The organism is Micromonospora sp. HUAS YX12, from assembly GCF_040215685.1.
GTDB classification, from domain to species: domain Bacteria; phylum Actinomycetota; class Actinomycetes; order Mycobacteriales; family Micromonosporaceae; genus Micromonospora; species Micromonospora tulbaghiae.
The window spans coordinates 2,930,367-3,156,281 of the sequence record NZ_CP157974.1 but is presented as its reverse complement, the minus strand read 5'-3'; the positions used below and the strand labels follow the sequence as shown (position 1 = coordinate 3,156,281).

At 72.3% G+C, this 225,915-nt stretch carries 215 protein-coding genes, 2 tRNA genes, 3 rRNA genes, 3 pseudogenes and 1 riboswitch (2 of these 224 running past the window's edge); of the genes and pseudogenes, 72 read left to right on the top strand and 151 right to left on the bottom strand.

Annotated elements, in window-relative coordinates; all coding sequences use genetic code 11:
* From ABIH81_RS15390 to ABIH81_RS15380, 3 genes are all read right to left on the bottom strand, one after another.
* Positions 1-362 carry the 5' end (the start) of an ABC transporter permease gene (locus ABIH81_RS15390; RefSeq protein ID WP_349880899.1) on the bottom strand. Its footprint begins 436 nt before the window's first position, so the window shows 362 of its 798 coding nt (coding positions 1-362); the start codon lies at positions 360-362; its stop codon lies beyond the left edge, outside the window.
* Between the two features lie 112 nt (positions 363-474).
* Positions 475-663: a DUF397 domain-containing protein gene (locus ABIH81_RS15385; protein ID WP_349880898.1), complete on the bottom strand. Its 189-nt coding sequence runs from the start codon at positions 661-663 to the stop codon at positions 475-477.
* On the bottom strand, positions 654-1,457 hold the full coding sequence (locus ABIH81_RS15380; protein WP_349880897.1) for a helix-turn-helix transcriptional regulator: 804 nt from the start codon (positions 1,455-1,457) through the stop codon (positions 654-656). The genes ABIH81_RS15385 and ABIH81_RS15380 overlap by 10 nt, the downstream gene beginning before the upstream one ends.
* Positions 1,458-1,889: 432 nt before the next feature.
* On the opposite strand from ABIH81_RS15380, the gene ABIH81_RS15375 reads away from it, so the two are divergent.
* Positions 1,890-2,135, top strand: coding sequence for a flavin reductase (locus tag ABIH81_RS15375; protein ID WP_349880896.1), 246 nt, complete (start codon positions 1,890-1,892; stop codon positions 2,133-2,135).
* A gap of 21 nt (positions 2,136-2,156) precedes the next feature.
* Here ABIH81_RS15375 and ABIH81_RS15370 read toward each other — a convergent pair whose 3' ends face one another.
* Positions 2,157-2,570 carry a carboxymuconolactone decarboxylase family protein gene (locus ABIH81_RS15370; RefSeq protein WP_349880895.1) on the bottom strand — a complete coding sequence of 138 codons (414 nt, stop codon included), beginning with the start codon at positions 2,568-2,570 and terminating at the stop codon, positions 2,157-2,159.
* An 83-nt stretch (positions 2,571-2,653) separates the two neighbouring features.
* Entirely contained in the window at positions 2,654-3,586 is a 933-nt protein-coding gene (locus ABIH81_RS15365) for an ABC transporter ATP-binding protein (RefSeq protein ID WP_349880894.1), read from the bottom strand.
* Positions 3,587-3,938: 352 nt separating this feature from the next.
* Between ABIH81_RS15365 and ABIH81_RS15360 the strand changes: the two genes are divergently transcribed.
* The 5 genes from ABIH81_RS15360 (at position 3,939) to ABIH81_RS15340 (ending at position 10,893) form a co-directional block, all read left to right on the top strand.
* Complete coding sequence (locus ABIH81_RS15360) at positions 3,939-6,125, top strand: TRAP transporter fused permease subunit (RefSeq protein ID WP_349880893.1); 2,187 nt, start codon at positions 3,939-3,941, stop codon at positions 6,123-6,125.
* Positions 6,101-7,120: a TAXI family TRAP transporter solute-binding subunit gene (locus tag ABIH81_RS15355; protein WP_349880892.1), complete on the top strand. Its 1,020-nt coding sequence runs from the start codon at positions 6,101-6,103 to the stop codon at positions 7,118-7,120. The genes ABIH81_RS15360 and ABIH81_RS15355 overlap by 25 nt, the downstream gene beginning before the upstream one ends.
* Before the next feature lie 64 nt (positions 7,121-7,184).
* Positions 7,185-9,539, top strand: coding sequence for a nitrate- and nitrite sensing domain-containing protein (locus ABIH81_RS15350; RefSeq protein WP_349880891.1), 2,355 nt, complete (start codon positions 7,185-7,187; stop codon positions 9,537-9,539).
* Entirely contained in the window at positions 9,536-9,928 is a 393-nt protein-coding gene (locus ABIH81_RS15345; RefSeq protein ID WP_349880890.1) for a roadblock/LC7 domain-containing protein, read from the top strand. Before ABIH81_RS15350 ends, ABIH81_RS15345 begins: the two co-directional genes overlap by 4 nt.
* Positions 9,925-10,893, top strand: coding sequence for a TAXI family TRAP transporter solute-binding subunit (locus ABIH81_RS15340; protein ID WP_349880889.1), 969 nt, complete (start codon positions 9,925-9,927; stop codon positions 10,891-10,893). The genes ABIH81_RS15345 and ABIH81_RS15340 overlap by 4 nt, the downstream gene beginning before the upstream one ends.
* 52 nt (positions 10,894-10,945) lie before the next feature.
* On the opposite strand, the gene ABIH81_RS15335 is transcribed toward ABIH81_RS15340, so the two are convergent.
* Positions 10,946-11,485, bottom strand: coding sequence for a GNAT family protein (locus tag ABIH81_RS15335; protein WP_047893503.1), 540 nt, complete (start codon positions 11,483-11,485; stop codon positions 10,946-10,948).
* Between the two features lie 107 nt (positions 11,486-11,592).
* Between ABIH81_RS15335 and ABIH81_RS15330 the strand changes: the two genes are divergently transcribed.
* Both ABIH81_RS15330 and ABIH81_RS15325 read left to right on the top strand, forming a co-directional pair.
* Positions 11,593-11,847: a type II toxin-antitoxin system prevent-host-death family antitoxin gene (locus tag ABIH81_RS15330; RefSeq protein WP_349880888.1), complete on the top strand. Its 255-nt coding sequence runs from the start codon at positions 11,593-11,595 to the stop codon at positions 11,845-11,847.
* A complete protein-coding gene (locus ABIH81_RS15325) occupies positions 11,844-12,218 on the top strand; it encodes a type II toxin-antitoxin system VapC family toxin (RefSeq protein WP_349880887.1) in 375 nt (124 codons plus the stop codon). Before ABIH81_RS15330 ends, ABIH81_RS15325 begins: the two co-directional genes overlap by 4 nt.
* 3 nt (positions 12,219-12,221) lie before the next feature.
* Here ABIH81_RS15325 and ABIH81_RS15320 read toward each other — a convergent pair whose 3' ends face one another.
* From ABIH81_RS15320 to ppdK, 10 genes are all read right to left on the bottom strand, one after another.
* The gene (locus tag ABIH81_RS15320) at positions 12,222-12,764 is read right to left on the bottom strand and encodes a hypothetical protein (protein ID WP_349880886.1); all 543 of its coding nucleotides are present in this window, start codon (positions 12,762-12,764) and stop codon (positions 12,222-12,224) included.
* Positions 12,764-14,659 carry a DNA primase gene (gene dnaG / locus ABIH81_RS15315; RefSeq protein WP_349881116.1) on the bottom strand — a complete coding sequence of 632 codons (1,896 nt, stop codon included), beginning with the start codon at positions 14,657-14,659 and terminating at the stop codon, positions 12,764-12,766. The genes ABIH81_RS15320 and dnaG overlap by 1 nt, the downstream gene beginning before the upstream one ends.
* A 73-nt stretch (positions 14,660-14,732) precedes the next feature.
* On the bottom strand, positions 14,733-14,978 hold the full coding sequence (locus tag ABIH81_RS15310; protein WP_135241551.1) for a helix-turn-helix transcriptional regulator: 246 nt from the start codon (positions 14,976-14,978) through the stop codon (positions 14,733-14,735).
* 10 nt (positions 14,979-14,988) lie between these two features.
* Positions 14,989-15,840 (bottom strand): ABC transporter permease, encoded by an 852-nt coding sequence (locus ABIH81_RS15305; RefSeq protein WP_120568541.1) that lies wholly within the window; start codon positions 15,838-15,840, stop codon positions 14,989-14,991.
* Positions 15,837-16,811 (bottom strand): ABC transporter ATP-binding protein, encoded by a 975-nt coding sequence (locus ABIH81_RS15300; protein WP_349880885.1) that lies wholly within the window; start codon positions 16,809-16,811, stop codon positions 15,837-15,839. The genes ABIH81_RS15305 and ABIH81_RS15300 overlap by 4 nt, the downstream gene beginning before the upstream one ends.
* Positions 16,812-16,855: 44 nt before the next feature.
* Positions 16,856-18,490: a BCCT family transporter gene (locus ABIH81_RS15295; RefSeq protein ID WP_349880884.1), complete on the bottom strand. Its 1,635-nt coding sequence runs from the start codon at positions 18,488-18,490 to the stop codon at positions 16,856-16,858.
* 57 nt (positions 18,491-18,547) lie between these two features.
* Positions 18,548-19,384 carry a siderophore-interacting protein gene (locus ABIH81_RS15290; protein WP_349880883.1) on the bottom strand — a complete coding sequence of 279 codons (837 nt, stop codon included), beginning with the start codon at positions 19,382-19,384 and terminating at the stop codon, positions 18,548-18,550.
* A gap of 39 nt (positions 19,385-19,423) precedes the next feature.
* Positions 19,424-20,650, bottom strand: a complete 1,227-nt coding sequence (locus ABIH81_RS15285) for a deoxyguanosinetriphosphate triphosphohydrolase (protein ID WP_349880882.1) — start codon at positions 20,648-20,650, stop codon at positions 19,424-19,426.
* A gap of 49 nt (positions 20,651-20,699) precedes the next feature.
* Positions 20,700-21,053: a VOC family protein gene (locus ABIH81_RS15280; protein ID WP_349880881.1), complete on the bottom strand. Its 354-nt coding sequence runs from the start codon at positions 21,051-21,053 to the stop codon at positions 20,700-20,702.
* Positions 21,054-21,169: 116 nt separating this feature from the next.
* The gene (gene ppdK / locus ABIH81_RS15275; protein WP_349880880.1) at positions 21,170-23,905 is read right to left on the bottom strand and encodes a pyruvate, phosphate dikinase; all 2,736 of its coding nucleotides are present in this window, start codon (positions 23,903-23,905) and stop codon (positions 21,170-21,172) included.
* Between the two features lie 311 nt (positions 23,906-24,216).
* On the opposite strand from ppdK, the gene ABIH81_RS15270 reads away from it, so the two are divergent.
* On the top strand, positions 24,217-25,971 hold the full coding sequence (locus tag ABIH81_RS15270) for a beta-N-acetylhexosaminidase (RefSeq protein WP_349880879.1): 1,755 nt from the start codon (positions 24,217-24,219) through the stop codon (positions 25,969-25,971).
* Positions 25,972-26,711: 740 nt separating this feature from the next.
* On the top strand, positions 26,712-27,359 hold the full coding sequence (locus ABIH81_RS15265; protein WP_349880878.1) for a C39 family peptidase: 648 nt from the start codon (positions 26,712-26,714) through the stop codon (positions 27,357-27,359).
* A 62-nt stretch (positions 27,360-27,421) separates the two neighbouring features.
* On the opposite strand, the gene dusB is transcribed toward ABIH81_RS15265, so the two are convergent.
* Positions 27,422-28,513: a tRNA dihydrouridine synthase DusB gene (gene dusB, locus ABIH81_RS15260; RefSeq protein ID WP_349881115.1), complete on the bottom strand. Its 1,092-nt coding sequence runs from the start codon at positions 28,511-28,513 to the stop codon at positions 27,422-27,424.
* A gap of 251 nt (positions 28,514-28,764) precedes the next feature.
* Between dusB and ABIH81_RS15255 the strand changes: the two genes are divergently transcribed.
* Positions 28,765-29,736 (top strand): type IV toxin-antitoxin system AbiEi family antitoxin domain-containing protein, encoded by a 972-nt coding sequence (locus ABIH81_RS15255; RefSeq protein WP_349880877.1) that lies wholly within the window; start codon positions 28,765-28,767, stop codon positions 29,734-29,736.
* 62 nt (positions 29,737-29,798) lie between these two features.
* On the opposite strand, the gene ABIH81_RS15250 is transcribed toward ABIH81_RS15255, so the two are convergent.
* The 3 genes from ABIH81_RS15250 to ABIH81_RS15240 all read right to left on the bottom strand — a co-directional run bounded on the left by ABIH81_RS15250 (position 29,799) and on the right by ABIH81_RS15240 (position 32,202).
* Positions 29,799-31,178, bottom strand: coding sequence for a glycine--tRNA ligase (locus ABIH81_RS15250; RefSeq protein ID WP_349880876.1), 1,380 nt, complete (start codon positions 31,176-31,178; stop codon positions 29,799-29,801).
* 114 nt (positions 31,179-31,292) lie between these two features.
* On the bottom strand, positions 31,293-31,766 hold the full coding sequence (locus ABIH81_RS15245; RefSeq protein WP_349881114.1) for a hypothetical protein: 474 nt from the start codon (positions 31,764-31,766) through the stop codon (positions 31,293-31,295).
* Between the two features lie 94 nt (positions 31,767-31,860).
* Complete coding sequence (locus tag ABIH81_RS15240; RefSeq protein ID WP_216928700.1) at positions 31,861-32,202, bottom strand: antibiotic biosynthesis monooxygenase family protein; 342 nt, start codon at positions 32,200-32,202, stop codon at positions 31,861-31,863.
* 27 nt (positions 32,203-32,229) lie between these two features.
* Here ABIH81_RS15240 and ABIH81_RS15235 point away from each other — a divergent pair, with 27 nt between their 5' ends.
* The 7 genes from ABIH81_RS15235 to ABIH81_RS15205 all read left to right on the top strand — a co-directional run bounded on the left by ABIH81_RS15235 (position 32,230) and on the right by ABIH81_RS15205 (position 36,336).
* Positions 32,230-32,493, top strand: coding sequence for a DUF6703 family protein (locus ABIH81_RS15235; protein ID WP_120568528.1), 264 nt, complete (start codon positions 32,230-32,232; stop codon positions 32,491-32,493).
* A gap of 82 nt (positions 32,494-32,575) precedes the next feature.
* Entirely contained in the window at positions 32,576-33,517 is a 942-nt protein-coding gene (locus ABIH81_RS15230; protein WP_349880875.1) for a metal ABC transporter substrate-binding protein, read from the top strand.
* A complete protein-coding gene (locus ABIH81_RS15225) occupies positions 33,514-34,278 on the top strand; it encodes a metal ABC transporter ATP-binding protein (protein ID WP_334464998.1) in 765 nt (254 codons plus the stop codon). Before ABIH81_RS15230 ends, ABIH81_RS15225 begins: the two co-directional genes overlap by 4 nt.
* Position 34,279: 1 nt before the next feature.
* Positions 34,280-35,155: a metal ABC transporter permease gene (locus ABIH81_RS15220; RefSeq protein WP_349880874.1), complete on the top strand. Its 876-nt coding sequence runs from the start codon at positions 34,280-34,282 to the stop codon at positions 35,153-35,155.
* 43 nt (positions 35,156-35,198) lie between these two features.
* A complete protein-coding gene (locus ABIH81_RS15215; RefSeq protein ID WP_349880873.1) occupies positions 35,199-35,501 on the top strand; it encodes a metalloregulator ArsR/SmtB family transcription factor in 303 nt (100 codons plus the stop codon).
* Between the two features lie 52 nt (positions 35,502-35,553).
* The gene (locus tag ABIH81_RS15210; RefSeq protein WP_349880872.1) at positions 35,554-36,159 is read left to right on the top strand and encodes a hypothetical protein; all 606 of its coding nucleotides are present in this window, start codon (positions 35,554-35,556) and stop codon (positions 36,157-36,159) included.
* A gap of 9 nt (positions 36,160-36,168) precedes the next feature.
* Complete coding sequence (locus tag ABIH81_RS15205; RefSeq protein ID WP_349880871.1) at positions 36,169-36,336, top strand: hypothetical protein; 168 nt, start codon at positions 36,169-36,171, stop codon at positions 36,334-36,336.
* A 45-nt stretch (positions 36,337-36,381) separates the two neighbouring features.
* On the opposite strand, the gene ABIH81_RS15200 is transcribed toward ABIH81_RS15205, so the two are convergent.
* The 4 genes from ABIH81_RS15200 to ABIH81_RS15185 all read right to left on the bottom strand — a co-directional run bounded on the left by ABIH81_RS15200 (position 36,382) and on the right by ABIH81_RS15185 (position 40,638).
* Positions 36,382-38,355, bottom strand: a complete 1,974-nt coding sequence (locus ABIH81_RS15200) for an acyl-CoA dehydrogenase family protein (RefSeq protein WP_349880870.1) — start codon at positions 38,353-38,355, stop codon at positions 36,382-36,384.
* A 108-nt stretch (positions 38,356-38,463) separates the two neighbouring features.
* A complete protein-coding gene (locus ABIH81_RS15195) occupies positions 38,464-38,964 on the bottom strand; it encodes a DUF6328 family protein (protein ID WP_349880869.1) in 501 nt (166 codons plus the stop codon).
* A 91-nt stretch (positions 38,965-39,055) separates the two neighbouring features.
* Positions 39,056-39,805 carry an SIS domain-containing protein gene (locus ABIH81_RS15190; RefSeq protein WP_349880868.1) on the bottom strand — a complete coding sequence of 250 codons (750 nt, stop codon included), beginning with the start codon at positions 39,803-39,805 and terminating at the stop codon, positions 39,056-39,058.
* Positions 39,802-40,638 (bottom strand): alpha/beta hydrolase, encoded by an 837-nt coding sequence (locus ABIH81_RS15185; RefSeq protein WP_349880867.1) that lies wholly within the window; start codon positions 40,636-40,638, stop codon positions 39,802-39,804. The genes ABIH81_RS15190 and ABIH81_RS15185 overlap by 4 nt, the downstream gene beginning before the upstream one ends.
* Positions 40,639-40,714: 76 nt before the next feature.
* A riboswitch (TPP riboswitch) is annotated at positions 40,715-40,821 on the top strand.
* 74 nt (positions 40,822-40,895) lie between these two features.
* On the opposite strand from ABIH81_RS15185, the gene ABIH81_RS15180 reads away from it, so the two are divergent.
* The 3 genes from ABIH81_RS15180 (at position 40,896) to ABIH81_RS15170 (ending at position 43,898) form a co-directional block, all read left to right on the top strand.
* Entirely contained in the window at positions 40,896-41,486 is a 591-nt protein-coding gene (locus ABIH81_RS15180; RefSeq protein ID WP_349880866.1) for an ECF transporter S component, read from the top strand.
* A gap of 109 nt (positions 41,487-41,595) precedes the next feature.
* Positions 41,596-43,101, top strand: coding sequence for an ABC transporter ATP-binding protein (locus ABIH81_RS15175; RefSeq protein ID WP_349880865.1), 1,506 nt, complete (start codon positions 41,596-41,598; stop codon positions 43,099-43,101).
* Positions 43,098-43,898 (top strand): energy-coupling factor transporter transmembrane component T, encoded by an 801-nt coding sequence (locus ABIH81_RS15170; RefSeq protein ID WP_349880864.1) that lies wholly within the window; start codon positions 43,098-43,100, stop codon positions 43,896-43,898. The genes ABIH81_RS15175 and ABIH81_RS15170 overlap by 4 nt, the downstream gene beginning before the upstream one ends.
* An 11-nt stretch (positions 43,899-43,909) precedes the next feature.
* Here the strand turns inward: ABIH81_RS15170 and ABIH81_RS15165 are convergent, their stop codons facing one another.
* Complete coding sequence (locus tag ABIH81_RS15165; protein WP_349880863.1) at positions 43,910-44,152, bottom strand: hypothetical protein; 243 nt, start codon at positions 44,150-44,152, stop codon at positions 43,910-43,912.
* Between the two features lie 369 nt (positions 44,153-44,521).
* On the opposite strand from ABIH81_RS15165, the gene ABIH81_RS15160 reads away from it, so the two are divergent.
* From ABIH81_RS15160 to gndA, 3 genes are all read left to right on the top strand, one after another.
* Complete coding sequence (locus ABIH81_RS15160; RefSeq protein WP_349880862.1) at positions 44,522-44,890, top strand: hypothetical protein; 369 nt, start codon at positions 44,522-44,524, stop codon at positions 44,888-44,890.
* 92 nt (positions 44,891-44,982) lie between these two features.
* Entirely contained in the window at positions 44,983-45,423 is a 441-nt protein-coding gene (locus ABIH81_RS15155; protein ID WP_349880861.1) for a hypothetical protein, read from the top strand.
* Positions 45,424-45,687: 264 nt separating this feature from the next.
* A complete protein-coding gene (gene gndA / locus ABIH81_RS15150) occupies positions 45,688-47,130 on the top strand; it encodes an NADP-dependent phosphogluconate dehydrogenase (RefSeq protein ID WP_349880860.1) in 1,443 nt (480 codons plus the stop codon).
* Positions 47,131-47,211: 81 nt separating this feature from the next.
* Here the strand turns inward: gndA and ABIH81_RS15145 are convergent, their stop codons facing one another.
* From ABIH81_RS15145 to recO, 4 genes are all read right to left on the bottom strand, one after another.
* On the bottom strand, positions 47,212-47,436 hold the full coding sequence (locus ABIH81_RS15145) for a thioredoxin reductase (protein ID WP_123110310.1): 225 nt from the start codon (positions 47,434-47,436) through the stop codon (positions 47,212-47,214).
* Between the two features lie 141 nt (positions 47,437-47,577).
* Positions 47,578-47,763, bottom strand: a complete 186-nt coding sequence (locus ABIH81_RS15140) for a hypothetical protein (RefSeq protein ID WP_349880859.1) — start codon at positions 47,761-47,763, stop codon at positions 47,578-47,580.
* A 68-nt stretch (positions 47,764-47,831) separates the two neighbouring features.
* On the bottom strand, positions 47,832-48,608 hold the full coding sequence (locus tag ABIH81_RS15135; protein WP_194802397.1) for an isoprenyl transferase: 777 nt from the start codon (positions 48,606-48,608) through the stop codon (positions 47,832-47,834).
* A gap of 32 nt (positions 48,609-48,640) precedes the next feature.
* Entirely contained in the window at positions 48,641-49,513 is an 873-nt protein-coding gene (gene recO, locus ABIH81_RS15130) for a DNA repair protein RecO (protein ID WP_349880858.1), read from the bottom strand.
* Positions 49,514-49,615: 102 nt separating this feature from the next.
* On the opposite strand from recO, the gene ABIH81_RS15125 reads away from it, so the two are divergent.
* A complete protein-coding gene (locus ABIH81_RS15125) occupies positions 49,616-50,467 on the top strand; it encodes a DUF4097 family beta strand repeat-containing protein (protein ID WP_349880857.1) in 852 nt (283 codons plus the stop codon).
* 22 nt (positions 50,468-50,489) lie between these two features.
* Here ABIH81_RS15125 and ABIH81_RS15120 read toward each other — a convergent pair whose 3' ends face one another.
* The 8 genes from ABIH81_RS15120 to ABIH81_RS15085 all read right to left on the bottom strand — a co-directional run bounded on the left by ABIH81_RS15120 (position 50,490) and on the right by ABIH81_RS15085 (position 57,901).
* Positions 50,490-51,668, bottom strand: a complete 1,179-nt coding sequence (locus tag ABIH81_RS15120) for an acyltransferase (RefSeq protein WP_349880856.1) — start codon at positions 51,666-51,668, stop codon at positions 50,490-50,492.
* 150 nt (positions 51,669-51,818) lie between these two features.
* Positions 51,819-52,715 (bottom strand): GTPase Era, encoded by an 897-nt coding sequence (gene era, locus ABIH81_RS15115; protein WP_349880855.1) that lies wholly within the window; start codon positions 52,713-52,715, stop codon positions 51,819-51,821.
* On the bottom strand, positions 52,712-53,098 hold the full coding sequence (locus ABIH81_RS15110) for a cytidine deaminase (protein WP_120568509.1): 387 nt from the start codon (positions 53,096-53,098) through the stop codon (positions 52,712-52,714). The genes era and ABIH81_RS15110 overlap by 4 nt, the downstream gene beginning before the upstream one ends.
* Positions 53,091-54,500 (bottom strand): hemolysin family protein, encoded by a 1,410-nt coding sequence (locus ABIH81_RS15105; protein WP_349881113.1) that lies wholly within the window; start codon positions 54,498-54,500, stop codon positions 53,091-53,093. Before ABIH81_RS15105 ends, ABIH81_RS15110 begins: the two co-directional genes overlap by 8 nt.
* Positions 54,476-54,949, bottom strand: a complete 474-nt coding sequence (ybeY, locus tag ABIH81_RS15100; RefSeq protein WP_349880854.1) for an rRNA maturation RNase YbeY — start codon at positions 54,947-54,949, stop codon at positions 54,476-54,478. The genes ABIH81_RS15105 and ybeY overlap by 25 nt, the downstream gene beginning before the upstream one ends.
* 39 nt (positions 54,950-54,988) lie before the next feature.
* On the bottom strand, positions 54,989-56,047 hold the full coding sequence (locus tag ABIH81_RS15095; RefSeq protein WP_262015152.1) for a PhoH family protein: 1,059 nt from the start codon (positions 56,045-56,047) through the stop codon (positions 54,989-54,991).
* Positions 56,048-56,183: 136 nt separating this feature from the next.
* Complete coding sequence (locus ABIH81_RS15090) at positions 56,184-57,560, bottom strand: serine hydrolase domain-containing protein (RefSeq protein WP_349880853.1); 1,377 nt, start codon at positions 57,558-57,560, stop codon at positions 56,184-56,186.
* Positions 57,557-57,901 (bottom strand): histidine triad nucleotide-binding protein, encoded by a 345-nt coding sequence (locus tag ABIH81_RS15085; RefSeq protein ID WP_349880852.1) that lies wholly within the window; start codon positions 57,899-57,901, stop codon positions 57,557-57,559. Before ABIH81_RS15085 ends, ABIH81_RS15090 begins: the two co-directional genes overlap by 4 nt.
* Positions 57,902-57,994: 93 nt before the next feature.
* Between ABIH81_RS15085 and ABIH81_RS15080 the strand changes: the two genes are divergently transcribed.
* Positions 57,995-58,756, top strand: coding sequence for an SDR family oxidoreductase (locus ABIH81_RS15080; protein WP_349880851.1), 762 nt, complete (start codon positions 57,995-57,997; stop codon positions 58,754-58,756).
* Positions 58,757-58,905: 149 nt separating this feature from the next.
* Here the strand turns inward: ABIH81_RS15080 and ABIH81_RS15075 are convergent, their stop codons facing one another.
* From ABIH81_RS15075 to hrcA, 3 genes are all read right to left on the bottom strand, one after another.
* On the bottom strand, positions 58,906-59,640 hold the full coding sequence (locus ABIH81_RS15075; RefSeq protein WP_349880850.1) for a 16S rRNA (uracil(1498)-N(3))-methyltransferase: 735 nt from the start codon (positions 59,638-59,640) through the stop codon (positions 58,906-58,908).
* A 1-nt stretch (position 59,641) separates the two neighbouring features.
* A complete protein-coding gene (gene dnaJ / locus ABIH81_RS15070) occupies positions 59,642-60,787 on the bottom strand; it encodes a molecular chaperone DnaJ (RefSeq protein ID WP_175438744.1) in 1,146 nt (381 codons plus the stop codon).
* A gap of 73 nt (positions 60,788-60,860) precedes the next feature.
* Positions 60,861-61,883 (bottom strand): heat-inducible transcriptional repressor HrcA, encoded by a 1,023-nt coding sequence (gene hrcA, locus ABIH81_RS15065; protein ID WP_013287975.1) that lies wholly within the window; start codon positions 61,881-61,883, stop codon positions 60,861-60,863.
* 232 nt (positions 61,884-62,115) lie between these two features.
* On the opposite strand from hrcA, the gene ABIH81_RS15060 reads away from it, so the two are divergent.
* Positions 62,116-62,760, top strand: a complete 645-nt coding sequence (locus ABIH81_RS15060; RefSeq protein ID WP_349880849.1) for a DUF4870 domain-containing protein — start codon at positions 62,116-62,118, stop codon at positions 62,758-62,760.
* Between the two features lie 39 nt (positions 62,761-62,799).
* On the opposite strand, the gene hemW is transcribed toward ABIH81_RS15060, so the two are convergent.
* On the bottom strand, positions 62,800-64,023 hold the full coding sequence (gene hemW / locus ABIH81_RS15055) for a radical SAM family heme chaperone HemW (RefSeq protein WP_349880848.1): 1,224 nt from the start codon (positions 64,021-64,023) through the stop codon (positions 62,800-62,802).
* Positions 64,024-64,042: 19 nt separating this feature from the next.
* Here hemW and ABIH81_RS15050 point away from each other — a divergent pair, with 19 nt between their 5' ends.
* Positions 64,043-64,828, top strand: a complete 786-nt coding sequence (locus tag ABIH81_RS15050; RefSeq protein ID WP_349880847.1) for an enoyl-CoA hydratase-related protein — start codon at positions 64,043-64,045, stop codon at positions 64,826-64,828.
* 111 nt (positions 64,829-64,939) lie between these two features.
* A complete protein-coding gene (locus tag ABIH81_RS15045; RefSeq protein WP_349880846.1) occupies positions 64,940-65,800 on the top strand; it encodes a hypothetical protein in 861 nt (286 codons plus the stop codon).
* A 22-nt stretch (positions 65,801-65,822) separates the two neighbouring features.
* Here ABIH81_RS15045 and ABIH81_RS15040 read toward each other — a convergent pair whose 3' ends face one another.
* The 7 genes from ABIH81_RS15040 to ABIH81_RS15010 form a co-directional block, all read right to left on the bottom strand.
* Positions 65,823-66,656 (bottom strand): carbohydrate ABC transporter permease, encoded by an 834-nt coding sequence (locus ABIH81_RS15040; protein ID WP_349880845.1) that lies wholly within the window; start codon positions 66,654-66,656, stop codon positions 65,823-65,825.
* A complete protein-coding gene (locus ABIH81_RS15035) occupies positions 66,653-67,639 on the bottom strand; it encodes a sugar ABC transporter permease (RefSeq protein ID WP_349880844.1) in 987 nt (328 codons plus the stop codon). The genes ABIH81_RS15040 and ABIH81_RS15035 overlap by 4 nt, the downstream gene beginning before the upstream one ends.
* Positions 67,636-68,925: a sugar ABC transporter substrate-binding protein gene (locus ABIH81_RS15030; RefSeq protein ID WP_349880843.1), complete on the bottom strand. Its 1,290-nt coding sequence runs from the start codon at positions 68,923-68,925 to the stop codon at positions 67,636-67,638. The genes ABIH81_RS15035 and ABIH81_RS15030 overlap by 4 nt, the downstream gene beginning before the upstream one ends.
* A 223-nt stretch (positions 68,926-69,148) precedes the next feature.
* Entirely contained in the window at positions 69,149-69,433 is a 285-nt protein-coding gene (locus ABIH81_RS15025; RefSeq protein WP_030503112.1) for a transglycosylase, read from the bottom strand.
* 252 nt (positions 69,434-69,685) lie between these two features.
* The gene (locus tag ABIH81_RS15020) at positions 69,686-69,973 is read right to left on the bottom strand and encodes a GlsB/YeaQ/YmgE family stress response membrane protein (protein WP_073831849.1); all 288 of its coding nucleotides are present in this window, start codon (positions 69,971-69,973) and stop codon (positions 69,686-69,688) included.
* A 223-nt stretch (positions 69,974-70,196) separates the two neighbouring features.
* Positions 70,197-72,074 (bottom strand): translation elongation factor 4, encoded by a 1,878-nt coding sequence (gene lepA, locus ABIH81_RS15015; protein WP_349880842.1) that lies wholly within the window; start codon positions 72,072-72,074, stop codon positions 70,197-70,199.
* Between the two features lie 106 nt (positions 72,075-72,180).
* Positions 72,181-72,717 carry a DUF4240 domain-containing protein gene (locus tag ABIH81_RS15010; protein ID WP_349880841.1) on the bottom strand — a complete coding sequence of 179 codons (537 nt, stop codon included), beginning with the start codon at positions 72,715-72,717 and terminating at the stop codon, positions 72,181-72,183.
* On the opposite strand from ABIH81_RS15010, the gene ABIH81_RS15005 reads away from it, so the two are divergent.
* Positions 72,716-73,765 carry a phosphotransferase gene (locus ABIH81_RS15005; RefSeq protein WP_349880840.1) on the top strand — a complete coding sequence of 350 codons (1,050 nt, stop codon included), beginning with the start codon at positions 72,716-72,718 and terminating at the stop codon, positions 73,763-73,765. The two genes, ABIH81_RS15010 and ABIH81_RS15005, sit on opposite strands and share 2 nt — an antisense overlap.
* Before the next feature lie 139 nt (positions 73,766-73,904).
* Complete coding sequence (gene rpsT, locus ABIH81_RS15000) at positions 73,905-74,171, top strand: 30S ribosomal protein S20 (protein WP_349880839.1); 267 nt, start codon at positions 73,905-73,907, stop codon at positions 74,169-74,171.
* Between the two features lie 233 nt (positions 74,172-74,404).
* Here the strand turns inward: rpsT and ABIH81_RS14995 are convergent, their stop codons facing one another.
* From ABIH81_RS14995 to ABIH81_RS14985, 3 genes and pseudogenes are all read right to left on the bottom strand, one after another.
* Positions 74,405-74,902 (bottom strand): hypothetical protein, encoded by a 498-nt coding sequence (locus tag ABIH81_RS14995; protein ID WP_349880838.1) that lies wholly within the window; start codon positions 74,900-74,902, stop codon positions 74,405-74,407.
* The gene (gene holA / locus ABIH81_RS14990) at positions 74,899-75,879 is read right to left on the bottom strand and encodes a DNA polymerase III subunit delta (protein ID WP_013287990.1); all 981 of its coding nucleotides are present in this window, start codon (positions 75,877-75,879) and stop codon (positions 74,899-74,901) included. Before holA ends, ABIH81_RS14995 begins: the two co-directional genes overlap by 4 nt.
* 120 nt (positions 75,880-75,999) lie before the next feature.
* Positions 76,000-77,589 (bottom strand): annotated as a pseudogene (locus ABIH81_RS14985) (ComEC/Rec2 family competence protein); the annotation flags it as partial.
* Between the two features lie 95 nt (positions 77,590-77,684).
* On the opposite strand from ABIH81_RS14985, the gene ABIH81_RS14980 reads away from it, so the two are divergent.
* Genes ABIH81_RS14980 through ABIH81_RS14965 form a run of 4 tightly spaced genes read left to right on the top strand, consistent with a single transcriptional unit; the run spans position 77,685 to position 81,020 of the window.
* Positions 77,685-78,257, top strand: coding sequence for a helix-turn-helix domain-containing protein (locus ABIH81_RS14980; RefSeq protein WP_349880837.1), 573 nt, complete (start codon positions 77,685-77,687; stop codon positions 78,255-78,257).
* Complete coding sequence (locus ABIH81_RS14975; RefSeq protein ID WP_349880836.1) at positions 78,254-78,439, top strand: hypothetical protein; 186 nt, start codon at positions 78,254-78,256, stop codon at positions 78,437-78,439. The genes ABIH81_RS14980 and ABIH81_RS14975 overlap by 4 nt, the downstream gene beginning before the upstream one ends.
* Entirely contained in the window at positions 78,436-79,272 is an 837-nt protein-coding gene (locus ABIH81_RS14970; RefSeq protein ID WP_349880835.1) for an ABC transporter permease, read from the top strand. Before ABIH81_RS14975 ends, ABIH81_RS14970 begins: the two co-directional genes overlap by 4 nt.
* Entirely contained in the window at positions 79,269-81,020 is a 1,752-nt protein-coding gene (locus ABIH81_RS14965) for a type IV secretory system conjugative DNA transfer family protein (RefSeq protein WP_349880834.1), read from the top strand. The genes ABIH81_RS14970 and ABIH81_RS14965 overlap by 4 nt, the downstream gene beginning before the upstream one ends.
* 21 nt (positions 81,021-81,041) lie before the next feature.
* Here ABIH81_RS14965 and ABIH81_RS14960 read toward each other — a convergent pair whose 3' ends face one another.
* From ABIH81_RS14960 to ABIH81_RS14950, 3 genes are all read right to left on the bottom strand, one after another.
* Positions 81,042-81,680 carry a hypothetical protein gene (locus tag ABIH81_RS14960; RefSeq protein ID WP_349880833.1) on the bottom strand — a complete coding sequence of 213 codons (639 nt, stop codon included), beginning with the start codon at positions 81,678-81,680 and terminating at the stop codon, positions 81,042-81,044.
* A gap of 225 nt (positions 81,681-81,905) precedes the next feature.
* Positions 81,906-82,070 (bottom strand): hypothetical protein, encoded by a 165-nt coding sequence (locus tag ABIH81_RS14955; RefSeq protein ID WP_349880832.1) that lies wholly within the window; start codon positions 82,068-82,070, stop codon positions 81,906-81,908.
* A gap of 277 nt (positions 82,071-82,347) precedes the next feature.
* On the bottom strand, positions 82,348-83,310 hold the full coding sequence (locus ABIH81_RS14950; protein WP_349880831.1) for a hypothetical protein: 963 nt from the start codon (positions 83,308-83,310) through the stop codon (positions 82,348-82,350).
* A gap of 119 nt (positions 83,311-83,429) precedes the next feature.
* Between ABIH81_RS14950 and ABIH81_RS14945 the strand changes: the two genes are divergently transcribed.
* Positions 83,430-84,875 (top strand): HEPN domain-containing protein, encoded by a 1,446-nt coding sequence (locus ABIH81_RS14945; protein WP_349880830.1) that lies wholly within the window; start codon positions 83,430-83,432, stop codon positions 84,873-84,875.
* An 88-nt stretch (positions 84,876-84,963) separates the two neighbouring features.
* Positions 84,964-85,485: a hypothetical protein gene (locus ABIH81_RS14940; RefSeq protein WP_349880829.1), complete on the top strand. Its 522-nt coding sequence runs from the start codon at positions 84,964-84,966 to the stop codon at positions 85,483-85,485.
* A 55-nt stretch (positions 85,486-85,540) separates the two neighbouring features.
* Here ABIH81_RS14940 and ABIH81_RS14935 read toward each other — a convergent pair whose 3' ends face one another.
* A complete protein-coding gene (locus tag ABIH81_RS14935) occupies positions 85,541-86,701 on the bottom strand; it encodes an ISAs1 family transposase (protein WP_349881112.1) in 1,161 nt (386 codons plus the stop codon).
* Between the two features lie 393 nt (positions 86,702-87,094).
* On the bottom strand, positions 87,095-88,207 hold the full coding sequence (locus tag ABIH81_RS14930) for a hypothetical protein (RefSeq protein WP_349880828.1): 1,113 nt from the start codon (positions 88,205-88,207) through the stop codon (positions 87,095-87,097).
* A 1,325-nt stretch (positions 88,208-89,532) separates the two neighbouring features.
* Here ABIH81_RS14930 and ABIH81_RS14925 point away from each other — a divergent pair.
* A complete protein-coding gene (locus tag ABIH81_RS14925; protein ID WP_349880827.1) occupies positions 89,533-90,180 on the top strand; it encodes a hypothetical protein in 648 nt (215 codons plus the stop codon).
* A gap of 17 nt (positions 90,181-90,197) precedes the next feature.
* Here the strand turns inward: ABIH81_RS14925 and ABIH81_RS14920 are convergent, their stop codons facing one another.
* The 9 genes and pseudogenes from ABIH81_RS14920 to pepN (ABIH81_RS14880) form a co-directional block, all read right to left on the bottom strand.
* A complete protein-coding gene (locus ABIH81_RS14920; protein WP_349880826.1) occupies positions 90,198-91,655 on the bottom strand; it encodes a recombinase family protein in 1,458 nt (485 codons plus the stop codon).
* A 29-nt stretch (positions 91,656-91,684) separates the two neighbouring features.
* Positions 91,685-92,461: pseudogene (locus ABIH81_RS14915) on the bottom strand (ComEC/Rec2 family competence protein); the annotation flags it as partial.
* A 71-nt stretch (positions 92,462-92,532) separates the two neighbouring features.
* Positions 92,533-93,348 carry a ComEA family DNA-binding protein gene (locus ABIH81_RS14910; RefSeq protein WP_349881111.1) on the bottom strand — a complete coding sequence of 272 codons (816 nt, stop codon included), beginning with the start codon at positions 93,346-93,348 and terminating at the stop codon, positions 92,533-92,535.
* A 452-nt stretch (positions 93,349-93,800) separates the two neighbouring features.
* A complete protein-coding gene (locus ABIH81_RS14905) occupies positions 93,801-94,577 on the bottom strand; it encodes an SDR family oxidoreductase (RefSeq protein ID WP_349880825.1) in 777 nt (258 codons plus the stop codon).
* A gap of 9 nt (positions 94,578-94,586) precedes the next feature.
* Entirely contained in the window at positions 94,587-95,441 is an 855-nt protein-coding gene (locus tag ABIH81_RS14900; RefSeq protein ID WP_349880824.1) for a DegV family protein, read from the bottom strand.
* Positions 95,442-95,489: 48 nt separating this feature from the next.
* Entirely contained in the window at positions 95,490-96,119 is a 630-nt protein-coding gene (locus ABIH81_RS14895) for a histidine phosphatase family protein (protein WP_349880823.1), read from the bottom strand.
* Positions 96,116-96,520 carry a ribosome silencing factor gene (gene rsfS, locus ABIH81_RS14890; RefSeq protein ID WP_013287996.1) on the bottom strand — a complete coding sequence of 135 codons (405 nt, stop codon included), beginning with the start codon at positions 96,518-96,520 and terminating at the stop codon, positions 96,116-96,118. The genes ABIH81_RS14895 and rsfS overlap by 4 nt, the downstream gene beginning before the upstream one ends.
* Positions 96,521-96,630: 110 nt before the next feature.
* A complete protein-coding gene (gene nadD / locus ABIH81_RS14885; protein WP_349880822.1) occupies positions 96,631-97,227 on the bottom strand; it encodes a nicotinate-nucleotide adenylyltransferase in 597 nt (198 codons plus the stop codon).
* A gap of 83 nt (positions 97,228-97,310) precedes the next feature.
* A complete protein-coding gene (pepN, locus tag ABIH81_RS14880) occupies positions 97,311-99,827 on the bottom strand; it encodes an aminopeptidase N (protein WP_349880821.1) in 2,517 nt (838 codons plus the stop codon).
* 66 nt (positions 99,828-99,893) lie between these two features.
* Between pepN (ABIH81_RS14880) and ABIH81_RS14875 the strand changes: the two genes are divergently transcribed.
* Positions 99,894-100,112: a DUF397 domain-containing protein gene (locus ABIH81_RS14875; RefSeq protein WP_013287999.1), complete on the top strand. Its 219-nt coding sequence runs from the start codon at positions 99,894-99,896 to the stop codon at positions 100,110-100,112.
* Positions 100,113-100,119: 7 nt separating this feature from the next.
* On the opposite strand, the gene ABIH81_RS14870 is transcribed toward ABIH81_RS14875, so the two are convergent.
* On the bottom strand, positions 100,120-100,506 hold the full coding sequence (locus ABIH81_RS14870) for a hypothetical protein (RefSeq protein ID WP_349880820.1): 387 nt from the start codon (positions 100,504-100,506) through the stop codon (positions 100,120-100,122).
* Positions 100,507-100,745: 239 nt separating this feature from the next.
* On the opposite strand from ABIH81_RS14870, the gene ABIH81_RS14865 reads away from it, so the two are divergent.
* Complete coding sequence (locus ABIH81_RS14865; protein ID WP_349880819.1) at positions 100,746-102,017, top strand: cytochrome P450; 1,272 nt, start codon at positions 100,746-100,748, stop codon at positions 102,015-102,017.
* A 26-nt stretch (positions 102,018-102,043) separates the two neighbouring features.
* Here the strand turns inward: ABIH81_RS14865 and ABIH81_RS14860 are convergent, their stop codons facing one another.
* Positions 102,044-103,222: a zinc-dependent alcohol dehydrogenase gene (locus ABIH81_RS14860; RefSeq protein WP_349880818.1), complete on the bottom strand. Its 1,179-nt coding sequence runs from the start codon at positions 103,220-103,222 to the stop codon at positions 102,044-102,046.
* Positions 103,219-103,857, bottom strand: a complete 639-nt coding sequence (locus tag ABIH81_RS14855; protein WP_349880817.1) for a cyclase — start codon at positions 103,855-103,857, stop codon at positions 103,219-103,221. Before ABIH81_RS14855 ends, ABIH81_RS14860 begins: the two co-directional genes overlap by 4 nt.
* A gap of 121 nt (positions 103,858-103,978) precedes the next feature.
* Here ABIH81_RS14855 and ABIH81_RS14850 point away from each other — a divergent pair, with 121 nt between their 5' ends.
* Positions 103,979-105,064 (top strand): glycosyltransferase family 2 protein, encoded by a 1,086-nt coding sequence (locus ABIH81_RS14850; protein ID WP_349880816.1) that lies wholly within the window; start codon positions 103,979-103,981, stop codon positions 105,062-105,064.
* 65 nt (positions 105,065-105,129) lie between these two features.
* On the opposite strand, the gene ABIH81_RS14845 is transcribed toward ABIH81_RS14850, so the two are convergent.
* Genes ABIH81_RS14845 through ABIH81_RS14835 form a run of 3 tightly spaced genes read right to left on the bottom strand, consistent with a single transcriptional unit; the run spans position 105,130 to position 107,031 of the window.
* Positions 105,130-105,768 (bottom strand): DUF3618 domain-containing protein, encoded by a 639-nt coding sequence (locus ABIH81_RS14845; protein ID WP_349880815.1) that lies wholly within the window; start codon positions 105,766-105,768, stop codon positions 105,130-105,132.
* Positions 105,765-106,217 (bottom strand): phage holin family protein, encoded by a 453-nt coding sequence (locus tag ABIH81_RS14840; RefSeq protein ID WP_018787295.1) that lies wholly within the window; start codon positions 106,215-106,217, stop codon positions 105,765-105,767. Before ABIH81_RS14840 ends, ABIH81_RS14845 begins: the two co-directional genes overlap by 4 nt.
* Before the next feature lie 31 nt (positions 106,218-106,248).
* Positions 106,249-107,031 (bottom strand): hypothetical protein, encoded by a 783-nt coding sequence (locus tag ABIH81_RS14835; RefSeq protein WP_349880814.1) that lies wholly within the window; start codon positions 107,029-107,031, stop codon positions 106,249-106,251.
* 207 nt (positions 107,032-107,238) lie between these two features.
* Here ABIH81_RS14835 and ABIH81_RS14830 point away from each other — a divergent pair, with 207 nt between their 5' ends.
* On the top strand, positions 107,239-107,703 hold the full coding sequence (locus ABIH81_RS14830; protein WP_349881110.1) for a DUF4383 domain-containing protein: 465 nt from the start codon (positions 107,239-107,241) through the stop codon (positions 107,701-107,703).
* Positions 107,704-107,857: 154 nt separating this feature from the next.
* Here ABIH81_RS14830 and ABIH81_RS14825 read toward each other — a convergent pair whose 3' ends face one another.
* The 10 genes from ABIH81_RS14825 to ABIH81_RS14780 all read right to left on the bottom strand — a co-directional run bounded on the left by ABIH81_RS14825 (position 107,858) and on the right by ABIH81_RS14780 (position 121,074).
* Complete coding sequence (locus tag ABIH81_RS14825; RefSeq protein ID WP_349880813.1) at positions 107,858-108,307, bottom strand: GNAT family N-acetyltransferase; 450 nt, start codon at positions 108,305-108,307, stop codon at positions 107,858-107,860.
* Positions 108,308-108,366: 59 nt separating this feature from the next.
* A complete protein-coding gene (gene obgE, locus ABIH81_RS14820) occupies positions 108,367-109,818 on the bottom strand; it encodes a GTPase ObgE (protein WP_349880812.1) in 1,452 nt (483 codons plus the stop codon).
* 90 nt (positions 109,819-109,908) lie between these two features.
* Positions 109,909-110,163, bottom strand: coding sequence for a 50S ribosomal protein L27 (gene rpmA / locus ABIH81_RS14815; RefSeq protein WP_013288010.1), 255 nt, complete (start codon positions 110,161-110,163; stop codon positions 109,909-109,911).
* 11 nt (positions 110,164-110,174) lie between these two features.
* Positions 110,175-110,489, bottom strand: coding sequence for a 50S ribosomal protein L21 (gene rplU, locus ABIH81_RS14810; RefSeq protein WP_018787289.1), 315 nt, complete (start codon positions 110,487-110,489; stop codon positions 110,175-110,177).
* 301 nt (positions 110,490-110,790) lie between these two features.
* Complete coding sequence (locus tag ABIH81_RS14805; protein WP_349880811.1) at positions 110,791-114,183, bottom strand: Rne/Rng family ribonuclease; 3,393 nt, start codon at positions 114,181-114,183, stop codon at positions 110,791-110,793.
* A gap of 131 nt (positions 114,184-114,314) precedes the next feature.
* Positions 114,315-115,010, bottom strand: a complete 696-nt coding sequence (locus ABIH81_RS14800) for a TIGR03936 family radical SAM-associated protein (protein ID WP_349881109.1) — start codon at positions 115,008-115,010, stop codon at positions 114,315-114,317.
* Positions 115,011-115,454: 444 nt separating this feature from the next.
* On the bottom strand, positions 115,455-116,960 hold the full coding sequence (gene mycP, locus ABIH81_RS14795) for a type VII secretion-associated serine protease mycosin (RefSeq protein ID WP_349880810.1): 1,506 nt from the start codon (positions 116,958-116,960) through the stop codon (positions 115,455-115,457).
* A 10-nt stretch (positions 116,961-116,970) separates the two neighbouring features.
* On the bottom strand, positions 116,971-118,467 hold the full coding sequence (locus ABIH81_RS14790) for a hypothetical protein (RefSeq protein ID WP_349880809.1): 1,497 nt from the start codon (positions 118,465-118,467) through the stop codon (positions 116,971-116,973).
* Positions 118,468-118,481: 14 nt separating this feature from the next.
* Positions 118,482-118,919 carry a hypothetical protein gene (locus tag ABIH81_RS14785; RefSeq protein WP_349880808.1) on the bottom strand — a complete coding sequence of 146 codons (438 nt, stop codon included), beginning with the start codon at positions 118,917-118,919 and terminating at the stop codon, positions 118,482-118,484.
* Between the two features lie 169 nt (positions 118,920-119,088).
* Positions 119,089-121,074, bottom strand: a complete 1,986-nt coding sequence (locus ABIH81_RS14780; RefSeq protein ID WP_349880807.1) for a TIGR03960 family B12-binding radical SAM protein — start codon at positions 121,072-121,074, stop codon at positions 119,089-119,091.
* A 209-nt stretch (positions 121,075-121,283) separates the two neighbouring features.
* Here ABIH81_RS14780 and ABIH81_RS14775 point away from each other — a divergent pair, with 209 nt between their 5' ends.
* Positions 121,284-123,290: a hypothetical protein gene (locus tag ABIH81_RS14775; protein ID WP_349880806.1), complete on the top strand. Its 2,007-nt coding sequence runs from the start codon at positions 121,284-121,286 to the stop codon at positions 123,288-123,290.
* A 4-nt stretch (positions 123,291-123,294) separates the two neighbouring features.
* On the opposite strand, the gene ABIH81_RS14770 is transcribed toward ABIH81_RS14775, so the two are convergent.
* The 3 genes from ABIH81_RS14770 to ABIH81_RS14760 all read right to left on the bottom strand — a co-directional run bounded on the left by ABIH81_RS14770 (position 123,295) and on the right by ABIH81_RS14760 (position 129,235).
* A complete protein-coding gene (locus tag ABIH81_RS14770; RefSeq protein WP_349880805.1) occupies positions 123,295-124,002 on the bottom strand; it encodes a lysophospholipid acyltransferase family protein in 708 nt (235 codons plus the stop codon).
* 157 nt (positions 124,003-124,159) lie between these two features.
* Positions 124,160-127,306: an isoleucine--tRNA ligase gene (ileS, locus tag ABIH81_RS14765; protein ID WP_349880804.1), complete on the bottom strand. Its 3,147-nt coding sequence runs from the start codon at positions 127,304-127,306 to the stop codon at positions 124,160-124,162.
* A 366-nt stretch (positions 127,307-127,672) separates the two neighbouring features.
* Positions 127,673-129,235: an alkaline phosphatase D family protein gene (locus ABIH81_RS14760; RefSeq protein WP_349880803.1), complete on the bottom strand. Its 1,563-nt coding sequence runs from the start codon at positions 129,233-129,235 to the stop codon at positions 127,673-127,675.
* Between the two features lie 193 nt (positions 129,236-129,428).
* On the opposite strand from ABIH81_RS14760, the gene ABIH81_RS14755 reads away from it, so the two are divergent.
* Both ABIH81_RS14755 and ABIH81_RS14750 read left to right on the top strand, forming a co-directional pair.
* A complete protein-coding gene (locus tag ABIH81_RS14755) occupies positions 129,429-129,866 on the top strand; it encodes a carboxymuconolactone decarboxylase family protein (RefSeq protein WP_349880802.1) in 438 nt (145 codons plus the stop codon).
* Between the two features lie 63 nt (positions 129,867-129,929).
* Positions 129,930-130,721, top strand: a complete 792-nt coding sequence (locus ABIH81_RS14750; protein ID WP_349880801.1) for a hypothetical protein — start codon at positions 129,930-129,932, stop codon at positions 130,719-130,721.
* A gap of 37 nt (positions 130,722-130,758) precedes the next feature.
* On the opposite strand, the gene ndk is transcribed toward ABIH81_RS14750, so the two are convergent.
* Positions 130,759-131,184, bottom strand: a complete 426-nt coding sequence (gene ndk / locus ABIH81_RS14745) for a nucleoside-diphosphate kinase (RefSeq protein ID WP_030503075.1) — start codon at positions 131,182-131,184, stop codon at positions 130,759-130,761.
* A 145-nt stretch (positions 131,185-131,329) separates the two neighbouring features.
* Here ndk and ABIH81_RS14740 point away from each other — a divergent pair, with 145 nt between their 5' ends.
* Complete coding sequence (locus ABIH81_RS14740) at positions 131,330-132,655, top strand: VOC family protein (protein ID WP_349880800.1); 1,326 nt, start codon at positions 131,330-131,332, stop codon at positions 132,653-132,655.
* A 72-nt stretch (positions 132,656-132,727) separates the two neighbouring features.
* Here the strand turns inward: ABIH81_RS14740 and ABIH81_RS14735 are convergent, their stop codons facing one another.
* Genes ABIH81_RS14735 through ABIH81_RS14725 form a run of 3 tightly spaced genes read right to left on the bottom strand, consistent with a single transcriptional unit; the run spans position 132,728 to position 137,223 of the window.
* Positions 132,728-133,207 carry a DUF4233 domain-containing protein gene (locus ABIH81_RS14735; RefSeq protein ID WP_349880799.1) on the bottom strand — a complete coding sequence of 160 codons (480 nt, stop codon included), beginning with the start codon at positions 133,205-133,207 and terminating at the stop codon, positions 132,728-132,730.
* Positions 133,204-134,547: a folylpolyglutamate synthase/dihydrofolate synthase family protein gene (locus ABIH81_RS14730; RefSeq protein ID WP_349880798.1), complete on the bottom strand. Its 1,344-nt coding sequence runs from the start codon at positions 134,545-134,547 to the stop codon at positions 133,204-133,206. The genes ABIH81_RS14735 and ABIH81_RS14730 overlap by 4 nt, the downstream gene beginning before the upstream one ends.
* Before the next feature lie 57 nt (positions 134,548-134,604).
* Positions 134,605-137,223: a valine--tRNA ligase gene (locus ABIH81_RS14725; RefSeq protein WP_349880797.1), complete on the bottom strand. Its 2,619-nt coding sequence runs from the start codon at positions 137,221-137,223 to the stop codon at positions 134,605-134,607.
* Between the two features lie 69 nt (positions 137,224-137,292).
* On the opposite strand from ABIH81_RS14725, the gene ABIH81_RS14720 reads away from it, so the two are divergent.
* Positions 137,293-137,970: a hypothetical protein gene (locus tag ABIH81_RS14720; RefSeq protein WP_349880796.1), complete on the top strand. Its 678-nt coding sequence runs from the start codon at positions 137,293-137,295 to the stop codon at positions 137,968-137,970.
* A 90-nt stretch (positions 137,971-138,060) separates the two neighbouring features.
* Here ABIH81_RS14720 and rrf read toward each other — a convergent pair.
* From rrf to ABIH81_RS14705, 3 genes are all read right to left on the bottom strand, one after another.
* Positions 138,061-138,177 (bottom strand): 5S ribosomal RNA (gene rrf, locus ABIH81_RS14715).
* A 73-nt stretch (positions 138,178-138,250) separates the two neighbouring features.
* A 23S ribosomal RNA gene (locus ABIH81_RS14710) occupies positions 138,251-141,359 on the bottom strand.
* A 372-nt stretch (positions 141,360-141,731) separates the two neighbouring features.
* Positions 141,732-143,246, bottom strand: a 16S ribosomal RNA gene (locus tag ABIH81_RS14705).
* Together the 16S, 23S and 5S rRNA genes form the textbook arrangement of a ribosomal RNA operon.
* A 635-nt stretch (positions 143,247-143,881) precedes the next feature.
* Between ABIH81_RS14705 and ABIH81_RS14700 the strand changes: the two genes are divergently transcribed.
* Positions 143,882-144,103: a hypothetical protein gene (locus tag ABIH81_RS14700; protein ID WP_349880795.1), complete on the top strand. Its 222-nt coding sequence runs from the start codon at positions 143,882-143,884 to the stop codon at positions 144,101-144,103.
* Positions 144,104-144,109: 6 nt separating this feature from the next.
* Here ABIH81_RS14700 and ABIH81_RS14695 read toward each other — a convergent pair whose 3' ends face one another.
* Both ABIH81_RS14695 and ABIH81_RS14690 read right to left on the bottom strand, forming a co-directional pair.
* Positions 144,110-144,907 carry a carbon-nitrogen hydrolase family protein gene (locus ABIH81_RS14695; protein ID WP_349880794.1) on the bottom strand — a complete coding sequence of 266 codons (798 nt, stop codon included), beginning with the start codon at positions 144,905-144,907 and terminating at the stop codon, positions 144,110-144,112.
* A 39-nt stretch (positions 144,908-144,946) separates the two neighbouring features.
* Entirely contained in the window at positions 144,947-145,780 is an 834-nt protein-coding gene (locus ABIH81_RS14690; protein WP_349880793.1) for an EamA family transporter, read from the bottom strand.
* A gap of 41 nt (positions 145,781-145,821) precedes the next feature.
* Here ABIH81_RS14690 and ABIH81_RS14685 point away from each other — a divergent pair, with 41 nt between their 5' ends.
* Positions 145,822-146,445: an XRE family transcriptional regulator gene (locus tag ABIH81_RS14685; RefSeq protein WP_349880792.1), complete on the top strand. Its 624-nt coding sequence runs from the start codon at positions 145,822-145,824 to the stop codon at positions 146,443-146,445.
* A gap of 23 nt (positions 146,446-146,468) precedes the next feature.
* On the opposite strand, the gene clpX is transcribed toward ABIH81_RS14685, so the two are convergent.
* The 5 genes from clpX to ABIH81_RS14660 all read right to left on the bottom strand — a co-directional run bounded on the left by clpX (position 146,469) and on the right by ABIH81_RS14660 (position 151,052).
* Positions 146,469-147,761, bottom strand: a complete 1,293-nt coding sequence (gene clpX, locus ABIH81_RS14680) for an ATP-dependent Clp protease ATP-binding subunit ClpX (protein WP_013288033.1) — start codon at positions 147,759-147,761, stop codon at positions 146,469-146,471.
* Between the two features lie 227 nt (positions 147,762-147,988).
* Positions 147,989-148,651, bottom strand: a complete 663-nt coding sequence (locus ABIH81_RS14675) for an ATP-dependent Clp protease proteolytic subunit (protein WP_013288034.1) — start codon at positions 148,649-148,651, stop codon at positions 147,989-147,991.
* A gap of 14 nt (positions 148,652-148,665) precedes the next feature.
* A complete protein-coding gene (locus ABIH81_RS14670; protein ID WP_184687611.1) occupies positions 148,666-149,307 on the bottom strand; it encodes an ATP-dependent Clp protease proteolytic subunit in 642 nt (213 codons plus the stop codon).
* A gap of 175 nt (positions 149,308-149,482) precedes the next feature.
* Positions 149,483-150,829, bottom strand: coding sequence for a trigger factor (gene tig / locus ABIH81_RS14665; protein ID WP_349880791.1), 1,347 nt, complete (start codon positions 150,827-150,829; stop codon positions 149,483-149,485).
* A gap of 149 nt (positions 150,830-150,978) precedes the next feature.
* Positions 150,979-151,052: transfer RNA gene (locus ABIH81_RS14660), tRNA-Pro, on the bottom strand.
* Positions 151,053-151,305: 253 nt separating this feature from the next.
* Here ABIH81_RS14660 and ABIH81_RS14655 point away from each other — a divergent pair.
* Positions 151,306-151,379, top strand: a tRNA-Gly gene (locus ABIH81_RS14655).
* Positions 151,380-151,470: 91 nt separating this feature from the next.
* Here ABIH81_RS14655 and ABIH81_RS14650 read toward each other — a convergent pair.
* The 16 genes from ABIH81_RS14650 to ABIH81_RS14575 form a co-directional block, all read right to left on the bottom strand.
* A complete protein-coding gene (locus ABIH81_RS14650; protein WP_030273363.1) occupies positions 151,471-152,592 on the bottom strand; it encodes a site-specific integrase in 1,122 nt (373 codons plus the stop codon).
* Positions 152,592-152,810, bottom strand: a complete 219-nt coding sequence (locus ABIH81_RS14645; RefSeq protein WP_334465661.1) for a helix-turn-helix domain-containing protein — start codon at positions 152,808-152,810, stop codon at positions 152,592-152,594. The genes ABIH81_RS14650 and ABIH81_RS14645 overlap by 1 nt, the downstream gene beginning before the upstream one ends.
* Positions 152,800-154,539, bottom strand: a complete 1,740-nt coding sequence (locus tag ABIH81_RS14640) for a replication initiator (RefSeq protein ID WP_334465658.1) — start codon at positions 154,537-154,539, stop codon at positions 152,800-152,802. Before ABIH81_RS14640 ends, ABIH81_RS14645 begins: the two co-directional genes overlap by 11 nt.
* Positions 154,536-155,180, bottom strand: a complete 645-nt coding sequence (locus tag ABIH81_RS14635) for a GGDEF domain-containing protein (protein ID WP_334465655.1) — start codon at positions 155,178-155,180, stop codon at positions 154,536-154,538. The genes ABIH81_RS14640 and ABIH81_RS14635 overlap by 4 nt, the downstream gene beginning before the upstream one ends.
* The gene (locus ABIH81_RS14630) at positions 155,177-155,833 is read right to left on the bottom strand and encodes a DUF2637 domain-containing protein (protein ID WP_334465652.1); all 657 of its coding nucleotides are present in this window, start codon (positions 155,831-155,833) and stop codon (positions 155,177-155,179) included. The genes ABIH81_RS14635 and ABIH81_RS14630 overlap by 4 nt, the downstream gene beginning before the upstream one ends.
* Positions 155,830-157,260 carry a cell division protein FtsK gene (locus ABIH81_RS14625; RefSeq protein WP_349880790.1) on the bottom strand — a complete coding sequence of 477 codons (1,431 nt, stop codon included), beginning with the start codon at positions 157,258-157,260 and terminating at the stop codon, positions 155,830-155,832. The genes ABIH81_RS14630 and ABIH81_RS14625 overlap by 4 nt, the downstream gene beginning before the upstream one ends.
* A gap of 3 nt (positions 157,261-157,263) precedes the next feature.
* Positions 157,264-157,479, bottom strand: a complete 216-nt coding sequence (locus tag ABIH81_RS14620) for a hypothetical protein (RefSeq protein WP_334465647.1) — start codon at positions 157,477-157,479, stop codon at positions 157,264-157,266.
* 394 nt (positions 157,480-157,873) lie between these two features.
* Positions 157,874-158,935 carry a DUF2332 domain-containing protein gene (locus ABIH81_RS14615; RefSeq protein WP_052166206.1) on the bottom strand — a complete coding sequence of 354 codons (1,062 nt, stop codon included), beginning with the start codon at positions 158,933-158,935 and terminating at the stop codon, positions 157,874-157,876.
* A gap of 102 nt (positions 158,936-159,037) precedes the next feature.
* Positions 159,038-160,147, bottom strand: coding sequence for a serine hydrolase (locus ABIH81_RS14610; RefSeq protein WP_198039678.1), 1,110 nt, complete (start codon positions 160,145-160,147; stop codon positions 159,038-159,040).
* Positions 160,148-160,488: 341 nt separating this feature from the next.
* Complete coding sequence (locus ABIH81_RS14605) at positions 160,489-161,451, bottom strand: alpha/beta hydrolase (RefSeq protein ID WP_349880789.1); 963 nt, start codon at positions 161,449-161,451, stop codon at positions 160,489-160,491.
* Positions 161,452-161,553: 102 nt separating this feature from the next.
* A complete protein-coding gene (locus tag ABIH81_RS14600) occupies positions 161,554-161,997 on the bottom strand; it encodes an SRPBCC family protein (protein ID WP_349880788.1) in 444 nt (147 codons plus the stop codon).
* Between the two features lie 74 nt (positions 161,998-162,071).
* Positions 162,072-162,893, bottom strand: a complete 822-nt coding sequence (locus ABIH81_RS14595) for a hypothetical protein (RefSeq protein WP_349880787.1) — start codon at positions 162,891-162,893, stop codon at positions 162,072-162,074.
* A gap of 82 nt (positions 162,894-162,975) precedes the next feature.
* The gene (locus ABIH81_RS14590; RefSeq protein WP_349880786.1) at positions 162,976-163,215 is read right to left on the bottom strand and encodes a YrhB domain-containing protein; all 240 of its coding nucleotides are present in this window, start codon (positions 163,213-163,215) and stop codon (positions 162,976-162,978) included.
* A gap of 4 nt (positions 163,216-163,219) precedes the next feature.
* Positions 163,220-163,639, bottom strand: a complete 420-nt coding sequence (locus ABIH81_RS14585; RefSeq protein ID WP_349880785.1) for a hypothetical protein — start codon at positions 163,637-163,639, stop codon at positions 163,220-163,222.
* Between the two features lie 87 nt (positions 163,640-163,726).
* Positions 163,727-164,152 (bottom strand): nucleoside deaminase, encoded by a 426-nt coding sequence (locus tag ABIH81_RS14580; protein ID WP_349880784.1) that lies wholly within the window; start codon positions 164,150-164,152, stop codon positions 163,727-163,729.
* Positions 164,153-164,167: 15 nt separating this feature from the next.
* Complete coding sequence (locus ABIH81_RS14575; RefSeq protein WP_349880783.1) at positions 164,168-165,199, bottom strand: hypothetical protein; 1,032 nt, start codon at positions 165,197-165,199, stop codon at positions 164,168-164,170.
* A gap of 80 nt (positions 165,200-165,279) precedes the next feature.
* On the opposite strand from ABIH81_RS14575, the gene ABIH81_RS14570 reads away from it, so the two are divergent.
* Positions 165,280-165,795: a hypothetical protein gene (locus ABIH81_RS14570; protein WP_349880782.1), complete on the top strand. Its 516-nt coding sequence runs from the start codon at positions 165,280-165,282 to the stop codon at positions 165,793-165,795.
* A 7-nt stretch (positions 165,796-165,802) separates the two neighbouring features.
* On the opposite strand, the gene ABIH81_RS14565 is transcribed toward ABIH81_RS14570, so the two are convergent.
* Positions 165,803-166,450, bottom strand: coding sequence for an MOSC domain-containing protein (locus tag ABIH81_RS14565; RefSeq protein WP_349880781.1), 648 nt, complete (start codon positions 166,448-166,450; stop codon positions 165,803-165,805).
* A 128-nt stretch (positions 166,451-166,578) separates the two neighbouring features.
* On the opposite strand from ABIH81_RS14565, the gene ABIH81_RS14560 reads away from it, so the two are divergent.
* On the top strand, positions 166,579-169,494 hold the full coding sequence (locus tag ABIH81_RS14560) for an Hsp70 family protein (protein WP_349880780.1): 2,916 nt from the start codon (positions 166,579-166,581) through the stop codon (positions 169,492-169,494).
* 91 nt (positions 169,495-169,585) lie between these two features.
* Here the strand turns inward: ABIH81_RS14560 and ABIH81_RS14555 are convergent, their stop codons facing one another.
* Positions 169,586-171,466, bottom strand: a complete 1,881-nt coding sequence (locus ABIH81_RS14555) for a propionyl-CoA synthetase (RefSeq protein WP_349880779.1) — start codon at positions 171,464-171,466, stop codon at positions 169,586-169,588.
* Positions 171,467-171,743: 277 nt separating this feature from the next.
* Between ABIH81_RS14555 and ABIH81_RS14550 the strand changes: the two genes are divergently transcribed.
* Positions 171,744-171,932, top strand: coding sequence for a hypothetical protein (locus tag ABIH81_RS14550; RefSeq protein ID WP_349880778.1), 189 nt, complete (start codon positions 171,744-171,746; stop codon positions 171,930-171,932).
* A 54-nt stretch (positions 171,933-171,986) separates the two neighbouring features.
* On the opposite strand, the gene ABIH81_RS14545 is transcribed toward ABIH81_RS14550, so the two are convergent.
* Entirely contained in the window at positions 171,987-172,529 is a 543-nt protein-coding gene (locus tag ABIH81_RS14545; protein WP_349880777.1) for a hypothetical protein, read from the bottom strand.
* Between the two features lie 99 nt (positions 172,530-172,628).
* On the opposite strand from ABIH81_RS14545, the gene ABIH81_RS14540 reads away from it, so the two are divergent.
* Together ABIH81_RS14540 and ABIH81_RS14535 are read left to right on the top strand one after the other, a co-directional pair.
* Entirely contained in the window at positions 172,629-173,849 is a 1,221-nt protein-coding gene (locus tag ABIH81_RS14540) for a GNAT family N-acetyltransferase (protein ID WP_349880776.1), read from the top strand.
* Between the two features lie 139 nt (positions 173,850-173,988).
* Positions 173,989-174,366: a hypothetical protein gene (locus ABIH81_RS14535; RefSeq protein WP_349880775.1), complete on the top strand. Its 378-nt coding sequence runs from the start codon at positions 173,989-173,991 to the stop codon at positions 174,364-174,366.
* A 16-nt stretch (positions 174,367-174,382) separates the two neighbouring features.
* Here ABIH81_RS14535 and ABIH81_RS14530 read toward each other — a convergent pair whose 3' ends face one another.
* Both ABIH81_RS14530 and ABIH81_RS14525 read right to left on the bottom strand, forming a co-directional pair.
* Entirely contained in the window at positions 174,383-174,853 is a 471-nt protein-coding gene (locus ABIH81_RS14530; RefSeq protein WP_120573590.1) for a ribose-5-phosphate isomerase, read from the bottom strand.
* 72 nt (positions 174,854-174,925) lie between these two features.
* Positions 174,926-176,125 (bottom strand): DUF1015 family protein, encoded by a 1,200-nt coding sequence (locus ABIH81_RS14525; RefSeq protein ID WP_349880774.1) that lies wholly within the window; start codon positions 176,123-176,125, stop codon positions 174,926-174,928.
* A 285-nt stretch (positions 176,126-176,410) separates the two neighbouring features.
* On the opposite strand from ABIH81_RS14525, the gene ABIH81_RS14520 reads away from it, so the two are divergent.
* Complete coding sequence (locus ABIH81_RS14520; RefSeq protein WP_349880773.1) at positions 176,411-177,229, top strand: IS5 family transposase; 819 nt, start codon at positions 176,411-176,413, stop codon at positions 177,227-177,229.
* A gap of 72 nt (positions 177,230-177,301) precedes the next feature.
* On the opposite strand, the gene ABIH81_RS14515 is transcribed toward ABIH81_RS14520, so the two are convergent.
* Entirely contained in the window at positions 177,302-177,631 is a 330-nt protein-coding gene (locus ABIH81_RS14515) for a hypothetical protein (RefSeq protein ID WP_349880772.1), read from the bottom strand.
* 200 nt (positions 177,632-177,831) lie between these two features.
* The gene (locus ABIH81_RS14510) at positions 177,832-178,455 is read right to left on the bottom strand and encodes a disulfide bond formation protein DsbA (RefSeq protein ID WP_349880771.1); all 624 of its coding nucleotides are present in this window, start codon (positions 178,453-178,455) and stop codon (positions 177,832-177,834) included.
* Positions 178,456-178,683: 228 nt separating this feature from the next.
* Between ABIH81_RS14510 and pepN (ABIH81_RS14505) the strand changes: the two genes are divergently transcribed.
* The gene (gene pepN / locus ABIH81_RS14505) at positions 178,684-181,230 is read left to right on the top strand and encodes an aminopeptidase N (protein ID WP_349881108.1); all 2,547 of its coding nucleotides are present in this window, start codon (positions 178,684-178,686) and stop codon (positions 181,228-181,230) included.
* Positions 181,231-181,312: 82 nt separating this feature from the next.
* Complete coding sequence (locus ABIH81_RS14500) at positions 181,313-181,876, top strand: Uma2 family endonuclease (protein ID WP_349880770.1); 564 nt, start codon at positions 181,313-181,315, stop codon at positions 181,874-181,876.
* A gap of 61 nt (positions 181,877-181,937) precedes the next feature.
* Here ABIH81_RS14500 and ABIH81_RS14495 read toward each other — a convergent pair whose 3' ends face one another.
* From ABIH81_RS14495 to ABIH81_RS14430, 14 genes are all read right to left on the bottom strand, one after another.
* Positions 181,938-182,351: a DUF5130 family protein gene (locus ABIH81_RS14495; RefSeq protein ID WP_091423148.1), complete on the bottom strand. Its 414-nt coding sequence runs from the start codon at positions 182,349-182,351 to the stop codon at positions 181,938-181,940.
* Complete coding sequence (locus tag ABIH81_RS14490; RefSeq protein WP_026268244.1) at positions 182,338-182,622, bottom strand: hypothetical protein; 285 nt, start codon at positions 182,620-182,622, stop codon at positions 182,338-182,340. Before ABIH81_RS14490 ends, ABIH81_RS14495 begins: the two co-directional genes overlap by 14 nt.
* Positions 182,623-182,696: 74 nt before the next feature.
* On the bottom strand, positions 182,697-184,169 hold the full coding sequence (locus ABIH81_RS14485) for an amidase (RefSeq protein ID WP_349880769.1): 1,473 nt from the start codon (positions 184,167-184,169) through the stop codon (positions 182,697-182,699).
* A gap of 49 nt (positions 184,170-184,218) precedes the next feature.
* Complete coding sequence (locus ABIH81_RS14480; RefSeq protein ID WP_349880768.1) at positions 184,219-185,214, bottom strand: amidohydrolase family protein; 996 nt, start codon at positions 185,212-185,214, stop codon at positions 184,219-184,221.
* A 3-nt stretch (positions 185,215-185,217) separates the two neighbouring features.
* A complete protein-coding gene (locus ABIH81_RS14475; protein WP_349880767.1) occupies positions 185,218-185,742 on the bottom strand; it encodes a 3-hydroxyanthranilate 3,4-dioxygenase in 525 nt (174 codons plus the stop codon).
* A complete protein-coding gene (locus tag ABIH81_RS14470; RefSeq protein ID WP_349881107.1) occupies positions 185,735-186,196 on the bottom strand; it encodes a RidA family protein in 462 nt (153 codons plus the stop codon). The genes ABIH81_RS14475 and ABIH81_RS14470 overlap by 8 nt, the downstream gene beginning before the upstream one ends.
* 140 nt (positions 186,197-186,336) lie before the next feature.
* Positions 186,337-187,110, bottom strand: coding sequence for a 4-oxalocrotonate decarboxylase (locus ABIH81_RS14465; protein ID WP_349880766.1), 774 nt, complete (start codon positions 187,108-187,110; stop codon positions 186,337-186,339).
* Positions 187,111-187,168: 58 nt separating this feature from the next.
* Positions 187,169-188,224, bottom strand: a complete 1,056-nt coding sequence (dmpG, locus tag ABIH81_RS14460; RefSeq protein WP_349880765.1) for a 4-hydroxy-2-oxovalerate aldolase — start codon at positions 188,222-188,224, stop codon at positions 187,169-187,171.
* Entirely contained in the window at positions 188,221-189,153 is a 933-nt protein-coding gene (locus tag ABIH81_RS14455) for an acetaldehyde dehydrogenase (acetylating) (RefSeq protein WP_349880764.1), read from the bottom strand. Before ABIH81_RS14455 ends, dmpG begins: the two co-directional genes overlap by 4 nt.
* Positions 189,150-189,947 (bottom strand): fumarylacetoacetate hydrolase family protein, encoded by a 798-nt coding sequence (locus ABIH81_RS14450; protein WP_349880763.1) that lies wholly within the window; start codon positions 189,945-189,947, stop codon positions 189,150-189,152. Before ABIH81_RS14450 ends, ABIH81_RS14455 begins: the two co-directional genes overlap by 4 nt.
* A 136-nt stretch (positions 189,948-190,083) precedes the next feature.
* Positions 190,084-191,565: a 2-hydroxymuconic semialdehyde dehydrogenase gene (locus ABIH81_RS14445; RefSeq protein WP_349881106.1), complete on the bottom strand. Its 1,482-nt coding sequence runs from the start codon at positions 191,563-191,565 to the stop codon at positions 190,084-190,086.
* A 20-nt stretch (positions 191,566-191,585) separates the two neighbouring features.
* A complete protein-coding gene (locus tag ABIH81_RS14440; RefSeq protein ID WP_349881105.1) occupies positions 191,586-192,914 on the bottom strand; it encodes an NAD(P)/FAD-dependent oxidoreductase in 1,329 nt (442 codons plus the stop codon).
* A gap of 17 nt (positions 192,915-192,931) precedes the next feature.
* Complete coding sequence (gene kynU / locus ABIH81_RS14435) at positions 192,932-194,212, bottom strand: kynureninase (RefSeq protein WP_349880761.1); 1,281 nt, start codon at positions 194,210-194,212, stop codon at positions 192,932-192,934.
* Between the two features lie 14 nt (positions 194,213-194,226).
* A complete protein-coding gene (locus ABIH81_RS14430; protein ID WP_349880759.1) occupies positions 194,227-195,105 on the bottom strand; it encodes a tryptophan 2,3-dioxygenase family protein in 879 nt (292 codons plus the stop codon).
* Between the two features lie 148 nt (positions 195,106-195,253).
* Between ABIH81_RS14430 and ABIH81_RS14425 the strand changes: the two genes are divergently transcribed.
* The 3 genes from ABIH81_RS14425 (at position 195,254) to ABIH81_RS14415 (ending at position 197,164) form a co-directional block, all read left to right on the top strand.
* On the top strand, positions 195,254-195,694 hold the full coding sequence (locus tag ABIH81_RS14425; protein ID WP_349880757.1) for an Lrp/AsnC family transcriptional regulator: 441 nt from the start codon (positions 195,254-195,256) through the stop codon (positions 195,692-195,694).
* Positions 195,695-195,773: 79 nt separating this feature from the next.
* Positions 195,774-196,283 (top strand): hypothetical protein, encoded by a 510-nt coding sequence (locus tag ABIH81_RS14420; protein ID WP_349880756.1) that lies wholly within the window; start codon positions 195,774-195,776, stop codon positions 196,281-196,283.
* Between the two features lie 14 nt (positions 196,284-196,297).
* Positions 196,298-197,164 carry a class F sortase gene (locus ABIH81_RS14415; protein WP_349880754.1) on the top strand — a complete coding sequence of 289 codons (867 nt, stop codon included), beginning with the start codon at positions 196,298-196,300 and terminating at the stop codon, positions 197,162-197,164.
* 9 nt (positions 197,165-197,173) lie between these two features.
* On the opposite strand, the gene ABIH81_RS14410 is transcribed toward ABIH81_RS14415, so the two are convergent.
* Entirely contained in the window at positions 197,174-197,713 is a 540-nt protein-coding gene (locus ABIH81_RS14410) for an HNH endonuclease (protein ID WP_013288071.1), read from the bottom strand.
* A 255-nt stretch (positions 197,714-197,968) separates the two neighbouring features.
* Here ABIH81_RS14410 and ABIH81_RS14405 point away from each other — a divergent pair, with 255 nt between their 5' ends.
* From ABIH81_RS14405 to ABIH81_RS14395, 3 genes are all read left to right on the top strand, one after another.
* On the top strand, positions 197,969-198,997 hold the full coding sequence (locus ABIH81_RS14405) for a mechanosensitive ion channel family protein (protein ID WP_349881104.1): 1,029 nt from the start codon (positions 197,969-197,971) through the stop codon (positions 198,995-198,997).
* 235 nt (positions 198,998-199,232) lie between these two features.
* Complete coding sequence (locus tag ABIH81_RS14400; RefSeq protein ID WP_349880753.1) at positions 199,233-200,600, top strand: MFS transporter; 1,368 nt, start codon at positions 199,233-199,235, stop codon at positions 200,598-200,600.
* An 83-nt stretch (positions 200,601-200,683) separates the two neighbouring features.
* Entirely contained in the window at positions 200,684-201,070 is a 387-nt protein-coding gene (locus tag ABIH81_RS14395; protein WP_349881103.1) for a globin, read from the top strand.
* 7 nt (positions 201,071-201,077) lie between these two features.
* Here the strand turns inward: ABIH81_RS14395 and ABIH81_RS14390 are convergent, their stop codons facing one another.
* From ABIH81_RS14390 to ettA, 4 genes are all read right to left on the bottom strand, one after another.
* Positions 201,078-201,662 (bottom strand): YbjN domain-containing protein, encoded by a 585-nt coding sequence (locus ABIH81_RS14390; RefSeq protein WP_349880751.1) that lies wholly within the window; start codon positions 201,660-201,662, stop codon positions 201,078-201,080.
* Between the two features lie 131 nt (positions 201,663-201,793).
* Complete coding sequence (locus tag ABIH81_RS14385) at positions 201,794-202,456, bottom strand: hypothetical protein (protein ID WP_349880750.1); 663 nt, start codon at positions 202,454-202,456, stop codon at positions 201,794-201,796.
* On the bottom strand, positions 202,453-202,896 hold the full coding sequence (locus ABIH81_RS14380; protein WP_349880748.1) for a thioesterase family protein: 444 nt from the start codon (positions 202,894-202,896) through the stop codon (positions 202,453-202,455). The genes ABIH81_RS14385 and ABIH81_RS14380 overlap by 4 nt, the downstream gene beginning before the upstream one ends.
* Entirely contained in the window at positions 202,889-204,565 is a 1,677-nt protein-coding gene (gene ettA / locus ABIH81_RS14375; protein WP_349880746.1) for an energy-dependent translational throttle protein EttA, read from the bottom strand. The genes ABIH81_RS14380 and ettA overlap by 8 nt, the downstream gene beginning before the upstream one ends.
* A gap of 213 nt (positions 204,566-204,778) precedes the next feature.
* Between ettA and ABIH81_RS14370 the strand changes: the two genes are divergently transcribed.
* The 4 genes from ABIH81_RS14370 to otsB all read left to right on the top strand — a co-directional run bounded on the left by ABIH81_RS14370 (position 204,779) and on the right by otsB (position 209,588).
* Positions 204,779-205,063 carry a hypothetical protein gene (locus ABIH81_RS14370; protein WP_349880744.1) on the top strand — a complete coding sequence of 95 codons (285 nt, stop codon included), beginning with the start codon at positions 204,779-204,781 and terminating at the stop codon, positions 205,061-205,063.
* Positions 205,060-205,452: a hypothetical protein gene (locus ABIH81_RS14365; RefSeq protein ID WP_349880742.1), complete on the top strand. Its 393-nt coding sequence runs from the start codon at positions 205,060-205,062 to the stop codon at positions 205,450-205,452. The genes ABIH81_RS14370 and ABIH81_RS14365 overlap by 4 nt, the downstream gene beginning before the upstream one ends.
* 141 nt (positions 205,453-205,593) lie before the next feature.
* Positions 205,594-206,994: a trehalose-6-phosphate synthase gene (locus ABIH81_RS14360; protein ID WP_043328887.1), complete on the top strand. Its 1,401-nt coding sequence runs from the start codon at positions 205,594-205,596 to the stop codon at positions 206,992-206,994.
* Positions 206,991-209,588, top strand: a complete 2,598-nt coding sequence (otsB, locus tag ABIH81_RS14355; protein WP_349880740.1) for a trehalose-phosphatase — start codon at positions 206,991-206,993, stop codon at positions 209,586-209,588. Before ABIH81_RS14360 ends, otsB begins: the two co-directional genes overlap by 4 nt.
* A gap of 118 nt (positions 209,589-209,706) precedes the next feature.
* On the opposite strand, the gene cobA is transcribed toward otsB, so the two are convergent.
* Genes cobA through cobC form a run of 3 tightly spaced genes read right to left on the bottom strand, consistent with a single transcriptional unit; the run spans position 209,707 to position 213,109 of the window.
* On the bottom strand, positions 209,707-210,960 hold the full coding sequence (gene cobA / locus ABIH81_RS14350) for a uroporphyrinogen-III C-methyltransferase (protein WP_349880739.1): 1,254 nt from the start codon (positions 210,958-210,960) through the stop codon (positions 209,707-209,709).
* Positions 210,957-212,027, bottom strand: coding sequence for a nicotinate-nucleotide--dimethylbenzimidazole phosphoribosyltransferase (cobT, locus tag ABIH81_RS14345; RefSeq protein WP_349881102.1), 1,071 nt, complete (start codon positions 212,025-212,027; stop codon positions 210,957-210,959). Before cobT ends, cobA begins: the two co-directional genes overlap by 4 nt.
* On the bottom strand, positions 212,027-213,109 hold the full coding sequence (gene cobC / locus ABIH81_RS14340; protein ID WP_349880737.1) for an Rv2231c family pyridoxal phosphate-dependent protein CobC: 1,083 nt from the start codon (positions 213,107-213,109) through the stop codon (positions 212,027-212,029). The genes cobT and cobC overlap by 1 nt, the downstream gene beginning before the upstream one ends.
* A gap of 121 nt (positions 213,110-213,230) precedes the next feature.
* On the opposite strand from cobC, the gene ABIH81_RS14335 reads away from it, so the two are divergent.
* On the top strand, positions 213,231-215,363 hold the full coding sequence (locus ABIH81_RS14335; RefSeq protein WP_349880735.1) for a transglycosylase domain-containing protein: 2,133 nt from the start codon (positions 213,231-213,233) through the stop codon (positions 215,361-215,363).
* Between the two features lie 148 nt (positions 215,364-215,511).
* Here the strand turns inward: ABIH81_RS14335 and ABIH81_RS14330 are convergent, their stop codons facing one another.
* On the bottom strand, positions 215,512-216,081 hold the full coding sequence (locus tag ABIH81_RS14330) for a GNAT family protein (protein WP_091423050.1): 570 nt from the start codon (positions 216,079-216,081) through the stop codon (positions 215,512-215,514).
* A complete protein-coding gene (locus tag ABIH81_RS14325) occupies positions 216,078-217,448 on the bottom strand; it encodes a cobyrinate a,c-diamide synthase (protein ID WP_349880734.1) in 1,371 nt (456 codons plus the stop codon). The genes ABIH81_RS14330 and ABIH81_RS14325 overlap by 4 nt, the downstream gene beginning before the upstream one ends.
* Before the next feature lie 134 nt (positions 217,449-217,582).
* Here ABIH81_RS14325 and ABIH81_RS14320 point away from each other — a divergent pair, with 134 nt between their 5' ends.
* Positions 217,583-218,401 carry an SURF1 family protein gene (locus ABIH81_RS14320; RefSeq protein ID WP_349880732.1) on the top strand — a complete coding sequence of 273 codons (819 nt, stop codon included), beginning with the start codon at positions 217,583-217,585 and terminating at the stop codon, positions 218,399-218,401.
* Positions 218,402-218,645: 244 nt separating this feature from the next.
* Positions 218,646-219,455, top strand: coding sequence for a hypothetical protein (locus tag ABIH81_RS14315; protein WP_349880731.1), 810 nt, complete (start codon positions 218,646-218,648; stop codon positions 219,453-219,455).
* Positions 219,456-219,475: 20 nt separating this feature from the next.
* Here the strand turns inward: ABIH81_RS14315 and ABIH81_RS14310 are convergent, their stop codons facing one another.
* The 4 genes and pseudogenes from ABIH81_RS14310 to ABIH81_RS14295 all read right to left on the bottom strand — a co-directional run.
* On the bottom strand, positions 219,476-221,059 hold the full coding sequence (locus ABIH81_RS14310; RefSeq protein WP_349880730.1) for an ATP-dependent DNA ligase: 1,584 nt from the start codon (positions 221,057-221,059) through the stop codon (positions 219,476-219,478).
* 88 nt (positions 221,060-221,147) lie between these two features.
* Entirely contained in the window at positions 221,148-221,354 is a 207-nt protein-coding gene (locus tag ABIH81_RS14305) for a hypothetical protein (RefSeq protein WP_030273275.1), read from the bottom strand.
* Between the two features lie 78 nt (positions 221,355-221,432).
* Positions 221,433-222,797, bottom strand: coding sequence for a dipeptidase (locus tag ABIH81_RS14300; RefSeq protein WP_349880728.1), 1,365 nt, complete (start codon positions 222,795-222,797; stop codon positions 221,433-221,435).
* A pseudogene (locus ABIH81_RS14295) lies at positions 222,772-223,472 on the bottom strand (hypothetical protein); the annotation flags it as partial. The gene ABIH81_RS14300 and the pseudogene ABIH81_RS14295, both read right to left, overlap by 26 nt.
* A 110-nt stretch (positions 223,473-223,582) precedes the next feature.
* Between ABIH81_RS14295 and ABIH81_RS14290 the strand changes: the two are divergent.
* Positions 223,583-223,984 (top strand): rhodanese-like domain-containing protein, encoded by a 402-nt coding sequence (locus ABIH81_RS14290; protein ID WP_281606520.1) that lies wholly within the window; start codon positions 223,583-223,585, stop codon positions 223,982-223,984.
* Here the strand turns inward: ABIH81_RS14290 and ABIH81_RS14285 are convergent.
* The gene (locus ABIH81_RS14285; RefSeq protein WP_349880727.1) at positions 223,978-225,522 is read right to left on the bottom strand and encodes a cobyric acid synthase; all 1,545 of its coding nucleotides are present in this window, start codon (positions 225,520-225,522) and stop codon (positions 223,978-223,980) included. The two genes, ABIH81_RS14290 and ABIH81_RS14285, sit on opposite strands and share 7 nt — an antisense overlap.
* Positions 225,519-225,915: the 3' end of a cobalamin biosynthesis protein gene (locus ABIH81_RS14280; RefSeq protein ID WP_349881101.1), read on the bottom strand. The gene runs 638 nt beyond the window's last position; 397 of the gene's 1,035 nt are visible here — the last part of the coding sequence; its start codon lies off the right edge, out of view; its stop codon occupies positions 225,519-225,521. The genes ABIH81_RS14285 and ABIH81_RS14280 overlap by 4 nt, the downstream gene beginning before the upstream one ends.

The following is a 225,915-nucleotide window of genomic DNA, read 5'->3' as shown; positions in this document are numbered from 1 at the left end:
GCCAGGTGACCGGCCACGATGTCGCCGGTGCGCAGCGGCGCGGCCACCTGGGCGTGGTAGGTGCGGATCCATTTGAAGTTGCTGTGCACGGGCCAGGTCGACTCGGCGACGGCCACCTGGAAGGCGGTCGAGGCGATCAGGCCGGGCACCAACCACCACAGGTAGGGCGCGCCGCCCACGCCCTGGTCGACGTAGGCCCCGACGCCGAAGCCGAACCCGACCACCGTGAGCACCGGCAGCAGGAAGGACGAGAAGACGCCCGCCCGCCAGGTGCGCCGGTAGCCGACCAGGTAGTGCCCGAGCACCGCCACCGCCGGTATCCGCGGCACACCCGCCCCGGCCCGACCCGTCGCCGTCGTCACCCGCACCACCCCCGCCGACCTTCCTACCGGGCGGGTACGACAGGCACCAGATGATCCGCCGAGGTGGCGACGCCGAGGATGTCTGGACGCCGCCTCGCCGGGCCGGGGCCGGTCAGCGCGGGGCGAAGCGGGCGACGAACGCGCGCCAGGCGTCGGGGGCGAAGGCCAGCACCGGGCCGGCCGGGTCCTTGGAATCGCGCACGGCGATCACGCCGGGCAGGCCGTCCGCCACCTCCACACAGGCTCCGCCCTGGGCGTTGCTGCGGCTGCTCTTGCGCCAGCGGGCACTGCTCAGGTCCATGTCTCCGCCATCTCCGTCATGAGTTCGAGGGACTGCTGGTGCGACAGTGCCTCACCGCGGATCGACTCCCACACCTCGACCATCTGCCGCACGTGGTCGGCGCGGTCGATCACCTGCGCGTGGAGCTGCCCCTCCTGGTAGACGACGTCCTCGCCGTGCGGCGGGGTGGCGATCACGAACGGGCCGCTGACGCCAGGGTAGGCCCCGGCGGTGAGCGGCACAACGTGGATTCGCACCCGGGGCAGCCCCGAGCCGACCTTCACCAGGTGACGCACCTGCTCGCGCATCACCTCCGGGCCGCCGACCCGGCGGCGCAGCACGTGCTCGTCGACGACGAAGGTGAGCAGCGGGGGCCGGTCGCGGGTCAGCAGCGCCTGGCGGTCCAGCCGCGTCGCCACCTGCTGCTCCACCTCGTCCGGCGCGAACAGCCGGCCACCGCAGAGCAGCGCGCGGGCGTAGCCCTCGGTCTGCAGGAGCCCTGGCACGCAGAGCGGCTCGAACCAGCGCAGCGCGGTGGCCTCCGCCTCGATGCCGGGCCAGTCCCGGAACCACGGCACCACGGCCTCCCGGCTGATCCGCCGCTGGATGCGCTCGAAGCGCCCGTCAGCGCCGAACACCGCGTCGCAGCGGCGGGCGAAGTCGAGGCCGGGACGGCGCTCGCAGGTCTCCACCTTGGCCACCAGCGCGCCGGAGTAGCTCAGCGCCTCGGCCAACGCCGTCTGGGACATGCCGCTGGCGGCGCGGGCGAGCCGCAGCTCCTCCGCGAAGTGCTCCAGCATGGACGACAGTTCCACGGACAGCCTCCGTACATCCTCGGGACACCTGGAGCCGGCGGCCGTACGCGCTGGTCGTCGCCGCGCCGGACCTCCCACCGTAGTCGCGTCCTCAGCAGACTGTCACGCAGCGGAACCGCTCCCGGGATCGGACGGCGGGCGGAACCAGGCCGGGGGCGCCGGCGCACGACGAGGTCCGCCGGCGCCCCCATCCCACTACGACGGAGGCTCACCCATGCGCATCAGGTTCTGGCGCTGCCGGCGCCCGGCAACGCCCGCTCCGCTTCCCCGGCGTACCCCCGAGGGACGCCCGGCGTGGGCGACCGCGCCGACGGAGGCCTTCCCGGTCGACGGCCCCGGGCGTCCGGGACGGCTCACCCGCGCGCAGGAGTGGCGGGCGAACGGTGGTCGCCGACTGCCGTCGCCACGGTGCGGCGGGGAGGGCACGCGCTGATGCCGCGTCACCGCCCGCACGTCGCCGCGCGCCCGTCCTGGCGCTGCCGGATCTGCGGCGCCGCGTGGCCGTGCTCCCCGGCCCGGCTGGCGCTGCTCGGTGAGTACCGCGAGGACCGGACCGCGCTGCTGGTCTACCTCGGGACGCTTCTGTGCGAGGCCACCGACGACCTCGCCGCCGGGCGGGACGGCACCGCACCGCAGGACCTGGCCGAGCGGTTCGTCACCTGGGCCCGGGGCCGCTGACCGAGCATGGACCGGGGGCGCTCAGCCGGCCGGGGTGGGGCGGACCGGCAACAGGTCACGCTCCGCGAAGACCTTCTTGGCGACCAGGGTGGCGTTGACCGCCCTCGGCACGCCGCAGTAGACGACCGCCTGCAGCAGCGCCTCGACGATCTCCGACGGCGTCAGGCCGGCGTTGAGCGCGCCGTTGACGTGCACCTCGAGCTGGGCCTCGGCGGCGCCGAGGCCGGTGAGGATGCCGAGGGTCAGCAGCTCCCGGTCGCGGCGCGTCAGGTCGGGCCGGACGTAGAGGTCGCCGTAGGACCAGGTGACGGAACGGCGGCTCAGCTCGGGCGAGACGTCGGCGAGAGCGTCGAGGAGCCGCTGCGCGGCGTCACCGGCGGCCTCCCGTAGCGCCGCCAGCCCCCGCTCGTACTGGTCGTCTCCGGCCATGGTCATCCCTACCCCTGAACGCTCGTCCGGTCGGTCGGCCGCGGTTACCCACGGCGGCGCCGGGCAAACCCCCTCCGCCCCGCCGGGCGTCAGTCGATCAGGGTGCGGCCGGTGAGGTGCAGGAAGACGTCTTCCAGGCTGCCGCGCCGGACCAGCACACCGGCCGGGTCCAGGCCGCGTGCGGCCACCTCGGCCACCGCGGCGTCGCCGTCGGACACGTAGAGCAGGATGCGGTCGGGCAGCACCTCGACGCGCTCGCCCAGCCCGTCGAGCTTGCCGGCGAACGCCTCCTGCGAGTCACCGGCGAACCGCAGCTCGACCACCTCGCGGGTGGCGTGCCGCTCGATCAGCGCGCGGGGCGAGCCCTCGGCGACGATCCGGCCGCCGTCCATCACCACCAGGCGGTCGCAGAGCTGCTCCGCCTCGTCCATGTAGTGGGTGGTCAGCACCAGCGTCACGCCCTGCTGCCTCAGCCGGAACAGCCGCTCCCAGACCAGGTGCCGGGCCTGCGGGTCGAGGCCGGTGGTGGGCTCGTCGAGCAGCACGATCTCCGGGTCGTTGACCAGCGCGCGGGCGATGGTCAACCGTCGCTTCATGCCGCCGGACAGCGGGTCGACCCTGCTCTCGGCGCGCTCGGTGAGCTGGACGAAGTCGAGCAGCTCGCCGGCGCGCTCGCGGGCCACCCGGCGCGGGATGCCGAAGTAGCGCGCGTAGGTGGTGAGATTCTCCCGGACGGTCAGCTCCGGATCGAGGCTGTCGAGCTGCGGACAGACGCCGAGCCGGGCCCGTATGGCCGGGCCGTCGCGCACCGGGTCGAGCCCGAGGATGCGCAGCTCGCCGCCGGACGGCGGGGAGATGCAGCCGATCATGCGCATGGTGGAGGACTTGCCCGCGCCGTTGGGGCCGAGGAAGCCGAACGCCTCGCCGCGGCGCACCTCGACGTCGATGCCGTCGACGGCGGTGAAGTCGCCGAACCGCTTCACCAGCCCCCGTGCCTGGATGAGTGGTTGCCCGATGGTCACCGGCCGACCCTAACCGCCCGGTCCGACACCCCCGCGCGTCCGCACGTTGCGTGACGATCGCTACCGTAAGTAACCGACTCATTCCATCGTTGGAAGCGGGCCTAACTCACCATAGTGGAGCGATCCACGAACATGCGTTCGCCTTTGTGGCAGAACAATTGTGAAATCGATTCGAAAAGGGTTTGCGGTGAGTGAGCAAAGGCTCATTCCATCACTCCACGCAATCACGACCGGCAATGTTCGCATCATGTGCGCCATTCGCGTATCGTGCCCCCTCGTGCCACCCGTTCGCCCCTCCGACTCCACTCCCCCGTCACCCCGTACGCCCACCGGCGGGCGACCGGGGTCCGACGTGGACCCCGACGTGGTGTCGCTGCCGCCGGACGAGGGCAGCGTGGGCGGCCCCGAGTGGGCCGACGACGGGCCGGGCGAGAGCGAAAGCCAGAAGGAACAGACCCCGGAACAGGCCCACCAGGACGCCCGCGAACTGGCCGCCCGATTCGAGGAGGAGAAGCCGGGACGGGTGCTCGCCGGGCCGGTCGGTGTCCTCTTCACCGGCATCACCGTCGCAGTCGGTCTGCTGACGCTCTGGCAGGTGTTCTTCCCGCTCGCCCAGGGCAGCAAGTATTACCTGATCTTCTTCCTGGCCGGCGTACTGCCGATGGTGTTCCTCGCGTACCCCTCGGGGGTGCGGCTGCGGCGCACGGCGACCGGCACGGACGACCGGCGCGGACCCACGCCCGTGGACTGGCTGCTGGCCCTCGCGGCGCTCGTGGTCTGCCTCTACCCGGTGCTGCCGGTCACCATCGGCGCCGGTGGCGGCGGGTACGACGCCTTCCTCGACCGGCAGGGCCTGCTGGATCCGCTGGACGTGGCGTTCGGCACCGGGCTGCTGCTCCTGCTGCTGGAGGCGTGCCGGCGTACCACCGGATGGATCCTGCCGGCGGTCTGCGTGCTGTTCCTCGGGTACGGCTACTACGGCGGGCTGCTGCCGCAGTCCTGGCCGGTGGCGCACGCGGGGCTCGACTTCGGGCAGCTCGTCGACGCGTTCTACAACTCCGACAGCGGCTTCTACGGCACCCCGCTGGATGTGGCCGCCTCGTACATCGTGCTGTTCACGATCTACGGCGCGGTGCTCGACCTGTCCGGCGCGGGCCGGTTCTTCGTGGAGCTGTCCGCCGCCGCGTTCCGCCGCTCCCGGACGGCCGCCGGGCGCACCGCTGTCGCCTCGGGTTTCCTGCTCGGCACCGTCTCCGGCTCCGGCGCCGCCACCACCGTCAGCATCGGCGCGGTGACCTGGCCGATCCTGCGCCGCGCCGGCTACCCGGCCGAGCGGGCGGGCGGCATGCTCGCCGCCGCGGGCGTGGGGGCGATCCTGTCGCCGCCGACGCTCGGCGCCGCCGCGTTCATCATCGCCGAGTACCTGGGCGTGTCCTACCTCCAGGTGCTCGGCTGGGCCACGGTGCCGACGATCCTGTACTACCTGGGCATCCTGCTCTCCGTCGAGATCGACGCCCGGCGCTCCGGCGTGCGGCCGGTGGTCATCGACACCGGCTCGGCGTGGCGGCTGCTGGCCCGCTTCGGCTACCACTTCCTCTCGCTCTTCGTGATCATCGTGGTGCTGGCACTGGGCGCGTCGGCGATGCGCGCGGTGGTCATCGCCACCGCGCTCGCGGCCGTGCTGTCCTTCCTGGACCGGCGGCACCGCCTCACGCCGGCCCGGCTGGTGACGGCGCTGCGCGACGGCGTACGCGGGGTGCTCGCGGTGAGCGCCGTCTGCGCCGCGGCCGGGATCATCACCGCCACCACCACGAAGACCGGCCTCGGGCCGCAGGCCGCCGCGCTGCTGATCGACGGCGCGCAGGCGGTCAGCTCGGAGCCGGCCGTGGTGCTGGCGCTGACCGCGGTGCTCGCCGCCGTCGCGCTCAGCCTGCTCGGCCTCGCCGTGCCGGTCACCGCCTCGTTCGTCATCGGCTGGGTGATCATCGGCCCGGCGCTGCTCAACCTGGGCGTCGAAGCGCCCGCCGCGGCCATGTTCGTCTTCTACTTCGCGGTGCTGTCCGAGGTCTCGCCGCCGACCGCGCTCGCAGCGGTCGCCGCCGCCGCGGTCACCGGCGGCCGGCTGGTGCCGACCATGTGGCAGACCCTGCGGTACGCGCTGCCGGCGTACCTGATCCCGCTGGCCTTCGTGATCACGCCGACCGGCCTCGGGCTGCTCGGCATCGGCGGGCCCGGGCGGATCGTCACGGCCGGCCTCGTGTCGGCGCTGGGCGTGGCCGTGCTGGCGGTCGCGGCCGGCGGCTGGCTGCCCGGTGTGGGCCCGGCCGGCGTACCGGAGCGGATCGTCGGCGCGATCGCCGGACTGGTGCTGCTCTGGCTGGAACCGCTGCCCATGGCGATCGGCGCGGCGCTCGCCGCGCTCGCGGTCGCGGGCGTGTACGTCCGACGTGGCGCCGCCGGGCACGCCGGCCGCCCGGCGGTCGAAGAATCCGTGGACCTTGGGGAGGAGAGAGAGTGGGACGGATCGATGCGAGGATAGTGGCGGGCGTCGGGGCACTTGTCCTGGTCGCCGCCGGTGCCACCGGCTGCGGGGGCCGTCAGGACGGCGCGGCGGAGGACGACGCCGCCCGCGAGGTCAGCTGCAAGGTCACCAAGGACACCCGGGTCGGCATCGCCACCGGCAACGCCACGGGCGTCTACTACGTGGTCGGCAACGCGCTCGCCGGCGAGCTGAGCAAGACCACCGACGGCAAGCTCACCGGGACGGCCGCCGAGACCGGCGCCTCGGTGCAGAACGTCGAGCAGCTCGTCGCCGGCCAGTACGACGTGGCGTTCTCGCTGTTCGACACCGCTGTCAACGCTGTGCAGGGCAAGGGGAGCTTCACCGCGCCGCAGCCGGTGAAGGCGCTGGCCCGGATCTACGACAACTACACGCAGGTGGTGGTCCGCGCCGACGCGGGGATCACGTCGGTGGCCGACATGAAGGGCAAGAAGGTCTCCACCGGCTCGCCCAAGTCCGGTACCGAGGTCATCGCCAACCGGCTGCTCACCGCCGCCGGGCTGGACCCGGCCAAGGACATCCAGGCGCAGCGGCTGGATCTCACCAAGACCGTCGACGGCATGAAGGACGGCAGCATCGACGGCTTCTTCTGGTCCGGCGGCGTGCCGACCGGCGGCGTCACCGACCTGTTCACCACGTCCGGCGACAAGGTGAAGTTCGTCGACATCAGCCCGCTGCTGCCGAAGATGGCCGAACTGAACCCGGCGTACCAGGCGGGCACCATCGGCAAGGACACCTACCGGACCCCGGCCGACGTGCCCACCATCGTGGTGCCGAACGTGCTGCTGGTGCGCGACAACCTGGACGCCGACGTGGCCTGCGCGATCACCCGGACGGTCTTCGACTCCAAGGACGCCCTTGCCCAGGCGAACCCGGCGGCGAAGGGCATCGAGCTGGGCAACGCCCGCAAGACCGACCCGGTGCCGCTGCACCGAGGCGCGGAGCGGGCACTGAGCGACCTCGGCGCGAGCTGACCCGAACGGGCCGGGCCCGGACGCGCGTCCGGGCCCGGCCCGCCGACCCGACCCGGAGACCCCCGTGCCGCTGCCCCACCCGGCTCGCGTACGCCGGCATCACCGCTCCGCGGACCGCACCGGACGCCTCCGCTCGGTCCGCATCCAACTGCTGGCGCCGATCCTGGTGGCCACCGCCGGGCTGGTCGTGCTGGGGGCGGCGCAGACCGACGCCGCGCTCGACGCGTCCGCCGACGCCGACCGGGCCCGCGTGCTGGCCGGCACCGCAACCGCGACCGTACGGCTGGTGCACGAGCTGGAACGCGAGCTGGGCGAGACGGCCGCGTTGCGCCAGCGCGGCGGTACGTCCGGCCGCCCGCTCGTGGACGCGCAGCGCCGCCGGGTCGACACGGCGGTGGAGCGCTACCGCTCGGCGCAGGATGACGCGCGCCGGGCCGCCCCGGATCTGGCCGGGGTGCTGGACGACGCGCGGGGGCGCCTGGCGCAGCTCGCGCCCACCCGGGACCTGGCGCTGGCCGGTGAGCGCGGCGACCCGGCGTACGTGTCGCTCGTGGAGTCGCTGCTCGCGGTCGCGGACGCGCTGCCCAGTCAGCTCCGCGACGCCGACCTGGCCAACCAGGCACGCGAGGTGGCAGCGGTGGCCGCCCAGGAGCACCTGTCGGCGCTGGAGCGCGACCTGCTGCGGGCGGTGTTCGTCCGGGGTGGACTGCAAAGTGGCGAACTGGCCCGGCTGGGCCGGCTGCGGGGTGCCCGGGAGCAGCGGCAGGCCGAGTTCCTGCGGATCGCCTCCGGCCCGGCGAACAAAGCCTGGTACCGGCTGGTCGACGGCACCGACGTGACCACGGCCCGCCGGATGAGTGACGCCGTGCTCGACTCCGACGGCGCGCCAGGCACGGTGAAGACCGACGGTGACGCCTGGTACGTGGCGCAGAGCGGCGCGATCCGCCGGTACAACCTGCTCGGCCGGGATCTGACCGACGGGCTGGACCGGGACGCGGCGGACCTGGCCGGGGCGGCCCGGCTGCGTGCGGTGCTGACCGCCGGCGCGACGAGCACCGTCGCGCTCGGCTCGCTCGTCACCGCCGTGCTGCTGGCGGTACGCACCAGCCGCCGGCTGCGCCGGCTGCGGGTGGCCGCGCTCACCATGGCGAACCGGGAGCTGCCGGAACGGATCACCGCGATCGCGGCGGGCGAGCGGACCCCGGCGGAGGGCCCGGCGACCCGGATGACCGACGGGATCCGCCGGGGCCGGGACGAGGTGGCGCAGGTCGCCGAGGCGTTCGACACGGTGAACCGGGCCGCGTTGCGGCTGGCCGGGCAGCAGGCCGAGTTGCGGCTGGACGTGACCCGGATGGCGGAGGCCCTGGCCCGGCGCATCCGTACGCTCATCACCCGGCAGCTGCGGCTGCTCGACGACTTCGAGCGCGAGGAGACCGACCCGGACGCGCTGGCCCGGCTGTTCGCGCTGGATCACCTCGCCGCGCGGTTGCGCCGCAACGGAGAGAACCTGCTGGTGCTCGCCGGTGGCGAACCCGGCCGCGGGCACGAGGGCGCGTTGCTGCTGGACGACGTGGTCCGGGCGGCGGCCTCCGAGATCGAGGACTACCCGCGGGTGGAGATCGACGTACCGACCGCGGCGGTGCACGGCACGGCGGCCGGCAACCTGGTGCACCTGCTGGCCGAGCTGCTGGAGAACGCCACCGTCTACTCGCCACCCGACGCCCGGGTGCTCGTCGACGGCCGGCGCACAGTCGACGGGCTGGTGCTGCGCGTCCACGACCAGGGCATCGGCGTCAGCGAGAGCCGGCTGACCGAGATCAACGAGCGGCTGGCCGCGCCGGCCACGCTGTCCAGCGCCGCGGCGGGCAGCATGGGCCTGCACGTGGTGGCCCACCTGGCCGCCCGGCACGGGATCCGGGTGCAGTTGCACAACCCCGGCACCGGCACGGTCGCGCAGGTCGACGTACCGGAATCGGTGCTGACCCGGGTCGACTCGGTGGCGCCCCGGCCGGTCGCGGAGCGGCGACCGCGCGCCGCGGCCTGGTTCAAGTCCGGGCCCGCCGCACGGCCGGCGGCCGGCGGCCGCAGCCTCGTCACCAGCGCCACGACCGTCGGCCCGGTGCGCGGCGTCGCCGCCGTCCGCACGCCCGGAGGCGCGTTGCCGGTGCCGAGCGCGGCGCGGATCCGGCCGGTGAGCGTGCCGCCGGCGCCCGTCCCCACCACCGCCGCCGGGCTGCCCCGGCGGCAGGTGGGCGGCCACCTGCCCCAGCCGATGCCGGACGCCACCGCGCCGCCGCCGGCCACCGACCTGCTCGACCCCGACGTGGTACGTGCCCGGCTGTCCGCCCTCGCCGAGGGGGTGGCCAGCGCGACCCGCCGTGCCCCGAACACCACCACACCCAACGGGAGAAGACCATGACCTCACCGTCCTCCGCCGGTCTGGACTGGCTGCTGGCGAACTTCGCCGAGCAGGTGCCGGACGTCTCGCACGCGCTCGCGGTCTCCGAGGACGGGTTGCGGCTGGCCTCCTCGCCGGACCTCTCCCCCGACCAGGTCGACCAGCTCGCGGCGGTGATCAGCGGGCTGGCGAGCCTGACCGTGGGCGCGGCCCGCCTGATGTCCGCCGGCCGGGTACGCCAGCAGATCGTGGACATGGACGGCGGGGTCATGCTGGTGATGGCGGTGGGTGAGCGGGCGCTGCTCGGCGTGCTGGCCGCGCCGGGCTGCGACCTGGGCCAGATCGGCTACGAGACGGCGACGCTGGTGCAGCGGGTGGCGGAGGCGCTGGAACCGGCGGTCCGGCGGTGACCGGCCGCCCGCTGCGGCTGCTGGCCGCGCTGATGACGGCGGTGCTGGTGGCCGGCTGCGCGGCCGAGGACTCCGCCCCCCAGGCGTGGCACGGCGGGCGGATCTTCCTGGCCACCGGCAACACCACCGGCGTCTACTACCAGCTCGGCGGCGGGTACGCCGACCTGATCACCCGCCACCTGCCCGGGTACGAGGCGCGGGCGGAGCCGACCGGCGCGTCGGTGGAGAACATCACCCGGGTGGCGAGCGGCGACATGGAGATCGCGTTCAGCCTGGCCGACACGGCGGCGGACGCGGTCGACGGGCGCGGGGCGTTCGACAAGCAGCCGCAGCCGGTACGCGCGCTGGCCCGGGTCTACAGCAACTACACGCACGTGATCGTCCGCGCCGACGGCAAGATCGGCAGCTTCGCCGACCTGCGCGGCAAGCGCATCTCCACCGGTTCGCCGAAGTCCGGCACCGACATCATCGCCGGGCGCCTGCTCACCGCCGGTGGCATCGACCCGAACCGGGACATCCAGCGGTTCAACCTGTCGCTGCCGGAGACGGTCAAGCGGATGCGCGCCAAGGGCCTGGACGCCATGTTCTTCTCCGGTGGCCTGCCCACACCCGGCGTCAAGGATCTGCTCTCCTCCGCGCCCGGCACGTTCCGGCTGCTGCCGATCGACGAGCTGATCGAGCCGTTGAGCGCCCGCTTCGGCGCGGTCTACACCACGGCGACGCTGCCGAAGGAGGTCTACGGCACGCCCCAGCCGACACCGACCATCACCGTGGCGAACGTGATCCTGGTGGCGGCGGACATGCCGGAGCAGCTCGCGTACGACCTGACCCGGGTGCTGTTCACCTGGCAGGGCGAGCTGATCCAGGTGCACCCGGAGGCGGCGAACTTCAACCGGTCCAGCGCCGCGGCGACCCGGCCGATCCCGTTGCACCCGGGCGCACAGCGGTTCTACCGCACCGGCTGAGCGCAGGACCGCGCCGCCCCGGCACCGCCGCGCCGGGAAGGCGCGGCGCCTGCTACGGCGTCCAGTCGCGCCGCAGCAGGCCGTAGATCACCATGTCTCCGAAGCCGTCGCCGTCGTACCCGCGCTCCCGCTGGGTGCCCTCGTGGACGAAACCGCATCTCTCGGCGGTACGCCGCATGGCCGTGTTGGCGGCGAGCGCCTCGATCTCCAGGCGGCGCAGGTTGCGGTTGCGGAAGCCGTACCGGCAGAGCAGCCGGATCACCTCGGTCCCGTAGCCCTGGCCGCGAGCCTCGGGCAGCAGCGTGATGCCGAGATGGGCGAGCCTGCTGAACGTGTCGATCCCCCACAGCACGCCGGTGCCGAGGAACGTGCCGTCGGCGACGGTCTCGGCCAGCAGCGACACCGCGGCGCCGGCGTCCGGCTGCTCGCCGGCGCGCTTCTCCAGCCGGGCCCGGACCTGGCCGACGTGGTACGGCAGGAACGGCCCGTCGTCGGTGATCAGATGCAGCTCCGGATCGCTCTTCAGGCGGAACAGGTCCGGCGCGTCGTCAGGGGTGGGCGGGCGCAGGCGGACGCGCTCGGTGGCGAACATCCCGCGACGCTAACAGCCGGTCCGCAGCCACTCGACCGGATTATCCGGCCGCCGCCGGGCGCCCATATGCCTAAACTAAGGACTTAGCTAACCGAGGAGGTCGCGCCATGTCGGCTGAGGCTGTGCACTACAACATGCATGATGCCAAGACCCACCTGTCGCGCATCATCGAGCGGGTGGAACGCGGCGAAGAGATCATCATCGACCGAGCGGGTACCCCCGTGGCGAAGGTCGTGCCGCTGGTGCGCCGGGCCGACCGCACTGCGGTGGGCTCCCTCGCGGGGCAGGTGGACCTCTCGGGCGACTGGGACTCGCCACAGACCAACGCCGAGATCGCCGCCGACTTCGGGATCGGCGCATGACGCTGCTGCTGGACACCCACGTCGTGCTCTGGGCCATCACCGGCGACGCCACCCTCGGCGTCGAGTTCCTCGACCGGCTACGACACGACCCCGACATCTTCCTCTCCCCGGTCAGCCTCTGGGAGATCACCATCAAGCAGCAGGCAGGAAAGCTGTCCGGTCCTCCCGACCTCGCGGAACAGGTGCGGGACATGGGCTTCCGTGAACTCCCGGTGACCCATGACCACGCCATCACCGCAGGCCGCCTACCCCCGCATCACCGTGATCCCTTCGACCGCATGCTGGTGGCGCAGGCGATCACGGAGGACCTGACACTGGCCACCCGCGACGCCTCCATCGCGCTCTACGAGGTCGACGTCCTCAAGGTGTAGACGTCAGGCGTCGGCGGGGGCGGTGGCGGCTCGCGCCGCCGCGACCAGCCGGGCGGTCTCGGCGGCCACCGCCTCGTCGTCGGCGGGCGTCCCCGGGTCGTAGCGGACCGTCCAGGTCAGGCCGTCGACCCCGGACACCCGCCGGGCCGCGATCCGCCCGGAGCCGCCGGGCACCTCGTGGTGCGAGGTGTACGCCACCGAGCCGGTGACCCGGGCCCGGACCTGGTGCGGCAGGTCACCCGGGTCGACGAGCAGGTACGTCCCGGGGAGGCCGTCCGCGACCACCAGGTAGCCGTCGCGTTCGTCGACCGGGTCGGCCGGGGTGACTGTCAGCTCGCGGCCGGACCAGACCGCCTTGAGGATGTCGTGCCAGCCGAGGCGGTCCACCCGGCCGGGCAACCAGAGACCGCGGTTGCTGGCGACCAGCACGCCGTCGTTGCCGCCCTCGCCGGTGCCGGCGGCGGCCCAGGCGAGCACCCGCTCGTCGGCGGCCAGCGGCGGCCGGTCGGCCGACGGCAGTTTCGGCCGGCGGTTGAACAGACCCATCACAAACCTCCGGCGGCCTGCTCGCGCAGAGCCCGTGCGTGCTGTTCCAGCGAGAGCAGTTCCCCGAACAGGGCGAAGTACTCGTCCTTGTTGCTCACCGGGTTGATCCGCTGGATCTTCGACTTCAGGTCACGGATGCGGCCGGTGACCGAACTCCACTGGAGCCGGGCCATGGTGATCGAGACGTACCTCGGGTCGGGCTCGCCGTCGATGCGCAGCGGCTCGACCGCCAGCTCACCGATCAGCGCCTGCCCGGCCAGGTCGTCGCAGGCGTCGCGGACCCGCTCGATCCAGACCGCGCCGCCGGTGGCGCCGGACGCGCCGCCGGCCGCGGCCACTGCGGTACGCACCGCCACGTGCACCGGGTGCTGGTAGTCGGCCGCCTCGACCGCGTCGAACATCGGGCCGGCGAGTACCGGCTCCTGCAACGCCAGCTTCAGCGCCTCCCGCTCCACCATGGACCGCGGGCTGTCCACAGTCGGCGCCGTCGGGCCGGGGCGGGCGGGTGCGGCGGACCCGCCCCCGGTCTGCGGCGCGTGTGCGGCGGCCAGCACCGCACGCTGCACCGGCTCGATCTCCATGCCGAGGTCACCGGCGAGCTTGCGCACGTACTCCGGGCGCTTCTCCCGGTCCTTGATCTTCGCCACCAGAGGCGCGGCGCGGCGCATGGCCTCGACCCGGCCGTCGACGGTGTCCAGGTCGAACCGGTTGATCACGTGCCGGAGGGCGAAGTCCACCAGCGGCTCGCGGCGGGCCACCAGGTCGCGTACGGCCAGGTCGCCCTTTGCCAGGCGCAGCTCGCACGGGTCCATGTTGTCGGGGCTGACCGCGATGAAGGTACGCCCGACGAAGCGCTGGTCGTCCTCGAAGGCGCGCAACGCGGCCTTCTGCCCCGCCGCGTCGCCGTCGAAGGTGAAGATGATCTCGCCGGCCCGCTCGTCGCTGTCGAACAGCACCCGGCGCAGCACCGAGATGTGGTCGCCGCCGAACGCGGTGCCGCAGGTCGCCACCGCTGTCGGCACGTCGGCGAGGTGGCAGGCCATCACATCGGTGTAGCCCTCGACCACCACCACCTTGCCCTGCTTGGCGATCTCCCGCTTGGCCTGGTCGATGCCGTAGAGCACGTGCGACTTCTTGTAGATCGGCGTCTCGGGGGTGTTGAGGTACTTCGGGCCGTCGTCGTCGTCGAACAGCTTGCGGGCGCCGAATCCGATCACGTCGCCGGTGATGTCCCGGATCGGCCACATCAGGCGGCGGCGGAACCGGTCGATCAGCGAGCCGGAGCGGGCCGGGCGGGACAGGCCGGCGGTCACCAGCTCGTCGTGGGTGAAGCCCTGCTGGCGCAGGTGCTTGGTGAGCAGGTCCCACCCGTCGGGGGCGAAGCCGCAGCCGTACCGCTCGGCGGCGGCCCGGTCGAAGCCGCGCCCGGCGAGGAACTCGCGGGCCGGGCGGGCGCCGGCGGTGGTGAGCTGCGCCCGGTAGAAATCGACGGCGGCGGCGTGCGCGGCCACCAGGCGCTGCCGCTGCCCCTGCTGCGGCCGGGTACGCGGCGCGGACCTGTCGTCCTCGACGTAGCGCAACTGGATGCCGGCGCGGGCGGCGAGCCGCTCGACGGACTCGACGAAGCTGAGGTGCTCGGCGTCCATCAGGAACTTGATCGCGTCGCCGCCGACCCCGCAGCCGAAGCAGTAGAACACGTTGCGGGCGGGCGAGACGTTGAACGAGGGGCTCTTCTCGTCGTGGAACGGGCAGAGCCCCTTGAGGTTGCCGCCGCCGGCCGACTTGAGCGTCACCACCTCGGAGATGACGTCCGCGATGGCGGTGCGCTCGCGGACCAGCGCGATGTCCTCGTCCCGGATCCGCCCCGCCATGACCGCCACCCCCTCGGCGTACATCCTGCCCTGCCGGACCGACGTTCCGGCGGCCGGGGGGACGGGCGTGTGGCCGGCCACGCCCGTCCCCGCCGGCTCAGGCCGAGCGGGCCGCCGCGGGGTCGCCGATCCGCGGGAACGGCTCGATGGAGAAGACCACCTCGACCGGCACCTCGAAGTACGCGGCGATGCGCAGCGCCAGGTGCAGGCTGGGCCGGAACTCGCCGCGCTCCAGGTAACCGACGGTCTGGTAGTGCACACCGAGCGCGTCGGCCAGGTGCCGCCGGGAGATGCCCCGTTCGGCGCGCAGCACCGCGATGCGGTTGTGCACGGTCTCGCTCATCGACGCCCTCTCATCCGACCCGCTGCATGGCCCGCTCCCGCCGGGCCGCGACCCGCGAGCCGGACTCCCGGCGGGCCATCCGGCGCAGCACCACCGGGGCCAGCACGAGCCCGAGCACCGCCCAGGCGCCGAGCACGCCGACCGTCTCCAGGTGCCGCCAGGAGCCGCCGAGTTCGACCGCCGCCAGGTCGCCCGGGAGCAGCGCCGAGCGCATGCCCAAGCCTAGCCAGTAGAGCGGGAAGACCTGGGCGACGCCCTGGAGCCAGCCGGGCAGGCCGTTGATCGGGTAGAAGATGCCGGACAGCGCGATGAGACCGAAGATCGGCATCACCACCAGGCCCATGTTGCGCGGGTTCTCCACCAGCGAGCCGATCACCGCGCCCAGCGGCAGCGTCGCCACCAGCCCGAGCGGCACCACCCAGGCCAGCGTGAGCCAGGCGCCGGGGTCGCCGAGCCGCAGCCCGTCGAGGAAGAACAGCCCGGGCGTGAGCTGGATGACCACACCGATCAGCGCGACCGCCGACACCAGCACGATCTTGCCGACCAGGTAGCCGAGCATGCCGTCCGGGATCGCCTTGGCGCGCAGCAGCGTGCCGTCCTCCCGGTCGATGACGAGCTGGTTGGCCAGCCCGAGCAGGCCGCCGAAGAGCAGGCCCATGCCGAGCGCGCTGGGCAGCGTACGGGCGCCGAGGGAGAAGTCGGTGCCCGGCACCGTCGAGCCGCGCATCCAGAACACGGCGATCAGCAGCACCACAGTGGGGAAGAAGTAGGTCCAGAGATCCTGGCCGTTGGTGAACGTCGCGCGCAGCTCGATCACGCCGCGCCGCAGCCCGGCCCGCAGCGCGTTGGTGGTCGGGTTCATCGGTTCGCCTCCTGCTGCCACACCCGCTCGGCCCGGCCGGTACGGATGCCGGTCTCCTCCTCGTGCACCAGCGCCAGGTACGCGTCCTCCAGGCTGGCCCGGCGCACCTCCAGCTCACGTACCCGGTCCCCGTGCTCGCGGAGCAGGTCGCGCAGGAACGCGGTGGCGTCGGCGGTGGCGTGCACGTACCGCTCGCCGTCGCGGGTCCAGCGCACCTCGGCGTCCCCCGCGACGCGCCGGGCGAGCTGGTCGGGCGAGCCCTCGGCGATGATCCGGCCGCCGGCCAGGATGAGGATGCGGTCGGCCAGCTTCTCCGCCTCGGCCAGGTCGTGCGTGCTCAGCACGATGGTGGTCTCGTCCAGGTCGGCCAGGCGGTGCACCAGCTCGTGGAACTCGCGGCGGGCGGCCGGGTCGAAGCCGACTGTGGGCTCGTCCAGGAACAGCAGTTCCGGCCGGCCGACGATGCCGACCGCGACGTCGAGCCGGCGGCGCTGACCACCGGAGAGCCGGGCCACCCGGCTGCCGGCGTGCGCGGTCAGGCCCACCGTCTCCAGCAGCTCGTCGACCGGCCACGGGCGCGGGATCCGGTCGGTGGCGTACGGCGCGTAGAAGTCGCCGAGGTGGGCCAGCAGCTCCCGCACCCGCCACTTGCCGTGGTCGCGCCAGGACTGGAGCACCACGCCCAGCCGCGCGCGCCACCGCTCGTCGCCGCGCGCCGGGTCGGCGCCGAGCACCCGGACCGTGCCGGCCGAGGGCACCCGGAAGCCTTCGAGGATCTCGATGGTGGTGGTCTTGCCCGCGCCGTTGGGCCCGAGCAGCGCCACCACCTCGCCCCGCCGGGCGGTCAGGTCGACGCCGTGCAGCACGTCGACGGCGCCGTAGCGCATACGCAGGTCCCGCACGTCGAGGACGAGATCCTCGTCGGGAGGTCGGGGGGACGCGACGGCCCCCGGGAGTTCGACCGCAGTCATGCCCCGGAATGTAGCACTTCTGCTACGAAACGAGGTACCCCCACTCAACGGCGAGGGCGATGGAACCAGCGCGTGACGGGGGCCGTCTCCTCCTCCTCGTACGACCGGGCCGCACGGACCGCGGCGGCCAGGCCGGAGCGGCGGGGCCGGGGCCCGGCGCGCAGCATCGGGTCGGCGGCCATGTCCCGGAGCACCGCGACGGCCAGGCCCAGCATCACCACGACGAACGGCAACGCGACCAGGATGGTCGCCTGTTGCAACGCGGCCAGGCCGCCGGCCAGCAGCAACGCCGCCGCGACCGCGCCGATCAGCACGCCCCAGAGCACCACCACCGCGCGGTGCGGCCGCAGCGCGCCGCGCGAGCTGAGCGAGCCGAGCACCAGCGACGCCGAGTCCGCGCTGGTGACGAAGTAGAGCGCGATCAGCACCATGGCGAGCACGCTCGTCAGCGTGGCCAGCGGCAGCGCCTCGAGCAGCCCGAACAGCGCCTGCTCCGAACCGGCGTCCACGTCCGCCACCAGATCTCTGGTGCCGGTGGTCTGCGTACGCAGGGCGGTCCCGCCCATCACCGCGAACCACACGGTGCTCGCGCCGCTGGGTATCAGCAGCACCCCGATCAGGAACTGGCGGACCGTACGGCCGCGCGAGATGCGGGCGATGAACGTGCCCACGAACGGCGCCCAGGAGATCCACCACGCCCAGTAGAAGATCGTCCACGAGCCCAGCCAGGCCGGATCGGAGAACGCCCCGGTACGCGTCGACATGCGCACCAGGCCGCTCAGATAGTCACCGACCGAGGCCGGCAGCACCTCCAGCGTGTAGACGGTCGGACCGACCACGAACACGAACAGCATCAGCACGACGGCGATCAGCACGTTCGTGGTGGACAGCCACTTGACGCCCCGGTGCAGTCCGGAGAAGGCGGACACGACGAAGGCGAGCGTCAGCGCGCCGATGATCGTCAACTCGACGGTCCGGCCGTCCGGTACCCCGGCCACCAGGTCGAGGCCGGCCGCCACCTGGAGCGCGCCCAGCCCGAGACTGGTCGCGGAGCCGAACACGGTGGCGAAGACGGCGAGCAGGTCGATCGCGCGGCCGAGCGGGCCGTCGGTCCGGTCGCCGAGCAGCGGCGCGAACGCGGACGAGATCCGGTTGCCCCGCCCCTTGCGGAACGTCGAGTACGCCAGCGCCAGCGCCGCGATCGCGTAGATGCCCCACGGGTGCAGTGTCCAGTGGAAGAGCGTGTACTGCATGGCCGCCGAGGCGGCGGCGCCGGTCCGCGGCTCGACGCCGGAGGCGGGAGGCGGCGTCGCGTAGTGCTGGATCGGTTCGGCGACGGCGAAGAACACCAGGCCGATGCCCATGCCGGCGCTGAACATCATGGCGACCCAGGCCAGCGTGTCGAACTCCGGCTCGTCGTCGTCGGCGCCCAGCCGGATCCGGCCGAACCGGGAGGCGGCCACGACCACCGCCAGCACCAGGAAGGCGTCGGCCGCGACCACGAAGAACCAGCCGAACGTGTTCACGGTCCAGGCCAGGCCGGACTCGCCGAAACGGGCCAGTGAACCCCGGGCGAACACGCCCCACAGCACCACCGCGAGCACACCGGCGACCCCGGCGCCGAGCACCACCCGGTCGACCTGCTGGGTAGCGGACCGCTGCCCCGATTGTCCCGTCATGCCCCCATCGTCGGCGGCCCGGCCGCACCGTAGGGCCGGAACGCCGCAGGATCCGCGTCAGGACACGACGGCGGCGGCCTCCTCGGCCTCCACGGCGGCGTTCCAGGCCGGCTTGGTGGACCGCCAGCCCTCGTCGTCCATGCCACGCCGCCAGTAGCCGGAGATGGACAGATCGCCCCGGGGCACGCCGCGCTCGACGCGCAGCAGCCGCCGCAGCTCCTTCATCGCGCCGGCCTCGCCGTGCACGAAGGCGTGCACCCGGCCGGGCGGGAACTCCAGCGCCCGGACCGCCTCGACCAGCGGCTCGCCGTACGGGCGCCCGTCGCGGTGCAGCCAGCGCACCTCGACCTCACCCGCGCTGGTCAGGGGCAGCTCGTCGGCCGGGCCGCCGACCTCGACGTACACCTTGGCGGGCACGCCCGCCGGCAGCCGCTCCAGGGCGGCGGCGATGGCCGGCAGCGCGCTCTCGTCGCCCGCCAGCAGGTGCCAGTCCGCCGCCGGGTCCGGCGCGTACGCGCCGCCCGGCCCGGCGAACAACACCCGGTCGCCGGGACGCAGCGCCGCCGCCCACGGCCCGGCCAGGCCCTCGTCGCCGTGGTGCACCACGTCCACCGTCATCTCACCGGCCGCGGCGTCCCAGGCCCGCACCGTGTACGCGCGCAGGCGCGGCCACTGCTCCGCCGGGAACTCCCGCTTGATCGTGGCCAGGTCGACCGGGTACGGGTAGGTCACCCCGGCCGGCGGGAAGACGAACTTCACGTAGTGGTCGGTGTACGCGCCCACCGGCAGCCCGGCCAGCTCGGCGCCGCCCAGGACGAGGCGGATCAGGTGTGGGGTGGGCCGCGTGGTCCGGACGACCGTGGCGGCGGTGAGCTTCTTCGGGCGATCCGTCATGCTGCTTAGGCTAACCTAAGCTCCGCCGGGGTGATCCGGTCAGTTCGGCGACACCAGCCGGGCGTGCCAGGCCAGCGCGGCCGGATCGGTGAGCGAGGCGACCTGGTCGATCACCACGCGCAGCCGCGCGGCGTCGTCCGCCGCGTCCCGCCACAGCGGCGCGAACACCGGGTCGAGCGCGTCCGGCGCCCGGTCCAGCAGCACCGCGACCAGCCCGGCCAGGACGTCGCGCTGCCGCGCGTAGCGGTCCTCGGCGCCGGGACGGCGCATCACGTACCGCAGCGCGATGCCCTTGAGCAGCGCGCACTGCGCCCGGATCCGGCGCGGCACCTCCAGGCCGGCGGCGTAGCGGCGGTGCGGGCCGGGACCGTGGCGCTGCTCGGTCGCGGCCACCACGCCGGCGACGAACCGGCCGGTGAGCACGCTGGTGGTGGCCTTCAGCGCGGCGAGGGCGCGGCGGCTGCCGTCGTACGCGGCCAGCGGGGCGAGCACCGGATCGGCCAGCAGGTCGGCGAGCACCTCGCCCAGGTCCTCCGGCGCCTCACCCGAGTACGCGGCGGCCACGTCGGCGCAGAGCGCCCGCCGCTCGTCCGCGTCGGACAGCAGCGGGCGCAGGTCGACGTACCCGCCGTGGATGCCGTCCTCGACGTCGTGCACCGAGTACGCCACGTCGTCGGCCCAGTCCATCACCTGGGCCTCCAGGCAGCGCCGGGCACCGGGCGGGGCGCCCTCGCGCAGCCAGTCGAAGACCGGGCGGTCGTCGGCGTACACGCCGAACTTGCGTTCGCCGGGGCGGCGCGGCCACGGGTACTTGCTCACCGCGTCCAGCGCGGCCCGGGTCAGGTTCAGCCCGGCCGAGCGGCCGTCCGGGGCGAACACCTTCGCCTCCAGCCGGGTGAGCACCCGCAGCGTCTGCGCGTTGCCCTCGAAGCCGCCGCAGTCGGCGGCCAGCTCGTCCAGGGCGTACTCGCCGTTGTGCCCGAACGGCGGGTGACCCAGGTCGTGCGCCAGCCCGGCGGTGTCCACCACGTCCGGGTCGCAGCCCAGCCGGGCGCCCATCTCGCGGGCGATCTGCGCGACCTCCAGCGAGTGGGTCAGCCGGGTACGCAGGAAGTCGTTCGTCCCGGCCGTGTGCACCTGGGTCTTCGCGGCGAGCCGCCGGAACGCCGCCGAGTGCAGCACCCGGGCGCGGTCCCGCTCGAACGGCGACCGGCCGTACCCGGTGTCCTTGGGCGCCTCGTCGACCAGCCGGGCCGCGTCGCTCATTTCTGCCGGAAGCACAAGGGGTCGCGACTGCGGGGCTCGCAAGACCGGCTCACTCCTCGCGCTCCCGCAACACGCAGAACTCGTTGCCCTCCGGGTCGGCGAGCACCGTCCACTCCACGTCCCCCTGGCCGATGTCGACGTGCCGGGCACCCATGTCGACCAGGCGCTCGACCTCGGCCTCCAGGTCGGCCGGGCGCAGGTCGATGTGCAGCCGGTTCTTCCCCTCCTTCGGCCCGGAGACCGGGACGAAGACGAGACCGGGCGTCGTGTCGGGGGTCCGGCGGATCTCCACCTCGTCCGGCTTGTCGGTGATCACCTGATAGCCGAGGGCCTCCGCCCACCAACTGGCGAGCCGGGACGGATCCCGGGCGTCGATGGTCAGGTTCTCCCAGACGGCGGTCATGCGGCCACCCCTCCTGATCGACACGTGGCGGAAGCTCAGGTTACGCCGAGGAGGCCGGAAAGGCGCGCCGGGCGTACGCGGGGCCGCCGGCGAGCACCGGCGGCCCCGCGCCCTCCTCAGCGGGAGTCCGAACCGGCGGTGGTGATGGCCGCGCGCCCTGCCTCCAGCCGGGCCACCGGCACCCGGAACGGCGAGCAGGAGACGTAGTCCAGGCCGACCTCGTGGAAGAAGTGCACCGAGTCCGGGTCGCCGCCGTGCTCGCCGCAGACGCCGAGCTTCAGGCCCGGACGGGCCGCCCGGCCCTCCTCGGCGGCGATGCGCACCAGCCGGCCGACGCCGTCGGTGTCGATCGACTCGAACGGGGAGATGCCGAAGATGCCCAGCTCCAGGTAGCGCCAGAAGAACGCGCCCTCCACGTCGTCGCGGGAGAAGCCCCAGCCCATCTGGGTCAGGTCGTTGGTGCCGAAGGAGAAGAACTCGGCCGCCTCGGCGATCTGCCCGGCGGTCAGCGCCGCCCGGGGCACCTCGATCATCGTGCCGATCAGCACCTCGACGCCGCTGTCCCCGACCACCTCGGCGATGATCCGCTCGGCCTCGGCGCGTACCGTCTCCAGCTCCTGCACGGCCCCGACCAGCGGCACCATGATCTCCGGGCAGGCCCGGCCGCCGTCGCGGACGACCGCGACGGCGGCCTCCGCGATCGCGCGGACCTGCATGGCGAACAGGCCGGGGATGACCAGGCCGAGCCGGACGCCGCGCAGGCCCAGCATCGGGTTCTCCTCGTGCATCCGCCGCACGGCGGCGAGCAGCGCCTCCTCCTTCGCGACGTCCTCGCCGCGCTCCTGGGCCACCGCGACGTTGACCGCGAGCTGCTCCAGCGGGGGCAGGAACTCGTGCAGCGGCGGGTCGATCAGCCGCACCGTGACCGGGAGGCCGTCCATCTCCCGGAAGATCTCGATGAAGTCGGCCCGCTGCAGCGGCAGCAGGGCGGCGAGCGCGTCCTCCCGCTCCCGCCCACCTTCGGCCAGGATGAGCCGCTCGACCAGCTCGCGCCGGTCGCCGAGGAACATGTGCTCGGTGCGGCACAGGCCGATGCCCTCGGCGCCGAAGCGCCGCGCCCGGGCCGCGTCCGCGCCGGTGTCGGCGTTCGTGCGCACCCGCAGCCGCCGCGCCGCGTCGGCGTGCGTCATGATCCGGTGTACGGCGCGGACCAGCGCGTCGTCGGTGGTCTCCGGGTCGAGTTCGCCCTCGAAGTACTGCACCACCTCGGACGGCATGACCGGCACCTCACCGAGGTAGACCTTGCCGGTGGTGCCGTCGATCGAGACCACGTCGCCCTCGTTCACCACGTGGTCGCCCACGGTGAACCTCTTCGCCGGCACGTTGACGTCCAGCTTGTCGGCGCCGGAGACACAGGTCTTGCCCATGCCGCGGGCAACCACGGCGGCGTGGCTGGTCTTGCCGCCCCGGGAGGTCAGGATGCCCTTGGCGGCGATCATGCCGTTGAGATCGTCCGGGTTGGTCTCCCGCCGGACCAGGATCACCGATTCGCCCTCGGCGGCCAGCTCGACCGCGCGGGCCGAGGTGAAGACCACCTTGCCGGACGCGGCGCCCGGCGAGGCGCCGATGCCCTTGGCGACCGGCTCGAACTCGTGGTCGAGCTGGAAGCGCGGGAACATCAGCTGGGCGAGCTGCGCGCCGTTGACCCGGTGCAGCGCCTCGTCCAGGTCGATCAGGCCCTCGTCGACGAGCTGCCCGGCGATGACGAACGCGGCGGCGGCGGTGCGCTTGCCGACCCGGGTCTGGAGCATCCAGAGCTTGCCGCGCTCGATGGTGAACTCGATGTCGCAGAGGTCCTTGTAGTGCTCCTCCAGCCGGGCCATGATGCCGAGCAGCTGGTCGTAGGAGGTCTTGTCGAGCTGCTCCAGCTCCTGCAACGGCACCGTGTTGCGGATGCCGGCCACCACGTCCTCGCCCTGGGCGTTGGCGAGGTAGTCGCCGTAGATGCCCTGCGCCCCGCTGCCCGGGTCGCGGGTGAACGCGACGCCGGTACCGGAGTCGGGACCGAGGTTGCCGAAGACCATCGCCACCACGTTGACAGCGGTGCCCAGGTCGGCCGGGATGCGCTCCTGCCGGCGGTAGAGCACCGCCCGCTCCGCGTTCCACGACTCGAAGACCGCGCGGATGGCCAGGTCGAGCTGCTCGCGCGGCTCCTGCGGGAACTCGCGGCCGGTGTGCTTGGCGAAGATCTTCTTGTACGCGTCGACCAGCCCGCGCAGGTCGTCGGCGTCCAGGTCGAGGTCGTTGTGCGTACCCTTGGCGCGCTTGATCTCGTCCAGCGCGTGCTCGAACTCCTCGCCCGGCACCTCGCAGACGGTCTTGCCGAACATCTGGATCAGCCGGCGGTAGGAGTCCCAGGCGAACCTGTCTGCGCCGCCGGAGGCGGCCCGGTCGGCGCTGCCGCCGGCCTGTCGTGCGAGTCCTTCGACGCTGTGGTCGTTGAGACCCACGTTGAGGACGGTCTCCATCATGCCGGGCATGGAGAACTTGGCGCCGGAGCGTACCGAGACCAGCAGCGGGTCGTCCGGGTCGCCGAGGCGCCGGCCCATCTCGCGCTCCAGGGACTCCAGGTGCGCCTCGATCTGCGCGGCCAGGCCGTCCGGCTCGCGCCCGGTCGTCAGGTACGCCTTGCAGGCCTCCGTGGTGATCGTGAAGCCGGGCGGAACCGGCAGGCCGAGATTCGTCATCTCGGCCAGGTTGGCCCCCTTGCCGCCGAGCAGATCCTTGAGATCCTTGTTGCCCTCGGCGAAGTCGTAGACGTACTTCTGCTCGACCGGATCGTGCGCTGCCACCAGAGCCTCCCACGCGCGCCATTGACACTTAACGAAGGTTCAGTTCGGACATACCCCGGTAGCGACCACCGGTAATCCCGGCTCGTCGGCGTCGGTGGGGCGAAGGCTAGGCGAACTTCGAGAAACCTGGGAGCGTTCGGTGACTTTCGGCACAACAGTCACCACAATCCGCGTTCGTACGGGTTTTTGGGAACGCTTCCACGAGCACGATCACGCAATTCCGATTCCTCTCGTACTCTTGACGTCACTGCATCTCGCGGAACCTGACCTTTGCCATATCCCGCGCGAATACACCCCTCGGAGCCGTCGCCGTGCCGACCAACCCCGCCGCCCCCGAGACCGGGCCGGAGCCGACCGACACCCGTCCCACCAGCCCTTCCAGCGACGCACCCGCGGTGCCGCTGCCCGGCGTGCCGGCGCCCGCCGCCGAGCTGGCCCGGGTCGCCGCGGGCCGGGCCGCCGGCGCGCTCGCCGGGCCGGCGCCGCTCCGGCTCGACGACGTGGTGCCGGCGCCCGAGCAGGTGCGCCCGGACCCGGCCGGTGACTTCACGCTGAGCGCGGACGCGGTACTGCGGGTCGGCACCGCCGGGCGGGACGTGGCCGAACAGCTCGCCGGCTGGCTGCGCCCGGCCACCGGTTACCCGCTCCCGGTCGCCGGCACCATCGAGGGCGGCCCGCTCACGCTCACGCTGTCCCCGGCCGACGCCGCCGTGCCGGCAGGCGCGGTTGCGGCCGGCGCCGTGGACGACGCCCGGCTCGGGGACGAGGGCTACCGCCTCGACGTGACCGCCGGCGCCGTCCGGATCACCGCCGTCACCCCGGCCGGGCTGTTCCACGGCGCGCAGACGCTGCGGCAGCTGCTACCCGCGCCGGTCGAGAGCCCGACCGCTGTCGCCGTGCGCTGGGCGGTGCCCGGCGGCACCATCGTCGACCGGCCGCGCTTCCCCTACCGGGGCGCCATGCTCGACGTCGCCCGCCATTTCTTCCCGGTCGAGGACGTGCTGCGGGTGGTCGACCACCTGGCCCGCTACAAGCTCAACCACCTGCACCTGCACCTCACCGACGACCAGGGCTGGCGGATCGCCGTCGACTCCTGGCCCCGGCTCGCCGAGGTCGGCGGCGCGACCGCTGTCGGCGGCGGCCCCGGCGGCTGGTACACCCGGGACGACTACCGCCGCATCGTCGCGTACGCCGCCCGCCGCCACGTCACAGTGGTGCCCGAGATCGACCTGCCGGGCCACACCAACGCGGCGCTGGTCGCGTACCCCGAACTGACGCCCGGCAAGGTCGCGCCGCCGCCGTACACCGGTACCGAGGTCGGGTTCAGCTTCGTCGACCCCGCCGACGAGCGGACGTACGCCTTCGTCGCGGACGTGGTCGGCGAGGTGGCCGCGCTGACGCCCGGGCCGTGGCTGCACCTCGGCGGCGACGAGGCGTTCAAGGTGCCGGCCGACAGCTACCGCGCCTTCGTGGAACGGGCGCAGCGGCTGGTCGCCGCCACCGGCAAGACAGTGGTCGGCTGGCACCAGCTCGCACCGGCCGAACACGTCGACGGGCGCGTCCTGCAGTGGTGGGGGACGAACGGTGACGACCCGGAGACAGCCGACGCGGTACGCCGGGGCGCCCGGCTGATCCTCTCCCCCGGCAACCACGCGTACCTGGACATGAAGTACGCCCCGGACACCCCGATCGGGCACGACTGGGCCGGTCTGATCGACGTACGCCGGGCGTACGAGTGGGATCCGGCCAGCCACGTGCGGGGCGTACCGGCCGAGGCGGTGCTGGGCGTGGAGGCGCCGCTGTGGACCGAGTCGGTCACGACGCTCGCCGAGGTCGAGTACATGCTGTTTCCGCGCCTGCCCGCCGTCGCCGAACTCGGCTGGTCACCGCGCGGGACACACGACTGGCCCCGGTTCCGCAGCCGGCTGGCCGCCCACGGCCCGCGCTGGACAACCGCCGGCATCACCTTCCACCCCTCCCCCGAGATCCCCTGGCCCCCCACCACCCCAGCCCACATCCCCACCCAGCCCACGCCCCCCACCCCCCGCACCCCCACCACCCCCTGACCCGCACGGGTTCCGAACCCCGTCGATCATGAAGTTGACGGCGACAAACCGGACACAAAAACCCCGCCAACTTCATGATCGACCCCCTCATCCCCGGAGGGGTGCGTGCGGCCGCCCCTCGCCGGCGCGATCCCTCCCGGATCGCCGAGATCTTGGTACGAAACGGCCCCCAGAGGGGCGCCGATCCACCAAGATCTCAAGTCACCCGGCCCAGAACCCGACATTGGGCGCCAAGGCGACTCACTCCCTCCCATCGGATCGGTGATCAAGGAGTTCGTGTCCGGCGCAGGGCCTCAGACGGACACAAACTCCTTGATCAACGGGGTGGGGCGGGCCCCGGTGGGGTCGGTGGGGGGCTGCTGGGGGTGGTGTCCGGAATCGGGGTGGCCGGGGTCACCGGTGGGGTGGAATCGGGGGCGGGTGCGGGGCGTTGTACATGGCAGACCGCGCCGCACCCGCCGACCGCCCGCCCAGCGGGCCGGGAATCAGGCCGGGACGCCGGTCGTTGCATCCCCGGAGCCGCCGAGCAGGCCGACAGCGCCTGCCGGGCCGGCCCCACCGCCGGGCAGCGCCCCCGGGAATGACCCCGGGCCCCCGGTCGTTACATCCCCGAGCCGCCGGAGCAGGCCACCCCCTGGCCGCCCGAGCGGGCCACCGGCCCGACGCACATACCGGGCCACCTGATCTTCATTCGCGGCATCCCCCATCGCCGCGTACCCCCGACAGAGAGGCAACTGATCATGGCTACCACTCTGCTTCGCAAGACCGCTCTGACCGTCGCCGGTATCGCCGCCACCGCTGGTGGCATCGCCGGCCCCGCCATCGCCGCCCAGGCCACCCCGGCCGAGCGCGCCGCCCAGGTCGTCACAGGCGACCGCAAGCACGGCGAGCGGGAGCTGGACGTGCGCTACGAGGCGCAGCCCAACTTCTACTTCTGTGGCCCGGCCGCGGCCCGTAACGCGCTGAGCGTGCAGGGCAAGAACATCGACGTGGACGCGATGGCCAAGGAGATGGGCACCACCGAGGCCGGCACCAACTCCATCAACGACATCACCCCGGTGCTCAACAAGGAGACCGGCAAGGACGTCTACAAGTCGACCGAGATCCCGGTGGACAAGGCCGGTGACAAGGTGGAGAAGCTGCGTGCCGACGTGGTGCGCACGGTGGACGACGGCCGGGCCGTGGTGGCGAACATCGCCGGCACCGCGACCGACACCGACGGCAACACCCACTCGTTCGAGGGTGGCCACTACATCAGCGTGGTCGGCTACCGCGACGGCGGCAAGGTCGTGACGATCGCCGACTCGGCGAACCCGGACCAGGCCTCGTACCGGATGGACGTGGACGCCCTGGCGCACTGGATCGCCAGCCGCGGCTACAGCTCCTGACACACCGGCACAGCGAAGGGCCCGACCCCACAACGGGGTCGGGCCCTTCGGCATGTCCGGGGTCAGCCGCCGGAGTCGTCCAGCTCGGCGCCGTCCGGCGGGGTGTCGTCGTCGCGGCTGGCCAGCCACCCGTCGGGCAGGAAGACCTTGCCCGGCGAGTTGGTGCGGCCACGGGGCTGGCCCAGGTTCTCCACCGGGAACGGTACGGCCGGGTCGAGCTTGCCGAGCAGGTCGTCGAGCTGCGCCAGGCTCTCGATCATGGCGAGCGAGCGGCGCAGCTCGCTGCCGATCGGGAAGCCCTTCAGGTACCAGGCGACGTGCTTGCGGAAGTCGGTGCAGCCGTCCCGCTCGCCCCGGGCCGGGTTGCGGGCGCCCGCCACGAACTGCTCCACCAGCAGCTCGGCGTGCCGGCGCATGGTCACCGCCACCTCGCCGAGGCTTGGCAGCCGCCGCTCGGGCCGACCGTTGAACGCGGCCTCCAGGTCGGCGAACAGCCACGGCCGGCCGAGGCAGCCGCGCCCGATCACCACGCCGTCCACGCCGGTGTGCGCGACCATCCGCAGCGCGTCGTCGGCCTCCCAGATGTCGCCGTTGCCGAGCACCGGCACGTCGAGCGCCGCCTTGAGCGTGGCGATCGCGTCCCAGTCGGCGGTGCCGGAGTAGCGCTGCGCGGCCGTACGCCCGTGCAGGGCGACAGCCGCGACGCCCGCGTCCTGGGCCGCCAGCCCCGCCTCGACGTACGTCAGGTGGTCGTCGTCGATGCCCTTGCGCATCTTGACGGTGACCGGCACGCCGGCGGGTGACGCGGCGTCGACAGCGGCCCTGACCAGCCGGGCGAACAGCCGGCGGCGCCACGGCAGGGCCGATCCGCCGCCCCTGCGGGTCACCTTGGGCACCGGGCAGCCGAAGTTGAGGTCGATGTGGTCGGCCAGGTCGCGCTCGACCACGATCCGCACGGCGGCGGCGGTGATCTCCGGGTCGGTGCCGTAGAGCTGGAGGCTGCGGGGCTGCTCCTCGGCGCCGAAGGCGATCATGCGCAGCGTCTTCGGGTTCCGCTCGACGAGCGCCCGGGTGGTGATCATCTCGCAGACGTAGATGCCGCCGCCCTGCTCACGGCAGAGCCGGCGGAAGCCGACGTTGGTGATCCCGGCCATCGGCGCGAGCACCACCGGCGGCCAGACCTGGTGCGGCCCGATGGTCAGCGCGGGCAGGGTCGGGGCAGTCACCGCACAAGTGTAAGGAAGGGCCCCCTATTAACGTCTCCGGTAGAGCAGGGGCCCCTTGTTAACAGGGGCGCATATCACAGCCGGGCCGCCCGGCGGGCGTTCTCCACAACCGGGGCGGCTGTCCACAGGCCGGCCGGACGGGCGGGAGGAGCAGCGGTCGAGCCCGCAGGCTGCCGGGCATGCGCGAACAGCCACCCGAACTCAGCGACCTGGCGGAACGCCAGCACCAGATCGTCACGCGGACGCAGCTTCTCGGCGTCGGATTCGACGACATGTACCTCTACCGGCAGACTCGGCGCGGCCTGTGGCAGCGCGTCCTGCCGGCGACGTACGCGCTCGTCACCGGCACCCTCACCGACGAGCAGCGACGCATCTCGGCGGCGCTCTACGCGGGCACCGACGCGCAGCTCACCGGTCTGGCCGCCCTGATCTGGTACGGCTTCCGGCACAGTCCGCGCACCGCTGACGTACACCTGGTCCTGCCGCACCACGTGCGGCGCCGCTCGGCCGGTCACGCGGTGATCGCGCGCGCCCTGGAGCTTGATCCGCGGGCCCGGCGGACCGCGCTGTACCCGGTGTGCTCGCCGGCGCGGGCGGTGGTGGACGCCGCCCGCGACCTGCGCCATCTGCGGCCGGTGCGGGCCACGGTGGCCGAAGCCGTGCAGCGCGGCTTCACCGACCTGGCCAGCCTGGACGTGGAGATCCGGCGGGCCAGGCGTAGCCGCACCGCACTGATCCGGAAGGCGTTCGCGGAGATCACCGACGGGGTCCGCTCGGCACCGGAGACCGAGCTGCGGGAGTGCCTGAGCAGCAGTGGCGTGCTTACCGAGATCTTGTGGAACCCTCGGCTGTCGGCGGCGGACGGCACCCGGCTGCCGACGCCGGACGGCTACCTCGCCGACTGCGCGGTGGCGATGGAGGTCGACTCGCGGGAGTACCACCTCAGTCCCACCGACTGGGCGCGGACGCTGGACCGGCACAACGAGCTGAGCCGGTACGGGGTGCTCATCCTGCACTTCACGCCGGCGCAGATCCGCCGGGAGCCGGGCCGGGTACGGCGCATGGTGGAGGACGCGTACGAGGCCCGGCGCGGGCTGGGCGCCGTGACCGGCGTACGGGCGGAGCCGATTTCCGAGGGCCACCCCCGATGACGTGTTAAGAAGGGGCCCCTTCTCTACGCCAGGCGTTAAGAAGGGGCCCTTCCTTACACATCTCAGCAGCCGGGCAGGCGCTCGATCAGGTAGCGCTCGACCTGGTCCAGCGAGACGCGCTCCTGGGCCATGGTGTCCCGGTTCCGGACCGTGACCGCGTTGTCGTCGAGCGTGTCGAAGTCGACGGTGACGCAGAACGGCGTGCCGATCTCGTCCTGCCGGCGGTAGCGGCGGCCGATCGCCTGCGAGTCGTCGAACTCGACCACCCAGCGCTTACGCAGGTCGGCGGCGAGCTGCTTGGCCTTCGGCGACAGCGCCTCGTTGCGCGACAGCGGCAGCACCGCGACCTTGACCGGGGCCAGCCGCGGGTCGAAGCGCATGACCGTGCGCTTGTCCACGCCGCCCTTGGTGTTCGGCGCCTCGTCCTCGTCGTACGCCTCGAGCAGGAACGCCAGCACCGCGCGGGTGAGGCCGGCGGCCGGCTCGATCACGTACGGGATCCAGCGCTCGCCCTTGCCCTGGTCGAAGTACGACAGGTCGACGCCGGAGTGCCTGCTGTGCGTGGACAGGTCGAAGTCGGTGCGGTTGGCGATGCCCTCCAGCTCGGCGAAGTCGGTGCCGCCGAACTGGAACCGGTACTCGATGTCGACGGTGCGCTTCGAGTAGTGGGAGAGCTTCTCCTTGGGGTGCTCGTAGAAGCGCAGGTTCTCCTCGGACAGCCCCAGGTCGAGGTACCAGTTCCAGCGCTCCTGGAGCCAGTACTCGTGCCACTGCTCGTCGGTGCCGGGCTCGACGAAGAACTCCATCTCCATCTGCTCGAACTCGCGGGTCCGGAAGATGAAGTTGCCCGGGGTGATCTCGTTGCGGAACGACTTGCCGGTCTGCGCGATGCCGAACGGCGGCTTCTTGCGGGCGACCGTCTCCACGTTCTTGTAGTTGACGAAGATGCCCTGGGCGGTCTCCGGGCGCAGGTAGTGCAGGCCCTCGTCGCTCTCCACCGGGCCCAGGTACGTCTTCATCAGGCCGTTGAACATCTTCGGCTCGGTGAAGGTGCCCTTGTTGCCGCAGTTGGGGCAGTTCAGCTCCGTCAGCGAGGTCAGCGGCTTGCCGTGCTTGGCCTCGTACGCCTCTTCCAGGTGGTCGGCCCGGAACCGCTTGTGGCAGGACTGGCACTCGGTCAGCGGGTCGACGAACTCGGCGATGTGGCCGCTGGCCTCCCAGACCCTGCGGGCCAGGATGACCGCCGAGTCCAGGCCGACGACGTCGTCGCGCTGCTGCACCATGGTCCGCCACCACTGCCGGCGGACGTTCTCCTTCAGCTCGACGCCGAGCGGACCGTAGTCCCACGCCGACCGGGTGCCCCCGTAGATCTCGCTGGAGGGAAAGACGAAGCCCCGGCGCTTGGCGAGGCTGGTGACGGCGTCGATACGGTCGGCTGGCATGTTTCCTCCTACGCCGGCTGGCGGTCGGCGCGGTTGAGATGGATGGAACCGGGCTGTTCGGGACAACGGTACGACCGCGTCCGTCCCGAGCCCAGCAGAATACCGGGGGGCCGGTCAGCTCACCCCGCAGACCTCCACGCCGCCCGTCTGCCGGTCCGGCGCCAAGGTCACGGTCTGCGCCTCCCGCCGGCCGCCGGCGAGCGTGACGTCCACCGGCACGGTGAGCGTGGTGAGGTCGACCTCGCCCACCCGGTAGCCGGCGACCTGCGGCTCGGTGGCCACCCGCCGCTCGAACTCCCGCCGGGGCTCGCGTCGGCGGATGTCGTCGCAGAGCGTGTCGTACGCCTTGGACCACTCCCGGGCCACGAGCGCCTGGTAGTAGTCGTTCGTGACCGCCCGGCCCTGCTCGCCGATCGCCTGGGCGTTGCTGACCGCCAGGCCGACCATCGCCGCACCGCCCCCGCCGCAGCAGATCAGCACGGCGAGCGCGCCCGCGCCGAGGCCGAGCCAGAGCCGGGTCCGCCCGCCCTCGGTGGGCGGGGCGGCGAACGGCGGCGCGGCACCGGGCCCCTGCGGCGGCGCGGGCACCCCGGGGTCCGCCGGCAGCGCCGGCGGAACGGATGGCGGGGGTGGCGCGGCCGGTCCGGGAGCGGTCATACGCGCCAGGGTAGTGCCCCGGCACTCAGCGATACGGACCTGCGGCACGATCGCTGGCGACGACGACGATCTCACCGTCGGGGGCGGCGCCGGCGAGCGTCTCGTACGCCGACGGCTCGTCCACCGATCGGGCGAGCAGCGGCACGGCGGTGACCTTGACGTCGAACCCGCCGAGCGCCCGCCGGTACGCACCGACCGACTCCCACTCGGTGACCAGGAGCCAGTGGTCCGGGTCGTCGAGCGCCCGCAGCAGTTCACCGCGCAGGTAGCCGGGGCGGGCGGCGAGCGCGGCCAGCGCGGCGTGCGCCGCCCGGGTGAACTCGTCCACCGTTTCGGCTTCCACCACGAACCGGTTGGTGACCAGCACGGCGTTCCTCCTCGTAGAGTTTGTGGCATGCAGCGTACGCAGAGTCCCGTGCTGTCCCGGCTGGCACGGCTCAACCCGACGGCGGTGTTCCTGGCCGCGCTGGCCCTGGTGCTTGTCGGCCTCTTCGCGCCCGGCCCGGCGGGCGGCGTCCTGCTGCTCGTGCTGGCCGGCGGGCTGGTCTGGCTGATGTCGGTCACCTGGCCGGTGCAGGCCCCGGCGACCCGGATGCTCCGGCTGGTGATGCTCACCTTGTTGATCGCGGTGGCGCTGGCGAAGCTCATGGTCGGCTGACATGCGAGGCGGAACCGACCTGCGCTGACATGCAATCATGCGTTTTTGACAATAGTTTTCGTTCTCGCGGACAGTTGAGCCCATGACCGCTCGTGCACCCCGCCGCATCCTGACCGCCGCAGCCACCGCCCTGCTCGCCGCCGCCGGCCTGACCGCCTGCGCGGACGACACCGGCGGCGCGAGCGAGCCGGGCAAGATCGACGTGGTGGCCGCGTTCTACCCGCTCCAGTTCCTGGCCGAGCGGATCGGCGGCGAAACGGTCGCGGTCAGCAACCTGACCAAGCCCGGCGCCGAGCCGCACGACCTGGAACTCAACCCGCGGCAGGTCGGCCAGGTCGTCGACGCCGACGTGGTCGTCTACCTCAGCGGCTTCCAGCCGGCGGTGGACAAGGCGGTGGAGCAGAACGGCGGCGACCGCGCGTTCGACGTGGCGGGCGTGACGCCGCTGCGGGACGCGGCCGCCGGTGGCCACGACCACGAGGGCGAGGCCGGGCACGCCGAGGAGGGCGGCGGCAAGGATCCGCACGTCTGGCTCGACCCGACCCGGCTGGCCACCATCGGCGACAAGCTCGCCGAGCGCCTCGGCAAGGCCGACCCGGACCACGCCGCCGACTACACCGCCCGCGCCGGCGCGCTGCGCACCGAGCTGACGAAGCTGGACTCCGAGTACGCCGACGGCCTGCGCACCTGCCAGCGCCGGGAGATCGTGACCAGCCACACCGCGTTCGGCTACCTGACCGAGCGCTACCGGCTGGAGCAGATCGGCATCAGCGGGCTCGCCCCGGAGTCCGAGCCGTCCCCGAAGCGCCTCGCCGAGGTCGCCGAGGAGGCCCGGGAGCACAAGGCCGGCACGATCTTCTTCGAGACGCTCGTCAGCCCGAAGGTCGCCGAGACCATCGCGCGTGAGGTCGGCGCGAAGACGGCCGTGCTCGACCCGCTGGAGGGCCCGCCCGCCGACGGCGACTACCTCTCCGCGATGCGCACCAACCTGCAGACCCTGCGAACCGCTCTGGACTGTTCATGACCCCACCCGTGATCGAGATCGCGCACGCCACAGTCGGCTACGACGGCCGCCCGGTGCTGCGTGACGTCTCGTTGACAGTGACCGCCTCAGAGGTGGTCGCCGTGCTCGGCGCCAACGGCTCCGGCAAGTCGACGCTCGTGCGCGCCGCGCTCGGCCTGGTGCCGGTCGGCGCCGGGTCGGTCGCCCTGTTCGGCACGCCGCAGCGCCGCTTCCGGCAGTGGCACCGCATCGGGTACGTGCCGCAGCGGCTCGGCGCGGGCAGCGGAGTGCCCGCCACGGTGCGCGAGGTGGTGGCGTCCGGGCGGCTGGCCCGCCGGGGCGTGCTGCGGCCCGCGGGGCGGGCGGACCGGGAGGCGGTGGCGGCGGCGCTGGACGCGGTCGGGCTCGCCGACCGGGCCGGTGACCCGGTGGCCACGCTCTCCGGTGGCCAGCAGCAGCGCACCCTGATCGCCCGCGCGCTGGCCGGCGGGCCGGAGCTGCTGGTGCTCGACGAGCCGACCGCCGGGGTGGACGCGGCCAGCCAGGAGGCGTTCGCCGGGGCGCTGCGCACGTTCCGCGACGGCGGGGGCACGGTGCTGCTCGTCGCGCACGAGCTGGGCCCGCTGCGCCCGCTGATCAGCCGGGCCGTGGTGGTGCACCAGGGCGGGATCGCCCACGACGGCGCGGTGCCCGAGCCGGCCGGCCACCACGCCGACCCGGACCACGAGCACGTGCACCCGCACTGCGACGAGGAGCCCGCCCGGCTCTGGACAGGCATCTGAGATGGATCTCTTCCAGTACGACTTCATGCTCCGCGCCCTGGTCGGCGCGCTGATCATCGGGCTGGCCGCCCCGGCGCTCGGCATCTACCTGGTGCAGCGCCGGCTGGCGTTGATCGGCGACGGGCTCGGGCACGTGGCGCTCACCGGCGTCGGGGCGGGACTGCTGCTCAACAGCTCGCCCGTGCTGGTGGCGGTGATCGCCGCGACGCTCGGGGCGGTCGTGATCGAGCTGGTCCGCGCGTACGGGCGCACCTCCGGTGACCTGGCGCTGGCGCTGCTGTTCTACGGCGGCATCGCCGGTGGCGTGATGCTGGTCGGGCTCTCCGACGCCAGCAGCGGGTCGCTCAACGCGTACCTGTTCGGGTCGCTGACCACCACCTCCCGGACCGACCTGATCACCATCGGCGTGCTCGGCGTGGTGCTGCTGGTGACCATGCTGGTGCTGCGCCCGGCGTTGTTCGCGGTGTGCCACGACGAGGAGTACGCCCGGGTGTCCGGCCTGCCGGTGCGGGCGCTGAACCTGCTCATCGCGGTCGGCACCGCGGTCACCGTGACCATCGCCATGCGGGCGGTCGGGGTGCTGCTGATCAGCGCGCTGATGGTGGTGCCGGTGGCCGCCGCGCAGCAGGTGACCCAGGGCTTCCGGTCGACCATGACGGCGGCCATGGCGCTGGGCCTGTTCGCCGCCGGCACCGGGGTCTGGGTGGCCGCCACCGCCGACACCGCGCCCGGCGCGTCGGTGGTGCTCGTGGCGATCGGCTCGTTCCTGCTGGTCGCGCTCGCGGCGGCCGGTCTGCGGGCGCTGCGGCGGCGGGCGCGGGCCGACCGGGCCACGCCGCTGTCGGAGCCGGCCGAGCACGAGGTGCTGCTGCGATGAGGCCCTGCCCGCCGACTCATCTGGGATTGGTTACCGTTACAGGGTGACCGGCACGAACGGGTACGACGCCTTCGAGGGTGCGGGTGACCTGCTGCGCGCGCTCTCGGCCCCGATCCGGCTCGCGATCGTGAGCGAGCTGGCCGAGAGCGAACGCTGCGTGCACGAGCTGGTCGAGAAGCTCGGCGCGCCGCAGCCGCTGGTCTCCCAGCACCTGCGGGTGCTGCGGGGCGCCGGGGTGGTGCGCGGGTCGCGGCGGGGCCGGGAGATCGCGTACGCCCTCGTCGACGACCACGTCGCGCACATCGTGGCGGACGCGGTCAGTCACGCCGGCGAAGGGTCGCACTGAGCGGGAAATCGGCCAGGTGCCGACGCGCCCGTGCCGTGGGACGCTGTCCGGCGTGAAGATCTACGCCGACCGTTTTCCCACCGCCGTCCGCCAGTTCCTCACCGACCTGCTCGTGGTCGTCTGGGTGTACGCCGCGATCCGCTTCGCGCTGTGGCTGCACGACCTGGTCGAGAAGCTCGCCGTACCCGGGCAGAAGCTGGAGGGGGCCGGCGGTGGACTCGCCGACAACCTGGCCGACGCCGGCGGCAAGGTCGGCCGGGTGCCGATCGTCGGCGACGAGCTGACCGCGCCGTTCACCCGGGCCGCCGACGCCGCCCGCTCGGTCGCCGAGGCGGGCCGCGACCAGCAGGAGCTGGTCGGGCAGCTCGCGCTCGCGCTGACCATCGCGGTGCTGGTGTTCCCGCTCGGCCTGGTGCTGTTCGGCTGGCTGCCGCTGCGCCTGCGCTGGATGCGCCGGGCGGGCGCGGCGAAGGCCCTGGCCGGCGCGCCGGCCGGCCGGGATCTGCTGGCGCTGCGCGCGCTGGCCGGTCAGCCGCTGTCGAAGCTGACCCGGATCGCGCCCGACGTCGCCGAGGCGTGGCGGCGCGGCGACGACGCGACCGTCGACGCGCTGGCCGCGCTGGAGCTGCGCGAACTGGGGCTGCGCGGCGGCCGGTAAGGTGTGCCGGTGCTGTACTTCCTGATCGCCGTCGCCGTGCTGCTGCTCGGGTACGCGGGCGTGCTGGTGAGTTTCGTCCGCAAGGGCCGCAAGATCCCGCCGTCGGCGTACCTGGTGCTGGCCGGGCTCAACGGCCTGATCCTGGCCGGCGTCCTGGCCTGGGCGATCGCGCGCTGACCGCCCGGCGGCCGTCCGGGCGGGACGGCCGCCGGGGCGGTCCGGTCAGCCGGCGGGCGGGATGCGACGGCGGACGTCCTGCTCGGTGGACGGCCCCGGTTCCCAGCGGGCCACCCACGGCAGGTCGGCGGGCGGGGTGACGACGCCGTCCTCCACCGAGGCGTACCGGCCGGCGACGATGCGCTTGGCGGCGGCCACGTCGACCGAGTCGGTGTTCGACCACAGGCCGGTGAACAGCTCGTCGACTCGCAGCCGCGCCTGCCGGCAGAACAGGTCGGCCAGCTCGACGTTCTCCGGGTGCGCGTCCCGCTCGGCGTAGGCCCGGACACAGACCGCGCTCATCGCGAACAGCTCCGCGCCGATGTCCACCACCCGGCCGAGGAACGCCTGCTTGCGCTCCATCTTCCCCTGCCACCGGGACATCGCGTAGAACGTCGACCGGGCCAGCTTGCGGGAGGTCCGCTCGACGTGGCGCAGGTGCCCGGCCAGCGGCCCGAACTCCTGGTACGCCCCGGGCGTCTGCCCCTTGCCCACGGCGAGCGTGGGCAGCCACTTCGCGTAGAAGGCGCCGGCCCGCGCGCCCGCCCTGGCCTTGCGGCCCAGCCCGGCGTCGGGGTCGATGATGTCGCCCGCGACGGACAGGTGCGCGTCGACCGCCTCGCGGGCGATCAGCAGGTGCATGATCTCGGTGGAGCCCTCGAAGATCCGGTTGATCCGCAGGTCGCGCAGGAGTTGTTCGACGGCGGCCGGCCGTTCCCCCCGGGCGGCCAGCGAGCCGGCCGTCTCGTAGCCACGGCCACCGCGGATCTGGATCAGCTCGTCGGCGATCCGCCAGGCCATCTCGCTGGCGTAGAGCTTGACCAGTGCCGCCTCGATCCGGATGTCGTTGCGGTCGTCGTCGGCGAGCATGCAGGACAGGTCGAGCATCGACTCCATGCCGTACGTCGTGGCGGCGATGAACGACAGCTTCTTCGCCACCGCCTCGTGCTCGCCGACCGCGCGGCCCCACTGGACCCGGTCCGCCGCCCACTCCCGGGCCACGTTGAGCGCCCACTTGCCGGCCCCGACGCACATGGCCGGCAGCGAGAGCCGGCCGGTGTTCAACGTGGTCAGCGCGATCTTCAGGCCCTTGCCCTCGCCGCCGATCACGTTCTCCTTCGGCACGAACACGTCGTGGAACCGGGTGAGGCTGTTCTCCAGGCCGCGCAGCCCGACGAAGGAATTGCGCCGCTCCACGGTGATGCCGTCGCTGTCGCCCTCCACCACGAACGCGGTGATGCCGCCGCGCCGCCCCTCGCCGGCCGGCACCCGGGCCATCACCACCAGCAGCGTGGCGAGCGTGCCGTTGGTGGCCCAGAGCTTCACCCCGTTGAGCCGGTAGCCGGTGCCGTCCGCCGTCGGCTCGGCGGTGGTGGCGAGCCGGGCCGGGTCCGAGCCGACGTCCGGTTCGGTGAGCAGGAACGCGGAGACCTCACCGGCGGCGAGCCGGGGCAGGAACCGTTCCTTCTGCTCGGGCGTGCCGAACATCTTCAGCGGCTGCGGCACGCCGATCGACTGGTGCGCCGAGAGCAGGGCGCTGACCGCCGGGTTCACCGAGCCGACGAGCATCAGCGCCCGGCAGTAGTGCAGGTTGCTCAGCCCGAGCCCGCCGTACCTGCGGTCGATCTTCATGCCGAACGCGCCGAGCCCGGCCAGGCCGTGGAACACCTCGTCGGGGATGCGCGCGTCCCGCTCGATCGCCTCGCCGTCCACCTCGGACGCCAGGTACGCGCGCAGCGCGCCGAGGAACTCGTCCGCGCGGGCCACCTCGGCCGGGTCGGGGCGGGGCCACGGGTCGATCAGGTCGAGCCGGAACCGGCCGAGGAACAGTTCCTTGCCGAAGCTGGGCCGGTCCCAGGACGACTCGCGGGCCGCCTCGGCGACCTGGCGGGCCTCCTTCTCGGAGACCTGGCCCGCCTCGGCCGGCAACGGCCCCGCGCCGTCGGGTGACTCGGGCCGGCTGTTCTGTGTCGTGGTCACGACTGCCTCCTCGTCGGTCCGGCTGCGTCGACGCGTTCGACGAGAACGACGCTACCCCCGGGTGTTACCCAGGGGTAGCGCTGCGTGCACGTCCGATTTGGCGGACGGTCAGTCGGTGAGCGTCTGCGGATCGTCGTCCTCGTCGTCGATGTCGTCCTCACCCCAGTTGCGCCGGCTGAACGGCAGGATCGCCCAGAAGATCAGGAACCACAGGCCGGTGAGCGCGCTGAGCAGGAACGCGATCGGCCGGTCCAGCACGAAGTCGGTGACCAGCAGGACCGAGCTGACCATCGCGATCAGCATGAAGAACAGGCCCCCGGTGGCCATCCGGTGGGCGAACCGGACCAGCTCCGGCTTACGCCCCTGCCGGAACAGCGCCCGGTGGAACGCGACCGGAGAAATGATCATCGCGGCGGACGCGGCGGCCGTCAGCAGCGCCAGGATGTAGACGTCGCGCTGGAACTCGGTGGTCCGGCCGAACCCGTTGCTGAACGGCAGCGTCAGCAGGAAGGCGAAGAGGATCTGCACGCCGGTCTGCGCGACCCGCAGCTCCTGCAACAGATCGGCGAAGTTGCGCTGCCAGCGCTGCTTCTCGGATTCCTTGGACACTCGCGGACCTCCCCGGGAGACGGCACGGCCGGCGGGGAGACACCCACCGGCAGCACCGCCTGTGCCCCGTCCGGGCGATCACGAAACCGGTTCAGGAACCGCGGCGGATGCGGCCCGCGTACCGTGCCTCCAGCTCGGCGTTGTGCTCGTCGCCGCCGGTGATGTTCGCGGACAGGTAGACCGGCGGGCGCTGCCCCGCCGCGACCAGCCGGGCCACCACCTCGGCGACGATCTGCTGGGCGAGCAGGGCCGCGGTGATCGAGGAGACCGCGCCGACCGCGCCACCGCCCGGTAGCGGCAGCGTGGCGTCGCCGTACGGGGCGCCGTTGTCCAGCACCACGTCGGCGAAGTCGGCGAGCTTGCGGCCGGACGGGTGCCGCGAGGTCATCCGGGCCGAGTGCTGCGCCGAGGTGATCGCCACCAGGCCGTGCCCGCGTTCCTTCACGATGGACGCGAACTCGACCATCGCCCCGTTCACGCCCGAGTTCGAGGCCAGCACGAACACGTCCTGCGGCCGGATCGGCGCCAGCTCGTAGAGGCGGTGCGCCACGGCCGGGTCGCGTTCCAGCTTCGGGCCGAGCACGTCGGCCGGGTCGCCGCCGATCAGCACCAGGTCACGCAGCGCGATCCGGTTGGTGGGCACCAGCCCACCGGCCCGCCCGGCGATCTCCATGGCCAGCGCCTCGGAGTGCCCCGTACCGAACGCGTGCACCACAGCGTCGGCCCGCAGCGCCGCCGCGATCAGGTCGGCCGCGTCGGCCACGTTCTGCCGCTGCTCGGCGGCCACCCGGCCGATCGTCTCGGTCACCACCGCCAGGTACGCGTCGGCGCTCACCGTCATGCCTCCTCCGTTCCTGCGCACCGGGCGAGGATCGCCTCGGCCAGCGGGCCGGGCGCCTCGTCCGGGATCCAGTGGCTGACCCCGGGCAGCACCACGAACCGGTAGTCACCCGTGACGTGCGCGGCGCACGCCTGCGCGGCCGTCCGGCCGATCGCCACGTCCTTGTCGCTCCAGACGAACGTGGTGGGCACCCCGACCGGGGCGACCGCCTTCATGTCCGTCCCGGTCATCGCGCGGTACCAGTTCAGCGCCGCCGTCAACGCCCCCGGCTCGCGCATCGGCTCGGCGTACCGGGTCACCGCGCCGGCGTCGCCCACGCCGCTCAGCAGCTTGCGCAGCGTGGCGCCGTGCCACGCCAGCAGCACCTTCTCCGCCGTACCGGGCTTGCGGAACAACGCGATGTAGGCGGACTTGACCTTCTGCCGTCGGTCGGTGGCGAGCGCGTGGCCCATGGCGGCCGGGTGCGGCACCGACACCGCGGTCAGCGTCCGGACCCGCTCCGGGTGCGCCGCCGCCAGGCCCCACGCCACGATCGCGCCCCAGTCGTGGCCCACCACGTGTGCGCGGGTCACCCCGAGCGCGTCGAGCACCGCCGCCGCGTCGGCCACCAGCTCCGGAATCCGGTACGCCCCGACGTCCGCCGGACGCGCGCCGGGCGAGTAACCACGCTGGTCGAGCGCGTACGTACGCAGCCCGGCGGCGTGCAGCGCGGGCGTGACCGCGTCCCACTCCCCGGAGTGCTGCGGGAAGCCGTGCAGCAGCAGGACCGGATCACCGCCCTCGGGGCCGCCGGCGCGTACCTCGAACGTCAGTCCCCGCGCATCCACCAGCATGATCGCCACCATACCGACACTCGCCCTGCTGGGCCGGGGCCCGTCGTCGGTGCTAGCGTCTGCGACGAGACAACTTCACATCCGACAGGGGAGCGCACAGCGCTGAGAGTGCGGGCCGGTGCCCGCAGACCCTCGAACCTGATCTGGGTAATGCCAGCGCAGGGAGTTCGGTCGACCTCCAGCCGCGTCGCCGTCCGGTGACCACCGGGCGCGGCGTGCGTCTTCTCCTGGTTCACCTCGACGAACTGGGAGCCACCATGAACCACACCGACAGCAACCGCTGGCGTACCGTCGACATCGTCGTCGCCTCGGTCATCGCCGTCGCCTTCGGCGTCGTGTTCCAGCTCTGGAACATCCTCTGGAAGGGCAGCGACGGGCCGTTCGCCTTCTTCGCCCCGCTGCAGTCGGTGATGTACGGCGTCTGGCTCATCCCGGCCGTGCTGAGCGCGCTGATCGTCCGCAAGCCGGGTGCGGCGCTGCTCACCGAGACCGTCGCCTCGACCGTCTCGGTGCTGCTCGGCTCCCCGTACGGCGCGATGGCGATCCTCCAGGGCGCGGTGCAGGGCCTGGGAGTGGAGAGCGTCTTCGCGGCCACCCGGTACCGCAGCTACCGGCCGGTCACGGCGGCGCTGGCCGGGGCGGCGGGCGGCCTCTTCGCCACCGTGTTCGACGCCCTGTACTGGTACCCGGGCACGAGCTGGACGACCTTCCGGCTGCCCTACATCGCCTTCGGTGTGCTCAGTTGCCTGCTGGTGGCCGGCCTGGGCGCGGTGGCCCTCACCCGCGCGCTGGCGAACACCGGCGTCCTGGACCGCTTCCCCGCCGGCCGCGACCGCGCCCTGGTCTGAGGCCTCACCCCCGCCCGGTGATCAAGGAGTTTGCGTCCGCCGGGCACGGTTCTCCGGACGCGAACTCCTTGATCACGCAGGCTGGGCCGGGAGAGGGGGTGGGTGGTCGGTGAGCGGGGTGGTTCTGCGGGGGTTCGGGTGGCGGCATGGGGGGCGCAAGCGCTGGGCTCTGCGTGGGGTGGATCTACGCGTGGAGAGCGGCGAGCGGGTGCTGCTCCTCGGTGCCTCCGGGGCCGGTAAGAGCACGCTGCTGGCGGCGCTGGCCGGGCTGCTGCCGGAGGACTCCGGCGAGCAGGAGGGCACCGTCGAGATCGACGGGCTGGATCCCCGCAAGGCCCGCGAGCGCGTCGGCATCGTCTTCCAGGACCCGGAGACCCAGCTCGTCATGGCGCGCTCCGGCGACGACGTGGCGTTCGGGCTGGAGAACCGGGGCGTACCCGCCGGGGAGATCTGGCCCCGTGTCGACGAGGCACTGGGCCGGGTCGGCTTCCCGTACGACCGGGACCGCCCGACCGTCGCGCTCAGCGGCGGCGAGCAGCAACGGCTGGCGCTGGCCGGCACGCTCGCCCTGCGCCCCGGACTGCTCCTGCTCGACGAGCCCACCGCCAACCTCGACCCGGCCGGCGCCACCCTGATCCGCCGGGCCGTCGCCAACGCCCTCGACCCGGACACCACGATGGTCCTGGTCGAGCACCGGGTCACCGAGGCGCTGCCGCTCGTCGACCGCGTCGTGGTGCTGGAACCCGGCGGCGGGGTACGCGCCGACGGGCCACCCGAGACGGTCTTCGCCGCGCACGGCGACGCCCTGGCCGCCGCCGGGGTCTGGGTACCGGGCCACGTCGCGCCACCCCGGCACGCCACCACGCCGCCCGGCGACGTGCTGCTCACCGCCGACCGGCTCGGCCTCCCACCCCGGCTCGACCCCACCGATCTTCGGGTACGCGCCGGCGAGGCGCTCGCCGTCCTCGGCCAGAACGGGGCCGGCAAGTCCACACTGGCGCTGCTCCTGGGCGGCCTGCTGCGACCCGGAACGGGCACCGTCACCGCGTCCGCCGAACTGGCCGGGCGGGACGCGCGTACTCCCCCGCACCGCTGGCGGGCACCCGCGCTGGTACGCCGGATCGGCTCGGTGTTCCAGGATCCGGAGCACCAGTTCGTCACCGCCACGGTGCGCGACGAGCTGGCGCTCGGGCCGCGCCGCACCGGCCGTCCCGAGACGGCGGTGACCGCCACCGTGGACGAGTTGCTGCACCGGTTGCGGCTGGACCGGCTGGCGGGCGCCAACCCGTACACCCTCTCGGGCGGCGAGGCGCGGCGGCTGAGCGTGGCGACGGCCCTGGCCACCGCGCCCCGCCTGCTGATCTGCGACGAGCCCACGTTCGGCCAGGACCGGCGGACCTGGCTGGAGCTGGTCGACCTGCTCGCCGAGCTGCGCGACGCCGGGCACGGCCTGGTCGCGGTGACCCACGACGAGGACTTCGTGGCCGCGCTGGCCGACCGGACGCTCACCCTGCACCGGTCACCGTCCGACGCGGAGCACTCCCCCGGCGGGCGGCCCTCGGCCGGCGCCGAGCGCTCGGGCGACGATGGTCCGGCTGCCGGACGTGCGCCGTGATCGGCCTCGAACCGGTCGCCGCACCCGGCGCTCCGCTGGCCCGGCGCAACCCGGTGGCGAAGCTGGCCGCCGCGCTGGTCTTCACACTGATCCTGGTGGCGACGCTCGACCCGGTGGCCCCGGCCATCGCCATCGCCGTCGAACTCGCGGTGCTGCCGCTGTTCGGCGTCCGCTACCGGGTGCTGGCCCGCCGGGCCTGGCCGCTGCTCGCCGGCGCCGTCGGCATCCTGGTCACACTCGTGCTCTTCGCCGCCGATCGCTCCGGCCCGGTGCTGCTCCAGGCCGGCCCGGTCCTGGTCACCGAGGGCGTGCTGGTCACGGCGCTGGGCCTGGTGCTGCGGATGCTCGCCGTGGCGCTGCCCGGCATCGTCGTGTTCGCCACCACCGACCCGACCGACCTGGCCGACGCGCTGATCCAGAACGCGAAGGCGCCCGCCCGGTTCGCCATCGGGGCGCTCGCCGCGTTCCGGATGGTGCCGCTGCTGGAACAGGAGTGGCGGATGATCAGCATGGCCCGGCGGGCCCGCGGCGTCGACGCCGGCCGCAACCCGGTGGCCAAGCTGCGGCTGTTCGCGTCCACCGCGTTCACGCTGCTGGTGGGCGCGATCCGGCGGGGCACCCGGCTGGCCGTGGCGATGGACGCGCGAGGCTTCGACGCCGGCATCCCGCGCACGGTGGCCCGCCCGCAGCGGTTCGGCCTCGCCGACGGGCTGTTGATCACCGGAGCGGCGCTGCTGGCCGGTGCGGCGCTGCTGGTCAGCGTGCTGCTCGGCACCTTTCGGCCGCTGATCGGGTGACCACCCAGCGGTCAGCTCGGCGACCGCCGAACAGGCCGGGCGTACTGGCCGCCGACGACCAGAACGGCTGCCATTCCGGCCAGCGACGGCAACATCCACCACCAGCCGAACGGGCTGCCGTCGTGCACGCCGGAGATCCACGCGGCGCTGATCGCAATCACTCCGGTCAGCAGGAAACCGGCGAACGGCGGCGCCATCAGCCGTGCCGCCAGCAGGCGGCGGTGTCGCCGGCCGGCGCCGGCTGCGGCGTACATGGCCCGTTGCCGAACCTGGCTGGTCGAGATGACCGTGCCGACGCTGACCCAGAGCAGGCAGACGGCGGCCGCACCCGCCGCCGCCGTCCAGACACCGACAGTCAGTTCGGGAACGGCGTGGTCAGGGCCAGGACGAGACGCCTTGACGCGGGCGCGGCACCGGCCGTCGAGATCGGCACCATCGCGGCCGGCACGGTGAGGGCCAGCAGGACAGCACCCGGTACGGCGGCCTCGACCGGCAGAGCAGCATGCAGGCGAGACCGACGGCGGCGAGGCTGAGGGCCAGCCGGGACGCGATCGCCAGGAGGGGCCGTACCGAGGGCGGTACCGCCAGCCCCAGACAAGGACGGTCCGGGGACGGCGAACATCGTGCAGTCCTTCACGAACGGCGGAGGCTGGCCGGTTCCCCTTCGGACCGGCAACAACAGCTTCGGGGAGCAGCACATCCGCATCGGCGGCAGCACCCGGAACACCGCCAACCACGAGCTGACCAGTTTCGCGAAGACCCAGTGGGCCGCGGCTCTCAAGAAGTCCTGGATCGAGGGCCGGTTCCCCGGTTCGGAGGTCTACAGCCACAAGTACGAGACCCCCGGGGGCACCAACCGGACCATGTGCGTGGTCGTCGACACCAACGATTTCACGTACTCCGGCTCCAACTACGGCGACAAGGGGATCATCACGGCGTTCTGGATCGCCGGGCACTACTCCACCGCCACCTGCAACAGCAGCCCGGGCTGATCCCGGACGGCGAACTACAGTTGATGACCGGTGTGTCGCGGGCTCGACCGGAGCCCGCGACACACCGGCATTGCCGAATGAGAGGGCGAGCGGTGTCACGCAGCATCACCGGGCACGTTCATTTCAACCCGGACCGTTCCATGCGCCTCGTGCTCGCCGGGCCGGACGGCCCGGTCGACGCGGGAACCACCCGGCGCTCGGCGGAACTCGGCCAGATGGCACAGGACGCCGCTGCCCGCATCTACGGATCCGGCCCGGTGGACGTTTCGCTTCTGGTGGACCGGCCGCCATGGCTACGACCGGGAATGATCGTACGGATGCCCGCCTCAGCCGACCCCGGGGAAGCGACTCGGCACCCCTACGGTCAGGTGGTCGATTTCCTGCCGGTCGGCGGCGTGGTCGTATGGCATCCCGAGAGCAGCGCGGGCATACACGCTCCGGAAGATCTCGTCGTCTGCGATCCCGCGTCCGTGGATCCGCGCATCGTCGGGGAGATATCCGACCACACCGGTATTGCCGCCACCTTCGAATGACCGTTTCGACGTTCGCCCGGCGAGCCGTTGAACCGATCAGGGGTGGCCTACGGCGGCACCCCTGATCGGTTCATTCAAGCGGGATCAGATGTCGCGAAGGTTGATCCCCACCCGCTCGACCGCAGAGGCGGAACCGCCGGGGCCGTGGCACGGGAGCGCACCGGGAGCAACCGGGAACTCGCCGTCAGCACACGACCCGGTCCGCTGCTCGGCCGGCCGCGATACGGTCACAGGACGCAGCACGGACGAGAGGTGGCGGTACGCATGGCAGAGCAGGCGACGGCGCAGATCGGGGTCACCGGTCTGGCGGTGATGGGCCGCAACCTGGCCCGGAACCTGGCCCGCAACGGCTTCGCCGTGGCGGTGCACAACCGGTCGCCGGAACGTACCCGCAGGCTGGTCGCCGAGCACGGCGACGAGGGCACGTTCGTGCCGTCGGAGTCGCTCGCGGACTTCGTCGGCTCGCTGGAGCGGCCCCGCGCGGTGATCGTGATGGTGAAGGCCGGCGCGCCCACCGACGCCGTGATCGACGAGCTGGTTCCGCTGCTGGAGGAGGGGGACATCATCGTCGACTGCGGCAACGCGCACTTCGCCGACACCCGCCGCCGGGAGGAGGCGCTGCGCGCGTACGGGCTGCACTTCGTCGGCACCGGCGTGTCCGGCGGCGAGGAGGGCGCGCTGCTCGGGCCGAGCATCATGCCCGGCGGGTCGGCCGAGTCGTACCGCAAGCTGGGGCCGATCTTCGAAAAGATCGCCGCGCATGTGGACGGTGAGCCCTGCTGCCGGCACATCGGGCCGGACGGCGCGGGCCACTTCGTGAAGATGGTGCACAACGGCATCGAGTACGCCGACATGCAGCTCATCGCCGAGGCGTACGACCTGTTGCGGGCCGGCCTGTCGGCGAGCCCGGCGGAGATCGCGGAGATCTTCCGGGAGTGGAACGGCGGCGAGCTGGGGTCGTTCCTCATCGAGATCACCGCCGACGTGCTCGGTCACACCGACGCGGCGACCGGCCAGGCGTTCGTGGACGTGGTGCTCGACCAGGCCGAGCAGAAGGGCACCGGCCGCTGGACCGTGCAGAGCGCGCTGGACCTCGGCATCCCGATCACCGGGATCGCCGAGGCCACGTTCGCCCGGTCGCTGTCCGGGCACGCCGACCAGCGGGAGGCCGCCCGCCGCGTGTTCGGCGACGCGGGCGAGAAGTGGCAGGTGGACGACCGGGAGACGTTCGTCGAGGACGTGCGCCGCGCGCTGCTGGCCAGCAAGATCGTCGCGTACGCGCAGGGGTTCGACCACATCCGGGCCGGCAGCCGGGAGTACGACTGGGGCATCGACCTGGGCGGTACGGCCACCATCTGGCGGGGCGGCTGCATCATCCGGGCCGGCTTCCTGGACCGGATCCGGGAGGCGTACGACGCGGAGCCGGAACTGTCGACGCTGCTCGCCGCGCCCTGGTTCGCCGAGCGGGTCAGCAACGGCGTACCGGCCTGGCGACGGGTGGTGGCCGACGCGGCCCGGGCGGGCGTGCCGGCCCCGGCCTTCGGGTCGTCGCTGGCCTACTTCGACGGGCTGCGGGCGCAGCGGCTGCCGGCCGCGCTGATCCAGGGCCTGCGGGACAACTTCGGCGCGCACACCTACCACCGGGTGGACCGGGACGGCTCGTTCCACACGCTCTGGGCGGGCGACCGCTCCGAAGTGGAGGCGTGAGCCGCGCGGGCGTGGGCCGCATCGACACGGGCGTTGGCCGCATCGGAACCAGCCCGGGCCGCCCCAGCCCCGGAGTGCGGCTCACCAGGCCCGCTGACCGTCCGGCTCGGGCGCCCATCCGGCGGCCGGCTCCCCCGACGCCAGCTCGCCGATCTCACCGGAGCGGACGGCCGGGGTGTGCCCGAGGTCGGCGCACCACCGCTGCGCCACGTCGGCGCACAGTGCGGCGACCGCGTCCCGGCGGGCCGGTTCCACCAGGTCGGCGACGGCCAGGGCCGCAGTCATCTCGTACCGGAGATCGCGCATCCTCCACCCCCCGTGGTGGGCGCGAGGCGCGCCCTGCGCCGATCGTAGAGCGGAACGCCCCGCGCCCGGCGGGAAAGCCGGATGCGGGGCGTCACGCTCGGGCCGGACGTCGGCCGCGGCCACCAGGGCCGAACATCGCGGTCAGAAGAACCGGCGATGCTTGGCCTTCTGCGGCCGCACCAGGTCGGCTCCCTTGGTCAGCAGACGGCTCACCCCGGACGGGCCGCGACGGGCCTCCAGGGTGTGGCTGAGCCGGCGCGCGCCGGCCGCCGCCAGCGGCACGGCGACCGCCATGACCGCCCACTGCGCGATCCGCTTCTGAATCATGTGGTTCACCTCCGCGTTTGCTGTCTACCGGTACGGGTACCCAGCGCGGCGCGTCGGTAAGCGTGACGTCAGGCGCCCGGGGCGACCGGGTTGGGCAGGGCGCCGCCGAAGCGGCGGTCGCGCTGGGCGTACAGCTCGCAGGCGTACCAGAGGTGGCGGCGGTCGAAGTCGGGCCAGAGCGTGTCCAGGTAGACCAGCTCGGCGTACGCGGTCTGCCAGAGCAGGAAGTTGGAGATGCGCTGCTCGCCGGAGGGGCGCAGGAACAGGTCGACCTCGGGCACCTCGGGGTGGTAGAGGTAACGCGCCACCGTCTTCTCGTTGACCTTGGCCGGGTCGAGCTTGCCGGCCGCCACGTCGCGGGCGATCCCGGCGGCCGCGTCGGCGATCTCGGCCTGGCCGCCGTAGTTGACGCAGAACTGCAGCGTCAGCGTCGAGTTGCCACGCGACATCTCCTCGGCGGTCTGCAGCTCGGAGATGACGCTCTTCCAGAGCCGCCCGGCCCGGCCCGACCAGACCACGCGTACGCCCAGGTCGACGAGCTGGTCCCGGCGACGGCGGATCACGTCGCGGTTGAAGCCCATCAGGAAGCGGACCTCGTCCGGCGAGCGCCGCCAGTTCTCGGTGGAGAACGCGTACGCGGACAGGTAGGGGATCCCCATCTCGATCGCGCCTTCGACCGCGTCGAACAGGCTGTGCTCGCCCTGCTCGTGCCCCTTGGTGCGGGGCAGGCCGCGCTCCTTGGCCCAGCGGCCGTTGCCGTCCATCACGATGGCGACGTGCCGGGGCACCGCGGCGGGCGGCAACGCCGGCGGACGGGCGCCGGAGGGGTGCGGGGTCGGCGGCACCGGCTCGCGGCGGGTCGCCCTCGTCGATCGGATCACTCGGTCATCTCCCTGTTCACACCGGCGACGGGCCCGGCGCCGGAGCGCGGCGGGACCACATCCGGCCCCGCGCCGCCGGGCGGCGGGACCGCGCCGGACGCCGGGGCACCCCGGTCGACCAGCGGCAGCGAGCGTAGCGCGCGCTCCAGATGCCACTGGAGGTGAGCCGCGACCAGCCCGCTGCACTCCCGGCGTACGCCGGTCTCGGCCGCGTCGGCGTACCCCCAGTCGCCGGAGGTCAGCGCGGACATCAGCTCCAGCGTGGCCGGCGCGGGGTGGGCGGCGCCGGGCGGCCGGCAGTCCGGGCAGACCGCGCCGCCGGCCGGTACGGAGAACGCGCGGTGCCGGCCCGGCTCGCCGCAGACCGCGCAGGCCGCGAGCGCCGGCGCCCAGCCGGCGAACGCCATGCCGCGCAGCAGGTACGCGTCGAGCACGAGCGTGGTGGCGTGCTCGCCGCGGGCCAGCGACTTCATCGCGCCGAGGGTGAGCTGGAACAGCCGCAGCGACGGCTCGCGCTCGACCGGGGTGAGCCGCTCGGCGGTCTCGGCGATCGCGCTGGCCGCGGTGTAGCGGGGGTAGTCGCCGAGGAACCGCTTGCCGTACAGCTCGATCGCCTCGACCTGGCTGACGGTGTGCAACGAGCTGCCCTGGTTGCCCTTGGGGTCACCGGCGAGCTGGAGGTCGACGTGCCCGAACGGCTCCAGCCGCGCGCCGAACCGGCTCATGGTGCGCCGCACGCCCCGGGCCACCGCGCGCAACCGGCCGTGCCGGCGGGTGAACAGCGTGATGATCCGGTCGGACTCGCCCAGCTTCTGCACACGCAGCACCACCGCGTCGTCGCGGTAGAGCTGTCGGCGGTACCCGGCCATCAGGCCATTCTCCCTCCGGGTGCGATCTCAGGGTCGGCTCGGGGTGCACCGTCGGGCGATCCCCGATGTGCCGGGGGTTCGGCCGGACCTAGTGTGCTGGCCATGGCTTCGCTCCGCACCGCTCCCCGGCCGCGCACGGGTTTCCAGGCACGCACTTCCTTCCGGGCACGCACGGGTTTCCAGGCACGCGGCGTGGTGGCCGCCACCGCGGCCACCGCCCTCATCGTCCTCGCCGGGTGTGACACCCTCTCGTTCCGCCGCCTCGACTTCGACCAGACCGAGCGGACGAAGATCACCAAGATCACCGTGGACGACGACGGCGCCGGCGACGTCGTGGTCCGGGCCAACGGCCCCGCGGACCAGGTACGCGTCAAGCGCGTGGTCCGCTACCAGGGCGACGAGCCGAACAGCCGGTACGAGATCAAGGGCGACGAACTCGTCCTGCCCACCGACTGCGGGCACCGGTGCAGCATCTCCTGGGAGGTGACCGCGCCGCCCGGCGTGGTGGTGCGCGGCGGCACCGGCTCGGGCAACGTCGACCTCAGCGACGTCGGCGCGGTGGAGTTCACGCTCAGCTCCGGCGACCTGACCATCAGGGGTGCCACCGGCGAGGTCCGCGCGTCCACCACGTCGGGCAACATCCGGGTCGTCGAGGCGGCCGGCCCGGTGCGGCTGCGGGCCCGCTCCGGCGACATCGAGGCCCGGCGGCTCGCCTCCGCGGTCGACGCGGAGACCACCTCCGGCAACATCGTCGTCGAGCTGGACGAGCCGGCTCCGGCCCGGGTGCACGCCACGAGCGGAGACGTCGACCTGGCCGTACCGGCGGGCCGCTACCGGGTGCGGGCCACCGCGACGTCCGGCGACACGGACGTGCGCGTCACCGACGACCCGACCGCGTCGGTGCAGCTCGAAGCGTCCGCCACCAGCGGCAACGTCACGGTCAGCACCCGCTGAGCGGGCCGTACCCGATGGTGGCTCAACCGGGCGCGTCCCGCCGGGACGCCGGGACGCCGCCGTCCGGGCCGGGACGCTTGGGGGCCTCGGCCGGGCGGCGCGGCGCCGGCACCCGGGCGCCGACGCCCACCAGCGCGTCCTCCGCCCCGGCGGGGGCCGGGCTGGCCGGAGCGGCCGCCGCCCGGCCGGCCACGGTCCGCCGCGGCTTGCCCGGGAGCAGTTCCGGGGTACGCCGGGCGGCCACGTCCTCGACCCAGCCGACGAGCAGCGTCACCACGCCGACGAGCGCGAAGACCAGCCCCACCCGCAGCCACAGGCCGACCGGGTCGCGCGGCGACCAGCCGACCAGGCCGACGAGCGGGGTGAGGAGCACCACGAACGGCATGTGCCAGAGGTAGACGGTCAGCGCGCGCCGGTTCACCACCGTGACCGCCCGGCCGAGCACCGGCACGCGGTCGACCCAGGTCACCCCGGCCGGCGCCCGGCCGATCGCCACCAGGATGAACGCGGCCGACCAGAGCGCGTTGCCGAGCGGGATGTCGTTGATGTCGTACCCGCGCGGGCCCGGGTGGGTGACGATCCAGGCCAGCCCGGCGGCGCCGACCACAGCGGCCACCGGCAGCAGCACCCGGTTGCGCATCCGGCGCAGCAGCCCGTCGTGGTGGGCGAAGCCGAGCAGCCAGGCGCCGAAGTAGAGGCCGAACTCACGCAGCACCGTCGGCGGGTTCGCCAGGACGCCGGCCTCGATCGCGGCCAGCAGCAGGTACGGGGCGGCGAGCGTGGGCAGCGGCGCCCGGCGGAACAGCCAGAGCACGAGCGGCGAGGCGAGCACGAACCACAGGTAGTCCCGCAGGTACCAGATCGGGCTCAGCGCCAGCCCACCCCAGTAGTTGGCCGGCGGGTCGCTGATCGGGAACAGCCAGAGCAGCACCTTCGGGCTGAACGGCAGCCCGGTGAGCAGCATGGCCGGCACGAAGACCGCGGCGACCACCCACAGCGACGGCAGCAGGCGGCGCAGCCGGCGCCCGACCGCGGGCACCCCGCTGCGGTCGAGTGACGCCGCCATCAGCGACCCGGCCAGGGCGAACATCACCGACATGGCCGGGAACACCAGCGTGAGCGTGGCGTAGCCGGTGACGTGGTAGGTGACGACGCGCAGGATGGCCAGGAAGCGGAGCAGGTCCAGATAGCGGTTTCGCATCAGCTCACGGCGGGGTCCGGGGGCAGAGACAATGGTCCCTACCCTGCTCCCGGACGCTGTGAAACAACCAAGAACACCTATGGAAAGTGAGATGTCCCATAGGTCTGGCTGATCCTGATCACCCGCCGCCGGGCCCGCCCCGGCCGCCTGTCAGAAGCCCAGCTTGCGCAGCTGCTTCGGGTCGCGCTGCCAGTCCTTCGCCACCCGTACGTGCAGGTCGAGGTAGACCCGCGTGCCGAGCAACTCCTCGATCTGCCGCCGGGCGGTGGTGCCCACGTGCTTGAGGCGGCTGCCCCGGTGGCCGATGACGATGGCCTTCTGGCTGGAGCGCTCCACGTACACGTCGGCGTAGATCTTGGTGAGGTTGCCCTCCGGGATCATCTCCTCGACCACCACCGCGATGGAGTGCGGCAGCTCGTCGCGTACGCCCTCCAGCGCCGCCTCGCGGACCAGCTCCGCCACGAGCACCTGCTCCGGGTCGTCGGTGAGCATGTCGTCCGGATAGAGCTGCGGTGACTCCGGCAGATACCCGGTCATCACGTCGACGAGCGTGTCGACCTGGTGGCCGGCAACCGCGCTGACCGGCACCACGTCGGCGAACTCGCCCAGCTCGCTCACCGCGAGCAACTGCTCGGCCAGCCGCTTCTTGTCGACCAGGTCGGTCTTGGTGACCACCGCCAGCACGGTGGCCCTGAGGCTGGCCAGCTCGCCGGTGATGAAGCGGTCGCCCCGCCCGATCGGCTCGTTCGCCGGGACGCACAGGCCGATCACGTCGACCTCGCTCCAGGTCTCCCGGACCAGGTCGTTGAGGCGCTCGCCGAGCAGCGTCCGGGGACGATGCAGGCCCGGGGTGTCGACGAGCACGAGCTGCGAGTCCGGCCGGTGCAGCACCGCCCGGATGATGTGCCGCGTGGTCTGCGGCTTGTTCGAGGTGATCGCGATCTTGGTGCCGACGATCGCGTTGGTGAGCGTCGACTTACCCGCGTTCGGCCGCCCGACGAAACAGGCGAAACCGGCCCGGTAGGGGCGCGCCTCGGGCGTGGTCACTCGACCACCGTGCCGAGGACGGTGCCGTCCGGCGCGGCCACGTGCACCGGCGCGTCGGCGGACAGGTCACGCACCGCGGCGTGCCCGGCCCCGTCCAGGGTCGACGCCTCGGTCACCACCACAGCGGCCTCCAGCCGGCTCGCGCCCGCCGCCACCGCCGAGGCCACCGCGAGCTGGAGCGCGGTCAGGGTCAGCGACGGCAGCGCCACGCTCGCCGCCGCGTACGTCCGGCCGTCCTGGTCGCGGACCGCGGCGCCCTCCACGGCCGCCACCCGGCTCCGCGCGCCCCGGGCCAGGACGACGAGCTTGGCGTCCTCGGCGCTCAGCTCGGCCGGGTCGGCGGGGGTGGGCAGGGCAGCCGGTACGGCGGGTGACTCAGGCATCGGCGGGTTGCCTCTCCTCGGAACGGTTGTTGTCGCCACGGGAATCGGGCGGCTCGCTTCGGTTGGTGCCCTCCGGCGCGTCACCCCGGTCGACCCGGCTCACCAGAACCGAGTCGATCCGGTTACGCCGGCCGGTAGTGCCCTCGGCCACCAGCCGCAGGCCGGCCACCTCGGCCGCGGCGCCCGGGATGGGCACCCGGCCGAGCGCCTGGGCGAGCAGGCCGCCGACCGTCTCCACCTCGTCGGTGGGCAGCTCGGTGTCGAACAGCTCGCCCAGATTCTCCACCGGCAGCCGCGCGGTCACCCGCACGGCCCCGTCCGGCAGGTGCTCGACCGGCGGGCGCTCGACATCGTACTCGTCGGTGATCTCCCCGACGATCTCCTCCAGGATGTCCTCGATGGTGACCAGCCCACCGGTGCCGCCGTACTCGTCGACCACGATGACCAGGTGGTTGCGGGCCGCCTGCATCTCCGAGAGCAGGTCGTCCACCGGCTTGGACTCCGGCACGAACGTGGCCGGGCGCATCAGCTCGGCCACCGGCATCTGCCGGGCGCCCTGGTCGCCCTGGACCCGCCGGATCAGATCCTTGAGGTAGAGCACACCGAGGACGTCGTCGACGTTCTCGCCGATCACCGGGATGCGGGAGAAACCGGAGCGCAGGAACAACGCCAGCGCCTGCGCGAGCGTCTTGCGCTCCTCGATCCACACCATCTCGGTACGCGGCACCATCACCTCCCGGGCGATGGTGTCGCCGAGCGCGAAGACCGAGTGGATCATCTGGCGCTCGCCGTGCTCCACCACCCCGCGCTGCTCGGCCAGGTCGACCAGCTCCCGCAGCTCCACCTGGGTCGCGAACGGCCCCTCGCGGAAGCCCTTGCCGGGGGTGACCGCGTTGCCGATCAGGATCAGCAGCGACGCCAGCGGGTTGAGCGCGCGGCCCAGCCAGCGCACCAGCGGCGCGACCGCGCGGCCGACCGCGTACGCGTGCTGGCGGCCGAGCGTACGCGGACCGACGCCGACCACGACGAAGCTCACCACAGTCATCGCGCCGGCCGTCACCAGCGCCGCCCGCCAGCCCGCGCCGAACGTGTCGACAGCCACCAGCGCGACGAGCGTGGTGGCGGTCAGCTCGGCCAGCAGGCGCAGCAGGAGCAGCAGGTTCAGGTGGCGGACCACGTCACCGGCGACCGCCTGGAGGGCACGTCCGCCGCGCGCGCCGTCCCGGGTGAGCTCGGCGGCACGGGCCGGGGAGACCGCGGCCAGCGCCGCCTCGGTCATCGCGATCAGGCCGGCGAGCACCACCAGCCCGGCGGCGAAGACCAGGAGCTGGAGATCGGGCAGACCGGCGGGGGCGCGGACCGCCGCCAAGGCGTCCATCACTGCGACCGGGTCGACCGCCAGCTGGCCAGCAGCCGGGCCTGGAGGCCGAACATCTCCCGCTCCTCCTCGGGCTCGGCGTGGTCGTAGCCCAGCAGGTGCAGCACGCCGTGCACGGTGAGCAGGTGCAGCTCGTCGGCGGCCGAGTGCCCGGCCGCAGCGGCCTGCTTGGCCGCCACCTCCGGGCAGAGCACGATGTCGCCGAGCAGCGCCGGCTCACCGCCGGCCGGGGTGCTCTCGCCCGGGCCGTGGTCGACGCTGCCCTCGTCCATGGGGAAGGCGAGCACGTCGGTCGGACCGTCGCCACCCATCCAGCGGTGGTTCAGCTCCGACATGTATTCGATGTCGACGAGCAGCACGGACAGCTCGGCGAGGGGGTTGACCCCCATCTCGTCGAGGGCGTGCCGCGCGACGGCGAGCACGGCGTCGGTGTCGACGTCGACACCCGACTCGTTGGCGATCTCGATGGACAACTGTCTTCCTCTGATGATGTGACGGCTTCCGCCGGCAGGTCAGCGGCGCCGGCCGGCCCGGCCGCCCTGGGCGGTGCGCCCCGGTACGGCGTGCACGCTCTGCGCCTGCTGGTTCTCCCGCTCGGCGTCCCAGCGGGCGTACGCGTCGACGATGTCGCCCACCAGCTTGTGGCGCACCACGTCGGAGCTGGAGAGCTGGGCGAAGTGCACGTCCTCGACGTTGTTCAGGATCTCCCGGACCACCCGCAGGCCGCTCGTCGTCCCGCCGGGAAGGTCCACCTGGGTGACGTCACCGGTGACGACGATCTTGGACCCGAAGCCGAGCCGGGTGAGGAACATCTTCATCTGCTCGGGCGTGGTGTTCTGCGCCTCGTCCAGGATGATGAACGCGTCGTTGAGCGTGCGGCCCCTCATGTATGCCAGCGGCGCGACCTCGATCGTGCCGGCGGCCATCAGCTTGGGGATGGTCTCCGGATCGAGCATGTCGTGCAGCGCGTCGTAGAGCGGGCGCAGGTAGGGATCGATCTTCTCGTTCAGGGTGCCGGGCAGGAAGCCCAGCCGCTCCCCCGCCTCGACCGCCGGCCGGGTCAGGATGATCCGGTTGACCTGCTTGGCCTGGAGCGCCTGCACGGCCTTCGCCATGGCCAGGTAGGTCTTGCCGGTACCGGCCGGGCCGATGCCGAAGACGATGGTGTGCGCGTCGATCGCGTCGACGTACTTCTTCTGCCCCAGCGTCTTGGGACGGATGGTGCGGCCGCGCCGGGAGAGGATGTTGAGCGTCAGAACCTCGGCGGGCCGCTCGGCGCCGCCCTGCTCGAGCATGCCGACGGTACGCCGTACCGCGTCTGTGGTCAGGGTCTCGCCTTTCTCGATGAGTTCGAGCAGCTCACTGAAGAGCCGCTCGGCGAGGGCGTTGTCGGCGGGGGCGCCGGTGATGGTGATCTCGTTGCCGCGGACGTGGACGTCACTGTCGATCGAGCGCTCGACGAGCCGCAGGATCTCGTCGCCCGCGCCGAGCAGGTTCACCATGATCTTCTGGTCGGGGACCGTGATCCGGGTCTGCACACGCGGCGTGCCGGGAGGTGGGGTGCCGGTCATAGGTCGGGCCCGTCGGGCCCTGCGCCACCTGCTCTCCGCTTCTCGGGCGCCGGGCCCTGCTGGCGCGGCGTACGGTTACCTCCCATCGTATCGGGTCGGCACCGTACGCACCGCGCCCATTTCCGGTGCTCGCCGCTCAGTCGCCGACGCGGAAGTCGTAGCCGTCGAAGGTCTCCTGCGAGCGGGTGAAGCGGTAGGTCGCCCAGTGCATCCGGACCACGACGCCGTGCTCGTCGCGGGTCAGCCGCAGCAGCTCCCCCGCCTCCCGGCCGGAGACCGTGCGGAACACGTCCGGCCGGTCCGGCAGCGGCGCGAACACGGCGGGCGGCTTCCCGGCCGGGTCGTCCGCGCCACGCGCCCGCAGCGTCCCGTCGTGCCAGGAGAAGACGTACTCGAAGCCCTCGCCCCACCAGCGGCCCAGCACCCCGCGCAGGTGGGCCGGGGCGGGCGGGCCCGGACGCCACGGCTCGATCTCCGCCGGGTCGTGCTCGGCGGCGGCGGCGAGCAGGCGGTGGGGCAGGTCGAGCACGTCCACGCCGGTGCCGGACGAGCCGAGCACCGCGGCGCCCATCGCCCCGGCGGTGCCCTGCCCGCCGCGCCGCCCGTAGACGGCGGCGAGGAATCCGGGCATCGCGCCGTCGTGGCCGACGTGGGTCACCCGCTCCGGCTGCGGAACCAGGATCAGGCCCAGCCCGAATCCGGCCGACCAGACCGACTCGTCGGTGGGGGTGAGCGGCCAGCGCATCTCCTCGACCGTCGTCGCGGCGAGCACCGCGCCGTCCGGGTCCACCGCCGCCGGGTCGGCCAGGAAAGCGGCCCAGCGGGCCATGTCCGTCGCGGTGCTCCAGAGCTGCGCGGCGGGGGCGACCGCGCCGAAGTCGGCGGGTGGTTCCGGGTGGGCCTCGTCGGAGTACGCGTCGACCAGGAACCCGGTCGCGGCGCGCTCGGTCGGGTGCGGGCCGGTGGCGCTCAGCCCGAGCGGAGTGAGCACCCGGTCGGCCAGCACCTCGGCCCAGGTGCCGCCGCGCAGCCGGGCGACCGCCTCGCCGAGCAGCGCCAGGCCGAGGTTGGAGTAGTGGAAACGCCGGCCCGCGGGCAGCACCCGCTCGACCCGGGCCAGGTCGGCCAGCAGCTCGTCGACGGCCGGGGCACGCAGGCTGTCCCACACGTCGCCGTGCGGCTCGCGTTGCAGTCCGGCGGTGTGCGACAGCAGCCGGCGTACGGTCGCGTCGCCGTGCGCGGGCAGGTCGAGGTGCCGCCCGATCGGGTCGTCCAGGTCGAGCAGGCCGTCGTCGCGGCACTGCATGACGAGCGCCGCGGTGAAGGTCTTGGTGACCGAGCCGATCCGGAACACCGTCTCCGGCCCGAGCGGGGTGTCGTTGCCGGTGTCGCCCACGGTGCAGGTCCAGAGCGGCCGGTCGGCCCGGTGCAGGGCGGCCGACACCGCCGGGATCCGCCCGGTGGCCTGGGCCTGGCGCACCATCCGGTCGAGCCGGCCGGAGACGTCGGTCATCGGCAGAGCATCGGGCCGAGCGGCGCGCCGCCGAGCAGGTGGGCGTGCGCGTGGAAGACCTCCTGGCCGCCGTACGGGCCGGTGTTGAACATCAGCCGGAACCCGTCCACGGTCAGGCCCTCCTCCTCCGCGACCACGGCGGCGGTCTGGAGCACCTCGCCGGCCAGCTCGGGCGCGTCCTGGGCCAGCGTGGCCACGTCCGCGTAGTGCTCCTTCGGGATCACCAGCACGTGGGTGGGCGCCTTCGGGTCGATGTCCCGGAAGGCCAGGGTGGTGGCGGTCTCGCGGACGATGGTGGCCGGGATCTCCCCGGCGACGATCCGGCAGAACAGGCAGTCCATCGCAGCAGTGTAAGGAAGGGCCCCTTCTTAACGCCTCCGGTAGGGGAAGGGCCCCTTCCTAACACCTCCGCCCGGTGCGGCAGGATGGCCGCCATGTCGGGACGGGCGGTGCTGGTGACGGGGGCCTCGCGGGGCATCGGACGGGCGGTGGCGCGGGCGTTCGCCGCCGGTGGCGACCGGGTGGCGGTCCACCACCGGGACTCGGCCGACCTGGCCGAGCGGCTGCGCGCCGAACTGCCCGGCGACGGACATGTGGTGGTACGCGCCGACCTGGCCGACGCCGACGCGGTACGCGCCATGGTGGACGAGGCGGCCCAGCGGCTCGGCGGCCTCGACGTGCTGGTGAACAACGCGGGTGTCTTCGGGCCGGCCGATCCCCCGCACCCGGTCTTCGAGAGCAGCTACGAGCAGTGGCGGACGCGGTGGCGGGAGGTACTCGACATCAACCTGGTCGGCGCGGCGAACGCCGCCTGGTGCGCGGCTCAGCACATGCGCGACCGCGGGGGCCGGATCGTGAACGTCTCGTCCCGAGGCGCGTTCCGGGGTGAGCCGGCCAACCCGGCGTACGGGGCCAGCAAGGCCGGGATGAACGCGATGGCCCAGTCGCTGGCGGTGGCGCTGGCGCCGTACGGCATCGGGGTGGCCTGCGTGGCGCCCGGCTTCGTCGAGACCGACATGACGAACGAGCACCTGAAGAGCGAACGGGGCGAGGCGGTACGCGCCCAGTCCCCGTTCCACCGGGTGGCCCGGCCGGAGGAGATCGCGGCGGCGGTCCACTGGCTGGCGAGCCCCGAGGCCGAGTGGGCGTCCGGCACCATCATCGACCTCAACGGCGCCTCCTACCTCCGCTCCTGACCCTTCCCGCCGCCGCCCTCACCCCCGCGATCTTGCACTTTCGGCCCTGGCAAAACGCTGCAAAAGAGACGCAATGCGAGCCGAAAGTGCAAGATCGGCGCGCGCATGGGCGAGGCGCGCAAGGGCGAGGGCGCGGGCGGGCGGGCGGGTTACCAGTGGGACAGGCGGGTGGCCAGGACTGTCAGGGCTGCCACGCCTGCCGTGGACGTGCGCAGGACGGACGGGCCCAGGCGGACCGTACGCGCTCCCGCGTCGGCGAACGCGGCCAGCTCGTGATCGGCGATGCCGCCCTCCGGGCCCACCACCAGGACGATCTCCCCGGCGGCCGGCAGGTCGACGGTGGTCAGCCGGTCCCGTGCCCCCTCGTGCAGCACGAACGCGCCGGCCGCGCCGGCGATCCGGCGGGCCACCGAGGCGGTGGACTCGTCCGGCGCGCCGGCCACCACCGGCAGCCACGGGCGGCGGGCCTGCTTGGCCGCCTCCCGGGCGGTGGCCACCCACTTCTGCCGGGCCCGGTCACCCCGCTCGCCGCGCCACTGCGCCACCGAGCGGGACGCCGCCCAGGGCACGATCTCGTCCACGCCGACCTCGGTCATCGCCTGCACGGCGAGTTCACCCCGGTCGCCCTTGGCGATGCCCTGCACCACGACCAGCCGGGGCACCGGCGCGTCCGCGTACCCCCGGCCGGTGACCCGCAGGTCGAGCGTGCCGCGGCCGACGGCGGTGACCACCGCGGCGGCGGTGCCGCCCCGGCCGTCGGCGAGCACCAGCTCCTCGCCGACGCGCAGCCGCTGCACGGTGGCCGCGTGGTGGCCCTCCGGGCCGTCGAGCGTCAGCGTGTCACCGGTGGGCAGCGCCTCGACCAGGAACAGCGGCGCCGACACCTCAGGCGTGCCCGTTGAAGGCGTCGCGCATCCGGGAGAAGAAGCCGCCCTGCTTGGTCAGCTCGGCGACCTCCTCGCCGCGGGTCTTGGCGAAGTCGCGCAGCATCCGCTCCTGGTCGGCGTCCAGCTTGGTCGGGGTACGCACGTCCAGGTGCACGTAGAGGTCGCCCCGGCCGGTGCCGCGCAGGTGCGGTACGCCCCGGGCCCGCAGCCGCAGCGTGCTGCCGGGCTGGGTGCCGGGCTTGACGTCGACCGTCTCCTCGCTGTCCAGCGTCTTGATGGTCAGCCGGGTGCCGAGCGCGGCGGCGGTCATCGGCACCGTCACCCGGCAGTGCAGGTCGTCGCCCTTGCGGGAGTAGACGTCGTGCGGCCGCTCGTGGATCTCGACGTAAAGGTCGCCGGCGGTGCCACCACCGGGGCCGACCTCGCCCTGCTGGGCCAGGCGGATCCGCATGCCGTCCTCGACCCCGGCCGGGATCTTGACGGTCAGCGAGCGGCGGGTGCGCACCCGGCCGTCACCGGCGCAGGTCGGGCAGGGGTGCGGGATGGTGGTGCCGTAGCCCTGGCAGACGGTGCACGGCCGGGCGGAGACCACCTGACCGAGGAAGGTCCGCTGCACCGACTGCACCTCGCCCCGGCCGCCGCACGCCTCGCAGGTGGCCAGGTGGGTGCCGGCGGCGGTGCCGGCGCCGGAGCAGGTGGTACAGAGCACGGCGGTGTCGACGGTGATCGGCGCCTCGACGCCGAACGCGGTCTCGTTGAGGTCCAGTTCCAGGCGCAGGATCGCGTCCGCGCCGGGGCGGGTACGCGGACGCGGGCCCCGGCTGCCGCCCGCGGCGCCGCCGAAGAACGCGTCCATGATGTCCTGGAAGCCGACGAACGGACCGGCGCCGCCCGGGCCGCCGGGACCGCCCATGCCACCGCCGCCCGGGGCGAGCGGGTCGCCGCCCAGGTCGACGATCTGCCGCTTCCGGTCGTCCGAGAGGACCTCGTACGCGGCGTTGATGTCCTTGAACTTCTCCTGGGCCTCCGGGTCCGGATTGACGTCCGGGTGGAACTGCCGCGCCAGCTTGCGGTAGGCACGCTTGATCTCGTCGTCGGAGGCGTCCCGGCTCACACCGAGAATGCCGTAGTAGTCCCTGGCCACTGCGTTAGGTGTCCTCATGTTCGTCTCGCGTCGCTCCGGTCGTCGGCCGGAACCGGCCGTCGGCCCTGACTGGTCAGTTCTGGGCCAGCAGTTCGCCCACGTAGCGTGCCACGGCCCTCACCATGGCGATATTGCCGGGGTAGTCCATCCGGGTCGGCCCGAGCACGCCGAGTCCGCCGACGATCGTGCTGCCCGGTCCGTAGCCGGTGCTGACCACCGAGGCGGCCCGCAGGTTGTCGAATTCGTTCTCGTCGCCGATGAGCACCCGGGTGGTGCTCGGCTCGGTCTCGCCGATCAGCTTGAGCAGCACGACCTCTTCTTCGAGCGCCTCGAGGATGGGCCGCAGCGAACCCTGGAAGTCGAGCAGGCCACCGCGGGTGAGGTTGGCCTGCCCGGCCAGCGCGAGGCGCTCCTCGTGCCGTTCCACGAGCGTCTCCAGCAGCACGGTGGAGAGCGTGGTCATGGCCGGGCGCAGATGCGGCGCGGACTCCTCGACGAGCGCCTGCACCAGCGGCGGCGTCTCGGCGAGCTGGCTGCCGACGAGCTTCTCGTTCACCAGCCGGCGCAGGTCGGTCACGTCGTCGGCGGGCACCGGGGCGGGCAGCTCGACCAGCCGCTGTTCGACCCGGCCGGTGTCGGCGATCATGACGACCATCAGCCGGGTGGTGGAGATCGGAACCAGCTCCAGGTGGCGCACCTTGGAGCGGGCCAGGCTGGGGTACTGCACCACGGCGACCTGCCGGGTGAGCTGGGCGAGCAGCCGGACGGTGCGGTGCACCACGTCGTCCAGGTCGACGGCGCCGACCAGGAAGCGCTCGATCGCCCGGCGCTCGGCCGGGCTGAGCGGCTTGACCCGGGAGAGCCGGTCGACGAAGAGACGGTAGCCACGGTCGGTGGGCACCCGGCCGGCGCTGGTGTGCGGCTGCCGGATGTAGCCCTCCTCCTCCAGCACCGCCATGTCGTTGCGCACCGTGGCCGGCGAGACGCCGAGCTGGTGCCGCTCGACCAGGGCCTTGCTGCCGACCGGCTCCTGCGTGGCGACGTAGTCCTCGACGATCGCGCGCAGCACGGCGAGTTTGCGGTCGTCGAGACCCATTCCCCACCTCCTGACGCACCTCGGTCGAGCCGGCGCGCGGCATCCGCCGGGCGGCTGGCACTCGACTGTAGCGAGTGCCAGTCTACGTCGGCACCCCCGCCGACGCGATGATCGCCCGACGGACCTGCGGTGCGGCCCGCCACACGGCGCGGCCCACCAGGGCCGAACAGCCGGTCATCGTCGGTCTGTGTCGCTCTGGTGCGGGTTGACCGGTGCACCTACCGTGGCGACCATGACTGAACCTCCTCGCCCTCCCGGGGCAGGGGACTCCGGCCCCCAGCCCGACCCGTCGGCGCCCTACGGTTCGCCGGCCGGCGAACCACCCACCGCTCCACTGTCCGGCGCGCCGGGCGCGGGCGGCTATCCCCCGCCCGGTGACTATCCGCCCCCGGGTGGCTACCCGCCTCCGGGCGGTCAACCTCCGCCGGGCGGCTACCCGCCCCCGGGTGGCTACCCCCCGCCGGGCGGCACGCCGGGCTACGGCGCCGGCTACCCCGCCGGTGGCGGGTACGGCCCGGCCGGATACGCCAACAACGACGAGAAGACCTGGGCGCTCGTCGCGCACTTCGGTGGCGCCGCCGGTGTCATCGTCGGCGGCGGTCTGCTCGGCTGGGTCGCGCCGCTGATCGCGCTGATGACCCGGGGTCAGCAGTCCCCGACGGTCCGCGCGCACGCGGTCGCGGCGCTGAACTTCCAGATCACCTGGGCCATCGCCGGCGTGCTCGCCTGGGTGATCACGATCATCAGCTGCGGGATTTTGTTCTTCGTCCCGATGCTGGTCTGGCTGGTGCCACTGATCTTCGGGATCATCGGCGGGGTCAAGGCCAACGACGGCGTGCTCTACCGCTACCCGATGAGCTACAGCTTCACCAAGTGACGCCTCCGGCCGGCCGAGGGGGCGGCCGGCCGGGCCCGGTCACGGCAGCAGGTCGCGTACCACCGCGTCGGCCAGCAGCCGGCCGCGCAGCGTCAGCACCACCAGCCCCCGCGCGTACGCCCCGGCGTCGAGCAGCCCGGCGTCCCGGGCCCGCTCGGCGCCCGCCCGGCCGGGCTCGTCCAGCACGTCCAGCGGCAGGCCGGAGGCGAGCCGCACCCGCAGCATCACGTCCTCCATGTGCTGCTCGTCCGCGGTGAGCTGTTCCCTGGCCAGCGCGGGCGAGGCGTCCTCGGCCAGCCGCTCCGCGTACGCGCTCGGGTGCTTGACGTTCCACCAGCGCACGCCGCCGACGTGGCTGTGCGCTCCCGGGCCCAGGCCCCACCAGTCGGCGCCGGTCCAGTAGAGCAGGTTGTGCCGGCACCGGGCCGCCGCCGAGCGGGCCCAGTTCGACACCTCGTACCAGGAGAATCCGGCCTCGCCGAGCGCGGCCTCCGCGGCGAGGTAGCGGTCCGCCGCCACGTCGTCGGAGGGGTACGGCAGCTCGCCCCGGCGCATCCGCGCGGCCAGCCGGGTGCCGTCCTCCACGATCAGGGCGTACGCGCTGACGTGATCCACGCCCGCGTCGACCACCTGGGCCAGCGAGGCGGCGAAGTCCTCGGCCGTCTCGCCCGGCGTGCCGTAGATCAGGTCCAGGTTCACGTGCTCGAACCCGGCGTCGCGCGCCTCCAGCGCGGCGGCGGTGGCCCGGCCCGCGCTGTGGCGCCGGTCGAGCACCGCCAGCACGCCGGGTGCGGCGGACTGCATGCCCAGCGAGATCCGGTTGTATCCGGCCGCCCGCAGCGTCTTGAGCGACTCCGGGCTGACCGACTCGGGGTTGGCCTCGGTGGTCACCTCGGCGTCGGCGGCCAGCCCCCAGACGCGGTCGATGCCGTCGAGGATCCGGGCCAGGTCGTCGGCGGGCAGCAGGGTGGGCGTGCCGCCGCCGACGAACACGGTGTCCACCCGGGGCGGCGGCGAGTCGCCCAGCACCCGGGCGGCCAGCGCCAGCTCGGCCAGCACGGAGTCGGCGTACGTCTCCCGGCTCGCCCCGCCGCCCAGCTCGGAAGCGGTGTACGTGTTGAAGTCGCAGTAACCGCACCGGCTGGCGCAGAACGGCACGTGGACGTACACGCCGAAGCCGCGCGCGCCGACGGCGCGAGTGGCGGTGGCGGGCAGCGATCCGTCGCGCGGGACGGGTTCGCCTTCTGGAAGGACGCCGGGCATGGCCACTAGTGTGCCCGGCATGACCTCTCCGGACGCTCTCGTGCGGGTCGCCACGGCCCGTGGGGTGACCACCCTCACCCTGGACAGCCCGCACAACCGCAACGCGCTCTCCACGCCCCTGATGACCGAGCTGCTGGCCGGGCTGGCCGACGCGGTCGCCGACGACGCGGTACGCGCGATCGTGCTCGACCACACCGGCCCGGTCTTCTGCTCCGGCGCCGACCTGAAGGAGACGGCCGCCGCGTACGCCACCGGGACGGTGCCCGCCGGGATGCTCGGCGACGTGCTCGTCGCGGTACGGGAGAGCCCGAAGCCGGTGGTGGCGAAGGTGGCCGGGCCGGCCCGGGCCGGTGGGCTGGGCCTGATCGCCGCCGCCGACCTGGCGGTCTGCGCGCAGGAGGCGACGTTCGCGTTCACCGAGGTGCGGATCGGGGTGATCCCGGCGGTGATCTCGGCGACCGTGCTGCCCCGGCTGAGCCAGCGGGCGGCCGCCGAGCTGTACCTGACCGGCGACACGTTCGACGGCCGCCGCGCCGCCGAGATCGGCCTGGTCACCGCCGCGGTGCCGGCCGACGAGCTGGACGCCGCCGTCGAGCGCTACTGCGCCTCGCTGGTCAAGGGCGCCCCGGGGGCGCTGGCCGGGGCGAAGGACCTGCTGCGCCGGCCCGCCGGCCCCGACCTGCGGGCCGAGATCGCCGAGTTGGCCGCACTGTCGACCGGGTACTTCCTCTCCGACGAGGGGCGCGAGGGCGTGATGGCGTTCCGGGAGAAGCGTCCCGCCGCCTGGGTGCCCGCCGGAGACTGAGGTACGCGGCGGGCCCCGCGTGAGCCACTCCGGCCGGCGCGGGCCCCGCCGGTCGGCCGGGAGCCGCCGTGGCGGGTGGGACGTACGCTTGTCGGACTGTCGGGACAGGGGGTGCGGGTGCGGACGCGAGCGGCGATCGTGGCATCTGGGGTGGCGGTGTGCGTACTGGCACTGCTCGCGGTCTACGTCGTGACCAAGCAGTTCGGCGGGCACCTGCGGCTACCGCTGGCCAGCCGGACCTGCACGGTGCAGGCGGACGGCGAGGTGGTGCTCGGCGCCGACCAGATGGCGAACGCGGCCACCATCGCGGCGATCGGGATGCAGCGCCGGATGCCCGAGCGGGCGGTGGTGGTGGCGCTGGCGACCGCGTACCAGGAGTCGCACCTGCGCAACATCGCCCACGGCGACCGCGACTCGCTCGGCCTGTTCCAGCAGCGCCCGAGCCAGGGCTGGGGCACCCCGGAGGAGATCCAGGACCCGCGGTACGCGGCGAACAAGTTCTACGCCGCGCTGAAGAAGGTCAAGGGCTGGGAGCGGATGCGGATCACCGACGCCGCCCAGCGGGTGCAGCGGTCGGCGTTCCCCGAGGCGTACCAGAAGTGGGCGGACGAGTCGGAGGTCCTCACCCGCGCGTTGCTCGGCCACGCCACAGGCGCGGTGGCCTGCACCGTCGGTTCGCCGCCGACGATGCGCGGCCCGGCCGCCGCCAGTGCCGTGCTGGAGAGCCTGTCGCTGGACTGGGGGCTGCCCCGGCTGGCCACGGCGACGGACCTGACCGCGCTCACCGTGCCGGCCGGCGACGACCGCAACGGCTGGCGGTACGCGCACTGGCTCGTCTCGCATGCCGACGACCACGGCGTGAAGAAGGTCCGCTTCGGCAACCTGGAGTGGACCGCCGAGCAGGGCTCCTGGGCCCGGGTGAAGGGCGATCCGGCCACCGAGGTGCGCGCCGAGGTGTTCGCCGCGGCCTGACCGGCGCCGGATCGCCCCGAAGTCAGCCCTTCACCGCTCCCGCCACCAGGCCGGAGACCATCCGGCGCTGCACCAGCAGGAAGAAGACGATCACCGGCAGGGTGAACAGCGTGGACGCGGCCATCACCGAGCCCCAGGCGGTGTCGTCCCGGCCGAAGAAGAACGTCATCGCGACCGGCAGCGTGTACTTCTGCTGGTCGTTGATGAAGGTCAGCGCGAAGATCAGCTCGTTCCACGCGGTGATGAACGAGAAGATGCTGGTGGCGACCAGGCCGGGCGCGACGAGCGGGAACAGCACCTTGCGGAACGTCTGGGCCCGGCTGGCGCCGTCGATGGCGGCGGCCTCCTCCAGTTCCTTGGGCACCGCGGCCACGAAGCCGCGCAGCATCCAGACCGCGAACGGCAGCGAGAAGCCGAGGTACGTGAGGATCAGGCTGGGCAGCGTGTTGTAGAGGCCGAGCCGCTGGATCATCAGGAACAGCGGGATGACCAGCGCCTCCAGCGGGATCATCTGCACCACCAGCAGCATGATCAGGAACGTGGTGCGCAGCTTGAACCGGAACCGGGCCACGGCGGTCGCGGCGAGCAGCGCGACCAGCCCGCTCAGCAGCACGGTCGCCAGCGCGACGAGCGCGCTGTTGAGAAAGAAGTCGCCGAACGTGACGCCCGGGATCAGGTTGCCGGTGAGGATCTCCCGGTAGTGCTCCAGCGTCGGCTCCGCCGGCACCGGCCGGGGGGTGGACGAGAAGATCTCCCGGTTGGGCTTCAGCGAGGTCGCCACCATCCAGTAGACCGGGAACGCGGCGAAGAGCGCGACCAGCAGGCCCGCGCCGTTGAGGGCGATCTTCTTCATCATTCGTCCTCCTGCCGCAGCACCATGCGGACGTACAGGGCGGTCACCACGAGCAGGATCACGGTGAGGATGACCGCGATGGCCGAGCCGAGGCCGTACTTGGGCGGTGGCGAGAACGCCTCCGCGTACGAGTAGATCGACAGCATGAACGTCGACCGGTCCTGGGTGCCGCCGGCCAGCACGAACTGCTGGGTGAAGACCTTGAAGTCCCAGATCGTGGAGAGCACCACGAGGATGCCGAAGACCGGCCGCAGGACCGGGAACGTGACCGACCAGAAGACCTTCCACGGCCCGGCGCCGTCGACCCGGGCCGCCTCCTGCAACTCCGTCGGCACGCTCTTGAGCCCGGCCAGCACGCTCACCGCGATGAACGGGAACGAGTGCCAGACCACCACGAGCGTCAGGATGGCGAAGAACAGCAGCGGGTCGTTGAACCAGCCGTACCCGGTCCAGTCGCTGCGCCCGAACAGGGCCGTGGAGAGCCCGTCCGGGAGCTTGTTGAACAGCCAGGTGACCAGGCCGCTGGTGTCGTCGAAGATCCACTTCCAGACGATCGTGCCGGTCAGCGCCGGGGTGGCCCAGGCGAGCATCACGCAGCTCGCCACGAAGGTGGCCATCTTCTTGCCCAGGCGGTTGAGCAGCAGCCCGACCAGGGTGCCGAGGATCATCGTGAGCGCCACGTTGGCGACCGCGAACAGCACGGTGTTGCGCAGCACCGTACGGAAGAACGGGTCGCCGAGGATCTGCGCGTAGTTGGCCAGGCCGACCCACGGCCACTCGCGGTCGCCGCGCAACTGCCGGACGCTGTCCAGCTTGTGGAAGGACATCCACACGACCTGGCCCAGCGGCCAGAGCAGCAGCACGGCGATGATCGCCAGGCAGGGCAGGAGGAGCAGGTACGGAAGGTGGTCCACCCGGCGGCGCCGCCGCCGCGCGGGGGTCTCCCGCGCGGCGGCCTCGCCGGTGGCCTCGGTCAGCGTGGTCACTTGGCGTTGAGGATGCTTTCCATTTCGGTGGCCGCGTCGGCGGTTGCCTTCTCGACCGTCTTCTGGCCCTTGATGACCGAGCTGTTCATCGCCTGGGTCACCGTCTTGGTGCGGCTGACCTCGACCCACTTCGGGGTCAGCGGGGTCAGCTTGGTGTTCTGGATGGCGGTGGCGAACGCGGCCATCACCTTGTCGTTCGCGTAGTCGCCGCTGCTGACCAGGTCCTGGTAGACCGGGAAGAAGCCGAGGCTGCTGGCGAACTCCTTGTCCTTCTGCTTGCTCAGCAGCACGGTCATGTAGTCCCAGGCCAGCGCCTGCCGCTCGCTGTCCTTCCAGATGGCGATGTCCGAGCCGCCGGCGAACGCCGGGGCCGGCTTGCCGTCCGGGCCGGGGATCGGGAACGTGCCCCACACCTTCTCGATGTCGGGGTTGTCCTTCTTCATCGCGCCGCCCTGCCAGCTACCGGCGAACGCCATGGCGGCCTTGCCGGTGGCGAACTGGGTGCGGGCGTCGACCTCGTTCCACCCGGCGGCGGCCGGCGGGGCCACCTTGTGCACGGTCACCAGGTCGGTCCAGAACTTGACCGCCTTCTGCGCCTCGGGGGTGTTGTAGCCGGACTTCCAGCTGTCGCCCTCCTTGGTGGCGATCTCCGCGCCGGCACCCCAGAGGAAGGAGTAGAACGGCAGCTCGGAGTTGCCGGGCAGGGCGATGCCGTAGGTGCCGGGCTTCTTGGCCTGCACGGCCTTCGCCGCGGCGACCATCTCGTCCCAGTTCGTCGGCGGCTTCACGCCCGCCTCGGCGAACCAGTCGGTGCGGTAGTAGACGGCGCGCACGCCGGCGTACCACGGCACGCCGTACTGCTTGCCGTCGAGCTGGGCGTTGCGGACCAGGTCGGGCAGGATGTCCTTGCCCTCGGACCAGCCGTTGAACTTGTCCGAGACGTCGGCCAGGGCCTCCTGCGCGGCCCAGCCCTGGGTCTCGGTGTTGCCCAGCTCGGTGACGTCCGGGCCCTCACCACCTGCGAGCGCGGCCTGGAACTTCTTCGGCGCCTCGAGCCAGGGGATGTACTGCACCACGACGTCGGTCTCGGGGTGCTTCTTCTTGAACTCCGCCTCGACGCTGTCGAGGAACGTGGTCTGGGCGTCGCCGCCCTCACCCATCATCCACACCGTGAGCTTGCTGTTGTCGGCGGCCTTGTCGTCGCCGGAGCCACCGCACGCGGTCAGCACCAACGCGGCCGACGCCACGATGGCGGTGACCGGAGCCAGCCGCTTCCACCTGTTCACGCCATATCTCCCTCAGGGCCGTTTGGCACTAACCTTCTCCGCCGCACCTTAGTAGGAAAATTTCCTTTACAACAGGGGGTGTTCGTGACGGAGGGCACAGGCGACCGTATCGCAGCCGGAGGCCCGGCCGACATCGATGCCGTCCGGGCAGTTCAGGGCCCACGTACGCCGACGGGCGCCCGGCCGGTGAGGCCGGGCGCCCGTCGAGGCGGGTGGTGCGGGGTCAGTAGCGCGAGACGCCGCGGCGACGGCCGACACCGGCTACCAGAGCCACGCCGATCGCGGCGAAGAGCACCTGCAGCATCAGCTCGCGCCAGTCGATACCGGCGGTCTCGGCGAAGCCGGAGGCCCGGGCCACGATCGTGCCCAGAAGCGCGGCGCCGACGCCGATCAGCATGTGCAGCCACATCGGCATGTTCTGCCGGCCCGGCACGACCAGCCGGCCCAGCGCGCCGACGATCAGACCAACGACCAGCGCCGTGATGATGCCCCAAACGGTGAGCTCCATGGTCGCCCTCCTCCTTAAGATCCGGTCACACGTTTTTGTGTGGTTACTGTCGTGATCGCTAAGTTCCCGACCGCCCGGAAATCCAAACCGACCCCGATGACGAATTGTTCAGGCGTACCCTGAACTGCTGTTTCTCCCCGAAACCCGGCGCGGCGGGCCGACCGGGCGCACCGGCAGGGGTCAATGCGCCGAAACGCCGACGGGCGCCCGGCCGATACGGCCGGACGCCCGTCGAGGCGCGTGGTGCGTCGATCAGTAACGCGAGACGCTGCGGCGGCGGCCGACGCCGGCCACCAGGGCCACACCGATGGCGGCGAGCACGACCTGCACGGCCAGCTCGGCCCAGTCGATGCCGGCGGTCTGCGTGGCGATGCCGAGCGCCCGGGCCAGGACGGTGCCCAGCAGCGCCGCGCCGACACCGATCACCATGTGCAGCCACATCGGCATGTTCTGCCGGCCCGGCACGACCAGCCGGCCCAGCGCGCCGACGATCAGGCCCACGACGAGCGCGGTGACGATGCCCCAGACGGTGAACTCCACGGTCGGTCCTCCTAAAGCGATTTCGCACGTTCTGTGCGGTTGCTGTCGTGCCCGCTAAGTGCCCGACGCATCGAAAACCGAAACCGGCGGCATCGACCGCCGCTCCCCCGTCCGGGACGAACCCACAGGTCGGAGCGCTGCCGGAGGCTGAAAATTTCCTGGGTACGCGAACCGGCCGGCGCCCTGAAGACGAGGACGCCGGCCGGTTCGTACAGCCTGACTGTTACTTCTTGCCGGCGGGCTTGCCGTCGCCGGAGTCGGACGACAGCGCCGCGATGAACGCCTCCTGGGGGACCTCCACCCGGCCCACCATCTTCATCCGCTTCTTGCCCTCCTTCTGCTTCTCCAGCAGCTTGCGCTTACGGCTGATGTCACCGCCGTAGCACTTGGCGAGCACGTCCTTGCGGATCGCGCGGATGGTCTCCCGGGCGATCACCCGGCTGCCGATGGCCGCCTGGATCGGCACCTCGAACTGCTGGCGCGGGATCAGCGAGCGCAGCTTCGCCGCGATCGTCGTCCCGTACGTGTACGCCTTGTCCTTGTGCACGATCGCGCTGAACGCGTCGACCGGCTCGCCGTGCAGCAGGATGTCGACCTTCACCAGGTCGGACGCCTGCTCGCCGGAGGGCTCGTAGTCGAGCGAGGCGTAACCCTTGGTGCGGCTCTTGAGCTGGTCGAAGAAGTCGAAAATGATCTCGGCCAGCGGCAGCGTGTAACGCAGCTCCACCCGGTCGGCGGAGAGGTAGTCCATGCCGAGCAGGCTGCCCCGGCGGCCCTGGCACAGCTCCATCACCGCGCCGACGTAGTCGTTCGGGGTCAGCACCGTGGCCCGCACGGTCGGCTCGTACACCTCGGCGATCTTGCCGGTCGGGTACTCGCTCGGGTTGGTGACCACGATCTCCTCGCCGTCCTCCTGGATCGCCCGGTAGACCACGTTCGGGGCGGTGGAGATCAGGTCGAGGTTGAACTCCCGCTCCAGCCGCTCCCGGATGATCTCCAGGTGCAGCAGGCCGAGGAAGCCGCAGCGGAAGCCGAAGCCCAGCGCGCCGGAGGTCTCCGGCTCGTAGACCAGCGCCGCGTCGTTGAGCTTGAGCTTGTCCAGCGCCTCGCGCAGGTTCGGGTAGTCCGAGCCGTCGATCGGGTAGAGACCCGAGTAGACCATCGGCTTCGGATCCTTGTAGCCGCCGAGCGCCTCCTTGGCCGGGTTGTTGTTGATGGTGACGGTGTCACCCACCCGGGACTGGCGCACGTCCTTCACGCCGGTGATCAGGTAACCCACCTCGCCGACGCCGAGCGCGTCGGCCTTCACCATCTCCGGCGAGATGACGCCGATCTCCAGCAGCTCGTGGACCGCGCCGGTGGACATCATCTTGATCCGGTCCCGGGCCGAGATCCGGCCGTCGATCACCCGGACGTACGTGACCACGCCCCGGTAGACGTCGTACACCGAGTCGAAGATCATCGCGCGGGCCGGAGCCTCGGCGTCGCCGACCGGCGGCACGAACTGCCGGACGATCTCGTCCAGGAGGTAGGGCACGCCCTCGCCGGTCTTGCCGGAGACCCTGATGCAGTCCGCCGGGTCGCCGCCGATCAGGTGGGCCAGCTCCTCGGCGTACTTCTCCGGCTGGGCGGCCGGCAGGTCGATCTTGTTGAGCACCGGGATGATGTGCAGGTCGTTCTCGAGCGCCAGGTAGAGGTTGGCGAGCGTCTGCGCCTCGATGCCCTGCGCGGCGTCGACGAGCAGGATCGCGCCCTCGCAGGCGGCGAGCGAACGGGACACCTCGTAGGTGAAGTCCACGTGACCCGGAGTGTCGATCATGTTGAGCACTGCGGTCTCGCCGGCCCGGTCGCCCTCGCGGATCGTCCACGGCATCCGCACGGCCTGGCTCTTGATGGTGATGCCGCGCTCGCGCTCGATGTCCATCCGGTCCAGGTACTGCGCGCGCATCTGCCGCGGGTCGACCACACCGGTGAGCTGCAACATGCGGTCGGCCAGGGTCGACTTCCCGTGGTCGATGTGGGCGATGATGCAGAAGTTCCGGATGCGCGCCGGGTCGGTGGCACCAGGAGCGTTCGCGCCGGGATCGAGCGTCGGTGGCACAGCGGTCCGTTCTGGTCGGCTGACGTGAGCGGGCCGGCGCGCCGCCGGCCCCCTCTATGGTCCCACGTCGCCCGGGGCGCGCCCGGGCTCCCCCTTCACTCCACGGCTATTCCATGGGTGGCTCGACGAACAGCGCGGCCAGCCTCGGCAGCCGGCGGCGGGCCTCCTCCTCGTCGTCGAAGTCCCAGAAGTCGTTCAGGTCGGGCACCGGGACCGGGTCACGCTCGGCCGGCAGGTCGGACGCGGTCGCCTTCCGGTACGCGTCCCACGGCACCGCCAGCATCTGCTCGCACTCGAACTCCTCGCCGCTGAGCGCCGCGGCCCGGACCTGCGGCAGCTCGGCCAGCGCGTCCGGATCACCGACCGCCCGCGCGAACACCGCCCGCCCCTGGGTCATCAGCCAGCCCCGGAAGTACTCGAAGCCGTCGTCCGAGGCACCCCCGTTGATCAGATACGCCGCGCCCCAGAGGTCGACCCGGTAGGAGGCGGCGAGCACCCGCCGCTGGTGGTGGGCGTATCCGACGATCTCCTCCGGGTCACGCTCGGCCAGCAGCGCGACCGCCCGGGCGGCGACCGCGTCGGGCTCTCCCCCCGCCCCGCTCCGGGCGTCGTCGATCAGCTGCCAGAACTCGTCGGTCCTCATGACGGGCAGTCTGGCAGAGCCCACCGACGCGCCGGTTCGCCGCGCGCCGCCGGTGCGGCAGCATGGTGGCGTGCGCGCGATCTCCCTACCGCCGGTTCCGTACGGGTCGACAGCCGTCCGGCCCGGCTGGGCCGACCTGCCGGCCGGGCTGCGGGACGCGCTGGCCGCCCGGATCGGCGGTCCACCGGCGGCGGTACGGGTGGCGGGTGGCGGATTCACCGGCGGCTTCGCCGCCGTACTGACCGGCCCCACCGGGGAGCGCGCGTTCGTCAAGGCGGCGGCGCTGCACGGGCAACGGCACCTGGTCGACTGGTACGCCCACGAGGCTGCCATCCTGGCCCGGCTCCCGGCCGGGCTGCCGGTGCCCCGGCCGCGCTGGGCGCTCACCGAGTCCGGCTGGTACGCGCTCGCGCTCGACGCGATCGACGGGCACACCCCCCGGCTGCCCTGGGCGCCGGCCGAGCTGGACGCCGCCCTCGCCACGTACGCCGAAGTCGCCGCCGCGCTCGCCGGCCCGCCCGCGGAGCTGGCCACGCTCCGGCTGCCACGCCTCGCGGACCTGGCCCGCGACGACATCCTCTGGTGGGGCGAGGTGGCCGCCGGGCGTGAGCCGCTGCCCGAGCCGGCGGCCGGCGCGCCGCTGGCCGAGCTGGTCGCGCTGGAGTCACGCCTGCCCGGGTACGCCGACGCGGTCCCCGGGCTGACCCACGGCGACCTGCGGGTGGACAACCTCCTGATCGACTCCGACGGGCGGGCCTGGCTGTGCGACTGGCCCTGGCTCTGCCACGGGCCGGCCTGGTTCGACCTGGCCGGGCTGCTGCTCACCGCGTACGCCAGCGGCCTGGACGCCGACGCCGCGTTCGCCGCCCACCCGGCGGCGGCCGGGGCGCCCGGGGACGCGCTGGACGTGACGCTCGCCGCGCTGGCCGGGTACTTCCTGACCGGCGCCGCCTCCGGGCCGTCGAACGCCTCCCCGCACCTGCGCGCCCACCAGCGCTGGAGCGGGGAGCAGGCGCTCGGCTGGCTGGCCGAGCGCCAGGGCTGGTGACCCGGCCCGCCGCGGGCCGGGTGGAGGCGTTTTGGCTCGTCCGGGGCCGACCTGGTAGCCTGGCTTTTCGCGCGGCGATGACGCATGCTCGTCGTGCGCGAAAGCAGACCAACCCGAGCTATCAAGACGAGGCTGTCGCGTGGCGAACATCAAGTCCCAGATCAAGCGCAACCGGCAGAACGAGAAGCGCCGGCTGCGTAACAAGTCGGTCAAGTCGTCGCTGAAGACCGCCATCCGGAAGTTCCACGAGGCTGCCGAGGCGGGCGACACCGAGAAGGCCAGCGTGCTCATGCGTGAGGCCACCCGCAAGCTGGACAAGGCTGCCAGCAAGGGTGTCATTCACGCCAACCAGGCGGCCAACCGGAAGTCGGCGATCGCCAAGCGCGTCGCCTCGTTCTCTGCCTGACCAGCGCTACAGATTCCACCGGAAGCCCCGGGGCCACGAGCCCACGGGGCTTCCGCCTGTCCGCACTCCGCCGCAGCGGCTCGCTGAGGCACGCTTGAAGATCTTGGAAGATTTCGCCCCTCATGGGGGCCATTTCCTACCAAGATCTGCAACGTGATCGCGGCCGGCGGCGTCTTCAGCGGTCGGTCCGGCGGGAGAGCGCGGGGCGTCGGTAGGGCGCAGCGCGGAGGCTGCTACTGCTCGTTCGGGTGGTCGAACGTCGCGCGTTGCGGATGGTGGTAGCGGACGCCCCGGGAGTCGGTGGTCGCGCCGCCCGGCCACGCGCGGACGCTCGGCGGCGCCGCACCGCGCGGCAGCGAACCGATGCTCGCCGCGCCGTGCGGGAGCGCGCGGGCGCTGGTGGGCACCCGGGCCCGCCCGATCACCGGCTCCATCTGCCGGCGGAAGCGGTCCCGCTCCTGCTCGGGCACCTGCGCCGCGGTGCGGACGACCATCTCGGCCACCACGTCGTTGAGCTTGACCATCGCCGCCACCGCGATCGGCAGCACCAGCACCGCCCACCAGCTCACCAGTTCGGCGAGCGCGAGCAGCACGGCCAGCGCCACCGCGCCCTCGAAGAAGAGGAAGCAGAGCACCCCGCCCGGGTTGACGAAGCGCAGTCCCAGCACCCGGGCGTAGAGCGGGCGGTACCGCTCCTCGTCCGTAGCCACCGTCGACCACGCTCGGGTCACCGGGCGCCGCCCTGCCGGGCCGCCGCCACCGAGAACACGGCCCGCTCCAGCGCGTACGCCCGGTCGTCGGCACCGCCCTTGACCGCCGCGTTGCACTCGGCGGCCACCCGCATCGCCTCGACCAGGCCCTCCGGCGTCCACCCCCGGGCGCGTACCTGGGCCTTCTCGATCTTCCAGGCCGGCATCCCGAGCGTCTTGGCCAGCTGGAACGCGCTGCCCCGGCCGGCGGCGGCGACCCGGGCCACCGTCCGTACGCCGTCGGCCAGCGCGTCGGCGATCGGCACCGGGTCGACGCCGACGTGCAGCGCCCACCGCAGCGCCTCCAGCGCGCCGGGGACGTCACCGACCATCGTCGCGTCGGCGACGGTGAAGCCGGTCACCTCGGCCCGTCCCCGGTAGTACCGGGCGACCGTGTCCGCGCCGATTCGCCCGTCGGTGTCGGCGACCAGCTGCGAGCAGGCGGCGGCCAGCTCACGCATGTCGTTCCCGACGGCGGCGACCAGGGCGTCGGCCGCGTCCGGCGTGCACTTGCCGCCGATGCGGCGGATCTCGTCCCGCACGAAGGCGGCCCGCTCGCGGTCGCCCTTGAGCTTCACCGCCGGCACCACGGTGGCGCCCGCCGCCCGCAGGCCGTCGGCGAACGCCTTGCCCTTGGCCCCGCCCAGGTGCAGCACCACGAGCTGCACGTCCGGGTCGGGATTCTTCGCGTACGCCAGCAGCGCGGTGGACAGGTCCTTGCGGGCGTCCTGACCGGAGCGGAGCACGAGCACCCGGCGACCGCCGAACAGCGAGGGGCTGAGCATCTCGGCGATCTCGCCGACGGTGAGCGTGCCGGCCTGGTATTCCCGCACGTCCACGTCGGGGTCGACCTCGCGGGCCCGGGCGACGGCTTCGGTGACCGCTCGCGTGGCGAGCAGCTCCTCGTCGCCGAGGACGAGCACAATGGGAGGCAGGTCGGCGGGGGTCACGTCGCCCATACTCGCACGCCCTCCGACCCGGCCGGGCCTGCTCATCGGGGACTGTGACGGCGCAGCCCGCACACAGCGCAAATCCAGACATTTGCCTTGATCCCTCATCTACCGCGACAAGATCCCCCGTTATCGAGGTGGCCCCGACTCGGCGCCACGTTTCACCACCGCGAGACCGCCGCCCACCCGGACCGCCGCGACGTCCCCGTCGGTGTCGGTACGCAGCACCCGCGCGCCGCCCCGGGTCAGCCGGTCCAGCAGCCCGGCGTCGGGGTGCCCGTAGTCGTTGTCGACGCCAACGCACACCAGCGCCACCGCCGGGCGCACCGCCGCCAGGAACTCCGGCGCCTGGTACGCCGACCCGTGGTGGGCCACCTTCAGCACGTCGGCCCGGATCTCGGCGGCCGGCGTCGTCTCCAGCATCGCCCGCTGTTCCTCCGTCTCGGCGTCCCCGGTGAGCAGGATCCGTACCCCGCCCACAGTGGCGGCCAGCACCAGCGAGTTGTTGTTCGGGTCGGACCGGCTGCCCCGCAGCGGGTACAGCGGCCCGACCGCGACCAGGTCCACCGCGCCCGCCCGCCACCGCCACCCCGCCTGCGCCGGGGCCAGCGGCGCACCGGCCCGGCGGGCCGCCTCGCGTACCTGGGCGACGCCGAAGGGCGGCTCGGACCAGGACGGGCCCACCACCGCACCCACCCGCCGGCCCCGGAACACCCCGGCCACGCCCCCGACGTGGTCGACGTGGAAGTGGCTGACCACCAGCAGCGGCACCTCGCGTACGCGAAGACGGCGCAGGCAGGCGTCCACGCCTGACGGTTCCGGGCCGGCGTCGACCACAACGGCCCGGCCGGCGGCGACCGGCAGCACCACCGCGTCCCCCTGCCCCACCGCGCACGCCACCACCACCCAGCCGCGCGGCGGCCAGCCGGAGGCGAGCAGCCGGACCGGCACCGCGCCCAGCACCACCGCCACCGCGACGACAGCGATCAGCCGTCGCGCCCGGCGTCGGCGGGCGGCGAGCAGCAGCGCCACGCTCACCGCAGCCAGCAGCAGGGCCCCTGCCACCCCGCCCGCCCACGGCAGGTTCCCGGCCGGCAGGTCCGCCCCGTACGCGGCCACCGCCACCAGCCAGCGCGCCGGCCAACTCGCCAGCCAGGCCAGGAACTCGGCGCCGCCCGGCCACACCGGCGACAGCACCGCCGCCAGCACGCCGAGCACGGTGGCCGGAGCGACGGCCGGCACCGCCAGCAGGTTCGCCGGCACCGCCACCAGGCTCACCGTCGCGGACAACCCGGCGATCACCGGACCGCAGGCGAGTTGCGCTGCGGCCGGCACCGCGAGCGCCTCGGCCAGCCCGGCCGGTACGCCCCGGTGCCGCAGCGCGTCCCGCCATCCCGGCGCGAGCAACAGCAGTCCCCCGGTGGCGCAGACCGACAACGCGAAACCCGGGTCGCCCGCGAGGTCCGGGTCGAGCAGCACCAGCACGGTGACAGCGGTGGCGAGCGCGGGTAGCGCCGACCGGGACCGCCCGGCGGCGAGCGCGGCGAGCCCGATCGCGCCCATCGCCGCGGCACGCACCACGCTCGGCGAAGGCCGCACCAGGATGACGAACCCGACGAGCGCGAGTACGCAGAGTGTGGCGGCGGTACGCGGGCCGGCGCGCGCCCAGCGGGCCAGCAGCAGCACCGCCCCGACGACGATCGCCACGTTGGAGCCAGTGAACGCGAGATAGGGAGGTGAGTAGAGAACGAGCCCGGCAGGTGCGCCAACACCTGTGATCCGGGCTCTTGACGGACACAGGAGGTCCGCCCGCCGTGAGTGTAGCTGTCAAGGCCGCCATGCTGGCCACTAAGGATCTGGGCAAGAACGAGCGTGCCGTAGCTATCGCCATCGCCGCTCACGCCAACAACGAGGGCAACGCCTGGCCCTCCGTCGCCACTATCGCCGAGTACGCCGGCTGCTCCGAGCGGACCGTACAGCGGGCGCTGGCCAAGCTGGTGCAGCTCGGTCGCCTGGTCGTGTCCAAGGTGACCGGCATCGCCACACGCGTCTACCGCCTAGTGACCGGCCAGGGGGTGACGGATTCCGCGTCGGGGGTGTCAGATCAGCCGGCCGGGGTGACAGATCAGGCCACGGGGGGTGACAGCCAGAGTGTCACCCGAAGTTCTGAAGACCAATCGAAGGAGAAGACGCGCGCAAGCGCGCGTGACTGGCGTCGATTCCTTCCGAAGAACAAGCAGACCCCCGCTCCGGCTTACGCCGAGCGGCGAGGCGCTGCCCTCCCGATGACCGCCGGAGGCGACCGGTGCCACAAGGCGGGGCACGTTGGCCAGCCTGCTGGCCGGTGCATCCCCTGCCGCAGCGAGGCGCTGGCGGGTGCCCGATGAACAGCACTGCCGCCTACACGCTCGCCCTGGTCCTCATCGGCGGACCGCTCGCGATGCTCGCGCCGTTCGTCATCGCCCGCCGCCTGGTCGACCAGCACGGCGACCAGGTCGCCGACGACATCGCCCGCCTCTCCGACGTTCCGACTGTCCCCACCACCCGCCGGGAGCTGAGCCACCGATGAGCACCGACACGATCACCAGTGCCTACCCGCGTGCCGTCGCTGACCTTCTGCCCAACGTCCGGGACCTAGCCGACAGGCTCGGCGAGATCCCCTCGCGCAACCAGATCATGCGCGAGTTCAGGGTGGGTGCGCCCAAGGCTCAAGCCGTCCGCCTGGCCCTAGTCGCCGAGCCAATCACCGCGCCCGACGACACCGTGGCGGTGCCGATGTCGGACCCGTGGGAGTACGCCGAGCCCGCGACGGAGCCGACTCAGGTTCCCCCGGTGGCGCTAGCTGAGCCCACCCCGGTTCCGCTGATCTTGCCCGCTGCGAAGGTTGCCGAGCCGTCTACCGAGGTCAGCCCGGACGGACACCCGCCGGTCTCTCCGGAGCCCGCCTCGGTCAAGGCTGAGGCCGCGCCGACCAGCCGGCTGTCCATCTGGCCCGTGATGCTGATCGCGCTGCCTGCGTTCGTGGCTATCTGGTCCGGGTGGGTTGGGCTCGGCGGACTCACCGGGTTCGGAGTGGTCCACCCCCTGCCCGGGATCGCCGACGGGTTCAGCATCAACACCGCGATCACCCTGCCAATCGGTGTCGAGGTCTACGCCGCGTACGCCCTGCGAGCCTGGCTGTCGGGCCTGGTCCCGCCCCGGGCTCGCCGGTTCGCCAAGTGGTCCGCCATCGGGTCTCTCCTGGTGGGCGCGCTCGGCCAGGTGGCGTATCACCTCCTGGTCGCCGCCGGCATCACGGCTGCCCCCTGGTGGATCACCACCCTGGTTGCCTGCCTACCCGTCGCCGTGCTCGGCATGGCGGCTGCCCTCGCCCACCTCTCGCACGAGGAGGACGAGGAGTGACCGAGCTTGAGCGAGCGATCCGCCAGCTGCGACGCAAGCACACCGTGCCCCGGCTGGTCTACCGGTACCTGTCCGGTCGGCCGCTCGACGGTCGGGAGGGCTACCCGTACCGGCAGCGAGGGAAGGGCAGGCTCGCTGGCTGGCAGCGCCAGGCGTACCGGCTCGGGGTTCCGGTCGCAGCCGTCATGGCTGCGGCCTACCCCGGCCAGACCGGCAGCATGCTCGGCACTGCCGTTGCCATGACCGGATGGCGCGTGCGTCGCCGGTTCACCATGCGTCGGTTCAACCGCGAGTACATCGCCCCGACCCTGGCTGCCCTCGCTCCGGCGATGGGCTTGCAGACCGGCGTGCGGCTGCACGTCGACCCGACGTTGGGCAACCTCACGCCCCGGCTGGCCAAGCCGCTGTCGCCGGCCGAGGAAGCCGCACGGGCCTGGTACGGCGAGCACGTCGAGCCGATCATCCGGTGGCTTCCCGAGCGTGCTCAGCGGGCGGCATGGGCGCTCCAGCGCAAGGCGCAGCCAGTCACGTCCAAGCTGGCGGTGTTCCGCCGGCCGGTCAACGGCGACCAATGCCCGCGTATCGAGCTCGTCGCTGAGACGCCGTACCTGACCAAGGAACAGCGGCAGTTGGTCTCCTCCATCATCGGCAGCAAGATCCCGGTCTCTGACCTGGTCGAGTCCTGGCACCAGGTCGGTCCGCGGGTAACGGCCACCTGGACCGTGCGTAAGCGTCCGCCGGCTCGGGTCGGCGTCGACCAGGTCACCGAGCACCTGCCCCGGCTGGCCGAGTGGGAGTTCTACATCGGGCAGGGTGCCGGCGACCGGCCCGTGACCCTGTCCCTGCGCGACGACTCCCCGCACATCGCAGTCAGCGCCGGCACGGGTGCCGGCAAGAGCGTGCTCGCCGAGCTGGTCGCCGTGCAGGTGCTCAACCGAGGCGGGCGCGTGGTCATCCTCGACCGCAAGGGCTCGCACCGCTGGGCCCTCGGCCTGGCCGGGGTCGACTACTGCACCAAGCCAGCGCAGATGCATGACGCCCTGGTGCGCCTGGCCACGCTCGCCGACGAGCGGAACACCCTGGCCATGCACGAGGCCGAAGACTGGGACCCCGGTCCCCGCGTGCTAGTCATCTGCGAGGAGCTGAACGCCACCATCGGGCAGCTCGCCAACTTCTGGGCCGAGGCACGCGGCAAGGGAGACCCCAAGCGCTCCCCCGCCGTGTCGGCTCTGGCCGACCTGCTCTTCATGGGCCGCAGCGCCAAGGTCAACGTACTGGCCATCGCCCAGATGCTCACCGCTCGGGCGATCGGCGGACCCGAGGCGCGGGAGAACTTCGGCATCCGCTGCCTCGCCCGGTACACGGCTAATAACTGGAAGATGCTGGTCCCCGAGGCGGCCATGCCGCGCGCCTCGCGCACGCTCGGCCGTTGGCAGATCGTCATCGGCGGACAGGCAACCGAGACGCAGGTTGCCTATCTGTCCGCGAGCGAGGCTCGGCAGCTTGCATGTCCCCGGTCCCCGGAGACATCGCAGGTCAACGGCCTATCAAGCCCTGCCAAGGACTTCTTGACGCTGCGGGAGGCGATCGAGGCCGGGGTGGTGCCCTGGAAGCTCGACGCCGCTAAGAAGCGCCTACAGCGCAAGGTGGGCAACGTGCCCACGCCGAGGGGAAAGAGCGGTAATGCAGACCTGTACGCGAGAGCAGATCTTGCACGTTGGGCGGGGACGGGACCGAAGCGGGGCTAAGGGACGATCACGACCGGCCCTTCAGTTCAAGAGGTCATTTACCAGCGCAATGATGCTCACGGTGACCCCGACGCTAGCCGAGGCGGTGGCCACAGCCTCAGCGCGGCGGGTCACCCTTGGCTGCTCGAAGCCGCCCAACTGAACTCGACACTCCGTGTCCACCAGATGCTCGGTCAAGGTGATCTCTGGATCGCCCCACTCCGAGGCTAGAACCTGGATCGGGATCTCTTGCTTGCGCCTAACCAGTTCGGGTCCGAAGCAGACAGACGTGCCCTCTACGACAACACCAGAGGGCGCCTGCCCACCGGCCGGATTCAGGAGGGCTTCGATCGGTGACTGAAGGTCGATCGTCAGGGGTCTACCTTGGTCGAACTGCTCGCTCGCTACGGCATGCCTGCCCGTGTTCCTAATCAAGATGGTAATGACGTGAGGATCAGGAAGGACGCGTCCTCGACGCGAGACCTCCACGTCTTCCAGCCCTACCCGAGCGCCGGTGAGAAGGCGGACAGGCGTGAGCACATGGATGGTGATACGTCTCTTGGGCGGGAACAGGGCTTCACGAGCGAAGTAGGCTGCTACCCCAGCTACCAGGAGGGCCAGCACCGCTACTGCAAGGGTGGCGCCGTTGAAGCCCTTGCCCTCGAAGATATCCAGCGCCATACCTGAGGCCCTCCCCTGGCTCCCAGCACACGCCCCTGCACGTCGCCCTTGACGGGAGATAGGCAACACGGTGTCGCCCATCTCTGTCACGAGATGTATCGTGCGAAGCGTTACAACACGATGCACTGCTATGCAGCGTGGTGCAGTGGAAGACCCCCGCCCCCAGGTGTAGGAGCCGTGAGGCGGAGGCCCTTCCCACTCGATGTGGGCCCGCTCGACCTTCGGTCAGTTGGGCCCGCATCCGTTTCCGGCCAGCGTCACCGCCAGCCCTGCCGCGTAGGCGAGCACCTTGAGTGCCAGTGCCACCCACTCGCCGACATCCCGCCACCGGTTGGCGTTGGTCCGCCGGTTCTTGCCTGAGCCCGAGGGCCCCTTGCGGCGCATCGTCACTGCCACTTCTCCCCAACTCGTCGGATCCGAGGGCGGATAGACCCCCGGCCGCCGGAGCCATCCGGACCCGCGATCAGCTTGGGCTGGGGTCCAAGTTGGTCAGTGCCGCGTGCGCAAGAGACACCATAGCGAGCCAACCGGGTGACTTGCGTGTCGGACCGCGTGTTCGAACACCCGTTCGGCGAGACATCCTCGAACAGACTTCGCGGGCTTCCGAACGCCTCGCCGGCCAGAACCGGAGCAACCTTGCCGTCGTAGTCGCAGGTGGTGCGGCGAGTCAGCCAACCAGCAGTTGCGGCAGGTCTCGCAAGTTGGACGTGACCTTGGCGTGAAGGTGCTCAGCGTGCCGGCGCAAGATACTGCCCCAGTGCTTCTCTGACACCACCACATCGCAGTAGCCGGCGGCTGTTCCCAGTGCCGTCATGTCGTTGAGGTCGCCCTTGTGCCACCGGAAGCGCTGATCCTCATGGGCCGACATGCGTAACCGACAGATGGCACCCTTCGCCGGAAGTGACAGCATGAAGTCGGTCAGCGTCTCTCTCGACGAGGTGATGTAAAACCACATGTCGATTCCCGTCGCGACCGACTCCTTGTTCACAAGATCAACGATGTCCTGCGCCTCCTGCGCGAGAACAAGCCGGTGAGCCCGGTCGCTGCTGTGCCCCCACTTCTGGAGCTTCTCTGCCGTCTCTCGCTCGAAGTCCAGTTGGCGTTGCGCGAACTCGTTTGAGGGCAGCGCGATCCCGTCCGCAGGTAGCTCCTTGTTAGGGCCCGTGATCGAGGCCCACTCGAAGTAATCGAACACTGCCTCTGCGCCGAACTGAGCGATCGCCCGCTTCTCCAGGTCGGCATCTTCGAAGTAGTGCGGCTTGTCGATGCTGAGCGCGTGCACGACTCCTCGTCCGAAGGGCTTCGGCTGCTTCGTTGGCCTCAGACCTGCCCTAGCGCACAGCGACGCGTGCACTTCGGCCTCCAAGAGAACCGGCGCATCGGCGATGGCATGGAAGCGCGAGATCTCGGCCATGAACGCTCCGAGGCGACGTCGGCGAGCCGGGTCACGCTGCCGGAAGGTCTCGATGTAGTGGGCGGCCGACAGTGGGAAGGATGCGTGACCGGCGGCAGATGCTTCACGGATGAGTGCGAGCACACCCGCTATCTCCTTGTCGTCCGTCCGCCCGTAATGCTGTCGGGCGAGCGTGATCCAGTCCCGCTGGTCGAGGTACACCCGCTTGAGCGCCACACGACGAGGCTACGTGCAAGGGCTGACAGGGCTGAGGGCGTGACCGACTCGTTGGCGGCAAGTCGCAACGGCTCGATGCAGGTATGCCGTAGATCAGTGATCTCCTCTATCGTCAGGCTGTGCTACCCCTCGAAGTAACTGGCTCCTTCTGGCTGCCTGGACACGAGCAGGCCAAGCGCCACGGGCGACTCGTGTACGACCCGAAGGACGGAGCAGATCTCTTCTTGACGGAGCCGCTCGTAGAGGTCCGTCCCGATGGCGTGATGGTGGAACTGGGCGGGGCCACGCGTGACCGCATCTTCGGGCTGATCGAGGAACCGAGCTACGGGCAGCCTGTGACGCTGATCGACTGCGGCTGGCTCCATCGCAAGAAGTTCTTCGTGAATAGCATCCTCGTTGGCGGACACTTCGCTGACGACGAACAGACGGTGTTCGAGTCCGTGATTGTTCGTCTTCGTGATGCTGCGCCCTGGGTGGGCAAGGACGCCATATCGGTCGACGTTGACTTAGCTGTTGAAGGCGTAGACAGGCGAGAGATGGTCTGCCGACTGGATCGGCCGCCAGCGAGCGAGGCACGATTTTCACGTGGCAAGGTGATAGTTGACTTCCGCTGGTCTCGGGAGGATGTGGAGCTACAGAGTTTTAAGATCAACGTGTGGCCAGAGTTCGTGATCGAGTACGACGAGATGACGCCTCTATCGGTTGTCTATTCCGATGCGGGCAACCTCTACAACCTGAGTTCCTTGTGTACTGATCGCGCCGATTCGTTCGACAGCATCGTTGTGTTCAGGTCGGATCACCCGGAACTGGTCCGATCGGGTGCGCCGATCCCAGGTACCCGCCGCGAGATTGAGATCAAGGCGAGGCTAGGGGACCTAAGTCGACGAACGGAAGTCAAGACGCTCTCCGCTACGGATGTGCTCGTTCCGCTTGACGACCTGGGTGGAGTGCAGGCCGTAGCTAGCTGGCTCGACAGTGCGCCAAGCCTGACGCCCATCATCGGGGCGCTGTTGAGCATGAGAAGCGACGGTATCTACAGCGAGAACCGGTTCCTCAACATCTCTTCAGCGGCAGAGGGCCTGCACCGAGCTACGGTCGGAGGCTCTTACATCACCCCGTCGGCCTTCCGCACGTTGCGGCGGCAGATCAGAAGGAACGGCGTACCGCCCGAGCATCACGCCTGGTTCTCCGACGTCATGGCGCACGCCAACGATCCGAGCCTCGATCGGCGGCTGAGGGAGCTTGTCAGCGCGCTTGGCGAGAACATCAACTCCTTGGTCGGAAACGATGTCGACGCCTGGGTAAGAGCGATCAAGCGGGCGAGGAACAACCTCACGCACCTTGATGAAGGACGGGAGCCGTTGGATGGCTCGGATCTGTACTGGCTTGCAGAGAGCCTGTTCCAAGTCACCCGCCTCTGTCTGCTTCAGCGAGTTGGTGTCAGCGCCGAGGGCATGTCGCGGGCTGTGCGGTCGCTTCGGCGGCGAGGCGTCTTCCATGAGATGCAGGCTGCGGTGGAGCGGATCGCCGGGCCGCCTCCAGCGACTGGGGACACGGACGCCTGAGCGGTGACTGGACGAGCCGACCCCTGACCAGAACAACGGGTTGATAGCGTGCGCGTTGGCGGACAGGCATCGATACCAGGGCGGCAGTGTGACCACCGCAGAGAAGATCACGTTGGGTGTAGCCATAGCAGGCGCCTTCGGCCTTGGGTCGGTGGTCGCTGCCTTCATCAGCCACCTCCTCAGCCGGCGCGAGAGGACGGTCAACATCGCTGACAAGTCGGTGCAGATCGCCGAGGCGATGATGACCAGGATGGAAGGCGAATTGACCCGCGTGCAGGAGGCTCTTGCCAAGGCGCAGCAAGAGAGCGAGGAGTTGCGGCTGACGTTGGCAGAGACCAAGACCGCCAAGGGGAAGCTCAGCGAGCAGTTGAAGGAAGCGAAGAGGTCCCTCCAAGGCGTGAACGTGCAGATCGGCAACGCCAGCACCGCGATCAGCGACATTCAGGGGGAAGTGCGCCAGGCCAACACTGCCGTCCGTCAAGTCCGGTTGTTTTATACGCCAGAGGCACAGGCAACGGCGGATCTCATGAGGCAGCTCAGCAGGACTCGGCATGCCGCTGGTACCGCACGGGACGTCGCCGACGACTTGGGCAGCGCGCGAGACCACTGAGCCGGAGCAGGGCTCTCTGGGGGCAGGGCTTCTGCAAGGTAGGGGTTTGGCCGTTTCAGGTGATTCCGAGTAGCTGTAGCGGTCGGTCCGGGTTTCGACTGTTGTGGCGTAGGGCTTTGGCGATGTTGGTGACGCCGGTCAGTCGGAGCAGGCTGATGACGGTGTTGCGGAGGGCGGCCATGGCTTGCGGGGCGTTGCCGGTGCGAACCTGGCTGGCGTCCTCGCCGAAGGTGACGTCACGGATGTGGTGCAGGGCCTCGATGAGCCAGTGTCCTCGTAGCCAGTCGGCCAGGTCGGCGGGTCGGGCTTGGGCTGCGTTGAGGCTGGTGATGGCGTAGACGGTGACGGTGGACCACCGTCCGGTGGCCTGGTTGTAGCGGCGTCGGCGGATTCGTAGGGCCTGGCTGGCGTGCGGGAAGTCGATCGCGAGGGGTCCGAGGCAGGTGACGGCTTGCAGCGCTCGGATGTCGCGGCGGCCGTGGCCGTGGCTGCTGGTTTCGTCCTGGACCGGGATCTTGGCCCAGGGTAAGGCCTTGAGTTGCCGGTACAGCCGCGGCTGGTTCTTCTTCGCGGTGAACAGGTACGCGGCGTGTTTGGTCTCGGTCAGCCAGCGGGCGTGCTCGCGCTGGGTGTGCAGGGCGTCCGCGGTGATCACGGCGCCGGTCAGGTCGAGGCCGTCCAGCAGTGGCTGGAATCGGGTGATTTCGTTGGTCTTGCCGTCGACGCCGGTCTGGGCGAGCACCGTGCCGGTGTGCTGGTCCAGCGCAGCGAGCAGGTGGACCTGACCGCCGGGGCGGCCGCTACCGCGTAACGTCTTGCCGTCCACAGCGATGGCCCGACGCGCCGCTGCCGGCGTGACGGCTGTCCGGCTGATCAGCCACCGGCTGATCGCCGTGTCCAGAGCGTCGGCGTCGACGCGCGCCAGGACCCGCCCGATCGTGGATGCGTCCGGCACCAGATAGGCGCTGGTGAACCGGTCCCGAGCGACCTGCAACCGGGCCAGCACCGGCACGGGCAGGTCGGCCGCCCACTCACCGATCGCCGACACCGACCGCTGCCCGGCCGCCACCGCGCTCACCGCGACCGCGAGCAGGCTGGGCAGTGGATGGATGCGGCCACGCGGGTCACGCGGGTCCGGTACCTGGGCCAGGGCCTGCAACAGCCCGGCGGCGTGATGGTATGGATCATCCGACACGCGGTGCAGGCGTGCGGACAGCCCGCCGATCAACGATGATGGCTCCACGAGCGCGGTCCTCGAGTTCGATCGTTTGGCCTAGACACCTGAATGATCAGCCGAAGGCCGCGCTCTACCTCATGTAACAGCCACAACCGGCGTGACTACCCCAAGCCCGGTGATCCGGTCATATCTCAACCTTGCAGAAGCCCTGTCTCTGGGGGTGTGACCCCTTGAGGCCAGATCGCCGCACCGCCATGTCTTAGCAGCCAAGATCCTGCCACAGTTCCAAGGTCGATCTGAAGGCCACAAAACGGCCCTGACCTGCGAATACGCCCGATAGAACGTGCCTGAAACGGCGCCTAATCAGTGCTTCCGCCCGAACGGATACAGCAAGGGGCAGGGCCCCTAGAGACCCTGCCCCTTCTCTTGGCGCTAGACGGCAGCCCTGCTGATCAGGACGAACGTCGCCTTGACCTTGGCGTGCTCAGAGATCCGCTTGGCCTTGTCACCCGGAACCAGCTCGACACCAGTGACCGTCGCGCTCTCCACTCGGCCAACGCCGGGAACGAAGACGCCCTTCTGCTTGACGACCGTCTCCCTGGTCCGCTCCGCGAGCGCTTCAAGACCGTAGTAGCCGCTCACCTCGAAGTCGGCCTGAACGGTGCGCCGGATTAGGTCGCCGTCACGGGTCTGCTTGGCCAGCTCGTGAGACGCCACGTACACATGGACGTTGTAGACGGTCCTTCCCTCGCCCGCGTTCATCCCGGTCATCATGTCGCCCACCCACCGGTCGCGAATCGTGCGCTCGCCGCCGGCCCGCGCCATCGCCTTCGCGACGTTGAACGCCACTTCGGCGATCGTGTCGGTGCTCGGCTCCTCAGGCGAGATGACGGGGTTATCCGGCCTGACATCGTTCAGATTGATTCGGATGCCGCAACCATCGGGGCGGTGGTTGAGCATCACCGTCACCTCAGCTGCGCCCTTCCGATCGACGAGTTCGGCAAGCGCGTTGCGCACCTGCTCACCGTTGAACGGCGCACCCTCCGGCACCACGATGGACATGTGGACGGTTCCGGCGAGGATGCCCGTCGAGACGTCCGCTCGCGTCGGTTCGGTCTGGAACAGATACACGGCCGGCACAGCCGGCTCCGCCGGAGGCTCCGGCACAACGGAGGTCGGGAACCCGAACAGGCCGAAGTCGAAGACGTTCTTCTCGATGATCGGGAGAAGCCACTCCGCCAGCGTCGGGTAAGCCTGCGCCTCCGCGAAGTCGGCCGCACGCTCAGCTTCCTGAAGGGCCCTACGGGCAGCGCCGATCAGCCGGGTCGCACGTTCGATCGCCAGGTCAGCGGTCGCCAGGTCGGAGGCGGTGACAGTCTCGTCGCCCATGTCGAGCCGGTCGCGAAGGTCGGCCGTCTCCTCCTGGACCTGAGCGTGCTCATCCTCTCGCCGAGCAAGCAAGTCCCGCGCTTCGGCGAGGCGGGTCCGAGACTCGGCCAGGGCCTCGACCGGGTTGATGGTGGTGCGCTTCTTGGCGTTAGCCACGATGGTGGAACCTCTTCCTATAAGGGATAGAACCGGGACAACGACAGACGGTCGGTGTCCCTTGGTCGCCCCTGCGAGCCGCTCAGCGGGCCGTAGACCGCGGAACGGGTACAGGGGTAGATGAGGCCTGGTCGTGAGACCAGGAAGGCAGAGACGGACCAGGGGTCGCCTCTACTGCTTGGTGTTGATGGGCAGAGTTAGATGGGCCCCTACGGGGCCCTCTTCTCTTCGCCGCTGCCAGATAGCCCACTGAAGCGGACCAGGTCAGGGCGAAGCCGAAGCCTGATCGGGAGGACTTCACCTCGCCGATGGCTCCCTAGTTAGATAGAGAGAAGTCTTGCGTTATCGCAGGTCAGCGCGTTGTCGCTTGCCCTCTCAGGGCAAGTCGCTTGCCCGGTCAGGGCAAGGAACGTCTAGCCAGCGGTCCGTACGCCATGCGTTCTGCATGACCTGCTGCCATGGCCCTCGTTCTGGAACTGATGCCGAGGCAGCACCAGACACCGAGCGGCGGACGTGGGCCCGATGAGGTCGAGTCGCTTCGCCTGAGCGATCGCCCGCGAGACACTCGAAGCGTTGACCGGCCGCTCCTCCTCGCCGAGGATGCCCGCGAGGCCTCCCGGTGCGAACTCCGCATGCCCGATTCGGTTGGCCCAGCCGATGGCGGCGAAGTGGACCCGGTAGGCCAGGGCATGCCGGGGGTCCCTCGCATGCCGCCGGTACTCCTTCAGCGAGACAGCACCCCACGGCCTACCTGTCCCGAAGTCGATCCGCAACTCAGGACTCAGAAGCGAGGGTGACGCGGGACAGAGCGTCCTCTAACCCTTCCCGGTACCCACCGGCCAACGTCTCGGGCATAGACATGCAGGCCGCGAGGATGTCGGGGATGGTCCACCGAGTGATGGCTGCCAGATAGAGGATGCTGAGCCCTGCCTCTCTGAAGTGCCGAGTGATCTCGGCGTTGCTCATGTCTGGTGTCGGCAGGTGACCCACCCTGCCAGGTGTGCTCATCGGCCAACTCCCGAGAACAGCCCTCGCAGGCGGGCCTTGGTCTCAGGGGTGAACGGTGGCGCCTCGTCAACTAGCCGGCTTACATGGGAACGCCAGTCAGCGCCGCGAGTCTGTGGTGTTGGTTGCCCCACTGGTGTGGCTCTCCTTCCTTGTCGAGGTCAGGCGGACCTCACTGCACCTCCTTCCGTCGGCACCACCAATGGGTGGCGCGGTTGCGGCGGCGCATCGCGCCGCCGGTGATGAGACTACGGATCAAGTGAAGGTGTGTACAGCCTTCATCGTTTAACCTGCATCACACCTTACGGTATGATGGGTTCATGCCTTCATCGATTCCCCGAAGCCTCAGTGATGCCATGAGGCAAGCCGAGGCAACCGTCCCCTCCCCGACCGTCTTCTGGCTGGAGCAGGGTCGTGATGCCTTCGTCGTGCTGCGGCATGAGGAAGGCGAAGAAGCCTGGAGGGTCGGGTTCCGGCTGACCCGAAGCGGTCCTGGCGCCGGCGAGTGGCGGGCAGCGGAGTTCACCGTTCAGCAGCTCGACGAGCCAGCCTCCGGCCTGACGGGCAAGACGATCCGCTCGCTTCCCATCGGGGAACTGCTGGCCACGGCGCGGCGAGCCGCAAGCAGTCAGCGCTCTGGGACAGCAGGCGCCAAGGCCCTGCCGTTCGCCCGCCCCAGCGACCTACGCATGGCCCCGTTCCTCACGGATGGGCGAGGCAGGAGAGAGCGGGGGGACGAGGCTTACGCGGGGCTCGCCTTGGAATACGCGCTGCTGGTCGAAGACGGCGACCGCTCCCCATCGAAGACTCTGGCTGAGAGGTTCGGTGGATCAGGGGGGACCTGGGCTAACCGCATCGCTGTAGCACGCAGGCGCGGCCTGCTCACCCCCGTCAAGGTAGGCGAGGCGGGCGGGGCGCTGACCGAGAAGGCGCTTCGCCTACTCGGCCAGAAGGAACAGGGATCGTAACCGAAGAGGACCGGCTTCTAACCAGTGGTCGCCCAGTGCTTCGCCCACGTCTTGGTGTCCCCACGCCAACGGGAGGTCCCGAGCCGCATCGGGTCGAAGCGGCGTGCACCGCGCTGCGTCGGCCCCAACCTGACGTCCATCAACAGCGACACCACCTCACGCTGCTGCGCCACATCGAGGTCCCGCCAGCCCGCCTCAGCGCCGGGCCCAACCAAGCGGCGAACCATCGGCGGCACCGCCACCGTACGCGCCTGTTCCTCGGCAGCCTCAATCTCGGCAAGCAACGTGCGCTCGATGTGCGCCAGGCCCGCCGGACTCAGACCGCCACGTGCCGCAGAGTCGTACCAGCCATCGAGTCGGGCCCGCTTCTCTGCCGCCTCCCTCGCCGCCCTGACCGACCGTTCGTCGGTATCGGGTGGCGAGAGCAGATCGAGCGCATCAGGCCGAGACAGCCGCTCTACAACCAGCGCAGTGATGAAGTCCTCAAGCAGTTGCTGCTTGATCGACACGCAGAAGTTCGGCTTGCACATGTAGGCGTAGTGCGTTCGATTCTTCTGCACACGCATCCGGCCACCGCACTTCTGACAGGCCACGATGCCAGTCAGCAGATGCTTGACCGAGGTATCGCGCAGCGTCTTGCGCTTCTCGTCAGTCAGCCGGGCGACGCAGACCGAGTACGTCTGCTCGTCGAGCAAGGCGGGCCAATCGGCGGGACCGACGATCTTGCCGTTGTGCACCCGCTGAGCGATGTAACCCGGGTTGATAACCATCCGCTTGATCTGAGACAGGCTCCAGCCTTGCTCACCCCCGCGCGGTGTCGGGATGCCTCGCGCGTTGAAGTCTTGGGCGATGGAGTAGCACGATGCGCCGTCGGCGATGCGTTGAGCAGCTTCGCGAACCACTGCGGCCTCGTCGTCGCGCGGCACCTGGGCGATGAAGTTGCCGCGGTCGTCATACGTTCGCCGATAGCCATACAGCAGCTTCCCGTGCGGCTTACCGCTCGCCGCCTTAGCCCGTACAGACCTGAGGATGCGCTCGCGTGTCTTCTCGCTCTCGTACGCAGAGTCAACCCCGTCTTCAGCAAGGGTGCGCCAGTCGCGCGGGTTCTCTAGGTCATACGTGCGGCGATGAGTGACGACGTGGATACGGACGCCCTGGCGCCGGCAGAGGTTGAGCAACGCCGCCCACCCCTCAAGCTCTCGACCGCCACGCGACGACTCCCAGAGGATGAGCACATCGACGCGCGCCGTGGCGAGGTAGTCGAGCAGCTTGACGTACGCTTCCCGCGCCTTCCGGGCGTAGCGGCTCGCCGACCGGTCGTTGTCGACGAAGACCTCCGCAACCGTCCACCCGTGGTCGGCTCCGTCTTGCCGGCACTCCTGCTCCTGCTCGCCTACTGAGCGGCCCTGCTTTTTGTCGTCATCACTCACACGGGCATAGATGACGGCGCGCAGCCCTGGCTTCTCCCCGCTCATGGCGTGGTAGGCTACCACCCTCCCTAATCAACGTTCGCACCGGACACCGCGTTGAGGTGAGTCATCCCGGTGGCCCGGAAGTCCTCTTCCACCTCCGGAAGCAGGCGGCTGGTGTCGCCCACCACGAGACCCGGTAGCAGCCCGCCCGGCGCGTCGGGCAGCGGTTCGCAGGCCCGTTGCAGCCCGGCGCGCAGCACGCCGGCTGCCCGTTGCGGCCACGACGCGTCGCCGCGCAGCGTGGGCGGGTCGGCGGTGGAGAGCACGGCGGCGGTCAGGTCGCCGCCGCGCGGGGCGGACAGTCGCCCCCGGCTGGTGACCCGCTGCCCGGGCAGCAGTGGACGCCAGGCCGGGTCGGCGGCGAGCACCAGCGCGCGTACCGGGCCGGTGACCCGGGCGCCGTCGGGTCCGGTGAGCCGGATCAAATCCACGCGGACCAGCAGCATCGGCGGGCGGCCGGGGGCACCGCGTATCGGACGGGGGTCGTCCCGCAGAACCAGCTCGGCGGTGACCGGAGCACGGTCGGTGACGAGCGCGCGGACCGGGGCGGCGTCGCGGACCGCGACCCGGGCGCCGGTGGCCGCCGCGCCGCAGAGCACGCCGAGCAGTACGGCGACCGCGATCCAGCCGTAGCGGCGGACTGCCGCACCCGGCCGGCCGACCACACCGCACAGGTGCAGGCCCGCGACCAGGGCGAGCGCGGCGGCGACGGCGGCCACCGACACGCTCTCCCCGACGGTGAGATGCAGCCCGGCCAGCGCGGCGAGCCAGGCCGCCACCGCCAACCCGGCCAGCCGCAGATCGGGCACGTCGCGGTCGGCCGCGCCCCCGCCAACGACGCGGCCATCAGCCAGATCGGGCTTGGACCCAGGTAGGCGGCTCACACCGTCACCAGTTCCTTGAGCTGCTCGTACCGGGCGTCGCCGATCCCGTCGACCTGCCGCAGATCGGACACGGACCGGAACCCGCCGTTGCGGTCCCGGTGGTCGAGGATCCGCTGGGCCAGCACCGGGCCGACGCCCGGCAGCGCGTCGAGCTGGGTCAGCGTCGCGGTGTTGAGGTTGACCGGGCCGGCGGGCGCCGCCGAGCCACCCGGCGCACCGCCACCCACCGCCGGGCCGGGCGCGGCCTGCCCGGGTGGGGCGGTGACGCCGACCAGGATCAGCTCCCCGTCGGTGACCTTGCGAGCCGGATTGAGCAGCGCCACGTCGACACCGGGCAACGCGCCACCCGCCGCCTCGATCGCGTCGGCCACCCGCGCACCGGCCGGAAGGCGGACGAGGCCGGGGCGACGGACCTTGCCGGCCAGCGCGACGACCACCTGACCGGATGAGCCGGCCGGCGCGGGTACCCCGGGAACCGCTTCGGTCGCCGCACTCACCGGCGCCTCGGAGGACGCCGCGACCGGCTGGACGGGCTCGGCGCTGGGACGCGCGCGCCACGCCCAGACGGCGGCCACCACGACCACCAACGCGGCCACCACTGCGAGCGCGCGTACGCCCCGGCGGCCGGGATCGAACGCCCAGGGACCGGGCAGCCGGGACGCCAGACTCCGCTCGGCTGCCGGCGCGTCGTGTAATGCGTCGACGTCCGGTTCGGCGGAGGCAGGATCGGCCCCGAACGGATGCTCCGGCTCGCGGTAGCGCTCCGGGAAGCCGGGACGCAGCCCGAAACCCGGCTCGATATCGTCCGGCACCGGCCCGAGCCGACCTCGGACATCCGGCCCGGTCCCGCCGGGGGCATGCCCGAGGCCCTTGCCGGACCCGCCGTTGAAGACCGGCCCGGCCTCGTCAGGCCCAGGCTCGGGGTCCGGCCCGGACCGGGAGAGCCCGGGCCGCCGGAAGGACCGCGCCGCCCGGCCGCCCTGCTCGCCGAGATCCGGGTCGGGCTGGGCCTCTCGGGCGCGATGGCCAGATCGGCGCACGCGGTCGGCGGGGATCGGCGGGACGGCGGCGGTATCCGTGAACCCGAACAGCCGGGCGAGCCGCCGCCGTACCGTCGTCTCCTCGTCGTCTGGCACGGCTCGGGACGCTACGGCGACGGCTCATCAACCGTCGGCCGGTGAACTCTCACCTGTGGACGACGGGAGCACTGTGGACAGCAGCCCGATCAAGCCCTGACTGTGCTAGCGCGGCCGGGAGGCGAAGCTCAGCGCGCCTCCGGGTCCAGGCCGAGCGCGGCCCGTCCCCCGTCGACCGGCACCGTCGCGCCGTTGACGAACGAGGCGCGCTCGGAGAGCAGGAACGCGACCACCTCGGCCACCTCGTCGGTACGTCCGATCCGGCCGAGCGGGTGCAGCCGGGCCATCTCCGCGTCGACGTGCGCCACCCCGGCCGGGTCGAGCCCGGCCAGGTAGGCGGCGTGCCGCTCGGTGTGGATCGAGCCGAGCGCGACCGCGTTGGCGCGGATCCCGCGCGGACCGTAGTCGACGGCGAGCGCCCGGGTCAGCCCCTCCAGCGCGGCCTTCGCGGTCGCATACGGCAGGGCACCCGGCACCGCCCGGCGGGCCTGGTGGGAGGAGACGTTGACGATCGCGCCGCCGGACCCGGCGGCCAGGAACCGGCGTACGGCGGTGCCGGCCCCGGCCACCGCGGGGCGCAGGTTGAGCGCGATCAGGTCGACCACCTCGCTCGCGGGCGCGCGGTGCAGGTCGGCGTCGCGGAAGACGGCGGCGTTGTTGACCCAGCCGGCCAGCGGCGCGTACGCCTCGGCGCGGTCGGCGGCCCGGCCGGTGACCGCCTCGTCGCCGGCGTCCCCGGTCACCGCGTGCAGCCGGTCGGCGAGCGGATGCCGGGCCAGCCAGTCCAGCGCGCTGCTGTCCCGCTCGACCACGACCACAATGCCCCCGTCGGCGGCCAGCCGTTCGACGATCGCCCGTCCGACGCCGCGACCGCCGCCGGTGACGACATACGACAGTGGGCTCATCCGGCCACCCTAGGCCGCGCGGCGGTGCACCACCACGCATGCCAGCCCCGGCCCGGCGTGCGCGGCGACCACCGCTCCGGCCTCGGTGACGTACGTGTCGTGCAGGCGGTCGCCCAGCCGCTCGGTCAGCGCCGCCAGCAACTGCTCGGCCCGTTGCGGCGCGGCGAGGTGGTGCACGGCGAGGTCCACCGGGGCGTCGCCGGCTGCCTCGACGGCGAGGTCGACCAGGCGTGCCACGCCCCGGCTGGCGGTACGGACCTTGTCCTTGACCACGATCGCGCCGTCCGGCATGTGCATGATCGGCTTGACCGAGAGGGCGGTGCCGAGCAGTGCCTCGGCCGCGTTGATCCGGCCGCCCCGGCGCAGGAACTCCAGCGTGTCGACGTAGAAGTAGATGGTGGTCCGGGCGACCGCGTCCAGCGCCGCGTCGCGTACCCCGGTCAGGTCGGCTCCCCCGGCGGCGGCCGCGGCGGCGGCGAGCGCCGGGAAGCCGAGGCCCATGCCGGTGGATCGGCTGTCGACCACGGTGACCCGGTCGTCGCCGACCTCGGCGGCGGCCAGCCGGGCGGCCTCGACGGTGCCGGACAGTTCGGCGGACAGGTGCACCGACACCACGCCGTCGGCGCCCTCGGCGAGCAGCGCGCGGTAGACCTGCGCGAACTGTTCCGGCGCGGGCCGGGACGTGCTCACCGAGACCCGCCGGCCGCTCAGCGCGCGGGTGGCGTCGGCCGGGGAGGTCTCGACGCCCTCCAGCCCTTCCGCGCCGTTGAGGACGACGGTCAGCGGTACGACTGTGAGCCCGCGCGCGCGGACCAGGTCGGGGGGCAGGTAGGCGGTGGAGTCGGTGACGACCGCGACGGGCATGACCGGCACGCTAGCCGATGGCGCTGTGACGTGCCGGGGCCGGAGGTGTCAGACCGCGTCGGTGAGCGCCGGCTGGGTGATCAGGCCAACGTTGTGCGCGCGCAGGTGCCAGCCCCGGACGTCGTCGTGGCGCAGCTCGGTCCAGTGGCAGTTCGCCAGCGAGCCGAGGCTGCGCAGCACCGTGTGGTCCCAGCCGAGCAGGTGCCCGACGCCCTGCCGGGCGCCGCCGCCGTGGGTGGTCACCACGACGGTGCCGCCGGTGGCCAGGTCGGCCGCGTCCTGGAACCCGGCGCCGAGCCGTGCGCCCAGGTCGCCCAGGGGCTCGATACCGGCGCCGGGGTCGGGGTCGCCGGCCCGCCAGCGGGCGTACTCGTCGGGGAACCGCTCGGCCACCTCGGTGAGGGTGAAACCCTGCCACTGGCCGAAGTGCCGTTCGCGCAGCCGGGCGTCGGAGCGAACCGGCAGCCCGGTCAGCGCCGCGAGCGCGGCGGCGGTGTCGACGGCCCGGCGCAGGTCGCTGGCGACGATCGCGTCCGGGCGCAGCGCGGCGAGCACCGGCGCGGCGGCGCGGGCCTGCTCCCGGCCGAGGTCGTTGAGCGGCACGTCGGTCTGCCCCTGGACCCGGCTTCCGGCGTTCCAGTCGGTGTTGCCGTGCCGCCAGACGATCAGGCGGGTCATTCGGCGGTGGCGGTGCCGGCGGCCGAGTCGGCCAGGTCGCGATCAGTGAACGGGATCTGCGGGCAGTCCTTCCAGAGCCGGTCGAGCGCGTAGAACTCGCGCTCCTCGGTGTGCTGGACGTGGACCACGATGTCGACGTAGTCGAGCAGCACCCACCGGCCGCCCCGCTCGCCTTCGCGGCGCACCGGCTTGGCCTTCTCCGGCAGCTCCAGCAGGCGCTCCTCGATGGCGTCGACGATGGCGAGCACCTGACGCTCGTTCGGAGCGGCGGCCAGCAGGAACGCGTCGGTGATCGCGAGCTGGTCGCCCACGTCGATGATGACGATGTCCTGTGCCTTCTTGTCGGCCGCGGCCTGGGCGGCGGCCATCGCCAGCTCGTGCGCGCGTTCGGAAACTGTCACCGTTCTCCTTCGATCAACCGTGCGACCCTCCAAGCCTCTCACACCCGGCGGTGCGCCGACTTGTCAGTTCTGGTCGATTTCAGGCAGGAACCGGGACGAAAGGGGGCGAATCACCGCTGGTAGAGGCGCCGTTTCGCGATGTACTGCACCACACCGTCGGGCACCAGGTACCACACCGGCTCCCCCCGGGCGACCCGTGCGCGGCAGTCGGTCGAGGAGATCGCCATCGCGGGCACCTGCACCAGACTCACCGAGTCGGCCGGAAGGTGCTTGTCGGTCAGTTCGAAGCCGGGCCGGGTCACGCCGATGAAATGGGCCAGTTCGAGCGCCTCGTCCAGATCCTTCCAGGAGAGGATGCGCTCCAGGGCGTCCGCGCCGGTGATGAAGAACAGCTGCGCCTTCGGGCCGTACTCGGCGTGCAGGTCGCGCAGCGTGTCGACGGTGTAGGTGGGACCACCCCGGTCGATGTCGACCCGGCTCACCTGGAAACGCGGGTTCGAGGCGGTGGCGATCACCGTCATGAGGTAGCGGTCCTCGGCCGGGGTGACCGCTTCCTCCACCTTCTGCCACGGTTGCCCGGTCGGCACGAACACGACCTCGTCCAGACCGAACCGGTCGGCCACCTCGCTCGCCGCCACCAGGTGCCCGTGGTGGATCGGGTCGAACGTGCCGCCCATGATGCCGACCCGCCGGATGTCTTCCTCCACCCCGCGATCGTAGGCCGCGCCCCGGACGGGCCCGGGCGGGGTCGGCCACGCCGGGCGGGTGAGCCCCGCCCGGCGTGCCCCGGTCAGGCCGACGCGGCGGCCACCGCCGTCCGCGCCACGAGCGCCCGGCGCATGTCGTCGTCCAGGTCGGTCACCCACCGCCGCAGCCCGGGCGTCAGGTCGTCGCGGGCCAGCAGCGCCGCGGCCATCTCCCGGGTGGGCTGCGCCACGGCGTAGCGGGGGTACGCGGCGATCGTGACCGCGTCGGCCACCCACGCGGTACGCAGACGCGCCGCCGCCGGCATGTCGGTGAAGTAGCGCTCCACGTACCCGGCGGTCAGCTCGGCCTGCTCGGGCTGCCAGAAGCCCTCGGCGGCCGCCTCGACCAGGCGGTTGGACAGCTCGGTGCTGCGGGTGACGATCTCCCAGGCGGCCCGCTTCGCGTCGGCGTCGGGCAGCGCGGCCCGGCACGCGGCGGCCTGCTCGGCGCCGGTGGCGCTGCGGTCGGCGCCGGCCTCGGCATCGATCTGCGGCGCGCCTGCCGCGCCGAGCACCACGAGCCGGCGCAGCACCGCCCAGCGCAGGTCGGTGTCGACCGCAAGCCCCGGCGGCACGCCCTCGCCGGCCAGCCAGCCGGTCAGCATCGCGGTGTCGGTGGTGGCGCCGATCAGACCCCGCGCGGCGGCGAGCTGCAACGAGCCGCCCGCGGGCGCCGAGTCGAGCAGCGCCGCGCAGGCGGTCGCCACCCGCAGCAGCGCCGCGTCGCGGGCGAGCGGGTCGAGGTAGCGGTCGATCAGCCGGCGGCTCAGCAGCAGCACGTCCTCGACGATCGTCACCTCGGTCTCGGCCGGAAGCGCCGCCCCGATCAGCGCGGCGAGCGCGCCGGCCGGGCGTTCCCCGTCGGTGACCGCGTCCAGCGTCTCGGCCCAGAGCAGCGCCCGGGCCAACGAATCGTCGAGCCCCGGCAGCAGCAGCGGCACCGCGTCCGCCGAGGCCGGGTCGAGCCGGATCTTCGCGAATGTCAGGTCACCGGCGTTCGGCAGCACGAGCCCGGTGGCGGGCCGCCCGACCAGCTCGGGCAGCGGCGTCCGGCCGCCGTCGGCGTCCGGGTCGAGGTCGACCTCGAACCGGTGCGCCGGGCCGTCCGCGGTGTGGTGGGCCACCCCGATGCGGTGCGGCCGCAGCACCGGGTGGCTCGCCGGGGCGGTCTGCACGATCGCCACGTCGGTCCACCGCCCGTCGGCGTCCACGGCGGCGTCGACCCGCAGCGTGTTCACCTGCGCGCGGCGCAGCCAGCACTCCGCCCAGCCGTCCAGGTCGCGGCCGCTCGCCTTGCCGAGGGCGGCCAGCAGGTCGGCGAGCGTGGCGTTGCCGAACCGGTGCGCGGCGAAGTGCGCGTTCAGCCCGGCCAGGAACGCCTCGTCGCCGAGCCACGCGACGAGCTGACGCAGCACGCTGGCGCCCTTGGCGTACGAGATGCCGTCGAAGTTCAGCAGCGCCTGCGCGGCGTCTGCGACCTCCTCCGGCGCCACCGGATGGGTGGAGGGGCGCTGGTCGGCGGTGTAGCCCCAGGCCTTGCGGCGGCTGGCGAACGTGGTCCACGCCCGGTCGGACCGGGTCGCCTCGGCGGTGACCCGGGTGCCGAGGTATTCGGCGAAGGACTCGTTGAGCCAGAGGTCGTCCCACCAGCTCATGGTGACCAGATCGCCGAACCACATGTGCGCCATCTCGTGGGCGATGGTGGTGGCCCGCAGCTCCCGCTGGGTGTCGGTGACAGCGGACCGGAAGACGTAGTCGTCGCGGATCGTGACCAGACCCGGATTCTCCATCGCGCCGGCGTTGAACTCGGGCACGAACGCCTGGTCGTACTTGCCGAACGGGTAGCGCTCGGCGAAGAGCTGGTGGAAGCGGTCGAAGCACTGCCGGGTGACGGTGAAGATCTCGTCGGCGTCGGCGTCCAGGTGGGCGGCGAGCGAGCGCCGGCAGTAGAGGCCGAGCGGGATGCCGTCGTGCTCGGCGCGCAGCACGTGCCAGGGCCCGGCGATCAGCGAGACGAAGTAGGTCGCCAGCGGCTCGGTGGGGGCGAACTCCCAGCGCCCGGGCGCGGGCCGGTCGGCGAGTTGCCCGTTGGCCGCGACGGTCCACTCCGGTGGCGTGGTGACGTTCATCGTCACCGGGGCCTTCAGGTCGGGCTGGTCGAACGCGGCGAAGATGCGCGGCCCGTCGTCCAGGAAGGACATCGCGTAGAGGTAGGTCTCGCCGTCGGCCGGGTCGACGAAGCGGTGCAGCCCTTCGCCGGTGTTGGAGTAGGCCATCTCGGCCTCGACGGTGAGCGTGTTGGTCGCGGCCAGGCCGGTCAGCGGCAGCCGGTCGCCGGCCAGCAGGGCCGGGTCGAGGTCGCGGTCGTTGAGGCGGGCGGCGAGGAGTCGGCGCGGCTTGACGTCGACGAAGGTCTCGGCGCCGGGGGTGGCCCGGAACCGGATGGTGACGGCGGAGCGGAACCGCTCGGCGTCGCCGGTCAGGTCGAGGTCCACATCGTAGGACTCGACAACGATCGACGCGCGGCGCGCGGTCGCCTCTGCACGGGTGAGGCTCGGCATCCGCTTATCCTGCCCGATGAGGTCCGCTCGGGCCTTCCTGTTACGCATGGCGATGGAGGAGCAGCGATGGGTCAGCACCCCAAGGGCGATTTCGACCTCTCCCGGGCGGTTTGGCAGCGGGCAGAGGGCGACACCTCCGAGGGAGCGGTCGAAGTGGCCTTCGTCGACGACCTGATCGGTATGCGCAACTCCGCCGAGCCGGACGGGCCCGTGCTGGTCTTCACGCAGGCCGAGTGGGACGCGTTCGTCGCGGGCGCCCAGGACGGCGAGTTCGACCTGGACTGAGCGCGACTCAGTCACCGTCGCCCCAGCCGAGGCCGCCCGGACCTGACGCGTGGTGGAAGCCGGGGTGACCGGCCACGTCGGCACAGCGCTCGCCGTCGGGCCCGACGGCGTCGCAGAACAGCCGCTCCGCGCGGTGCCAGGCGTCCGCCGGGGACAGCGCCGACGCGCCGAGCGCCAGCTCCGGGCGGAGCAGGCCGAGCGCTTCGGCGTACGCCACGGCGTGCTCCCGCGCGACGGCGGGATCGGCGGCGGCGAAGCCCAGGTGCACGGTGAAGTAGCGCGGCGGGCGGGGTGCGGAGCGCCGGGGCGCGCCGATCAGCGGCCCGGCGCGGCCGTCGCCGCGCAGCCGGGCCGATGCCTCGCGGTGCCGTCGTGCCGCCCTGTCGTCACGCATCCGTGCCCTCCCCCGCCGCCGGTGACGCCCGCCGGACGTCGTGCCGGCGGGCGGCGGACCGGTCGCCGCCGGTCCGCGAAACCGAGCCAACCAGCTTTCCCGCGCGCGGGGAGGGGCCAGCACCCGCCCGCGTGGCCGGCCCCTCCCCCACGGGGGCCGGAGCTGCTGGAATGGAGGGTTCGGCCGCGCCGGCCCGGGTAGGTAGGCGGCGCCGCCGAACCGCGTCAGGAGCAGCCGAGATGAGCACCATGCCGAGCGACCGGAGCCCGGACAGCACGCTGGCGTTCCTCCGGGAGGGCTACCGCTTCGTCGGCGACCGCTGCGACCGCCTCGGCACCGACGTCTTCCAGAGCCGGCTGCTGCTGGAGCCGACGATCTGCCTGCGCGGCCGGGAGGCCGCCGAGTTGTTCTACGACGAGGAGCGGTTCGTCCGGCGCGGCGCCATGCCGATGCGCGGGCAGCGCACGCTCACCGGCGTCGGCGGCGTGCAGGGCCTCGACGGACAGGCGCACCGGGTCCGCAAGGCGATGTTCATGTCGATCATGACGCCGGACGCGATCCGGCGGCTCGGGGAGATCTTCGACGAGCAGTGGCGGGCCCGGATCCCGGTCTGGGCGGGCAACGGCCCGGTGGTGCTCTACGACGAGGTGGGCCGGATCCTGACCCGTACGGTCTGGGCCTGGGCCTGGGCCGGGGTGCCGCCGGCCGAGGCCGACGTGCCGCGCCGCACCGCCGAGATGCACGCGATGATCGAGGCGCCGGCCGCGGTGGGCCCCCGGCACTGGCGCGGACGGCTCGGCCGCCGGCACGCGCAACGCTGGGCCGGCGACCTGATCGAGCGGGTACGCGCGGGCGCGGTGCCCGCCCCGGAGGGCAGCGTGCTGGCGGTCGTGGCCGGGCACCGGGACGAGCGGGGCCTGCCGCTGCCCCGCCGGATCGCCGCTGTGGAGCTGCTCAACGTGCTGCGCCCCACCGTCGCGGTGGACCGGTACGTGGTCTTCGCCGCGCTGGCGCTGCACGACCACCCGCACTGGCGGGACCGGCTGCCCGGCGACGACGCCGCGACCGAGCAGTTCGTGCAGGAGGTACGCCGCTACTACCCGTTCTTCCCGGTCGCCGCGGCCCGGGTACGGCGCTCGTTCCGGTGGCGGGGGTACGCGTTCCCGCAGGGCCGGCGGGTGCTGCTCGACCTGTACGGCACGAACCACCACCCCGATGTGTGGCCCGAGCCGGAACGGTTCCGCCCGGAGCGCTTCGCGGGCTGGCGCGACGACCCGTTCGGCCTGGTCCCGCAGGGCGGCGGCGACCACTACACCGGCCACCGCTGCGCCGGTGAGTGGATCACGATCGAGCTGATGAAGCGGGCGGTGACGAACCTGACCGGCGCGATGACCTACCGCGTACCGCCGCAGGACCTGGCGCTCGACCTCAGCAACATGCCGGCCTTGCCGCCCAGCCGGCTGGTACTCGACGGGGTGCGCCCGGCCGAGGGGGTACGCCCGCTGCGCTGAGCGGTCGCACCCCTTCCCCGGGACGGTCAGGCGGCCTGCGGGTGCAGCACGGTACGCAGGCAGCCGTCCTCCTTCTTCTCGAAGATCTCGTAGCCCCGGGCGCCCTGTTCGAGGGACATCGGGTGGGTGGCCAGGTAACCGGGATCGATCTCACCGGCCGCGATCCGGTCCAGCAGCATCGGGATGTAGCGCTGGGCGTGCATCTGTCCCATCCGCAGCACCAGTGCCTTGTTCATGGCCGCGCCGAGCGGGAACTTGTCCACCAGGCCGCCGTACACGCCGACGATGCTCACCGTGCCGCCCTTGCGGCAGGCCATGATCGCCTGCCGGACCGAGGTGGGCCGGTCGGTCTGCGCGCGTACCGTCTGCTTGGCCTTGTCGTACGCGTACGCCGGGCCGACATCGTGTGACTCCATGCCGACGGCCTCGATGCAGGCGTCCGGGCCGCGCCCGGCGGTCATCTCCCGCAGCGCCTCAAGCACGTCGGTCTCGGCGTAGTCGATCGTCTCCACGCCGAGGCGCTGCGACGCGGTGGCGAGCCGCTCCGGCAGCCGGTCGATCATCACGACCCGCTCGGCGCCGAGGATCTGCGCGGACCGGGCCGCCATCTGGCCGACGCCACCGGCGCCCCAGACCGCGACCACCTCGCCGCCCTTGAGGTTGCAGAAGTCGGCGGCCATCCAGCCGGTCGGCATCGCGTCGGAGGCGAAGACGACGGAGTCGTCCGGCACCCCGTCCGGCACGGTGAACGCGCCGACGTCGCCGAACGGCACCCGGATGTACTCGGCGTGGCTGCCCGAGTAGCCGCCGGCCGCGTGCGAGTAGCCGAGGATGCCGGCCGGCGAGTGCCCCCACAGCTTCTCGGTGAAGACCGGCTGCGGGTTGGAGTTGTCGCACAGCGAGAACTGCTCGGTACGGCAGTACCAGCACGAGCCGCAGGCCACCACCGAGCCGACCACGACCCGATCGCCGACGGAGATCCGCCGCACGTCCGGGCCGGTCTCGACCACCTCGCCCATGAACTCGTGGCCGAGGATGTCACCCTCGCGCATGGCCGGCAGGTAGCCGTTGATCAGGTGCAGGTCGGAGCCGCAGACGCTGCTCGCGCGGACCTTGACGATGATGTCGCCGGCGGACCTGACGGCCGGCTCCGGCACGTCCCGCACGGCCAGCTTGCCGACGCCCTCCCAGCACAACGCCCTCACGGTCGTCCTCCCGCCATCAGCTTCTCGCGGACCTTGTCCGTCGCCCGTTCCTGCCGCCCGCTGCGCCCGGACGGGTCGTGCCGGGTGTCGAGCACCTGCCCGGTCTCGATCAGCGACTTGATCCGGCGCAGCGCGGTGCGCAGACCCAGGTCCGGGTCGCTGCCGCCGACGAGGCCGACCGCCCGCCGGATCGGTCCGGAGCGCCACCGCAGCTCGGCCCGGATCTCGGTGCCCCGGTCCTGCGGCGCGGCGGCCAGCTCGACCCGGCCGCGCTGGGCGACCGGCCCGTCGGTGACCCGCCAGCTCAACCGGCCCGGCCCGTCGACGGTGATCTCGGCCCGCCACTCGGTGCCGCCGCCGGCCGGGTCGGCCGCCACGCAGCGCCACCGGTTCGCGTCGAGCTGCTCCAGCGTCGCCCACTCGGCCAGCCCACGGTCCAGCCGCTCCCGGTCGGTCCAGAAGCCGATCACCTCGTCGACCGGCCGGTCCACGGTGATCCCGCGGCGCACCACGTACCAGCCGTCCTCCCGGTCGGGCTGGTGCCGGTGCCGCCGACGGGCCACCGTCCGGGTGACCCCGAGCGCGGTCACCGCGGCGGCGCCGGCCAGCACCCATCTCGTCGCGTTGCTGGGCATCACGTCTCCTCCCGACTCGGACCGTCCGTATCCGGCTGCGCTACCCGGCGCAGCGCGCCCGAAACGGTTTCAGCAGCCGCATTCCGGGCAAGTCGCGTGACCCGACACGAGGGGAGGCGACGTGACCCGACCGACCGCCGCACAGCCGCACGACGAGGGCGCCGCGTCCGCGCCGGTCCGGCTCCCGATGGCGTACGTCCTGCCGCTGCGCGCCCACGATGACAGCGGCCTGGACGAGCTGACCGGGTACCTGCGCGAGCTGAGCCGCTGGGTCGACGTGGTGGTGGTCGACGGATCGGCGCCGGAGCTGTTCGCCCGGCACGCCGACGCCTGGCACGGGCTGGTGCGCCACGTACCGCCGGACCCGGCGCTGCGCGGGCGCAACGGCAAGGTGCTCGGCGTGCTCACCGGCGTCGCGCTGGCCCGTCACGAGCACGTGGTGATCGCCGACGACGACGTCCGGTACGACCGGGCGGCCCTGTGCGCCGTGCACCAGATGCTGGACGGGGTGGACCTGGTCCGGCCGCAGAACCACTTCGACCCGCTGCCCTGGCACGCCTGGTGGGACACCGGCCGGACGCTGCTCGCCCGCGTGTTCGGCGGCGACTGGCCGGGCACGCTCGCGGTACGGCGGAGCACGTTCCTGGCCATGGGCGGCTACGACCCCGACGTGCTCTTCGAGAACCTGGAGCTGGTCCGGACCGTGCGCGCGTACGGCGGCAGCACCGCCACCCCGGCGTGGTTGTACGTGCGGCGGCGCCCGCCCACCGCCGCGCACTTCCTCGGGCAGCGGGTCCGCCAGGCGTACGACGAGACGGCCCGTCCGGTGTGGCAGCTCGCCGCGCTGGCGGTGCTGCCGGCGACGGCGGCCGCGCTCGCCACCCGCCGGCCCGGGCTGCTGCTGCGCGCCGGACTGGCGACTGTGGCAGTGGCGGAGCTGGGCCGGCGACGGGCCGGCGGCGACCGGGTCTTCCCGGCGCACACGAGCCTGGCCGCGCCCGCCTGGGTGCTGGAACGCGGCCTGTGCGCCTGGCTGGCGGTGGGCCGGCGGCTACGCGGCGGGGTGCCCTACGCGGGCGCCCGGCTGCGGACGGCGGCCAACCCCGCACGCGTCCTGCGCCGGCGGATGACGCGGCGCCGCCCCGACGATCTGGTGCTCTGGGTGGAGACCGGAGCGGTGCCCCCACCGCTGCGCGCCGAGGTGTAAGGAAGGGCCCCTTCTTATCGCCTGGGCGATAAGAAGGGGCCCTTCCTAACCGGAGGCGGGAACCTTCAGGACCGCGCCTGCTCGGCGCTGTGCCGGACGTCCTGGGCGGCGGCGCGGCCGTCGTCCTTGACCGTGTACGCGGCGTCCTGCGCGGTGGCCTTGACCGACTCGGCGGCGTGCTGCGCCGGCTCGCGCAGCTCCTCCTTCAGCTCGGTGGCGACCTCGCCCAGCTTCTCCTTCACCACTCCGCCGTGCTCGGCGGCCTTCTCCTTGACCTGCGCGGCGACCTGCTGCTCGCGGCGGGTGGCCGGGATCAGCGAGGAGACCAGCATGCCGACGCCGAAGGCGATCACGCCGGCGGCGATCGGGTTGCCCTCGGACTTCTGCCGTACCACATGCGGCGCCCGGTGGGCGGCGTCGCTCACCGTGGCGGCGGCGGACTGCGCCTTGTCGCCCGCCGTGGAGGCCATCGAGGAGGCGTGGTCGCCCACCGAGTGGGCGGCGTGGCCGGTGCTGTGGCCGAGGTCCGATGCGGTTCCCATCACCTTGTCCTTCACGTTCGTCAGCGCGCTGCGTACGCGCTGCTTGCGGTCGTCGACGATGCGGCTCGGGCTGACCTTGTACGCCAGGGCGTCCACGTCCGAGCTGAGGTTGTTGCGGGTGGCTTCGATCTCGCGGCGGATCTGCTCGGGATCGGTGCTCATCGGGTGACTCCCTCCGGGTGCGGCTTGAGCGCGTCGGGGATGCGCTGCACGCTGTCGTTGGTCTGCTTCAGGCCGCGGATCCGCTCGGCGTTCTTCTTGCCCATCGAGTACAGGACCGCCGCGACCGCGGCCCAGATCACGGCCACGATCAGCGCGGCCAGCCCGGAGTCCATGACGTTGTCGAGGAACTGCCAGATCGCGATGGAGACGAAGAGCGCCACCATGTAGCCGCCGAAACCGGCGCCGCCGAACAGGCCGGCGGCCTTGCCCGCCTTCTTGCCCTCCTGGCGGATCTCGGCCTTGGCCAGCTCGACCTCCTGGCGCATCAGCGTGGACAGGTCGGTGGTGACCTGACGCATCAGGTCGCCGAGCGAGCTGCCGCGCACCTCGTCGGCGTGGGGCGGGGCGCCCGCCGCCTGATAGCCGGGATCCTGCGTGGGTACGGTCATGCCGTCGCCTCCCTTCTGCCGGTGCGGCCGGTCACGGGCGGGGAGCGCCGGTCGACGGGACGCCCGGCAGCGGGTCGGTGCGCTCCGGCGGCGGCAGCGGCTGACCGGTGCCGCCCACCGGGTCGGCCCAGGTGTTCGGGGCGCCGCCACCCGGGTAGGTCGCGCCCGGCGCGGAGTAGCCCGGGTCCGGCTCGGCGTAGCTGCCCGGCGTCGGGTCGAGGTAGCCGCCCGGCGGCACCTGGTCCGGCACCTCACGCGCGGTCGGGATGACGGCGGTACGGTCCGGGTCGTACGCCGGCCGCGCCGTGCTGTCGTCGCCGAGTGCGGTGATGTTGCGGGTGAGCCGCCCGGCGACCACGCCGAGCAGCGCCGCGCCCACGAGGAACGTGCCGGGGCTGCGGCGGGCGTAGTTCTTCACCTCGTTGAGCAGGTCGCCCGGCTCGCGCTGCTCCAGCCAGCCGGCCACGCCGTGCACCCGCTCGGCCGCCTGGTGGGCCAGCTCGGTGACCGGCCCGGAGCCGCCACCCTGCTGCGCCATGGTGCGCATCTCGTCGGCGAGCGACCGCAGCCCGCTGGCGGCGCGCTGCTGCTGCTGACCGGCCTGGGCGGTGACCTGGCCGCGGGCCTCGCCGTAGAGGTCGCGGGCCTGCCGCCTGGCCTCGCCCACCACCTCCCGGCCCTGCTCCTTGGCGGTCTGCGCGACCGCGCCGCCCGCGTTCGCGGCGTCGGAGCCGACCTGGCGGGCCTGGTCGCGCACGCCGCCACCGTTCGTCGACTGGTACGTGGCCGAACTGGGGGAAAGATCCTGAGTCATGGTGTCCCTTCCGCTCGTGTGGTGCCAGCGGGTGTCTTCGGGGGGTACGCGGATTGTTTCCGCGTGACAATCGCCCTACCCCCGGTCAGCCGGTCCATGCCTGATTCGTGATTTCTCTGCGGGAGCGGCCCGCCCCGGTCAGAGAATGGAATGCCGCCCGCCCGGGCGGCGGCGAGTCCCACGGGGGTGACAGGGATGGCACGTGACGTGCGCGAACACGCGTCCGCCCGGCCTGCGGTGCAGAAGGTCGCTCTCGCGGCGGCAGCCCTCTTCGCGCTGATCGGCGTGCTCGGTTTCGTGCCCGGCATCACCACCCAGTACGGCGACATGACGTTCGCCGGGCACCACTCCGGGGCGAAGCTGCTCGGGGTGTTCCAGGTGTCGGTGCTGCACAACCTGCTGCACCTGCTGTTCGGCCTGGTCGGGCTGGTGATGGCCCGGCGGCTGGGCGGCGCGCGGGTCTTCCTCGCCGGGGGCGGCGCGCTCTACCTGGTGCTGTGGCTGTACGGCTTCGCCATCGACCGGGACACCGCGGTGAACTTCGTGCCGGTGAACGACGCCGACAACTGGCTGCACCTGGCCCTCGGTTTCGGCATGCTCGCCGCCGGCCTGCTGCTCAACAACGACCTCGGCACCGGCAGCCGGGTGGAGGCCCCCGTCGACCGCCCCTGACCAGGCGCGACACGCCGGTGCGGCGTTTGCCCCGGTCCGGCGCCGGGCCGGAGGGCAACCGCGAGCGGGTCGAGGAGGTCGGCGACACGGTGGTTGCGCGACAACCGGTCAACGCGCCGCACGCGCAGACCAGCGCCTGATCGTCAGGCGCCGATCAGGCCGCCACCGGCAGTCGCTTGGCGAAGCAGACGCTGTACGGGTTGTCCACGTACTCGCCGTAGACCGGGATCGGCTCGTAACCGCTGGACCGGTAGAGCTCGATCGCGGCCGGCAGGTAGGTGCCGGTCTCCAGGCACACCGTGCGGTGCCCCTGCCGGAACGCGAGCTCCTCCAGCGCCACGAGCAGCTGCCGGGCGATGCCCCGACCCCGGTACGCCGGCCGCACGTACATCCGCTTCAGTTCGCCGGTGTCGGCGTCGAGCGCCTGCAGCCCGCCGCAGCCGACCGCCCGGCCTCCGATCACGACGGCCAGGTAGTGGATGTCGGTGTGCACGACCGTGACCTGCCCGTCCAGCCCGCCGTCGGCGTCGCGCAGCTCACGCTGCTGGGCGACGACGAGCGCGGCGATCTCCGGATCGGTGGCGGGACGGGACTCGATCAACATGCCCGTACGCTAGATCGGCCGGATTTCGCGCAGGTTTCCCGCCACCGACCCGGAAACGGCTACTCGGCGTCCGCTTCCGCCGCCGGCGCGGCCTCGATCTCGTCCTCCGGCCGGACCCGGCGGGCCTTGCGGGCCGCCAGCCGGTCGGACGCCGACGGGCGGTTCGGCTTGTCCTCGAACCGTACGTCGGTGCCCCGGTTACCCGGCACGAAGTCGACACCGGCGTAGAGCGTCGGCTGCCAGTCGAACTCCCGGTCACCGATGCGCACCAGGTCACCGGCCTGCGCGCCGGCCTTGGCGAGCTTCTCCTCGACGCCGAGGCGGGCCAGCCGGTCGGCCAGGTAACCCACTGCCTCGTCGTTGTCGAAGTTGGTCTGCTTGACCCAGCGCTCCGGCCGGCTGCCGCGCACCGTGTACGAGCCGTCCGGCTCCGCCTCGATGGTGAAGCCGGCGTCGTCGACCGCCTTCGGGCGGATCACGACCCGGGTCGGCTCGGCCGGCGGGGCAGCGCGGCGACCCTGGTCGACCAGCTCCGCCATCGCGTACGTCAGCTCGCGCAGGCCCTCGCGGGTCGCCGTCGAGATGTCGAAGACGCGCAGGCCGCGGGCCTCCAGGTCGGGGCGGACGATGTCGGCGAGGTCCTTGCCGTCCGGCACGTCGACCTTGTTGAGCGCGACCAGCCGGGGCCGGTCGGCCAGGCCGCCGTACTGGGACAGCTCCGACTCGATGGCGTCGATGTCGGCGAGCGGGTCACGGCCGGGCTCCAGCGTCGCGGTGTCGATCACGTGCACCAGCACGGCGCAGCGCTCGACGTGGCGGAGGAACTCCAGGCCCAGGCCCTTGCCGCTGGCCGCACCCGGGATCAGGCCCGGCACGTCGGCGACGGTGAAGGTGTGGTTGTCCACCCGGACCACGCCCAGGTTCGGTACCAGCGTGGTGAACGGGTAGTCGGCGATCTTCGGCTTGGCCGCGGAGATCACCGAGATCAGTGACGACTTTCCGGCCGATGGGAAGCCGACCAGGCCCACGTCGGCGACGCTCTTGAGTTCCAGCACCACGTCCAGCCGGTCGCCGGGCTCACCCAGCTCGGCGAAGCCCGGCGCCTTGCGGCGGGCGTTCGCCAGCGAGGCGTTGCCGCGCCCGCCCCGGCCGCCCCGGGCCGCCTCGAACGTCGTGCCGACGCCGACCAGGTCGGCCAGCACCTCGCCGTCCAGGCTCTGCACCACTGTGCCGTTCGGCACCTTGATGACCAGGTCACGGCCGTTGGCGCCGTCCCGGTTCGAGCCGGCGCCGCCCTTGCCGTTCTCGGCCTTGAGATGCGGCCGGAAGTGGAAGTCGAGCAGCGTGGTGACCTGCGCGTCGACCACCAGCGACACGCTGCCGCCGTGGCCGCCGTTACCGCCGTCCGGCCCGCCGAACGGCTTGAACTTCTCCCGGTGGATCGAGACACAGCCGTGCCCGCCGTCGCCGGCCTGCATGTGCAGGACGACCCGGTCAACGAACGTCGTCACGACGCCAATCCTTCCAGCGGGGTCCGCCCCGCACGTGGAAAAGCGAAGCGGGCCGGGACTCGAGGTCCGCGGCCCGCAACGCTTTCAGAACTACTGCTGCGGCACGATGCTGACGGTCTTGCGACCGCGCTTGGTGCCGAACTGAACCGAACCGGCGGCCAGCGCGAACAGCGTGTCGTCGCCGCCACGGCCGACCAGGTCACCGGGGTGGAACTTGGTGCCACGCTGACGGATGAGGATCTCACCCGCGCTGACGACCTGACCACCGAAGCGCTTCACGCCGAGCCGCTGGGCCGCGGAGTCACGGCCGTTACGCGAGCTGGACGCACCCTTTTTGTGAGCCATTGGAGGACGACCTACTTCCCGCTGGAGATGCCGGTCACCTTGACCTGGGTCAGCGGCTGGCGGTGACCCTGGCGCTTGTGGTAGCCGGTCTTGTTCTTGAACTTGTGGATCCGGATCTTCGGGCCCTTGGTGTGCGCGGCGATCTCGCCGGACACCGCGACCTTGGCGAGCTTCGCCGCGTCGGTCACCAGGTCGTCACCGTCGACGAGGAGCACCGCGGTGAGCTTCACCGCGTCGCCGGGGGCACCGGCGAGCTTCTCGACCTCGATCACGTCGCCCTCGGCGACCTTGTACTGCTTGCCGCCGGTCTTGACGATCGCGTACATCGGAGGCGGACTCCCTGTCGTTGAGGCTGCTGGCGTCTATTGCACCGTTGCCGGCTGTCACACCGTCGACGGTCGTTCCCACGGCGTCTCGCCGGGAGCCGTGACACCGGCGGCGCGGGCACGCGGGAACTCGGCACACCAAAGTGCGCCGCAGGCAAGCGTACGCCATACCCGGCCCGCCCCCCAAACCGGGCTGCCGGTAGGCACCTTCCCGCCGGGCTCGCCGGGCACGACAGGGCCCCCGCCCCGCCGTTCTCGGCGAAGCAGGGGCCCTGTTCACGCAGGTCAGCGCCTTAAAGCCTCACGGCCGGGTACGCCGCCGGGCGCCACCACGGCGGGCCCGCCGGCGCGGGGCGCCGCTGTCGTCGTCGTTGTCTCCGTCACCGATCGCGTCCGGGTCGTCGGCGGCGGCCAGCCGGGCCGAGTCGCCCTCCTGGCTGTCCGCGACCGCCGGGGCGGCGGGCGTCTCCGTCTCAAACCGGGACAGGTCGTAGCCCTGGGTGTCGTAGTAGTCGTCGTCGTTCTCGACCACCTCGACGACGATCCGCTCCGGCACGACCGGCGGCTCGGCGGCGGCCTGCGCGGCCGGCTGCTCCGGCGCGGCCTCCACCGCGGGCTTCTCCGCGGCGGCCTTGCGGCCCCGGCGGCGGCCCTTCTCCTCGGCCGGCGCGGCGACCGCCGAGGCGACCGCCTTGACCTTCTCCCCCGCCCCGCCGCGCGGCTTCTCCGGCACCGGCTCGGTGTGGATGATCACGCCCCGGCCCTTGCAGCACTCGCAGGTCTCGCTGAACGCCTCCAGCAGGCCCGCGCCGATGCGCTTACGGGTCATCTGCACCAGGCCGAGCGACGTGATCTCGGTGACCTGATGCTTCGTACGGTCCCGGCCGAGGCACTCGGTGAGCCGGCGCAGCACCAGCTCCCGGTTCGACTCCAGCACCATGTCGATGAAGTCGATCACCACGATGCCGCCGAGGTCGCGCAGCCGGAGCTGGCGCACGATCTCCTCGGCCGCCTCCAGGTTGTTGCGGGTGACCGTCTCCTCCAGGTTCCCCCCGGAGCCGGTGTACTTGCCGGTGTTGACGTCGATGACAGTCATCGCCTCGGTGCGGTCGATCACCAGCGAGCCGCCCGACGGGAGGAAGACCTTCCGGTCCAGCCCCTTGAGGATCTGCTCGTCGATCCGGTACTCGGCGAACACGTCCGCCACCCCGGCGTGCCGGCGCAGCCGCGCCACCAGGTCCGGGGACACGTGCGACAGGTACGACTCGACCACGTCGTACGCCTGCTCGCCCTCGATGACCAGCTCGCGGAAGTCCTCGTTGAACAGGTCCCGGACCACGCGGATGACCAGGTCCGGCTCCTCGTAGAGCAGCACCGGAGCGCCGCCCTCGGCCGCCTTGGCCTGGATGTCCTCCCACTGCGCCTGGAGCCGCTTGACGTCGCGCGCCAGCTCGTCCTCGCTGGCACCCTCGGCCGCGGTCCGGACGATCACCCCGGCGCCGTCCGGCACCAGCTTCTTCAGCACGTCCCGCAGCCGCTTGCGCTCGGTGTCGGGCAGCTTGCGGCTGATCCCGGAGGCGTTGCCGTTCGGCACGTAGACCAGGTGCCGGCCGGAGAGCGCGATGTGGCTGGTCAGCCGCGCGCCCTTGTGCCCGATCGGATCCTTGGTGACCTGCACCAGCACCGAGTCGCCGGAGCGCAGCGCCTGCTCGATCGAGCGGGCCCGGCCCTCCAGGCCGGTGGCGTCCCAGTTGACCTCACCGGCGTACAGGACCGCGTTGCGCCCGCGCCCGATGTCGACGAAGGCCGCCTCCATGCTCGGCAGGACGTTCTGGACCTTGCCCAGGTAGACGTTGCCGGCCATGGTGCCGGACGAGTTCCGCGTGACGTAGTGCTCCACCAGCACGCCGTCCTCGAGCACGGCGATCTGGGTGCGGTCGCCCCGCTGGCGGACCACCATGACCCGGTCCACCGCCTCGCGGCGGGCCAGGAACTCCGACTCGCTCAGGATCGGCGGCCGGGTACGCCGCTGCTCGCGGCCGTCCCGGCGACGCTGCCGCTTGGCCTCCAGCCGGGTCGAGCCGGAGACACCCTGCACCTCGTCGACCGGCTTGCGCGGCTCACGGATCTTGACGACGGTCGGCACGCCGTCCTCGGCGGCGGTGTCCGCCTCCCCGGCGCCCCGGCGGCGACGACGGCGACGGCGGCGGGTCATCCCCTCGCCCTCGGCCTCCTCGTCCTCCGCGGACTCCTCGGCCTCGTCCTCGGCGGTCTCGGCCGCGCCGGACTCGTCGATGTCCTCGTCGTCGGCCTCGTCCGCGCCGCCCTTGCCCCGGCCACGACCCCGGCGGCCCCGGCGGCGGCGACGCCGGCCCGCGGCCGTCTCGTCGTCCTCGTCCGCCTCGGCGGCCTCCTCGGCCTCGGCGGCCGGCTCCTCCTCGGCGACCTCCGGCTCGACCTCGGCCTCGACCGGCTCGACCTCACGGCGGCCGCGACGGCGGCGCCGTCCGGTCTCGACCGCTTCCTCGATCGGCTCCTCCGCCGCCGGGTACGTGACCTGGACGGCCGGCGCCTCGTCGGGCTGGGGCGCCATGAACAGGACGGTCGGCGCGGAGAGCGCGGCACGACGCCGGCGGCTCGTGGGCGGCGGCGTCTCGGCCGGCTCCTCGGCCGCGCGCGGCACCGCGGCGCCCGTCGCGTCCGCCGGGCCGCCGCCGCGGGCCAGGTCGACCTCTTCGGTACGCGCAGCCGCGGCGCTCGCGTCCTCAACGCTCTCGGCCTCGGCGTCCTCGTCCTCGACGTCCTCGCCGGTGGTCTCACCGATGCCGGCCGCGCCGCTGGTGCTCGTCGCGCCGCCAGTGCTCGTCTTGCCGCCGCCGGCGGCCTTGTTTCCGCTGGTGGCGGCCTTGTCGCCGGTGGTGGCCCGGTCGCCGGTGGCGGTGCGGTCGCCGGTGGCGGTGCGCCGGCGGGCGGCGGTGCGCTCGCTGGCGGGGGCCTGCCCGGCGGTCCCGGCGGCGGTCCCGGCGGTCTCCCCGGTGACGGCCCCGTCCGTGGCGGCCTCGCCGCCGTCGATGTCGGCGCGTCCCTCGGCGATCAGGTCGCCCCCGGGCGCGGAGACCGGCCCGTCGATCATCCCGTCCGCGGGTGCCTGCCCCGCGGCGGCGGTCTCGTCCGGGGCGACCGTCTCGGCAGCCGGCGGCGTGGCCTTGCGGCGACGGGTCCGGGTCACCTTGACCGGCGGCACGACCTCCTCCGAGGCGGCCTCCACCCCGGCCGCGGCCACCGGCTCCTCGACCGCCTTCGCCGGGGTCGCCTTACGACGCCGCCGGGTGGTCTTCGGCGCGGTGTCCAACTCGCCGGCCACCGGCGCGAACACCTCGGCCTGCGGCGACTCACCGCTGCCGGTCACCGTCGTGGACGCCTCGACGGGTGCGTCGGTCTGCTCCGGCTGGTTCAGCGGAGCGGCCTTGCGGCGGCTGGCCCGCTTACGGGCCGGCGGCTTGGTCTCGGCGACACCTTCCGCGGTGGCGCTGCCTTCCGCGGTGGCGCCGTCGGCGCTGCCGGAGGAGGCACCCTCGGTGCGGGCGGAGGCGGCGCTGTCCGCGCTGCCGGAGGCGGTGGTGGCATCGTCAGCGGTCGTCCCGGCCGGCTCTGCGCCGGTCCGTTCGCCGCCCTCGGGCTCGTTCTCGAGCATGGACGTTCTCCAGTTCTGGCCGCCCCGGGCGCGGGTGAGCGCTGCCACGCAGGGTTGCCGCAAAGGTGTTTCCGCCGGGCGCGCAAAACGCGCGACCGCCGAAGTCTGCCTGCCAGAGCGTTGACCGACGGTCAGCGCTCTCCGATGGTTGCCCCGTCGCGATCCGCGTCCAACGGATCGACGATCTCGCCCTGCGCGGTCAACGTGCCCTGCGCCAGCCGGATCACCTTCGGGGTGACCGGCGGCTCCAGGGCGGCCACCGCGCGGAGGCCGGACAGGACGTCATCGGGCCGAACGGACGGGGTGACCTGCCGCACGACCAGTTCGAGTATCGCACACGGTACGGCCGCCGCCCCGGAAGGCGTCTCAGCCGGAGCCGCGACATCGATAGACACCACTGCAGCGCGGGCGTCGAACGTACGCCGCCCCTGCTTGGTCATCCGCTCGACCTGGATCTCCTCGGCGGCGGTGAAGGCCGCCACCGCCGCCGCGAGCACCTTCGGATCGACCTCGGGCAGCTCGATACGCCAGTACGACGCCTCGATCCGGTCCGCCAGGCTGCCGCCGGTGGCCTCCACCGCGTCGAGCACGTCGAGCCCGGGCGAGAGTGCGGCGTCGAGCGCCTCACGCAGCCGCGCCGGGTCGACCGGCTCACGGAGCCCGATCTCCAGGTACTCGGCCTCGCTCGCCACACCCGTCGGGGCGGCCGAGGCGTACGAGATCTTCGGGTGCGGAGTGAACCCCTGGGAGAAGGCGATCGGTACGCCGGCCCGGCGCAGCGCGCGCTCGAAGGCCCGGGCGAAGTCCCGGTGCGAGGTGAACCGCAGCGGCCCACGCTTGGCGTACCGGATACGGACCCGCTGGACGACGGGGGCCTGGCCGCCCTCGGGTTGAGGCTTTCTGGCGATCGTGAGCTCCTCGGCTGTGCCTGCGTATCGGTCTCATCCTGACGCAGCGCCCACCACGCCCCACACCCGGGGCCACCCCACCCACCCCAAACCCACCCAAACCCCAGCCCTTCCCGGCACTCAGGTGGGGCCCTCACCCGATGATCAAGGACTTAACGTCCAGATCCGCCTCACCTCAGTGCACAAACCCCTTGATCACCGGACAGAGCCGGTCAGGCGGAGCGGAGCAGAACGGGTAGCCGCGCGGGGCAGCCGGTCGATCATGAGGTTGGCGGCACGATTGGAGATCGACATCGCCGTCAACTTCATGATCGACGGGGTGGGTTGGGTGGGTGGGGCGGGCCTTCGGGAGTGGGGGGTGGGTCAGGTGCGGGTGTCGTGGGGTGGGGTGGGCTGCTGGGGTGGGGGTGGGTAGGCGCCCGCGCCGGGGTGGGGGGAGGCGCCTGCGCCGGGCTGGGGGTAGCCACCCGGTGTGGGGCCCGTGCCCGCGCCGGGGTGGGCGTACCCGCCCGGGTGGGCGGGGGCAACCGGCTGGGCGTAGGCGCCCGGGTGGGACGGGGTGCCCGGGTGGGCGTAGGCGCCGGGTGACGGGTGGCTGCCGGGAGGGCCGTAGCCGGAAGGCGGGGCGGCGGGATAGCCGGCCGGGACCGGCGGGAACTGCCCACCACCGTCCATCCGGTCGAGCGCCTCGTCCGGGATGTCGGCAGTGCGGGCCAGCTCGCGCCGGTGACGGCGGCGGTTCCAGATCAGGAACACCACGAGCGCCAGCAGCACCACGAGCGCCACCGCGATGCCGATGCCGATCACCATGACCTGCTGGTCGGTGGGGCCGCCCCGGTCGCCGTACTTCGTCACGTCGAAGTTGTCGTCCTCGGCGGCGGCCGGCGGCGCGGACGCGCTCGGCGCGGCGGCCCCGAGCAGCGGGTTCGCCGACACCGACGGCACGTCGGCGGTCAGCGCCGCCACCGGGTCGATCCGCCCGAAGCCGAACCGGGGATCGCGGCCGGGCGGGCCGGCGTCCCGGGCGGTGCGGATGATCCGGTTGATCACGTCGGGCGCGGAGAGCTTCGGGTACTCCGACCGGATCAGCGCCGCGACGCCGGAGACGACGGCGGCGGCGTCGGAGGTGCCGTCGCCCCAGCCGTAGCCCCGGTCCGGTCCGATGTTGTAGACCTCGTCCCCGGGCGCGGCGATCACCGCCTCCGGGCCCTGGGCCGATCCGGACCAGAAACCTCCGCCCCGGACCGTGCCGGTCACCGCGATCACGCCGGGGATCTTGGCGGGTGAGGTGACGTCCGGGCCGGCCTGCCGGACGTTACCGGCGGCGGCCACCACGACCACGTCGCGCTCCAGCGCGTACCGGATCGCGGCCTCCTCGACCTCCTCCACGGCTCCGGCGCCGCCGTACGACAGGTTGAGCACCTTCGCCCCGCCGTCGACAGCCATCCGGATGCCCCTCGCGGAGTCGTCCGAGGTGAACGCGTCGCCGGCGGGCTTCCGGATGGGCAGGATCCGGGCGTCGGGCGCGATGCCGACCACCCCGGTTCCGTTGGCCGCGATGATCCCGGCCATATGGGTGCCGTGGCCGTCCGGGTCGCGCCGCCCGTCGCCGGAGTCGCGGGTGCTGCCCCCGGCCAGAACCTGGCCCCGCATGTCGGGGTGCCCGGCGTCGACGCCGGTGTCCAGCACACCGACGACGACGCCCCGCCCGGTGGAGATCTGATGCGCCCGGTCGATCCGCAACTCGTCCAGATACCACTGCTCGGCGCGGCGCGGAGCGGCGACCGCGGGCTGGGCGGCACCCAGCAGCATCAGTCCGGCAAGCAGACCGGCCGCCACCGGCCGGAGCGCGCCGACGTGCACCTTCATCCGTCCGTCCTCATCGCAGGATGCCCGGGGACGCACCGTCACCGGCGCCCCACGGATCGTCGTCCTCAGTCAACCATGACGAGTGCTCCGCCGCGCCGCCGCCGTGCCCGGCACCGCCGTGGCCACCCATCATCCCGCCGCCCATCATTCCGGCGCCGGCCATCCCGCCACGCGCGCCGGCCGCGCCGCCCGGTCCCGCCGCGGCCGCGGCCTTCAGCGCGCTGGCCGCGCTGGTCAGTGGCGGAACCTTGCCGTTACCGCCGCCGACCATGCCGGGCAGGCCGCCCATGGCCATGCCGCCGGCTGCGCCGATCCCACCGCCGCCGATCCCACCGGCCGAACCCAGGCCGGCGCCACCGCCGCCGAAGCCGCCGCCACCGGCGCTCAGTCCGCCCGCGCCACCGCCGCCGCCCAGACCGAGCGTGCCCGGCCCGCCGGCGGTGATCGTGCCGGGCCCGCCCGCGCCGGCCAGACCGCTGCCGTACTCCGGGGTGCCCGAGCCGGGGGCGCCACCGAGCTCGGGGATCCCCCCGGTGGCCGGCGGGCTGTAGGAGCCGCCGCCGGGGATGCCACCGCCGGGGACACCGGTGCTCGGCGGCGTGAACGAACTGCCACCGGGCGCGCCGCCACCGGGGATGCCGGTGCTGCCTAGGGACGGCATGGGGCCGCCACCGCCGGGCATGCCACCGCCGGGCATGCCGCCGCCGGGTGCGCCGCCACCGGGCAGGCCACCACCGGGTACGCCGGCCGGGGGAACGCGCGGGTCGCCCCGGTAGCCGTCGCCGAAGTCACCCTTGTGCTGAGGTACGGCCAGCTTGGGGCGCTCGGCCTCCACTGCGGCCGGCAACGGCGCCATCGCCGCGTTGGCCGCCTTCTGGTTGTCGTTGTACCAGTTGTCGAGGTGCGACTTGGTGTCCCACCAGCCGCCACGCTCCTGGTCGCTGGCGTTGCCGTCGATCTTCATGGTGGCTTCGAGGTCGTCGGCCTTGTCGCGGAACGCGCCGTCGGCGTACAATGCTTGGTTGCCCTGGTAGTCACTGCGCAGGGCGGCGAGGAAACCGGACTGGCTCTCACCGTCGCGTGCGTCGTCCAGCTCGGTGCCGCCGGGCAGGCTCCACTCGTTCCAGCCGAAGTTGTCCATCAGCGGGATCGGGATGCTCGCCACCGTCTTGCGGATGTCACCCTCGATCCGCGACAGCGCGCCGCCGACATTGCTGGCGTGCGTGATGAGTTCCTCGATGTCCTTGCCGATCTCGGACAGGTGCTCGCGGTACGCGTCGCCGCCGCTGCCCTTCCAGCCCGCGAGCATCCCGGGCAGGCCGCCGGTGTGCGGACGCTCCTGGCCGGCCGCGATCGGGCCGACGAACGACCGGCCGACGAGGGAGTCGCGCAGGTGGCCGAGAGCGGTGGAGAGGTTGCTCCACCCCGAGCCGACCAGGCCGACGGTGTACGGATCCGCCGACAGCGTCACCTCGCGGACACAGCGTTCCCAAGTGGCTCCAGCCATGACCGTCTCCTCTCTCAGGCCGTGTACGGGTAGGTGGGCGGCTCTGCGCCACCGGGCGGCGAAGCAGCGGACTCCAGCAGCCGCTCGATGTCCTTGCCGTTTGCGGCGTTGCGCTCCTCGGCGTCACGGAACGCCTTGGCGATGTCCTCGGTGCCCTTCTTCAGGCCGGCCAGCTTGGCGGAGAGGCCCTTGAGGTGTGCCTCCATGTTGGCCGTGGAGCGCTCCAGCGCCTGCCACTGCAACCGGGCGTCGGCGAACGCGCCGAACGGGGTGCCGTTCGAGACGATCTGCGGGCTGTTGCTGTCGCCCTTCATGTTCTCCTTGATGCGCTCCATCTCCCAGGAGATGGTGTCCTCGACGTACTGCTTGAGGCGCTCGATGTACTCGGCCGCCGCATCCAGGTCCTCGACGCTGACGTGCAGATCGCCGGTATCCGGCGGATTGATGCCCATACTGCCTGTCCTCCCCGCTGCCGGCCCCGGCCGGTCCATTACGGACGCAGCGTATCGAGGAAGGACCAGTCGGGGCACCCCCGCCCCGCGTATCGCGGCGGTCACCGGGAAAGACGACGGAGCGCGGGAACCCGGTCGGGTTCCCGCGCTCCGGTGAGTGCCGGTGGCCTCAGCCCTGGGCGGCGGCGGGCAGCTTCAGTCCGTTGACCGGGGTGAGCGGCAGCAGCTTGCGCCCGGTCGGGCCGATCTGGATCTCGGTGTCCATGGACGGGCAGACGCCGCAGTCGAAGCAGGGCGTCCAGCGGCAGTCGTCCTGCTCGTACTCCGAGAGCGAGTCCTGCCAGTCCTGCCAGAGCCAGTCCTTGTCAAGGCCGGAGTCGAGGTGGTCCCAGGGCAGGACCTCCAGCTCCTCGCGCTCGCGGGTGGTGTACCAGTCGAGGTCCACGCCGTACGCCGGCAGCACCTCGGCGGCGGCGTCCACCCAGCGCTGGTACGAGAAGTGCTCGCTCCAGCCGTCGAACCGGCCGCCGTTCTCCCAGACCCTGCGGATCACCGCGCCGACCCGGCGGTCGCCCCGGGACAGCAGGCCCTCGATCAGCGACGGCTCACCGTCGTGGTAGCGGAAGCCGATCGCCCGGCCGAGCGACCGGTCGCTGTTGATCGCCTGCTTGAGCAGCTTGAGCCGGCCGTCGATGACCTCCGGCCGCTCCATCGAGGCCCACTGGAACGGGGTGTGCGGCTTCGGCACGAACCCGCCGATGGAGACCGTGCAGCGGATGTCCTTGGACCCGGTCGCCGCGCGGCCGGCCCGGATCACCTCGTGCGCCATGTCGGCGATCTCCAGGACGTCCTCGTCGGTCTCCGTGGGCAGGCCGCACATGAAGTAGAGCTTCACCTGCCGCCAGCCGTTGGAGTACGCGGTGACCACGGTGCGGATGAGGTCTTCCTTCGACACCATCTTGTTGATCACCTTACGGATCCGCTCCGACCCGCCCTCGGGGGCGAAGGTCAGACCGGTCCGGCGCCCGTTGCGGGACAGTTCCTGGGCCAGGTCGATGTTGAACGCGTCCACCCGGGTCGACGGCAGCGACAGCGAGACGTTCGTGCCCGCGTACTGCTCGGCCAGGCCGGAGCACATGTCGCCGATCTCCGAGTGGTCGGCCGACGACAGCGACAGCAGGCCCACCTCGTGGAAGCCGGAGAACTCCAGCCCTTCCTTGACCATCTGACCGACGGTGGTGATCGAACGCTCCCGCACCGGACGGGTGATCATGCCGGCCTGGCAGAAGCGGCAGCCCCGGGTGCAGCCCCGGAAGATCTCCACCGCGTACCGCTCGTGCACCGTCTCGGCGAGCGGGACCAGGGGCTTCTTCGGGTACGGCCAGGCGTCCAGGTCCATGGTCGTGCGCTTGTGCACCCGGAACGGCACGTCCGGACGGTTCGGCACGACCCGCTGGATCCGGCCGTCGGGCAGGTAGTCGACGTCGTAGAAGCGCGGCACGTAGACGCTCTCCGTGCGGGCCAGCCGCAGCAGCAGCTCGTCCCGGCCACCCGGGGAGCCCTCGGCCTTCCACTCCCGCACGATGGCGGTGATCTCCAGCACCGCCTCCTCGCCGTCGCCGAGCACCGCGGCGTCGACGAAGTCGGCGATCGGCTCCGGGTTGAACGCGGCGTGCCCGCCGGCCACGATCACCGGGTCGGCGTCGGTACGGTCGGCGGCGAGCAGCGGGATACCGGCCAGGTCGATCGCGGTGAGCAAATTGGTGTAGCCCAGCTCGGTGGAGAACGAGACGCCGAACACGTCGAAGTCACGCACCGGGCGGTGGGCATCGACGGTGAACTGCGGCACGCCGTGGGCGCGCATCAGCTTCTCCAGGTCGGGCCAGACCGCGTACGTCCGCTCGGCCAGCACGTCGGGCAGCTCGTTGAGCACCTCGTAGAGGATCTGCACGCCCTGGTTGGGCAGGCCCACCTCGTACGCGTCCGGGTACATGAGCGCCCACCGGACGGTCGCGGCGTCCCAGTCCTTGACCACCGCTCCCAGCTCTCCACCCACGTACTGGATGGGCTTGGTCACCTGCGGCAGCAACGGCTCCAGCCGGGGCCAGACCGAGTTGGCGGCGGCGGGACGCGGGGTCGTGGACGGGGCACTCATGATGCCCAAGCGTACGCGGTGCCCCCGCCCTCTCCCGCGCCCGCGCCCGTGTCCGCCGCGTTGATCAAGGAGTTTGTGCGCTGCCCCACGCTCCCGGCGGACACGAACTCCTTGATCACCGGGGTGGGTGCCCGGGGGCCGGGGCGGAATTCGTCCTGGGTGGCGGGACGGTACTAACCTCGCAACGGGCGCGAGAGGAGATTGCCGCGATGCCGCAGCCGCAGCCGGGGGCGGACCGGCCGGCCGACGGGGCCGAGATGCCGTCCGTCACCGAGCCGGCGACCGCCGCCGACACCGAGGACGCCACCGGCGCCTCGGCTCCGGCGTCCCCTTCCGGCACGCCGGAGGCCGCCGACGACCGGAGCTCCGACGGGGTGCCGGCCGACCAGCCGTCCGACGCCGCCGACGGCGAACCGCACGACGGTACGCCCCACCGCCGGCCTTCCGCCGTCGCGTCCGACGAGCAGCCGCACCGCATCGAGCCCGGTGACCGGTCATCCGACGATGAGGCGCACGACTCGCCGTCCGACGTCCCGGCCGCGCAGAGCCCGGTGACCTCGACCTCCGACCCGCAGTCGACGTCGGCACCGGCCGACCAGGCGGAGCCGGCCGACCCGGCCGACCAGGGCGAACCGACGGAGCCGGCCGAGGCGGCGCGGCAGGACGAACCAGTCGAACGGGCGGGTTATCCGGCAGACCCGGCCGCCGCCTCGCTCGACGGTGCGAACACGCACCCGCCGGCGGAGGCCGCGACTGGCGACGCCGAATCGCCGAGCCAGGCCGGAACGACGACCGCCGACGCCGATGCCTCCACCGGCAACGCCGGAACGACGGCCGGCGCCGCCGACACCCCTACCGGCGACGCCGAGGCGCCGACCGTCGACGCCGGGACGCCGGCCGGCACCGACGCCACCCCACCCGTACCGGTCACCCGCGCTCGGGGATCGGCCGCGGTTCCCGGCCGCACCACGCCCGTCCCCACTCCGCGGACCGGGCGCCGGCCGGATCCGACCCGCATCGACCTCGCGCCGCGGCCGCCCCAGGCCACGACCACCCCCGACCCCACCCGGGTCGAGAACACCCCGGATCCCACCCGGGTGGAGAGCACACCCGACCCGGCCCGGGTCGAGGCGCCCGCGCCCCGCTGGAGCGGTTCCGCCGCCGTCCCGCCACCGCCGCCGCGCCGGCCCGGCTGGGGTGAGTCCGCCGAGCCCACGCCGGTGCCGCCGCTCGCGTCACCGGAACACGCAACGCCGGTCGACCCGTGGGCGGGGGTGGACACCACCGGCTGGGAGCTGCACGCCCCCGAGCTGCCGCCGCTGACGCCGACGCTGCCGTACACCGCGCCCTGGGCCGCGCCGAACAACTCCCACCCGGCCCATCCGGCGCCACCGGCCCACCCCGCCCCGCAACCGGCGCCGCCGGCCCATCCCGCGCCGCCCGCAGCCCGGCCGGTCTCACCACCACCGCACAGCCCGCCGTACCCCGGACCGGCCCGGCCGGTCTCGCCGCCGCACCACCCCGGCCCGCCGGCCGCCCGCCCCCTGCCTCCGCCGGCGCCGGTCGCGCCGCCGGCGAAGCCCGGCCGGCCGCCGAAGCAGCGCCGGGGCAAGGCCGGCCCGCCGGCCGCGCCGCCGGGCTGGCAGCAGCCGCCCAAGCGGACCCGCCGCCGGCGCCGCTGGCCCTGGGTGCTGCTGCTCTCCGTGGCCTGCTGCTGCGGCCTCCCGCTCTGGTGGTTCCAGCCGATCTCCAGCCAGTACCCGGCCGACGCCACCCTCCCGGACCAGATCGACTCGATGCGGCTGCGCCAGGACGACAGCAGCCGGGTCGCCGCCGAGGAGCTGAAGTCCCAGGTACGCGAGGCGAACCTGCTCGCCGAGGACACGTTCGCCGGCATCTACAGCACGAGCGACGGCAAGCGGGTGACGTTGTTCGGCAGCACCGGCCTGCGGTTCAGTCCGGAGTCGGACGCCGAGGCGGAAATCGACCGTCTGGCCGGGGACTACGCCCTGAAGGAGTCGGTGGCCGTGGACACGGGCGTACGGGGGCGCTACGAGCGCTGCGCCGTCGGCCGGGCGGACGGCGACTCGGTGGTGGTCTGCGTCTCGGCCGACCACGGCAGCCTCACCACAGGGGTGTTCACCCGGCTCTCGGTGGACGACAGCGGGCGGCTGCTGAACGACCTGCGCCAGCGTGTGGTGGTGCCGAAGTCCTGACCGCTCAGGCGGTCTGCTCGCCGCCGGCCTGGTCACCTGCGGTCTGGCCGGCGCGCTTCGGGGCGTAGCGCGGGACGTACTCCTGGCCGCTGAGCTCCTGGATCTCGGCCATCATCTCGTCGGTCATCGCGCGCAGCGAGGTGCGGTCGTCGGGACGGCCGGTGTAGTCCAGCGGCTTGCCGAACTTGATGGTGATCTTGGCGCGGCCCGGTCGCGGGATCCGCGTGCCGATGGGCTGGGCCTTGTCGGTGCCGGTCACGCCGACCGGGATGATCGGCACGCCGGCGGCGATCGCCAGCCGGACGGTGCCGGTACGCCCGCGGTAGAGCCGCCCGTCCGGGGAGCGGGTGCCCTCCGGGTAGACGGCGACCAGGTCACCGGCCTTGAGCACCGGGATCGCCGCGTCGAACGCGGTCAGCGCGGCCCGGCCACCGGCCCGCTCGACCGGGATCGCGCCCAGGCCGGTGAGCACGAACTTGGAGAAGCTGCCCTTGAGCCCGGTGCCCTTGAAGTACTCCGACTTGGCCCAGAACGCCAGGTGCCGGGGCACCACGGTGCCGAGGAGCAGTTCGTCGGCGACGGAGAGGTGGTTGCTGGCGAAGATCGCGCCGCCGGTCGCCGGGATGTGCTCCAAACCCTCCACGTGCGGACGGAAGGCCAACCGGAGCGCGGGCGCCACGGTGAGCTTGCCGATGGTGTAGAGCAGGGGCACGGGTCCTCCGGCGGTCGTACGTGAAACAGGCGCTGTCACGGTAGCCGACGCGGCCGTCCGCCACCGAGCGGGTGGCCCGCAGTCCACTCGCTGGGTGCGGGTGTTAAGCAGGGGCCCTTCCTCTACCTGAGGCGTTAAGAAGGGCCCCCGCCTTACATCACACCCTGCGGACCGTCACGGTCACGCGCTCGCCCTCGCCCGCCTCGCCGGTGAAGCCGTCGAGGCCCTCGGCGAAGTCGATGCTGTCCGCGAGCACCTCCCGGGCCACGAACTCGGTGTACGCGGCGACCGCCGCGCGCACCTCCTCGGAGGCGGAGACGGCCACCGTGATCCGGTCCGAGACGTCCAGGCCGGCCTCGCGGCGGGCCTGCTGCACGACCCGGACGACGTCCCGGGCCAGCCCCTCGGCGGCCAGTTCCGGCGTGACCTCGGTGTCCAGCACGACCACTCCCTCACCGCCGGGCAGCGGCGCGGAGTGCTCCGCGTCGGCGGCGACCAGGCGCAGCTCGTACTCCCCCTCGGCGAGCGTGACCCCGGCGGCGACCGGGGCGCCGTCGCGCAGCTCCCACTCCCCCGCCTTGACCGCCTTGATCACCTGCTGGACGGCCTTGCCGACGCGCGGGCCGAGCGCCCGCGGCACCACGGTGAGCACCTGCTGGCAGTACGCGGACAGCTCCGCGCTGAACTCCACCGTCTTCACGTTGACCTCGTCGGCGATCAGGTCGGCGAACGGCCGTAGCTGCTCCGCGGCCGGCGAGGCCACGGTCAACCGGGCCAGCGGCAGTCGCACCCGCAACCCCTTGGCCTTGCGCAGCGACAACGCCGCCGAGGCGACCGCCCGGACGTTGTCCATCGCGGAGACCAGCTCGTGGTCGGCCGGGAACTCCGCCGCGGACGGCCAGTCGGTCAGGTGCACCGACCGCTCGCCGGTCAGCCCGCGCCAGATCTCCTCGGCGGTCAGCGGCGCCAGCGGCGCCACCACCCGGCAGAGCGTCTCCAGCACGGTCCACAGCGTGTCGAACGCGTCCGCGTCGCCGGCCCAGAACCGGTCCCGGGACCGGCGCACGTACCAGTTGGTCAGCGCGTCCAGGTAGGACCGCACCGTCGCGCACGCACCGGAGATGTCGTACGCGTCCATCTGCGCGCCGACGGTCGCCACCAGCTCGTTCGTCTTCGCCAGCACGTACCGGTCGAGCACGTTCGCCGAGTCGGTACGACGACGCGCGGTGTGGCCGTCGGCGTTGGCGTAGAGCGAGAAGAAGTACCAGACGTTCCACAGCGGCAGCAGGACCTGGCGCACCGCGTCCCGGATCAGCGTCTCGGTCACAGCCATGTCGCCGCCGCGCAGCACCGGCGAGGACATCAGCATCCATCGCATCGCGTCCGACCCGTAGGAGTCGAACACGTGGTAGACGTCCGGGTAGTTGCGCAGGCTCTTGGACATCTTGCGCCCGTCCGAGCCGAGCAGGATGCCGTGGCTCAGGCAGTTGCGGAACGCCGGCCGGTCGAACAGCGCGGTGGCCAGCACGTGCATGGTGTAGAACCAGCCGCGGGTCTGCCCGATGTACTCGACGATGAAGTCACCCGGGTAGTGGTGCTCGAACCAGTCCGCATTCTCGAACGGGTAGTGCACCTGGGCGAACGGCATCGAGCCGGACTCGAACCAGCAGTCCAGCACCTCCGGCACCCGGCGCATCATCGACTTGCCCGTCGGATCGTCCGGGTTGGGGCGGACCAGATCGTCCACCGCCGGCCGGTGCAGGTCGGTCAGGCGTACGCCGAAGTCACGCTCGATGTCGGCCAGCGAGCCGTACACGTCCACCCGCGGGTAGTTCGGGTCGTCGGAGCGCCACACCGGGATCGGCGAGCCCCAGAACCGGTTCCGGCTGATCGACCAGTCCCGGGCGTTGGCGAGCCACTTGCCGAACGAGCCGTCCTTGATGTGCCCGGGGGTCCAGTTGATCTGCTGGTTCAGCTCGACCATCCGGTCCTTGAACTTCGTCACCGCGACGAACCACGACGACACCGCCTTGTAGACCAGCGGGGTGTCGCAGCGCCAGCAGTGCGGGTACGAGTGGGTGTAGGTGTCCTGCCGCAGCACCACCCCCCGCTCCTTCAGCTCCCGGATCACCGGCTTGTTCACGTCGAAGACCTGCTCGCCCTGGTACGGCGGCACCAACGCGGTGAACCGGGTGTGGTCGTCCACGGTCACGACGGTGGGGATGCCGGCGGCGTTGCAGGTGTTCTGGTCGTCCTCACCGAAGGCGGGCGCCAGGTGGACGATCCCGGTGCCGTCCTCGGTGGTGACGAAGTCCGCGCCGAGCACCTGGTAGGCGTTCGGGCCGGCCGGCTCGACCAGGAAGTCGTAGAGCGGCGTGTAGCGGCGTCCGACCAGGTCGCGGCCGTACACGGTGCCGACCTGCTCGTACCCCTCCAGCTCCTTGGCGTACGCGCCGAGGCGCGCGGCGCCGACGACGTAGCGCTCACCGTCGCGTTCCAGCAGCGCGTACTCGATGTCGGGGCCGACGGCGAGCGCCAGGTTCGACGGCAGCGTCCACGGCGTGGTGGTCCAGACGCCCAGCTTGACCGGCCCGCGCAGCGGCTCCGGCGCGTTCTCGTCGGCGGTCAGCTCGAACCAGACGGTGAGCGTCGGGTCGTGCCGGTCCCGGTAGACGTCGTCCATCCGGGTCTCGGTGTTCGACAGCGGCGTCTCGCACCGCCAGCAGTACGCGAGCACCCGGAAGCCCTCGTAGACCAGGCCCTTGTCGTGCAGGGTCTTGAAGGCCCACATGACGCTTTCCATGTAGTCCAGGTCGAGCGTCTTGTAGTCGTTGGCGAAGTCGACCCAGCGGGCCTGCCGGGTGACGTACCGCTCCCAGTCGTGGGTGAACTCGAGCACGGACGTGCGGCAGGCGTCGTTGAACCGGGCCACGCCGAGGTCGAGGATCTCCGCCTTGGTGGTGATGCCGAGCTGCTTCTCGGCCACCACCTCGGCGGGCAGGCCGTGGCAGTCCCAGCCGAACCGGCGTTCGACGTGCTTGCCGCGCATGGTCTGGTAGCGCGGCACCACGTCCTTGACGTAGCCGGTGAACAGGTGGCCGTAGTGCGGCAGGCCGTTGGCGAACGGCGGGCCGTCGTAGAAGACGTACTCGTTCTCCCCGTTGCGGCCGGCGTCGCGGGCCTCGACGGACGCCTCGAAGGTCTTGTCGGCCGTCCAGTGCTCCAGCACCCGGCGCTCGACCGCGGGCAGGTCCGGGCTCGCCGGGACACCGGCGCCGGTCGGGTCGTGCAACGGATAGGCCATCGCCTGTCGCTCTCCCTCAGCAGCTCACTCGTCTGTGGTCTGCGAGGACGAGCCACATCCGGTACGCCGTGACCGGCGCCCCGGGCGTGGCCCGCGGTACCACCCCGCTTGGCGGCCGAGGTGCGACCGCCCGCTCGTTGGCCGGCTGTGACGGGCCGGTCCCGTCCGGTTCTACTGAGCCGGTGACCCGGCCGTTCTTCCGGAGGCTCGCCGGTGATGGCCGGGTCGTCGCCTGTGCGCCCAAGCGTACTCGACCCCCACCCCGCGCGCCGCTGAGTATCCCGCACCCCCGGCTTGCCCCGTCGATCATGAGGTTGACGGCGAAATCCGAGATCGACATCGCCGCCAACCTCATGGTCAACGGGGTCAGGCGGGGCGCGACGGGGCCGGGAGGGTGGTGGTCCAGAGGGAGGCGCCGGACCGGTCGCGGAGGTGGACCGTCAGCGCCGCCGACGGGCCGTCGATCGACACCTCACCGAAGTGCTGGAAGCCCTCGGCCGGGGAGGTGTTGGCGCGCGGCGGGGCGTGCACGAAGACCGCCTTCGGGCCGAACGTGCCGTCGAGCGCGTTCGGGCCGAACGCGCCGGCGTGCGCCGGGCCGGAGACGAACTCCCAGAACGGGCTGAAGTCCCGCACCGCCGCGCGCGCCGGGTCGTAGTGGTGGGCGGCGGTGTAGTGCACGTCGGCGGTGAGGAACACCAGCCCGGTCACCCCGGCCCGGTGCGAGGCGCGCAGCACCTCGGCGAACTCCAGCTCCCGGCCGGCCGGCGCGCCGTGGTCGCCCTGCGCGACGCCCTCCTGCGCGCCTGCCCCGTCCGGCACCACCACGCCGATCGGCAGGTCGTTGGCGATCACCTTCCAGGTGGCGCGGGACGCGCGCAGCTCCCGGATCAGCCACTCCCGCTGCGCCCGGCCGAGCAGGCCGCGGTTGCGGTCGGCGTACGTGTTGCCGTCGTTCGGATCCTTGTAGGTGCGCATGTCCAGCACGAACACGTCCAGCAGCGGCCCGTACGACAACTTGCGGTACATCGGCCCGCCCGCCGGCACCGGCAGCCACTCGTGGAACGCCTGCCGGGCCCGGGCGGCGAGCACGTCCACCCGCTTCTCGCCGTACCTGTCGTCGGTCAGGATCTCCCCCGGGTACCAGTTGTTCACCACCTCGTGGTCGTCCCACTGGTTGATCTGCGGCACCTCGGCGGCGAACGCCCGCAGGTGCTCGTCGAGCAGGTTGTACGCGAACTGCCCCCGGTACTCGGCGAGCGTCTCGGCCACCTTGCTCTTCTCCGGCGTCACCAGGTTGCGCCAGGTACGGCCGTCCGGCAGGACGACGCTCTCGGCCAGCGGCCCGTCGGCGTACACGGTGTCGCCGCTGCACAGGAAGAAGTCGGGGCGGCGCTCCCGCATCGCCCGGAAGATCGCCAGGCCGTCGAAGCCGGGGCTGATCCCCCAGCCCTGCCCGACGATGTCGCCGGTCCACACGAACCGCACGTCACGCCGCTGGTGCCGCCCGGGGGCGGTGGCGAACGAGCCGGTCAGCGGCTCGCTGCACAGGCCGCGCCGGTCCAGGCACTCCACCCGTACCCGGTAGTGCAGCCGCTGACCCGCGGGCAGACCGCGCAGCCGGACCCGGCCGGTGAAGTCGCCGGTGGGGTCGACCACCGGGCCGCCCACCAGGCGGGCGCCGCGCAGGTCCGGCCGGCGGCTCACCTCGACCAGCATCCGGCCGGGCCGGTCCGCGCGGGTCCAGACCAGCGCCGAGCCGGCCGTCACGTCGCCGCTCTGCACGCCGTGGGTGAGCAACGGCCGGCCGCCGCGCCGCAGGCCGGGTGCGGCAGGCGCGCCGGGCGCGCCGAGCAGCGCGCCGCCGGCGACTCCGGCACCGGCGACCAGGCCGGCGCGGAGCAGGGTACGTCGATCGAAGTACGTCATGGGTTCTCCCGGTCTCGGCGGTGTCGCCAGCCCGGTCTACCGGCCGCAGGTGGCCGGGGACTCCGGTCGAGGTGACCGGCACGTCAACGACGGCTGTCCAGCCGCGCCATGACCACCGTCACACCGCCGTGCCGTCACACCGCAGCCGCCGTGCCCCGTCCTGTCCGCGTACCCGAACCCCAAGGAGGCGGCGATGAGCCGGATGGACATGGCGGCGGTGGCACCCGAGGCGTACCAGGCCGTGCTGGGCCTGGAGAAGTACGTCCGGGCGAACGTGGACCACACCGTGCTGGAACTGGTGAAGCTGCGGGCGTCGATGCGCAACGGCTGCGCGTTCTGCGTGGACATGCACAGCCGCGAGGCGCTGGCGGCCGGTGAGGACAGCCGCCGGCTGTTCGCGGTCGCGGCGTGGCGCGAGGCCCCGTTCTTCGACGAGCGGGAGCGGGCCGCGCTGGCCCTCACCGACGCGGTGACCCGGCTCGGCGAGCACGGCGTGCCGGACGACGTCTGGGACGCCGCGACGAAGGTGTGGTCGGAGAAGGAGCTGGCGGACCTGGTGACGGCGATCGCCACCATCAACGTGTGGAACCGGATCGCGGTGACCTGCCGGACGCAGCCGCCGGCCGAGTAGCGCACCCCCGGGCGCCGCGCGGTTCCTCTACAGTCGCCGGTACACGCCGACGGGGGAGGAAACGTGCGTGCCCGACTGATCCCTGCCGCCCTGGTGGCGGCGACCCTGCTCGCCGGCTGCGGCGCCGAGGCGCCGGTCGCGCCCGCGACGAGGTCGCCGTCACCGGTGCCCAGCGCGTCGCCCGCGCCCGAACACGAGGGGCCGGCGGTCCTGGCCGCGGTACGCCGCGCCGCCGGGCGTCTCGGCCCGGTCGGGCGCGCCGAGTCGACCGCGAACGCGAGCGCGCAGCTCGGCCTCTGCGACATGCCGAGGCCGCTGGCCGGCAACTACCGCGACCCGGTCACCGTCAGATCCTTCTTCACCGTCCGCGCCGAGACGAAGCCCGCCGCCTACTCCGGCGGCGGGCAGCGCGGGGAGGCGATCGGCCGGGTCCAGGTGGTCGCGGCCGTGCGGCCCGACGCGACGCCACCGCCGGTCGAGCAGGCGTTCGAGACGGTACGCCGGACGACGTGCACCGGCGGCGCCACGCACCTGCTCGGCGAACCGTACAGCGGCGTGATCGGCTACCGGGGAACCAGTGCTCCGGTACGGGTGGCCGGTACGACGGGTGTGCTCGCCACCGTCACCGCCGACAGCGACCGCCTGGACTCCGGCAGCCACTACCCGCTGCTGGGCCACGCCCGGGTGATCGTCCGGCACCGGGGTTACCTCGTCGAGGCGAGCGTGCTCTGCGCCCGCCCGGCCCGTCCCGGTGACCGGAAGGCGGTCACCGCGGAGGCGCGTACCCGGGCGGTGGCCCTGGCGGAGCGGATCGTGCGTGAGCTCGGCGCGCTGCCGGCCGCGCCGACGCCGTGACGAGCCGGCGGCGGCCCGGGGCCGCCGCCGGAACCGCTCAGGCCAGCTCGGGGAACCAGAGCGCGATCTCGCGCTTGGCGCTGTCCGCCGAGTCGGAGGCGTGCACCAGGTTCTCCCGGTTCGACAGCGACAGGTCACCGCGGATGGTGCCGGCGGCGGCCTTGCGGCCGTCGGTGCTGCCGATCATCGCGCGCACCACCTCGATCACCTGGTCGCCGGAGAGCACGAGCGCCACCAGCGGGCCGCTGGTCATGAACGTCTTCAGCGGCGGGTAGAACGGCTTGTCGACGTGCTCGGCGTAGTGCTGGTCGGCGAAGTCGCCGTCCATGGTCCGGCTCACCATCGCGTCGATCCGCAGGCCCTTGCGCTCGAAACGGGACAGGATCTCGCCCACCAGACCGCGGCGTACCGCGTCGGGCTTGATCAGTACGAGCGTCCGCTCGTCCGGGCTGCTGCTGGACACGCTGGGTTCCTCCTGCGCACTCAAACGGGGTTCGGCTGGGTACGGTCAGCGTAGCGACCCGGTCCCGGCGCCGGCGCGGCGGCTGCGTCTTCCCTGGCCCGCCGCGGCGGCCTAGCCTGGCCCTGGAACCCCTGGGAGGTCCACTGTGGCGAATGGCGGGAACCGCACGATCGCGCCGGTACGCAAACTGATCGGGGCGGTGCTGGGCACCGTCGCCACCTTCGTGACCGTGTTCGGGCTCGGCATGACGAGCTGGGCCATCGTGGCGCTCGGCGTCGCGCTGCTGGTGCTGGCGGTCGCCCTGGCCACGGTACGCGGCGGCGGCCGCACCTGGGTGATCGGCCTGGGGCACGTGCACAGCGCCTCCGAACCACCCACCCAGTACGCGTTCGGCCGGTGCGAGCTGCAACTGGTCATCGACGCGCCCGGGCTGCCACCCCGCTCCAAGAAGATCATCGAGCCCCGGGTGCCGGTCGCCAAGTGGCCCTCGCTGGGCCAGGCGCTGCCGGTCCGGGTGGCGCTCGACGACCAGCGGCACGTACGCGTGCTCTGGGACGAGGTGCCCACGCACGCGGAGAGCGCCGCCGCGGTCGCCGACCTGCCGCCCGAGTACACCGCCGAGCCGGACCCGCTGGACGAGCCGCTGATCGCGCAGGAGGCGCCGCCGTGGGCCGGGCGCGCGCCGGAGGACGACTTCCGCGACGACTACCCGCCCGCGCCGGACCCGTACCGGGACGACGTCCCGCCCCGGGCCGAGGAACGCGAGCCGGTGGTGCTGCACCAGAGCCCCGGCGGCCCGGTGGTGCTGGAGGGACAGCTCGTCGAACCGGCCGACCGCACGGCCGGCCCCGGCCCGCTCCCCCGCCGCGCCCCGGCGCCCCGCTCGCCGGCCGAGGAGCCGCCCGACACGGTGCCGGTCGAGACCGTGCTCGCCGACCCCGAGCCGGCCGACACCGTGCCCGACCCGATCGACGTGGCGCTCGACGATCCCACGGACGCGCCGCGGCGCTCCGACGCGACGCCGACCGCCGAGGAGCTGGACGAGGCGATCTTCGGCCCGTCCGGCGCGGCCGAACCGGACGAGCTGGCCAGCCCGATCAGCGGCGTCGGCATCACGCTGCTCGTCACCGACCTGGACCGGTCCCTCGACTTCTACCGCGAACTCGGCTTCGACGAGCTGGACCGGGGCGAGGGCAACGCCGTGCTCTCCTCCGGGCCGACCCGGCTGGTGCTGCGCCGGGTGACCGGTGCGGCCCCGATCAGCCGCCGCCTGGTGCACGTCAACCTGGAGGTGGACGACATCCAGGGGGCGTACGAGCGGCTGCGCGACTCCGGCGTCCGGTTCACCTACGCCCCGCGCGTGGTCAACCGGGGCACCAAGCTGGAGGTATGGGCGGCGGCCTTCCGCGACCCCGACGGCCACGGCGTCGCGCTGACGCAGTGGCGCACGCTCGCCGACGCCCCGATGTAAGGAAGGGCCCCTTCTTAACGCCTCAGGTAGAGGAAGGGGCCCTTCTTAACACGCGGAACCACGCGACGGCGCTCAGCCGAGGATGACCCGCCGCACGTGCAGCGCGTACGCCCACACCAGCGCGAACATCACCCCGAGCGCGAACAGCGACCAGTGCAGCAGCCCGGAGAGCAGCAGCAGGCCCTGGATCACGGTGCCGGCGTGCCACGCCCACGGGCGGCGCATCATGCCGGCGAGCACCACGCACGCGACCGCCAGCGCCACGATCGCGCCGATCGCCGCGCCGCTGAGGTCACCGCCGACCACCCGGATCGGCTGGATGGCCAGCAGCAGCACCAGCGCCTCCAGCGACATGGTGCCGGCGCCGAGCCCGCGCACCGCCTTGTCCGGGTTCCGCAGCCCGGACCGCCGCACGCCGCCCGCCGGCTCCGGACCGGCCGGCTGCTCCGGACCCGCCGGCCGTTCAGCGCCGCTCGTCTGCTCCGGGCCGCCCGCTGGCTCCGGACCCGCCGGCTGCTCAGCGCCGGTCGGGCGCTGCTGCGGGCCGGTCATCGCTTGAGCAGCCGGCGGGCGTCGGCCACTGTCACCACCGAGCCGGTGACCAGCACGCCCACCCCGGACAGCTCGCCCGGCACGTCCGACTCGGCCTCCGCCACTGCCGCCTCGATGGCGTCCGGCATCTCCCGGGCCACCTGCACCCGCTCCGGCCCGAAGATCTCCCGCGCCAGCGCGGCCAGCTCGTCCACCGGCATCGCCCGGGGCGAGCTGTTCTCCGCCACCACGATCGAGTCGAGCACCGGTTCGAGCAGTTCCAGCAGGCTCGCCGCGTCCTTGTCGCCGAGCACCGCCAGCACGCCGACGAGCTTGCTGAACGCGAACTCCTCCTGCACGGCGGCGACAGTGGCGGCCATCCCGTGCGGGTTGTGCGCGCCGTCGAGCAGCACCGTCGGGGCGGTACGGACCCGCTCCAGCCGGCCCGGCGAGCTGGTCGCGGCGAAGCCCTCACGGACCGCCTCGATGTCGAGCTGCCGCCGGGCCCCGGCGCCGAGGAACGCCTCCACGGCGGCCAGCGCCACCGCCGCGTTCTGCGCCTGGTGCGCGCCGTGCAGCGGGATGAAGATCTCCTCGTACACCCCGCCCAGGCCCTGGATGGTCAGCACCTGGCCGCCGACCGCGACCGCGCGGCGCAGCACGCCGAACTCGGCGCCCTCGCGGGCGACGGTCGCGTTGACCTCGGCGCAGCGTTCCAGGATCGGGCGGGCCGCCTCCTCCTCCTGCGCCGCCGCGATCACCGTGGCGCCGGGGTGGATGATGCCCGCCTTGTGCAGCGCGATGTCCTCGATCGTGTCGCCGAGCCACTCGGTGTGGTCCAGCCCGATCGGGGTGATCACGGCGACGCCGGCCTGGATCACGTTCGTCGCGTCCTCCGCGCCGCCGAGCCCGACCTCCACCACCGCCACGTCGACCGGGGCGTCGGCGAACGTGGCGAACGCCAGCGCGGTGGTCATGTCGAAGTACGTCAGCGGCTCGGCGAACCGCTGGTCGACCAGCTCGGCCAGCGGCGCGATCTCGCGGTACGTGGACACGAACCGCTCCTCGCTCACCGGCTCGCCGTCCAGGCTGATCCGCTCCCGGACGGTCTCCAGGTGCGGGCTGGTGTAGCGGCCGGTGTGCAGCCCGAACGCCCGCAGCACCGAGTCGATCATCCGGGCCGTCGAGGTCTTGCCGTTGGTGCCGGTCAGGTGGATCGACGGGTACGCCCGCTGCGGGCTGCCCAGCAGGTCGAGCAGGGTCTCGATCTTCTCCAGCTCGAAGTGCATCCGGGTGAAGCCGCGCGCGTTGAGCGCGGCCTCCACCTCGGCGAACGCGGTGCGGTCGGTGCTGTCACTCATGCGGAGCCATCTTTCGTTCGCGACTGCGGGGCTCGAACCCCGGCTCACTCCTCGCGCTCACGAGGGAAGCGCCTCCAGTGCGGCGTCGATCCGGACCAGATCCGCCTCGGCCACCGCCAGCCGTTCGCGGATCTTCGCCACCACCGGCTCGGGCGCCTTGCCGACGAACGCCGGATTGTCCAGCTTCGCCCGCGCCTGGGTGGCCTCCTTCTCGGCCGCCGCCCGGTCCTTGGTGAGCCGGGCGCGCTCGGCCGCCACGTCGATCGAGCCGCGCGTGTCGAGCGCGACGCTCACCGCGCCGGGCATGGCCAGCGTGGCGCTTGCCTGGAAGTCGTCGCCCGGCGCGTCCAGCCGGGCCAGCGAGCGGACCAGCGGCTCGTGCGCCGCGATGCCCGCGCCGGCCAGGCCGTCGAGCCGGGCGGCGACCCGCTGGGTCGGCCGCAGACCCTGGTCCGAGCGGAACCGCCGGACCTCGGTCACCACCCGCTGGAGGGTGCCGACCTCGCTCTCCGCGGCGTCGTCGATCAGGGTACGGTCGGCGGCCGGCCAGGACGCCGTCAGCACGGTCTCGCCGCCGCTGAGCGCGGCCCACAGCTCGTCGGTGACGAACGGGATGACCGGGTGCAGCAGCCGCAGGAGCTGGTCCAGCACGTGCCCGAGCACCCGGCGGGTGGCGTCGGCGGCGGGGCCGCCCTCGGCCAGCACCGGCTTGCTCAGCTCCACGTACCAGTCGCAGACGTCGTCCCACGCGAAGTGGTAGAGCAGGTCGCAGACCTTCGCGAACTCGTACGCCTCGAACTGCTCGTCCACCTCGGCGGTGACGTGCGCCAGCCGGGACAGGATCCACCTGTCGACGGTGGAGAGGTCAGCGGCGCCGGGCAGCGGGCCGTCGGTGTGCGCGCCGTTGAGCAGCGCGAACCGGGTGGCGTTCCAGAGCTTGTTGCAGAAGTTGCGGGAGCCCTGGCACCACTCCTCGCTGACCGGCACGTCCTGGCCGGGGTTGGCGCCCCGAGCCAGCGTGAACCGGGTGGCGTCGGCGCCGAACCGGTCGATCCAGTCCAGCGGGTCCACCACGTTGCCGAAGGACTTCGACATCTTCTTGCCGTGCTCGTCACGGACCATGCCGTGCAGCGCCACCACGTCGAACGGCTGCACGCCGTCCATCGCGTACAGGCCGAACATCATCATCCGGGCGACCCAGAAGAACAGGATGTCGTAGCCCGTGACCAGCACGCTGGTCGGGTAGAACTTCGCCAGGTCCGGGGTGCGCTCCGGCCAGCCGAGCGTGGAGAACGGCCACAGCCCGCTGGAGAACCAGGTGTCCAGCACGTCCTCGTCCTGCCGCCAGCCCTCGCCGGACGGCGGCTCCTCGTCCGGGCCGACGCAGACGATCTCGCCGTCCGGGCCGTACCAGACGGGGATGCGGTGGCCCCACCAGAGCTGGCGGGAGATGCACCAGTCGTGCATGTTGTCGACCCAGGCGAAGTAGCGCTTGGCCAGCTCGGCCGGCTCGATCTTCACCCGGCCGTCGCGCACCGCGTCGCCCGCGGCCTTGGCGAGCGGCGCGGTGTTGACGAACCACTGCAACGACAGCCGCGGCTCGACTGTCGTCTTGCACCGCGAGCAGTGCCCCACCGCGTGCAGGTACGGCCGCTTCTCGGCCACGATCCGGCCCTGCTCGCGCAGCGCCGCGACGATCGCCGGGCGGGCCTCGTACCGGTCCAGGCCCTCGAACGGGCCGGGCGCGGTGATGACGCCCCGCTCGTCCATGATCGTCAGCGAGGGCAGGTCGTGCCGCTGGCCGATCTCGAAGTCGTTCGGGTCGTGCGCCGGGGTCACCTTGACCATGCCGGTGCCGAAGCTCGGGTCGACGTGCTCGTCGGCGACGATCGGGATCCGCCGGTCGGTGAGCGGCAGCTCCACCTCGGTGCCGATCAGGTGCCGGTAGCGCTCGTCGTCCGGGTGCACCGCCACCGCGGTGTCGCCGAGCATGGTCTCCGCCCGGGTGGTCGCCACCACGACCTCGTCGCCGTAGCGGATCGAGACCAGCTCGCCCTCGTCGTCGGTGTGCTCCACCTCGATGTCGGACAGCGCGGTGAGGCAGCGCGGGCACCAGTTGATGATCCGGTTGGCCCGGTAGATGAGCCCGTCGTCGAAGAGCTTCTTGAACATGGTCTGCACGGCCCGGGACAGGCCCTCGTCCATGGTGAACCGCTCGCGGTCCCAGTCGACCGCGTCGCCGAGCCGGCGCATCTGGCCGAGGATCGCGCCGCCGGACTCGGCCTTCCACTGCCAGACCCGCTCGACGAACTTCTCCCGCCCGAGGTCGTGGCGGGAAAGCCCCTCACCGGCGAGCTGCCGCTCGACCAGGTTCTGGGTGGCGATGCCGGCGTGGTCCATGCCCGGCAGCCAGAGCGCCTCGTACCCCTGCATCTTCTTGCGCCGGGTGAGCGCGTCCATGAGCGTGTGCTCGAACGCGTGGCCCATGTGCAGCGAGCCGGTGACGTTCGGCGGCGGGATGACGATGGTGAACGGCGGCTTCTCGCTGTCCGCCGACGCCCGGAAGTGCCCGCCGGCTACCCACTGCTCGTACCGTCGCTGCTCTACCTCGCCGGGCTGGTACTGGCCGGCGAGGGTCGGGGCGTCGGGGCGTCGGGCATCCAGTCTCTCGGTCACCCTGAAAGTCTACGGAGCGCTTTCGGGGACCCGACGTGCACCACCTGTGATTCGCGTACGGTGGCGGTCATGTCCGACGCGCATCTCACCGAGCGCCCGGTCGACGGGGGTTCCGATCCGGTCGAGCTGACCGAAGAGCCGATCGAGCTGAGCCGCCGCGACCCCGCGCAGGATCCCGAACGCCGTCCCGTCTCGCGGCGCCGGAAGATCGTCCTGGCCGCACTGCTCGCGGCCGGTCTGGCCGGCGCCGGTGCGTTCGGGCTGGGCGGCTGGCGGGTGCTCCAGCAGAAGGACACCACTCTCGGCCAGCCGGCCGAGGTGGCCGGGCTGGTGCGGGACGACAGCGAGCGGGCCCGCAGCACCGCCGACTACCTGCGCGACGGGCTGGCCGCCGACATCGAGCTGGACCGCGGCTTCGGCGCCGTCTACTCCGACCGCGGGGACGCCAAGCGCTCGGTGCTCCTGTTCGGCGGCACCACGCTGCTCTGGCAGCCCGAACGCGACCTGGACACGCTGTTCGGCCTGATGGCGGACGAGACCGGCCGGGTGGCCGGGCTGCGCGAGGTGGACGCGGGCCGCCTGGGCGGCGTGATGAAGTGCGGTACGACGAGCGGCGACGGCGGCGACTTCGCTGTGTGCGGGTGGGCCGACCACGGCAGCGTGGTGATGGGAATGTTCCCGGGCCGCCGGGTAGACGACGCGGCGGCGCTGTTCCGCGACATCCGCGAGTCCGTCCAGAGCCGCTGAGCCCGCTCGTCCCGGGAGCCGGCTCCGGCCGGCTTTCCGGTGAACGCAATTCAGGGCCACCCCGTTGGGGGTGGCCCTGAATGAAAGATTGTCCGGCGGCGTCCTACTCTCCCACACCCTCCCGAGTGCAGTACCATCGGCGCTGGAGGGCTTAGCTTCCGGGTTCGGAATGTTACCGGGCGTTTCCCCTCCGCCATGACCGCCGTAACTCTATGAACATGTCAAACAACCCGCAGGTTGCTGTTTGTTCAGAGTTGCACAGTGGACGCGTAGCAGCTTAGTAGTCAAGTCCTCGGCCTATTAGTACCGGTCAACTGAACCCGTTACCGGGCTTACATTTCCGGCCTATCAACCCAGTCGTCTAGCTGGGGGCCTTACCCCACAAATGTGGGTGGGATACCTCATCTTGAAGCGAGCTTCCCGCTTAGATGCTTTCAGCGGTTATCCCTTCCGAACGTAGCTAACCAGCCGTGCCCCTGGCGGGACAACTGGCACACCAGAGGTTCGTCCGTCCCGGTCCTCTCGTACTAGGGACAGCCCTTCTCAAGTATCCTACGCGCACGGCGGATAGGGACCGAACTGTCTCACGACGTTCTAAACCCAGCTCGCGTACCGCTTTAATGGGCGAACAGCCCAACCCTTGGGACCTGCTACAGCCCCAGGATGCGACGAGCCGACATCGAGGTGCCAAACCATCCCGTCGATATGGACTCTTGGGGAAGATCAGCCTGTTATCCCCGGGGTACCTTTTATCCGTTGAGCGACACCGCTTCCACATGCCAGTGCCGGATCACTAGTCCCGACTTTCGTCCCTGCTCGACCTGTCAGTCTCACAGTCAAGCTCCCTTGTGCACTTGCACTCAACACCTGATTGCCAACCAGGCTGAGGGAACCTTTGGGCGCCTCCGTTACCCTTTAGGAGGCAACCGCCCCAGTTAAACTACCCACCAGACACTGTCCCTGAACCGGATAACGGTCCGAAGTTAGATACCCGAATCAACCAGAGTGGTATTTCAAGATTGCCTCCACCCATACTGGCGTATGGACTTCACCGGCTCCCACCTATCCTACACAAGCTAATTCAGATACCAATGTCAAGCTATAGTAAAGGTCCCGGGGTCTTTCCGTCCTGCCGCGCGTAACGAGCATCTTTACTCGTAATGCAATTTCGCCGGGCCTGTGGTTGAGACAGTGGGGAAGTCGTTACGCCATTCGTGCAGGTCGGAACTTACCCGACAAGGAATTTCGCTACCTTAGGATGGTTATAGTTACCACCGCCGTTTACTGGCGCTTAAGTTCTCCGCTTCGCCCCGAAGAGCTAACAGGTCCCCTTAACGTTCCAGCACCGGGCAGGCGTCAGTCCATATACATCGAATTACTTCTTCGCATGGACCTGTGTTTTTAGTAAACAGTCGCTTCCCCCTGCTCTCTGCGGCCATACAACGCTCCACCCGCGCGGGGCTTCACGTCTCCGGCCCCCCTTCTCCCTAAGTTACGGGGGCAATTTGCCGAGTTCCTTAACCACAGTTCGCCCGATCGCCTCGGTATTCTCTACCTGACCACCTGTGTCGGTTTGGGGTACGGGCCGCTAAGAACTCGCTAGAGGCTTTTCTCGGCAGCATAGGATCACTGACTTCACCTGAATCGGCTCGGCATCACGTCTCAGCCTCATGGTGTGCGGATTTGCCTACACACCGGCCTACACGCTTACCCCGGCACAACCACCGGCCGGGATCAGCTACCTTCCTGCGTCACCCCATCGCTTGACTACTACCCGTCAGGTTCCCACGCTCACCGCCATAGGTCCGAAGACCGCCGGCAGCTCGGGTGGTTAGCACAACGAGGTTCGTCAGGGACGCTCTTTCGCGGGTACGGGAATATCAACCCGTTGTCCATCGACTACGCCTCTCGGCCTCGCCTTAGGTCCCGACTCACCCAGGGCGGATTAGCCTGGCCCTGGAACCCTTGGTCATCCGGCGGAAGGGTTTCTCACCCTTCTTTCGCTACTCATGCCTGCATTCTCACTCGTGCCGCGTCCACAACTGGGTCACCCCGCTGCTTCACCCCCGGCACGACGCTCCCCTACCCATCCACACACCTGCACCCGGCATCAAGGCCGAGCGAAGTCAATATGTGAATGCCACAGCTTCGGCGGTGTGCTTGAGCCCCGCTACATTGTCGGCGCGGAACCACTTGACCAGTGAGCTATTACGCACTCTTTAAAGGGTGGCTGCTTCTAAGCCAACCTCCTGGTTGTCTATGCGATCCCACATCCTTTTCCACTTAGCACACGCTTAGGGGCCTTAGCTGGTGATCTGGGCTGTTTCCCTCTCGACTACGAAGCTTATCCCCCGCAGTCTCACTGCCGCGCTCTCACTTACCGGCATTCGGAGTTTGGCTGATTTCGGTAAGCTTGTGGGCCCCCTAGACCATCCAGTGCTCTACCTCCGGCAAGAAACACGCGACGCTGCACCTAAATGCATTTCGGGGAGAACCAGCTATCACGGAGTTTGATTGGCCTTTCACCCCTAACCACAGGTCATCCCCCAACTTTTCAACGTTGGTGGGTTCGGCCCTCCACGCGGTCTTACCCGCGCTTCAGCCTGCCCATGGCTAGATCACTCCGCTTCGGGTCTAGAGCATGCGACTAAAAACGCCCTATTCAGACTCGCTTTCGCTACGGCTCCCCCACACGGGTTAACCTCGCCACATGCCACTAACTCGCAGGCTCATTCTTCAAAAGGCACGCCGTCACCCCGCAAGGCTCCGACGGATTGTAGGCGAACGGTTTCAGGTACTATTTCACTCCCCTCCCGGGGTACTTTTCACCATTCCCTCACGGTACTCGTCCGCTATCGGTCACCAGGAAGTATTTAGGCTTACCAGGTGGTCCTGGCAGATTCACGGCAGATTTCAGGGGTCCGCCGCTACTCGGGAACACCCACAGAAGACCAGCAGCTTTCACCTACCGGACTATCACCGTCTACGGTCAGCCATTCCAGACTGTTCGACTAGCCACTGACTTTGTAACTCCTCGAATGCGTGTCAGCACACTCAGCAGGGTCCCACAACCCCGACGACGCAACCCCTGACAGGTATCACACGCCGCCGGTTTAGCCTCAATCCGCTTTCGCTCGCCACTACTCACGGAATCACTATTTGTTTTCTCTTCCTACGGGTACTGAGATGTTTCACTTCCCCGCGTTCCCCCCACACACCCTATGTGTTCAGGTGCGGGTGACATCACATGACTGATGCCGGGTTTCCCCATTCGGACACCCTGGGATCACAGCTTGGTTGACAGCTCCCCCAGGCCTATCGCGGCCTCCCACGTCCTTCATCGGCTCCTGGTGCCAAGGCATCCACCGTTCGCCCTTGACAACTTGACCACAAAGATGCTCGCGTCCACTGTGCAATTCTCAACAAACAACCAACCCACAACCCACAGCCCCACACCTACAACCCACCAAGGATTACGGTTTGCGAGACCAGGCCGCGCCTGGCGCCCGACAGACTCTGCGGTCCGTCTCAAGGCTCTGAAAAAACAACCTCGGTTGTTCCTTCAGGACCCAACAGGGTGCTTACATCCCGCGCCAGCCGCACCAGAACCCCGTTCCCACCACCCGGAGGTGGCTGTACTAGGAAAAGTCCCGGCCGTTGCCGGCGCCTGACTTGCCAGTGTCTCCGCCATCTGAGCACCCCACCACCACGTTCGGGCGGTGCGGGCTCCATGCCACCTTTCGGTGGATGGTGCTCCTTAGAAAGGAGGTGATCCAGCCGCACCTTCCGGTACGGCTACCTTGTTACGACTTCGTCCCAATCGCCAGCCCCACCTTCGACGGCTCCCTCCACAAGGGTTGGGCCACCGGCTTCGGGTGTTGCCGACTTTCGTGACGTGACGGGCGGTGTGTACAAGGCCCGGGAACGTATTCACCGCAGCGTTGCTGATCTGCGATTACTAGCGACTCCGACTTCACGGGGTCGAGTTGCAGACCCCGATCCGAACTGAGACCGGCTTTTTGGGATTCGCTCCACCTCACGGTATCGCAGCCCATTGTACCGGCCATTGTAGCATGCGTGAAGCCCTGGACATAAGGGGCATGATGACTTGACGTCATCCCCACCTTCCTCCGAGTTGACCCCGGCAGTCTTCGATGAGTCCCCGCCATAACGCGCTGGCAACATCGAACGAGGGTTGCGCTCGTTGCGGGACTTAACCCAACATCTCACGACACGAGCTGACGACAGCCATGCACCACCTGTGACCGCCCCCGAAGGACCTGCCATCTCTGACAGTTTTGCGGCCATGTCAAACCCAGGTAAGGTTCTTCGCGTTGCATCGAATTAATCCGCATGCTCCGCCGCTTGTGCGGGCCCCCGTCAATTCCTTTGAGTTTTAGCCTTGCGGCCGTACTCCCCAGGCGGGGCGCTTAATGCGTTAGCTGCGGCACAGGGAACCGGAGAGGCCCCCCACACCTAGCGCCCAACGTTTACAGCGTGGACTACCAGGGTATCTAATCCTGTTCGCTCCCCACGCTTTCGCTCCTCAGCGTCAGTATCGGCCCAGAGACCCGCCTTCGCCACCGGTGTTCCTCCTGATATCTGCGCATTTCACCGCTACACCAGGAATTCCAGTCTCCCCTACCGAACTCTAGCCTGCCCGTATCGACTGCAGGCCCGCAGTTGAGCTGCGGGTTTTCACAGTCGACGCGACAAGCCGCCTACGAGCTCTTTACGCCCAATAAATCCGGACAACGCTCGCGCCCTACGTCTTACCGCGGCTGCTGGCACGTAGTTGGCCGGCGCTTCTTCTGCAGGTACCGTCACTTACGCTTCGTCCCTGCTGAAAGAGGTTTACAACCCGAAGGCCGTCATCCCTCACGCGGCGTCGCTGCATCAGGCTTCCGCCCATTGTGCAATATTCCCCACTGCTGCCTCCCGTAGGAGTCTGGGCCGTGTCTCAGTCCCAGTGTGGCCGGTCGCCCTCTCAGGCCGGCTACCCGTCGTCGCCTTGGTAGGCCATCACCCCACCAACAAGCTGATAGGCCGCGAGCCCATCCCAAGCCGAAAAACTTTCCACCACCGACCATGCGGTCAGCGGTCCTATTCGGTATTAGCCCCGGTTTCCCGGGGTTATCCCAAAGCCTGGGGCAGGTTGCTCACGTGTTACTCACCCGTTCGCCGCTCGAGTACCCCGAAGGGCCTTTCCGCTCGACTTGCATGTGTTAAGCACGCCGCCAGCGTTCGTCCTGAGCCAGGATCAAACTCTCCAACAAAAACTTGTCGAACAGCATCCTGGCAACAAAAGTGTTGCCAAAGGAATCCCAACCAGCCAAACCCTAAGGCCCGACCAGTCCGGGGTATAAAACAATTGGCACTGGCTTTACAAGCACCCTGTTGAGTTCTCAAAGAACAACCACACACCAACCAGAAGCTCCACACCCGTGGAACACCCGTTTGGGGCAACCTCTCCAACCTACTCGGTCTCACTTCCGTCGTCAACCTCGTGTCCGAGGTGATCAACTTGGTTCGACCAGACCCACGCTGACGCTCACCGTTCCCGGTGGTCGTTGCTCTCGTGGGTTTCGGCGGACCGGCCGGCGTCGCTCTCGCAACCACCCGCCCGGCTCCCTACCGGCTTCCGAACTCTACCCGGTCGGCTTCGCATTCGCAACTCCGTGTCCCGGAGTGTCGAGCACCGCCCGAATCTCAGTCTGGCTCGGCGTCGCCGCCACCAGCCTGGCGCCCGTTCTCGGCCGGTTTGCCCGGCCTCCCGCGTGCAGAGAGAAAGTTACGCGGACCCGCCTCGGAAGGCAAATCAATGATCGTCATTGAGCCGAGCGCGACGGCCCGCGGGAAGGCCACTGCCGAAGGGGGACGCCAGGAGCGGCGCCGTGCCAGAGTGGTCGGCATGGATGATCCGTCCCCGGTCCCGGCCCTCGCCGAGGACGCTCTGCTCGGCCTCCTGCTGCCGTTCTGGCAGTTGGTGATCGGGGCCGTCGTGCTCGCCGTACTGCTGCTGTCGGTCAGACGCCTGGCCCAGCGCGGCCCCTCCCGGATGACGACCGCCCTGCTGATCACGGCGGCTGCGATCGCCGGCATCGCCGCCCTGGGTCTGCTCTTCGGGAGCTGACCGCGGTCAGAGCCGGCGGTTGGCCAGGCTGGGCAGCTCGGTGCGGATGGTCCGCAGCCGCTCCAGGTCGATCTCGGTGACCGCCAGCCCCGGACCGTCGGCGACCTGGCTCAGCACCGTCCCCCACGGGTCGACCACCATGCTGCGCCCGAAGCAGGTCCGGCCCGGGTCGTGGTCGCCTGTCTGGCCCGCCGCCGCCACGAAGCACTGGTTCTCGATCGCCCGGGCCCGCAGCAGCACCTCCCAGTGGTCCCGCCCGGTGTGCATCATGAACGCCGCCGGCACGACGAGCAGCTCGGCGCCGCCGTCGGTCGCGAGCTGCCGGTACAACTCCGGGAACCGCAGGTCGTAACAGATGGACAGGCCCACCCGGACGCCCTCGACGTCGACCACCACGGGTTTGTCGCCGGGCGCGACGGTTGCCGACTCCAGGTAGGAGACGCGACCGGGGATCTCCACGTCGTACAGATGGATCTTTCGGTACGCGGCGGCGAGCGCGCCCTCGCGGTCGAAGACCAGGGAGGTGTTCCAGGTGTGCGCCGGGTCCGGACCGGCCTCGTGGAACGAGCCGGCGATCACCCACATGCCCAGCCGGCGGGCGGTCTCCGCGAAGAACCGCCCCACCGTGCCGTCGACCGGCTCGGCCGGCGGCATCCGGTCGGCGTGACCGAGGTAGTCGACGTACTCCGGAAGGAGGGCGAGATCCGCGCCGGCCGCCGCGGCCCTGGCCAGCAGGGCCTCGGCGGCGGCGAGGTTCGCCGCCCGGTCGTCGCGGGCGTTGAGCTGGCAGACGGCGACGCGCATGACCCGAGGGTACGGGCGGAAGCAGGCGCGCGACAGGGCTCAGACGCTGGACAGGACGAGCGCTGCCGCGGCGAAACCGAGCCCCGCGACCTGTGCCGGCCGGAGTCGTTCCCGGTCGACCGCGAGCGCGAGCAGGACGGTGCTCGCCGGGTAGAGCGAGGCGATGGCGGCCACCACGCTCAGGTGTCCCCGGCCCGCCGCGGCGAGGAATAGCGCGTTCGCGGCGGAGTCGAGCAGGCCGGCCGCCGCAGCCCAGCCGAGGACCGGCCGCCCCAGGCGCAGACGTGCGTCGGTGCGGACGGCGAGCGCGAGGCCGAACGCGATCGAGCTGACGCGTACCGCCAGAACCGGCCACATCCCGGCGGTCTCGTCGGCCTGGCCGAGCAGCGCGAAGAAGACGCCGAAGAGCAGCCCGGCGGCCAGCGCCATGCCGAGCACCCGGCTGGAGACGCGGCGTGCCGCACCGCGCTCCCCCAGGCTGACCAGGCCGATGGCGACCACGGCGAGCCCGGCGCCGCCGAGCGCGACGGCGCCCGGCGAGTGTGCGAGGACCAGGCCGGCGACGATCGGCACGATCGCCGCGGTGATCGCGGTGACCGGGGCGACGACAGCCATCACGCCGGTGGCGAGCGCGCGGTAGAGCAGCATGACGCCACCCGCGCCAGCCACGCCGGCGAGCAGTCCCCATCCCAGGTCGAGCGGGCTGGGCGAGCCGGGCACCACGAGGACGAGGACGAGCAGCAGCGGAACGCTGAGGATCTGCGACACCACAGTCACCGCGATCGGGTCGGCGCGCCGGGACGCCTTGCCGCCGGCGAAGTCGGCGGTGCCGAAGGCGAGCGCGGACACGGCGGCGAGGACAATGGGTAGCACCCCGCAGTCGTACCACAATAGTGACCGTGAAGGACAGTGTGATGACCGACGCAAGCGGACGGGTCGGCGCGGTGACCTCCGCGGTCGCCCGTCAGGTACGTGAGCTACGCGCCGCCCGCGGCTGGTCGTTCGAGGAGCTGGCCGGCCGGTCCGGGGTCAGCAAGGGCATGCTGGTGCAGATCGAGGGAGCCAGGACCAACCCGAGCATCGGCACGCTCTGCCGGGTCGCCGACGCGTTCGGCGTCAGCATCGCCCGGCTGCTGGAGCCCGCCGAGCAGAGCACGGTACGGGTCAGCGCGGCGGCCGAGGCGCCGGTGCTCTGGCGCGGCCCTCACGGCGGCCTGGCGCGCCTGCTCAGTGGACTCGGCGAACCCGACCTGGTCGAGCTTTGGGACTGGCGGATGGAACCCGGGGAGGCGTTGCAGTCCCCCGACCATGCGCACGGCACCCGGGAGATCCTGCACGTGCTCGACGGCGCCGCGACGGTCACCGTCGAGGGGGTCGACCACGAGGTACGCGCCGGCGAGACGGTCGAGTTCCACGCCGACCGGGAGCACGGCTACCGCACGGCCGGCGACGGGCCGGTGCGCCTGATGATGGTGGTGGTCACCCCGTCGGGCGAGTGGGACCGGCGGACCCGCTCACGCGGACCGCGCCCGAGCTGACCCGGGCGCGGCCGCGACGGCGGTCAGGCCGACTTCTCCTCGCGGTCCCGCCGGCGCCGGCCGGTGAACTCGCGGGGCACGATCGTCGGGTTCACGTTCTCCAGGACGACCTCGCGGGTGATCAGCACCCGGGCGGCGTCGGGGTTGCTCGGCACCTCGTACATCACGGAGAGGAGCACCTCTTCCATGATCGCCCGCAGGCCGCGGGCGCCGGTGCCGCGGAGCATGGCCTGGTCGGCGATGGCCTCCAGCGCGGGCTGCTCGAACTCCAGCTCGACGCCGTCCAGCTCGAACAGGCGCTGGTACTGCCGGACCAGCGCGTTGCGCGGCTCGGTGAGGATCCGTACCAGGGCGCTGCGGTCGAGGCTGCGCACGTTGGTGATCACCGGCAGCCGGCCGATGAACTCCGGGATCAGCCCGAACTTCAACATGTCTTCCGGCATGACCTGGCTGAAGATGTCGTCGGTCGACCGCTCGGACACCGACCGGAGCCGGGCGCCGAAGCCGGTGCCGCCGGAGCCGGTGCGGGCCTCGATGATCTGATCCAGCCCGGCGAACGCGCCACCGCAGATGAACAGCACGTTCGTGGTGTCGATCTGGATGAACTCCTGGTGCGGGTGTTTGCGCCCGCCCTGCGGCGGCACGTTGGCGACAGTGCCTTCCAGCATCTTCAGCAGCGCCTGCTGCACGCCCTCGCCGGAGACGTCGCGGGTGATCGACGGGTTCTCCGACTTGCGGGCGATCTTGTCGACCTCGTCGATGTAGATGATGCCGGTCTCGGCGCGCTTGATGTCGTAGTCGGCGGCCTGGATGAGCTTCAGCAGGATGTTCTCGACGTCCTCACCGACGTAGCCCGCCTCGGTGAGCGCGGTGGCGTCGGCGATGGCGAACGGGACGTTGAGCATCCGGGCGAGCGTCTGCGCCAGGTGCGTCTTGCCGCAGCCCGTCGGGCCGAGCAGCAGGATGTTGGACTTGGCCAGCTCGACGCCGTCGGTGCCGGAGCCCGGCGCGCCGGCCGCCTCGGCCTGGATCCGCTTGTAGTGGTTGTAGACCGCGACGGCGAGCGCCTTCTTGGCCTGCTCCTGACCGACGACGTAGTTGTCGAGGAACTGGCAGATCTCCATCGGCTTGGGAAGCTCTTCCCACTTCACCTCGCCGGACTCGGCCAGCTCCTCTTCGATGATCTCGTTGCAGAGATCGATGCACTCGTCGCAGATGTAGACACCAGGGCCCGCGATGAGCTTCTTGACCTGCTTCTGCGACTTGCCACAGAAGGAGCACTTGAGTAGGTCGCCGCCGTCACCGATCCGTGCCACCTACGTTCTCCCTGCACTCGTCGGCCGGAACGCCGGCCCTGACCTGCGGGCGCCGGAGCGCCCGTCCGTCCTGTCGTCCCACCATGCTGTCGGCTCCACCCGATCCGACCGGCGGAGCGGTACAGACCCGACGTTACCCGGTGGCCGGGTTTTCTCCGACCCCCAAAACGGGTGTGTCAGAGGTCGACCGGGAACGATACCCCGACCGACCTCCGACCACACGTTGCTCAGCCCGCGGCGTGCGACGCCAGCAGACCCTTCTTGCGGCTGGTCAGGATCGTGTCGACCAGCCCGTACTCCTTGGACTCCTCGGCCGTCATGATCTTGTCACGGTCGATGTCCTTGCGGACCTGCTCGATCGGGCGGTTGCAGTGCCGGGAGAGCATGTCCTCCAGCTGCGTCCGCATCCGCAGGATCTCCCGCGCCTGGATCTCGATGTCCGAGCCCTGGCCGTAGCCGCCCTCGGTGGCCGGCTGGTGGATGATGATCCGGGAGTTGGGCAGCGCCATCCGCTTGCCCGGGGTGCCCGCGGAGAGCAGCACCGCCGCCGCGCTGGCCGCCTGCCCGAGGCAGACGGTCTGGATGTCCGGGCGGACGTACTGCATGGTGTCGTAGATCGCCGTCATGGCGGTGAAGGAGCCACCGGGCGAGTTGATGTACATGATGATGTCGCGGTCCGGGTCGGTGCCCTCCAGCGTCAGCAGCTGGGCCATCACGTCGTTGGCCGACGCGTCGTCCACCTGGACGCCGAGGAAGATGATCCGGTCCTCGAAGAGCTTGTTGTACGGGTTGGACTCCTTCATCCCGTACGACGTGCGCTCGACGAACGACGGCAGGACGTAGCGGTTGTGCACGGCCGCGAACTGGGGCGGCAGGCTCAGGTCGGTCATCGTCAGCTCCTCGGTCAGCTCAGGGTCCCGGCGCCATCCGGAACCTGCGCGGCCCCGATGATCACCTTGTCGATGAAGCCGTAGTCCATGGCCTCCTGGGCGGTGAACCAGCGGTCACGGTCCGAGTCCGCCTCGATCTGGGCCTGGGTCTGGCCGGTGTGGAACGCGACCCGCTCCTGGAACATCCGCTTGGTGTAGAGCATCTGCTCGGCCTGGATCGCGATGTCCGACGCGGTGCCGCCGAGACCGCCCGAGGGCTGGTGCATCATGATCCGCGCGTGCGGCAGGGCATAGCGCTTGCCCTTGGTGCCCGCGCAGAGCAGCAGCTGCCCCATGGAGGCGGCCATGCCCATCGCCACGGTCGAGACGTCGTTGTCGATGTACTGCATGGTGTCGTAGATAGCCATGCCGGAGTAGACCGAGCCACCCGGCGAGTTGATCCAGAGGAAGATGTCGCGGTCCGGGTCCTCCGCGGCGAGCAGCAGGAGCTGCGCGCAGATGCGGTTGGCCACCTGGTCGTTCACCTCGCTGCCCAGGAAGATGATCCGTTCCTTGAGCAACCGGTTGTAGACCGAGTCGTCGAGGTTGCCAATGGAGTCGCCACCGCGGGCCTCGTTCACCCGGAGCGACTTCTTGGGGATGTGCATGTCGGTCATGGCAGCCCTTCGCTCTCCGTACCGTCCTACCCGACACTAACCGCTCAGCCGGGGGGCGTACTCCCGGTCGGGGCACTGTTCGCTCTCAGCGCAGTCACCCGCACGGCGTACCCCGGAAAGGGTTTCGGCCGCCTCCCGGCGCGCAGCGCGGGACGGCGGCCGACACCCCCGATGATCAGTGCTGGTGGTCGTGCTCGGCTTCGTTCTGGGCCCGCAGCGCGTCGAGGGAGACCTCGTTGCCCGCCGAGTCCTTGATCTTGATCTTCTCCATCACCGCGGCGAGCGCCTTGCCCCGGCGGACGTCGCCGAAGACGGCCGCGGCGGCGCCGGAGCGGACCAGCTGGTCGTAGTACTGCTGCGGGGCCATGCCGGCTCGCTGCGCCCGGTGCACGATCTCGTGACCGAACTCGTCGTCGGAGACCTGCACGTCCTCGGCGTCGGCCAGGGTGTCCAGCAGGAGCTGGATCTTGACGCCGTCGGTCGCCGCCTCGGTCAGCTCGGCGTCGATCTGCTCCTCGGTCTTCTCCTCCGCCGCGAGGTACTCCTCCAGGGAGGCGCCGATGCGCTCGAGCTGGTCGACCATCGCGGCCTTGCGGCTCTCGACCTCCTCCTTGACGACGCCCTCCGGCGCCGGCACCTCGGCGGCGGCCACCATCTGCTCCAGGGCCTTGTCACGGGCGGCGTAGATCTGCTCGACCTGCTTGCCCCGGGTGACCCGCTCCCGCAGGTCGGCGCGCAGCTCGTCGATGGTGTCGAACTCGCTGGCCATCTGCGCGAAGTCGTCGTTGAGCTCGGGGAGCTCCTTCTCCTTGACCGTGCGGACGGTCACCGCCACGTCGGCGTCGCGGCCGGCGTAGTCGCCGCCGACGAGCTGCGTGGTGAAGGTGGTGCTGTCGCCGGCCGCCAGGCCGACCAGCGCCTCGTCCAGGCCCGGCAGGAGCTGCTTGCTGCCCACCTCGTGCGAGATGTTGCTCGCCGAGCCGCCCGGAACCTCCTCGCCGTCGACCGTGGCGTTCAGGTCGATCTGCACGAAGTCGCCTTCCCGGGCGGCCCGCTCGACGGTCTTCAGCGTGGCGAACCGCTCGCGCAGGCTGTTGATCTGCTCGTCGATCTCGCTGTCGGCGATCTCGATCTCGTCGACGGTCACCTCGATGGTGGCCGGGTCCGGCAGGGTGATCTCCGGCCGGACGTCCACCTCGGCGGTGAAGTTGAGCGAGTCGCCGTCGGCGAACTCGGTGATCTCGACCTCGGGACGGCCGAGCGTCTTCAGGTCGTGCTCCCGGACCGCGGCGAGGATGTTCTGCGGGATCGCCTCCTGCACCGCCTCGTTGAGCACGGTGCCCCGGCCGACCCGCTGGTCGATCACGGCAGCGGGGATCTTGCCCCGGCGGAAGCCGGGAACCTGGACCTGCTGGCCGATCTCCCGGTACGCCTTCTTGAGGCTCGGCTCGAGCTCGACGAACGGCACCTCGATGGCGAGCCGCACGCGCGTCGGGCTCAGAGTCTCGACGGTGCTCTTCACAGGCGTACTCCTTGACGGATCTGGGTGTTGGTTCTGGGGCGTGATTGCGCGCATCGAGTGTAGGCGAGCCGGCCGACTGCATCGGCAGGGCCCGGGTACCGCGCGGAAAAAACCGGCGGTTCCCGGGACGATCCGGTCGCGAACGACAGTCGGGGTGGCGGGATTTGAACCCACGGCCCCTCGCTCCCAAAGCGAGTGCGCTACCAAGCTGCGCCACACCCCGGTGGCGACGAAGAGTGTATGCCGTCCGGCCACCCGCGCGGGTGACCGGGGCGCGGCGCGGCGGCGGCCGGACGCCGTCGGGTGGGGGCCGGACGCCAGCTCGGGGAAGTCAAGGGGTCCGAGGGCGCGGGAAGGCGCCAGCTCGCCGAAGTGGTGTGGATCTTGCGGGTCAGCGCCGTGCGCGGGGTATGCGCTTCGCGACGTCTACCGGGGTTCGGTACGCTGTCGGCGCATCCCGCGATGGTGGGGTGCGCGCGGGCGTAGCTCAATGGCAGAGCTTCAGTCTTCCAAACTGACGGTGCGGGTTCGATTCCCGTCGCCCGCTCCACCCACGAAGGCCCAGGCAGACCGCATGATCGCGGCACCTGGGCCTTTCGCTTCTCCCCCGGGTTGGATCTTGCGTGCCATCCGCGTGCCAGTCACGGTCGGCGTCGACCACTTCCGGCGATCCGGCGGTCCATCGCTTGGGCGATCTCGCGGTCACGCTCGCTGGTGGCGTGCTGGTAGATCAGGGCCGCGCGCATGGTGGCGTGGCCCATGCGATGCATCAGCTCGCGCGTGCTGGCCCCGGAGGCGGCGGCGAGGGTGTTGCCGGTATGGCGCAGGTCGTGGAAGTGGAAGCCAGCCAGGCCCACCGACGCGGCAGTCTTGGTCCACTTGACGGCACGCCCGAAGTTGCCGGAACGCAGCATCGCGCCCTTCGCCCCGGTGAAGATCAGCGCATCATTGCCGTCCTCGACGTGCTCGGCCAGGTGCTCACTCAGCGCCTCGACCGCAGCCTCAGGCAGCGCGACGACACGGACCCCGGCCGCAGACTTCGGTGGCCCGAACTCCAGACGATCCTTCAGCGCCGCCAGCTTCCGGGGCACTCGCACGGTCGCCGCGTCCAGGTCGACGTCACAGCGGCGCAGGGCAGCCAGCTCTCCCCACCGCAGGCCAGAGAGAGCAGCCAGGATGATCAGCGCGGAGAAGCGGGCCGGCATGGCGTCGGCCAGGGCGTAGACCTGGGCGATGGTGGCCGTGGGCCGTTCCGGGGTGTGGTAGCGGTCATAGCCTTTGATCCGGCACGGGTTCTGCCGAAGGATCTCGTCCTCGCGCACCGCCGTGTTGAGGATCGCCCGCAGCAGGCAGTACGCCTTGACCGCCTGGGGCTCCGGAGTGCCGCCGTTGAGCAGGTTGCCGCGCCAGGTCCGGATGGTCGCCGGCTTGATCGCGGCCAGGGCGAGGTGCCCGAGATGCGGCCCGATGTGCAGGGCGAACAGGTACTCGTAGAGCTGTCGGGTACGCGGGGCGAGACGGCGCTCCCTGATCCAACGATCCCCGTAGTCCGACAGCCGGATCTCCCCCGCCTCCGGAGGCACCCACTCCCCCCGCAGGATCTCCGACTCAACGACCGTGAGCCACTTCTCGGCCTGGCGCTCCGTGGCGAACGTCTGCGGTGCAGTCCGCATTACGCCGTCCGGGCCGAGATAACGGGCCTGCCAGCGGGCGGACGGCAGCTTGCGCACGTTGCCGAAACGCCGGCGACGCTTGGCGCCCATCAGGCCACCGCCCCGAACTGACGCCGAAGCTCCGCCCGCGAGGTTGGCACCACCCGATTGGCCTCGATGTACGCGGCCACCGCAGCAGGCTCGAACCGCACCAAGCGCCCGACCTTGACGTAGGCGATACGACGCTCAGCCACCAGCCGGCGGACGAAGCGAGGTGTGGCACGAAGGCGAGCGGCCACCTCGCCGGGAGTCAGCAGATCATCCGTCACGTCGGGGCTCCTCTCGTTCTGGGCGGCTCTGAGCAGTTGCCGAAACATCGGCCGGTTCGACGGCGGCGCGTCTGGCGGCGTCGAGCTGGACGCGCCATTGGATGCGTTCGGAGATCGCCCGGAGGACCCGGTGGCCAAGGGGCGGCACGTCCGGGTCAGTCGGCTTGGCGAGTTCCCAGGCATGCCGGACCGTGTCGGACCCCGCCGGGGCGGTGTCGGCATCGGTGGTAACCCCGAGCAACGCCTTGACCCACTCCTTCCGGTCCGCCCGGTGATCCGTGAGGGTCTTACCGGACCACTGTCGGGAGATCAGGACGCGCCGACCGCCGATGCCGAGGGTGTCCCGCTTGTGGACCTTGTTCTTGCAGTTGCCCGGCTTCAACCCGGCCCGGGCCTTCTTCGGCTGGACACCGTAGAGCAGCCAGTTGGCGCACCGCTCCGAACAGGGCGTGTGTCGCAACTCCTGCCAGAGCCGTTCCAGGTGTGCGCGTTGCCGGACGGTGGAGATGTCGTGGCAGTCGGCGGCCTGCTTGGTGAGGTATTTGGTGATGTAGCCGACGCACCGATCCGCGTCCTTGGTCCCGGCAAGCACGCCCTTGGCGTCGACCTGAACGCCGAACCGGACCACGTGCACGGGTTCGGCGTCGGGGTCGGCGTCGAGCTGGTCCAGGGCGTCATCCCAGGACGGCAGCAGCTCGCCCGAGTCCGGGTCGATGTAGCCGCCGGCGGTGGCGTCCCACTGCGGCGCCCTTCCCGGTTCGTAGACCAGCTCGGCGGCGGGTGGCCACCACACCTGGTGGTAGGTCGCGGCGGCGACCTGGCGGACGAGGGCACGGGGGATGGTGCCCCGCATGGCGAAGTGCGCGTGCGGGGCCAGCCGGCGCTGCGGCTCGACCGCCCCGGCGTATTGGACGTTCCAGCCGACCGCCCGCCTGAGGTTCTGCCAGAACCGGTCCAGGAGCCGGGGGAAGTGCACCGCGTCCCAGGCGGCCCGCCGGTAGTCGTAGCTGTCCGGGTCGACCGGCGTCCCGTCGGAGTGCACCCGGCCGTAGGAGCCGAGGGTGAGGGTGAGGAACATCGACGGCCGGAACACCTGCCCGGCATGGCCCTCGAAGGTCCGCCCGATGGTGCGGTTCTCCACCGGCAGGCGGGGCAGGTCCGGGGCGTCCTGCCGGCGCTTGGTCGAGCGCACCCGCCGCTTGCCGTCGCCGTCCTCCTGGTCCTCGGCGGCGTGCGGAGGGGCAGGCCGGCCCCGCATGCCTTCGGTGGTGATCTGGGCTTCCAGCTCTCCAATGGCGTCGTCCAGGTCCGCGACCTGATCCCACTGCGAGGCGCGGACGGCTTCGTCGCGGGCGAATTCCAGGTGAGCGCGAGCCACGATCAGGCCGCGTTGGGCGTCGGTGGCGGGTTGGGGGCCGGGGTCGGGTTCGTCGTCGCGGTGCCAGCCCTCGCGGATCTGCTGCTGCCGCAGCCGGCGGGCGCGTTTGGCGCAGGCCGGGCACTTAGCTTCCTGCGTCGCGCCGCACGGCATGTCGATGACCTCAGTGCGGCCGGAGTCAAGGTCGGTGCGGCGCAGGCTGACGGGGCGGGTGCAGACGCCGTAGTCGGCGGCCAGATCCTTGACGACATCGACGGAGCGGGGCATAAGCATCCGGGCGGCCCGGGAGCCCGGCCTCGGCTCGACCACGGGGGCGGGAGCGAGGCCGGGCAGCATCGGGGCGGTCGTCATCGGCCCACCCGCAGCGACGGGGTGAGGTCGCGGACCCGGAGGGCGGGGCGGGGGTCGCCGGTGGTGTGGTCGTCGCGCAGCGGGTCGAAGGCCGCAACCCCGGAGCGGGTGGTCTTGGGGCGGTACATGGCCGCGTCGGCGTCGGCGAGGGCGGCGGCGAGCCCGGCGGGGCTGGCGGGCGCGAGGCCGATGCTGGCGGTCACCGACACCGCGATCCCGGAGGGCAGCCGGACGGGGGCGGCGATGGCGGCGGCCAACTGGCGGGCAGCCGCAGCCGGATCGGTGTTGAGCAGCAGGGCGGCGAACTCGTCCCCACCGAGGCGGGCGGCGACACCGTGAACGGTGCGGAGTCGGTGGGCAACGGCGGTGAGCACGTGGTCCCCGGCGGCGTGGCCGTGGGTGTCGTTGACGGGCTTGAAGCCGTCCAGGTCGACCACGACCACCCACGGGCGAAGCGCAGCGAGCTGTTCCCAGCCGGCGGCGAGGCCAGCGCGGTTGGCGAGGCCGGTGAGCGGGTCGCGGAGGGTCGCGCGTTGCAAGGCGGCCAGTTCGTAGCGGGCTACGTAGAGCCGGTACTGATCCCAGCAGAACAGGGCGAGGCCGGCGGCCAGGAACAGCCCGGAGAGCAGGTGGTCGGTCATCGGGTCACCTCTCCGATCAGCGGGACGCCGTTGCGGCGGGCAAAGGCGGCCGGCGGCACCGGGGCGACCGGGGCAGGCCGGGCCGGCTGGACGGGGGCAGGGCGGGTCGGCTCGACGTCGACCAGGGCGACGGGCTCAGGCACGACAGGAGTCGGTTGGACGGGCGGGGTCGGCGGCGTGACCGGCCGGGGCGTCGGGGTGACAGCCGGCGCAGCAGCGGGGGCGGAGGCAGGTTCGGCGGTCGGGACCGGAGCCGGGGCGGTGGTGAGGACGAGCTTGGACAGGCCCATGAACGCCAGAGCGGGCACGGCGGATAGCAGCCAGCCGGACAGGCCGGGCTTGGCGACGGCGAGCTGTGCGGCGAGGGACAGGAGCACGGCGGCGACGAGCAGGAACATTGGGTAGCCGACCGGCTGACCGTTGCGGCGTCGGCGGCGGATGGTCAGCAGCGCCGCGACGGGCACCAGTTCGGAGATGACGGCGTTGGCCCAGCCGAACCACTCGCCGGTGCCGGTGGGGCTGTTGTCGAGGGTCCAGTCCTTGACGTGGGTGAACGAGGCGGCCCCGGCGAAGCCGGCGACGAGTAGGAGGATGACGACGAGGACCAGGCCCTCAGCGCGGTCGGTGCGGGTGTGGGTGGGGTGGGGTTTCATGCTGCACCGTCCAGGACTTCACCGTCGATGACGCGGAGTCGGCCGTAGGTGTGGGCCATGTCGCGGATCTCGTCGTCGGTCAGGTAGGAGAAGCGGACCCGCATCGGCGTCGGATCACCGTCGATGACCACGAACCCGACACCGGGCAGGGACTGCGGGATGCGGTCGCACAGCGCACCCCGGTCCCGCATCCCCTCACCCAGCACCAGGTCCACCTGCGCCGCCTCAGCCAGCCGCAGCCCGATACGGGTCGGGAACAGGTCCCGGAACGGCAGCACCTCCTTGCGGGGGTCCTGGATCGCCGCCAGGACGTGCACCCCGACCGCGCGGCCCTGGCTGAGCAGGATGGACAGGGCGGCCTTGATCCGGTCCTTCAACTGCCGGTCGGTCAGATACGCGGTCAGGTTCGCCAGCTCATCGATCACCACGACGATCAGCGGCTCATCCGGCGTCGGCGTGTGCTGGCGGGTCCGGCCGTACAGCTTCCCGGCCCGGTCCTTGGCCACGGTGGCGGCTTCCTCGATCAGCTCACACATGGCCGCGTAGTCCTTGCGGGCGAACCGGGCGAACATCGGCGCGCCCATCCCGAGTTCCATGCCGCCCTTGGGGTCCAGGCCCCACAGCTGCACGAGGCCGGAGGTGACCCCGGCGGCGAGGGAGCGGACCACGGACCAGATGACCGAGCCCTTCCCCGAACCCGTGGCGTCCACCACCAAGACCTGAGTTCCGAAGAGGCGCAGGTTGTAGCCGTCGCCGTCCTCGCGCCGGCCGACCGGCAGGGCGGTGAACTCCGGCATTGCCGGCACCGGGAGGGGGCGGAGGAGCTTGGCGAGGGGGTCACCGCGGAACAGGTGCAGCAGCACCACGTCTGGCCGGTTGCCGGGGGTGGCTTTGACCTGGCGGACGCCGAAGGTGTGGGCGAGGCGTTCGGCCACCTTGGCGAAGTCGTCGGGGATCTGCCCGGTGACCATCCGCACCATCACCACGTCGACGCCGGCCGCGCAGGTGACCCGGCGCAGGACGGGCAGGACGGTGTGCGAGTCGAAGGAAACGGCGAGCTTGGCGGTGACCATCGCGGCGTGCCAGTTCCGGCCGTACAGCCACCGCCGATACCGGGCCAGCACCGGCCACCACCCGAACCGCCGGAACGACGAACGATGACCGAAGCCCCACCCGGCGGCGACGACCGCCACCAGGACGACGACCCCGACCGGACCGGCCCAGCCGAACCGCACGTAGAGCCAGCCGAAGAACACGGCCGGGGCGGTGACGTACCAGAAGCGAACCAGCACCACGGCGAGGCGGGCGAGGGCCTTGACGGTCCACCAGGTCAGGGCCAGCCACAGCGGGATGCGGATGAACGGGGTACGCACGTTGATCGGGGCGGAGTCGACCCGGTCACCCCGGATCACGTTGACCAGCGGCATCCCTCAGCCCTCCCCGGCCGACGCGGCGGCGGTGAACAGGGAGCCCTGCCCCGGGGAGCCGGGTCGACGGCGCACAACACGGCGGCGGCCCGCCGGACGGGCCGGCATCAGCGCGGCCAGGTCCACCGGCCCCGACTCCGGGGCGGGAACGTGACGGGTCATGGTCGGCAGCCACCGGCCCCGACCGAGCACCGCCCGCAGGTCGACCCGGTCGGACACGTGCGGGGCGATCAAGGCGGCCCGCAAGCGGGCCGCGCCGGCCCGGCCCCGGCCTGCTGGCGACCTCCGGCCGGCATCGGCCGGGCCGACCGGCCACGCTTCGGGGTTGCCAGACTTCGAAGACCTCGGGGCTCCGCCCCGAACCCCGACCCTCCTCAGAGATGCCGCCGCGGATCACCTCGCCGGGCACCACAAGGGCTACCAGCCTCCCCGGACGGGGCCAAGGTCGTTCGTCCGGTAGGGCGCTCCACCTTGTCCCCGTCCGGGGAGGCTGGACGGTCTGGCGACTGCCCGACGAGGAGATCCGCACACAACTGGCTGCCCCTCCCTGCCCCTCATCAACGAGCAGCCCCACTGGGCGGCCGGGCCGGTGGCGATCTCCGGTGCCTATGACCTACATGTCATGCAGGGGCGCCAGCCAGTTCAGGTGTCCGTCAACCTGCACCAGCGACGTCGGCTTGCTGTCGCCCGGACCGTGAAACGCGATCACTCCCCGGTCGTCCGCCAGCTCGCCGTGGTGCTGTGCCGACGGCGGCTCCTGCCAGACGTGGTACAGCGGCCCATCGCTGCCAATTGAATCGATCGCTTCATCGAAGGCGGCTCGCCGATGGGTGGGCACATGCATTCGTGTCGCGGCATGGAATACAACACGCGGCTCGCCGGGCGGCAGGCTTCGGCCCAGCGGCGAACAGACATCAATGGCGTCGCCGGCGATGATCTCCGGCGGGTCCGCCGCCACGTGTTCGAGGGCGGCCTCAAGAAGCCCCGCTCCGGCGTGGTCCTCGGGCCAGACCAGCGCCCTGAGCCAGCGCCGATTCTGAATGCTTGTGACATCCACTGGGTTCAGGTCCACGCCGACCCTGGTGGCGATCAGCGGGATGTCGTCTAAGTTCGGTGGCTGCTCCGTGCCGAGCCAGCGGCTCTCGATGGTGACCGGAGATTCCTGCCGCCCGAACGAGTGTCCGCCGATGAGGTAGCGGTATCGGTCCACTTGGAGGTGGATGCCCGCACTGGCGCCCACCTCGATCAGATGCACAGGGCCGTCACATTGGCGTCTGAGCGCGGCCAGCGCGAAGCGGAGACCGGCAGCTCTACGCACAACGTTCGATTGCACGAGACGGGAACGGACCAGCTCTCCAAGTTCGCGGCGAAACGCACGACAGAAGTCGACGAACACCGGTCCTGCCGACTCTGCGTCGGCAGCATCGGGCCCGACGACCGAGGGGTAGAAGTGGCGCAGATCGTGGTGGACACCGTCCAGCAGGAGGTAATGGGCTGCGCCGAAGAGCAGGAACGACGCCTGCTGCCCGGAGCGTCGTTCGAGCAGCATCTCCAGTGTTGGCTGGTCGGCCGCAACAGCTGTGCACAACGCCTGGTACAGCGGCGAGGTGGTGAAGATGGCTGGTGCCTGGGCGAAGTGCTCCGACAGACCCTCCAACTCCCGCGTCCGGTCCATGGCACTCCTGTCAGTCAGCCCCAGGCCAGCGTTACCGGCGTCACTGGGCGGCAAGTTAACGGGCAGCATCTGGAGTAGGTGATTGGCATCGCCTCGGTGGCGTCACGAGCCAGTACGGGTGGGGGTCGCCGGGATGGCGGCCGAGACCTCGGTAATCAAGTCGCGGACATCGTCGCCCCAGTGCGAGGCGATGACCAGGTCCCGGGCGGGGTCGATCCAGAGCAGGTGACGGCCGCCGTTGCCGCGGGCGCATCGTCCGCTGGCCGGAGCGCCGGGCTGTACCCGCTGGGAGTCGTTGCGCCACCAGAGGTAGCCGTAGTCGGGGTTCAAGTCGCAGGGACTCCAGGCGCGGTCGATCCACTCTTCGCTGAGCAGCCGCCGGCCCCGCCACTCGCCCCGGCACCGGTGCAGCTCGCCGAGCAGAGCCAGATCCCTCGCGGAGATCCACAGACCGCCGCCCCAGTGCGCCCCGCCGCTGACCACCGGCGTGGGCATCCCGTCGATGTCGATGACCGAGTCGGTGTAGCCGTGCCAGGACCAGGACGAGGAGGCACCGAGTGGTTCGAGCACGTCCTCGCGGAGCACGTCGGGCAGCGGTCGGCGGAACAGCACCGTCAAGGCAAGGCAGAGCAGGTTCACCCGTACGTCGTTGTAGGCCCACCCGGTACCGGGCGCTCCCTCGCGCTCGAAGCCCTCACGGCGGCTCTGCGCGTCCACCCCCGTCGGCTTCCCCCACAGCTCACCGTTCCACCCGCTGGTCTGCTGCAACAGATGCTGCCACGTGATCCCCTCCATTCCGAGGCAGTCGACCATCGGATGACGGACCGTCGCCGACACCAGCGCATCCGGGGCAAGCAGTCCTCGGTCGAAGGCCAATCCCGCTACGGTGGCGACGACGCTCTTGGTGCCGCTGAACAGCATTTCCGGGATCGCCGAGTCGCCCCATTCGGCGACCACCCGACCTCGGTACCGCACGACACCGCTCGCACCGGTGCCAGCCAGCAGGGGACCAGTCACCTCGCGATGCGACTCATCCGCCACCTGCTGGGACAGGTAGGACACCATGTCCTCGATGCCGGAGGTCACCCGCTGGGCCTGCCGTCGGACAGCTTCCCGGATTGCCGTCAGGTCGCTGGTTGGTTCGCCGCTGTCGCCTGCGATCCCGGAGCCAGGCACCAGAAGCTGACCGGAGGAGTCCTCGTTGACGCTCACGCTCCGACCCTATGGCTGGCCACACTCATCCCGTGCTCCCGCCCACAGCGATGTGGATCACAGGCGGCCTGGCCATGGCGGGGCGACGCGGCGAGCACTGGGGCGAACAGGCAGCGTGCCAGCCACGTGCCAGTAGCCAGGGCCCGGAGCGGGCACGAGCGGGCACGAGCGCTCACCTGGCCGGGCGCGACGAGCAGGCGTTTGGGGCATCCCGGGGCGCTGATCTTCGTCCTTCCAAACTGACGGTGCTGGTTCGATTCCCGTCGCCCGCTCCAACAGCCTCCGGCCCGGTCAGAGGCTGCATCGCCCCGATCCTGCGCCGGTCGGCCACTCCCCGCCCCTCACAGATCAGGTCCCACCGGCATTCGGCGCTCCAGCCAGGTGACGACGAGTTCGTCGAAGCCCGGAGCCCTCTCCGCGGGGGTGTAGCGGCCCCCCTTGACCTGCGCGGGCCCCGTGCCCGTGTAGATGCGGATGCTGTGGTCGGCACCGGGAAAGACCACGATCGTGTGATCGGCATGGCGTGCCTCCCCGAGGGAGTCGCTGACGGCACGCACGCTTGCCTGGACCGGCACCAGCAGGTCGTCCGCGCCGAAGATCGCCAGCAGCGGGCAGTGCAGAGCCGCCAGTGCCGGGGCGGGGTCGTAGTCCGCGATGCCCGCGAGGAATGCGATGGACTCGGGTGTCGTCCCGGCGAGCAGCGGATACCAGGGGGCGTCGTGCCAGTGCGCCTGCGCGGCGTGCACGCGTGCCGGGTCGTCGCCCGACCGGACCCGCTGGATCTGGTCGCTCAGCAGAAGAAGCGCCTGCCGGATGTCCGCGCTGCTGAAGCCCTCCGCCGCGAGTTGGTGGCGGAGGCGGTACTCCTCCTGAACCCGCACGCTCACGCCCGGACCCGACACCGTCACCACCGCCGCGATCCTGTCGTCCGCTGCCGCCGCGAGGTGGGCCACCCACCCGCCCTGGCTGCCGCCGATCAGCGCGACCGCGTCGGACAGCACGTCCTCGCGGCTCCGCACGGCCCGGACCGCGGCCAGAGTCTCCTGAGCGCGGTCGGCCATGGTCTGACGGGTCCAGTCACCCGTTGACGCTCCGGAACCGGGCTTGTCATAGGCGAGGCTCGCGAAGCCGGCCGCGGCCAGCCTCGTCTGCCACTCCCCCTGGCCGCGACCGCCCGGACCGGAACCCTCGACGAAGACCACCGCGGGGTACGGACCCGGCCAGGGCGGCCGGACGAAATCACCGACCAGCTCGTTCCCGTCGTCCTCGAACGACAACTCCGCAGTCACCGGCTCGAACAACACCCGTCAACCGTACGAGGCGCCCACTACCCGCTCGCATCCTTGATCGCCGTGCCACGCACGTGCCGGTAGCAGTAGGCAGACCGGGGACGTGCTCGATCGTGCTCAGGCAATCCCGCACGCTCGGTCGATGTCGAGCAGGTCCTGGACGTTGTTCTCCCTGATGCAGACGACGATCCGTCGACGCGCCACGATCCGGCTGATCCGATGGAACAGGGAGCCACCGGTCAGGGTGTAGGTGAGCTGAAGGTTCGTGCCACGACCTCCGTCGCAGGGAACGAGCCGATACTCGGTCACGCTGTGCCCGCCCGCGAAGCACTCGACAACGTAGCGGAACGGAGGCCGGCACTCGGTCACGCGGAGATCCACGGTGACGGGCCAGCCGTACGGCCTGCGGGTCTCCCGCCAGCTCGTGCCCGGTCCGAACGTCTGGTGGTGGAGCAGCTCGGTCGCGTCGACCTTGGTCAGCAGCGCCGGATACCTCGCGACGTCGGTGAGGCTCCGCCACACCTTCTCCGGCGGTGCGGAGATCGTGCGGCTGAATGTCATCGGCTGCATGCTGGTCCTCTGCTGGGCGGCGATCCGGCAGCCTAACCGAGTCTCACCGCCCGACGACCGACTCCTCATGCCTCGGTCACGGCCCCCAGGTCACGCTGGACCGGATCAGGCTGGTCGGGTGTTCGCGGTCGTCCGGCGACCGGGTCGGTGACGGGCACGGCCGGATCCCGTCGCCTCGCGAGGACGATCACGCCGACCAGCAGGAGCACGAGCCAGAGCGGCACCAGCACCGGAGCGAACCCGCGCCAGACGGGCCACACCGGCTCGGCGAGCCGGTGCACAGCCAGGTCCGTCCAGGTGAAGACGGCGCCCGGGAACAGGGCGACGGTCACCAGCGTGCCGACCACCAGGGGTACGGGCCAACGACTCCGCGCCACCACCCAGAACAGCGCCGCACCGGCGGCGACGCCGAGCAGGGTGCCGGTGATCGTGGCGGCGCGAAACCCGCCGGGCGCGGACGGCTCGATGCTCAGCCTCGACCCGTACGCCGGATGGGTGAGCGTGACCGTCATACCGTCTCGCTCGGCCCGCCAGCCGTCGCACGAGGCGCCCGGCACCAGACGGAGTTCCCGCCATCCGCCCGTCTCGGCGGCACGCCGCATCCGCTCCGACAGCGTGCAGTCGGCGCCGTCGCCGTACTGGAACTCGACCCGGCTCCCGCCGACGTCATCGGCAGCAAGGAAGACGCCGTACCGGTAGCCGCGCATCGTCATCGAGCCACTCGGCTCGACACCGGGAAGCAGTCCTCCCGCCGCGCTCCGAGCTGCCTCGGGGCTCAGCGGTACGGCGCCCCGGCCGCCGTACCAGGATCCGAGGGCCAGGCCGGCCGTGCCGAACAGCAGCGCGCCGAGCAGCGCCATCGCGACGTACCCCAGCCGACGCCCCACCGGCCCACCCCCTGTCGCCGTGCGGCACAGCGTAGAAGTCGCACGCCACACGCTGTGCCCGCAGCGGAGGCGATCTCGGCGTTCAGGCAGAGAAGCGGGCTTCGCCCGTTCGCTTGTCCACCACGATTGGAGAGTTGCCGGCCATCGCCTGGTGCCAGTCACCGGCTTCGACGTACGCCTTCCCGTTGTAGGGGAACACGTACCCGTCGTCGAGTTCGTTCACGGCGTAGTCCACGATGACGATCGGGTAGCTGAAACGGCCTCTGATCTCGGCGTCCAGGAACCCTTCGGCGATCTGCCGGGCGGAGTCGAGTGGGATCACGGTTCTACCACTGCCAGATCCTGGTCAGGCCGTCGCCTTGCAGCAGCGGTGGCCACCACACGGCCATGTCGAGACGCACGGCGACGGCGTTCAGCAGCCAGCCGCCTGCCCACCCCACGAGCAGTCCCAGGCTCAGCCACCGCCGGAAAAAGGCCAGGCCCAGGGACGCCACGAGAATCGTGAGCCCGAGAGCGGCGTGGGCGAGCACGAACGTGCGTACCGCCTCGAAGTTGACGGCGAACCTGCCCCCGGCTTCCAGGTCCACGTCGCTGTAGCCGCCCATCCGCCAGATGACGAAGGGCACGGCGGCAGCCACCAGCGCATGACCGAGCAGGGCGGTACCGACGCCGGCGGCCAACAGGCCGCTCGACCGGGTGCTCCGCCGTGGAGCGTCCACCGTTGCCTCTGACACGATCATCTCCACCCGTGCTCGCCCCGTGGCCGGCACCAGGGGCCGGGCAGTGAGTGTCGGCATCCGATGGAACGCTGTCAACAGATCAGCGCCGGGTGCCTAGTAGTGGTCCTCGATCGGCCGGCGTGCCTCGTCGAACAGCGCCGGCCCGTCGTACCGCACCGGGCGCGGCGCGGGCGTCGCCGGCTTGACCTGCTCGAACTGCTCGGTGGAGAGCGCGTACACGACCCGGCCGAGACCGGACGCGTTGATCGCGACGGTGCACATCGGGCAGGGCTGGCAACTGGTGTACATGGTGGTGGCGACTGCGACCTCGGGGGCGAGCTGCCGGGCGGCCCAGCGGGCCAGTTTCAGCTCCGGGTGGGCCGTGACGTCCTTGTCGGAGACCACAGTGTTGTGGTCCTCGACCAGGACGGTGCCGTCCGCGCCGACGAGCAGCGACGCGAACGGCCGCTCGCCGGACGCGCCGGCCCGGTCGGCGAGTTCCACGGCGCGGCGCAGGAACGCCTCGTCGTCGGGTGTCATCGGCCCTCCACGTGTTCAGTCTGCGGCGATCTGCGCGACGGATCGGTCGGCCACGGCGAGCAGGGCCGGGTCGCCGCTGCGGGCGTACGCGTCGCTCAGGGTGTCGACGAATTTGATCGCGTGCGCGTCCCCGGTGTCCAGCGCCCGCGCCATGACCTCGTCGAGTTCCGGCCCGGCGGCCGGCGGGAGGGCACGAGCCCCGGCGGGGGCGTAGGCGGCGGTGACGGCGGCGGTCGCCGCCCAGGCGGCGGCCAGGCTCGGCTGCCAGAGCGCCGGCGGCAGGGCCGGCAGCGTACGCAGGACGGCGTTCGGCGCGGTGGCGGCGTGCACGAGCATCACGGGACTGGCGTACCCGTGCGTGCCGTGCCGGAGCACCGCGGCGTCGACCACAGCGGCGAGCCGGGCAGGCACGTCGGCGGCGGCGTCGCCGGGCACTGCGGCCGCGGCGGCCGGCCACCGGTCCAGGTCGGCGAGCTGCGCCAGGCGGGACCGGATGCCGAACCGCTGATCGGGTACGCGGGGCACGGCGTCGAGCGCGGACCGGGCGTCGGTTCCGGGGTACGGCCCGGTGCCGGGCGGGGCGAGCGGCTGCCAGCGGGCGGCCCAGTAGGCGAGCCCCTGGCCGAGCTCGGTCACACGCGGTGCGGTCTCGGCGTCGAGCAGCGCGCGCACGGCGTGACCGACCCGGATGACGCCGTGGGTGGCCCCGGCGGCGATGCCCGGCAGCAGGCGCGGCCACCAGCGGGCCAGCACGTCGCGCCACGGCTCGCCGGCCAGCTCGCGGTCGAACAGGTCGAGCCAGTCGCCGGTACGCATCGGGTCGCCGAGCGGGTCGCGCCACTCCTCGGGAGCGATGCGCCCGATGCCGCGCGGGCGTTCCTCCAGCCGGTCGGAGTACGCGTCGATCCAGCGGTGCACGGCCCGCGCGTGGCCGTGGCGCACCAGGGCCTCCGCCGCCATCGGCACGTGGTTGGACAGCCACCCGTCGCGCTCGGGACCGGTGTGGCGTACGCGCTCGTACGCCTCGTCGAGTACGGAGTTCAGCACACCCGGAAGCGTCCGACCTGAAGTCCGGTTGACGTCAAGCGGCGCGGAACGGACGGGCATCCGGCGGCGTCGAAGCGGCCATGAGACTTCGTGCCCTGCTCGTCGTCGCCCTGGCAGCTCTCGGCCTGGTCGTGGTCATGTCACCCGCCGACCCCGCGTGGGCCTGCTCGTGCGCCCTGTCCACGGCCGAGCAGGACGAGCGAGCGGACAGCATCGTCGTGGGCACCGTCTCGCAGGTGACAGACCGCGCGGTCCGGCTCACCGTCGAATCCGTCGAGAAGGGCGGCGCCGAGGTCGGGGACACGCTCGGCCTGGCTGTGTCGCGCGGCGAGGCGAGTTGCGGCTACGACTTCCGCCGCGGCGCCCGGTACCGGGTGAACTCGTCCGCCGGTGCCACCGGGCTGTGCACCGGGATCCGCGAGATCTCGGCCCCGGCGCACGCCGCCACCCCGTCCGCCGCCTCGGCGGAGCAGACGCAGGTCGCGGGACGGCACGTCCCCGGTCCCTGGTGGATCGCCGGCGGCGCGACAATGGCGGTACTCGCCGCCGGGCTGGTGGTGGCGGCCAGGCGGCGGGCCGGAGGCGGACGCCCCTGACGGCCGGTCAGGACAGGCGGCGGCGGATCTGCGCCATGTCCTCCGCGGGCAGCGCGTCTGCGACCAGCAGCCGGGGTAGCAGCTCCGTCTCCAGCGTCGTGGCCCGGAACACCAGCGCCACAGTCACGTCGTGGTCGGGCCGGTGCACGACCTCGACCGGGTCTCCGGCGCCGACGCTGCCCGGCGTGATCACCCGCAGGTACGCCCCGGGCCTAACCTCCTGGGTGAACCGCTTGATCCAGCCGCGTTCGCCCAGCCACCCCTGGAACGTGCCGCAGGGGATGCGCGGGCAGGAGACCTCCAGCACCAGGTCCGGCCCGATCCGCCAGCGCTCGCCGATCAGCGCGCCGTTGACGTCCAGCCCGGTGGTGGTCAGGTTCTCCCCGAAGCTGCCGTCGGCGAGCGGGCGGCCCAGCTCGGCCTCCCAGTGGTCGAGGTCCTCCCGCGCGTACGCGTAGACCGCCTGGTCGGTGCCGCCGTGGTGGGCCACGTCGTAGACCCGGTCGCCGGCGAGCCCGACGTCGCCGGTGCCCTTGGGGCCGGGCGCGGTGACGGCGACACGGCCGTCCACGGGCCGCTTGTCGATGCCGGTGGCCCCGATCCCCTTCCACGGGTTCGGTTGCGGTCGGCCCACGTTGACGGAGATCACCCTCATGACGGCGACGGTATGCGGCCGGGGGTCGTACCGGCCAGTCCATTCCCGGGCCGGGTGGGCGGCGCGGCGGCGCCGGCTGCGTACGATGCGGGCCGGACATCCTCGTCGGGTGGTGGAGGTAGCCGCGGATGGCAGGCCAGCAGGACGGTTTCGCCCTCGGCGTGGACCTCGGCACCTCGAACACCGTGGCGGTGCTGCGCTGGCCGGACGGGCGGACCCGGCCGGTACTCGTCGACGGCCACCCGATCATGCCGTCCGGCGTGCACGCCGACGCGGACGGTCACCTGCACGTCGGGCGGGACGCGCAGCGCCTGGCCCAGGCCGGCCCGTCCGGCTACGAGCCGAACCCGAAGCGCCGGGTCGACGAGGAGACGGTGGAGCTGGGCGGACGGGCGTACCGGCCGGCGGAGCTGCTGGCCGCGACGCTGCGCGCGGTCGCGGACGCGGCGGTGGCGGCGGTCGGGATGCTGCCCCCGGCGGTGGTCACCCACCCGGCGGCGTGGGCGCCGGCCCGCCGTCAGGTGCTGCACGACGCGCTGGAACTCGCCGGCTGGCCGGCGGCGGCCGAGCACACGCTCGCCGGGCCGATCGCGCCCGGCACCCGCCTGCTGCGCGAACCGGTGGCCGCGGCGCGCTACTTCACGCAGGTGCTGCGCCGGCCGGTGCCGGTGGGCGGTTCGGTGGCGGTGTTCGACTTCGGCGGCGGCACGCTCGACGTGGCGGTGCTGCGCAACGAGGGCGCCGACCCGTGGGGGGACTCCGGTTTCCAGCTGGTCGCCACCGGCGGGATCCCCGACCTCGGCGGTCTCGACCTGGACGCGGCCCTGCTCGGGCGGCTCGGCGAGCTGGTCGGCCCGGCCCATCCGCGCGAGTGGGCCCGGCTGACCGACCCGACGACGACCGCCGAGCGGCGGGACCGCCAGCAGCTCTGGGACAACGTGCGTGGCGCCAAGGAGATGCTGTCCCGGGCCATGGTGGCGCCGGTCGCCGTGCCGGGGGTGGAGGCGGCGGTCCCGCTGTCCCGGGAGGACTTCGAACGCCTGGCCGCGCCGCTGCTGGCCCGGGCGGTGGCGGAGACCCGCGAGGTGACCGCCGCCGCCGGGCTGCGCCCCGAGCAGCTCTCCGGCCTGTTCCTGGTCGGCGGGTCGACCCGGGTGCCGCTGGTGGCCCGGCTGCTGCACGCCGAACTGGGCATCGCGCCGACGGTGCTGGAACAGCCGGAGATGCCGGTCGCCGAGGGCGCGCTCACCGACCTGCCGCTGCCCCGGCGGTCCGGCCGTCCCGCCGTGCCCGCCCACCTCGCGCCGGCACCACCCGCGCCGACCCGGCCCGAGCCGGCTGCGGACGCGGGCACGGCCACGGTCCCCGCCGGCGCGACGATGCCGAACCCGACCGCGCCCCTCGGCGGAGCGGACGCGGCGTCCGCCGGTCCGCACGGCACGCTGGTCGCCGACGGGCCCGTCCCACCGGCGTCCCCCACGAGGTACGACGGCACGCCGCTCGGGGGTCCGGTCCCGCACCCGAGGTACGACCCGGGCGCCCCCGGTTTCGTGCCTCCGGGGGCAGTGCCCGCCGCGCACCACGCCGGACCCGGCGTACCCGGGATGCCGCCGCCCCCGCCCGGCGGCGGCTGGCCACCCGGCGTACCCGGGGCGCCCTTCTCCCCCGCGCCGGGCGGTGCCCGGCCCGGCGGCGGCGGGCCACGGCGCGGCCGGTGGATCGCGCTCGGCGCGGGTCTCGTGGTCGTCGCCGTGGCGGCGGCGGTGCTGCTCTGGGTGTTCCGGGACCGGCACCCGGCGCTGGACTTCCACACCGCCGAGCTGGTGCAGACGGTGGCCGCCGGTGACACGCGGCCGGACCAGATGTTCACCGCGACGCTCGGGGAACGCGCCTACCTGGTCCGTTCGCTGCCCGACGACCATCTCCACGTGACGGCGGTGGAGGCGGCCACCGGCAAGACGGTCTGGGAGAAGCGGACCGACGCGGCCGCGCAGCGGTGGGCGGGGGTCCGGGCGCTGCCCGACGGCCTGCTCGTCCTCGGCGACGCCACCGGCAGCGACACCCCGCGCGTGCTCGCGGTGCTCGACGGCGACTCCGGCGACCAGCGCTGGCGGACCGACGTCGGCCGCGACGACACCCTGTACCTCGGGCCCGACACGGTGGTCCGGCTGGACCGCACCGGCGAACGCCTGGTCGGGCTGCGGCTGGACGACGGCCGGCAGCGGTGGGAGCGGCGCAACCCGCGCACCGAGTACGGCGACGCGCGCACGAAGGTGGTGCCGGTCGGCACCGGCGCGGCGCTGGACGGGCCCGGGAACGCCGAAGGCTCGCCGCTCGCCCCGTGGGCGGGGAAGGCGGACCGGCTCGTGCAGGTCGGCGCGGACCGGTCGGTCCGGGTCCTGGACATGCGCAGCGGCAAGGTCCTCAAGGAGCGGGGCAACATGGCCGGCCTCGACGATCCGATGGCCGCCCGCGACGACCGGCTGTACGTGGCGGAGAACGATCGTGGCCTGCGGCTGCTCGCGTACGACCTGGGCAGCCTCGGCACGCCGAGCGTGCTGTACGAGGCGCCGGAGCAGGGCGGCCGGGTGAAGGACCTCGTCACCTGCGGGGAACGCCGCGTGTGCCTGCTGGAGACGCCCGGCAGCGGCGCCGACGGCACCCGGGTGGTGGCGGCGACCGAGGGTGAGGGCACCCGGCAGTGGCCGGCGCCGCGCGCCGAGTCGCTCGTGCCGGTCGGTGAGCACGTGCTGGCCGGGCGGGACTCGCCGGACGCGGTGACGCTGTTCGCACCGGACGGCGCGGTGGTGATGCGCGACCGGGACGGAGTGGCGGTCCGGCTGGACGCCGGCAACCTGCTGATCTTCTCCGAGGCGCCGAGCGCGTACGAGGACGACCGCGTCCTCGCCGGGACGGCGGTGGACGGCAAGCCGGTCGAGATGGGGCAGCTCAAGCAGATCCGCAGCGAGTCGTGCTCGTGGAACACCGAGATGCTGGTCTGCGGCGCGGACAAGGAGTTCCGGCTGTACCGGTTCGCCGGCTGACCGGTCCGGCGCTGACCCGGCGGTCCCCGGCCGGCAAAGTCCGGCCGGGGACCGCGCCGGCCCGTCCGCCCGGTACCGCGCCGGGCCCGGGTCAGCCCGTGGTGCCGAGGTCGCGGAAGACGGCGAGCGCGCCCGGGTCGTCGATGGTCGCCGGGACCGGCTCGTCGCGCCCCTCCACCAGGCCCCGCATGGTGCGCCGCAGGATCTTCCCGGAGCGGGTCTTCGGCAGCGCCGGCACCACCCTCACCCGGCGGAACGCGGCCACCGGGCCGATCCGCTGCCGGACCAGCGCGACCAGTTCGGCGGCGAGCGCGTCCGGGTCCGCGTCGGCGCCGGCCTTGAGCACCACGTACCCGCTGGGCACCTGCCCCTTGAGCGCGTCGGCCACGCCGATCACCGCGCACTCGGCCACCGCCGGGTGCGTCGCCAGGACCTCCTCCATCGCGCCGGTGGACAGGCGGTGCCCGGCCACGTTGATGACGTCGTCGGTGCGGCCCATCACGTACAGGTAGCCGTCCTCGTCGAACCGGCCACCGTCGCCGGTCAGATAGTGGCCGGGGAACGTCGACAGGTAGGAGCGGACGAACCGCTCGTCGTCGCCCCAGAGCGTGGGCAGGCAGCCGGGCGGCAGCGGCAGCCGGATCACGATCGAGCCGTCCGTGCCGGGCGGCACGTCCCGGCCCGCGCCGTCGACCACGCGCACGTCGTAGCCGGGCACCGGCACCGTCGGCGACCCGGGCTTGATCGGCAAGGGCTCCAGGCCGCGCGGGTTGGCCGCCACCGGCCAGCCGGTCTCCGTCTGCCACCAGTTGTCGACAACGGGTACGCCGAGCCGCTCCCCCGCCCAGGCCCAGGTGTCCGGGTCCAGCCGCTCACCGGCGAGGAAGAGGGTACGCAGCGCGCCCAGGTCGTACCGGGAGATGTGCGCGCCGTCCGGGTCCTGCCGGCGGATCGCCCGGATCGCGGTGGGCGCGGTGAACAACGCGGCCACCCGGTGCTCGGCGGCGACCCGCCAGAACGCCCCGGCGTCCGGGGTGCCGACCGGCTTGCCCTCGTAGAGCACAGTGGTCGCGCCGGTGAGCAGCGGCGCGTACACGATGTAGGAGTGGCCGACCACCCAGCCCACGTCGGAGGCGGCCCAGAACACCTCGCCCGGCTCGATGCCGTAGACGTGGCGCATCGACCACCGCAGCGCCACCGCGTGCCCGCCGTTGTCCCGCACCACGCCCTTGGGCCGGCCGGTGGTGCCGGAGGTGTAGAGGACGTAGAGCGGGTCGGTGGCGGCCACCGGCTCGCACGGCGCCGGTTCCGCGTCCGCCATCACCTCGGCCCAGGTCAGGTCGCGGCCGGGCACCAGCGGGGCCGGCTCCTGCGGACGCTGCACCACCACGCAGTGCTCCGGCGCGTACGCGGCCTCGTCGAGCGCGGCGGCCAGGATCGGGTGGTACGGCACCACCCGGTCGGCCTCGATGCCGCAGGAGGTGGCCACCACCACCTTCGGCCGCGCGTCGTCGATCCGGACGGCCAGTTCGTGCGCGGCGAAGCCGCCGAACACCACCGAGTGCACCGCGCCGATCCGGGCGCACGCCAGCATGGCGATCACCGCCTCCGGGACCATCGCCAGGTAGAGCAGCACCCGGTCGCCCCGGCCGACGCCGAGGCGGCGCAGCGCGCCGGCGAACCGGGCGGTCTCGGCGAGCAGCTCGGCGTAGGTGAGGGTACGGACCGTGCCGGTGACCGGGCTGTCGTGGATCAGCGCGGGCTGGTCACCACGCCCGGCGGCGACGTGCCGGTCCAGCGCGTTGTGGCAGGTGTTCAGCACCCCGTCGGGGAACCAGCGGTACAGCGGCGCCGCCGAGTCGTCGAGGATGCGTTCCGGCGGGATGACCCAGTCGATGCCGGCCGCCGCGTCCCGCCAGAAGCCGGCCGGGTCGGCGATGCTCCGCTCGTACGCTGATCGATACGCGCCCATGCCGTCATGCTGCTCCGCGGCGCCGCGCCGGCACGACGGCCGGACGGGTCCGGTGCGCCGGAAGCACGCCCCGGCTCGCTGAACGGCCGGTCACGGCGGTGGGCGGTAGCCGCTCAGCCCAACGGGCGACGGATGAAGCCCGCGGGGCGGGGTAAGGCAGCACGGTCCTGGTGGAGCGACGACCGGTGTCGCGGCGTACCGCGGCCGGGCACGCGGGCGGGCGGCACGCATGCCGCCCGCCCGCGCATCCCGGGGCGCCCCGGGCGAACCGAGTTTGGTGACCGAGCTGGCCGGGACCGCCGGCGACGGCAAGGCGGCCACCGCTCTGAAGGAGTTCGGCGCGGAGGCCGGCAAGGCGGGCTCGGCCGCCGACCCGGGCACCGCCGCCGACAACCCCGCCATGGAGAAGGCCGGCAAGGACATCAACGCCGCCTGCCGGACGGCCGGCGCCCCGACCACCTTCTGACGCCGACGCCCCGGGTCGTCCGTCCGGCGCGTACCGGACGGACGACCGATCGGCTCAGTTGCCGGTCACCCAGTTCCAGGCGGAGACCACCCACTCGGTCTGCTGGAGGTACGCCACACCGACGCCGACCAGGAACAACGCGGTGACCAGGTGGGCGCCCCGGGCGCTGCGGCGCACCCGGCCGAACTGCCGCTCCAGGATCAGCCGGCCGAGCAGCCGGGCCAGCGCGAACAGGCCGAGCGCGGTGAGCAGGCTGAGCACGAACGTCAGCAGCGGGGCGATCAGGTTGCCCCGGCCGGAGATCGCCCAGATGCCCCAGCACACGAACGCGAACAGCGCGCCGGCCGCGCTCAGCTCGCCGCCCTTGCGCGCCTGGGCCAGGTGCCAGCTCATCGGGCGGCGTGGCGCCGGCTCAGCCCCCCAGTCGCCGTGCTGCTCGACGGTGGGGAACTGCTCGGTGCGCGGCGTACGCGACGGGCGCGGCTGACCGACCGCCGCCACCCCGCGCTGGAACGCGTCCCGCTGCGGGGGCACCACCCCCGGCTGGGGCGGCACCTCCACGGTGCGCTCGGCCCACGGCTGTGTCTGGTCCGCCATCTTCCGTCCTCCCCCTCGACCGATACCGGCCTCCGTTCCGAGGGTAGCCAGCCCGCAAATAGGGTGCCGACCCCCATCGCGGTGCGATACACACGTGCCGTGACCGACGTGGTGGTTTCCCGGGCCGAGGACTTCGACGACATCGCGGCGCTGCTGGCGCTGGCCTTCCATGGCGACCTCGACCCCGAGGTGCAGGCGCTGGAACGCCCGATCTTCGAGCCGGACCGGTCGCTGCTGGTCCGCGACGGCGGCACCGCGGTGGCGCACGCCGCCGCGTTCAGCCGCGACCTCGCGGTGCCCGGCGCGGACGTGCCCGCGGCGCACGTGACGATGGTCGCGGTCGCGCCGACGCACCGGCGGCGCGGCCTGCTCACCCGGCTGATGCGGCGCCAGCTGCGGGACGTCCGCGACGCCGGCCGGGAGCCGATCGCGGTGCTCTGGGCCAGCGAGGGACGCATCTACCCCCGCTTCGGCTACGGGTCGGCGGCCCCGCGCTACATGCTGTCCGTGGACACCACCGGCCTGCGGCTGCCCGCCCCGGCGCCCGCCGAGGGCAGGCTGCGACTGGACCGTCCGGACGCGCACCGGGACGAACTGGCCCGGCTGTACGAGCGGGTCCGCGCCGAACGTCCCGGCTGGTCCCGGCGCGACGAGCGCTGGTGGTCGTACGTGCTGGCGGACCTCAAGGCGCACCGGGGCGGCGCCACCGAGCGCCGGGTGCTGCTGCACGAGGGCGCCGACGACCTCGACGGGTACGCGCTCTACCGGACGAAGGACAGCTCGTCGGCCACCGGACCGCAGGCCGAGGTGCAGGTCGGCGAGGTGGTGGCGGCGACACCGGAGGCGTACACGGCACTGTGGCGGTTGCTGCTCTCGGTCGACCTGACCCGCCGGCTGTCGTTCCCGATCGCGGCCCTGGACGAGCCGCTGCTGCGGCTGGTGGACGAGCCCCGCCAGCTCTCGCCGCAGCTCGCCGACGCGCTCTGGGTACGGGTGGTGGACGTGCCGGCCGCGCTCGCCGCCCGGCGCTACGCCACCGACGTCGACGTGGTGATCGAGGTCACCGACGAGCTGCTGAAGGAGAACACCGGCCGCTGGCGGCTGGCCGGCGGACGCGACGGCGCGCAGTGCACGCCCACCACCGCGCCGGCCGGGCTGGCGTGTGACGTACGCGCGCTCGGCGAGCTGTACCTCGGCGGCGCGAACCCGTACGCGCTGGCCGCCGCCGGCCGCGTCCAGGAGCTGATCCCGCACACGCTGACCGCGCTGACGCCCGCCTTCACCTGGCACCGCACCCCCTCCCCCATGGAGGTCTTCTGACCGTCCCTCACCCACCCGCACCCCGTCGATCATGAAGTTGGCGGCGCGAACCGTCCGGTTCGTCCCGGCCAACTTCATGATCCCGCGCAAGGGAGCGCGGGTGGGTGTGAGCGGGGTGCGGGGGCGGTACGGTCGGGGGATGGGTGAGGCGGAGCGACGGCGACGACGGCTGCGGCATCACGGCGAGGGCACCCCGGCCGACGCCTCCGGCGCCGACGGGACCACTGCCGGCACCGCCCCCGTACACGACGACGTGGCGCCCCGGTCCCCGCGCGGCGGCCGGCCGGGCGAGCCGGCGCCCCGGGGACGCCGCGCCGCCGCGCCCGCCGAGGAGGGCGAGCGCGGGCTGCGCGGGCTGGTCGGCTCCGGCTCGTCGCAGGTGAGCGTGACAGCCGCGCTGCGGGCACGCGACGCGGCCCGCCCCACCGAGGACGACCTCGCCCAGGCCGAACAGCGGGTGGTGCTCATCCGCCGCAACTGGGTGCCGCGCGAGGAGCTGCCCCGCAACGGGCGGTGAGCCCGGACGTGTCCGCTCAGGCGGGCAGCTCGGGCAGGCGGCGGCTCTGCTCGTAGGCGGCCACCTGCTCGATGCGCCGGCTGTGCCGGGGGTTGCCGGAGAACGGCGTGGTGAGGAACGCCTCGACGAGCGCGGTGGCCTCGTCCAGCGTGTGCTGCCGGGCGCCGATCGCGACGATGTTGGCGTCGTTGTGCTCGCGGGCGAGCTGGGCGGTGTCGACGTTCCAGGCGAGCGCCGCCCGGACGCCCGCGACCTTGTTCGACGCGATCTGCTCGCCGTTGCCGGAGCCGCCGATCACCACGCCGAGGCTGCCCGGGTCACCGACCACCCGGTCACCGGTGTGCAGGCAGAACGCCGGGTAGTCGTCGTCCGGGTCGAAGACGTGCGGTCCCACGTCGACCACCTCGTAGCCCTGCTTGGCCAGGTGGTTGGCAAGGTGCACCTTCAACTCGAAACCGGCGTGGTCGGATCCCAGGTAGACGCGCATACCGCGCAGTCTGACAGGCCCGCCTCCCGGCCGGCGCGCGGGCGGCGACCCGGAGGCGGATTCGTCACACGGTCAGTGCGGCAGCTCGGCCACCACCAGGCCGGCCCGCGCCTTCGGGGTGAACCAGGTGCTCTTGCGCGGCATCTTCTCCCGGGCCAGGTTCACCGCGACGAAGTCGTCGACCGTCACCGGCGCGACGAGCACCGCCAGCTCGGCCCGGCCGGCGTCGACCTCACCGACGAGCCAGCTCGCCGGGTAGTCGCCGCCCACGTACGTGATCCGCTTGTCGCCCGGGTCGAGGCCCAGCGCGTCGCGCAGCAGCAGGCGCTCGACGAGCGCGTGGTCGAGGTTCTCCAGCCGGCCGGCGCCGACGTGCGGCAGCGTCACCGCGTACCCCCGGCCGCCGAGGTAGAGGTGCACGACGCCGCCGGTCGCCGGGACGTCGACCGGCCCGTCCACCGGGGTGATCTCCGCGCCCGCCGCGCGCAGCCGGTCGAGCAGCTCGTCCGGCGTGGTGGTCAGCTCGCTGACCAGCCGGTTGTAGGGCTGGATCGCGACCGACGCGGGCGTGGTGATCACCGCGAGGAAGCGCGGGAAACCGCCGGTCTGCGCGGCCAGGCTGCGGTGGTTGCCGTCCGCGACCACCAGCTCCCCGCCACCGGCCAGCGCGGTCAGCTCGTCCTGCGCCGGGCCCGGCCCGAGCAGCCAGATCGCGTGCGTACGGCCGGACTGGTCGACGTCGGTCGCGGCGGGCGCGCCGGCCGCCTCGGTCGCCGCCGCGAGCGCGGCGTGCAGCTCGTCGCCCTTACCGGTCTGGAGCAGGAGTACGGGCGAGAGCAGGTGACCGAGCGCCTCGGCCAGGGCGACGCGCTCGCGCACCTTGGCGATGAACACGTCCTCGTTGCGGATCACCAGGCCCGGCTCGTCGGCGCGGGTGGAGATCTGGTCGGTGTCGACCATGGCCCACAGCCCGTACGCGCTCTCCTCGCCCGGCGCGCTGATCCGGTAGAGCACCACCACCTGCTCGGCCGGCGTGTAGCTGCCGTCCGCCTTCGCCTCGGCCAGGCGCGCCACCGCGTCGGGCAGCGCGTCGAGGAAGGACTTCCCGAGGCTGCCGGGCGCCCGGTGGGGCATCTCGATGCCCAGGGCGCTGTGCGGATTCGCCTCGACGATGGAGGTGATCTCCGCGTCGTCGGCGAACTCGTCGTAGTTCTGCGCGCCGGTGCCGCCAGTGGTGATCCAGGCCCGGGCGATCGGATGCACGACCGTCATGTCCGCTGACGCTACCCGGGCCCCGATCGGCGCCGCCGCCGGACTCACCCGCTTACCACCAGGTGAAAGGAAGGGCCCCCTCTTAGTGAGTGTTTGAGATTTGGGGTGCGGCGGCGTGTCGGGTTGAGGTGAGGGAAGGCCCTCGGTTAGGTCCGGTGGTGTCGAGCCAACCGTTTCCATACCGAGGGCCTTCTGATGACGTTGTACCCGATCACTGTCACGCCGTCCGCGTCGCCCCGCCGTTATCCGCCGCAGCGGGTGCGGCGGGAACGGGAACGGGCGGCGGTGCGGCGGTATCCCGGTGATCTGACCGATGCGCAGTGGGCGTTGATCGCGCCGCTGGTCACGCCGGTGTCGGTCGGTCGGCGGGGGCGGCCGCCGTCGCATCCGATGCGGGCGATCGTCACGGCGATCTTGTATGTGGCCTGCACCGGTTGTCCGTGGCGGGCCCTGCCGCGGGAGTTCCCGCCCCCGGGGACGGTGTACTGGTGGTTCGCTCGATGGCGCGATGACCACACGTTGATGCGTCTGCACGACCGGTTGCGGGAGCAGTGCCGTACCGCCGCCGGACGGCACGCGCATCCCAGCGCCGGCGCGATCGATTCCCAGTCGGTGCGCGCCGCGGACACCGTGCCCCGATCCAGCCGCGGGTTCGACGTGGCGAAGAACGTCAACGGCCGTAAACGCCACATCGTCGTGGACACCATGGGCCTGCTGCTGGCCGTCATGATCACCGGCGCTCACGTCAACGACCGCACCATCGCCCGTGACCTGCTCTGGCGCACCCGCCTGTTTCACCCCGGCCTGCGCCTGCTCTGGGCAGACGGCGGCTACATCGGCACCCTGAGCACCTGGGCCCGCCAAGCCCTCGACCTCACCGTGCGGTTGGTCCACAAACTCCCCGGACAACACACCTTCGTCGTGCTTCCCCGACGCTGGGTCGTCGAACGGACCTTCGCCTGGATCAGCAAGAAACGCCGCTGCGTACGCGACTACGAACGCCTACCGATCAGCCACGCCGCCTTCGTTACCTGGGCCATGATCCACGTCATGGTCACCCGCCTGGCCCGACACACGAAACCGGCCCAGGCAACCCACACCTGAGCCGGAATCTCAAACACTCACTTAACGCCTCCGGTAGAGGAAGGGCCCCTTCTTAACGCCGGGAAGGGCAGCTCAGGCGGTGGAGTTGCGGTGCCGGCCCGGGGCCGGGCGGCGGGTCGCCGGGGCGGGGCGGGAGCCGGCGTTGAGGCGTACCGTCGTCGCACCGGCGGCGGCGCCGGATCGCGACGGCGCGCGGCCGGGCCGGACGGTCTCACCCGGCGGTGTCATCCGCGAGGTGGCCACCACCCGTGCCACGCCGACCACGATCGGCGGGGCCAGCAGGTCGGCCACCTCGGCCGGACCGGCCGGCCAGTCGCTCTCGGTCACCGACCAGTACGTCGCACCGGAGTCCTCGGTCGCCTGCTGCGGCGCGTCGTCGGACATGCGGCGGTGCTTGGCCATGGGAACGCCTCCAGGAGCTGCCGTGCTGCGGCCCCGCGGGCCGTCGGCTGGGACACCCGGTGAAACGAGCCCCGCACCGGCCCGGTGACGGGCGGCGCGGGGCCCGGCGGCGCGGCGCCCGGGTGCGGGTGGTTACCGCGGGTGTTAACAAGGGGCCCCTCCTCTACCGGAGGCGTTAAGAAGGGGCCCTTCCTTACCGCTCAGTCGAAGATCGGATCCTGCTCCCGGGTGCGCTTCAGCTCGTAGAAGCCGGGGGTGCCGGCGACGAGCAGCACGCCGTCCCAGAGGCGGCCGGCCGCCTCGCCCTTCGGCGCCGGGGTGATCACCGGGCCGAAGAAGGCGACCTGCTTGCCGTCCGGACCCGGGGCGTGGATCACCGGGGTGCCCACGTCGGTGCCGACCGGCCGCATGCCCGCCTCGTGGCTGGCCCGCAGCGCCTCGTCGTACTGGGTGGACTCGGCCGCGTCGGCGAGCGCCGGGTCCAGGCCCACCTCGGTGAGCGCGCCCACCAGCATGTCCCGGCCCAGGCCCTGCTTGCCGAGGTGGATCCGGGTGCCCATCGCGGTGTAGAGCTTCGCCAGCACCTCGGCGCCGTACGCCTGCTCGACGGCGATGCACACCCGCACCGGGCCCCAGCCGTCGCGCATCAGATCCCGGTACTCCTCCGGCAGTTCCCGGCCGTCGTTGAGCACGGACAGGCTCATCACATGGAACCGGATGTCCACGTCCCGGACCTGCTCGACCTCCAGCAGCCAACGGGAGGTGATCCACGCCCACGGGCACAGCGGGTCGAACCACATGTCCGCGGTGACACGTTCGGTCACGGTGTTTTCCCTTCACGACATCGTCGCGCCGGGGATCCGGCGCGGTCACCTCCGATCCTCACCCCGGACCCCGTCGCCCGGTGCCGGAATGAGAGCGTGACCTCGACCACCGAGAGCGGTCCGTGCATGGAAGACTCGGTGCTCGACGGGCCGTCACGAGCGGCCGGGGCAGAACCGGCGCCGCGGGGCGCGGCGAGACGAGTGGGATGGAGACGAACAGTGCCGGGAGTGCGCAACCTGACCCAGGTCGAGGCGACCGAGCGGGCCCGCCTGCTCGAGGTGACCGGGTACGACATCAGCCTTGACCTGTCGACCGCGGTGCAGCCCACCGGTCGCACGTTCCGATCGGTGACCGAGGTCCGGTTCCGCTGCGCCGAGCCGGGGGCGACCACGTTCATCGAGACGGCCGCCGAATCGGTGCGGTCGGCCACGCTCAACGGCGAGCCGGTGGACCTGTCCGGCTGGTCCGCCGAGAAGGGACTGACGCTCAGCGGCCTGGCCGCCGAGAACGTGCTGGTGGTCGACGCCGACTTCGGCTACTCCAACAGCGGGCAGGGCCTGCACCGCACCGTCGACCCGGTGGACGGCGAGACCTACCTCTACAGCCAGTTCGAGACCGCCGACGCGCAGAAGGTCTACGCCTGCTTCGACCAGCCCGACCTGAAGAGCGTCTACACCTGGCACGCCACCGTCCCGGACCACTGGCGGGTCGTGTCGAACATGCCGGTGGTCCGCGAGGAGGCCGCCGGTGAGGGTCTGAAGACGGTGCACTTCACCGTCTCGGAGCGGATGAGCACCTACATCACCGCGCTCTGCGCCGGGCCGTACCACGAGGTGCGCCGCACCCACGACGGCATCGACATGGGCTACTTCTGCCGGGCCAGCATGGCCCCGCACATGGACGCCGACGACCTGCACCTGATCACCACGCAGGGCTTCGACTTCTTCCAGGAGAAGTTCGGCGTGCGCTACCCGCTGCCGAAGTACGACCAGCTCTGGGTGCCGGACTTCAACGCCGGCGCGATGGAGAACTTCGGCTGCGTCACGCACGCCGAGTCGCACTACATCTTCCGGTCGCAGGTCACCGACTTCGAGTACGAGCAGCGCGCCAACACGATCCTGCACGAGCTGGCGCACATGTGGTTCGGTGACCTGGTCACCATGCGCTGGTGGAACGACCTGTGGCTCAACGAGTCGTTCGCCGAGTGGGCCAGCCACTGGTGCAACACGCACGCCACCCGCTTCACCGACGCCTGGACCACGTTCCTGTCGATCCGCAAGAACTGGGGTTACCGGCAGGACCAGCTCTCCTCCACCCACCCGGTCTACTGCGAGATGCCGGACCTGGAGGCCGTCGAGGTCAACTTCGACGGCATCACGTACGCCAAGGGCGCGAGCGTGCTCAAGCAGCTCGTCGCGTACGTGGGCGAGGAGCCGTTCCTGGCCGGCCTGCGCGCCTACTTCGGCAAGTACGCCTGGGGCAACGCCACCTTCGACGACCTGCTGTCCGAGCTGGAGTCGGCCTCCGGCCGGGAGCTGCGCAAGTTCGCCGCCCAGTGGCTGGAGACCGCGCAGGTCAACACGTTGCGCCCGGAGGTGACCATCGGCGCCGACGGCACGTACGAGCGGGTGGTGGTCCGGCAGGAGGCACCGTCGGGCTACCCGACGCTGCGTACCCACCGCATCGGCGTCGGCCTGTACGACCTGACCGACGGCCGGCTGGTGCGCCGCGAGCTGATCGAGACGGACGTGACCGGCGAGCTGACCGAGCTGTCCGAGCTGCACGGCAGGCCGGCCGCCGACGTGCTGCTGCTCAACGACGAGGACCTCACCTACACCAAGCTGCGGCTCGACGAGCGGTCGATGGCCACTGTGGTGCAGCACATCGCCGGTTTCGACTCGTCGCTGGCCCGGGCGCTGTGCTGGACCGCAGCCTGGGACATGACCCGTGACGCCGAGCTGTCGGCCCGCGACTACGTGGCGCTGGTGCTGGCCGGGCTGACCGCCGAGACCGACATCAACCTGGTCACGGCCACGCTGCGGCAGGCGACCACCGCGCTCACCTTCTACGCCGACCCGGAGTGGGCGCCGACCGGCTGGGCCGACCTGGCCCGTACCGCGCGGACCGCGCTCTCGGCGGCCGAGCCGGGCAGCGGCTTCCAGCTCGCCTGGGCCCGCGCGTACGCCTCGTCGGCCCGCTCCGGCGAGGACCTGGCCACGCTGCGCGGCTGGCTCGACGGCAACGGGGTGCCGGAGGGGCTGACCGTCGACACCGAGCTGCGCTGGATGGTGCTCCAGTCGCTCGTCGCCAACGGCGCGGCGGGCGCCGCCGACGTGGACGCGGAGCTGGCCGCCGACCGTACCGCCAGCGGCGAGCGGGAGGCCGCGTACGCGCACGCGCTGGTGCCGACCGCCGAGAACAAGGCCGCGGTGTGGGCGCTGCTCACCGGCCCGGACCCGCTGCCCAACTGGCGCAACCGGGCGCTGCTGCAGGGCTTCACCCACCCGGCGCAGGTCGATCTGACCGCGCCCTACCGGGAGCGGTACTTCGCCACGGTGGACCAGGTGTGGGCGCAGCGCGACAGCGAGCCGGCGCAGGAGTTCGTGCAGCTCGCGTACCCGGCGTACCTGGTCGAGGAGGACACCGTCGCGGCCACCGACGCGTGGCTGGCCCAGGACGGCCGGCCGGCGTCGCTGCGGCGGCTGGTGGCCGAGGGCCGCGACGGCGTGGTCCGCGCGCTCAGGGCGCGGGAGCGGGACGCCCGCAGCGCCTGAGTGAGGCATGCCGGCCGGGGCCGGCGCGGGTGGCAGCCCGCGCCGGCCCCGGCCGTTATCGTGTGCGGAGGAGGTGGACGTGATGGCACAACCGACCCACGAGTGGCGCCCGCCGGAGCGGCCGTGGCAGGAGCAGGACCTGTACGACCTCCCCGAGGACGGAAGCCGCTACGAGATCATCGACGGGAGCCTGCACGTGACCCCACCCCCCGGGTACGGGCATCAACTTCTGGCCGACGAGATCCGATCGGCGCTCCAGGCCACTGCGCCGACCGGTTGGTGGGTCATTCGGGAGGCCGGACTTCGGGCGCCTGTCGCCAATCTCATTCCGGACATCTCCGTGCTGAAGCCGAGCGCTCCCCCGGACGGCTTGTGGACGCACCCCACGGATGTCGCGCTCGTCGTGGAGATCGAGTCACCCAGCAGTCGCCGGTATGACCGGCTGATCAAGCCTCCGCTCTATGCCGAGGCCGGCATCCCGCACTACTGGCGGGTGGAGCGAGCCGACTTCGGCCCGGTGATCTACCGCTACCAACTGGTCAAGGGTGTCCACTACAACCTGATGGGCACGGTCGGGCCGGATGACCCCGTCCAGCTCGACGAGCCGTGGCCCATGCGCCTGGATCCCTCCGCCTGGCCCCGTTGAGACGACGAGAGAGCCCGGCCCGCGCGTGCGCGGGCCGGGCTTCGTCGTGGGTGCGGGCGGATCAGCCCTTGCCGGCGTGACTGGCGAGCTGGTCGAGGCCCTGGATGATGCCGCCGGCCAGGTCGCCGCCGCCGAAGGAGGCCACCATGGAGAGCGCGGCCAGCTTGGCGTACGTGTCCGGGATGCGCTTGCGCGCGTACTTGCCGGTGACGATCTCCAGCTGCCGCTGGTTGGGCGACACCGCGATCAGCACCGAGCGGTCCGGGTCGGCGAGCTGGCGGTGCAGCCGCTCGGCGTGCTCCCGGATCGGCTCGTCGAGGCCGCCGACGTAGACCGAGAAGACCAGGCCGGTGCCCTGGTCGGCGAGACGGAGCGCCTCGTCGATGCGGAGCAGCTGACGGGTCGAGAACGGCCCGTCCAGCACGTCCGGCGGGGTGCCCGTCCCCGTCGTGGGCCGCGCTTCACCAACGGTCACTTGCGCCTCCGGTTCCACCGGCCGGCGCCTCCCGGCCGGCCTGCTCCTGCTTGCGGCTGGTCAACGCCGGCGCCTGCGCCCCGGCGGCCAGCGCCGTTCCGGCCGAGTCGGCCAGCTGCTCCGGACGGCCCAGGAACCAGACCGGAGTGAAGTCGAAGGGCCGGCCCGGCCGGTAGCGCTTGGCGCCGCCACCGTTGCCGCGGCTGCCGACGGCCGCCAGGGCGGCGATCAGCAGCACCGCGGCGGCCGGGATGCCGACGAAGACCACCAACGTCTCGGTAACAGACAATCCCAACGCCCCCAGGCGGAAAGAGAGACCAGGAATGGTGCGGGTCGGGTGGCCGGTCAGGACCGGTCGAGCCCCACCTCACTTGTGATGTTCACGTTAGCGGAGTCGGCGGCCCGCCAGATTGCGGGGTGCTGATCCCATCCGTCACTCCGGTGCTCCAGCTGCGCGGCAGTGGCGAGCAACGTCGCGTCGTCGCCGTACCGGCCGGTGAGCAACACCCCGACCGGAAGCCCGTCGGCGGTCCGTCCGACCGGCAGCGAAACGGACGGATCACCCGTGACGTTGAAGACGGCGCAGTACGGCGAGAAGCGCCGCTGCGCGTCGAAGTCCTCGGCCGGTTCGAGGGCGGCGAACGCGCCCACCGGCGCCTGCGGGCTCGCGAGTGTCGGGCACAGCAGCAGGTCACAACCGGCGGTACGGCGTACGCCACGGCGTACCTGCGCCTGGAGTTCGCCGAGCGCGGCCATCAGCCGGGCCGCGCCGAGCGCCTCGCCGCACTCGCGCAGGAACCGGGTCAGCGGCAGCAGGTCGCCTTCCCGCCCGGCCGGGACCGGGGTGACCGCCAGCGCGTACCAGACGGTCTCGAACAGCGGCCACGCCTCGGGGCCGAGCGGCGCCGGGACGTCGACCACCTCGTGGCCGGCGTCGGTGAGCAGCGCGGCGGCCCGGTCGACGGCGGCGACGCAGTCCGGGTGGACCGGTTCGTCGGCGAGCATCGGCGTGGTGAAGCGGCCGACGCGCAGCCGGCCGGGGCCGGAGGCGCGGGCGGCGCGGGTGACGCCGAGGTACCCGCCGGCGGGCGCGACCGGCGGCAGGTACGGCTCGCCGGGCACCGGGCGGGCGAGCACGTCGAGCAGCGCGGCCACGTCGGCGACGGTACGGCCGATCGGCCCGTTCACCGGCAGCCCGAAGCCGCCGAAGCCGAGCGGCCCGCCGGAGACCATGCCCCGGCTCGGCTTGTAGCCGACCAGGCCGCAGAGCGCGGCCGGGATGCGCAGCGAGCCGCCGCCGTCGGAGCCCTGCGCCACCGGCACGAGCCCGGCGGCCACCGCGGCCGCCGCGCCGCCGCTGGACCCGCCCGCGGTGTACGCGAGGTCCCACGGGTTGCGGGCCGGCGGCGCGACCAGCCCCTCCGAGTAGAGCGAGCAGCCGAGTTCGGAGGTGGTGGTCTTGCCGAGGCTGACCAGGCCGGCGTCGGCCAGGAGCCGGACCACGTCGGCGTCGACCGGCGGGACGAAGTCGGCGAAGGCGGCCGAGCCGAAGGTGGTGCGTACCCCGGCGGTGAGCGTGAGGTCCTTGATCGCGGTCGGCACCCCGTGCAGCGGGCCGCGTTCCTCCGCCGCGAGCGCGTCGGCGGCGCGGGCGGCGGTCCGGGCCCGGTCGGCGGTGACTGTGACGAACGCGCCGACGGTGTCGCCGAGCGCCTCGACCCGGCGCAGGTGGTGCTCGACCAGTTCCAGGCTGGACAGCTCGCCCCGGCGGATCGCGGCGGCCTGTTCCAGCGCGGTCAGGTCGTGCGGCTCGGCCATGCCGTCCATCCTGCCGGTCCGGCGGCCGGGAGGCCGGGCGACACGTCCGTCAGCGGCCGAGGAACCGCAGCGCGTTGCCGCCGAGCAGCGCGTCCCGCTGCCCGTCGGTGAGGAAGTCCGCCCGGTGCACCACCTGGCCGACCGGCCGTTCCCCCAGCGGGTACGGGTAGTCGCTGCCGAGCAGCACCCGATCGGCGCCCATGGTGTCCACCAGCAGCCGCAGCGCGGCCGGTTCGAAGACCACCGAGTCGACGTGGAACCGGTCGACATAGGAGCTGGGCGGTGCGCTGGACGCGCCGCGTACCAGGTCGCCGCGGCGGTGCCAGGCGTTGTCGGCGCGGCCCAGCCAGAACGGGAAGCTGCCGCCGCCGTGCGCGAAGCAGATCCGCAGCGTCTCCGGCACCCGGTCGAACACGCCGCCGAGGATCAGGGCGAGCACCGACAGGTGCGTCTCGGCCGGCATCCCGGTGAGCCAGCGTGCCATCCACCGGTCCAGCCGGGGGCCGCCGGGCATGTCCCACGGGTGCACGAACACCGGCGCGCCGACCTCGGCGCAGTGGGTCAGGAACTGCACGACGCCCTCGTCGTCCAGATCCCGGTCACCGACGTGGTTACCGATCTCCACCCCGGCGTGCCCCGCCGACAGGCAGCGGTCCAGCTCGGCGCAGGCCGCGTCGGGATCCTGCAACGGCACCTGGCAGAACGGCACCAGCCGGCCGCCACCCGCGGCGGTGACCTCGAGCGTGAGGTCGTTGAAGATCCGGGCCACCTTGACCGCCTGGTCGGCCGGGCGGTCGTAGCTGAAGAACACCGGGGTGGGCGAGACGACCTGCACGTCGACGCCGTCGGCGTCCATGTCGGCCAGCCGGGTCGGCGCGTCCCAGCACTGCGCGCCGACCGGGCGGAACTCCGTCTCCCCCACCATGATCATGGCGGCGTGCTCGGAGTCCACCCGCAGCCAGGGCCAGCCGGACCCGCCGCACGCCGCGGCGAGGTCCGGCCACCCCTTCGGTACGACGTGCGTGTGCACGTCCACGACCGGCACGCGTCAGCCCTTGCCCGGGTGCAGCGCGCCGCAGTTGCCGCAGGTGCGGGCCTTCTCGTCGGCGTAGAACGCGGCGAAGACCGGGGGCAGGTCGGCAGCGATGTCGCGGACCTGCAACTCCACCTCGTGCACCTTGTGGTGGCACTCGCCGCAGTACCACTGGAACTTCTCCAGCGTGCCCTCCTCGCGGACCCGCTCGATCACCATGCCGATCGAGCCGGCCTCGGGACGCTGCGGCGAGTGCGGGGTGTTGCGCGGCAGCATCCACATCTGACCCTCGCGCACGTGCACCGTACGCGGACCCTCGGGCAGCATCAGGTTGATGTGCATGTTGCCCTTGACCTGGTAGAAGAACTCCTCGTACGGGTCGACGTGGAAGTCCGTGCGCTGGTTCGGCCCGCCCACCACCATGACGATGAAGTCGTCGCTGCCGGGCAGCATCTCCTTGTTGCCCACCGGAGGCTTGAGCAGGTGCTGGTTCTCGCCGATCCAGCCGGAGAAGCTGAACGGCTCGGCGATCTCACTCATGGGGACCTCCCGACGGAAGTAGGGCGACTGCCTGCATCTCGATCAGCAGATGCGGGTGCGGAAGCTGGTGCACGGCGACTGTGGTCCGGGTCGGCCCGGTGGCGTCGAAGAACTCCGCCCACACCTCGTTGTAGCCGCCGAAGTCGTTCATGTTGACCAGGTAGCTGGTGACCTGCACCAGGTCGCTCAGGTCGGCGCCGGCCGAGCGGAGCAGGTCGCGGATGTTCTCGACCACGGCCCGGGTCTGCTCCCGGATGTCCAGGTCGGTGGTGCCGAACTCGTCCACCGACACCCCGGCGAACGTGTTGTCCGGCCGGCGCGACGACGTGCCGGAGACGAAGACGAACCCGCCGGCCACCTTGACGTGCGGAAACGCGCCCCGCGGCACGGCCTTCCCGGCCACCACGCGGGCGGTCGCCGGGTCGCTTTCCGTTCGCGACTGCGGGGCTCGCAGACCCGGCTCACTCCTCGCGCTCACCGGGCCGCTTTCCGTTCGCGACTGCGGGGCTCGCAAACCCGGCTCACTCCTCGCGCTCACCGGGCCGCTTTCCGTTCGCGACTGCGGGGCTCGCAAACCCGGCTCACTCCTCGCGCTCACGAGAGGGCCTTCAGAGAGGCGGAACCCAGCTTCTCGACAGTGGCGCGGACGTGCGCACCGGGGCGCAGCGGCACCGCGGCGGTGGCCGCGCCGGCCAGGAACACCCAGCCCTTGCGCAGCCGGACGCCGTGCCGGCCGGCCAGTCGCAGCCCCTCGTCCAGCGCGCGGCGCGGGTCGCCGAGGATGGCAGCGGTCGAGCCGACCTGCGCCACCCGCCCGTCGATCTCCAGCAGCACGCCGAGGTTGTCCAGCCCGTCCGGCACCGGCGACCAGGGCCCGACCACGAACGCCGCGGCCGAGGTGTTGTCGGCGATCACGTCCGGCAGGGAGAAAGTGAAGTTCGCGTACCGGGAGTCGATCAGCTCGATCGCCGGGGCGACCGCGCGCACGGCCCGCGTGAACGAGCCGACCGGTTCGCCCGGGTCGGGCAGCCGGTCCAGCAGGAACGCCACCTCCGGCTCGACCCGGGGGTGGATGAAGTCGCCGACGTCGACGCTGCCGCCGTCCGGCACCCGCATCACGTCGGTCAACCGGCCCCAGATCACCTCGTCCACGCCGACCTGCGCCATCTTGGCCTTGCTGGTGAGCCCCATCTTGAGGCCGACCAGCCGCTCACCCCGGTCGAGGCGGCGCTTCACCAGCGCGGTCTGCACCGCGTACGCGGCGTCGACGTCGAGGCCGGTCTCGGCGGCGAGCTGCGGGATCGCGGTGGCGTCGTCGGCCGCCGCGCCCAGCTTCTCCGCGATGCCGGCGATGTCCGGCCCGATCATGCTGCGCCACCTTTCGTTCGCGACTGCGGGGCTCGCAAACCCGGCTCACTCCTCGCGCTCACCGGTTCTCCTTAGCCGCCAGGTCCAGTGCCACGTCCACGATCATGTCCTCCTGGCCGCCGACCATCCGGCGACGGCCCAGCTCGACCAGGATCGAGCGGACGTCCACGCCGTACTTGGCCGAGGCCCGCTCGGCGTGACGCAGGAAGCTGGAGTAGACGCCCGCGTACCCCAGGGAGAGCGTCTCCCGGTCGACCTGGACCGGACGGTCCTGCAACGGGCGGACCAGGTCGTCGGCGGCGTCCATCAGCGCGAACACGTCGCAGCCGTGCTTCCAGCCGTGCAGCTCGGCGACCGCGACGAAGACCTCCAGCGGCGCGTTGCCGGCGCCGGCGCCCATGCCAGCCAGCGACGCGTCCACCCGGACGGTCCGCCCGGACGGCGAGCCGAGCGGGCCGTCGCCGAGGATCCGGCCGTGCTCGACCGCCAGCACGCTGTTCGCCACACCCAGCGACAGGTTGTGGTGCGCGTGGATGCCGATCTGCGTCTCCGGCGCCAGCACCTGCCGGTACGCGTCGACCCGCTGCGCCACGTCGGACATGAGCAGTCGCCCGCCGGAGTCGGTGACGTAGACGCAGTGCGCCCCGTACGACTCCATCAGCTTGGCCTGCGCGGCCAGCCCGGCCGGGTCGTTCAGGTGCGACATCATCAGGAACCCGGAGACGTCCATGTCGTTCTCCCGGGCCCAGGCGATGTGCTGGGCGGAGATGTCCGCCTCGGTGCAGTGGGTGGCGATCCGGACGCTCGTCACGCCGAGCGCCTTGGCCGCCTTCAGGTCGGCGATGGTGCCGATGCCCGGCAGCAGCAGCGTGGTCAGCCGCGCGGTGGTGAGCACCTCGGCGGCGGCGGCGATCCAGTCCGCGTCGGCGGCGGCGCCGTGCCCGTAGTTGACGCTGGAACCGGCCAGGCCGTCGCCGTGCGCCACCTCGACCGCGGCCACGCCGGCCGCGTCGAGCGCGGCGGCGATGGTACGCACCTGGTCGACCGTGTAGCGGTGGGCGATGGCGTGCATGCCGTCGCGCAGCGTCACGTCCTGGATGTAGAGGTCGGTCATCGCGCACTCACCTCCGCGCGCAGCGCCACCAGCCGCTCCGCGGTGCGCAGCGCGGCCGACGTCATGATGTCCAGGTTCCCGGCGTACGCGGGCAGGTAGTGCCCGGCGCCGGAGACCTCCAGGAACACCGACACCTGCAGGCCGGTGAAGTGCCGGCCGAGCACCGGCGCGTACGTGTCCACGCGGTCGAACTGCACGTCCTGCTTGAGCCGGTAGCCGGGCACGTACTCCTGCACGGCGGCCACCATGTCGGCCACCGAGGCGGCGATCTTCACCCGGTCGGCGTCGGCGTCCGGGCACAGGCAGTAGACCGTGTCGCGCATCAGCAGCGGCGGGTCGGCCGGGTTCAGCACGATGATGGCCTTACCGCGCTCGGCGCCGCCGACCACCTCGATGGCTCGGGCGGTGGTCTCGGTGAACTCGTCGATGTTGGCCCGGGTGCCGGGCCCGGCGGACTTCGAGGCGATCGAGGCGACGATCTCCCCGTACGCGACGGCTGTGACCCGGCCGACCGCGTGCACGATCGGCACCGTGGCCTGCCCGCCGCAGGTCACCATGTTGACGTTCGGCTCGCCCAGGTGCTCGTCGAGGTTCACCGGCGGCACCACGTACGGGCCGATGGCCGCGGGCGTCAGGTCGACCACGGTACGGCCGTGCGCCCGCAGCACCTCGTCGTGACGCTTGTGCGCGCCGGCCGAGGTGGCGTCGAAGACGAGCTGGACGTCGGCGAACTCGGGCAGCGCCACCAGCCCGTCGACGCCCTCGGCGGTGGTGGTCACACCCAGCCGGCGGGCCCGGGCCAGGCCGTCCGAGGCCGGGTCGATGCCGGCCATCGCCACCATGCGCAGACCCTCACCGAGCCGCAGCACCTTGATCATCAGGTCGGTGCCGATGTTGCCCGACCCGAGCACCGCCACTCCGACAGTCATGAGGTGGTCTCCTTCGAGAAACAGGTACGCACCGAACCGAGCCCGGAGATGCGCGCCTCGTACGCGGCGCCGGGCGTGACCGGCACCATCGGGCCGAGCGCGCCGGAGAGCACCACGTCGCCGGCCCGCAGGGGGTCACCGGCGCGGGCCATCGTGCCGGCCAACCACTGCAACGCGTGCAGCGGATTGCCGAGGCAGGCCGCGCCCGCGCCGACCGAGACCGGCTCACCGGCGTGCTCCAGCACCATGCCGCACAGCCGCAGGTCCACGTCGGCGAGCCGCCGGGGCGCGGTGCCGAGCACGAACAGCCCGCTGGAGGCGTTGTCCGCCACCGTGTCCACGATGGAGATGTCCCAGTCGGCGATCCGCGAGTCGACGATCTCGATGGCCGGCAGCACGTGGTCCACCGCCCGGATCAGGTCGACCGTGGTGACCCGCTCGTCCGGCAGGTCCGCGCCGAGCACGAAGGCGATCTCCGCCTCCACCCGCGGCTGGAGCAGCCGGTCGATCGGCACCTCGACGCCGTCACCGACGGCCATGTCGTCGAAGAGCACCCCGAAGTCGGGCTGGTAGACGCCGAAGCTCTCCTGCACGGTCCGCGACGTCAGGCCGATCTTCGCGCCGACGCGGCGGTGCCCCTTGCCCAGGCGTTGCCGGGTGTAGACCTGCTGCACCTGGTACGCGGCCTCGATGTCGCCCTCGGGCAGCAGCCGGCCACGCAGCGGCGGGCAGGGCTTCCCGTCCTGCCGGGCCACTGCCAGTTCCCGGTTGGCGGCCTCGATGTCCACGGTCATGGCGGCTCCTCGCTTACGTCGCTGGGGATTCCGGCCATTCTGCCCACCACGCGCGCCCGCGCCAGCCTTCGCGCTCATGCTGAGCCACCCTTCGTTCGCGACTGCGGGGCTCGCAACACCGGCTCACTCCTCGCGCTCACGTCAAGTCCACGCAGACGTTGGTCAGCTCGGAGTAGAAGTCGAGCGAGTGCACGCCGCCCTCGCGGCCCACTCCCGATGCCTTCACCCCGCCGAACGGGGTGCGCAGGTCACGCAGGAACCACGTGTTCACCCAGACGATGCCGGCGTCGAGCCGGGCGCCGGCCCGGTGCGCCCGGCCCACGTCCCGCGTCCACACCGTCGCCGCCAGGCCGTAGGCGGTGCCGTTCGCCAGCGCGTACGCCTCGTCCTCGTCGTCGAACGGCGCGACGTGCACCACCGGGCCGAAGATCTCCTCCTGGTTGGTACGGGCGTCCGCCCCCAGACCGGTGAGCACAGTCGGCTGCACGTACGCCCCGCCGTCGCGGGCGTCGCCGAAGCGCGGCGCGCCGCCGCCGGCGCGGACCTCCGCGCCCTCGGTACGGGCCAGCGCGTAGTGGCCCAGCACCTTGTCCCGGTGCCCGTGCGAGATCAGCGGCATGTTCACAGTCGCCTCGTCGTCCGGCCAGCCGTACGCCAGCTCGCCGGCGCGCTTGGCCAGCCGCGCGGTGAACTCCTCGAACACCGGCCGCTGCACGTAGATGCGCTCGGTGCACAGGCACACCTGGCCGCCGTTGGTGAAGCTGGACCGCACCGAACCGGCGACCGCCGCGTCCAGGTCGGCGTCGGCGAACACCAGGCCGGCGTTCTTGCCGCCCAGCTCGAAGCTGACCGCCTTCACCCCGTCGGCGGCGGCGCGCATGATCGCGCTGCCGGTCGCCGACTCGCCGGTGAACGTGATCGCGTCCACGCCCGGGTGCCGGGTCAGGTGCTCGCCGGCCGAGCCGGGACCGAAGCCGTGCACCAGGTTGAACACGCCGTCCGGCACGCCCGCCGCGGCCATCACCTCGGCCAGCAGCGTGGCGGAGGCGGGAGTCTCCTCGCTGGGCTTGACCACCACGGCGTTGCCGCAGGCCAGGGCCGGGGCGACCTTCCAGGTGAGCAGCAGCAGCGGCAGGTTCCACGGCACGATGACAGCGACCACGCCGATCGGCTTGCGGACCGCGTAGTTCAGCGCCCGGCCCCCGGCCGGGGTGACTGTGGTGAACGACTCGGTGGGCGCGGTGGCCACGATCTCGGCGAACGCCCGGAAGTTGGCCGCGCCGCGCGGGATGTCGAGCGTCCGGGCCTGCGAGATGGCCTTGCCGGTGTCCGCGACCTCGGCGGCGACCAGGTCGTCGAAGCGCCGTTCCAGCTCGTCGGCGACCCGGCGCAGCACCTCGGCGCGTTCCCGCTCCCCCATCCGGCCCCACGGGCCGCGCAGCGCCGACCGGGCCGCGGCGACCGCGTCGTCCACAGTCGACTGCGACGCCTCGGCCACCTCGAACACCGGCTCGCCGGTGACCGGGCTGCGCTTGGTGAACCGGGAACCGGCGTCGACGAACTCGCCGCCGACGAAGTTGCGGAGCAGTCCGGGGCCGTCCGGCGCGTGGCCGGTCATCAGCCGGGGATCCCAGAGCGTCATCGCCGCCTCCCCAGCGCCGCGCGGACACCGCCGGCCAGCAGCGCGACCGCGCCGGCCGCGACCGCGCCGACCACCGCGTACTGCGCGCGCACCCGGCGGCGCACCTGCGCGTACGGGGTGGTGGAGAAGGAGACCAGCTCGTACTGGGAGACGTAGCGGCCGGGCAGCGCGCGTTCCAGCGCGTGCTCGACCTGCTTGCGGGTGCGGAACACCGGCGAGGCGACCTTGTCCCGCATCTCCACGAAGTTCGCCAGCGCCATCCGGGCGATCGCCTCGGCGTTGTCCTGGCGGCGGTGCTGGAACAGCGGCAGCGCGGCGGCCCACTCGTCGTCGCACTCGTCGAGGCAGCGGTCCAGTTCGACCACGTCCTCGAACGCGCAGTTCGCGCCCTGGCCGTAGAACGGCACGATGGCGTGCGCGGCGTCGCCGATCAGGCCGACCTTCCCGGCCACCTGCCACGGCGTGCAGCGCACCGTGCCGAGCACACCGACCGGGTTGTGCTGGTAGTCGTCGACCAGGTTCGGCGCGAGCGGGACCAGGTCCGGATAGTGGGTGGCGAAGAACCCCTCGATCGCCGCCGGGCTGCTCAGCGACGCGAAGCTGCGCGTGCCGTGGGTGGGCCAGAACAGCGTGCAGGTGAAGGAGCGGTCCGGGTTCGGCAGCGCGATCATCATCGAGGTGCCGCGCGGCCAGATGTGCAGCGCGCCCGGGTCGAGCGCGAACTCCCCGCCCAGCGGCGGGATGGTCAGCTCCTTGTAGCCGTAGTCGAGGAAGTCCAGGCTCTCGGTCAGGCCGCCGTACGCGAGCAGTTGCCCGCGCACCGCGGAGCCGGCGCCGTCGGCGCCGAGGACGACCGAGGCGGTGGCGGTGACCTTGCCCTGCGGCGTCTCGAACGTCATCTCGCCGCCGAGCGGGTCGAGCCCGACCAGCCGGTGGTCGAACGCGACGCGCACGTTGGGCAGCGCGGCGGCGGCGTCGAGCAGCGCGTTGTTCAGCGCGCCCCGGCTGATCGAGTTGATCGCCCGGTCCCCGGAGCCGCTGTACGACTGGAACTCCGGCTCGCCCTCGACCGGGTGGATCATGCGGCCGCGCATCGGCAGCGCGTCCGCCATCACCTCGTCCTCCAGGCCGATGCGGCGCAGCGCGTCCAGGCCGCGCTCGGACAGCGCCAGGTTGATCGACCGGCCCCGCTCGGCGGTGCCGGTACGCGGGTCGGGCCGCCGCTCGTAGAGGGCCACCGGGTAGCCGCGCCGGGCCAGGTAGCAGGCCAGCAGGCAGCCGGCCAGCCCGGCGCCGACCACCGCGATCTCGTCGCGCTCGCTCACCGGCTCACTCCTCGCGCTCACGATCCCTCCTTCTCGACAGTCGCCGCCAGCGCCTCGGCGACCCGCCAGCAGTCGTGGTACGTGGAGTAGAGCGGCACCGGCGCGAACCGGACGATGTCCGGCTCCCGGGCGTCGGCGATCACGCCGTGCTCGTGCCGCAGCCGCTTGGTCAGCTCGTTCGCGCTTCCGACGCCGATGCGGACGGAGAGCTGGCAGCCGCGGCGGGCCGGGTCACGCGGGGTGACCACGGTGAGCGGCCGGCCGGGCGTCACCTCGTCGAGCAGCTGCTCCAGCCAGGCGGTGAGCCGCAGGCTGCGCTCGCGCAGCGGCGGCATGCCGACGGAGTCGAACAGCTCCAGCGACGTCCGCACCGGGCCCATCGCGAAGATCGGCGGGTTGGAGATCTGCCACGCCTCGACGGTGGCCGGCGGCCGGGACACCGGGGTCATCTCGAACCGGGTCGCCGCCTCGGTGCTCCACCAGCCCTCGAAGCGCTGGATCGACGGGTCGCCGAGGTGCCGCTCGTGGACGAAGACGCCGCCCAGCGCACCCGGCCCGGAGTTGAGGTACTTGTACGAGCACCAGGCGGCGAAGTCGACGTCCCAGTCGTGCAGCGCCAGCGGCACGTTGCCGGCGGCGTGCGCCAGGTCCCAGCCGACCACCGCGCCCGCGGCCCGGCCGGCGGCGGTGATGGCGGGGATGTCCATCAGCTCGCCGGTCAGGTAGTTCACGCCGCCGAGCATCAGCAACGCCACCGTGTGGCCCTCGCGGGCCAGGAAGTCCAGGACGTCCTCGGTGCCGAGCGTGTCGGAGCCGGGGCGCGGCCTGAGGCGTACCACTGTGGTGTCCGGGTCCAGGCCGTGGAAGCGGGCCTGGCTGCGCACGGCGTAGCTGTCCGAGGGGAACGCGCTGTCCTCGATGACGATGCGGGTGCGTTCGCCGGCCGGCCGGTAGAAGCCGACCATCAGCAGGTGCAGGTTGACCGTGAGGGAGTTCATCACCACGGTCTCCGCGGGGAGCGCGCCGACCAGGCGGGCGGCCGGTGCGGTCAGCAGCTCGTGGTACGGCAGCCAGGGCCGCTCCGACTCCAGGTGCCCCTCGACGCCCAGGCGACTCCAGGCGTCCAGGTCGGCGAGGAGTTCGTCCCGGGTGGCCCGCGGCTGGAGGCCGAGCGAGTTGCCGGCCAGGTACGCCGTGTCGGGGTAGCGCCCGCCGTCGGCGGGCGGGATGTGGAACAGGTGCCGGTGGCCGGGGTCGGCGGCGTCACGGCGGAGGGCTTCGCTCTCGGGGGTGTGCATGCTGTTCTCTCTCGTCACATCGCGGTGCGGGCCGACCACAGCTCCGGGAAGACCACCCGGGCCATGCTGCGCTGCAACCATGCCAGTCCGGCGGAACCGCCGCTGCCGACCTTGGCGCCCATGGTGCGCTGGACGGCCTTGACGTGGTTCCAGCGCCAGTCGCCGAACTCCTCGGCGATCTCGGTCAGCGCGTCGCCGAGCAGGCGCAGGTGGTTGTCCGGCCCGTTGTCGCCGTAGATCCGGACCCAGGCCGCCTCGATCGCCGGGTGCGCCTCGTGCTCGGCGTTCACGTCCCGGGACAGCAGCTCGGCCGGCACGTCGAAGCCCTTGCGGGCCAGCAGCGCCACCACCTCGTCCCACAGGCTCGGGGTGGCGAGCGCGGCGGTCAGCTCGTCGTACACCTCGGTCTGCCGGCGGAACGGACGGATCAGCGCCCGGTCGCGCAGGCCGAGCAGGAACTCCAGCTGCCGGTACATGGCGGACTGGAAGCCGGAGCCCTCGCCGAGCCGGTCGCGGAAGCGGTTGAAGTCGGCCGGGCTCATCCAGCGCAGGCCGTGCCAGGCGGCGTTGAGGCCCTCCAGGTGCAGGGCGGCGCGGCGCAGCGGGGGCAGCGCCTCCCAGATCCGGTCCTCGCGCAGCTCGCGCTTGGCGTGCCGCAGCTCGTGGCAGGTCAGGCCGAAGTACAGCTCCATGATCTGGCTGACCATCAGGAAGGACATCTCGCCCGGGTCGTCGCTGAGCGGCTCCTGGAGCCGGTGCAGCGTGCTGGCCCGCACGTACGCGTCGTACGGCACGCGGTCGGCGAACTCCAGCGTCGGCTCGCCGCCGTTGCGTGCCGCCCGAGCCGCCCGTTCCTGGGGGGTTACCGGGCGCACCGCCGTCGTCTGTTCCACAGTCGTTCTCCGTCCGTGCGCGGGGTAGACGTCATGATCCCGCTGGTGGGCGGCCGAACGGAATGCCTGTTCAACGGCGGTATGGTGGTCTCACTTCACGAACCGAAACCATCTCGCGTCGCCGTCTTTACGGAAGGAAGGTCCGCGCGTGGACGACATGGACTGGGCGCTGCTGCGCGAGCTCCAGGCCGACGCCCGGCTCTCGTACAGCGAGTTGTCCCGCCGGGTCCACCTGTCGCCGCCCGCGGTCGCCGAGCGGGTACGGCGGCTGGAGGAATCCGGCGTGATCACCGGCTACCACGCCCACGTCGACCTCACCCGGGCCGGGCGCACAGTGCTCGCGCTGATCCGGATGTCCTGCTACGGCGCGCGCTGCATCCTCAACGACCCCGACGTCGCGGGCTGGCCGGAGATCATGGAGATCCACCGGATCACCGGGGACGCGTGCAGCATGCTCAAGGTCGCCGCCACGAACATGGGCGAGTTCGAGGAGGTCATCGACCGCCTCGCGCCGTACGGGCAGCCGTCCAGCACGATGGTGCTCTCCACCCCGCTGTCCTGGCACCCCGTGGTCAAGGCGCCTCGTTAGCTTCCCCCGCCCTCCGGGAAAGCAGGCGCCGCTGCCCGTCAGTGGGTCCGGCGCACCGTCGCGCCGGGAGGGGGGAACCATGCGAGGGCTCCTGTCAATTCGCGCGTTGTCGTCCGTGCTGGGCCTGCTCGGCCTGGTCGCGGCGTTCGTCCTGACCACCGCGCCGCCGGCCCGGGCCGGGGAGAACGTGTTCATCGAGGTGACGCCGAACAGCGTCCAGGCCGGTTCCCGGGTGAGCCTGCGGGCCGGTTGCGACAACAGCAACAACCGCCAGGCGCAGGTCACCTCCGACGCCTTCGGGCGGGTGACGCTGCGGCCGGACAACGGCTTCCTCACCGGGTCGGTCACCGTGCCCGGCAACAAGGCGCCGGGCGACTACCCGGTGAACCTGGACTGCTCCAACGGCAACACCGCCTCGACCATGCTCACCGTGCTCAACATGGCGCAGCCGAGCAAGGGACCGGCGACCGGCGGCGGTGGCACAGCGGGTGGCCGGGGTGCCGGCTCGCTGCTGCTGGTGGGTGGTCTGGTCGCGGTGGCAGTGGTGGCCGGTGTGAGCGCCCGCCGCAAGACCGGCGGCCGCGCCTGACGAGAGGTGCCGCAATGGCCCGCTCATCACGCCGCCGGGACCGTACCGGCCCGGCGGACCGCACCCGCCGCGCCGCCGCCCGTCCCGGCCGCCGGTTGCCGCAGCGCGCCTCACGGCTCCGGGCCGCGCTGCGGCTGACCGCCGGGGCCGCGCGCCGGTTCGCCCACGTCGCCGGGCACGCGTTCTCGGCCAGCGTCGCCACCGCCGACCCGCGGTCCCGCCCGGTCCCGGGCCGCGCCGCCGGGACCACCACCCGCCGGTACGCCCCGAGCCGCAGCCCGGGTGTCCCGGTGCTCGTGGTGGCGAGCGTGATGGCCCTGATCGTGGCCATGCTCGGCGTGGAACGGGTGACCGGCGCCAGCGTGCTGCCGGACCGCGTCGTCGCCGGCCTGCGCCCGCCGCCGAAGAAGTTCCCGGTGCTGCCGGCCAGCCCACCGACGGACCTGAGCATCGGCAAGCTCGACCTGCGCGCGCCGGTGCACCGGGTCGGCATCGCGCCGGACGGCAGCATCGCCGTGCCGGACGTGGAGCGGGCCGGCGAGGTCGGCTGGTACGACCAGGGCCCCACCCCCGGCCAGTACGGCCCGGCGGTGCTCGTCGGGCACGTCGACACCACCTCCGGTCCGGCCGTCTTCCACGGGCTGAGGGAGCTGGACGACGGCGACCGGATCGAGGTGACCCGCGAGGACCGCTCGGTGGCGGTGTTCGAGGTGACGTCGATCGAGCGGTACGGCAAGGAGAAGCTGCCGGTGGAGGACGTCTACGGCGACTTCAGCCGGCCCAACCTGCGGCTGATCACCTGCGGCGGGCGCTGGGTGGGCGGCGAGACCGGGTACGCGGACAACCTGGTCGTCTACGCCTCGCTGGTCAAGGCGCGCTGAGCGGGCCGGTCAGGCCGCCTCGGGCTCGGGCTCGCGCAGGTCGAGCCAGTCTGCCCAGCGCGGGTCGGGGGCGCGGTGCCCGAGCACCCGCCAGGCGGCTCCTTTGGGCGCGGCCGGCAGGTGGTGCAGCCGCCAGCCCAGCTCGGCCGGCGTCTTGTCGCCTTTGGTGTGGTTGCACCGCGCGCACGCGGCGACCACGTTCTCCCAGGCGTGCCGGCCGCCCCGGCTGCGCGGGAAGACGTGGTCGATGGTCTCCGCCGGCCCCCGGCAGTAGGCGCACCGCCACCCGTCGCGGGCGAACACGGCCCGCCGGGACAGCCCGACGTGGGTGCGGTACGGCACCCGGACGTAGCGGGTCAGGCGTACCACCGAGGGCACCGGTAACGCGTTGCGCGCGCTGTGCAGGATGCCCTCGCCGTCGGCCACGCAGACCGCCTTGGCGGAGAGGACGAGGATCGCGGCACGACGCACCGACACGACGCACAGGGGCTCGTAGGTGGCGTTGAGAACGAGTGCACCGGAGCCCGCCGTGGGTCGTATGTCAGGCATCGTGCTCACCCTCCCGGTCCAGCCGCTCCCGCCTCGTCTGCGCCGGAGCCGCCCCGCGGACAGCGCGGCACGGCTCCGACGCCGGCCGGATCACCGACGTCCGTTGCGCCAATAGTCCCTGATCGCGCCCCGGATTGCACGTACTAATCCGGGCTACCCCCTCCGGTAGCGACACTTCGCCGAGGTGGCGGTGTCCACCGCCCGTCACCGGTGCGGTACGAAAGCAGGGTGAACGTCTCCGACCTGATCTCCGCCCTGCTGTCGGCCTTCTCCGACCGGCGCCCGGACTGCCAGGGCAGCAGTTCCTGCGAGTTCCTGTACCGGCTCACCGGCTCCGCCTGGTTCGCCGAGAGCAGCTACTGGATCCTGCTGAAGCCGCTGCGGGTCGCGTTGATCCTGCTGATCGCGGTGGCCGCCCGCTGGGCGCTGCACCGGACCATCAACCGGCTGGTGCGGACGACCGCCAACGGCGCGGTGCCGACCATGCTCCGCCCGCTGCGCGAGCGGATCCCCAGCGCCGCGGCCGACCCGGACCAGTTCGTGCCGGAGCGGCGGCGGCAGCGGGCCGAGGCGATCGGGTCGGTGCTGCGCAGCATGGTCACCGCGTTCGTCTTCGGCATCGCGCTGCTGATGGTGCTCAAGGAGTTCAGCTTCGACCTGGCCCCGCTGCTGGCCAGCGCGGGCATCGCCGGCGTGGCGCTGGGCTTCGGCGCGCAGAGCCTGGTCAAGGATCTGATCGCCGGCCTGTTCATGCTGATCGAGGACCAGTACGGCGTCGGCGACACCGTCGACCTGGGCGAGGCGACAGGCGTGGTCGAGGCGGTGGGACTGCGGGTCACCACGGTCCGGGACGGCCGCGGCGTGCTCTGGTACATCCGCAACGGCGAGATCGTCCGCGTCGGGAACAAGAGCCAGGGCTGGGCGCTCGTCGTGGTCGACCTGCCGATCGGGTTCGCCGGCACCGAGGAGGCCACCGCCGTGCTGCGTACCGCGGCGGCGTCGGTGGCGCTGGACCCGGAGCTGGCGCCGAGCATCGTGGAGGAGCCGGAGGTTCTGGGCGTCGAGCAGATGACAGTCGACGGCGCGGTGATCCGTACCGTCGTCAAGACCACCGCGGACGGGCAGTTCGCGGTCGGGCGCGAGCTGCGCCGCCGCCTCGCGGAGGCGCTGGAGAACTCGGGGATCGTCGCGCAGATCGCGGCCGCCCGGCTGTTCCCCGGCCTGCCGGTCCAGCCACCGGCGCCGCCCGCCGCCGAGGGTACGGGCACCGGCGGACCCACCTGAGCCGCCGGACGAGCCGGACTATTTTCCGGGGGTCGCGCGCCGCGCGGCCCCTCGGGTATCGTCCGTTCGTTCAGTCGGAGATGCGACGATCAATCCGTTCGCCCTAGCTAGTTGTCAGACGATCGGGCAGAATCCGGTGCACACGCTCCACCGGGGAGCGTGCTCGTGTCCTCGCTGATCGGTTGATCTGACGACGGTTCCCGGTCGGGCCATCACAAGTGGTCGACCAGGAACGATGGAGGCGACGGTGTCCGACGCGCGACCCGCCCGGGAGGGCCCGGCCACCTTCCGGGACGTCTTCGGTCAGTCGGAGTTCCGCGCCATCTTCGCCGCCAACACCCTCTCCTGGGTGGGTGACTACCTGGCCCGCGCCGCGGTCACCGTGCTCGTCCTGCGCGAGACCGACTCGGTCGCGCTCTCCGCCGCCGCGTTCGCCGCCAGCTACCTTCCCTGGCTGGTCGGCGGCCCGCTGCTCTCCGCGCTCGCCGAGCGGCACCGCTACCGGCGCGTCATGGTGGTCTGCGACCTCCTCCGGATGGCGCTGATGGCGCTGGTCGCGATGCCCTGGATGCCGACCTGGTCGGTCTTCGCGCTGATCTTCCTGGCCACGCTCGCGAACCCGCCGAGCCAGGCGGCGCGGTCGGCGCTGATGCCGCACATCCTGACCGGGGACCGGCTGGTCGTGGGCCTGTCCGCGTTCACCAGCGCCGGCCAGGCCGCCCAGGTCGTCGGCTACCTGATCGGCGCCACCGTGGCGGCGCTCAACCCGAACACCGCGCTGCTCGTCAACGCCGTGACCTTCGGCGTGTCGGCCGCGCTGGTCCGCTTCGGCGTACGCGAGCGGCCCCCGGCGATGACCGAGGTGCACCGCAGCCACCTGCTGCGGGAGACCGTCCAGGGCTTCCAGATCGTCTTCGAGCGGCCGGTGCTGCGCGCCATCGCGGTGCTGGTGTTCAGCGCGATGCTCTTCTCGATCGTCCCCGAGGGCCTGGCCGCGGGCTGGGCCGCCGACCGGACCGACGGCCGGATGGACGCCGGCACCGCCCAGGGGTTGATCATGGCTGCCGTCCCGGTCGGATACATCCTCGGCGGGCTGACCATCAGCCGGCTCGTCGGCCCGGAGCGGCGGCTGACGCTGATGCGACCGTTGATGATCATCGCGCCGGCGACACTCGTACCCGCGCTGTTCAACCCGCCGCCGACTGTGGTGGCGCTGCTGGCCGCCGGGTGCGGCTTCGCCGTCGCCGGGCTCGTCCCGGTCGCCAACAGCCTGTTCGTGCAGGCACTGCCGGACGGATTCCGGGCCCGGGCGTTCGGCGTCATGGCCAGCGGCACACAGATCATCCAGGGCGCCGCGGTGCTGGCCACGGGCGCGCTCGCCGAGCGCTTCTCGGTCCCGTCGGTGGTCGGCGTGTGGAGCGCCGCCGGGGTGCTGATCATGACCGTGGCGGCACTCGCCTGGCCCCGGTCGCAGGTGATCCACGAGGCGATCGAGGCCGCCCGCGCCGAGTCGGCGACCGGCCCCGGAACCGCGCACGCGCACTCGCGCGTCCCGCGCCGGGTGACCGGAACCGCGAGCACGGCCGGCACCGGCACGCGGTGACGTGATCCGCGCCGCCCGGCGGGCGGGCGCGGGCGCCGGGCCGCACCTGGCAGGATGGAGGCGTGACTTCCCCAGGCGAGTCGATGAACGTCTTCGAGGCGATCGGCGGTGAACCGGCGTTCCGCAAGCTGGTGGACGAGTTCTACGCCGGTGTCGCCGACGACCCGCTGCTGCGGCCGATGTACCCGGAGGAGGATCTGGGCCCGGCGGCGGACCGGCTGGCCCTGTTCCTCATCCAGTACTGGGGTGGCCCGCACACCTACTCGGAGCAGCGCGGGCACCCGCGGCTGCGGATGCGGCACGCACCGTTCCGGATCGGCGCGGCCGAGCGGGACGCCTGGCTGCGCCACATGCGCCGGGCGGTGGACACGCTCGACCTGCCGCCGCAGCTCGCCACCGCGCTCTGGGACTACGTGGAGCGGGCCGCCTACTTCATGGTGAACGTGATGGAGGATCCGGCCGCCGGCTGAGCCCGGCTCAGAGCAGGGCGCCCTCGTCGTGCAGCCAGTCGACGAACGTCACGGCGACCGCGGCGCCGCAGTCGAGCATCTCGACGAGCAGCGCGTCGTGGGCGCCGGCGCCGAGCGGGACCTGCAGCTCGGCGTAGATCGGGAGCTGACCGCGCTCGGTCGGGTCACCGATGTACGCCTTGCAGAAGCGCCGGGTGTGGTTCCACTCGTTCACCACGCGGTAGGCCCGGTCGGCCCAGTCCGGCGGGACCGTCGCGTGCGGACGGGCCCGCATCACGAGGATCTCGTCCTCCGGGCCCTCCAGCGCGACGAGCACGGCGTGCCGCTCCCACATGGCCAGCAGGTTGCCGTCGCCGTCGGCCAGATAGCGGACGTCCAGCAGGTCGAGCGCGTCGCAGACCCGGCTCAGGGTGACCGGCGCGACGGTGGCCGGCATGTCCGCGAGGACCGGCCGCTCGGGTGGCGCCACGTCGTCCCCCGGCTGGCGAGGGGTCGGTGGGCCGACCCGGATGGTGTCATCCACTGTGGTCCCGCTTCGAGTCTCCGGCTCCCCGCCAGCGGCGGAACCAGGGCGCCATGACCACCACGGCATCGCTCGCGCACCTCACTCCCCAGCGGATCCGGACGCCTACGGTGCGTTGGATCCGAGGATGGACGGTACCCGGACAGACGGCGTGAGGCATCCCCCCAACGGCCGCCCCAAACCGGAAGGACGACACGGGGTCACCCGTTCGGGTGACCCGTCGTCGGCCTGAGTGCAAGATCGGCGACGGTACGCGACCAGGCCGCCCCGAACGGTCCGACGAGTCCGACCCATCGGCCAGCCGTCCGCACCTGAACGTCGTCCGCGCCGGCGCCGAGGAAACCCATCCGGACCAGGGCCTGCACCAGCCGCTGCGACACCTCAACGGGTGTGCGCGGCGCCTCGTCCGGGGTCACCACCACGGCGACGTGGTCCAGCAGAGCGTCCCGCAGCACCCGCTGCCCGACCGCGCGGCCCGCCACACCGTGCGTGGCCGCCTCGCGCAGCGTCCCGGCCGCCGCCTCCGCGATCCGGCGCAGCTCGGCGCCGGGCAGCGCCTCCACCGCCCGGCTCGCGGCCGGTGGGAGCTGCCACCGCCAGCCGTCGTCCCGGCGTACCGGAAGCGCCGCGCCGCCGGCGGAGAGCTCGGCCAGCAGCTCCCCCGCGGCGACCGTGACGTCCCCGGGAGCGGTGCCCGGCACGGTACGGACCACGAGCACGCCCCACGGCAGCCGCGCCCAGAGGGCGGTACGGCCCGCGCCCGGCACCGGCCGCAACCGGACCACAGTGGCCGGGTCGAACCGGACCAGCCGGGCCAGGAAGGCCCCGGCGTCGGCCGTCCCGGTCAACCCGTGCCCGGTCACGCGCTCAGCCCCGGCGCGTAGCGGAGCAGGAACGCCCGCTCCTCCGGCGAGATCCGGCGCGGGCGCTGCGCCGTCAGGTCGAACGGCACCAGCAGCGACCGGGCGGTGCCGGCCAGCGTGTCGCCGTCGTACAGCTCGTACGCGACCCAGAACGAGGCGGCCTTGATCTGGTCCACCCACAGCTCGATCCGTACCGTCGGGGCGGCCTCCGCGCTGGCCCGGCCGAGCGCGTAGTCGACCGGGCGCAGGTAGTCGACCTCGTGCCGGCGGATGACCACCCCGTCGGCGAACGAGCCCACTCCCCACGCCCGGCCGCCGGCGAACATCATCGCCACCCGGGCCTCCTCGTAGAGCGTGAGGAAGCGGGCGTTGTTGACGTGGCCGTACGCGTCCAGGTCGGACCAGCGCAGCGCGCAGTGGTAGACGAAGCGGTCAGTCACGGGTGAGCTTGCGGTAGGTCACCCGGTGCGGCCGGGCCGCCTCGGCGCCGAGGCGGTCGACCTTGTTCTTCTCGTACGCCTCGAAGTTGCCCTCGAACCAGAACCACTTGGCCGGGTTCTGGTCGTCGCCCTCCCAGGCCAGGATGTGCGTGGCGACCCGGTCCAGGAACATCCGGTCGTGGGAGATGACCACGGCGCAGCCGGGGAACTCCAGCAGCGCGTTCTCCAGGCTGGACAGCGTCTCCACGTCCAGGTCGTTCGTCGGCTCGTCGAGCAGGATGACGTTGCCGCCGATCTTGAGCGTCAGCGCCAGGTTGAGCCGGTTGCGCTCGCCGCCGGAGAGCACCTTGGTCGGCTTCTGCTGGTCCGGCCCCTTGAAGCCGAACGCGGCGATGTACGCCCGGGACGGCATCTCGACCTTGCCCACCATGAGGTGGTCGAGTCCGTCGGAGACGACCTCCCAGACGGTCTTGTCGCTGTCGAGGCCCTGCCGGTTCTGGTCGACGTACGACAGCGAGACGGTCTCGCCGACCCGGACCGAGCCGCTGGTCGGCTGCTCCAGCCCGACGATGGTCTTGAACAGCGTGGTCTTGCCGACGCCGTTCGGGCCGATGATGCCGACGATGCCGTTGCGGGGCAGCGAGAACGACAGGTCGTCGATCAGCACGCGGTCACCGAACGCCTTGGTCAGGTTCTGCGCCTCGATGACAGTGTTGCCCAGACGCGGGCCCGGCGGGATCTGGATCTCCTCGAAGTCGAGCTTCCGGGTCTTCTCCGCCTCGGCGGCCATCTCGTCGTAGCGGTCCAGACGGGCCTTGGACTTGGTCTGCCGCGCCTTGGCGTTCGAGCGGACCCACTCCAGTTCCTCGGAGAGGCGCTTCTTCATCTTGGCGTCGCGGCGTCCCTCGACGGAGAGCCGGGCGGCCTTCTTCTCCAGGTAGGTGGAGTAGTTGCCCTCGTACGGGTAGGCCCGGCCGCGGTCCAGCTCCAGGATCCAGTTGGCCACGTTGTCCAGGAAGTACCGGTCGTGGGTGATCGCCAGGACGGTGCCGGCGTACTTGGCCAGGTGCTGCTCCAGCCACTGCACGCTCTCCGCGTCCAGGTGGTTGGTGGGCTCGTCGAGCAGCAGCAGGTCCGGCGCCTCCAGCAGCAGCTTGCACAGCGCCACCCGGCGGCGCTCACCCCCGGAGAGCTTGGTGACGTCGGCGTCCGGCGGCGGGCAGCGCAGCGCGTCCATCGCGAGTTCGAGCTTGGAGTCGATGTCCCACGCGTCGGCGGCGTCCAGCTCCTCCTGGAGCTTGCCCATCTCCTCCATCAGCTCGTCGGTGTAGTCGGTGGCCATCTGCTCGGCGATCTTGTTGAACCGCTCCAGCTTGGCCTTGGTCTCGGCGACCGCTTCCTCGACGTTGCCGAGGACCGTCTTCTCCTCGTTGAGCGGCGGCTCCTGCGCGAGCATGCCGACGGAGTAGCCGGGCATGAGCCGGGCCTCGCCGTTGCTGGGCCGGTCCAGCCCTGCCATGATCTTGAGGAGGCTGGACTTACCGGCGCCGTTCGGACCGACCACCCCGATCTTGACACCCGGCAGGAAGTTCAGCGTCACGTTGTCGAGCACGACCTTGTCGCCGTGCGCCTTGCGCGCCTTGTCCAGGACGTAGATGAACTGGGCCACGGTGCGGGCTACCTCCGTCGGTTGCGATCACGGGCTTGTCGGGTGCGGGGCGCCGGCGTCGATCTCCGCCTGCCGCCGCCGGCCGGGAGCCGGCCGCGCGCACGCCGCCGTCAATCCTGACAGGTACGGACCGCAACGCCCACATCACCCCACCCCAGGGGTACGGCGGCGAGCCGCGTTGCCAGCGCGGGTATGACCGAATAGCCTTGGCGTATGACCAAGAAGATCGCCGTGAGCCTGCCGGACGACGTCGCGGAGCGGCTGGCCAAGGAGCCGAACGTGTCCGCCTTCGTGGCGCGCGCCGTGCGTCGGCAGATGGCCGGCGAGCAGACGCGGGTGCTGCTCGCTCGCGCCGGTGTCACGATCACCGACGAGGACGTGGCCCGGGCCCACGTGGAGATGCAGCAGATCACCGCGAGCATCACGCCCGAGCTTCGTGAGCAGGCCACCCGGCTCCAGTCGGAGGTGCTGGCGGCCAGGGCGAAGGCGCGGCGGTGACGCAGTTCGGCCTGGCGCTCGACACGGCCGCACTACTGGCCTACGCCTCGGGCGCCAAGGACGTCGGTGCGAGGATCGCCGAGGCCGCCGACTACGCGCGTGACGTGCTGGTGCCCGCCCTCTGCCTGGCGCACGCGCATCAGCAGGCCACGGCCGCCCAATGGGAACTTCTCGAATTGCTCGCCGCGCTGCCGCAGGTGCAGATCACCCGCGTGGAACCGGATATGTGCGCCTATCTCGGTGGCTGGTCGCGTCGCATGACCGGGCGGATGGATCTCGCGCAGCTGGCCATGGAGGCCGCCGCCAACCCGCTCGTGCCGATCGTGACGGACCGGCGGGAACTGCTCGGTGAGGTGCTGCCGAAGGAGTGGCCGATCATCGACCTCTGAGCCGCGGGTGTCGACAAGATCACGTGATGGGTTCGGCGGTTCTGGGACGGGTAGGTAACTCCGGCACGGGGGATCAGACGCCGCAGCTACGCTCAGTACGCTCATCGCGGTGGACCCGTCAGTACCCGGAGGTGGCCGATCGTGACCGTCCGTAGCTCCTTTGTCGTAGTGGCCAACCGCCTGCCGGTCGACGAGGTGAGCACACCCGAAGGGCGGCAGTGGCGGCGCAGCCCCGGCGGGCTGGTGACCGCGCTGCACCCGGTGCTGGCCGAGCACCAGGGCACCTGGGTGGGGTGGGCCGGCGGCACCGGCGCCGCGCCCGAGCCGTTCGACCTGGAGGGCATCCGCCTGCACCCGGTGCCGCTGAGCGCCGAGGAGCTGGAGCGCTACTACGAGGGCCAGTCGAACGCGACGATCTGGCCGCTCTACCACGACGCGGTGGAGACGCCCGCCTACAAGCGGCGCTGGCGCGAGGCGTACCGGCTGGTGAACGCCCGGTTCGCGGAGGCCGCCGCCGACGTGGCCGCCGAGGGCGCCACGGTCTGGGTCCAGGACTACCAGCTCCAGCTCGTACCGGCGATGCTCCGCGAGCTGCGGCCGGACCTGCGGATCGGCTTCTTCCTGCACATCCCGTTCCCGCCGATCGAGCTGTTCATGCAGATGCCGTTCCGCACCGAGATCCTGCGTGGACTGCTCGGCGCGGACCTGGTCGGCTTCCAGCAGCGGCTGGCGGCGCAGAACTTCGTCCGCCTGGCCCGGCACCTGCTCGGCCTGCGCTACGAGGGCCAGATGATCCAGGTCGACGGCCGGCAGGTGAAGGCGGGCGCGTTCCCCATCTCGATCGACACCAAGGAGATGGAGCGGCTGGCCGAGGATCCGGCGATCCAGGCCCGGGCCAAGCAGATCCGCGAGGAGCTGGGCAACCCGAAGACGATCATCCTGGGTGTCGACCGGCTCGACTACACCAAGGGCATCGAACTCCGGCTGAAGGCCTTCCGAGAACTCCTCGCTGACGGAAAGTTGACAGTTCCTGACGCGGTTATGGTGCAGGTCGCCACGCCCAGCCGCGAGCGCGTGGAGCACTACCAGGCACTTCGGGTGAAGGTGGAACGCGAGGTTGGCCGGATCAATGGTGAATTCGGCCGGGTCGGCGTGCCTGCCGTGCATTATCTGCATCAGTCGTACAGTCGCTCCGAACTGGCCGCGATGTACGTCGCGGCCGACGTGATGATGGTGACCCCGCTGCGAGACGGAATGAATCTGGTGGCCAAGGAGTACGTCGCATCGCGCGCCGACCAGGGCGGCGCGCTCGTGCTCAGTGAGTTCGCCGGCGCCGCGACAGAGCTGCGCCAGGCGTTCCTGTGTAATCCGCACGACCCGGACGCGGTGAAGGACGCGTTGCTGCGGGCCGTGCATGTCGAAAAGCCCGAAGCCCGCCGCCGGATGCGCGTCATGCAGCGCCATCTGCGCAGCCACGACGTGGGCCACTGGGCCAAGTCGTTCCTCAGCGAGCTCGGCGTCGGAGATACGGAGGCTGCGTGACCTCGCCCGCCCCCGCCGCCCACGGCGGCGTGCTGGATCCCGAACTGCGTGCCGCCATCGGCCGTATCGCCCGGGTTCCGCAACTCCTGGTCGCCTGCGACTACGACGGCACACTGGCGCCGATCGTCGAGGATCCCAGCAAGGCCGTGCCGCTGCCCGAGTCGGTGGCGGCCGTCCGCGCGCTCGCCGCGCTGCCGCAGACGAGCGTCGCCGTCGTCTCCGGCCGCGCGCTGCGCGACCTGGCCACGCTCTCCCGGCTGCCCAGCGAGGTGCACCTCGTCGGCAGCCACGGCTCGGAGTTCGACATCGGCTTCGTCGAGCGGCTCACCCCCGAGCTGATCGCGGTCCGGCACCGGCTCCGTGAGGCGCTGCGCGAGATCGCCGCCGAGCATCCGGGCATCCGCCTGGAACGCAAGCCGGCCAGCGTGGCAGTGCACACCCGCGGCGTCGACCCGCACGTCGCCGCCCGGGCCGTCGAGGCGGTCCGCAACGGCCCCGCGACCTGGGAGGGCGTGACCGTCACCCAGGGCAAGGAGGTCATCGAGCTGTCGGTGGTCGTCACCAACAAGGGCACCGCCGTCGACCAGCTCCGCACCCAGCTCGCCGCGAGCGCGGTGCTGTTCATCGGCGACGACGTCACCGACGAGAACGCCTTCGGCAACCTGACCGGGCCGGACGTCGGCATCAAGATCGGTCCCGGGGAGACCCGGGCCGACTACCGGGTGGCCGAGCCGATCGAGGCGGCCCGGGCGCTCGGGCTGCTGCTGGAGACGCGGCGGCACTGGCTGTTCGGCGAGCGGGCGGTGCCGATCGAGCGGCACTCGATGCTCGCCAACGGCCGTACGGTCGCGCTCGTCACGCCGGAAGCCAAGATCACCTGGCTGTGCCACCCGAAGCCGGACTCGGCGGCGATCTTCGCCGACCTGGTCGGCGGCAGCCCGGCCGGGCACTTCACTGTCGGCCCGGAGCGCGGCGGCATCCCGCTGGGCCAGCGCTACCGCAGCAACACCATGACGGTCGAGACCCGCTGGTCCGGCCTGACCGTGACCGACTGGCTCGACCTGCCGGTACAGGAGACCACGCCGGACGACCCGGCCGTGGTCAGCGGCGACTCGACACTGGTCCGGGTGCTCAGCGGCACCGGGCGGGCCCGGGTCGAGTTCGCGCCGCGCCCCGAGTTCGGTCAGGTGGCGGTGCAGCTCCAGCCGCTCGACGACGGCCTGCTGGTGCTCGGCTCCAACGAGCCGGTCGCGCTGCACTCCCCCGGCGTCGAGTGGGAGGTCACCAACGACGCCGGGTACGAGACCGCGAAGGCGGTGGTCGACCTGTCGGCGGCCGGCGGCCAGGCCGTGCTGGAGCTGCGCTTCGGCACGCAGAGCCTGGAGCCGCACCGGCTGCCGCTGCACGAGCGGCAGGCCGCCGCCGAGCAGCCCTGGAAGGAGTGGGTGGCCTCGCTGCGGCTGCCCGCCACCGCCCGGGACCTGGTCGCCCGCAGCGCGCTGACGCTGCGCGGCCTCTGCCACGAGCCGACCGGCTCGATCCTCGCCGCGGCCACCACGTCGCTGCCGGAGGAGCTGGGCGGCGTCCGCAACTGGGACTACCGCTACTGCTGGCTGCGGGACGCCGCGATGACCGCCCGCGCGCTCGTCGACCTCGGCTCGACCGAGGAGGCCGAAGGGCTGCTGCGCTGGATCGACGGCGTGGTCGAGCGCACCGGCGGGCACCCGGAGCGGCTGCACCCGCTCTACACGGTGGACGGCTTCGAACTGGGCGCCGAGGCGGTCATCGACACGCTGCCCGGCTACGCCGGCTCCCGGCCGGTACGGGTCGGCAACCTCGCCAACCACCAGCTCCAGCTCGACGTCTTCGGCCCGGTCGCGGACCTGATCGCGGCCGTGGCCGACGCCCGGGGCTCGATCCGCGACGACGAGTGGCGGGTGCTGGAGAACATGGTCGAGGCGGTACGCCGCCGCTGGCACGAGCCCGACCACGGCATCTGGGAGGCCCGCCTCCCCCCACGGCACCACGTCTTCTCCAAGGTCATGCTCTGGATGACCGTGGACCGGGCGCTGCACGTGGTACGCCGGCACGGCGGCGAGGACCGGCCGGAGTGGGTCGAGCTGCGCGACCGGATCGCCGCCAACGTGCTGGAGCACGGCTGGCACCCGGAGGCCGAGGCGTACAGCGTCGCCTACGGCTACGAGGAGATGGACGCCTCGTCGCTGTGGATCGGCATCTCGGGGCTGCTCGCCGGCGACGACCCGCGCTTCCTCTCCACCGTGCTGAAGATCGAGGCGGAGCTGCGCAGCGGTCCGGTCGTCTACCGGTACCACTGGGACGACGGCCTGCCCGGCCGGGAGGGCGGCTTCCACATCTGCACGTCGTGGCTGATCGAGGCGTACCTGCGCACCGGCCGCCGCAGCGATGCCGAGGAGCTGTTCACCCAGATGGTCGACACGGCCGGGCCGACCGGGCTGCTGCCGGAGCAGTACGACCCGCTGGCCGAGCGCGGGCTGGGCAACCACCCGCAGGCGTACAGCCACCTCGGCCTGGTCCGCTGCGCCCTGCTGCTGGACAACATGCTCAAGCAGTGACCCGACCGGGGCGGGGGACCGCAGTCCCCCGCCCCGCCCTCCGCGATCTTGCACTTGCCGCCCCGGCAAAGGGGCTATGACGGGCAACCCTCGGGCACCAAGCGCAAGATCGACGGCATCAGGCGGGGGCGGCGGGGTTCAGGGCGTGGACCACGTCGCCTACCACGACTATCGCGGGTGGGCGTAGCGCGGCGGCCTCCACGTCTGCGGCGACAGTGCCCAGCGTGGAGCGCAGCGTGCGCTGGGCGGCCGTGGTGCCCTCCTGGATCACCGCTGCCGGGGTCTGCGCCGGCTTGCCGTGCGCGATCAGGGTCGCGGCGATCGCCGCCAGGTTCTTCACGCCCATCAGGATCACGAGCGTGCCGCGCAGCCCGGCCAGGGCGTCCCAGCGTACGAGCGACCCGGGCGCGTCGGGCGCGAGGTGCCCGGAGACCACTGTGAACTCGTGCGCCACGCCCCGGTGGGTCACCGGCACCCCGGCCACCTCCGGCACCGCGATCGCGCTGGTCACACCGGGTACGACCGTGACCGGCACGCCCGCCTCGGCGCAGGCCAGCAGTTCCTCGCCGCCGCGGCCGAAGACGTACGGGTCGCCGCCCTTGAGCCGCACCACCGTCTTGCCGGCCCGCGCCCGGTCCACCAGGATCTGGTTGATCTCCTCCTGGGCACGCGACGGCCCGTACGGGATCTTGGAAGCGTCGACCAGCTCGACGTCCCGGCGCAGCTCGTCCAGGAGCAGGCCGGGCACGAGCCGGTCGGCGACGACCACCTCGGCCTCGGTGAGCAGCCGCCACCCCTTCACGGTGATCAGCTCCGGGTCGCCCGGTCCGGCGCCGACGAGCGCGACGCGCCCGCCGGTGTTAAGAGGGGGCCCTTCCTCTACCTGAGGCGTTAATAAGGGGCCCTTCCTTGCGCCCAGCAGATTTCGCACGGCGTCGCGGACGCCCATCGCGCGGCGCGGGTCGCCGCCGCCGAGGACCGCCACGGTGACCGGGCCGTGCCGGGTCACCGCCGGGGTCCACGCGCTGGCGGCCGTCCGGTCGTCGGCGCGGACGCAGAAGATCCGCCGCTCGGCCGCGGCGGCACTGACCGCAGCGGCGGCGGCCCGGTCGTCCACCGCCACCTGGACGAGCCACGCGCCGTCCAGGTCACCGGGGGCGAACCGGCGCGGCTCCCAGTGCAACCGCCCGGCGTCGGCGTACGCGCGCAGCGCCGGGGTCAGTTCGGGCGACACCAGCAGCACGTCCGCACCGGCGTCGAGCAGCGCGGGCACCCGCCGGGTGGCGACCGCTCCCCCGCCGACGACGACCACGCGCCGCCCGCCCAGCCGCAACCCCAGGGGGTACGGGCTAGGCGGCGTCGGCCCGGTCACTTCTCCGCCACCCCGGCGGAGTCGAACGTCGCCACCTCGTGCAGTACCCGGACCGCGCCGGTGACCACGGGCAGGGCGAGCAGCGCCCCGGTCCCCTCGCCGAGCCGCAGTCCCAGGTCGATCAGCGGCTCCAGGCCGAGGTGCCGCAGCGCCGCCGTGGCGCCCGGCTCGGCGCTGCGGTGCCCGGCGACCATGGCGCACACCGCGTCCGGCGCGAACGCGGCGGCGGCGAGCGCGGCGCTCACCGCGATCACGCCGTCGAGCAGCACCGGCACCCGTCGCGCGGCGGCGCCGAGGATCAGGCCGGCCAGCGCGGCGTGCTCCAGCCCGCCGACCGCTGCCAGCACGCCCAGCGGGTCGGCCGGGTCGGGCTCGTGCCGGGCCAGCGCGGCCCGCACCACAGCCACCTTGCGGGCGTACGTCTCGTCGTCGACCCCGGTGCCCCGGCCGGTGGCCGCCTCCGCGTCCACGCCGGAGAACGCGGCGATGAGCGTGGCGGACGGGGTGGTGTTGCCGATGCCCATGTCGCCGGTGAGCAGGATGCCCGCCCCGGCGTCGATCAGCTCACCGGCGACCCGGATGCCGGTCTCGACGGCCGTGCGTGCCTCGTCCCGGGTCAGCGCGGCGGTGACTGTCATGTCCCGGGTGCCGGGGCGTACGTTCGCGGCCACCAGGCGCGGCCCGGCCGGGTCGGCGGACTCGGCGCCGGGGATCGGGGTGGCCACGCCGACGTCCACCACCGTGACCGAGGCGCCGGCCTGGCGGGCGAACGCGTTGACCACCGCGCCGCCGGCCAGGAAGTTGGCGATCATCTGGGCGGTGACCTCCTGCGGCCACGGGGTCACACCCTGGGCGTGCACGCCGTGGTCACCGGCGAAGATCGCCACCGCGGCCGGCTCGGGCAGCGGCGGCGGGCAGGCGCCGGCCAGCCCGGCGAGGCGTACCGAGAGCGGCTCCAGGGCGCCGAGCGAGCCGGCGGGTTTGGTCAGCCGCCCCTGCAACTCGCGGGCCGCCGCCATGGCGGCCTCGTCCAGCGGCCGGATCGCCGCGACTGTGGACTCCAGCATCATGCCTCCAGGATCCGTGCCAGCGTCTCGATGAACGCGTCTGTGGTGCCCGGGTCGCGCACGGCGATCCGGAGCCAGTCCGGGCCGAGCCCGGGGAACGTGTCGCCCCGGCGTACCGCCCAGCCGTGCGCGCGCAGCCGCTCACGTACCCCGGCGGCGCCGGCCACGTGGATCAGGACGAAGGCGGCGGCCGGGCGGCCCGCCACGCGTACCCCCGGCAGGCCGGACAGACGGGCCACCAGGTGGTCGCGGTCGGCGGCGAGTTCGGCGGCGATGGCGCGTTCGGCCGCGACGGCGGCCGGCGCGGCGCAGGCGGTGGCGGCGGCGAGCGCCGGGGTGGAGACCGCCCAGAGCGGCTGCGCGGCGGCGAACCGGGCCAGCAGCGCGGCGTCGCCCAGCAGGTAGCCGATCCGCAGCCCGGCCAGGCCCCAGGTCTTGGTGAGGCTGCGCACCACGACGAGGCCGGGCAGGTCGCGGCGGGCGGCGAGCGACTCGGGCTCGCCGTCGACGCCGGGCGCGGCGGTGGTGTCGGCGAACGCCTCGTCGACCACGAGCACCCGGCCGGGACGGGCCAGCGCGGCGATCGTGTCCGCCGGGTGCAGCACCGAGGTCGGGTTCGTGGGGTTGCCGATCATGACCAGGTCGGCGTCGTCCGGTACGCGGGCCGGGTCCAGTCGGAAGCCGTCGGCCGGGTCGAGCAGCAGCCGGTCCACCCGGTGCCCGGCGGCGCGCAGCGCGGCTTCCGGCTCGGTGAACTGCGGGTGCACCACCACGGGGCGGCGGACGCCGGACAGCGCGCGGGCGATCAGCACGAAACCCTCGGCGGCGCCGGCGGTGAGGAGTACCTCCTCCGGGGGTCGCCCGTGCCGGTGAGCGACGGCGGCGCGGGCCGGCGCCGGGTCCGGGTACGCGGCCAGGTCGCCCAGCGCGGCGGTGATCGGGTCGGCCAGCCAGTCCGGCATCGGGGCGCGGCGCACGTTGACCGCCAGGTCCACCAGGCCTGGGGTGGCCTCGGCGTCCCCGTGGTGGCCCAGGTCGGGCTCGTCGAGCGCAGTGGCGCTCCCGGTCGGTGCTGCGGGCATGTCCGCGATCCTGCCGGGTAGCCGCCGCCCGGGACAGCGCATCCCGGCGTGGGTCGCGTCACGGTCCGCCGGTTTATGAGTTCTTCTCATTTCCGAATCGGAAATGTCATAGCTTGACCCCGTGAGCAGTCGTCCCCTTGCTTCCGCTGGCCGTCTCGTTCCCCTTCTCCGCGCCGGGCTGATCGCCGGCATCGTGGTCGCCGCCGCCCTGTACCCGCTGGTCGCCGTCACCGGCATCGGGGCCAAGGCCACCGCGCACGCGATCGAACAGAAGACGAACATCCTCAAGACCGCGCTGCCGGCCGAGACCTCGTACCTCTACGCGCCCGACGGCAAGACCGTGCTGACCATGTTCTACGAGGAGTACCGGCAGTACACCAAGATCGAGAACATGTCGCCGAACATCCAGCAGGCGATCGTCGCCGCCGAGGACAACCGCTTCTACCAGCACCACGGCGTCGACCCGAAGGGCGTGGCGCGTGCTTTCGTCTCCAACGCCCGGTCCGGCGGCGTCTCCCAGGGCGCCTCGACGATCACCATGCAGTACGTGCGGATGGCGCTGCGGGACAGCGCGACCACGCCCAGGGAGGTCCAGGAGGCGACCCAGCAGACCAGCCTGCGCAAGGTCAAGGAGATGCGCATGGCGATGGACATCGAGAAGCACCTGAGCAAGGAGCAGATCCTGGAGCGCTACCTCAACTCGGCCTACTTCGGTCACCGCGCGTACGGGATCTACGCCGCCTCGCAGATCTTCTTCTCCAAGACCCCGGCCACGCTCACCCCGGTCGAGGCGGCCACGCTGGCCGGGCTGGTGAAGTCGCCGTCGGAGTACGACCCGATCACCTCGGACCAGAAGGACGCCACCGGCCGGCGCAACTACGTGCTGAACAACATGGCCCGCCTCGGCTACCTGTCGCCTGATGCCGCCGCCGCGGCGAAGGGCCAGCCGATCAAGCTGAAGCTGACCAACCCGCCCAACGACTGCGCCGCGATCGACGGCGGGCACCGTAGCTGGGGCTTCTACTGCGACTACCTGAAGAACTGGTGGAGCTCGCAGCCCGCGTTCGGCGAGAACCGGCTGGAACGGATGGACAAGCTGCGCCGCGGCGGCTACCGGATCGTGCTCGCGCTCGACCCGAAGACCCAGGCGGCGGCGGAGAAGAACGTCGGGGCCAAGGACAACACCGGCAGCCCGTTCGCCAACGGGATCGTGGTCGCCGAGCCCGGCACCGGGCGGATCAAGGCGATGGCGGTGAACCGGAACTACTCGCTCGACCTGGCCGAGAACCCGAACAGCTCGAACCCGGAGGCCGGCCCGAAGGTCAAGGCGAACTATCCGAACACGGTGGCGCCGCTGCTCGGCGGCGGGACGCTCCCGGGCTACCAGGCCGGTTCGACGTTCAAGATGTTCCCGATGCTCGCCGCGCTCAACGCCGGGATGCCGCTGTCCACCACGTACGACTCGCCGCACACGTACAAGTCGGCCGTCTACGACGGGTGGGCCCCGTCCAACGCCAGCGGCGCGATGACCGGCCGGCAGACCATGTGGTCCGGGTTCGGCAAGTCGGTGAACACCTACTTCGTCCAGCTGGAGGAGAAAGTCGGCGCGGACGCCGGGGTGCGCCTGGCCGAGCAGCTCGGGCTGCGCTGGCGTACCGACGTGGACAGGGAGCATGCGTCGCCGGGGAAGGCGAAGAAGTGGGGCGCGTTCACGCTCGGCGTCTCCGACGCCACCCCGCTGGAGATGGCGAACGCGTACGCCGCCATCGCCGCCGACGGACGCTACTGCGAGGCCATCCCGGTCAACGCGATCATGAACCGGGACGGCACGCCCGCCACGTACACGACGGCGGGCGGGGTGCAGCGGGAGATCGCCAAGCCGCGGTGCCGGCAGGTGGTGAACGCCGACGCGGCCCGCGCCGCCACCGACGCGGCGCGCTGCCCCACCGGCGACACCCCGGCCAAGGGGAGCTGCGGCGGCTGGTCGACCGCCGACAGCGTGCGGGGTACGGTCGGCCGCCCGGTCGCCGGCAAGACGGGTACGACCGACAGCACCCGGTCGGCGTGGTTCGTCGGCTACACGCCGGAGCTGGCGGCGGCGAGCTTCATCGCCGATCCGGACAACCCGTTCAACGCGGTGGGTGACGGGCAGGCCCAGATCCCGGTGAACGCGGTGGCGCAGACCTTGCGGGACTCCCTGAAGGGCCAGCCCACCCGCCAGTTCACCCCACCCTCAGACCAGATAGTCGGCTGACCCCTGCCCACCCAACCCACCCCAACCCTGATCCGCCCGGGGGTGCGCCCGGGTAGTTGATCAAGGAGTTTGCGTCCCGGATCGCCCGATCCGCCGACGCGAACTCCTTGATCGACGTTGTGAGGGCGGGTGGGGCGCAGGGGGAGGGTCAGCGGAGGTCGGCGGCTACGAACGACCACAGTTCCAGGTCGACCCGGGCGCCGCGGACGAAACCGGCGTTGCGCAGCAGGCCCTCGTAGCTGAAGCCGGCCTTCTCGGCGACCCGCCGGGACGCCACGTTGCCGGCCGCCACCCGCAGCTCCACCCGCTGGAACCCGTGCTCCAGGATCAGCGCGATGGCCACCGCGTCCACCGCCTCGACCGCCAGGCCGTAGCCCCGGGCGTGCGGCGCGATCGCGTACGACAGCTCGGTGAGCCGGGCGCCCCAGTCGGTACGGCGGGCCCAGAGCGAGCCGACCACCCGCTGGTCCTCCCGGCGGACCACCGCCCAGTGGTCGCCGTCGCCGCTGTCGCGCCGCTGCCGGGCCAGCTCGGTGCACCACGCCCGCCCGTCGATCTGCCCGGACGCCTCGGCCAGCGGCAGCCAGCGCTGCGTCTGCCGGTCGGCGAACACCTCGTCCACCGCCTCCGCGTCGGCGGCGACGAGGTGCCGGACCTCGATGCGCGGGGTGGAGACGGTGAGCGCCGGGAACCGGCGTACCGCCACCTGCCCGATCACGCCGACGCCCCCACCGGCGCCAGCGCCGCGGCGACCAGCCGGGCCGCGATCTCCGGGTGGGCGGCCCAGTGCGGCACGAGCTGCGAGGCGTGCACCGCCTGCCGGACGAAGCCCTCCGGGTTGCCACCCTCCCAGCGCCAGGCCGGCCGGTCACCGGCGCGCGGGGTGAGCACGGCGGCGTGCTGCTTGTGCCCGGTCACCGTGGCACCGGCCGCTGCCACCACGCTGTCGGTGACCGCCGTGGCCGTGCGGTAGCCGACCACCAGGCCGTCCCGGACCGTGCCGACCGCGTCGAGCACACCGCACATGGGCAGGCCGTCCAGTTCCCGGGCCAGCCAGAGCAGGCCGGCCCCCTCGGCGACCACCGGGCGGCCCGAGCGGGCCAGCTCGGCCACCGCGATGCAGAGGCGGCGGTTGGCGGAGAGCTGCTCCGCGTACGTCTCGGGCAGCCCGCCGCCGACGACGAGCGCGCGGGCCCCGGCGGGCAGCGCCTCGTCGCGCAGCGGATCGAGCGTGACCACCTCGGCGCCGGCGGCGCGCAGCAGCTCGGCGGTCTCGGGGTGGCTGTAGGCGCCGGCCGGTCCGCCTGCGAGCGCGACCACCGGGCGCTCCGCCGACGGCTGCGGGGCGTCGGCCGGCTCCGGCGACCACGGCTCGACGGTGAGCGCGGGGGCGGAGCGGGCAAGCGCCAGCAGCCGGTCGAGGTCGACGGTGGCGGCCACCGCCTCACCGAGCCGGCGTACGCCGCGTCCGGCGTCGGCGTCGGCGCGCACCACGGGCCCGGTGCCGAACCGGCGGGCGGGCAGCACCGGGGGCAGCTCGTGCCGGCGCAGCGCCCCGTAGACCGGCACACCCACGTCGTCGAGCGCCTCGCGTAGCAGCGCCTCGTGCCGGGGCGAGGCCACCCGGTTGAGGATCACTCCGCCCAGCCACAGCTCGTCGTCGTACGCCCGGAAGCCGTGCACCAGCGCGGCCACCGACTGGCCCATCGCGGCCACGTCCACCACGAGCACCACCGGACTGCGCAGCGCGGTGGCGACGGCCGCCGTGGACTCGCTCTCCGGCCGCCCGGCAACCGAGTCGTAGAGACCCATCGTGCCCTGCACCAGCGCGAACCCGGCGCCCGCCGAGCCGTACGCGAAAAGGGGGGCGATGCGCTCCGGGCCGACCAGTCTCGGGTCCAGCGTGCGCCCGGCGCGCCCGGCGGCGAGCCCCAGATACGCCGCGTCCGCCTGGTCCGGCCCGACCTTGAACCCGGCCACCGGGATCCCCCGGTCGGTGAGCGCCGCGAGCAGGCCGAGGGAGACGGCGCCGGTGCCGTGCCCCGAGGAGGGCGCACTCAGCACGACGCGCGGCACGTCGGTCATCATCGACTCCTGATGTGGGTGGTTTCCGCCCGCGTGACCATACCCGTCCGGCGCGGAGCGCGAGGACCGCGCACACCTCCGTTTCTCCCTGGCAGCGGCGAGTGGCATCGCTCATACGGGTAGCCTTGGCCAACGTGTACCGGTTCCTGCTGACCCCGCGCTGGCTCGGCTACCTCGCGCTCACGCTCGTCGCCGCCACGGTGATGGTGTTCCTGGGCAACTGGCAGCTGGACCGCTACCGGGGCCGGACGGCCGTCAACGAGCGGATCGACGCCGGGGCCACCATGACGCCCGCGCCGCTGCGTGACGCGCTCCCCGCTCCCAGCGGCGGTGACGTCGGTCCCGCGCCGTCCGAGGAGCTCACCTGGAGCCGCGTCACCGCCACCGGCCGGTACGACAGCGCGAACACCGTCCTGATCCGCGGCCGGACCGTCGACCGGACGGTCGGCTTCGAGGTGCTCACCCCGCTGGTGCTGGCCGACGGCACCGCGGTGCTCGTCGACCGGGGCTGGATTCCGCCCGTGCCGGGGGCCGGCGCGACCGTCCAGCCGCAGGTGCCGGCGACGCCGGCCGGCGAGGTGACGGTGACCGGCCGGGTGGTCGGCAGCGAGAGCGGTGGCGGCGCGGTCAGCCGGCGCGACGGCAAGCTGGAGGCCCGGCGCATCGACATCCCGCGCCTGGCCCAGCAGCTCCCCTACCCGGTGACCGGTGGCTACGTGCTGCTCGACGGGCAGACCCCGGCGGCCGACCCGGCCTTCCAGGCGGTCCGGATCGGGCACACCAACAACTGGCAGAACTTCGGCTACGTGTGGCAGTGGTGGATCTTCGCGGTGATGAGCCTGTTCGGCTACGGCTGGGTGGCGCGCCGGGAGGCCCGTCGCCGGGCCGGGCTGGACGCCCCGGGTGAGCCGGTGGACCGCGCCGCCGAGCCTGCTGCCCCCACCTCCGCCTGAGCGAAGCCGCATCGGGCACGGCCCGCCTCGTCGATCCTCCGCACAGGCGCCCGTTACTCGCCGTAGCCGCCGTCGGCGAAGGACTCCTCACGACCGGTATGACTCATAGGCATGTTCATGCCTCTGAGTCATATCCGTTCTGAGCGATGAGGTTTCCGCGGGGGCCGGCCGTGGATCCGGTGGGCACACCGGGCGGCGGGGACGTTGTAGGGTCCGCGGATGATCGTCAATCGTGGGGGTCGCGGTGACCTCTGACGCCCCGACGCCACCGGCCGCCGAGCCACCCGCGTACGACCCGTGGTCGGCCATGCCGCCGGCCGTCGCGCCGCCCACCGAGAAGTTCCCGGTGATCGCCACGCCGGAGGCACCCGTCGCTCCCGCGCCCACCGCGCAGTTCCCCGCTCCGCCGACGGCCCCGCCGCACTCCGCGCCGCCGCTCTCCGCCACGCCGGCGCAGTTCTCCGCCCCGCCGGCGCAGTTCTCCGCGCCGCCGGCGCAGTTCTCCGCGCCGCCGGCCACCGCGCAGTTCCCGGCCGCGCCGCAGTTCTCCGCGCCGCCGGCGCAGTTCTCCGCGCCGCCGGTGCCGCCGGCCGGGGCGGTCGCGCCGTTCTACGGGCCGGCGGGCGCGCCCGGGCCGTACCCGCCGACCGGGCCGGTGCCGCCCGGGCCGTATCCGCCGGCCGGGCCGGTGCCGCCCGCGCAGCCGGCGGTGGCCGTGCAGATCGCCGAGATCATGGTGACGCCGCCGGTCATCCGTACCCCGGCCGGCGTCCTGCCGCTAGCCGGCTCCTCCTGGTACGTGACCGACTACTGGCAGAAGGAGGAGAAGATCGCCCCGTGGGCCGTCGTCGCCGCGATCCTCGGCTTCTTCTGCCTGACCGTGTTCAGCCTCCTGTTCCTGCTGATCAAGGAGACGCGGCACTACGGCACCGTGCAGGTGACGGTGAGCAGCGGCGGGCACCAGTACGTCGCGCGGATCCCGGTGACCGACCAGTTCCAGGTGCAGCAGCTCAACAACCAGGTCAACTACGCCCGGTCGCTGTCGGCCGGCTGAGCTGTCGGCCGGCTGAGCCGTCAGCCGGTGACCCGGCCGGCGTGGATGGCGCGGACCGCGTCGATGGTGTCCGCCTCGGCGGCGGTCTTGTCGTCGCGGTAGCGCAGCACGCGCGCGAAGCGCAACGCCATGCCGCCCGGGTACCGGCTGCTGGTCTGCACCCCGTCGAACGCGATCTCGACCACCTGCTCCGGCCGCACCCGCACCACCCAGTCGCCCTTCTCCACGGCGAGCGACAGGAACCGCTCGGTCTGCCAGCGCAGCAGCTCGTCGGTGAGCCCCTTGAAGGTCTTGCCGAGCATGACGAACTCGCCGGTGCGCGGATCGCGGGCGCCGAGGTGCAGGTTGGACAGCCAGCCCTCCCGCCGGCCGCTGCCCCACTCGACCGCGAGGACCACCAGGTCGAGCGTGTGCCGCGGCTTGACCTTGACCCAGGCCGAGCCGCGCCGGCCGGCGTCGTAGGGCGCGGCCGGATCCTTGACCACCACGCCTTCCTGACCGGCGTCGACCGCCGCGGCGAACGCCGTGGCTGCTTGCGCCACGTCGTCCACCTCGACCCGGTCGACGAGCAGCGAGGCGTCGACCGCGCCGGCCAGGGCCGCCCACCGCTCCCGCCCGGGCGCGTCGATCAGGTCGGTGCCGTCGAGGTGCAGCAGGTCGAAGAAGTACGGCGTGAGCACCGGTTCGCCGGTGCGCTCGGCGGCGGCCAGCACGGCGGGCGCGACCTGCGTCGGCCCGGTGGTGCTGGGCGTGGTGCGCCGGGCCGCCCGGCTGGACGTCTCCTGGAACGGCAGCGGCCGGCCGGCCGCGTCGAGCCCGATCGCCTCACCGTCGAGCACCAGCTCGCGGGCGGGCAGCGCGCGGACGGCGGCCACCACCTGGGGCAGCCGGCCGGTGATCTCGTCCAGGCTGCGGGTGTAGACCGCGATGTCCGGGCCGGAGCGGTGCACCTGGATGCGGATGCCGTCGAGCTTGACGTCGACCACCGCCGGCACGCCGGTGGCGGTCAGCGCCTCGTCGACCGAGGGCGCGCTCTGCGCCAGCATCGGCGCGAGCGGCCGGCCCACCTGGAGCCCGAACCCGGCCAGCGCGGCGGCGCCCCCGGTGAGTGCCGCGACCGCCACCGCCCGCAGGTCACCGGCGAGCAGCAGGGCACGCCGGACGGCCGTGACCGGTACGTCGGTGGCGCGCGCGACGGCGTCGGCCAGCAGCCCGGCCTGCGCGCCCTGGCGCAGCTCGCCCCGGAACAGACCGGTCAGCAGGCGCTGCTCGTCGGCGGTGGCGGCGGCGAACAGACGGCCGACCAGATCCCGCCGCCGGGCCTGCGAACCGGCCCCGGCGACACGGGAGATCTCCTCGATCGCCGCGTCGACGGCGGCGACTGTCAGCGTCGGCTCGGCGGACGGCGGGGGCAGGTCACGCAGGCCCGCCCAGCCGACGCCGGTCTGACGCTGGCGCAGCTCACCGGCGAGGTAGCCGGCGCCCGCCGGGATCTCACCCGGCTCCAGCCCTCGAAGCGCGGCGGCCAGCAGCTCCACCTTGGCCCGTCGGCCGCTGGTGGCCCCGACCGCGGCCGAGGTGGCCGCCAGCTCCGCGAAACGCACGCCCACATCCTGCCAGCCGCCTGTGACATCGGGGTGGATCCCGCGGCCCGGCACACCGCACGGGTGCGCCGGGCCGACGGGCCGACGGTCAGGCCGAGACGGGTTCCTCGATGCGCAGGCCGCGCCCGCGCACGCCCTCGGCGACCCGGGTGAGGAGCGCGTCGAGCGTGACCAGGGCGGCGGAGAGCTCGCCGATCTGTTCGTTGAGCGTGTCCTCGGACCACGCGGAGACGTCGACGTCCCCCAGAGCACGGACGGCGGCCTGGAGCCGCTCCATCTCGTCGTTCGTACGCATGTTCGAAAGGCTATAACACCCCGCCCGCCGACACACCACAAACTCCGACATCGGCCCCGCAGTTACGGTTTCGACACCTCAGGCGCGGTTTCCGGCCTCCGCCACCCGGGCCAGCAGCAGCGCCTCGGCCAGGCACACCCGGGCGAACTCGCCCAGGTGCAGGCTCTCGTTCGGCCCGTGCGCCCGCGCGTGCGGATCCTCCACACCGGTCACCAGGATCGCGGCCTGCGGGAACATCTCCTGGAACGTGGCGATGAACGGGATCGACCCGCCGACCCCGATGTCGACCGGGTCGGTGCCGTCCCAGGCCGTCCGGAACGCCGACCGGGCCGCGTCGAACATCGGCCCGGAGGCGTCGATGACGCAGGGCGCGCCGTCGTGCTCGAACGTCACCGACACCTGCGCGCCCCACGGCGCGTGCCGCTCCAGATGCGCGGTCAGGGCCGCGTACGCCTTCTTCGGGTCGTCGCCCGGCGCCAGCCGTACGCTCAGCTTCGCCTTCGCGGACGGCACCAGCGCGTTCGGGGCCTCGCCGGTGGCCGGCGCGTCCACGCCCAGGATCGCCAGCGCCGGCTTGGTCCAGAGCCGGTCGGTGATCCGCCCGGTGCCGAACAGCTTCGCGCCGTCCACCAGGCCGGCCTCGGCCCGGAACCGGTCCTCCGGGTAGTCGACGCTGGCGCCCTCGCGGGCGGCCAGCCCGTCCACCGCGACGTCGCCGGCCTCGTCGTGCAGCGTGCCGAGCAGCTTCACCAGCGCGGTGAGCGCGTCCGGCACGGCGCCGCCGAACATGCCGCTGTGCACCGCGTGGTCGAGCGTGCGCACCTCCACGAAGCAGTTGACGATGCCGCGCAGCGACGTGGTCAGCGCCGGCACGCCGACGTCCCAGTTGGTGGAGTCGGCGATCACGATGACGTCCGAGGCCAGGTCGTCGCGGTGCTCGGCGAGCAGCCGCTCCAGCGAGTCCGAGCCGTACTCCTCCTCGCCCTCGATGAACAGCACCACGCCGACCGGGAGCCGGTCGGCGAACGCGCGCAGCGCGGCGACGTGCGCCATGATCCCGGCCTTGTCGTCGGCGGCACCCCGGCCGTAGAGGCGGCCGTCGCGCTCCACCGGCTCGAACGGGTCCGACTCCCACAGCGACAGGTCGCCGACCGGCTGCACGTCGTGGTGCGCGTACATGAGCACGGTGGGGGCACCGGGCGGGGCCGCCTTCGTGCCGATCACGGCCGGCTGGCCGCCGGACCGGACGATCCGCGTGTCGAGGCCGCAGCCGCGCAGCAGCTCCGCCACCGCCTCGGCGGAACGCTCCACGTGCGAGTGGTCGAAGCCCTCGAAGGCGATGCCCGGGATGCGGACGAGTCGCTCGAGGTCGGCACGGACGCCGGGGAGTTCCCGCTCGACGGCGGCCCGCACCTCGGACTCGGAGAGGATCGGAGTGGTCATGACCGGAATCGTATGCTGGCCTTACCCCGCCACGTCGCCCGAGCCCGATCGCCGCCCCATGCGCACGTAGTAGCGGTCTCCGTCGTGCGGCAGGTCCGGGGCGCCGTCGACGACCAGGTCCACCGCTGCCGCCGTACCGTCGGCGGCGAAGTGCGCCCGCTCCCCCGCGTGCCAGCGGCGCAGCTCCGGCAGGATCTGCTCCCCGTCGCGGGCCAGCGCCCGGCGCAACCGCAGCTCGGCCGGCGCGGTGACCAGCACCGACAGCGTCGTCTCGGGCCGCACGACCGCGCGGGCGGCGCTCACCCCCTCGACGATCAGCACCGGCCCGGCCGGCACCGGCACCACCGGGTCCAGGAACCGCCGGCGCACCCAGCTGTAACGGCGGTACCCGCCCGCCCGGCCGGCCCGCACCGGACCGAGGACCTGCTCCTCCAGCCGGGTCCAGAACGTGAGCTGGTCGTCCCAGCCGTCGAGCAGGTCGTCGGTGTGCACGAGCGGCGGGCGGACGCCGCCCGCCCGCGCCGCGAGGGCGTCCGCGAGGCGCGCCGCGAACCGGCTCTTGCCCGCGCCGCTGGGCCCGTCGACAACCACCAGGCGGGTACGCCCCAACCGCGCCGGACCGGCCAGCACCCGACGGGCCAACCCGGCGTACGCCTCGATCACGGCCACGTTCACCCGACCGACGCTAACGTTCCCCCGTCCGCTGGAAACTGCGACCCGGGCGGACCTTTCACCGAGCGGTGGCGCGGCGCGCTGGGCATGATCGGGGGGTGCTCCATGACGTGATGTGTCCGGGCGTCGACGCCCTCCTGGAACAGGCCCGCGCCGGTCTCCGCCGGCTCACCCCGCACGAGACCGTCGAGGCGGTCCGTGGCGGCGCGCTGCTGATCGACACGCGTACCGAGGCGCAGCGCCGCGAGGAGGGTGAGCTGCCCGGCGCGATCGTCATCGACCGCACGGTGCTGGAGTGGCGGCTCGACCCGGCCAGCGCGTGGCGCATCCCGGAGGCCACCGGGTACGACCGCGAGATCATCGTGGTGTGCCGTGAGGGGTACAGCTCAAGCCTGGCCGCCGCCAGCCTCCAGACGCTGGGGCTGCGGCAGGCCACCGACATGATCGGCGGGGTGCAGGGCTGGCGGGAGGCCGGGCTGCCGATGTCCGACCGCCCGGCCGACGTGCGCTACTGAGCCGGTGGCGCGCCGGGTGGCACGAACGGCAGTCCCGGCGGTGGGCCGGACTCGATGAGCCGCCACAGCGCGTCCGTGTCGAGATGCTCCTCCACCAGGTCGCCCAGCAGGTCCAGCGTCCGCTCCCGGGCCGCCGCGAAGGACGTGTCCGGCGCGACCTTGAAGCCGGTCCGCCCGGCCGCCTCCGCGACCTCGGTCAGGAACCGGCGGCGGAACGCGTCCGAGGAGAAGGCGCCGTGCCAGTGCGTGCCGTACACGGTGCCGAGGCGCGCGCCCTCGCCGGTGCCGTCGGAGTAGCGCAGCAGCGGCGCAAGGCCCGGGTCGGCGGCCGAGACCCGGCCGTGGTGGATCTCGTAGCCGTGCACCGGCACGTCGCCGGCGGCGGTGCCCTCGGCCCGGCGGACCGTCTTGCGGGGCTCGAAGGTGATCTCGACGGGCAGCAGCCCGAGGCCGGGTACGGTGCCCCGGCGGCTCTCCACCGCATCGTGGATCGCCCGGCCCAGCATCTGGAAGCCCCCGCAGATGCCGAGCAGCGGCCGTCCGGCGGCGGCGTGCGCCCGGACCGCGTCGGCCAGGCCGGTCTCCCGCAGCCAGGCCAGGTCGGCGACTGTCGACTTGGTGCCGGGGAGCACCACCAGGTCGGCGGCGGCCAGTTCGGCCGGCTCGACGGTGAGGCGTACCCGCACACCCGGCTCGGTGGCCAGGGCCTCCACGTCGGTGGCGTTGCTGATCCGGGGCAGCCGGACCACGGCGACGTCGAGCCAGTCGGTGCCCCGGGGCGCGGGCGGGCGGCCGAGCACCCGCCCGTACGCGAGCGAGTCCTCCGCGTCCAGCCACAGGTCCAGCGCCCAGGGCACCACCCCGTACGCCGGGCGGCCGGTGACCCGGCGCAACATGTCCAGCCCCGGCTGGAGCAGGCCACGGTCACCCCGGAACTTGTTCACGACGAACCCGGCCACGAGCGCCTGGTCGGCCGCGTCGAGCAGGGCGACGGTGCCGAACATCGAGGCGAACACGCCGCCCCTGTCGATGTCGCCGACCACGATCGTGGGCAGCCCGGCCTGCCGCGCCAGGCCCATGTTCACGTAGTCGCCGTCGCGCAGGTTGATCTCGGCGGGGCTGCCCGCGCCCTCGCAGATCACCACGTCGTACTCGGCCCGCAGCTCGGCCAGCGCCGCGTACGCCGTGGTGGCGAGCCGGGACCGCACCTCGTGGTAGTTGCCGGCGGTGACCGTGTCGACCGCCTCACCGAGCAGCACGACCTGGCTGGCGTGGTCGCTGCCCGGCTTGAGCAGCACCGGGTTGAAGCGCAGGTCGGCTTCGAGTCCGCAGGCGGCGGCCTGCATCGCCTGGGCGCGGCCCAGTTCGCCGCCGCGACCGTCCGGGCCGACCACCACGGCGGAGTTGTTCGACATGTTCTGCGCCTTGAACGGGGCGACCCGCACACCCCGGCGGCGCAGCCAGCGGCAGATGCCGGCGGTGAGCACGCTCTTGCCGGCGTCGGAGGTGGTGCCGGCGACCAGCAGCCCGCCGCTCACCGCCCGCTCCCCCGGTGCCCGCTGCCCGCCTCGGCCGCGCTGCCCGAGGCGCGAGCCGCACGGACGAGGACGCCCAGCGCGGTCCGCCCGGCGGCCCCGGCCAGGCGGCCGACTGTCACCGGATAGAGCGCGGCCAGGCCGAGCGCGGCCACACCCACCGCGCCGGAGATCCGGGCGGCCCGCTTCAGGTGCCGCGCCTCGGGGCGAGGGCCGTCACCGAGGAAGGGCCGGGTCTCGGCGCGGCCGAAGTAGACGTTGCGCCCGCCGAGCCGGACGCCGAGCGCGCCCGCCATCGCCGCCTCGCACTGACCGGCGTTCGGGCTCGGGTGGTCGGCCCGGTCCCGCCGCCACACGTGCCAGGCGGCGGCGCGGTCCCCGTGTGCCAGCGGCGCG

Bases quoted from the DNA above. Each gene is read 5' to 3' on its own strand.
- ABIH81_RS15385 (WP_349880898.1), bottom strand. From the start codon at position 663: ATGGACCTGAGCAGTGCCCGCTGGCGCAAGAGCAGCCGCAGCAACGCC.
- ABIH81_RS15375 (WP_349880896.1), top strand. From the start codon at position 1,890: ATGCCGCGTCACCGCCCGCACGTCGCCGCGCGCCCGTCCTGGCGCTGC.
- ABIH81_RS15370 (WP_349880895.1), bottom strand. From the start codon at position 2,570: ATGACCATGGCCGGAGACGACCAGTACGAGCGGGGGCTGGCGGCGCTA.
- ABIH81_RS15345 (WP_349880890.1), top strand. From the start codon at position 9,536: ATGACCTCACCGTCCTCCGCCGGTCTGGACTGGCTGCTGGCGAACTTC.
- ABIH81_RS15335 (WP_047893503.1), bottom strand. From the start codon at position 11,485: ATGTTCGCCACCGAGCGCGTCCGCCTGCGCCCGCCCACCCCTGACGAC.
- ABIH81_RS15330 (WP_349880888.1), top strand. From the start codon at position 11,593: ATGTCGGCTGAGGCTGTGCACTACAACATGCATGATGCCAAGACCCAC.
- ABIH81_RS15325 (WP_349880887.1), top strand. From the start codon at position 11,844: ATGACGCTGCTGCTGGACACCCACGTCGTGCTCTGGGCCATCACCGGC.
- ABIH81_RS15320 (WP_349880886.1), bottom strand. From the start codon at position 12,764: ATGGGTCTGTTCAACCGCCGGCCGAAACTGCCGTCGGCCGACCGGCCG.
- dnaG (WP_349881116.1), bottom strand. From the start codon at position 14,659: ATGTACGCCGAGGGGGTGGCGGTCATGGCGGGGCGGATCCGGGACGAG.
- ABIH81_RS15310 (WP_135241551.1), bottom strand. From the start codon at position 14,978: ATGAGCGAGACCGTGCACAACCGCATCGCGGTGCTGCGCGCCGAACGG.
- ABIH81_RS15305 (WP_120568541.1), bottom strand. From the start codon at position 15,840: ATGAACCCGACCACCAACGCGCTGCGGGCCGGGCTGCGGCGCGGCGTG.
- ABIH81_RS15300 (WP_349880885.1), bottom strand. From the start codon at position 16,811: ATGACTGCGGTCGAACTCCCGGGGGCCGTCGCGTCCCCCCGACCTCCC.
- ABIH81_RS15295 (WP_349880884.1), bottom strand. From the start codon at position 18,490: ATGACGGGACAATCGGGGCAGCGGTCCGCTACCCAGCAGGTCGACCGG.
- ABIH81_RS15290 (WP_349880883.1), bottom strand. From the start codon at position 19,384: ATGACGGATCGCCCGAAGAAGCTCACCGCCGCCACGGTCGTCCGGACC.
- ABIH81_RS15285 (WP_349880882.1), bottom strand. From the start codon at position 20,650: ATGAGCGACGCGGCCCGGCTGGTCGACGAGGCGCCCAAGGACACCGGG.
- ABIH81_RS15280 (WP_349880881.1), bottom strand. From the start codon at position 21,053: ATGACCGCCGTCTGGGAGAACCTGACCATCGACGCCCGGGATCCGTCC.
- ABIH81_RS15265 (WP_349880878.1), top strand. From the start codon at position 26,712: ATGGCTACCACTCTGCTTCGCAAGACCGCTCTGACCGTCGCCGGTATC.
- dusB (WP_349881115.1), bottom strand. From the start codon at position 28,513: ATGGCCGGGATCACCAACGTCGGCTTCCGCCGGCTCTGCCGTGAGCAG.
- ABIH81_RS15255 (WP_349880877.1), top strand. From the start codon at position 28,765: ATGCGCGAACAGCCACCCGAACTCAGCGACCTGGCGGAACGCCAGCAC.
- ABIH81_RS15250 (WP_349880876.1), bottom strand. From the start codon at position 31,178: ATGCCAGCCGACCGTATCGACGCCGTCACCAGCCTCGCCAAGCGCCGG.
- ABIH81_RS15235 (WP_120568528.1), top strand. From the start codon at position 32,230: ATGCAGCGTACGCAGAGTCCCGTGCTGTCCCGGCTGGCACGGCTCAAC.
- ABIH81_RS15230 (WP_349880875.1), top strand. From the start codon at position 32,576: ATGACCGCTCGTGCACCCCGCCGCATCCTGACCGCCGCAGCCACCGCC.
- ABIH81_RS15225 (WP_334464998.1), top strand. From the start codon at position 33,514: ATGACCCCACCCGTGATCGAGATCGCGCACGCCACAGTCGGCTACGAC.
- ABIH81_RS15220 (WP_349880874.1), top strand. From the start codon at position 34,280: ATGGATCTCTTCCAGTACGACTTCATGCTCCGCGCCCTGGTCGGCGCG.
- ABIH81_RS15190 (WP_349880868.1), bottom strand. From the start codon at position 39,805: ATGACGGTGAGCGCCGACGCGTACCTGGCGGTGGTGACCGAGACGATC.
- ABIH81_RS15185 (WP_349880867.1), bottom strand. From the start codon at position 40,638: ATGCTGGTGGATGCGCGGGGACTGACGTTCGAGGTACGCGCCGGCGGC.
- ABIH81_RS15180 (WP_349880866.1), top strand. From the start codon at position 40,896: ATGAACCACACCGACAGCAACCGCTGGCGTACCGTCGACATCGTCGTC.
- ABIH81_RS15165 (WP_349880863.1), bottom strand. From the start codon at position 44,152: ATGTACGCCGCAGCCGGCGCCGGCCGGCGACACCGCCGCCTGCTGGCG.
- gndA (WP_349880860.1), top strand. From the start codon at position 45,688: ATGGCAGAGCAGGCGACGGCGCAGATCGGGGTCACCGGTCTGGCGGTG.
- ABIH81_RS15145 (WP_123110310.1), bottom strand. From the start codon at position 47,436: ATGCGCGATCTCCGGTACGAGATGACTGCGGCCCTGGCCGTCGCCGAC.
- ABIH81_RS15140 (WP_349880859.1), bottom strand. From the start codon at position 47,763: ATGATTCAGAAGCGGATCGCGCAGTGGGCGGTCATGGCGGTCGCCGTG.
- recO (WP_349880858.1), bottom strand. From the start codon at position 49,513: ATGGCCGGGTACCGCCGACAGCTCTACCGCGACGACGCGGTGGTGCTG.
- ABIH81_RS15125 (WP_349880857.1), top strand. From the start codon at position 49,616: ATGGCTTCGCTCCGCACCGCTCCCCGGCCGCGCACGGGTTTCCAGGCA.
- ABIH81_RS15120 (WP_349880856.1), bottom strand. From the start codon at position 51,668: ATGCGAAACCGCTATCTGGACCTGCTCCGCTTCCTGGCCATCCTGCGC.
- ABIH81_RS15110 (WP_120568509.1), bottom strand. From the start codon at position 53,098: ATGCCTGAGTCACCCGCCGTACCGGCTGCCCTGCCCACCCCCGCCGAC.
- ABIH81_RS15095 (WP_262015152.1), bottom strand. From the start codon at position 56,047: ATGACCGGCACCCCACCTCCCGGCACGCCGCGTGTGCAGACCCGGATC.
- ABIH81_RS15090 (WP_349880853.1), bottom strand. From the start codon at position 57,560: ATGACCGACGTCTCCGGCCGGCTCGACCGGATGGTGCGCCAGGCCCAG.
- ABIH81_RS15085 (WP_349880852.1), bottom strand. From the start codon at position 57,901: ATGGACTGCCTGTTCTGCCGGATCGTCGCCGGGGAGATCCCGGCCACC.
- ABIH81_RS15080 (WP_349880851.1), top strand. From the start codon at position 57,995: ATGTCGGGACGGGCGGTGCTGGTGACGGGGGCCTCGCGGGGCATCGGA.
- hrcA (WP_013287975.1), bottom strand. From the start codon at position 61,883: ATGGGTCTCGACGACCGCAAACTCGCCGTGCTGCGCGCGATCGTCGAG.
- ABIH81_RS15060 (WP_349880849.1), top strand. From the start codon at position 62,116: ATGACTGAACCTCCTCGCCCTCCCGGGGCAGGGGACTCCGGCCCCCAG.
- hemW (WP_349880848.1), bottom strand. From the start codon at position 64,023: ATGCCCGGCGTCCTTCCAGAAGGCGAACCCGTCCCGCGCGACGGATCG.
- ABIH81_RS15050 (WP_349880847.1), top strand. From the start codon at position 64,043: ATGACCTCTCCGGACGCTCTCGTGCGGGTCGCCACGGCCCGTGGGGTG.
- ABIH81_RS15040 (WP_349880845.1), bottom strand. From the start codon at position 66,656: ATGATGAAGAAGATCGCCCTCAACGGCGCGGGCCTGCTGGTCGCGCTC.
- ABIH81_RS15025 (WP_030503112.1), bottom strand. From the start codon at position 69,433: ATGGAGCTCACCGTTTGGGGCATCATCACGGCGCTGGTCGTTGGTCTG.
- ABIH81_RS15005 (WP_349880840.1), top strand. From the start codon at position 72,716: ATGACGGGCAGTCTGGCAGAGCCCACCGACGCGCCGGTTCGCCGCGCG.
- ABIH81_RS15010 (WP_349880841.1), bottom strand. From the start codon at position 72,717: ATGAGGACCGACGAGTTCTGGCAGCTGATCGACGACGCCCGGAGCGGG.
- holA (WP_013287990.1), bottom strand. From the start codon at position 75,879: ATGGGCGACGTGACCCCCGCCGACCTGCCTCCCATTGTGCTCGTCCTC.
- ABIH81_RS14975 (WP_349880836.1), top strand. From the start codon at position 78,254: ATGAACAGCACTGCCGCCTACACGCTCGCCCTGGTCCTCATCGGCGGA.
- ABIH81_RS14970 (WP_349880835.1), top strand. From the start codon at position 78,436: ATGAGCACCGACACGATCACCAGTGCCTACCCGCGTGCCGTCGCTGAC.
- ABIH81_RS14960 (WP_349880833.1), bottom strand. From the start codon at position 81,680: ATGGCGCTGGATATCTTCGAGGGCAAGGGCTTCAACGGCGCCACCCTT.
- ABIH81_RS14925 (WP_349880827.1), top strand. From the start codon at position 89,533: ATGCCTTCATCGATTCCCCGAAGCCTCAGTGATGCCATGAGGCAAGCC.
- ABIH81_RS14920 (WP_349880826.1), bottom strand. From the start codon at position 91,655: ATGAGCGGGGAGAAGCCAGGGCTGCGCGCCGTCATCTATGCCCGTGTG.
- ABIH81_RS14905 (WP_349880825.1), bottom strand. From the start codon at position 94,577: ATGAGCCCACTGTCGTATGTCGTCACCGGCGGCGGTCGCGGCGTCGGA.
- ABIH81_RS14900 (WP_349880824.1), bottom strand. From the start codon at position 95,441: ATGCCCGTCGCGGTCGTCACCGACTCCACCGCCTACCTGCCCCCCGAC.
- ABIH81_RS14895 (WP_349880823.1), bottom strand. From the start codon at position 96,119: ATGACCCGCCTGATCGTCTGGCGGCACGGCAACACCGACTGGAACGCC.
- pepN (WP_349880821.1), bottom strand. From the start codon at position 99,827: ATGCCGAGCCTCACCCGTGCAGAGGCGACCGCGCGCCGCGCGTCGATC.
- ABIH81_RS14875 (WP_013287999.1), top strand. From the start codon at position 99,894: ATGGGTCAGCACCCCAAGGGCGATTTCGACCTCTCCCGGGCGGTTTGG.
- ABIH81_RS14870 (WP_349880820.1), bottom strand. From the start codon at position 100,506: ATGCGTGACGACAGGGCGGCACGACGGCACCGCGAGGCATCGGCCCGG.
- ABIH81_RS14865 (WP_349880819.1), top strand. From the start codon at position 100,746: ATGAGCACCATGCCGAGCGACCGGAGCCCGGACAGCACGCTGGCGTTC.
- ABIH81_RS14855 (WP_349880817.1), bottom strand. From the start codon at position 103,857: ATGCCCAGCAACGCGACGAGATGGGTGCTGGCCGGCGCCGCCGCGGTG.
- ABIH81_RS14845 (WP_349880815.1), bottom strand. From the start codon at position 105,768: ATGAGCACCGATCCCGAGCAGATCCGCCGCGAGATCGAAGCCACCCGC.
- ABIH81_RS14840 (WP_018787295.1), bottom strand. From the start codon at position 106,217: ATGACCGTACCCACGCAGGATCCCGGCTATCAGGCGGCGGGCGCCCCG.
- ABIH81_RS14835 (WP_349880814.1), bottom strand. From the start codon at position 107,031: ATGACTCAGGATCTTTCCCCCAGTTCGGCCACGTACCAGTCGACGAAC.
- ABIH81_RS14825 (WP_349880813.1), bottom strand. From the start codon at position 108,307: ATGTTGATCGAGTCCCGTCCCGCCACCGATCCGGAGATCGCCGCGCTC.
- rpmA (WP_013288010.1), bottom strand. From the start codon at position 110,163: ATGGCTCACAAAAAGGGTGCGTCCAGCTCGCGTAACGGCCGTGACTCC.
- rplU (WP_018787289.1), bottom strand. From the start codon at position 110,489: ATGTACGCGATCGTCAAGACCGGCGGCAAGCAGTACAAGGTCGCCGAG.
- ABIH81_RS14805 (WP_349880811.1), bottom strand. From the start codon at position 114,183: ATGCTCGAGAACGAGCCCGAGGGCGGCGAACGGACCGGCGCAGAGCCG.
- mycP (WP_349880810.1), bottom strand. From the start codon at position 116,960: ATGAAGGTGCACGTCGGCGCGCTCCGGCCGGTGGCGGCCGGTCTGCTT.
- ABIH81_RS14790 (WP_349880809.1), bottom strand. From the start codon at position 118,467: ATGGCTGGAGCCACTTGGGAACGCTGTGTCCGCGAGGTGACGCTGTCG.
- ABIH81_RS14785 (WP_349880808.1), bottom strand. From the start codon at position 118,919: ATGGGCATCAATCCGCCGGATACCGGCGATCTGCACGTCAGCGTCGAG.
- ABIH81_RS14780 (WP_349880807.1), bottom strand. From the start codon at position 121,074: ATGAGTGCCCCGTCCACGACCCCGCGTCCCGCCGCCGCCAACTCGGTC.
- ABIH81_RS14775 (WP_349880806.1), top strand. From the start codon at position 121,284: ATGCCGCAGCCGCAGCCGGGGGCGGACCGGCCGGCCGACGGGGCCGAG.
- ileS (WP_349880804.1), bottom strand. From the start codon at position 127,306: ATGGCCTATCCGTTGCACGACCCGACCGGCGCCGGTGTCCCGGCGAGC.
- ABIH81_RS14760 (WP_349880803.1), bottom strand. From the start codon at position 129,235: ATGACGTACTTCGATCGACGTACCCTGCTCCGCGCCGGCCTGGTCGCC.
- ABIH81_RS14755 (WP_349880802.1), top strand. From the start codon at position 129,429: ATGAGCCGGATGGACATGGCGGCGGTGGCACCCGAGGCGTACCAGGCC.
- ABIH81_RS14735 (WP_349880799.1), bottom strand. From the start codon at position 133,207: ATGACCGGCCCGCAGCAGCGCCCGACCGGCGCTGAGCAGCCGGCGGGT.
- ABIH81_RS14730 (WP_349880798.1), bottom strand. From the start codon at position 134,547: ATGAGTGACAGCACCGACCGCACCGCGTTCGCCGAGGTGGAGGCCGCG.
- ABIH81_RS14720 (WP_349880796.1), top strand. From the start codon at position 137,293: ATGTCCGACGCGCATCTCACCGAGCGCCCGGTCGACGGGGGTTCCGAT.
- ABIH81_RS14700 (WP_349880795.1), top strand. From the start codon at position 143,882: ATGGATGATCCGTCCCCGGTCCCGGCCCTCGCCGAGGACGCTCTGCTC.
- ABIH81_RS14695 (WP_349880794.1), bottom strand. From the start codon at position 144,907: ATGCGCGTCGCCGTCTGCCAGCTCAACGCCCGCGACGACCGGGCGGCG.
- ABIH81_RS14685 (WP_349880792.1), top strand. From the start codon at position 145,822: ATGACCGACGCAAGCGGACGGGTCGGCGCGGTGACCTCCGCGGTCGCC.
- ABIH81_RS14675 (WP_013288034.1), bottom strand. From the start codon at position 148,651: ATGACCGACCTGAGCCTGCCGCCCCAGTTCGCGGCCGTGCACAACCGC.
- ABIH81_RS14670 (WP_184687611.1), bottom strand. From the start codon at position 149,307: ATGACCGACATGCACATCCCCAAGAAGTCGCTCCGGGTGAACGAGGCC.
- ABIH81_RS14650 (WP_030273363.1), bottom strand. From the start codon at position 152,592: ATGGGCGCCAAGCGTCGCCGGCGTTTCGGCAACGTGCGCAAGCTGCCG.
- ABIH81_RS14640 (WP_334465658.1), bottom strand. From the start codon at position 154,539: ATGACGACCGCCCCGATGCTGCCCGGCCTCGCTCCCGCCCCCGTGGTC.
- ABIH81_RS14635 (WP_334465655.1), bottom strand. From the start codon at position 155,180: ATGACCGACCACCTGCTCTCCGGGCTGTTCCTGGCCGCCGGCCTCGCC.
- ABIH81_RS14630 (WP_334465652.1), bottom strand. From the start codon at position 155,833: ATGAAACCCCACCCCACCCACACCCGCACCGACCGCGCTGAGGGCCTG.
- ABIH81_RS14625 (WP_349880790.1), bottom strand. From the start codon at position 157,260: ATGCCGCTGGTCAACGTGATCCGGGGTGACCGGGTCGACTCCGCCCCG.
- ABIH81_RS14615 (WP_052166206.1), bottom strand. From the start codon at position 158,935: ATGGACCGGACGCGGGAGTTGGAGGGTCTGTCGGAGCACTTCGCCCAG.
- ABIH81_RS14600 (WP_349880788.1), bottom strand. From the start codon at position 161,997: ATGACATTCAGCCGCACGATCTCCGCACCGCCGGAGAAGGTGTGGCGG.
- ABIH81_RS14580 (WP_349880784.1), bottom strand. From the start codon at position 164,152: ATGACACCCGACGACGAGGCGTTCCTGCGCCGCGCCGTGGAACTCGCC.
- ABIH81_RS14570 (WP_349880782.1), top strand. From the start codon at position 165,280: ATGAGACTTCGTGCCCTGCTCGTCGTCGCCCTGGCAGCTCTCGGCCTG.
- ABIH81_RS14565 (WP_349880781.1), bottom strand. From the start codon at position 166,450: ATGAGGGTGATCTCCGTCAACGTGGGCCGACCGCAACCGAACCCGTGG.
- ABIH81_RS14560 (WP_349880780.1), top strand. From the start codon at position 166,579: ATGGCAGGCCAGCAGGACGGTTTCGCCCTCGGCGTGGACCTCGGCACC.
- ABIH81_RS14555 (WP_349880779.1), bottom strand. From the start codon at position 171,466: ATGGGCGCGTATCGATCAGCGTACGAGCGGAGCATCGCCGACCCGGCC.
- ABIH81_RS14545 (WP_349880777.1), bottom strand. From the start codon at position 172,529: ATGGCGGACCAGACACAGCCGTGGGCCGAGCGCACCGTGGAGGTGCCG.
- ABIH81_RS14535 (WP_349880775.1), top strand. From the start codon at position 173,989: ATGGGTGAGGCGGAGCGACGGCGACGACGGCTGCGGCATCACGGCGAG.
- ABIH81_RS14530 (WP_120573590.1), bottom strand. From the start codon at position 174,853: ATGCGCGTCTACCTGGGATCCGACCACGCCGGTTTCGAGTTGAAGGTG.
- ABIH81_RS14525 (WP_349880774.1), bottom strand. From the start codon at position 176,125: ATGACGGTCGTGCATCCGATCGCCCGGGCCTGGATCACCACTGGCGGC.
- ABIH81_RS14515 (WP_349880772.1), bottom strand. From the start codon at position 177,631: ATGGCCAAGCACCGCCGCATGTCCGACGACGCGCCGCAGCAGGCGACC.
- ABIH81_RS14500 (WP_349880770.1), top strand. From the start codon at position 181,313: ATGGCACAACCGACCCACGAGTGGCGCCCGCCGGAGCGGCCGTGGCAG.
- ABIH81_RS14485 (WP_349880769.1), bottom strand. From the start codon at position 184,169: ATGGCCGAGCCGCACGACCTGACCGCGCTGGAACAGGCCGCCGCGATC.
- ABIH81_RS14475 (WP_349880767.1), bottom strand. From the start codon at position 185,742: ATGAGTGAGATCGCCGAGCCGTTCAGCTTCTCCGGCTGGATCGGCGAG.
- ABIH81_RS14465 (WP_349880766.1), bottom strand. From the start codon at position 187,110: ATGATCGGGCCGGACATCGCCGGCATCGCGGAGAAGCTGGGCGCGGCG.
- dmpG (WP_349880765.1), bottom strand. From the start codon at position 188,224: ATGACCGACCTCTACATCCAGGACGTGACGCTGCGCGACGGCATGCAC.
- ABIH81_RS14455 (WP_349880764.1), bottom strand. From the start codon at position 189,153: ATGACTGTCGGAGTGGCGGTGCTCGGGTCGGGCAACATCGGCACCGAC.
- ABIH81_RS14450 (WP_349880763.1), bottom strand. From the start codon at position 189,947: ATGACCGTGGACATCGAGGCCGCCAACCGGGAACTGGCAGTGGCCCGG.
- ABIH81_RS14445 (WP_349881106.1), bottom strand. From the start codon at position 191,565: ATGACCGGCCACGCGCCGGACGGCCCCGGACTGCTCCGCAACTTCGTC.
- kynU (WP_349880761.1), bottom strand. From the start codon at position 194,212: ATGCACACCCCCGAGAGCGAAGCCCTCCGCCGTGACGCCGCCGACCCC.
- ABIH81_RS14420 (WP_349880756.1), top strand. From the start codon at position 195,774: ATGCGAGGGCTCCTGTCAATTCGCGCGTTGTCGTCCGTGCTGGGCCTG.
- ABIH81_RS14415 (WP_349880754.1), top strand. From the start codon at position 196,298: ATGGCCCGCTCATCACGCCGCCGGGACCGTACCGGCCCGGCGGACCGC.
- ABIH81_RS14410 (WP_013288071.1), bottom strand. From the start codon at position 197,713: ATGCCTGACATACGACCCACGGCGGGCTCCGGTGCACTCGTTCTCAAC.
- ABIH81_RS14400 (WP_349880753.1), top strand. From the start codon at position 199,233: ATGGAGGCGACGGTGTCCGACGCGCGACCCGCCCGGGAGGGCCCGGCC.
- ABIH81_RS14395 (WP_349881103.1), top strand. From the start codon at position 200,684: ATGAACGTCTTCGAGGCGATCGGCGGTGAACCGGCGTTCCGCAAGCTG.
- ABIH81_RS14390 (WP_349880751.1), bottom strand. From the start codon at position 201,662: ATGCCGTGGTGGTCATGGCGCCCTGGTTCCGCCGCTGGCGGGGAGCCG.
- ABIH81_RS14370 (WP_349880744.1), top strand. From the start codon at position 204,779: ATGACCAAGAAGATCGCCGTGAGCCTGCCGGACGACGTCGCGGAGCGG.
- cobT (WP_349881102.1), bottom strand. From the start codon at position 212,027: ATGCTGGAGTCCACAGTCGCGGCGATCCGGCCGCTGGACGAGGCCGCC.
- cobC (WP_349880737.1), bottom strand. From the start codon at position 213,109: ATGCCCGCAGCACCGACCGGGAGCGCCACTGCGCTCGACGAGCCCGAC.
- ABIH81_RS14325 (WP_349880734.1), bottom strand. From the start codon at position 217,448: ATGACCGACGTGCCGCGCGTCGTGCTGAGTGCGCCCTCCTCGGGGCAC.
- ABIH81_RS14305 (WP_030273275.1), bottom strand. From the start codon at position 221,354: ATGCGTACGAACGACGAGATGGAGCGGCTCCAGGCCGCCGTCCGTGCT.
- ABIH81_RS14300 (WP_349880728.1), bottom strand. From the start codon at position 222,797: ATGACCACTCCGATCCTCTCCGAGTCCGAGGTGCGGGCCGCCGTCGAG.
- ABIH81_RS14290 (WP_281606520.1), top strand. From the start codon at position 223,583: ATGTGTCCGGGCGTCGACGCCCTCCTGGAACAGGCCCGCGCCGGTCTC.